General features: G+C 34.3%; 203 protein-coding genes, 1 rRNA gene and 2 riboswitches (1 of these 206 cut by a window edge). Of the genes, 107 read left to right on the forward strand and 97 right to left on the reverse strand.

Annotated elements, in window-relative coordinates; genetic code table 11:
- Positions 1–73, forward strand: a 5S ribosomal RNA gene (gene rrf, locus LV842_RS16145); the annotation flags it as partial.
- Positions 74–524: 451 nt separating this feature from the next.
- Here rrf and LV842_RS08750 read toward each other — a convergent pair.
- The 11 genes from LV842_RS08750 to LV842_RS08800 form a co-directional block, all read right to left on the reverse strand.
- Positions 525–2,870: a phosphocholine-specific phospholipase C gene (locus tag LV842_RS08750; protein WP_233111066.1), complete on the reverse strand. Its 2,346-nt coding sequence runs from the start codon at positions 2,868–2,870 to the stop codon at positions 525–527.
- Positions 2,871–2,939: 69 nt separating this feature from the next.
- Positions 2,940–4,415 carry a SusD/RagB family nutrient-binding outer membrane lipoprotein gene (locus tag LV842_RS08755; RefSeq protein ID WP_233111067.1) on the reverse strand — a complete coding sequence of 492 codons (1,476 nt, stop codon included), beginning with the start codon at positions 4,413–4,415 and terminating at the stop codon, positions 2,940–2,942.
- Positions 4,416–4,435: 20 nt separating this feature from the next.
- Positions 4,436–7,576 (reverse strand): SusC/RagA family TonB-linked outer membrane protein, encoded by a 3,141-nt coding sequence (locus tag LV842_RS08760; protein WP_233111068.1) that lies wholly within the window; start codon positions 7,574–7,576, stop codon positions 4,436–4,438.
- Positions 7,577–7,900: 324 nt separating this feature from the next.
- Positions 7,901–10,189 carry a cation:proton antiporter gene (locus LV842_RS08765; protein WP_233111069.1) on the reverse strand — a complete coding sequence of 763 codons (2,289 nt, stop codon included), beginning with the start codon at positions 10,187–10,189 and terminating at the stop codon, positions 7,901–7,903.
- A gap of 102 nt (positions 10,190–10,291) precedes the next feature.
- Complete coding sequence (locus LV842_RS08770) at positions 10,292–10,681, reverse strand: hypothetical protein (protein ID WP_233111070.1); 390 nt, start codon at positions 10,679–10,681, stop codon at positions 10,292–10,294.
- A gap of 106 nt (positions 10,682–10,787) precedes the next feature.
- Positions 10,788–11,498: a LytR/AlgR family response regulator transcription factor gene (locus LV842_RS08775; RefSeq protein WP_233111071.1), complete on the reverse strand. Its 711-nt coding sequence runs from the start codon at positions 11,496–11,498 to the stop codon at positions 10,788–10,790.
- Entirely contained in the window at positions 11,476–12,246 is a 771-nt protein-coding gene (locus LV842_RS08780; protein ID WP_233111072.1) for a sensor histidine kinase, read from the reverse strand. Before LV842_RS08780 ends, LV842_RS08775 begins: the two co-directional genes overlap by 23 nt.
- A 48-nt stretch (positions 12,247–12,294) precedes the next feature.
- On the reverse strand, positions 12,295–12,666 hold the full coding sequence (locus LV842_RS08785; protein ID WP_233111073.1) for a hypothetical protein: 372 nt from the start codon (positions 12,664–12,666) through the stop codon (positions 12,295–12,297).
- A 76-nt stretch (positions 12,667–12,742) separates the two neighbouring features.
- On the reverse strand, positions 12,743–13,936 hold the full coding sequence (locus LV842_RS08790; RefSeq protein WP_233111074.1) for an alanine dehydrogenase: 1,194 nt from the start codon (positions 13,934–13,936) through the stop codon (positions 12,743–12,745).
- 64 nt (positions 13,937–14,000) lie between these two features.
- Positions 14,001–14,408, reverse strand: coding sequence for a tRNA (adenosine(37)-N6)-threonylcarbamoyltransferase complex ATPase subunit type 1 TsaE (gene tsaE / locus LV842_RS08795; RefSeq protein ID WP_233111075.1), 408 nt, complete (start codon positions 14,406–14,408; stop codon positions 14,001–14,003).
- Positions 14,408–15,013, reverse strand: coding sequence for a transglycosylase domain-containing protein (locus LV842_RS08800; protein WP_233111076.1), 606 nt, complete (start codon positions 15,011–15,013; stop codon positions 14,408–14,410). The genes tsaE and LV842_RS08800 overlap by 1 nt, the downstream gene beginning before the upstream one ends.
- Before the next feature lie 132 nt (positions 15,014–15,145).
- Here LV842_RS08800 and dnaG point away from each other — a divergent pair, with 132 nt between their 5' ends.
- Together dnaG and clpP are read left to right on the forward strand one after the other, a co-directional pair.
- Complete coding sequence (dnaG, locus tag LV842_RS08805) at positions 15,146–17,131, forward strand: DNA primase (RefSeq protein WP_233111077.1); 1,986 nt, start codon at positions 15,146–15,148, stop codon at positions 17,129–17,131.
- Positions 17,132–17,248: 117 nt separating this feature from the next.
- Positions 17,249–17,935, forward strand: a complete 687-nt coding sequence (gene clpP, locus LV842_RS08810; RefSeq protein WP_233111078.1) for an ATP-dependent Clp endopeptidase proteolytic subunit ClpP — start codon at positions 17,249–17,251, stop codon at positions 17,933–17,935.
- 78 nt (positions 17,936–18,013) lie between these two features.
- Here clpP and LV842_RS08815 read toward each other — a convergent pair whose 3' ends face one another.
- The 8 genes from LV842_RS08815 to LV842_RS08850 form a co-directional block, all read right to left on the reverse strand.
- On the reverse strand, positions 18,014–19,126 hold the full coding sequence (locus LV842_RS08815) for a T9SS type A sorting domain-containing protein (RefSeq protein ID WP_233111079.1): 1,113 nt from the start codon (positions 19,124–19,126) through the stop codon (positions 18,014–18,016).
- A gap of 6 nt (positions 19,127–19,132) precedes the next feature.
- Complete coding sequence (locus tag LV842_RS08820) at positions 19,133–20,407, reverse strand: YncE family protein (RefSeq protein WP_233111080.1); 1,275 nt, start codon at positions 20,405–20,407, stop codon at positions 19,133–19,135.
- A gap of 103 nt (positions 20,408–20,510) precedes the next feature.
- A riboswitch (cobalamin riboswitch) is annotated at positions 20,511–20,698 on the reverse strand.
- Positions 20,699–21,014: 316 nt separating this feature from the next.
- Entirely contained in the window at positions 21,015–21,776 is a 762-nt protein-coding gene (tpiA, locus tag LV842_RS08825; RefSeq protein WP_233111081.1) for a triose-phosphate isomerase, read from the reverse strand.
- 95 nt (positions 21,777–21,871) lie between these two features.
- On the reverse strand, positions 21,872–22,222 hold the full coding sequence (locus LV842_RS08830; RefSeq protein WP_233111082.1) for a tellurite resistance TerB family protein: 351 nt from the start codon (positions 22,220–22,222) through the stop codon (positions 21,872–21,874).
- Positions 22,223–22,265: 43 nt separating this feature from the next.
- The gene (locus tag LV842_RS08835; RefSeq protein WP_233111427.1) at positions 22,266–23,378 is read right to left on the reverse strand and encodes a BT_3928 family protein; all 1,113 of its coding nucleotides are present in this window, start codon (positions 23,376–23,378) and stop codon (positions 22,266–22,268) included.
- Positions 23,372–24,031 carry a hypothetical protein gene (locus tag LV842_RS08840; RefSeq protein ID WP_233111083.1) on the reverse strand — a complete coding sequence of 220 codons (660 nt, stop codon included), beginning with the start codon at positions 24,029–24,031 and terminating at the stop codon, positions 23,372–23,374. Before LV842_RS08840 ends, LV842_RS08835 begins: the two co-directional genes overlap by 7 nt.
- A complete protein-coding gene (locus LV842_RS08845; protein WP_233111084.1) occupies positions 24,032–25,273 on the reverse strand; it encodes an AAA family ATPase in 1,242 nt (413 codons plus the stop codon). It lies immediately after the preceding gene.
- Between the two features lie 2 nt (positions 25,274–25,275).
- On the reverse strand, positions 25,276–25,842 hold the full coding sequence (locus tag LV842_RS08850; protein ID WP_233111085.1) for a DUF1599 domain-containing protein: 567 nt from the start codon (positions 25,840–25,842) through the stop codon (positions 25,276–25,278).
- Positions 25,843–25,954: 112 nt separating this feature from the next.
- Between LV842_RS08850 and folP the strand changes: the two genes are divergently transcribed.
- Positions 25,955–26,800, forward strand: coding sequence for a dihydropteroate synthase (gene folP, locus LV842_RS08855; RefSeq protein ID WP_233111086.1), 846 nt, complete (start codon positions 25,955–25,957; stop codon positions 26,798–26,800).
- A gap of 111 nt (positions 26,801–26,911) precedes the next feature.
- Here the strand turns inward: folP and LV842_RS08860 are convergent, their stop codons facing one another.
- The 5 genes from LV842_RS08860 to alaS form a co-directional block, all read right to left on the reverse strand.
- Positions 26,912–27,148, reverse strand: a complete 237-nt coding sequence (locus LV842_RS08860) for a hypothetical protein (RefSeq protein WP_233111087.1) — start codon at positions 27,146–27,148, stop codon at positions 26,912–26,914.
- Positions 27,149–27,157: 9 nt separating this feature from the next.
- Positions 27,158–29,347: a DUF5686 family protein gene (locus LV842_RS08865; protein ID WP_233111088.1), complete on the reverse strand. Its 2,190-nt coding sequence runs from the start codon at positions 29,345–29,347 to the stop codon at positions 27,158–27,160.
- A gap of 335 nt (positions 29,348–29,682) precedes the next feature.
- Positions 29,683–32,136 (reverse strand): DUF5686 family protein, encoded by a 2,454-nt coding sequence (locus LV842_RS08870; RefSeq protein WP_233111089.1) that lies wholly within the window; start codon positions 32,134–32,136, stop codon positions 29,683–29,685.
- A gap of 306 nt (positions 32,137–32,442) precedes the next feature.
- Positions 32,443–34,911 carry an HD domain-containing protein gene (locus LV842_RS08875; RefSeq protein ID WP_233111090.1) on the reverse strand — a complete coding sequence of 823 codons (2,469 nt, stop codon included), beginning with the start codon at positions 34,909–34,911 and terminating at the stop codon, positions 32,443–32,445.
- A gap of 276 nt (positions 34,912–35,187) precedes the next feature.
- Positions 35,188–37,791, reverse strand: a complete 2,604-nt coding sequence (gene alaS / locus LV842_RS08880; protein WP_233111091.1) for an alanine--tRNA ligase — start codon at positions 37,789–37,791, stop codon at positions 35,188–35,190.
- A gap of 344 nt (positions 37,792–38,135) precedes the next feature.
- On the opposite strand from alaS, the gene LV842_RS08885 reads away from it, so the two are divergent.
- The 4 genes from LV842_RS08885 to msrB all read left to right on the forward strand — a co-directional run bounded on the left by LV842_RS08885 (position 38,136) and on the right by msrB (position 40,633).
- On the forward strand, positions 38,136–38,690 hold the full coding sequence (locus LV842_RS08885; protein WP_233111092.1) for a sigma-70 family RNA polymerase sigma factor: 555 nt from the start codon (positions 38,136–38,138) through the stop codon (positions 38,688–38,690).
- A 12-nt stretch (positions 38,691–38,702) separates the two neighbouring features.
- Positions 38,703–38,975, forward strand: coding sequence for a hypothetical protein (locus tag LV842_RS08890; protein WP_233111093.1), 273 nt, complete (start codon positions 38,703–38,705; stop codon positions 38,973–38,975).
- Positions 38,976–39,054: 79 nt separating this feature from the next.
- Positions 39,055–39,513 carry a DUF417 family protein gene (locus LV842_RS08895; protein ID WP_233111094.1) on the forward strand — a complete coding sequence of 153 codons (459 nt, stop codon included), beginning with the start codon at positions 39,055–39,057 and terminating at the stop codon, positions 39,511–39,513.
- Between the two features lie 10 nt (positions 39,514–39,523).
- Entirely contained in the window at positions 39,524–40,633 is a 1,110-nt protein-coding gene (gene msrB / locus LV842_RS08900) for a peptide-methionine (R)-S-oxide reductase MsrB (protein ID WP_394801208.1), read from the forward strand.
- 50 nt (positions 40,634–40,683) lie between these two features.
- Here msrB and LV842_RS08905 read toward each other — a convergent pair whose 3' ends face one another.
- The 3 genes from LV842_RS08905 to LV842_RS08915 all read right to left on the reverse strand — a co-directional run bounded on the left by LV842_RS08905 (position 40,684) and on the right by LV842_RS08915 (position 43,189).
- Positions 40,684–41,346: a murein L,D-transpeptidase catalytic domain-containing protein gene (locus LV842_RS08905; protein WP_233111095.1), complete on the reverse strand. Its 663-nt coding sequence runs from the start codon at positions 41,344–41,346 to the stop codon at positions 40,684–40,686.
- A gap of 92 nt (positions 41,347–41,438) precedes the next feature.
- Positions 41,439–42,284, reverse strand: coding sequence for an ABC transporter permease (locus LV842_RS08910; protein WP_233111096.1), 846 nt, complete (start codon positions 42,282–42,284; stop codon positions 41,439–41,441).
- 2 nt (positions 42,285–42,286) lie between these two features.
- On the reverse strand, positions 42,287–43,189 hold the full coding sequence (locus LV842_RS08915) for an ABC transporter ATP-binding protein (RefSeq protein WP_233111097.1): 903 nt from the start codon (positions 43,187–43,189) through the stop codon (positions 42,287–42,289).
- 115 nt (positions 43,190–43,304) lie between these two features.
- On the opposite strand from LV842_RS08915, the gene LV842_RS08920 reads away from it, so the two are divergent.
- The 5 genes from LV842_RS08920 to LV842_RS08940 all read left to right on the forward strand — a co-directional run bounded on the left by LV842_RS08920 (position 43,305) and on the right by LV842_RS08940 (position 48,442).
- Positions 43,305–44,666, forward strand: a complete 1,362-nt coding sequence (locus LV842_RS08920) for an AAA family ATPase (RefSeq protein ID WP_233111098.1) — start codon at positions 43,305–43,307, stop codon at positions 44,664–44,666.
- 144 nt (positions 44,667–44,810) lie between these two features.
- Positions 44,811–45,920 (forward strand): NAD(P)/FAD-dependent oxidoreductase, encoded by a 1,110-nt coding sequence (locus tag LV842_RS08925; protein ID WP_233111099.1) that lies wholly within the window; start codon positions 44,811–44,813, stop codon positions 45,918–45,920.
- A 14-nt stretch (positions 45,921–45,934) separates the two neighbouring features.
- Positions 45,935–46,423, forward strand: coding sequence for a hypothetical protein (locus LV842_RS08930; protein WP_233111100.1), 489 nt, complete (start codon positions 45,935–45,937; stop codon positions 46,421–46,423).
- Between the two features lie 112 nt (positions 46,424–46,535).
- Positions 46,536–47,648: a peptide chain release factor 2 gene (prfB, locus tag LV842_RS08935; protein ID WP_233111101.1), complete on the forward strand. Its 1,113-nt coding sequence runs from the start codon at positions 46,536–46,538 to the stop codon at positions 47,646–47,648.
- Positions 47,649–47,734: 86 nt separating this feature from the next.
- On the forward strand, positions 47,735–48,442 hold the full coding sequence (locus LV842_RS08940; protein WP_233111102.1) for a DedA family protein: 708 nt from the start codon (positions 47,735–47,737) through the stop codon (positions 48,440–48,442).
- A 408-nt stretch (positions 48,443–48,850) separates the two neighbouring features.
- On the opposite strand, the gene LV842_RS08945 is transcribed toward LV842_RS08940, so the two are convergent.
- Entirely contained in the window at positions 48,851–49,561 is a 711-nt protein-coding gene (locus LV842_RS08945) for an alpha/beta hydrolase (RefSeq protein ID WP_233111103.1), read from the reverse strand.
- Between the two features lie 295 nt (positions 49,562–49,856).
- Between LV842_RS08945 and LV842_RS08950 the strand changes: the two genes are divergently transcribed.
- Positions 49,857–50,756 (forward strand): DUF808 domain-containing protein, encoded by a 900-nt coding sequence (locus LV842_RS08950; RefSeq protein ID WP_233111104.1) that lies wholly within the window; start codon positions 49,857–49,859, stop codon positions 50,754–50,756.
- Positions 50,757–50,971: 215 nt separating this feature from the next.
- Here LV842_RS08950 and dnaJ read toward each other — a convergent pair whose 3' ends face one another.
- The 5 genes from dnaJ to proS all read right to left on the reverse strand — a co-directional run bounded on the left by dnaJ (position 50,972) and on the right by proS (position 57,200).
- A complete protein-coding gene (gene dnaJ, locus LV842_RS08955; protein ID WP_233111105.1) occupies positions 50,972–52,087 on the reverse strand; it encodes a molecular chaperone DnaJ in 1,116 nt (371 codons plus the stop codon).
- A 75-nt stretch (positions 52,088–52,162) separates the two neighbouring features.
- Positions 52,163–52,699 carry a nucleotide exchange factor GrpE gene (locus tag LV842_RS08960; RefSeq protein ID WP_233111106.1) on the reverse strand — a complete coding sequence of 179 codons (537 nt, stop codon included), beginning with the start codon at positions 52,697–52,699 and terminating at the stop codon, positions 52,163–52,165.
- A 151-nt stretch (positions 52,700–52,850) separates the two neighbouring features.
- On the reverse strand, positions 52,851–54,185 hold the full coding sequence (locus tag LV842_RS08965; protein ID WP_233111107.1) for an Nramp family divalent metal transporter: 1,335 nt from the start codon (positions 54,183–54,185) through the stop codon (positions 52,851–52,853).
- A gap of 114 nt (positions 54,186–54,299) precedes the next feature.
- Positions 54,300–55,598, reverse strand: coding sequence for an OmpA family protein (locus LV842_RS08970; protein ID WP_233111108.1), 1,299 nt, complete (start codon positions 55,596–55,598; stop codon positions 54,300–54,302).
- Between the two features lie 126 nt (positions 55,599–55,724).
- Positions 55,725–57,200, reverse strand: a complete 1,476-nt coding sequence (proS, locus tag LV842_RS08975; RefSeq protein ID WP_233111109.1) for a proline--tRNA ligase — start codon at positions 57,198–57,200, stop codon at positions 55,725–55,727.
- A 177-nt stretch (positions 57,201–57,377) separates the two neighbouring features.
- On the opposite strand from proS, the gene LV842_RS08980 reads away from it, so the two are divergent.
- On the forward strand, positions 57,378–58,403 hold the full coding sequence (locus LV842_RS08980; RefSeq protein ID WP_233111110.1) for a prolyl-tRNA synthetase: 1,026 nt from the start codon (positions 57,378–57,380) through the stop codon (positions 58,401–58,403).
- Between the two features lie 27 nt (positions 58,404–58,430).
- Complete coding sequence (locus LV842_RS08985; protein ID WP_233111111.1) at positions 58,431–59,873, forward strand: OmpP1/FadL family transporter; 1,443 nt, start codon at positions 58,431–58,433, stop codon at positions 59,871–59,873.
- Between the two features lie 151 nt (positions 59,874–60,024).
- On the opposite strand, the gene LV842_RS08990 is transcribed toward LV842_RS08985, so the two are convergent.
- Together LV842_RS08990 and LV842_RS08995 are read right to left on the reverse strand one after the other, a co-directional pair.
- Positions 60,025–60,756: a ZIP family metal transporter gene (locus LV842_RS08990; RefSeq protein WP_233111429.1), complete on the reverse strand. Its 732-nt coding sequence runs from the start codon at positions 60,754–60,756 to the stop codon at positions 60,025–60,027.
- 2 nt (positions 60,757–60,758) lie between these two features.
- Entirely contained in the window at positions 60,759–61,484 is a 726-nt protein-coding gene (locus tag LV842_RS08995) for a class I SAM-dependent DNA methyltransferase (protein ID WP_233111112.1), read from the reverse strand.
- Positions 61,485–61,619: 135 nt separating this feature from the next.
- Between LV842_RS08995 and LV842_RS09000 the strand changes: the two genes are divergently transcribed.
- The gene (locus tag LV842_RS09000; RefSeq protein ID WP_233111113.1) at positions 61,620–62,786 is read left to right on the forward strand and encodes a THUMP domain-containing class I SAM-dependent RNA methyltransferase; all 1,167 of its coding nucleotides are present in this window, start codon (positions 61,620–61,622) and stop codon (positions 62,784–62,786) included.
- 414 nt (positions 62,787–63,200) lie between these two features.
- Complete coding sequence (locus tag LV842_RS09005; protein WP_233111114.1) at positions 63,201–64,205, forward strand: glycosyltransferase family 2 protein; 1,005 nt, start codon at positions 63,201–63,203, stop codon at positions 64,203–64,205.
- A 234-nt stretch (positions 64,206–64,439) separates the two neighbouring features.
- Here the strand turns inward: LV842_RS09005 and LV842_RS09010 are convergent, their stop codons facing one another.
- Positions 64,440–65,666, reverse strand: a complete 1,227-nt coding sequence (locus LV842_RS09010) for an aminotransferase class I/II-fold pyridoxal phosphate-dependent enzyme (protein ID WP_233111115.1) — start codon at positions 65,664–65,666, stop codon at positions 64,440–64,442.
- Positions 65,667–65,823: 157 nt separating this feature from the next.
- Here LV842_RS09010 and LV842_RS09015 point away from each other — a divergent pair, with 157 nt between their 5' ends.
- Positions 65,824–66,282, forward strand: coding sequence for an Lrp/AsnC family transcriptional regulator (locus LV842_RS09015; RefSeq protein WP_233111116.1), 459 nt, complete (start codon positions 65,824–65,826; stop codon positions 66,280–66,282).
- A 17-nt stretch (positions 66,283–66,299) separates the two neighbouring features.
- On the opposite strand, the gene LV842_RS09020 is transcribed toward LV842_RS09015, so the two are convergent.
- Together LV842_RS09020 and LV842_RS09025 are read right to left on the reverse strand one after the other, a co-directional pair.
- Positions 66,300–67,331: a bestrophin family protein gene (locus tag LV842_RS09020; protein WP_233111117.1), complete on the reverse strand. Its 1,032-nt coding sequence runs from the start codon at positions 67,329–67,331 to the stop codon at positions 66,300–66,302.
- Between the two features lie 100 nt (positions 67,332–67,431).
- The gene (locus LV842_RS09025; protein ID WP_233111118.1) at positions 67,432–69,504 is read right to left on the reverse strand and encodes an alpha-ketoacid dehydrogenase subunit alpha/beta; all 2,073 of its coding nucleotides are present in this window, start codon (positions 69,502–69,504) and stop codon (positions 67,432–67,434) included.
- 228 nt (positions 69,505–69,732) lie between these two features.
- Between LV842_RS09025 and dnaE the strand changes: the two genes are divergently transcribed.
- The gene (dnaE, locus tag LV842_RS09030) at positions 69,733–74,412 is read left to right on the forward strand and encodes a DNA polymerase III subunit alpha (RefSeq protein ID WP_233111119.1); all 4,680 of its coding nucleotides are present in this window, start codon (positions 69,733–69,735) and stop codon (positions 74,410–74,412) included.
- A 297-nt stretch (positions 74,413–74,709) separates the two neighbouring features.
- A complete protein-coding gene (locus LV842_RS09035; protein WP_233111120.1) occupies positions 74,710–77,658 on the forward strand; it encodes a fibronectin type III domain-containing protein in 2,949 nt (982 codons plus the stop codon).
- A gap of 116 nt (positions 77,659–77,774) precedes the next feature.
- Here LV842_RS09035 and LV842_RS09040 read toward each other — a convergent pair whose 3' ends face one another.
- Both LV842_RS09040 and LV842_RS09045 read right to left on the reverse strand, forming a co-directional pair.
- On the reverse strand, positions 77,775–77,933 hold the full coding sequence (locus LV842_RS09040; protein ID WP_233111121.1) for a hypothetical protein: 159 nt from the start codon (positions 77,931–77,933) through the stop codon (positions 77,775–77,777).
- A gap of 42 nt (positions 77,934–77,975) precedes the next feature.
- Positions 77,976–78,803 carry an ion transporter gene (locus LV842_RS09045; RefSeq protein ID WP_233111122.1) on the reverse strand — a complete coding sequence of 276 codons (828 nt, stop codon included), beginning with the start codon at positions 78,801–78,803 and terminating at the stop codon, positions 77,976–77,978.
- A gap of 246 nt (positions 78,804–79,049) precedes the next feature.
- Here LV842_RS09045 and LV842_RS09050 point away from each other — a divergent pair, with 246 nt between their 5' ends.
- From LV842_RS09050 to LV842_RS09060, 3 genes are all read left to right on the forward strand, one after another.
- Entirely contained in the window at positions 79,050–79,898 is an 849-nt protein-coding gene (locus tag LV842_RS09050; RefSeq protein ID WP_233111123.1) for a hypothetical protein, read from the forward strand.
- A gap of 193 nt (positions 79,899–80,091) precedes the next feature.
- Positions 80,092–81,189 (forward strand): Nif3-like dinuclear metal center hexameric protein, encoded by a 1,098-nt coding sequence (locus tag LV842_RS09055; protein WP_233111124.1) that lies wholly within the window; start codon positions 80,092–80,094, stop codon positions 81,187–81,189.
- A 3-nt stretch (positions 81,190–81,192) separates the two neighbouring features.
- Positions 81,193–81,969, forward strand: coding sequence for a zinc ribbon domain-containing protein (locus LV842_RS09060; RefSeq protein WP_233111125.1), 777 nt, complete (start codon positions 81,193–81,195; stop codon positions 81,967–81,969).
- Positions 81,970–82,240: 271 nt separating this feature from the next.
- On the opposite strand, the gene LV842_RS09065 is transcribed toward LV842_RS09060, so the two are convergent.
- Positions 82,241–84,019: an AMP-dependent synthetase/ligase gene (locus tag LV842_RS09065; protein WP_233111126.1), complete on the reverse strand. Its 1,779-nt coding sequence runs from the start codon at positions 84,017–84,019 to the stop codon at positions 82,241–82,243.
- 243 nt (positions 84,020–84,262) lie between these two features.
- Here LV842_RS09065 and LV842_RS09070 point away from each other — a divergent pair, with 243 nt between their 5' ends.
- A complete protein-coding gene (locus LV842_RS09070) occupies positions 84,263–85,402 on the forward strand; it encodes an acyl-CoA dehydrogenase (RefSeq protein WP_233111127.1) in 1,140 nt (379 codons plus the stop codon).
- A 214-nt stretch (positions 85,403–85,616) separates the two neighbouring features.
- Here LV842_RS09070 and LV842_RS09075 read toward each other — a convergent pair whose 3' ends face one another.
- The 3 genes from LV842_RS09075 to LV842_RS09085 form a co-directional block, all read right to left on the reverse strand.
- Positions 85,617–86,549, reverse strand: a complete 933-nt coding sequence (locus tag LV842_RS09075; protein ID WP_233111128.1) for a DUF4349 domain-containing protein — start codon at positions 86,547–86,549, stop codon at positions 85,617–85,619.
- 227 nt (positions 86,550–86,776) lie between these two features.
- The gene (locus LV842_RS09080; protein ID WP_233111129.1) at positions 86,777–88,372 is read right to left on the reverse strand and encodes a peptide chain release factor 3; all 1,596 of its coding nucleotides are present in this window, start codon (positions 88,370–88,372) and stop codon (positions 86,777–86,779) included.
- A gap of 145 nt (positions 88,373–88,517) precedes the next feature.
- On the reverse strand, positions 88,518–89,309 hold the full coding sequence (locus tag LV842_RS09085) for a hypothetical protein (RefSeq protein ID WP_233111130.1): 792 nt from the start codon (positions 89,307–89,309) through the stop codon (positions 88,518–88,520).
- Between the two features lie 147 nt (positions 89,310–89,456).
- On the opposite strand from LV842_RS09085, the gene LV842_RS09090 reads away from it, so the two are divergent.
- The 9 genes from LV842_RS09090 (at position 89,457) to LV842_RS09130 (ending at position 102,638) form a co-directional block, all read left to right on the forward strand.
- Positions 89,457–90,287, forward strand: a complete 831-nt coding sequence (locus LV842_RS09090; protein ID WP_233111131.1) for a CPBP family intramembrane glutamic endopeptidase — start codon at positions 89,457–89,459, stop codon at positions 90,285–90,287.
- 133 nt (positions 90,288–90,420) lie between these two features.
- On the forward strand, positions 90,421–90,798 hold the full coding sequence (locus tag LV842_RS09095; protein WP_233111132.1) for a hypothetical protein: 378 nt from the start codon (positions 90,421–90,423) through the stop codon (positions 90,796–90,798).
- A 3-nt stretch (positions 90,799–90,801) separates the two neighbouring features.
- Positions 90,802–91,377 (forward strand): RdgB/HAM1 family non-canonical purine NTP pyrophosphatase, encoded by a 576-nt coding sequence (gene rdgB, locus LV842_RS09100; protein ID WP_233111133.1) that lies wholly within the window; start codon positions 90,802–90,804, stop codon positions 91,375–91,377.
- A 183-nt stretch (positions 91,378–91,560) separates the two neighbouring features.
- Complete coding sequence (locus tag LV842_RS09105; protein ID WP_233111134.1) at positions 91,561–92,475, forward strand: ribonuclease Z; 915 nt, start codon at positions 91,561–91,563, stop codon at positions 92,473–92,475.
- Between the two features lie 4 nt (positions 92,476–92,479).
- Positions 92,480–93,253 carry a TIGR02757 family protein gene (locus tag LV842_RS09110; protein WP_233111135.1) on the forward strand — a complete coding sequence of 258 codons (774 nt, stop codon included), beginning with the start codon at positions 92,480–92,482 and terminating at the stop codon, positions 93,251–93,253.
- Positions 93,254–93,265: 12 nt separating this feature from the next.
- Entirely contained in the window at positions 93,266–93,796 is a 531-nt protein-coding gene (locus LV842_RS09115) for a DUF1003 domain-containing protein (protein ID WP_233111136.1), read from the forward strand.
- A 199-nt stretch (positions 93,797–93,995) separates the two neighbouring features.
- Positions 93,996–96,374, forward strand: a complete 2,379-nt coding sequence (locus tag LV842_RS09120; protein WP_233111137.1) for a choice-of-anchor L domain-containing protein — start codon at positions 93,996–93,998, stop codon at positions 96,372–96,374.
- Positions 96,375–96,601: 227 nt separating this feature from the next.
- On the forward strand, positions 96,602–100,147 hold the full coding sequence (locus tag LV842_RS09125; RefSeq protein WP_233111138.1) for a choice-of-anchor L domain-containing protein: 3,546 nt from the start codon (positions 96,602–96,604) through the stop codon (positions 100,145–100,147).
- Positions 100,148–100,259: 112 nt separating this feature from the next.
- Positions 100,260–102,638 carry a choice-of-anchor L domain-containing protein gene (locus tag LV842_RS09130; RefSeq protein ID WP_233111139.1) on the forward strand — a complete coding sequence of 793 codons (2,379 nt, stop codon included), beginning with the start codon at positions 100,260–100,262 and terminating at the stop codon, positions 102,636–102,638.
- A 69-nt stretch (positions 102,639–102,707) separates the two neighbouring features.
- Here the strand turns inward: LV842_RS09130 and rsmA are convergent, their stop codons facing one another.
- Positions 102,708–103,478 carry a 16S rRNA (adenine(1518)-N(6)/adenine(1519)-N(6))-dimethyltransferase RsmA gene (gene rsmA / locus LV842_RS09135; RefSeq protein WP_233111140.1) on the reverse strand — a complete coding sequence of 257 codons (771 nt, stop codon included), beginning with the start codon at positions 103,476–103,478 and terminating at the stop codon, positions 102,708–102,710.
- A 92-nt stretch (positions 103,479–103,570) separates the two neighbouring features.
- Between rsmA and LV842_RS09140 the strand changes: the two genes are divergently transcribed.
- The 7 genes from LV842_RS09140 to rluF all read left to right on the forward strand — a co-directional run bounded on the left by LV842_RS09140 (position 103,571) and on the right by rluF (position 108,096).
- Positions 103,571–104,470, forward strand: a complete 900-nt coding sequence (locus tag LV842_RS09140; RefSeq protein WP_233111141.1) for a cell division protein FtsX — start codon at positions 103,571–103,573, stop codon at positions 104,468–104,470.
- A 2-nt stretch (positions 104,471–104,472) separates the two neighbouring features.
- Positions 104,473–104,769, forward strand: coding sequence for a DUF3098 domain-containing protein (locus LV842_RS09145; protein WP_233111142.1), 297 nt, complete (start codon positions 104,473–104,475; stop codon positions 104,767–104,769).
- Positions 104,770–104,866: 97 nt separating this feature from the next.
- Entirely contained in the window at positions 104,867–105,688 is an 822-nt protein-coding gene (locus LV842_RS09150) for an undecaprenyl-diphosphate phosphatase (RefSeq protein ID WP_233111143.1), read from the forward strand.
- A gap of 2 nt (positions 105,689–105,690) precedes the next feature.
- Positions 105,691–106,101, forward strand: a complete 411-nt coding sequence (locus LV842_RS09155; RefSeq protein ID WP_233111144.1) for a hypothetical protein — start codon at positions 105,691–105,693, stop codon at positions 106,099–106,101.
- Positions 106,098–106,796 (forward strand): tRNA pseudouridine(55) synthase TruB, encoded by a 699-nt coding sequence (gene truB / locus LV842_RS09160; protein ID WP_233111145.1) that lies wholly within the window; start codon positions 106,098–106,100, stop codon positions 106,794–106,796. Before LV842_RS09155 ends, truB begins: the two co-directional genes overlap by 4 nt.
- Before the next feature lie 80 nt (positions 106,797–106,876).
- A complete protein-coding gene (locus LV842_RS09165) occupies positions 106,877–107,374 on the forward strand; it encodes a hypothetical protein (protein WP_233111146.1) in 498 nt (165 codons plus the stop codon).
- Positions 107,374–108,096, forward strand: a complete 723-nt coding sequence (gene rluF, locus LV842_RS09170) for a 23S rRNA pseudouridine(2604) synthase RluF (RefSeq protein WP_233111147.1) — start codon at positions 107,374–107,376, stop codon at positions 108,094–108,096. The genes LV842_RS09165 and rluF overlap by 1 nt, the downstream gene beginning before the upstream one ends.
- Before the next feature lie 3 nt (positions 108,097–108,099).
- Here rluF and LV842_RS09175 read toward each other — a convergent pair whose 3' ends face one another.
- Complete coding sequence (locus LV842_RS09175) at positions 108,100–109,380, reverse strand: helix-hairpin-helix domain-containing protein (RefSeq protein ID WP_233111148.1); 1,281 nt, start codon at positions 109,378–109,380, stop codon at positions 108,100–108,102.
- Between the two features lie 89 nt (positions 109,381–109,469).
- Positions 109,470–109,820, reverse strand: a complete 351-nt coding sequence (locus LV842_RS09180) for a MerR family transcriptional regulator (RefSeq protein WP_233111149.1) — start codon at positions 109,818–109,820, stop codon at positions 109,470–109,472.
- Between the two features lie 60 nt (positions 109,821–109,880).
- On the opposite strand from LV842_RS09180, the gene LV842_RS09185 reads away from it, so the two are divergent.
- On the forward strand, positions 109,881–110,861 hold the full coding sequence (locus tag LV842_RS09185) for an AraC family transcriptional regulator (RefSeq protein WP_233111150.1): 981 nt from the start codon (positions 109,881–109,883) through the stop codon (positions 110,859–110,861).
- Between the two features lie 3 nt (positions 110,862–110,864).
- On the opposite strand, the gene ccoG is transcribed toward LV842_RS09185, so the two are convergent.
- Positions 110,865–112,307 (reverse strand): cytochrome c oxidase accessory protein CcoG, encoded by a 1,443-nt coding sequence (gene ccoG / locus LV842_RS09190; RefSeq protein WP_233111151.1) that lies wholly within the window; start codon positions 112,305–112,307, stop codon positions 110,865–110,867.
- A 262-nt stretch (positions 112,308–112,569) separates the two neighbouring features.
- On the opposite strand from ccoG, the gene LV842_RS09195 reads away from it, so the two are divergent.
- Complete coding sequence (locus LV842_RS09195; RefSeq protein ID WP_233111152.1) at positions 112,570–113,463, forward strand: SMP-30/gluconolactonase/LRE family protein; 894 nt, start codon at positions 112,570–112,572, stop codon at positions 113,461–113,463.
- A gap of 71 nt (positions 113,464–113,534) precedes the next feature.
- On the opposite strand, the gene LV842_RS09200 is transcribed toward LV842_RS09195, so the two are convergent.
- On the reverse strand, positions 113,535–114,842 hold the full coding sequence (locus LV842_RS09200; RefSeq protein WP_233111153.1) for a DEAD/DEAH box helicase: 1,308 nt from the start codon (positions 114,840–114,842) through the stop codon (positions 113,535–113,537).
- A 333-nt stretch (positions 114,843–115,175) separates the two neighbouring features.
- On the opposite strand from LV842_RS09200, the gene rpsA reads away from it, so the two are divergent.
- From rpsA to LV842_RS09225, 5 genes are all read left to right on the forward strand, one after another.
- On the forward strand, positions 115,176–116,966 hold the full coding sequence (rpsA, locus tag LV842_RS09205) for a 30S ribosomal protein S1 (RefSeq protein ID WP_233111154.1): 1,791 nt from the start codon (positions 115,176–115,178) through the stop codon (positions 116,964–116,966).
- 223 nt (positions 116,967–117,189) lie between these two features.
- Positions 117,190–119,787 carry a T9SS-dependent M36 family metallopeptidase gene (locus LV842_RS09210; RefSeq protein WP_233111155.1) on the forward strand — a complete coding sequence of 866 codons (2,598 nt, stop codon included), beginning with the start codon at positions 117,190–117,192 and terminating at the stop codon, positions 119,785–119,787.
- A 118-nt stretch (positions 119,788–119,905) separates the two neighbouring features.
- Complete coding sequence (locus LV842_RS09215) at positions 119,906–122,518, forward strand: T9SS-dependent M36 family metallopeptidase (protein ID WP_233111156.1); 2,613 nt, start codon at positions 119,906–119,908, stop codon at positions 122,516–122,518.
- Between the two features lie 137 nt (positions 122,519–122,655).
- Complete coding sequence (locus tag LV842_RS09220) at positions 122,656–123,636, forward strand: EamA family transporter (protein ID WP_233111157.1); 981 nt, start codon at positions 122,656–122,658, stop codon at positions 123,634–123,636.
- A 75-nt stretch (positions 123,637–123,711) separates the two neighbouring features.
- A complete protein-coding gene (locus tag LV842_RS09225) occupies positions 123,712–124,707 on the forward strand; it encodes an alpha/beta fold hydrolase (RefSeq protein ID WP_233111158.1) in 996 nt (331 codons plus the stop codon).
- Between the two features lie 71 nt (positions 124,708–124,778).
- On the opposite strand, the gene rplS is transcribed toward LV842_RS09225, so the two are convergent.
- Positions 124,779–125,135: a 50S ribosomal protein L19 gene (rplS, locus tag LV842_RS09230; protein ID WP_089029603.1), complete on the reverse strand. Its 357-nt coding sequence runs from the start codon at positions 125,133–125,135 to the stop codon at positions 124,779–124,781.
- A 243-nt stretch (positions 125,136–125,378) separates the two neighbouring features.
- Here rplS and LV842_RS09235 point away from each other — a divergent pair, with 243 nt between their 5' ends.
- Positions 125,379–126,080, forward strand: coding sequence for a CoA transferase subunit A (locus LV842_RS09235; RefSeq protein WP_233111159.1), 702 nt, complete (start codon positions 125,379–125,381; stop codon positions 126,078–126,080).
- A 161-nt stretch (positions 126,081–126,241) separates the two neighbouring features.
- Here the strand turns inward: LV842_RS09235 and LV842_RS09240 are convergent, their stop codons facing one another.
- Positions 126,242–126,922, reverse strand: coding sequence for a DUF3575 domain-containing protein (locus tag LV842_RS09240; RefSeq protein WP_233111160.1), 681 nt, complete (start codon positions 126,920–126,922; stop codon positions 126,242–126,244).
- A gap of 15 nt (positions 126,923–126,937) precedes the next feature.
- A complete protein-coding gene (locus tag LV842_RS09245; RefSeq protein ID WP_233111161.1) occupies positions 126,938–128,740 on the reverse strand; it encodes an ABC transporter ATP-binding protein in 1,803 nt (600 codons plus the stop codon).
- A gap of 123 nt (positions 128,741–128,863) precedes the next feature.
- Here LV842_RS09245 and LV842_RS09250 point away from each other — a divergent pair, with 123 nt between their 5' ends.
- On the forward strand, positions 128,864–129,517 hold the full coding sequence (locus LV842_RS09250; protein ID WP_233111162.1) for a CoA transferase subunit B: 654 nt from the start codon (positions 128,864–128,866) through the stop codon (positions 129,515–129,517).
- A 184-nt stretch (positions 129,518–129,701) separates the two neighbouring features.
- On the opposite strand, the gene LV842_RS09255 is transcribed toward LV842_RS09250, so the two are convergent.
- Complete coding sequence (locus LV842_RS09255; RefSeq protein ID WP_233111163.1) at positions 129,702–130,508, reverse strand: DUF4197 domain-containing protein; 807 nt, start codon at positions 130,506–130,508, stop codon at positions 129,702–129,704.
- Positions 130,509–130,614: 106 nt separating this feature from the next.
- Here LV842_RS09255 and LV842_RS09260 point away from each other — a divergent pair, with 106 nt between their 5' ends.
- The 11 genes from LV842_RS09260 (at position 130,615) to LV842_RS09310 (ending at position 142,855) form a co-directional block, all read left to right on the forward strand.
- The gene (locus LV842_RS09260; RefSeq protein WP_233111164.1) at positions 130,615–132,882 is read left to right on the forward strand and encodes a glycoside hydrolase family 20 protein; all 2,268 of its coding nucleotides are present in this window, start codon (positions 130,615–130,617) and stop codon (positions 132,880–132,882) included.
- A 19-nt stretch (positions 132,883–132,901) separates the two neighbouring features.
- Positions 132,902–133,528, forward strand: coding sequence for a Crp/Fnr family transcriptional regulator (locus LV842_RS09265; RefSeq protein ID WP_233111165.1), 627 nt, complete (start codon positions 132,902–132,904; stop codon positions 133,526–133,528).
- Between the two features lie 72 nt (positions 133,529–133,600).
- On the forward strand, positions 133,601–134,392 hold the full coding sequence (locus LV842_RS09270; RefSeq protein ID WP_233111166.1) for a sulfite exporter TauE/SafE family protein: 792 nt from the start codon (positions 133,601–133,603) through the stop codon (positions 134,390–134,392).
- 72 nt (positions 134,393–134,464) lie between these two features.
- On the forward strand, positions 134,465–135,880 hold the full coding sequence (locus LV842_RS09275) for an MBL fold metallo-hydrolase (RefSeq protein ID WP_233111167.1): 1,416 nt from the start codon (positions 134,465–134,467) through the stop codon (positions 135,878–135,880).
- Positions 135,881–135,883: 3 nt separating this feature from the next.
- Positions 135,884–136,447 (forward strand): YeeE/YedE family protein, encoded by a 564-nt coding sequence (locus LV842_RS09280; RefSeq protein WP_233111168.1) that lies wholly within the window; start codon positions 135,884–135,886, stop codon positions 136,445–136,447.
- Between the two features lie 10 nt (positions 136,448–136,457).
- A complete protein-coding gene (locus LV842_RS09285) occupies positions 136,458–136,922 on the forward strand; it encodes a DUF6691 family protein (protein WP_233111169.1) in 465 nt (154 codons plus the stop codon).
- Positions 136,923–137,026: 104 nt separating this feature from the next.
- Positions 137,027–138,019 (forward strand): isoaspartyl peptidase/L-asparaginase family protein, encoded by a 993-nt coding sequence (locus tag LV842_RS09290; RefSeq protein ID WP_233111170.1) that lies wholly within the window; start codon positions 137,027–137,029, stop codon positions 138,017–138,019.
- A gap of 23 nt (positions 138,020–138,042) precedes the next feature.
- Complete coding sequence (locus tag LV842_RS09295) at positions 138,043–138,705, forward strand: copper homeostasis protein CutC (RefSeq protein WP_233111171.1); 663 nt, start codon at positions 138,043–138,045, stop codon at positions 138,703–138,705.
- Between the two features lie 200 nt (positions 138,706–138,905).
- A complete protein-coding gene (locus LV842_RS09300; protein WP_233111172.1) occupies positions 138,906–139,283 on the forward strand; it encodes a GxxExxY protein in 378 nt (125 codons plus the stop codon).
- A complete protein-coding gene (locus LV842_RS09305) occupies positions 139,283–141,769 on the forward strand; it encodes a beta-mannosidase (RefSeq protein ID WP_233111173.1) in 2,487 nt (828 codons plus the stop codon). Before LV842_RS09300 ends, LV842_RS09305 begins: the two co-directional genes overlap by 1 nt.
- A 177-nt stretch (positions 141,770–141,946) precedes the next feature.
- Entirely contained in the window at positions 141,947–142,855 is a 909-nt protein-coding gene (locus LV842_RS09310) for an AEC family transporter (protein WP_233111174.1), read from the forward strand.
- On the opposite strand, the gene LV842_RS09315 is transcribed toward LV842_RS09310, so the two are convergent.
- Positions 142,852–143,322, reverse strand: a complete 471-nt coding sequence (locus LV842_RS09315) for a hypothetical protein (RefSeq protein WP_233111175.1) — start codon at positions 143,320–143,322, stop codon at positions 142,852–142,854. The genes LV842_RS09310 and LV842_RS09315 overlap by 4 nt on opposite strands.
- Before the next feature lie 93 nt (positions 143,323–143,415).
- Here LV842_RS09315 and priA point away from each other — a divergent pair, with 93 nt between their 5' ends.
- The 8 genes from priA (at position 143,416) to gldG (ending at position 154,503) form a co-directional block, all read left to right on the forward strand.
- Positions 143,416–145,863: a replication restart helicase PriA gene (gene priA, locus LV842_RS09320; RefSeq protein WP_233111176.1), complete on the forward strand. Its 2,448-nt coding sequence runs from the start codon at positions 143,416–143,418 to the stop codon at positions 145,861–145,863.
- 159 nt (positions 145,864–146,022) lie between these two features.
- Positions 146,023–147,489, forward strand: a complete 1,467-nt coding sequence (gene dacB / locus LV842_RS09325; protein WP_233111177.1) for a D-alanyl-D-alanine carboxypeptidase/D-alanyl-D-alanine endopeptidase — start codon at positions 146,023–146,025, stop codon at positions 147,487–147,489.
- 82 nt (positions 147,490–147,571) lie between these two features.
- Positions 147,572–149,494: a M1 family metallopeptidase gene (locus tag LV842_RS09330; protein ID WP_233111178.1), complete on the forward strand. Its 1,923-nt coding sequence runs from the start codon at positions 147,572–147,574 to the stop codon at positions 149,492–149,494.
- Between the two features lie 148 nt (positions 149,495–149,642).
- Positions 149,643–150,839 carry a glycine C-acetyltransferase gene (gene kbl, locus LV842_RS09335; RefSeq protein ID WP_039366098.1) on the forward strand — a complete coding sequence of 399 codons (1,197 nt, stop codon included), beginning with the start codon at positions 149,643–149,645 and terminating at the stop codon, positions 150,837–150,839.
- Positions 150,840–150,912: 73 nt separating this feature from the next.
- Positions 150,913–151,356, forward strand: a complete 444-nt coding sequence (locus tag LV842_RS09340; RefSeq protein ID WP_233111179.1) for a toxin-antitoxin system YwqK family antitoxin — start codon at positions 150,913–150,915, stop codon at positions 151,354–151,356.
- Between the two features lie 99 nt (positions 151,357–151,455).
- Positions 151,456–152,001: a CopD family protein gene (locus tag LV842_RS09345; RefSeq protein ID WP_233111180.1), complete on the forward strand. Its 546-nt coding sequence runs from the start codon at positions 151,456–151,458 to the stop codon at positions 151,999–152,001.
- A 98-nt stretch (positions 152,002–152,099) separates the two neighbouring features.
- On the forward strand, positions 152,100–152,828 hold the full coding sequence (locus tag LV842_RS09350) for an ABC transporter permease subunit (RefSeq protein WP_233111181.1): 729 nt from the start codon (positions 152,100–152,102) through the stop codon (positions 152,826–152,828).
- Positions 152,829–152,832: 4 nt separating this feature from the next.
- A complete protein-coding gene (gldG, locus tag LV842_RS09355) occupies positions 152,833–154,503 on the forward strand; it encodes a gliding motility-associated ABC transporter substrate-binding protein GldG (protein ID WP_233111182.1) in 1,671 nt (556 codons plus the stop codon).
- Between the two features lie 40 nt (positions 154,504–154,543).
- Here the strand turns inward: gldG and LV842_RS09360 are convergent, their stop codons facing one another.
- Entirely contained in the window at positions 154,544–155,530 is a 987-nt protein-coding gene (locus tag LV842_RS09360) for a GTP pyrophosphokinase (RefSeq protein WP_233111183.1), read from the reverse strand.
- Positions 155,531–155,748: 218 nt separating this feature from the next.
- Positions 155,749–156,177 (reverse strand): DUF4268 domain-containing protein, encoded by a 429-nt coding sequence (locus tag LV842_RS09365; protein ID WP_233111184.1) that lies wholly within the window; start codon positions 156,175–156,177, stop codon positions 155,749–155,751.
- A 238-nt stretch (positions 156,178–156,415) separates the two neighbouring features.
- Here LV842_RS09365 and LV842_RS09370 point away from each other — a divergent pair, with 238 nt between their 5' ends.
- The 4 genes from LV842_RS09370 to LV842_RS09385 all read left to right on the forward strand — a co-directional run bounded on the left by LV842_RS09370 (position 156,416) and on the right by LV842_RS09385 (position 158,339).
- On the forward strand, positions 156,416–156,823 hold the full coding sequence (locus tag LV842_RS09370) for an RrF2 family transcriptional regulator (protein WP_233111185.1): 408 nt from the start codon (positions 156,416–156,418) through the stop codon (positions 156,821–156,823).
- Between the two features lie 89 nt (positions 156,824–156,912).
- Positions 156,913–157,071: a hypothetical protein gene (locus LV842_RS09375; RefSeq protein ID WP_233111186.1), complete on the forward strand. Its 159-nt coding sequence runs from the start codon at positions 156,913–156,915 to the stop codon at positions 157,069–157,071.
- A gap of 1 nt (position 157,072) precedes the next feature.
- Positions 157,073–157,957: a sulfite exporter TauE/SafE family protein gene (locus LV842_RS09380; RefSeq protein ID WP_233111187.1), complete on the forward strand. Its 885-nt coding sequence runs from the start codon at positions 157,073–157,075 to the stop codon at positions 157,955–157,957.
- A gap of 91 nt (positions 157,958–158,048) precedes the next feature.
- Positions 158,049–158,339 (forward strand): putative quinol monooxygenase, encoded by a 291-nt coding sequence (locus tag LV842_RS09385; RefSeq protein ID WP_233111188.1) that lies wholly within the window; start codon positions 158,049–158,051, stop codon positions 158,337–158,339.
- 90 nt (positions 158,340–158,429) lie between these two features.
- On the opposite strand, the gene LV842_RS09390 is transcribed toward LV842_RS09385, so the two are convergent.
- On the reverse strand, positions 158,430–159,224 hold the full coding sequence (locus LV842_RS09390) for a T9SS-dependent choice-of-anchor J family protein (protein ID WP_233111189.1): 795 nt from the start codon (positions 159,222–159,224) through the stop codon (positions 158,430–158,432).
- A 96-nt stretch (positions 159,225–159,320) separates the two neighbouring features.
- On the opposite strand from LV842_RS09390, the gene LV842_RS09395 reads away from it, so the two are divergent.
- The 9 genes from LV842_RS09395 to def all read left to right on the forward strand — a co-directional run bounded on the left by LV842_RS09395 (position 159,321) and on the right by def (position 168,838).
- Positions 159,321–161,459 (forward strand): TonB-dependent receptor plug domain-containing protein, encoded by a 2,139-nt coding sequence (locus LV842_RS09395; protein ID WP_233111190.1) that lies wholly within the window; start codon positions 159,321–159,323, stop codon positions 161,457–161,459.
- 10 nt (positions 161,460–161,469) lie between these two features.
- Complete coding sequence (locus LV842_RS09400) at positions 161,470–162,570, forward strand: HmuY family protein (protein WP_233111191.1); 1,101 nt, start codon at positions 161,470–161,472, stop codon at positions 162,568–162,570.
- A gap of 19 nt (positions 162,571–162,589) precedes the next feature.
- Positions 162,590–163,456: a heme/hemin ABC transporter substrate-binding protein gene (locus LV842_RS09405; RefSeq protein WP_233111192.1), complete on the forward strand. Its 867-nt coding sequence runs from the start codon at positions 162,590–162,592 to the stop codon at positions 163,454–163,456.
- Positions 163,440–164,480, forward strand: coding sequence for a FecCD family ABC transporter permease (locus LV842_RS09410; protein WP_233111193.1), 1,041 nt, complete (start codon positions 163,440–163,442; stop codon positions 164,478–164,480). Before LV842_RS09405 ends, LV842_RS09410 begins: the two co-directional genes overlap by 17 nt.
- Entirely contained in the window at positions 164,480–165,250 is a 771-nt protein-coding gene (locus LV842_RS09415; protein ID WP_233111194.1) for a heme ABC transporter ATP-binding protein, read from the forward strand. The genes LV842_RS09410 and LV842_RS09415 overlap by 1 nt, the downstream gene beginning before the upstream one ends.
- 1 nt (position 165,251) lies before the next feature.
- Positions 165,252–165,902 carry a class I SAM-dependent methyltransferase gene (locus tag LV842_RS09420; RefSeq protein WP_233111195.1) on the forward strand — a complete coding sequence of 217 codons (651 nt, stop codon included), beginning with the start codon at positions 165,252–165,254 and terminating at the stop codon, positions 165,900–165,902.
- Positions 165,903–165,906: 4 nt separating this feature from the next.
- Positions 165,907–166,935, forward strand: coding sequence for a hemin-degrading factor (locus LV842_RS09425; protein ID WP_233111196.1), 1,029 nt, complete (start codon positions 165,907–165,909; stop codon positions 166,933–166,935).
- A 254-nt stretch (positions 166,936–167,189) separates the two neighbouring features.
- Positions 167,190–168,062: a ChaN family lipoprotein gene (locus tag LV842_RS09430; RefSeq protein ID WP_233111197.1), complete on the forward strand. Its 873-nt coding sequence runs from the start codon at positions 167,190–167,192 to the stop codon at positions 168,060–168,062.
- Positions 168,063–168,208: 146 nt separating this feature from the next.
- Positions 168,209–168,838 carry a peptide deformylase gene (def, locus tag LV842_RS09435; RefSeq protein WP_233111198.1) on the forward strand — a complete coding sequence of 210 codons (630 nt, stop codon included), beginning with the start codon at positions 168,209–168,211 and terminating at the stop codon, positions 168,836–168,838.
- Positions 168,839–168,857: 19 nt separating this feature from the next.
- Here def and LV842_RS09440 read toward each other — a convergent pair whose 3' ends face one another.
- The 8 genes from LV842_RS09440 to LV842_RS09475 all read right to left on the reverse strand — a co-directional run bounded on the left by LV842_RS09440 (position 168,858) and on the right by LV842_RS09475 (position 174,244).
- Entirely contained in the window at positions 168,858–169,172 is a 315-nt protein-coding gene (locus LV842_RS09440) for a peptidyl-tRNA hydrolase (protein ID WP_233111199.1), read from the reverse strand.
- Between the two features lie 81 nt (positions 169,173–169,253).
- Positions 169,254–170,375, reverse strand: coding sequence for a lactonase family protein (locus tag LV842_RS09445; protein WP_262909406.1), 1,122 nt, complete (start codon positions 170,373–170,375; stop codon positions 169,254–169,256).
- A 58-nt stretch (positions 170,376–170,433) separates the two neighbouring features.
- Positions 170,434–170,682 (reverse strand): hypothetical protein, encoded by a 249-nt coding sequence (locus LV842_RS09450; RefSeq protein WP_233111200.1) that lies wholly within the window; start codon positions 170,680–170,682, stop codon positions 170,434–170,436.
- A 43-nt stretch (positions 170,683–170,725) separates the two neighbouring features.
- On the reverse strand, positions 170,726–171,319 hold the full coding sequence (locus LV842_RS09455) for a hypothetical protein (protein WP_233111201.1): 594 nt from the start codon (positions 171,317–171,319) through the stop codon (positions 170,726–170,728).
- Positions 171,320–171,497: 178 nt separating this feature from the next.
- Complete coding sequence (locus LV842_RS09460) at positions 171,498–171,920, reverse strand: organic hydroperoxide resistance protein (protein ID WP_233111202.1); 423 nt, start codon at positions 171,918–171,920, stop codon at positions 171,498–171,500.
- On the reverse strand, positions 171,921–172,355 hold the full coding sequence (locus LV842_RS09465) for a MarR family winged helix-turn-helix transcriptional regulator (RefSeq protein ID WP_233111203.1): 435 nt from the start codon (positions 172,353–172,355) through the stop codon (positions 171,921–171,923).
- Positions 172,356–172,383: 28 nt separating this feature from the next.
- Positions 172,384–173,016, reverse strand: coding sequence for an NAD(P)H-dependent oxidoreductase (locus tag LV842_RS09470; protein WP_233111204.1), 633 nt, complete (start codon positions 173,014–173,016; stop codon positions 172,384–172,386).
- Between the two features lie 196 nt (positions 173,017–173,212).
- On the reverse strand, positions 173,213–174,244 hold the full coding sequence (locus LV842_RS09475; RefSeq protein WP_233111205.1) for a serine hydrolase domain-containing protein: 1,032 nt from the start codon (positions 174,242–174,244) through the stop codon (positions 173,213–173,215).
- Between the two features lie 242 nt (positions 174,245–174,486).
- Between LV842_RS09475 and LV842_RS09480 the strand changes: the two genes are divergently transcribed.
- Positions 174,487–175,239, forward strand: coding sequence for an SDR family oxidoreductase (locus LV842_RS09480; protein ID WP_233111206.1), 753 nt, complete (start codon positions 174,487–174,489; stop codon positions 175,237–175,239).
- A 69-nt stretch (positions 175,240–175,308) separates the two neighbouring features.
- Here the strand turns inward: LV842_RS09480 and LV842_RS09485 are convergent, their stop codons facing one another.
- From LV842_RS09485 to LV842_RS09530, 10 genes are all read right to left on the reverse strand, one after another.
- A complete protein-coding gene (locus tag LV842_RS09485) occupies positions 175,309–175,668 on the reverse strand; it encodes a hypothetical protein (protein ID WP_233111207.1) in 360 nt (119 codons plus the stop codon).
- 11 nt (positions 175,669–175,679) lie between these two features.
- The gene (lipB, locus tag LV842_RS09490) at positions 175,680–176,408 is read right to left on the reverse strand and encodes a lipoyl(octanoyl) transferase LipB (protein WP_233111208.1); all 729 of its coding nucleotides are present in this window, start codon (positions 176,406–176,408) and stop codon (positions 175,680–175,682) included.
- Positions 176,409–176,440: 32 nt separating this feature from the next.
- Positions 176,441–177,217: a tryptophan synthase subunit alpha gene (trpA, locus tag LV842_RS09495; protein WP_233111209.1), complete on the reverse strand. Its 777-nt coding sequence runs from the start codon at positions 177,215–177,217 to the stop codon at positions 176,441–176,443.
- Between the two features lie 48 nt (positions 177,218–177,265).
- Positions 177,266–178,453, reverse strand: coding sequence for a tryptophan synthase subunit beta (gene trpB, locus LV842_RS09500; protein ID WP_233111210.1), 1,188 nt, complete (start codon positions 178,451–178,453; stop codon positions 177,266–177,268).
- A complete protein-coding gene (locus LV842_RS09505; RefSeq protein WP_233111211.1) occupies positions 178,440–179,081 on the reverse strand; it encodes a phosphoribosylanthranilate isomerase in 642 nt (213 codons plus the stop codon). Before LV842_RS09505 ends, trpB begins: the two co-directional genes overlap by 14 nt.
- Before the next feature lie 2 nt (positions 179,082–179,083).
- Entirely contained in the window at positions 179,084–179,863 is a 780-nt protein-coding gene (gene trpC, locus LV842_RS09510; protein ID WP_233111212.1) for an indole-3-glycerol phosphate synthase TrpC, read from the reverse strand.
- 6 nt (positions 179,864–179,869) lie between these two features.
- Entirely contained in the window at positions 179,870–180,856 is a 987-nt protein-coding gene (trpD, locus tag LV842_RS09515) for an anthranilate phosphoribosyltransferase (RefSeq protein ID WP_233111213.1), read from the reverse strand.
- A gap of 4 nt (positions 180,857–180,860) precedes the next feature.
- On the reverse strand, positions 180,861–181,430 hold the full coding sequence (locus LV842_RS09520) for an anthranilate synthase component II (RefSeq protein ID WP_233111214.1): 570 nt from the start codon (positions 181,428–181,430) through the stop codon (positions 180,861–180,863).
- 36 nt (positions 181,431–181,466) lie between these two features.
- Positions 181,467–182,882 carry an anthranilate synthase component I family protein gene (locus LV842_RS09525; RefSeq protein WP_233111215.1) on the reverse strand — a complete coding sequence of 472 codons (1,416 nt, stop codon included), beginning with the start codon at positions 182,880–182,882 and terminating at the stop codon, positions 181,467–181,469.
- Positions 182,883–183,101: 219 nt separating this feature from the next.
- Positions 183,102–183,746: a hypothetical protein gene (locus tag LV842_RS09530; RefSeq protein ID WP_233111216.1), complete on the reverse strand. Its 645-nt coding sequence runs from the start codon at positions 183,744–183,746 to the stop codon at positions 183,102–183,104.
- 113 nt (positions 183,747–183,859) lie between these two features.
- On the opposite strand from LV842_RS09530, the gene LV842_RS09535 reads away from it, so the two are divergent.
- The 5 genes from LV842_RS09535 (at position 183,860) to LV842_RS09555 (ending at position 188,126) form a co-directional block, all read left to right on the forward strand.
- Entirely contained in the window at positions 183,860–184,072 is a 213-nt protein-coding gene (locus LV842_RS09535; RefSeq protein WP_233111217.1) for a hypothetical protein, read from the forward strand.
- Positions 184,072–184,446, forward strand: coding sequence for a c-type cytochrome (locus LV842_RS09540; protein WP_233111218.1), 375 nt, complete (start codon positions 184,072–184,074; stop codon positions 184,444–184,446). Before LV842_RS09535 ends, LV842_RS09540 begins: the two co-directional genes overlap by 1 nt.
- 3 nt (positions 184,447–184,449) lie before the next feature.
- Positions 184,450–185,373, forward strand: a complete 924-nt coding sequence (gene rlmF / locus LV842_RS09545) for a 23S rRNA (adenine(1618)-N(6))-methyltransferase RlmF (RefSeq protein ID WP_233111219.1) — start codon at positions 184,450–184,452, stop codon at positions 185,371–185,373.
- Between the two features lie 116 nt (positions 185,374–185,489).
- Positions 185,490–187,187 (forward strand): lysine--tRNA ligase, encoded by a 1,698-nt coding sequence (lysS, locus tag LV842_RS09550; protein ID WP_233111220.1) that lies wholly within the window; start codon positions 185,490–185,492, stop codon positions 187,185–187,187.
- A 120-nt stretch (positions 187,188–187,307) separates the two neighbouring features.
- On the forward strand, positions 187,308–188,126 hold the full coding sequence (locus LV842_RS09555) for an OmpA family protein (RefSeq protein WP_233111221.1): 819 nt from the start codon (positions 187,308–187,310) through the stop codon (positions 188,124–188,126).
- 56 nt (positions 188,127–188,182) lie between these two features.
- Here the strand turns inward: LV842_RS09555 and LV842_RS09560 are convergent, their stop codons facing one another.
- Positions 188,183–189,187, reverse strand: a complete 1,005-nt coding sequence (locus tag LV842_RS09560) for a cytochrome d ubiquinol oxidase subunit II (protein WP_233111222.1) — start codon at positions 189,185–189,187, stop codon at positions 188,183–188,185.
- Positions 189,184–190,527, reverse strand: coding sequence for a cytochrome ubiquinol oxidase subunit I (locus LV842_RS09565; protein WP_233111223.1), 1,344 nt, complete (start codon positions 190,525–190,527; stop codon positions 189,184–189,186). The genes LV842_RS09560 and LV842_RS09565 overlap by 4 nt, the downstream gene beginning before the upstream one ends.
- Before the next feature lie 230 nt (positions 190,528–190,757).
- On the opposite strand from LV842_RS09565, the gene gyrB reads away from it, so the two are divergent.
- The 5 genes from gyrB (at position 190,758) to LV842_RS09590 (ending at position 198,454) form a co-directional block, all read left to right on the forward strand.
- Positions 190,758–192,692 (forward strand): DNA topoisomerase (ATP-hydrolyzing) subunit B, encoded by a 1,935-nt coding sequence (gene gyrB, locus LV842_RS09570; RefSeq protein WP_233111224.1) that lies wholly within the window; start codon positions 190,758–190,760, stop codon positions 192,690–192,692.
- Positions 192,693–192,816: 124 nt separating this feature from the next.
- Positions 192,817–194,712 carry a DUF3857 domain-containing protein gene (locus LV842_RS09575; protein WP_233111225.1) on the forward strand — a complete coding sequence of 632 codons (1,896 nt, stop codon included), beginning with the start codon at positions 192,817–192,819 and terminating at the stop codon, positions 194,710–194,712.
- A 10-nt stretch (positions 194,713–194,722) separates the two neighbouring features.
- Positions 194,723–196,648, forward strand: a complete 1,926-nt coding sequence (locus tag LV842_RS09580) for a DUF3857 domain-containing protein (protein WP_233111226.1) — start codon at positions 194,723–194,725, stop codon at positions 196,646–196,648.
- Between the two features lie 82 nt (positions 196,649–196,730).
- Positions 196,731–197,555 (forward strand): RsiV family protein, encoded by an 825-nt coding sequence (locus LV842_RS09585; protein ID WP_233111227.1) that lies wholly within the window; start codon positions 196,731–196,733, stop codon positions 197,553–197,555.
- A 47-nt stretch (positions 197,556–197,602) separates the two neighbouring features.
- Entirely contained in the window at positions 197,603–198,454 is an 852-nt protein-coding gene (locus LV842_RS09590; RefSeq protein WP_233111228.1) for a diacylglycerol/lipid kinase family protein, read from the forward strand.
- Between the two features lie 103 nt (positions 198,455–198,557).
- Here the strand turns inward: LV842_RS09590 and LV842_RS09595 are convergent, their stop codons facing one another.
- From LV842_RS09595 to ggt, 7 genes are all read right to left on the reverse strand, one after another.
- Complete coding sequence (locus LV842_RS09595) at positions 198,558–199,769, reverse strand: NHL repeat-containing protein (protein ID WP_233111229.1); 1,212 nt, start codon at positions 199,767–199,769, stop codon at positions 198,558–198,560.
- A gap of 425 nt (positions 199,770–200,194) precedes the next feature.
- The gene (locus tag LV842_RS09600; RefSeq protein WP_233111230.1) at positions 200,195–201,475 is read right to left on the reverse strand and encodes a dicarboxylate/amino acid:cation symporter; all 1,281 of its coding nucleotides are present in this window, start codon (positions 201,473–201,475) and stop codon (positions 200,195–200,197) included.
- A 161-nt stretch (positions 201,476–201,636) separates the two neighbouring features.
- Positions 201,637–202,674, reverse strand: coding sequence for a sulfite exporter TauE/SafE family protein (locus LV842_RS09605; RefSeq protein WP_233111231.1), 1,038 nt, complete (start codon positions 202,672–202,674; stop codon positions 201,637–201,639).
- Between the two features lie 10 nt (positions 202,675–202,684).
- Positions 202,685–203,467 (reverse strand): phosphatase PAP2 family protein, encoded by a 783-nt coding sequence (locus LV842_RS09610; protein ID WP_233111232.1) that lies wholly within the window; start codon positions 203,465–203,467, stop codon positions 202,685–202,687.
- Positions 203,468–203,537: 70 nt separating this feature from the next.
- A complete protein-coding gene (locus LV842_RS09615) occupies positions 203,538–204,824 on the reverse strand; it encodes a sensor histidine kinase (protein WP_233111233.1) in 1,287 nt (428 codons plus the stop codon).
- Positions 204,825–204,859: 35 nt separating this feature from the next.
- A complete protein-coding gene (locus LV842_RS09620; RefSeq protein WP_233111234.1) occupies positions 204,860–205,534 on the reverse strand; it encodes a response regulator transcription factor in 675 nt (224 codons plus the stop codon).
- Between the two features lie 53 nt (positions 205,535–205,587).
- A complete protein-coding gene (ggt, locus tag LV842_RS09625) occupies positions 205,588–207,273 on the reverse strand; it encodes a gamma-glutamyltransferase (RefSeq protein WP_233111235.1) in 1,686 nt (561 codons plus the stop codon).
- A 90-nt stretch (positions 207,274–207,363) separates the two neighbouring features.
- On the opposite strand from ggt, the gene LV842_RS09630 reads away from it, so the two are divergent.
- Both LV842_RS09630 and LV842_RS09635 read left to right on the forward strand, forming a co-directional pair.
- Complete coding sequence (locus tag LV842_RS09630; protein WP_233111236.1) at positions 207,364–208,329, forward strand: NAD-dependent epimerase/dehydratase family protein; 966 nt, start codon at positions 207,364–207,366, stop codon at positions 208,327–208,329.
- 114 nt (positions 208,330–208,443) lie between these two features.
- Positions 208,444–209,166, forward strand: coding sequence for a polysaccharide deacetylase family protein (locus LV842_RS09635; RefSeq protein ID WP_233111237.1), 723 nt, complete (start codon positions 208,444–208,446; stop codon positions 209,164–209,166).
- 70 nt (positions 209,167–209,236) lie between these two features.
- On the opposite strand, the gene LV842_RS09640 is transcribed toward LV842_RS09635, so the two are convergent.
- Positions 209,237–210,442 (reverse strand): metallophosphoesterase, encoded by a 1,206-nt coding sequence (locus tag LV842_RS09640; protein WP_233111238.1) that lies wholly within the window; start codon positions 210,440–210,442, stop codon positions 209,237–209,239.
- A 69-nt stretch (positions 210,443–210,511) separates the two neighbouring features.
- Positions 210,512–211,579, reverse strand: coding sequence for a 3-oxoacyl-ACP synthase III family protein (locus tag LV842_RS09645; RefSeq protein ID WP_233111239.1), 1,068 nt, complete (start codon positions 211,577–211,579; stop codon positions 210,512–210,514).
- A gap of 102 nt (positions 211,580–211,681) precedes the next feature.
- Between LV842_RS09645 and LV842_RS09650 the strand changes: the two genes are divergently transcribed.
- The 8 genes from LV842_RS09650 (at position 211,682) to LV842_RS09685 (ending at position 217,981) form a co-directional block, all read left to right on the forward strand.
- Positions 211,682–212,251: a hypothetical protein gene (locus LV842_RS09650; RefSeq protein ID WP_233111240.1), complete on the forward strand. Its 570-nt coding sequence runs from the start codon at positions 211,682–211,684 to the stop codon at positions 212,249–212,251.
- Between the two features lie 3 nt (positions 212,252–212,254).
- Entirely contained in the window at positions 212,255–212,986 is a 732-nt protein-coding gene (gene ubiE, locus LV842_RS09655; protein WP_039365958.1) for a bifunctional demethylmenaquinone methyltransferase/2-methoxy-6-polyprenyl-1,4-benzoquinol methylase UbiE, read from the forward strand.
- Positions 212,987–212,989: 3 nt separating this feature from the next.
- Positions 212,990–213,772: a type IX secretion/gliding motility protein PorT/SprT gene (porT, locus tag LV842_RS09660; protein WP_233111241.1), complete on the forward strand. Its 783-nt coding sequence runs from the start codon at positions 212,990–212,992 to the stop codon at positions 213,770–213,772.
- Positions 213,773–213,912: 140 nt separating this feature from the next.
- Entirely contained in the window at positions 213,913–214,215 is a 303-nt protein-coding gene (locus LV842_RS09665) for a V-type ATPase subunit a family protein (RefSeq protein WP_233111242.1), read from the forward strand.
- Positions 214,215–214,502: a cell division protein ZapA gene (locus tag LV842_RS09670; protein WP_233111243.1), complete on the forward strand. Its 288-nt coding sequence runs from the start codon at positions 214,215–214,217 to the stop codon at positions 214,500–214,502. Before LV842_RS09665 ends, LV842_RS09670 begins: the two co-directional genes overlap by 1 nt.
- 219 nt (positions 214,503–214,721) lie before the next feature.
- Positions 214,722–216,293 (forward strand): ribonuclease Y, encoded by a 1,572-nt coding sequence (gene rny / locus LV842_RS09675; RefSeq protein ID WP_262909407.1) that lies wholly within the window; start codon positions 214,722–214,724, stop codon positions 216,291–216,293.
- Between the two features lie 80 nt (positions 216,294–216,373).
- The gene (locus tag LV842_RS09680) at positions 216,374–217,615 is read left to right on the forward strand and encodes an MFS transporter (RefSeq protein WP_233111244.1); all 1,242 of its coding nucleotides are present in this window, start codon (positions 216,374–216,376) and stop codon (positions 217,613–217,615) included.
- A gap of 174 nt (positions 217,616–217,789) precedes the next feature.
- On the forward strand, positions 217,790–217,981 hold the full coding sequence (locus tag LV842_RS09685; protein ID WP_233111245.1) for a hypothetical protein: 192 nt from the start codon (positions 217,790–217,792) through the stop codon (positions 217,979–217,981).
- Positions 217,982–218,156: 175 nt separating this feature from the next.
- On the opposite strand, the gene LV842_RS09690 is transcribed toward LV842_RS09685, so the two are convergent.
- The 5 genes from LV842_RS09690 to LV842_RS09710 all read right to left on the reverse strand — a co-directional run bounded on the left by LV842_RS09690 (position 218,157) and on the right by LV842_RS09710 (position 222,983).
- The gene (locus LV842_RS09690; RefSeq protein WP_233111246.1) at positions 218,157–219,098 is read right to left on the reverse strand and encodes a YeiH family protein; all 942 of its coding nucleotides are present in this window, start codon (positions 219,096–219,098) and stop codon (positions 218,157–218,159) included.
- Positions 219,099–219,292: 194 nt separating this feature from the next.
- Positions 219,293–220,174: a LysR family transcriptional regulator gene (locus tag LV842_RS09695; protein WP_233111247.1), complete on the reverse strand. Its 882-nt coding sequence runs from the start codon at positions 220,172–220,174 to the stop codon at positions 219,293–219,295.
- Between the two features lie 50 nt (positions 220,175–220,224).
- Positions 220,225–221,529 (reverse strand): voltage-gated chloride channel family protein, encoded by a 1,305-nt coding sequence (locus LV842_RS09700; protein ID WP_233111248.1) that lies wholly within the window; start codon positions 221,527–221,529, stop codon positions 220,225–220,227.
- A 31-nt stretch (positions 221,530–221,560) separates the two neighbouring features.
- Positions 221,561–221,628: riboswitch (Fluoride riboswitch) on the reverse strand.
- A gap of 13 nt (positions 221,629–221,641) precedes the next feature.
- Positions 221,642–222,514 carry a sugar phosphate isomerase/epimerase family protein gene (locus LV842_RS09705; RefSeq protein WP_233111249.1) on the reverse strand — a complete coding sequence of 291 codons (873 nt, stop codon included), beginning with the start codon at positions 222,512–222,514 and terminating at the stop codon, positions 221,642–221,644.
- Between the two features lies 1 nt (position 222,515).
- Positions 222,516–222,983 (reverse strand): acyl-CoA thioesterase, encoded by a 468-nt coding sequence (locus LV842_RS09710; protein ID WP_233111250.1) that lies wholly within the window; start codon positions 222,981–222,983, stop codon positions 222,516–222,518.
- A gap of 125 nt (positions 222,984–223,108) precedes the next feature.
- Here LV842_RS09710 and LV842_RS09715 point away from each other — a divergent pair, with 125 nt between their 5' ends.
- Positions 223,109–223,462, forward strand: coding sequence for an arsenate reductase family protein (locus LV842_RS09715; RefSeq protein WP_233111251.1), 354 nt, complete (start codon positions 223,109–223,111; stop codon positions 223,460–223,462).
- Between the two features lie 401 nt (positions 223,463–223,863).
- Here LV842_RS09715 and gcvT read toward each other — a convergent pair whose 3' ends face one another.
- The 4 genes from gcvT to LV842_RS09735 all read right to left on the reverse strand — a co-directional run bounded on the left by gcvT (position 223,864) and on the right by LV842_RS09735 (position 226,638).
- Positions 223,864–224,937, reverse strand: a complete 1,074-nt coding sequence (gcvT, locus tag LV842_RS09720; protein ID WP_233111252.1) for a glycine cleavage system aminomethyltransferase GcvT — start codon at positions 224,935–224,937, stop codon at positions 223,864–223,866.
- A 9-nt stretch (positions 224,938–224,946) separates the two neighbouring features.
- Complete coding sequence (locus LV842_RS09725) at positions 224,947–225,420, reverse strand: hypothetical protein (RefSeq protein ID WP_233111253.1); 474 nt, start codon at positions 225,418–225,420, stop codon at positions 224,947–224,949.
- Position 225,421: 1 nt separating this feature from the next.
- Entirely contained in the window at positions 225,422–225,931 is a 510-nt protein-coding gene (gene idi / locus LV842_RS09730) for an isopentenyl-diphosphate Delta-isomerase (RefSeq protein ID WP_233111254.1), read from the reverse strand.
- A gap of 104 nt (positions 225,932–226,035) precedes the next feature.
- Entirely contained in the window at positions 226,036–226,638 is a 603-nt protein-coding gene (locus tag LV842_RS09735) for a Pr6Pr family membrane protein (RefSeq protein WP_233111255.1), read from the reverse strand.
- 202 nt (positions 226,639–226,840) lie between these two features.
- On the opposite strand from LV842_RS09735, the gene LV842_RS09740 reads away from it, so the two are divergent.
- Positions 226,841–227,245, forward strand: a complete 405-nt coding sequence (locus LV842_RS09740; protein ID WP_233111433.1) for an LNS2 domain-containing protein — start codon at positions 226,841–226,843, stop codon at positions 227,243–227,245.
- 94 nt (positions 227,246–227,339) lie between these two features.
- Positions 227,340–228,299, forward strand: coding sequence for a D-2-hydroxyacid dehydrogenase (locus tag LV842_RS09745; protein ID WP_233111256.1), 960 nt, complete (start codon positions 227,340–227,342; stop codon positions 228,297–228,299).
- Between the two features lie 44 nt (positions 228,300–228,343).
- Here the strand turns inward: LV842_RS09745 and mscL are convergent, their stop codons facing one another.
- Positions 228,344–228,730, reverse strand: coding sequence for a large-conductance mechanosensitive channel protein MscL (gene mscL, locus LV842_RS09750; RefSeq protein WP_233111257.1), 387 nt, complete (start codon positions 228,728–228,730; stop codon positions 228,344–228,346).
- A gap of 74 nt (positions 228,731–228,804) precedes the next feature.
- On the opposite strand from mscL, the gene LV842_RS09755 reads away from it, so the two are divergent.
- Positions 228,805–230,322 (forward strand): NAD(P)H-hydrate dehydratase, encoded by a 1,518-nt coding sequence (locus LV842_RS09755; protein ID WP_233111258.1) that lies wholly within the window; start codon positions 228,805–228,807, stop codon positions 230,320–230,322.
- 28 nt (positions 230,323–230,350) lie between these two features.
- Here the strand turns inward: LV842_RS09755 and lgt are convergent, their stop codons facing one another.
- Positions 230,351–230,686 carry the 3' end of a prolipoprotein diacylglyceryl transferase gene (lgt, locus tag LV842_RS09760; RefSeq protein ID WP_233111434.1) on the reverse strand. It continues 513 nt past the right edge of the window, so only the last 336 of its 849 coding nucleotides appear in the window; its start codon lies off the right edge, out of view — the gene reads right to left on this strand; the stop codon is at positions 230,351–230,353.

Raw genomic sequence — 230,686 nt, forward strand, 5'->3', positions numbered from 1 at the left:
ATTCCGAACACAGAAGTTAAGCCCACCAGCGCCGATGGTACTGCGAAAGCGGGAGAGTAGGTCGCCGCCAGTTTTTATTTAAAGTCTCATAGAGTATTCTATGAGACTTTTTTTGTTTTATACTTTTTTACGTGTTGCTAAAAATCTTTGCTAGGAGATGGTTGTTGTCATTGCGACGAGCGAAGTGAGGAAGCAATCTCTTTTATCTCTAACAATAGCTGCAAAGCTTATTATCCTGCAAGGATCTAAGAAAAGTATTCGAAAATAGAAGTAGTGGTAAGCTGGAAATTGCTATGAAAATAGCCAAGTAATCCAATCTCCAAGAAAAGTTCTCTTGACTAATACTTTAATTAAGTATAGGTTTCTAGCCCCGATTGAACGGTATGTTTGAGCTCTTTTTACTGGGAGAGGGAAAAGAAGTTGACAGGCGTAAAAAAGCGAGTAGGATTAGAATGAAAATTTTATAAAAAAACCTTACACAACTAAGTATAAGGCTTAAATATATTCAAAAAAGTATTTAAAAACTAGCTCCAATGTGGATCAGAAACAGAGGTTTTTCCTGTTTCAATTCTACCCGAAAATTGCCAATTTTGATTTTTTGCATCTATTTTGAGATCATACCAACCTTTCATTTTACTATGGTCAATAATGATTTTCTCTTCGGGATGCTTTAAATCAATCTGCTTTTTAGTTCTTTCATAGAGATTCTCTACTATTATTGAAATGTTTTCTTTTTTCTTCTTTTTAATCACTAATTCTACTTCATTTTTAGAAGGATTATGATTAAGGAGAATTTCTATTTCAGGATTATTTTCTCCTGTAAAATATCTGTAAAAACCATTGGGACCAAAAACCTCATAATCATAGTTTTCATGCTGGACAGAATGTGATAACTCTTGTTTTGAGTACAATGCATAAGAAAAATGGAAATCTTTATTTTGAAACTGATTTCTGTCGTAAATGATTAAAGGAACTCCTTTGTCATTTAGATTTGTCATTTTGATTTTCCCGTCCTGAAAGTTAACAAGATAATTGTAGGGAAGTGCATTGGATGGTTTTAATCCTCTTTCCTGAATATCGAGCAAACTATTATTTAATTCATTTTCAGAATACCATTTTAAATTGGGAACAGGCTTATTTTTAGCAGAATTAATGGTTTTAGCATAATCCTTTTGATCCAGGTAATCCATTTTTGGAATTTTTGCATTGGCTGTGTTGAATGCCGATGTTAAATCTCCACAAATTGCTCTTCTCCAGTCACTAATATTTTCTACGGTAACATTTTTATTGAATTTTTTATGGATAAATGTTTCCAGAAATTGTAAAACAGAAGTATGATCTGAAACTTCAGAATTTACATAACCACCTTTGGTCCAAGGAGAAGCGATAATCATCGGAACTCTGTATCCCAAACCAACTGTACCTTCTACTTTTTCATAATCTTTCAGTTTTTGAGAGGTCATATATTCCTGATTTTTATTTACATATTCAACGCCTTCTTTCCCGTTCATATCAATGGGTTGACTGGGATTCATCGGAGGAGAGAAAGGTAAAACATGATCGAAATATCCGTCATTTTCGTCATAATTAATGATGAAAATTGTTTTTTTCCAGGTTTCAGGATCTTGAGTTAAAATATTTAATACTTCTGAAATATACCATGCTCCGTACCAAGGTGAACCAGGATGATCGGAAAAATGTTCGGGAGCAACCAGCCAGGATACTAACGGTAATTTTTTTTCTTCAACATCTTTTCTGAATTGGTATAAAACATCACCTTTTGGAATAACCAACCTCTCCCCATTTTCATCTTGTCCGATTTCTAAATTCCAGTAATCAGGATCGTTGGAATTGGTAGCAAATGCTTTTTCATGAAGATTTTTTTCGGTTTGGGAAAGTTTAGCAAAATTTTCAGGTTTAAATTCTTCCAAATCATTTTGAAGCTCTGCAATGATTTGTTCCAGTCTTTCTTTCTGTTTCGGATTTTTTTCAATTTCTTTTTTTAAGGAAGAGATGATATTCGGAATATTTTGATGATAACGATCTGAGAATTTTACATTAAATTTCGTAAACCATTCAATCGGATTATCAGTGAAATTGCTCAGCCAAGCCTCCTGTTCACCAGACATTCCTTTGGGCAGACTGATTTCATTTTGATATATTTTCCATGAAATATCCTGTTCTTCCAGAATTTCAGGGAAGCTTTTCCATTTTGCCTGTTTTGATTTAGGATAGTCTATATTTTCGTTGTAAACATTCGCTTTTACCTTACCATTTTGCTGCTCACGAAGTGTTCCTGACCAATGGAAAAGTCGGTTGGGTGTTGTTCCTGTTAATGATGAACAAAAATATTGGTCAAAAATTGTGAATGCATCTGCCAATTGATAATAAAACGGTAGATCTTCACGATTGTAATACCCTAATGTAAGTGGGATTTCTTTGTAATCTTTATTTCCTGAAGCTTTTGCCTGCAGCCATTGATCGTATTTTCCACTGTTTAAAGCTTTTTGCTGATTGTCCCAGGAATGTGGAAGAGAGCTCATCCATGTAGATTTTGTATTTCTTAAATCCAAACGGGCAGGAGCAGCATATTTTCCATCATTATTTTTTTGAAAAAAAACGGAATGACCGTCAGGTTTTCTGAAAGCTCTTTGATCTAAAAATCCTCTTACTCCTTTCATGGTCCCGAAAGCATGATCGAATGAGCGGTTTTCCTGCATCAGAATGACGATATGCTCTGCATCATAAAAGGTAGACAGAGCGTCTGGTTCTATGGTTAAAGCTTTTAAAATAGAAGGATGCAAAACAGTGGTTGTTCCTAATCCTGCTAAAAGTAAACTAGATTTTTCTAAAAATGTTCTTCTGTTCATATTCCAATCATTAAATAAAGAAACCGCAAGAAATTAAATTTTCCTGCGATTCTTAAAATTAATAAGTTTTTACTGTAACCACCAAGGTTTAGAGTTGATATTATCATTTCCTCCATATTGGGATGCCAATGCAGCTTTAAGGTTGGCACTGTTGTAATTGTATTCTGTCTGTGGATACCTGAATCTGTAAGGTGCTGTAACACCTGTTTGCAAAGGATAAGCAGGATAGCCGGTTCTCAGATAATCATAATAAGAAGTCCATTGTGACTGGTGAAACATTGTCATGTACTTTTGAGTCATGATTTTTTCCAGTTGAGTCGGCAACGTTGCGGAATTATCATAAATAACCAAAGGTGTTGCTAAATACTGATTCACATCAAATCCTGCAAAATACTGATTCGGATTTTTAACATAAGTCTGGTAAAATGTAAAGTTGGCCTTAATGGCGTTATCATAATGAGTTTTCGCTGAGCCTGAAATCCATCCTCTTGCTGTAGCTTCTGCTAAAATGAATTCTAATTCGGAATAACTTAAAACGTTGGAAGGCTCATTCGTAGCATCTTTATAGAAACGGTCGTTTACTTTAGAGATATTTTTTGCAGTAATGAGAGCGGCATTGTCAGAATAGGGTGAAGTCGGGTTTCCTCCGTTGTAACCTGTGAAGTCTGTAAGTGGCTTTCCTGCTTCTTTTGCTCCTGTTGTTTGTGCTGCAAAAGTAAATAAACGTGGGTCTTGTCTGTCTTTAAACAAATTGATAAAATAATTGGCCATATATAAACTTGAACCATATCCACTGTTATTGAACATCGTATATCTGCTGTCTGCAGCGTCTGCAAATTTCAGTTCTCCATTGTCTGCAATAGAAGTCATTAACGGTTGACTTCCTGCTACGGAAGCAAATTCTGTTGCGATATTGTAGCTTCCAACGGTAGGTTTTTTAGAAAGTGTAATTAAAATTTTCAGACGGAAAGAGTTGATCAGTTTTTTCCATTTTGAAGCGTCACCTTTGTAGATAATGTCGCCTTCAATTTTATCATTCGTATTGATCAAATCATTCGCTTCTTTCAATTCGGATAAAATTCCTGTCATTACCGTTTCCTGGCTGTCATATTTAGGTTGTGTAATCCCTGATTCACCTTTTACAGCTTCTGAATACGGAATACTTCCGAATTTTAAACTTAAATTGAAAAAATAATAGGCTCTGTAAAATTTACCGACCGCCTGATAATTTTTATTGTTGATCTTTTCAGCTTCCTGCATCATTTTCCCTGTATTCAAAAGCCCTTTTGTATATACATCGAAAGAAGCATCTCCCCATTTCATATATTGATACACATTTTCTCCGTCTGTTCCGATCATCATTCTGGAAGCATACATATTGTCGCCATTTACCTGAAAAGCATTTTGAGAAACATAAGTTAAAAGAAACTTGGGATCTATACTTGCCTTATCGTTCGGATTTTCATTGATCGTATCAAGATTTGTCTCACAGGATGCCAAAGCCAATAATCCTGCAACACTTACTAATTTTATAATATTTTTCATTTTGATTGAATGTTTTTTAATTAAAATTTAAGGTTAAAACCAATTCCGAACCATCTGCTTGAAGGATCTTGAATGTCATTTCCTGTCTTGATTTTGTAATCAGGATCTGAATACAGATTTTTAGATTTTTTCCACATCGCAAGATTGTATCCTGAAATATTAGCAGTAAACCCTTTTATCATCCCCTTCGGGTTTAATAAAGATGAAAAATCATATTCAAGGATAACCGATCTCAATTTCACGAAAGTTCTGTCGAATACGTTCGCAAATAGTTCGCTTTCGTCCTCAGTAACTCTTGCCTGATAAGGATAATTCTGTGCCCAATCCTGAAAACTGATTGCTTTTGTATGTGGCGTATACGTTCCGGTAGCAGGATTATAATTTACTCCATCCGGTACAAAATAATAGGTTCCCGGGTTTGCATATTCCAAGTCTCTGTACATCGTAGAGTTTGGATGTTTTCCTCCCCACCACATTTTTTCTACGACCTGAGACCTCATGACACCACCAATGCTGCCGTCGATACCAATATTTAAGCTTAGCTTTTTATATTTAAAGGTATTGTTGAAGCCAAATGTCCAATCCGGATTAAAATGTCCCAGGTTGGTAGGAGTTGTTGCTCTTGTCGGCATACCTGTATTGGCATTAAGGATCACTTTTCCGTCCGGAGATTTCTGCCATGTAAGATCATAATAACTATCCATTCTTTCACCTAATTTGATGTTATTATAATTCGGCATATCTCCGTAGATGGCAGTTAGTTTTTGTTCGTAAGTACTCCAGTTGATCAAAGATTTCCAAGTGAAATTATTGGTTTTAACAGGAACAATACCTAATGAAATTTCAACCCCTTTTGTCGTATACTCATTACCGTTTACATATTGAGAAGTAAATCCTGAAGACGGTGAGCTTGGAAACTGAAGAATATTATTATAATCCAGCGTTCTGAAATAAGTGGCATCTAAGGTAATTCTGTTATTTAAAAATCCTGCGCTTAATCCAAGTTCATAAGATTTTGTCTGCTCCGGTTTTAATGAATTTTCATAGTTCAGTACCGTAGGATAATAATAGGTAGGATTTCCGTTGAAGGTAATTCCGCTGTTATTCAAATAATAATTCCTGATAGAATAAGGTTGGAAATCATAAGCAACTTTTGCCCATGAAGCCGATAATTTTAACAAGTTGACCGCTTTAGGCATGTTCACCAGGTTTGAAATTACAGCACTCAGTGAAGCAGAAGGGTAGAAGTAGGATCTGTTGGCTTTTGGTAATGTTGAAGACCAGTCGTTACGTCCTGAAACGTTGATAAAGAAAGCATTGTACAATCCAACGTCTATGGTTGAATAGACACTGTAGATCAGTTTTTCTTTCAGGTAATCATAATATTTTACAGCTCCGGTTGAATTGTCTAGTGAATATATTTCCGGAATTTTTAAACCATCTGTGGAAGCATTGTCGATATCATTTTTGTAGTAAAATGTAGATCCTCCCGCATTGATGGTGAAATCAAAATTATCGGAAATTTTCTTTTTATAAGTTGCTAAAATATCTGAGTTAAAATTCCATGTTTTGGTATCGTTCAAAATATAACCGCCACTTCTCGGAGCGCTGTAATTGAAATACGAATAAGGGCTCTGAATTTCCTGCTTGTTATGATTTTCAACCATTGAGATCTTACCTTTTACCGAAAAATCCTGAGTGACTTTATATTCTAAACCTGTCTGTGCATTGATAATGTCGGTTCTGTTTTTATTTTTATAATATTCAGCACCGAACCATGGGTTGTTGTACCAAGCGTAATTCCAGTTGGCTTGTGTTTTCCCTTGTTGCCCAGGAACCCATAGATGATTTTTTAAATCTCTTCCGTCTACATCACCTCCCATCCAGATTAAAATGGTGTACATGTGACCACTCGGATTGTAATCATAGTTAGGAATATTGGGTGTGAAAGTTTGATTAAAATTAAACTTAGAATCGAAAGTCAACTTGTCGCTGATATGGTTTTCTGATGAAAAATTGACACCGTAACGTTGAAGATACGATCCCGGAATACGGTCGTTATAATTCATGAAATTTCCTGAAAAGCGATAGATATCTTTATTGTTTTTATAGCTGATCGAAAAGTTATTATTATTAATTACAGCCGGTTTCATGAATGTTTTTAAATTATCATGATATTCCCAGTCGATAGGAACTCTTTCGTACCTCGATTTGTCGTTATACTGACTTCCTGCAACAGTTCCGTACCAAGGAATAATTTCTCCGGTTTGTTTATCTCTGATCGGGCTGTTCCATTGTGCAATCTTGGTTCCGGGAACAAATTTTGGTCCCCAAATCATATCACCGTCGTTTACCCCACCGTCGGCTCCGTCCCAGAATTCATATTTTCCGTGCGAACCGTTTCCGTATTCCGTTTGTGTTTTCGGAAGGTTGGTAAATCCCGCGGTAATCATTGTGTTTTGGGAAAACTCTACAGTAAAACCTTTCTTTTTGGCACTTTTTGTAGTGATTAAAAGCGCACCGTATCTCCCTCTGGAACCATAAAGAGCAGAAGCGGTTGCTCCTTTCAGAACGTTGATATTATCAATGTTATTCGGATCTAAATTTTGAAAAACTTCCTTCTCAACAATTACTCCGTCAATAACAAAAACCAGATTTGAATTTCCTCTTAAGGTAAATTCAGGAGCCTGTTGCATTCCTGTAGGGTTAGAAACGTTTAATCCGGCAACCTGTCCGGAAAATAAGTTCCCGATACTTGGTGTGGTAACGGTCTCAAACTGTTTGGTTCCCACTTCCTGAGTAGAATATCCTATTTTTTCTTTCTTTTTGGCAATCCCTAAAGCGGTGATCACAACCCCTTCAATTTGTTTTTCGGATACTTTTTTTAAAACAACCGAATAGTTTTTTCTGTTGGAAACTTCAACTGTATATATTGAAAAATCGGGAGCATAAAATTCTAAAATATCTTTTGGATTTGCTGAAATGGTAAAGTTCCCGTTTGCATCAGTGATGGCTGTTTTCCCTGTGTTTTTATCGGTGATGCTCACACCTGAAACACTAGAGCCGTTTTCGGATTTTACATTTCCGGAAATGTTAACTTCTTGGGCGGTAAGATAGAGAGGGAGTAAAAAAATAGCGAAAGTAGCTAATGTTTTTTTCATTTTTTTTTTGATGGCAAATTTAGCGGAGCATTGTTACAGCGGTTTTAAGGCTGTATTAAAAGAAAAATATGATTTCAGCCTTGATCAGAAGAAAAATTAATAGAATTATAAAGCAAGAAGTACTGCTTGTTTTATAAAATTTTACTTTTTTATATTATTATAAGGAAGGCTTTACAACAGGCAATCGCGAGTGATTTAAAGAAATTTTTTAATGAGATTTATCTAATCAGTTTTTAGATGGATTACCAAAAACTGTTGTGAACGGCTTAAAAATAAAAAGACCGCCTAAAAAAGCAGTCTTTATCGTTTGTTAAATAATGTGTATTACGGATTAGAAATAATCAGCGTAGATGGTATGTCTGATAGCCACAAACTTTTGGTATCGATCATATTTTTCCAGCTTTTGCTGCTGATAAGCATTAAGTCCTGGGAATTTAAAAACTCACTTTCAATTTTCTTTTCGTTATATAGGGTGATGTGATTGGGTGCTACCTGCTCTATACTTCTGATTAATTCCTTTACCTCAATATTATTACGGATTTGTCCTGCAACATCAAGAATAATAATCTGAGAATTGTTGTTATTAATCAATCTTTTAGCATATTCTAATAAATAAAAATCGCTTAAATTGAAAATAGGAACAAAGACTTTGTCTGCAGACTTGAACTCTTTTTCAACCAAAACACCCACCGGAATATGAGCTTTATCCAGAATTTGCAAGGTAAGATCATCAAAAGGAGAATTGTTGAAAATATTGCTTTTACCTTTTACCGTATTCAGAAGCTTTTCAGGATTGATAATCTTAGTGGTAAAACCTAATAATCTGCCTAATAAACTCCCTTCGTACATGGATTTTCCAAGCATGATAAGAAGAAGGTCGTAATTTCCTTTATTTGTAATATTTGTCAGATCACTCTCCACATCTGTAGAGGCCTTGAAAAGCGTAGTCACTTCAAGCTGAAGATCATGAGAGGTTTCAATAATATTTTTGAATTGCTCTTTTTCATAATTCTCAATATCAAAGGCATGAAGTTCATCAATAGGAGCAATATTCATTGCGGTCACACTTTTGTTTCCATTCATCTTGCGGGTAAAATTATCTGCAAGTTTCAGTAACTTACTTCCGGATTTTGCCGTTTCAAAAGATAAAAGAACCCTGTATTTTGAATCATTTTCTTCATTGCTTTCATCTTCTATCATAGATTTTTTTCCTTTGAAAAGATAGTTAATGAGATCAAGACACGGTCCTGTCATAAAAGTGGTAAATAGCGCCATGATCACCAACAGTGTAAACAACTCAGGTCCTAAAACTCCTAAATCATATCCGATATTCAATACAATAAGTTCCGTAAGACCTCTAGTATTCATTAAAGCACCAATTGTAAGACTGTCTTTCCAGCTTATATTCAGGAATCTTGCTGTGAGTGCACTTCCCACAAATTTTCCGGTAACTGCAGTCAGAATGATAAACCCTCCGACTTTCCAAAGATGAGGATCATTCAATAGCCCGATTTGCGTTCTTAGCCCGGTAAATACGAAGAAAAGAGGAAGTAGTAATACCAATGCCACATCTTCTACTTTTTCGATGAAAAGGCTTCTGAATTTTACATTTTCCGGCATAATCGCTCCTGCCATAAATGCTCCGAAGAGGGCATGAATTCCTATAACTTCTGTTGCGTATGATGAAATAATCAGGATTAAGAAAAATACAGCCACCAATGCTTTGCTTATAAATCCTTTTCCTTTTTGTGCTTCAGCAATTCTGGTCAAGAATGGTCTTACTGCTTTAATCATGATAAAGACATACAGAATGGCCATTAAAATAACGAATACTGATCCTGAGAAAGATCCCGCTTTTACAATAGCAATAACGGCTGCCAAAATACACCAAGCTGTAATGTCATCGGCTGCAGCACAGGTAATGACTACGGTTCCTATTTTGGTTTTATGTAAATTTCTTTCCTGAACAATTCTTGCCAAAACCGGAAATGCTGTGATACTCATTGCAATGGCTATGAATAGGGCAAAGGAACTAAACTGAATGCCGTCAGGAGCAAATTCTTTATAAATGAAGTAAGAGAGTCCAACTCCCAATGCAAAAGGAATAATAATACTTGCGTGACTGATGACTACTGCATCGTGCGCTTTTTTTCTTAAAACGCTTAAATCCAGTTCCATCCCAACGATATACATGAATAGAATAAGACCGATCTGACTTAAAAACTGTAAGTTTGGTAGAGATTCTTTCGGGAAAATAAATGCTGAGAGCTCAGGAAAATAAAGCCCGAAAAGTGAGGGCCCCAAAACAATACCGGCAATCATTTCACCGATTACGGAAGGTTGTTTTAATTTAACACAAATCCATCCGAAAAGTTTGGCTACCATAATGATGGTTACGATCTGAGCTAAAAGAAGCGCCAAAGGATGATGAAGATTTGTCATGAATGAATCAGCGAAATTTCCCCACATGGTTTGCCCTGTCGCTTTGCTTGGAGCAATATTTTCTCCGATTTCCAATGTTCTTCCCTCCACAAAAAACCAATACATCAAACATGAAAAAAATGCGATGGTACTGATGTAGAAAATAATATTTTTATATTTTCCCAAATTCATAACTCAGTTTATTTTTAAAGTGTAAATTTCTTAAGAATATATGGATGACACGAATTAAATTTTTTAAAATGTAATCAATGTCATGAATAATGTAATGAAAGTCTATTTGAAAGAATACCCCAAACCGACTCCCATTTTCCAAGTTCCGTTCTGCGTTGAAGTTTTAGCATTGTAATACACCGGAATCTGTAGAGCAATCTTTTTGTAAACGACCGTTAAACCGGCTCCAAGAGTTGGCATAATCGGGCTGTTTTTTGTTCCTTCAGATGGGTCTTCTTTGATTCTTAAGGAGGGAAGCATTCCCAATAGTAATTTTACATTTTTGTTTTTAAAACTGACATTCGGTCCCGTAAAATTGATGAACGCTCCATGATCTGCATATCCTGCCGCCACAGTTCCGTCGAAAAATGAGGCTTTGATTTTAGCATCAGTTTCCTGGGAAAAACAAAAACATGATATGAGAATTCCACCAGCATAAAGAAGTTTTTTCATTAGAAATTATTTAATCGGTGCAAAAATACATCGACGAAATATCCTAATGGAGGGCATGTAATAAAAGGGCTTAATTCTGTGGTGAAACCTGAAATGTTTGAAAAAACTACTTTCCGAACATTTCCATTAATGCGTTTTTATAAGTTTCTCCGATCTGGAGTTTCAGGAAATGTTCTCCTTCAGCAGAAATCGTTGTAATAATTTCGTTGGTCGAGAAAACTTTGATCGATGACAAAGCGATGATTTCTTTTTTATTAACCTGAGCAAAATCTTTTGAAGGCAGCATTTCCAAAAGGTTTTTAAAGCTGAGATTTTTTAAAACAATGGTTGTTCCGTCGTTGAGAATGATGTCTTTGTCTCGGCTGTCGATTTCAGAAGTCTTGATATAAGCGATCTGTTCTGTAAAAATAACGGTTTTACCAATATTGGTATTCCATTCAATAAGATTTTTCTTGTGGGAGTTTTGAAGCAGTTCCGTAGCTTTTTCAAAAGCCTGTATCAGTCGTTCTTTTTTGATAGGCTTTCTTACGTAGTCGACCACATTCAGATCAAATGCTTCGGCGGCATATTCTTTATAAGCAGTGGTAAAAATAATTTTTTTTGAACCTGAAATCAATTCTGCAACCTGTAAACCATTCATTCCGGGCATTTCTATATCTAAAATGCAAACATTGCAATCAAGACTGTCGATTTCGTTTAAGAAAACTCTGGGATCGTTAAATGCTTTTACGACTTCAACGTTTTCAATTTGTTCGCATAGAAGTTTTAAATAGCTGATTGCCAGTAATTCATCATCAAGAATAACGCATTTTATCATAGAATTCTCCCAGATTAATTTTTAATTCTGCTGTGAATATACCGTTTTTTGAGCTTTTCTGAAGTGAATAATGATTGTTATAAATCATTTTTAATCGCTGATCCAGAGACTGGCTTCCGAAACCGCTTTTCTCCTTCTCCAATACATTTTTCAAAGACGCTTTATTGCTGACTTTCATCGTGAAAATACCTCCCTCAAGTTCCAGCTGAATCGAAATAAATGAATCCTGAGCAAGGAAATCTGTATGTTTAAAAGCATTTTCGATCAAGTCTACCGAAATAAACGGAGCAAAAACTTTCTCTTCGTAAATTTCGTCAGATTTATTAATTTTTGACTTGATCCTGAAATCAAAAAGAGGATTTACCTTTATTTTATTGATCTCAATTAAGCTTAAAGCGAAATTCAGTTCTTCTTTGGGACTTACAAATTTATTGTTGCTTTCATATAAAATATAATCCAGGACATTCGCGAGTTTATCCAGTGACATATACGTTTGATAAGCGTGTGACTGAACCGAATTCAGTATATTTTTAAACAAATGAGGATTCAGTTTGGTGCCGATATGTTCGAGCTGAACTTCGTTTAATCTTTGCTGGATTATTCTATTCGCCTCAGAAAGTTTAGCATTTTTTATCTTAAATTTTTGATTTTGACTGAATAAATAAATGCTTACCGTTGCAAAAAAGAAAATAGCAAATACTCCTATGAATATCAGATAATCATGAATCATGTAGTAATTGCCGTCCATTTATTTAAAACTTTAATATTGGTGAAATGTTATGCTTACAAAACATCTTTATTTCAACTTCTTCAAAGAATTCAAAGTTACCGTTTCCTCACATTTTTCGTAGGTGATTTCGTAAACAGGACTTTTTTCAGGATAGGTCAAAAGATAATCAGGACACGGCTTTTTTTGAGCGTGGCTTCTGTCAAAATCTACTTTTCCTTTAGTAATGATACTGTCTTTTAAGAACTTTTCATCGATTTTCAAGGTATTCATTTCAGCTTTAAAAGTTTCGGAATATTTGAAATCTTTAGATAAAGTCTCCGCAATTACACGGCTGTTGGGAAGATATCCGCTGCAACTCGCTCCTTTTTTATTTAAGACAAAAAATACAATAGCTAGTCCCGGAATGAGACCTATTAAGTAGAATTTAAGTTTTTTCATGCGTAGATGTTACGATTTTAAAGGTTATATGGAACCAATCTGTTGAGATTTATGTTTCCTAACCTTGGCAATTTCATTAGAAAATTAAAAGATTGATATCATGATAAGTAAGTCCGAAACGATCGCAAATGATTTTTTTAGTATGTCTTCCTTTGTACATATAAAGACTTTGCTTCATTTCATTTTTGCGAACCAGCATATTTTCGAAACCGCCTTCCTCATCGTAATTTAAAATATAGGAAAGGAAGAAATTGGAGATGGCTTTTGTAGTCGTTCTCGGCATTCTTGAAGTAAGATTCGGAAGTCCACAATGGATGACACCATGTTTGATAACGTAAGGATCTTCCATAGTGGTCAGTTCAGAAGTCTCAATCACTTTTCCGTTGTCAATTGTAATATCAATGATCACACTTCCTTTTTTCATTTTCATCACCATGTCTTCTGTGACGATCGGAGTCATATTTAACCTTGGAAGGGCACCAATAACTACATCTGCACGTCTTAATGCTTTACGAAGTTCTTTAGGATCTATGATGGAAGTAGGGACTCTGCTGTCTACCAACGTATGAAGTCTTCTTAATTTAGAAAGTGAATTGTCGAAAACTCTTACACTTGCTCCTAAACCTATGGCTGCTTTTGTTGCAAATTCTCCTACAATTCCGGCTCCTAAAATAACTACTTCAGCCGGTCTTACTCCTGTAATTCCTCCTAACATCAAACCGTTTGACAACGCTAATAGTTCGGAAGCGTAAAGAATAGAAACCGTTCCAGCAATTTCTCCTACCAATCGTACCAGAGAGAGTTGTTTATATTCATCAACAATGAATTCAAAAGCAATGGCATTTACTTTTTTTTCTGCCAGTTTCAGGAAATATTCTTTATCTCTTAAGTTAATCTGAAGTGCAGAAACCAAATAGGTATTTGGTCTCATGAATTCGATCTCGTCCTCTGTAGGCGGATTAATTTTTAAAATTAAATCTTGTCCGAATGCTTCTTTAGGATCGTTTGTTATTCGGGCACCCGATTCAGAATATTGTAAATCTGTAAAAAACGAGCCTTCTCCTGCTCCGGCTTCTATAATAATTTCATGACCATGTTCTACCAAAACCTGTACAGCGTCTGGTGTAATACAGGTTCTCCTTTCATTAAGGCAAGTTTCTTTTGGAATTCCTATGCTGAATTGTTTTCCTTTTTTAATCACCTCAAGCTTTTCTGCCTTCGGGATAAGTTCCTCTTCAGTAAAAGGAGTGAAAATATTTGTAGTACTCATTTTAAATTATATCTTACAGATAATTATTTTATAATTGAATTCAGTAAGCAAAGATACATAATATTTACTCGAATGAAACCTCTCTGTTTTCACCTGTATTGATGATGCTCATTTCGTGGTATTCAAGCCCGTAAAGCTCGTCTTCATACACTTCCGGCCATTCGATGATGCAAAGAAAAGCGTTGTCTAAATATTCTTCAATACCAATATCGTAAACTTCTTCTATGTTTTTCAAACGATACAAATCGAAATGATAGATTTTTCCTTTAGGAGTATTGTATTCGTTCACAATAGAATAAGTGGGAGAGTTGACTTCGTCATGACTTCCTAAACTCTTAAGTAAAAACTGCGTGAAAGTAGTTTTTCCCGCTCCTAAGTTCCCTTTTAATAAGAGAATATTATGTTGTAGTTTAGGAATAATAGTGTCAACTATTTCTTGCCAGTCTTCGATTGTATGTATCGTATAATTCATTACTTATTTACATTTTTCTCGTACAAATTTAAGAAATGTCCGGCTCTTGCTTTTGCTTTTTTAGGATTTCTATGTCGGTTATTTCGATGAGGAGCTTCATAGAGTGCCAAAATTTCTGCCATTTCTATTGGTGTTAAATCTTTCGTTTCTTTATTAAACAGTGATTTTGAAACTTTCTGTAAGCCTTTTCTATTTTCTAAAAAATCAAAATGACTGAAATTGAATTCTAAACAATCTTGTTGGCTGTAATGATGTTCTATATATCTTGCCAGTAAGAATTGATCTGTCAGTTGCTCGTTTTTAATTTCTAAAGCTGGAAATATTCTGTAAGCCATCTGATTACAAGGACACTCTTTTCTTTGTGAATCGGAATTCATCAAAGCAGTAAGAATGAAATTCCAAGAGTTTCCTGATAAAGAGTTGGGATAAACGGTATTATAAAAATTTGAAAAATTAGCAGGAATTTTTTCACTGCTTCTTATTTCATACGTGATCAATCGTTTGTCAGTATCATTGATTATAAACCTTCCTCCAAATTCGAGATATAAGAGGAAAAATACTATTGAAGAAATTATGATTAATAAAAATCTTTTTAAATATTTCATGCTTAAGGATTCAAAGTTTTTCAAAAATAATTAAAAATAGAAGCAGTTAAAAATCAAAAAATTATTGAAATTCAGAGATTGAGTTGTCTATACATGTGGCAAATTAAATAGAAATTTGTATATTTTTGTATCATGATTTCCAAACAGACCATAGATAAGATATTCTCAACAATCCGTGTAGAAGAGATTGTTGGTGAATATGTGCAGTTGAAAAGGGCAGGGTCTAATTATAAAGGACTCAGTCCGTTCCATGATGAAAAATCTCCGAGTTTCGTAGTTTCACCAAGTAAACAGATCTGGAAAGACTTCTCGACAGGAAAAGGAGGAACTGCGATTTCTTTTTTAATGGAAATTGAGAATTTCACTTATCCTGAAGCACTTCGTCACGCTGCAAAAAAATACGGAATTGAGATCGAGGAAGATCAGAAAGATTTTTCCGAAGAAGCCAAAAATGCACAGTCGGAAAGAGATTTACTCTATAAAATCCATGAAGTTGCGAATGATTATTTCCAAAATTTCCTTTGGGAAGTTGAAGAAGGAAAAGCCATCGGATTGTCTTATTTCAAAGAGCGTGAACTTCGTGATGATATCATTAAGAAATTTCAGCTCGGATATTCTCCTGAAAAGAAAAATGCTTTTACAGCATTTGCATTAGAGAAAGGATATTCAAAAGAAATTTTAGAGAAATCCGGACTTTCTATTTTCCCTGAAAATACACCGGCAGGAGTTGACCGTTTTCGCGAAAGAGTAATTTTCCCGATTCACAGTTTTTCGGGAAGAGTGTTGGGTTTTGGAGCCAGAATCCTTAAAAATAACGTCAAGACTGCAAAATATCTCAATTCTCCGGAGACCGAAATTTATCATAAATCCAATGTTCTTTACGGGTTAAACCAAAGTAAACAGGCAATTTCGAAAAAGAATATCTGTCTTTTGGTAGAAGGATATATGGATGTGATTTCCCTTCATATGTCGGGAATTGAAAATGTGGTGGCAAGCTCAGGAACTTCTTTAACGACAGAGCAAATTAAGCTGATCAAAAGGTTAACGGAAAATGTTACGATTCTTTTTGATGGGGATAATGCGGGAATTAAAGCCAGTTTCAGAAGTATCGATATGCTTTTGACGGAAGGGATGAACATTCGTGTGCTGCTTTTCCCGGATGGTGATGATCCCGATTCTTTTGCACGAAAACACCCTCAGGAATATGTAGAAAAATTCATCGAAAATGAAGCGCTGGATTTTATTGATTTTAAAGCGGAAATTCTTTTAAGAGAAGTCGGAAATGATCCGATTAAAAAGGCAGAAGCGATTAGAGATATTGTAAAATCGGTTGGTTTTGTTCAAAATGCTTTAAAAAGAGAGGTTTACTTAAAAGAAGTTTCGAATAAATTCGGACTTTCTGAGCAGAGTTTGTTTAATGAACTGGATGTTCAGAGACAGGTAACCCAAAATCAGAATCAGCACGTTCAGCAGCAAAAGGAAAATGCAGCTCCGGTAAAAATGGAGGTTGTTCCTTTGGATGAAGGAAAAGAGGATCCGTTTTTGTTTGAAGTTTTATTCATGGAAAATAAATTGGTGGATCATATGCTGATGTTCGGAGACATTATTTTGAAAAGAAAGGATGATCACGACGAAGAGTATCAGATTACCGTGATCGAAGAAATTCTACAGCATTTCGATGAAGAACACTATGAGTTTTTGGTAAAAGGAAATGAAATCATCATTAATCAGGTAAAAGAAGGGATTCGAAATGATGAGCTGAGAAGCGGAAACTTTTTTGTATCTTTTATGGACGAAGAGATTACTTCAAAAGTGGTTGATGCGCTCCTTCCTTTGGATGATCTTGAAAACTGGGCGTCCAGAAATATTTATCCGCCCAATTACGGGGATAAGATTGCAGAGCAGGTAAAAGGTGATGTTTTGCTTCATAAATACAGATATATAGATTATTTGATAAAACAAACAGCCAGTGAACTTGATGTACACAGCGATTCTGACCTGGTAAAATATTATGAGCTGATTCAAAAAATAACATTGTTGAAGCAAGCCTCAATTCGCCTGAATGATATTATTGAATATTCTCCGATCAAAGGGATTTACGGAGACAGGAAAAGATAATTTCAGACAAACTGGTTACTAATCATTAGTCTTCTGTGACAAAAAGTCTGATATAATTTTAGGAATAAAAGTTGTAATTTAAACTTTAGAAAAATTTAAAATAATACCAATAGAAATATGGACATTAAAAAAGAATTCAGAGACTTCTCTGTAAAGCATTTAGGAAACAACGGTTTGGTAACCGATCAGTATATGGGAATGTTTGGTCCAACAAATCTTACTCCATATATTATGGAAGAAAGAAGATTAAACGTAGCTCAGATGGACGTTTTCTCTCGTTTGATGATGGATAGAATCATCTTCTTAGGAACAGGAATCGATGATCAGGTTGCTAATATTGTAACGGCTCAGCTTCTGTTCTTAGAAAGTGCAGATCCTTCAAAAGATATTCAGATTTATATCAATTCTCCTGGTGGAAGTGTGTATGCAGGGTTAGGAATTTATGATACCATGCAAATCATTAAGCCGGATGTAGCAACAATCTGTACAGGAATTGCGGCTTCAATGGGTGCTGTATTATTGGTTGCTGGTGAAAACGGAAAGCGTTCTGCGCTTAAACATTCAAGAGTAATGATTCACCAACCTTCCGGAGGTGCTCAAGGAGTGGCTTCTGATATGGAGATTAACTTAAGAGAGATGTTGAAGCTGAAAAAAGAATTGTATGACATCATCGCTGAGCATTCAGGACAAACCTATGATTGGGTAGAAAAAGCGTCTGACAGAGATTACTGGATGACTTCTGAAGAAGCAAAAGGCTACGGAATGGTAGACGAAGTATTACAGAGATCTAAAGAGAAAAAGTAATTTCTTTTGAGTTTGAAAGATAAAAGACTCGGCGCGCCCAAAGGGCGCGCCGAGTCTTTTATCATATTTTCGATTCGATTATTTTTTAATAATCTTATGCGTTGTAACGGATTGTCCGGTCTTAATTTCAACCAAATAAACTCCCGGCTGTAGGTTTTGAATGTTAATTTTATGATTTTGGGTGTTCAACACTTTTTGTCCGGAAATAGAGTAGATGTTCACCTCTTTTATATTCTCCTTAGCGTCGATACTGATAAAATCACTTGCCGGATTCGGATAAATTGCAAATTTCTCTTTTACAGCATTTGAAACACTTAAAGTAGCATTAGCTTCTGTAGGCGTAAAAGGTCTTCTTGTTCCGAAGCTTAATCCGAACCAATCATTGTTGCTTAAAGTAACAGATGAAAGATCAGGATTGGTTTTCCAGTTGGATAAATTGGTTCCTTTGTAAAGCTTCCAGGTGTTACTTCCGCCTGTATTTCCTGACAATGAATTGAAAGAAAGAGACGAAACTTGATTAGAAGCCGAGGTAAAGTTGAATGTGCTTAAATTGTTATCAATTAATTGTAAAGCTTGTTCTGCTGTAATTGTTCCGTTGTACTGGATTCCAAACACAAAAGAATTGGCACTTCCGGTAGCGTTATCGGTTCCAAAATCTACAACGACCAAACTCTTATTGGTTCCGGTACCGATCCAGTTGGTAATTTGAGAGGCGTTGTACCATAACGAACTGTAAGCCGGAATAGGTGTTGCAGGAGCCTGCATCGATGGATTTGAAAATCCGTAAGAGAAACCGTACCATTTACCATCTTGTACACTTCCTCCGATTCCTCCGTTTCCTGAAAATGTTGCAGCCGAACTTCCTGACCATGTGCTCCACCAATCAGATCCTGAAGTTTGATAGTGCGTATTGAAACCAATAGTATTTAAAAAACCTCCGCCCTGCTGATAGGTAAATTGAGGTTCTGCAGTTTGAATTTTCTGTAATAAAGTGTTAATCGAAAGAGATTCTCCCGCATTGAATCTTACTCCCCAAGCGTAGGATCTGTCATCGGTTCCATCTTTAAAATCAACAACAACATAGGCAGTTTGAGTTCCACTTCCTATGAAAAATTTAACATCGTTTGCCGTAAATTGTGCCCAATACAGAGCAACGATAAAGATAAATGTAAAACTTAATATTTTTTTCATGTCAGATTATTTGATGATCAGTTTTTCAGTGAAGGTGTTGTTCTTATCAGTGATTTTTACCACATAAATTCCTTTAGATAGATTATTTACATCAACTCCGCTCTGTGTATAATCTGTAGTCATCATAAGTCTTCCGCTAAGGTCATAAATTTGAACCTTACCTGATTTTAAGCCTTGTACAAAGAATTTGTCGCTTGCAGGATTCGGATATAATGATAATTTAGACGGTTTTGTGTTTTCGGAAGTTGATAAAGAAGAAGTATTGTAAGCGATAACTTGATTAGGCAACATACTTACCGTAAAAGTATTCTGTAAAGTTCCCTGTAAATTGAAAGCATAAATTTTCCCCGGAGCAATATATCCTTGAGGATCGGCTACGTAAATTTTATCATTAACGACATTAAAGCCATAAGCGGTTCCGTAGCTTGTAACAGTAATCGGAGTGGTTGCAATCGGAGTTGTAGAAAAAGAAGGTGCAGCAATAGAAGTTTTGTAAATCGAGGCATCCTTTATATAGTAAATATTGGTTCCGTCCGTATCCATATAAGCAGGTTTGGTTCCCGCAGGAAATGGAGTACTGGAAACAACACTTTGTGTGATCGTATTATAAACCGTAAACGTTCCAAAAGATGTTGCAGTGTATGGATTTCCTGAACTCATGATGTAAAGAAGATGGTCTTTTTCAAAAATACTGTGAGGAAAATCTCCCACATTAATCTGAGATTCTACCGTGTTGTTAGATGGATTGATGATATCCATGAACTGATTGATTCCGAATCCTCCTTTCAGAAGCACATACAGTTTGTTGTTTTTGCTGTAGATTTTTTCAGGGCCGCTTCCTACCTGAATATTGGCTTCGTGAGCATACGTATTAAGATTATAAACGGAAACATAATTGGTTGAAGAGCCTGAACCTCCCCAATTGGTTACATAAAATTTGTTTCCGCTGACAGCGATGTATCTCGGATTGTCAAGATTGGAAGTAATGGTCGTAATCAGGGAGAAGTCAGATTTATTAATCACCTTGATTTGGTTCGAAATATTTAAAACCACAAAAATTTTATCACCAAAAATTTTAATGTCTTGAGCTGTATCACCCAATGCAGCATTGCCGTTATTGGTTTTAAAATAATTGTTGGTGACAATCGATTGATTGTTGATGAGTGATATTTCAGCATTGTTGCTTCCTGCACCACCTTCATTGAGTACCAAGACTCCATCGATTTGAGCATTTGCAAAAAAGACGACAAATGCCAGAATAAGAAAATAGATTTTCTTCATGATAATATATAATTAAAGTTTTGTTCCCGAAACTTCACCTCAGGGCAAAACAGTCATGAAAAAAATCCTATAGATTTTTACTTCATAAACTTTTATTCCCGAAAGTTGAAATTAATCTAAGGCAGGTCTCCTGGCTTGCATCTTATGATCACCTTCCCAAACGTGAAGTTCAGTGGTATTATCGATCACAAGTTGAATAGCTTACAGTTGCGGGTACAGCTCAAGAATTATTTCTTCACTTGATTCCCTATTAATGAGCGCAATGGCTCAACCTTAAACTTTTGCAAATATATTATTAAAATATAGAGTCGTTTTTTTATAATAATGTAGTTTGATTGTAAGTATGGGTGTGTTTTAACTTATAAAAGCTTTTAATTATTAAGAAATTAATAAAGGAAGTCAGTAGAGTAATGTATTTTCGATGATTTTCTTTCTGAAAAATAATGATGAACAAGAAGTGTTCGGAGAAGATTTTCAGATACAATTAAAACCGACAGATAAGTAGAGGAAAGGTGTATAAAAGGAATTATACAAAATAAATTACATCAAATAAATAACCCTCCAATAGAGTAAGAGAAGCTATCTATTTGATGTAATATAAAGTTTTTTATGAATTAAAACCTTCAATAATCTTAGAGAAATCTTCCAGTTTCAAAGCAGCTCCACCAATAAGACCACCGTCGATATCAGGCTGAGAGAAAATTTCTTTTGCGTTATCAGGTTTTACAGAACCTCCGTAAAGGATAGATACTTCGTCAGCAACTTCCTGTCCGTATTTTGCAGCAATAATTCCTCTGATGTGCGCATGAATTTCCTGTGCCTGTTCTGGGGTCGCTGTTTCTCCGGTTCCGATTGCCCAAACTGGTTCGTAAGCAATTACTACTTTTTTAATTTCTTCTGCAGAAAGGGTGAAAAGAGCAACTTCTGTCTGGTTTTTTACCACTTCAAAATGTTGTCCTGCTTTTCTTTGCTCCAAAGTTTCACCATTACAGTAAACAGGAATTAAACCTTTGTCCAAAGCTAATTTCACTTTTCTGTTGCAGTGAGAATCTGTTTCACCGTGGTATTGTCTTCTTTCAGAATGTCCGATTAAAGAACCTGTTGCATCGATAGATTCAAGCATATCTGCAGCGATTTCTCCGGTGTAAGCTCCGCTTTCGTGCTCACTCATATCCTGAGAAAATACTCCGATTTCATCCTTTTCGAAGATATCTTTTGCCATCATTAAATATAATGCAGGAGGAGCGATCCAAACTTCGCAGTTGGTCGTATTATTGTTCTTATATTCCAGTAATTGAGTCATTAATTGTTGAGCATCAATTACATTTTTGTTCATTTTCCAGTTCCCTGCAACTATTTTTCTTCTCATAGTTTTTTTATTTTAGATAGTAGATTGTTAGAGGTTAGAAGCTATAAGTCATTGTTTTTTAACTAATTTCTATCTTGTAATCTCTAATTTCTCAATTAATTAATATTCCACAAATTTTTTAAAAGCTTATAGTACGTATGTTCTGCGTCAGTTACCACATGATCTGCTTTGATCAAAGATTTTGCAAATTGTACAAATTTTTCACGCTCATCTTGTGTTGAATCATCATGAAAACAACGTGCGTGAAACTCGAAATGATCTTTCCATTCTTCCGGCTGTAAAAGAGCTAATGTTTCCAGCTCGTTGTCAAGATTCATTCTGAAAGGAAATTCATCCGCCAAATACTGCTGAATAAGCATTCCTTCTTCAGGAGCAAATTCTCCGTCTACAGAGGAAAGTATCATTAGCAGATGGTATCCTGCGATAGGTTTATTTGATTTTTGCATTCTTATAATTAAGTTTTAGTGTTTATGTTTTGCCTTGAACAGATTACTTTACATAATCTTTTGCAGGCTGTTTGTCTATAATTTTTCCGTTTTGAAGAATCAATACAAAAGGATTGCTTCTTGCAATGGTTTTAATGGCAGTTCCGTCCATCATAGCATTGGGAATGGTTTTGAAGGTCGTAGCAATCGTAGAAACTCCGTATACCACCTTGGCTCCCTGTGTTTTCACTTTTGCCTCTACCTGCTTTAATAATTCAGGTGAAATCTCTTTAGGAGCATATGAAAATACCAAAACAGCTTTTGGAGCATTGATTACTTCCTCAGTAAGCTCAAGACCGGTAGGATCTTCAATTTTAAACTTTACGATTTCAGATTTATACCCTTCTTTGATTAAGACCGATTCGTTTTTGCCTTCTTCAATTTTCCATGGTGAACCTTCTGCCCAATATTTTGTTTCTTTAATATAATCGTCCTGATTTACCTTTAAAACTTCTCCCGTTTTTTGGTTTTTAAGCGTGTAAAAAGTCTTGTATTCCGACGGATTTTTGTTGATTTTTTGCTTTTCAGCTTTGATATCGGTTCCTATTTTGTAATCACGGAAATCAATAAGAGGTTCGTGAACAATTCCATGAGCACCCACAAGAATCATTGCAATAGAAAATACTCCCAAAAGAATATATTTAAATTTATTGGAAGGCGCTTTTTCAGAATTGAAGCTGTATGCGTCTTTCTTCTTAAATTCTTTTCTGTATAAGATGAATACGAGAATTAAACCGACTAACAGTACAATATCTTTAATGAAGCTTTGCCAAGGAGTGAATTTAATGGCATCTCCAAAACATCCGCAATCGGTTACTACATTGAAGTACGCGGAATAAAAAGTAAGAAATCCAAAGAAAATACAAAGGGCAATTAATGCTGAAAGTGTAAATTTTAGTTTTAATTTAAGCAAAAGCATAAAACCTAATAAAAGCTCTAGAACTACCACTATAACAGAGAAAAGCAATGCAAATTTTTCAAAAAATGGCATATTGAAAACAGAAGGGGAGAAGTATTCTTCCATTTTGAAAGAAAAGCCCACTAAATCAACAGCTTTTACAAAGCCGGAAAGGATGAAAATAATTGCGATAATAAAACGTAACATTGTTTTCATAATTCTAAATTATTTCTTTTTAATATTAATCTAAACATAAGTGAAAAAGGAGCATCAGGTTGCATAAAGACTTTAAGCGAGCTCTTGTCCAATTCAGACATTTCATTTTTGTGCGGATTCGATTGAATTGAAGATAATATCGCTTCCAAAACTTTTCGGTACTCATTTAATTTTGATGACCTTAAAGTATTAAAGATAGCTTTGTCAAGATTATACTTTTTTATGGTTTTGTCCCCTTTTTCGGTTAAAAATCTTATATGTTCATCTTCAAAGAAAAGATTTTTTTCTATTTCCTCATCAGAATCATGAAAAGGGTTTAATGTTTCCGAATTTGGAATTACGCTATTAGGTTTTTTCCCTTGATTAGAATCTTTATGTGAAAGAAATAAATTATTCCATTCAAATGTCTTAGTTTTATCTTCAGTTACTTCTATATAATGATCTACTTGTGCTTCTGATAAGTTAGAAAATTTTACTTCACTGTAAAAACATTTTTGATAACTAATAGTTGAAAGTGCTTGCTTTACTTCACTATGTCCATAAGTACTACTGCTATTAGTAGGTCTATCTTTTCCTGAATTAATGAATTTTTCTGTCCAAATAACCTCTTTTTCTTCTAATATATGAGGCTTATTTAATCTTGTTAAATGCCTCATTTACTGATTCTGTATTTTTTTTATTATTTCATCAATTTTAAAGTACGAAAAATATTGAGGATTTAATTTTAATAATTGTTCTTCAATTTCATTTTCCAATTCTTTATTTCCATTCTCAATAGCATATGTTCTCTTTTCAATCAAATCAGAAATTTCTTTTGATGCAAAAGGTTGAGTTTCTGCAAATGCTTCTGAAATTAAAATTTCATTAATAGGTTTATTTGAATAAAGATTGGTTTCATCTTCAATTGCTGAATATGTTTCTTTTGATTTACATACATATACTTTTGCTCCATCAACAGATCCAACAATAAAAGGTGAGTGAGTTGTTGCAATAATCTGAAGATTTGGGAAAATTTCTAAAATAGAATTTAAAAATGTTTTTTGCCATTTTGGATGTAAATGATTTTCTGCTTCATCAATTAATAAAACACCTGGAGTTTTAAGCATGTCTTCTAATACCAAATTGTTTAGTTTGTATACAGAATACATTTGAGATAACAAGCCAAGCATTCTTTGTATCAAATAAAGATTTCCACTGCTCAATTTTTCTAAAGAAATTTTATTTTTATTAATCTCAATAACAGGTAATAGTGAGGCTCTGTCAACATATTTTAATTCTCCCTCATTTAAACTTGTTTTAAAAATTCGTTTGATAGTATCATATATGAACTTACCTTCTTTTTGTTGATCCGGTTGGTCTGATGATTTATAATAGTCAAAAAATGTTATAATTTTTGTTGTTTCTGCATTTTTTTGAATTCCATCTAAAGCATTCAATAGATACTCTTCTGGCTTAACAAAATCTAAGTTCTGAATATTGAAAGAGCTATTATCATTTTGAGAAGTCCAATAATTAGCAATCCAAATATTTCCTTTAGCATGGGATTCACTAAAAAAAGCAAGATTTAAATTTAAATCATTATTAGATATTTGCGAATTAAAACTAAAAGGGTAAAAATCATTATAGTTTTGTGCACTAATAGTAAGTTTTTTATTGGAAATAGAGATATCTAATTCCGACAAAAAACCTGAATTTGGAGCAATTTTTCTCTTAATTGATTTACGATTAAGTTCGCCTAAAAGCAAACCTCTTATTACATCTAAAATAATAGTTTTTCCAGTGCCATTCTCACCTGTTAAAATAGTAACTTGTTTTTTAGAATTTTCAAAAGTTGCAAATTCTATTGTATCATCAAGAAATGGACCTATATTTTTTAAATGTAAATCGAGTAATTTCATTTTTAAATAATTTTTGGTTTGGTTGTTTCTTCTTTTTCAGAGAATTTGATCAGACAGAAGACAGCGTAGTTCAGCATATCAAAATAATTAGCATCTAAGCCTTCGGAAACAATCGTTTTTCCCTGATTGTCTTCAATCTGTTTTGTTCTTAGCACTTTTTGATAAATCAGATCTGTGATGGAAGAAATTCTCATATCTCTCCAAGCTTCACCATAATCATGGTTTTTTCTTTCCATTAAAGCTTTAGCTTCGTTAGAATACTTATCATAAAGTCCTAAAATTTCGTCCTTATTTTCGCTAAAATCATTGGCAAGACCTTTTTCAAGCTGAATAAGCCCGATAATAGAGTAGTTGACAATCGCAATAAATTCGTCTTCTTCACTTTCATCCACCATTTTCTTATCGGTCATCTGTAAAGTACGGATTCTGTTGACTTTAATGTAAATCTGGTCCGTAATGGAGCTGGGTCTTAGTACTCTCCAAGCTGCACCGTAATCCTGTAGTTTTTTACCAAACAAATCACGACACTGACTGATAATTTTTTCGAATTGTATTGAAGTCTTTAGCATAAATTCTCTTAATCTTTCAAAGATACAAAATAGGTTTTAGGTAGCAGGAATCACGACTTAGTTTTTTGGCTGGAAAATGGAGACGAGAAGCCAGAAGTTAGTATTTTTGCATATGCAAAATAATTCATCACCTATCCTTTGTCATTCATTGAACTGTAATGGAAGATTAATAGATTTATCCTCTCCAAAAATCATGGGAATTCTGAATCTTACTCCTGATTCTTTTTCGGATGGCGGAAGATTTAATAATGAAAAAACCGCATTACAGCATGCTGAACAATTGTTGAAAGAAGGAGGTGAAATAATCGATATCGGTCCACAGTCAACACGTCCGAATGCGGAATTTCTAAGCAGTAAAGAAGAAATTGAAAGAATTGGAAATGTAATCTCTTTGCTGAAGAAAGAATTTCCTGAAGCCCTGATTTCTTTAGATACTTTTTATGCTGAAACCGTGAAATTTGGTTATAATGAAGGGATTGATATGATTAATGATATTTCCGGAGGACAATTTGATGAAAAAATGTTTCAAACAGCTGCCGAAACTAAACTTCCATATATTTTAATGCATGTGAATCCTTCATATGAAACCATGCATGAGAAAATACATTTTCAGGATATTACGGTATCTGTTAATCAATATTTTTCTAAAAAAACAAAGGAATTATTAGAAAAGGGAGTTCATGATATTATATTGGATCCCGGTTTTGGATTTGGAAAAACAGTAGAAGATCAGATGAAAATGATTGATGAGGTACAATATCTTGGATTTGATAAATTTCCTTTGCTTATTGGGATCTCCAGAAAATCATTTATTTATAAACCGTTGGGAAAATCTCCTTTAGATATCAATGAAGAAACCCAGAAACTTCATATGAAAGTGCTGAAACAGGGAGCCAAAATTCTTCGTGTACATGATGTAGCAGAAGCTAAAAAAACGGTTGAAGAATTTTTGAGATAAAGGTGGAGTAATGTACGGAATGTCATTCTGATGTAGGAAGAATCTTTCGAATATCATAGATTCTTCACTTCACTTCGTTTCATTCAGAATGACAGTCCGTGGAGTTTTATTTTAATTCAAATTTGCCAATTTATCAGCGAACTGTTTTGAGAATTCTGTTCTGTCTTCTTCCATTTTTTCTTTTGTTGAAGGAAGGATATAGTTGAAAAGGATTTTATCTTCATGATCCAGGAAAATAATTTCTTTTTCGTTACCATCGATCATTTGGGCGAAAATTTCCCACATGGAAGTGTCTTTTAATTTTAATAATTCAAAAAACTGATCTGCTTTTATTTCTATTTTCTGCATAGGCTGATTTTAAAATTCTAATAGTTTGAGTTTAAATTGTATCGCAAAATTTTGCTTAAAATTTGATGTCGTATAATACCCGACTCTGTAAAATAATCCTAAATTAAAATAACTGGAAAGAAAATTACTCCATTCCAAGCCCACTTCCTGATATAATCTGTTCAGGGTTTTATATCTGAAGTCATGATATTCAGGATGTGCCATATCGCCAATCGTTCCACGTAATACAAGGTCGAAGCTGGAAATATTCTGTCCAAAGCTTTTAAAATACCAGGGAAGTTTGTGGGTGAGGTAATAGGCAACAAATTTATCATTATAATATTTTCCGCCCTCCAATGTTGCAAAACCAAGGTAGGAAGTAAGGTTAAAGTTGAAATCGTTTCTCGGTGAAGCCAATCCGTTCATCGTAAAGTTTTTCCAGATCGGAGCGCCTCCGAACACCATTCCTCCATACAATCTGAGACCTGTTGTTCCCAACATGGTCTTCAAGTTATAGAGAAAAAGTAAATCGAAACGGGAATAATTAAGATCTCCTCCAAATGCTTTGTAGCTTTGTTCGTAATTCAGATAGAACTCAGGAAACTTCTGATCCAGCAACGATTTTCCTTGTGGAGTCATAATATTGGTAGAGTTCGGAGAATATTTCAGGGTAACCAGCGTATTGAAATTTTCAAAAGCAGCTCCTTTATCTTTGAAATCATAATCAAACATGGCTTCTTCAGAATTTCTTCTTACTGTTGAAACCAAAGTCAATGCATTGGTCAGGTCATTCGTATAAGAAACGGAGACTCCCTTAAACTGAAAATATCTGCTGTTATTAAGATTATTTCCATAGTTTGAGGTTCTCATCTTAAAGCTCCAAAGTTTTCGGTAGAATTCTCCGGAAGCTGTTACATCATCATAATGTTCAATGCGGAAAAACGAATTTTTTTCCAAAGAAGTCTTAATGTCTAATCCAATTCCATATTTCCAGTGATCATCTTTAAAACCATAAGCAAAATAGTAGTCGGGAGAAAAATAAGGATTGAAGTTTTCATTAAGTTTTGCCTTTAATCCCACCCTGAATCCTTCATAGGCGTTGTAGTTTACAATTTCATCCAAAGCAAAATCAAAACTTCCAACCCGTATCTGACCGTTTAATAATCCGGATAAAATCTGGGCTTTATTGTCAATATTGTAGATTTTTCCAAGACTGTCTATGGTGGCATACGTATTCTTTTCTCTTTCAGTTAAAGGATCCATACGATATTGATTCAATGTTTTTCCTTCAACATTTTTTACCGTAAAAGTATATCCTTTGAAATCGCTTCTGTTTTGCTCAACAGGCGACTGGAAATCGAAATATCTTGAAGTCAGAAACGCATACGTTCCGAAACTCTTTTTATTCTTTTTTTCGTGTTTTTCTCTGTTCTCCTCTTCCAGAACCATATTGCTCATTTTCAGTTTCACGGTTTCCTGAGCTAGAAACCATTTGTTGTTGTAGAAAAACCATGTACTGGTAATGATTCCGTCGTTTTTATTTTTACTGAAATTTTCGATTTTTTTAATACCGTAGGTTTCGGTGTCGATATATATGGCACCGTTATATTTTCTTTTTTTGTCGTTTTTCTTGTAATTCACTTCTCTGAAACGGATGACAAAGTTTTTCCTTCCGTCCATTTCAATCGTATCGGTAAGAAAAAAACGATAAAGCCTTCTGTTTTCATGTTTTACCTGGTCCGGAACGACATCCCTGTTGCTTTGTTGAAGCGCAAGCATTTCATAAATAGGCTGTTTCAGACCGGAAATTCTGTTATCCAGAATATTGATCTTCTCACCGTATTTTTTGGAGTATAAAAATTCCTGGGCTCTTTCCCAGAGAAAAAGCTTGCTTTTTGAAAATATTTGCTTGGCTGTAATATTGTTAAGAGAGTCTTTTGCTCTTTTCTTTTTAAAAAGAGTATTGTCGAAAAGTTTTTTAAACTGCGAAATACTGTCTTCGTCTATATCTAAAGAAACTTTTTCGTAAGATTTATAAGAATAGGAATCGAGTGTTTTTGGAGAGTTTTCTTTAAAAAGTTCGTTGACTTTTTTTAAAATTTCCAGGGCTCTCGGATCACTTTTGTCTTCAATGATTACGGTTTCAATGGATGTAACTTTTGATTGTGAAAAACCAAAAATATACATGAAAAACCATAGAAACAATAAAAACCTTTTCATAAAAAACTTTTCAAAATTAATAATATTTATTGTTCTGGAAAAGTTTTGTTAATTGATATTAATACCATAAAATGAGTTAAATTTTCTATAATAACCCTCTCATTTTCTACGAACTGTAATAATGAAATATGCTAAATATTTAACCATTAAGGTTCCATTAAGGTGTTAAGATTATTAAGTTTGTCTTTACTGGATTGTAATGCGTTAAAAATCAGAAAGATTTTCTTAATTACCTTAATTTTTTCGACATATCTTAATGGTTCAAAATAATTTCGAAATTTTAATTCTTTTAAAAAATAAAAAACTCCCGAAGCTATCGAGAGTTTAAGATATGATTAAAGTACACTTAATCTGATTTTGATTCCGAAGTTATCTTTAAATTGGGACGTTTGATAATATCCTAATCTATAAGAGAAGCCAACTCCGAAACTTCTGCCTAAAAATCGGTTCCACATTACACCAACTTCCTGGTAATAATGATCCAAAACCTGGAATTGGAACTGGTGATCTCCTCTGTTTTTCAGATTTCCGATAGCAGCCTGATATTCAAGATCTATGCTGGAATATCTTGCCCCAAAAGTTTTGAATCTGAACGGAAGCGACTGAGAAACCTTAAATGCTGCAAATTTATCGGCAAAGAAAGTTCCTGAAGGCATGGTTGTAAATCCTAAGTTGGATGGGGTACTGATGTTTGAATACCAGTTGTCTACATTAGCATCATTTTGTCCTGCAATTTCAAAGTTTTTCCAGATCGGAGCATTTCCTGAAGAAATTCCTCCGAAGAGTTTAATGTTGGTATACCCCAATTTAGATCTGAACTGATGAATGATTAAAGCATCCAATCTGTGATAATCCAAATCTCCTCCAAAAGCTTCAAATCCTTTCTCGTAATTCATGAAAATCTGAGGATAGCTTTTTTCGTAGGTATATTTTCCGCTTGGTGTCATGATGTTTTTATCATTCGGAGCAAATTTTAAAGATAATGTTGCACTTGTGTTGTCGAAACTGTTTCCTAAATTTTTATATTGATAATCGAAAAGAGCTTTCTGTTTTTCTTTATTCACAGTTACTTTCATGCTTAATGAATTGGAAACATCATACAGGAACGAAGCGCCCCATTTTTGATTTTTATAAAAAGTTCCATTATGAAGATCAAGATTCATATCCGAAACTTTCATCATCATATCCCACATCATATTATTGAACCTTCCTGCTGCAAAAACATCGTCTACATAATCAATTCTGAACACTGAAGTTCTCTTGTCAGACAGTTTTACATCCAAGCCTAAACCGTATTTCCAGGTGTGATCTTTGAATCCGTACCCGAAATAGCCGTCAGGAGAAAAGGTTTTGTTGAATTTTTCGTTGAGTTTTACTCCGGCTCCCAAACGAACTCCTTGATAGTTATCGTAACTGAAAAGTTTTGTAATATCAAAATCAATCATTTTATAGCGAATGTTTCCTCGCATTAATTGAGTTAAAGTATTTAATTTTTTCTCAAAATCATTCTTCTGAACAAAGCTGTCAATTTTTGTATAGGTCGCACTTTCTCTGGCTGTAAGGCTGTCTGTTCTGTATTTTTCAAGAAGACTTCCGTCAGAGTTTTTCATTTCGAGAGAATATCCTTTAAAATCTGATGCTTTTTGCTCCTCATTAAGGTTGAAATCAAAGAAACGGTTTTTAACATACAGGTAATTTCCGAATTTCTTTTTATTGTATTTTACTTTCTCTCCCGGTTTTAAGCTGTCTTTTTTTGAAGTATCAAAACTTTGATCTCCCATTTTTAATTTGATATCTTCATAATCCAAAAACCATTTTCCGTTAATAGGTTTCCAGACAGAAACAATATCGCCTTCATTTTGTTTTTTATTAACGCTTTCAAACTTTTTAAGAGCATAAGTTTCTGAATCCACATATATTTTTCCGTTGAATTTTCTCGGGTTCTGCTTCTTTTTATCTGTGATTTCTTTGAATTTAATCACGTAAGTTTTTCTTCCGTCAAGCTGTAAGGTGTCAGAAAGATAGAAATTGAACAGTTTTCTGTTTTCAGGTCTTAATTGTCTTGGTGTTCTGTCCAGGTTCGAAATATTGATGGCCAAAGCCTCATAAATCGGGTTTTTAAAACCGGACATTCTGTTGTCGATGATATTTGTTTTTTCACCAAAACTCTTCGAATACCTATATTCACTCGCTTTTTCCCAAAGAAACATCTGGCTTTCTTCAGTTGCACTGATGAAATCTTCGGCAGTCAGAGAATCTTTTTTATCCTTTTCCTTCTGTTTAAAATCTTTCTTATCCACTTTTGAAAGCGAATCTTTTCTTACCGCGAGGAAGTTTTTATAAGTATCGATTGAATCTTTATCTACATCGATTGAAAATTTAGAATACGATTTGAAATGGTATGAATTCAACGATTTCGGAGAATTGTCCTTAGCTTTTTTGTTGACCTCATCCAAAATTCTCAGCGCTCTGGGATCACTTTTATCACTGATGATGACTTTGTCGATATTATCCATTTTTTCTGACAAAGGCTGCATTGAGATTTCCATCGATTTTTTAACGTCAGCAGAAACATCACCAAAATTGCTGGCCAGAATTTCAACTTTTTTACATTTTGTTTTGAATGATAAATTGCCGTTGAAATCTGTTTTTCCCAACAGTTCGTCATCGCAATATACAGCCGCGTTGTGAATGGGTTGCTTATTAGATTTGTTGATGACTTTAAGCTGAACCTGCCCGAAAAATAATACTGCGGAGAATAAAAATAGAGTAGATAAGAGTTTTGACATTAGTTTTTTTATAAGTATGACAAAACTATTGATAAGAAGGTTACAAAAGGATACTAAAAAATATAATCTTTTGTTAAAAATAAAAACCGCTGTATTTCATAGAGATACAGCGGTTTTGTATGTTATTCAATTCCCAACCTGATGAAAAATGAATTTTTATTTAAGATTTTTTAAGTTTTCTAAAATTTATTTACTCTTTTCATTCAATAGGTTTGAATAAAATTATTTGAAAATTGATCCTTTTCTTTCAAATTTCAATTCAATTGTTTTGTTTAATGATAGTTGTTTTTTAATCAAATATAAGATTTATGAAAATTTACGATTATAGGTTTTTAATTCCATATAAGGGATATCTCTAAAATTATTTGTTAGTGCAAACTCTTCAAGGCCAGATTTTTTTGAAGTTGTAAATCCACTCCATACTTGAAGAATTAAATCTTCCACAAATTTTTCTGAGGTATTAATTTTATTATTATCTGCGGATTTTAACAAATCACCAAAGCTAAGAGGTCTCACAAGAAATATAAATCCATCATAATTATAACCATTTCCTATACCTTGCATAAGTGTGTAAATCTTAATTTCATTAATATTTTTAATATAGTTTTTAAATTGCTCAACTGTAAAACCATAAACATTTTTATTATTTAATATTAAACCAAAAATTTGCTGATCTTCATCAATAATACCTAATGTAAATTTTAAGCCGTCAATTTTATTTGTAAAATCATATAAATCTTTATGTGAATTTATATATTCTAATATCCTTACACCCCATTCATAAAATGATGTAAATGGAATGTTAGATTTGAATTTTGTTCTATTTAAATTACTAATTTCATCAACCTTAACATAGCCTATTAAATCATTTGAAAAAGTACTTACCCGCACACCATTTGAAATCACAACTCCCGTTTCATGTGGAGAAATCTGAGAAATATTGGGTAAAACGCCCAATTGTCCTATAATAATTCCATCTACTTTGATCGGTAGTAAATATAAAGGTAAACTTTTTATTACCGAAATTATTTTTTGAGTTTCATTATTCTTTTCTACGCTTAATTCTGAAATAATTTCTCCGTAAGAATAGTTTCTAGAATCATCAATATAGTTTTTATAAACTACAAGATTATTATATTCATTTATTTTAATATCAAAATCTACAGAAGGAATTAAAAATTTAATGAAATCTAACAGATTATTATTTTTCAAATTTAATGTCCCAATAAAGCCTTCTTTGCTATAGGGATTATCTTTCAATTTTATTTTTATAATGGTTCCATAATCATTCTTGACATCATTAATATCATATTCACTAAGGATTGGATTGTCATATAATCCATTTTCAAATGTAAGCTTATGTCTTTTTGTTAATACTTCTCCGTATTTTACAGAATCTACCTCTATAAAATCACCGAGCATAAAAACTGAAAAAAAACCAATACCAAATTTACCAATAGATTTAAATTTTAATCTAGCAACTCCAACATATTCATCGTAAAAATCATAAGAATTCCAATAAGAATTCCCAAAATCAAGGAGTTGGTTAACCATTATATTTCTCGACATTCCTATGCCATTGTCTTTAATAATTAGAAAATGGTCATTATCATTTTGTTCAAGAGAAACCTCTACTAAGCCATGAAAATTTTCATCTTTCAATTTTCTAATATTAATAGCATCAATGGAATTTTGGAGAATTTCTCGAAATGCAAAATGAATTGATCCATATAAATTTTTACCTCCAACATTTGCAGCTAATAGTTTAGGATTAGTAACTTTAACTTTTGAATCAAGAGATTTCCAACCAGAGGTTCTAATATTACTTTCTCCTAATCTGAGAGTGTTTTCAATGTTTTTTACTCCTTTAACTAAAAATCCATTCTTATTAGATTCTGTAAAAAAGGTATCCGCTTTTCTCAATTCGGAATCAAGTACTTTCAGAGCTTCATAACACAGCCACCAAGCTTTTTTTTCATTAATTTCAAATTTTGAATTTGAATTATAAATTAAAAAACCATTTTCAACAGTAGGAAATCCAATTTTTTTTTGAAATGTCCAATGTTCTTTTGATATACCTTTGATATCTTCTTGAATTTGTTTTTTTGTTAGAGGAGTTCTTAAATTATCTATATGTGCAGCATCACTAACTCTTAAGATAAACGCTAGTTTTTTACAATCAACTTTTAAATCAACAAATCTGGGGTTGACATATGTATTTAACTCATTTTCTATATATGAAATATCACAGCTATGGCTTTTAGAGATTTTGCCGATAATTTCTGAAAATTCATCTCTAAGTTCTTCGTCTTCAATAACCATTTTACCAGAACTAAGTAGTGTTTGCGGAATCTTTAAAGCAAATTCTCCATGCAATTTTCTAACACAATAAAATAAGGCTTCAAATTCTAAATCTTCAAGATCTGGATTTAGAGCAATAAAATCTTTAAATATTTCAGTTTCAATAATTTCATTTTTATTATTTAATATAGAAAAACACATACCTGCATCATGTATTAAAAAGCATATATGTAATACATAGGCTTCCAGTGGATTTAGATAATTGTCATTGCCAATAATTATTTGTGCATAATTCCATAATGCTATTGAATGAGCTAATGAATGATCTGTTAAATTTGGAAAATCTTCTCGTATTTTTTCTAGATTATCGCAAAGATTAAGTTCTGACTTCTTAATTTCTAAAAGAAGCTTATCGATTAATTCTGGATAATTGTAAACTGAGCTATCAAAGGATTTTGCTAAAAGTTGATTCATTTAGAATTATTTATATGACAAATATAAAAATATAAAAAGTTCTCCACTACTGCATAACTAGATCATTTGTTTCTCAATATAACAAAACTTACCCTCTTGAGGTCTTCCCAATAAAAAATTAAGATCTCAATTCTTTAGCTTTTAATATTCACTTTGTGGCTCGTCAAATAAATTGCAGGAAATTTATCAGCTAGCTTTCAATATAAAATACAAAAATCCCTTTCAGTTCTGAAAGAGATTTTTGTATTTTGGATGAAAATCCTTTGTAAGAATTAATTAAATATTCAAAGCTTTCAGATAAGCATTTTCCAGCCCATCAAGATTTTTTCCTCCTGCAGTTGCGAAACCTGGGTTTCCGCCGCCGCCGCCTTGGATTTCTTTAGCTAAATCTTTTACAATTGCTCCAGCCTGGTAGTTTGCAGCCAGATCATCAGAAACTCCAACAGTAATCATTGGTTTTCCGTCTGCATCGGAAAGGATAATGGTTACAGAAGTATGAATTTCTTTCTTCAGCTGGAATACGATGTCTTTCACAGAACCAGCATCAAGAGAGGTTTTCTTTACTAAAAGCTGTTTGTCGCCTTTTTGTTCGTAAGCATTTTTCCAGTCTCCGATTTCTCCTTTAGCTTTTTCTTTTTTCAGCGCATCAACCTCAGATTTCAATGAAGCATTTTCTTCGATTAATTTTTCGATAGAACGTACAACATCTTTAGATTTTAATAGCTGAGAAAGTTCAGTAATCTGTTTTTCTAAACCTTTGAAGTATTCCTCAGATTTATCTCCGGAAATTGCCTCAATTCTTCTGATTCCTGCCGCAGCAGAACTTTCGGAATTGATTTTAAAGTGACCGATCTCGGTCGTATTTTTCACGTGAGTTCCACCACAAAGTTCTTTTGAGCTTCCGAATTGGATCATTCTCACATTGTCTCCATATTTTTCACCGAACAAAGCCATTGCTCCTCTGTCCAAAGCTTCTTTAATCGGAATATTTCTGAATTCCTGTAAAGCAATACTTTCTCTGATTTTTGCATTTATTTTTTCTTCAACCAAAGCCAGTTCCTCTTCCGTCATCTTGTTGAAATGAGAGAAGTCGAAACGAAGATAATCAGGACCAACGTAAGAACCTTTTTGTTCAACGTGAGTTCCTAAAACATCTCTTAAAGCTTCGTGTAAAAGGTGAGTCACAGAGTGGTTGGCCTGAGAGTTTTTTCTGTCACTGGCATTTACTTTAGCATAGAAAAGGGCACCTGCATCTTTCGGAAGTCCGTTGATTAATGAAATAATCAATCCATTTTCCTTTTTAGTTTCCAATACTTCAAAACTTTCAGCAGCATTTTCAAGAACACCTTTATCACCAACCTGTCCACCTCCTTCTGGATAGAAAGGAGTGTTGCTTAACACAACCTGATAAAATTCTCCGTCTTTATTTTCTACTTTTCTGTATTTGGTAATGTAAGTTTCAGCTTCTATCTGATCGTAACCCACAAAATTTACGTCTTTATCTTCTAAAACTACCCAGTCATAGACTTTTTGAGCAGAATCAGCTTTTGAACGCTGTTTTTGTTCATTTAACGCAACTTCAAATCCTTTTTCATCGATCGTTAATCCTTTTTCCTCTGCAATAATTCTTGTTAAATCATCAGGGAAACCGTAAGTATCGTATAATTCAAATACTTCTTCCGTTGGCAACACTTTTTTACCTTCAGAAATAGTCTGCTGAATTAATTTATCAACTCGGATTAATCCTGTTTCAATTGTTCTTAAGAAAGATTCTTCTTCGCTTTTGATTACTTCTGTTACTAAAACGCCTTGTTTTTCTAATTCAGGGAAGAATGCTCCCATTTGCTCCTGTAAAACAGCAACCAATTTGTAAAGGAAAGGCTCTTTTCTGTCTAAGAATCTGTAAGAATAAGAAATTCCTCTTCTTAAAATTCTTCTGATCACATATCCTGCTCCTCCGTTTGAAGGCAATTGTCCGTCTGCAATCGCAAAAGAAACCGCTCTGATGTGATCTACCACAACACGGATCGCAATATCTTTTTCGTCTTCTAAAACTCCGGTGTATTTTTTACCTGAAAGTTCTTCAACTTTAGCAATCAAGGGTGTGAAAACATCGGTGTCGTAGTTTGAAGATTTTCCCTGAAGCGCCATACAAAGACGTTCGAATCCCATCCCGGTATCAATATGTTTTGCAGGAAGATTTTCTAAGCTTCCGTCTGCTTTACGGTTGTACTGCATGAAAACCAAGTTCCAGATTTCCACAACTTGAGGATGATCGTTATTCACCAATTCAAGTCCTGAAACTTTTGCTTTTTCTTCTTCAGTTCTTAAATCAACATGGATTTCAGAACAAGGTCCACAAGGTCCGCTTGCTCCCATTTCCCAGAAGTTATCTTTTTTATTTCCGTTGATAATTCTGTCTTCGGAAATTACGGCTTTCCAATAGTCGTATGCATCCTGATCTCTTTCCAAGTTTTCAGAAGCGTCTCCTTCGAAAATCGTTACATACAGGTTTTCTTTCGGAATTCCGTAAACTTCAGTCAATAATTCCCAGGCAAAAGCAATAGCATCTTTTTTAAAATAATCACCAAAAGACCAGTTCCCCAACATCTCAAACATGGTGTGGTGATAGGTATCTCTACCTACATCATCCAAGTCGTTATGTTTTCCGGAAACTCTCAGACATTTTTGTGTATCGGCAATTCTAGAGGCTTTAGGTTCTTTGTATCCTAAAAAATAATCTTTGAACTGCGTCATTCCTGAGTTGGAAAACATAAGAGTAGGGTCGTCTTTCAGCACGATAGGAGCAGAAGGAACGATAAGGTGACCTTTACTTTGAAAATAATCTAAAAATTTTTGACGAATCTCTTGTGATGTCATAATGATATATTGCTTTGCTTTTTACAAATTTTTGATAAGATGCAAATTTACTATTTTTAGCTGATTTTGTGGCAAATATTTGATATTTGAAAGTAGGATATGAAATTTGATATGTTTTTTAGGGATTAGAAAATTGCCATTGTTGATAACCACCCCGTCAAAAATTCTTTCGAATTTTCGCCACCCCTCCGGAGGAAGGGAATTTTCGGATTGTAGATTTTTTTGCAGTTTAGCATTTAACTTTTTATATTCGTTTTAATATTAAATAAAAAACTCAAGGATTTTTTAACATAATCATCTGTGGAAAACCAAGAAATCTGCGGGTAAATAAAATAATATTTAATATGACAAAAAACGAAACCATCAAAAACTGGATAGAACAATATTCCGAACCGTTGTTGAGAAGGGCAGTGCATCTGCTTTCGGATAAAGTTGAGGCAGAAGATGTTGTTCAGGAAGTATTTATTTCGGCTTTTTCGTCGTATGATTCTTTTGAAGGGAAAAGTCAACCGTTGACTTGGCTGATGACAATTTTGAATAGAAAAGTTGCTGATTTTTATCGCAAAAAATATAAATCGGAACCATATATAAAACTAGACCATTTTTTTGATGAAACCGGTTCGTGGAAAAATGATGATGTCCTTCATGATTGGAATGTTTCCAACAAAGAAACCGAGCTTCTCGACGATAAAGATTTTAATAAAACATTGGAAGATTGTCTTGAAGATTTACCCTCCAGATGGAAGATTCCGATGAAAATGTATTATCTTGAAGAAAAAAAAGCACCTGAAGTGAGTCAGGAATTGGATATTTCTACGACTAATCTTTGGAAGATTTTACAGCGAAGCCGAATGCAGTTGCGAGAGTGTCTGGAATTTAACTGGTTTGCAAAATCATAAGAGATTGAAAAAATGTTTAAAAAACTAATACATATGATCTTTTTACCATGCAGTGAAGTTACTTTACTCATGGAAAAGCGCAATGCTGAAAACATTTCTCCAGCAGAGAACTGGAAACTCAACCTGCATCTGAAAATCTGTAAATGGTGCAGAGCCTACAAACAAAAACTGGAAATTTTAGATGATATTTTAAAAAGGAAACTTTCTCAGGAGAGAAAGAATGAAATTAATAATTCTGAAATTCAGGACTTTAAAGAAAAAGTATTCAAAAATTTAGATATTTAATAAAAATGGTGTCAGGATTTTGAATTTGTTCCGACTATACTTTTGAAAATAACAAAGTATTAATTTCAAAATCATCAAAATGAACGGAACTTTATTAGAAATCAACAAAGAAAACCGAACGGGCAGGATCGGATATTATATCTCGCTTTTCGGCTCTGCATTAACCTTGCTTTGGATCGGAATTTTCAAATTCACCCCCACAGAAGCAAGCGGAATAAAAAATCTGGTAGAAAACCATTTTCTCACTTTTTTCGTATATGATATCGTAAGTGTGCAAACAGTGTCAAATGCTATCGGTACGATAGAAATTATCATTGCTTTACTATTAATATTTAGTGTGAAATTTGCATCACTCAGGAAGTATGCTGCTATCGGAATGATGGTAACTTTTCTTACAACATTGAGTTACTTATTTACCACTCCGGGAATGTGGAAAATCGTAGACGGAGTTCCGGTTACGGATTTCTTTATCTTAAAAGATCTGATGCTTTTGGGGTTTGGTTTAATGATTTTAAATGGAAAAAATGATTACAAATAATAAGATAAAAATGAAAAACATATTAATACTGCTTGGAGTAATTCTGGGGATAGCGGTTTTTGCTACAAGTTGTGGAGATGCCAAGCCAACATCCACAGAAATTAAAAAAGAAAATGAGACCAATATGGACAATAGAAATGTAAAAGAAGTTTATTTTGCAGGAGGGTGTTTTTGGGGAACAGAACACTTTTTTCAACAAATTCGCGGAGTGGTAGGAACAGAAGTTGGATATGCCAATGGAAACAAAGTCAATCCAACGTATGAAGAAGTGGTAAGCCATACAACGGGGTTTGCAGAAACGGTAAAAGTAAAATATGATCCTGAACAGGTAGATTTAAAATTATTAATTGATCTGTATTTTAAAACAATTGATCCTACGAGTATTGACAAACAAGGAAATGACAGAGGAGATCAGTACAGAACGGGAATTTATTCAACTGATAAAGAAACAGAAGCGATTGTAAAAGCTGAGGTTGAGAAATTAGCCAAAAATTACAGCAAACCGGTTGTGGTAGAAACGATTCCTTTGAAAAATTTCTATAAAGCGGAAGATTATCATCAGGATTATTTAGATAAAAATCCGGGAGGGTATTGTCACATCGAGCCGGGACTTTTTGAAATGGCAAGAAATGCAAATCCGCTTCCCAAAAAGCAAACAAAAGAAATGAAATATCAAAAACAAGATAAAGCTGTCTTAAAAAAAGAATTAACAGCTGAACAATATAATGTAACACAGGAAAACGGTACGGAAAGAGCTTTTCAAAATGAATATTGGGACGAAACACGCGAAGGAATTTATGTGGATATTACAACAGGAGAGCCTTTATTTATTTCAACGGATAAGTTTGAATCGGGTTGTGGATGGCCAAGTTTTTCGAAACCGATTACTAAAAAATTAATTGACGAAAAATTAGACCGTTCTCACGGAATGACAAGAGTAGAGGTGAGAAGTAAAACAGGAGATGCGCATTTGGGACACGTTTTCAATGATGGACCTGAAGACAAAGGCGGACTTCGTTACTGTATCAATTCTGCTTCTTTGAAGTTTATCCCGAAAGCGGAAATGAAAGAGAAAGGGTATGAAGAGTATATTTCTTTACTTGAAAAAGATAAGAAGTAAATATATAATTAAGTGAGGTGTTTTTTAAGACTGTCGAAAGGCAGTCTTTTTTAATTGTAAATCCACATCAGAACCGGTTTGGATGTTTCTTGTAAGATAGGATCGATTTCTCTTAATGCATTGTTTGAAACGGTGGGGCAACCCCAACCTTCGGGTGAACCTTGAGGATAGATCTCATTATCTTCCATTTTTTCCCAGGAGTGAAAAACGATGGCTCTTTTCAGTGCATTGTTATTGGTTTCTTCTAAGCCATGCATTAAATATTTTACTTTGATTCCCCATTCACTTACGCCTCTTTCTCCGATTTTATATTTTCCAAGGGAAGAAAGATGGCTTCCGTCTTCATTGCTAAAACCCGGACTGTCTTTTGATTGTGCCCAGCTCCAGATATAGTTTCCGCAACCATGACCTACAAGATATTTTTTTGTGATTTTCTTTTCATTAAAATCATAAATGAAAAAACGGTTTACGCCTGAATGTAAACTCATATCGATCAAAATACAAAAATCGGTATTGAACTTTTTCTGTTTACAAAATGATAAGGCTTCTTCAGCTTTTTTGTTGGTTTTCTGAATGTTTAAAGAAGGTTTTTCCTCATTTGAAGATGTGAAAAATTTAAAAGTATTTTTCTTTTGATCAGAACAGGATAAGCACAGAAAAGCTAATGTTAAAAAACAGACTTTTATAATTTTGGAAGCAGAAAGCTGAATCATTTGTTTTTCTTAATTGTAAGTTTAAATATAAAATAAAAAGTGGCTCAAAAATAGAACCACTTTTAAATATTTTAAAGTATTGATTTGGAGAATTACCAATCTCTCTTTTTCAAAATCCAGTAAGATCCGAAAATGAAAATCGAACACCAAACCAGACAGGCAATTAAGCTTTCTGTTGGGTAATGGAATTCATATTTTATGCCCATCATTTTGGCCATATTTAATCTTGCCATTGGATTGGGAATAAGATTCGACATGCTCTCCAAAGGCAATAGGTGGGATATAAAAAAGTCATTTTGTAAAACTTCGTTTCTTTGAGCGCCCTGTAATCCTCTTATTTTTGTGAAAACTTCAATACCGGATAAGATGCTTTCTCCGATCCAGAAAACAAAAAATGCAAGAAATACAAAAATTGATTTTCTCAGTAAAATAGAAAGAAACATCAGGAAACAGAAGAATGTGAACAGTTTTAAAAAGTAATTTCCGACAAAGAAAATTTCTTCAAAAACTTTTGCAGACTCTGTTGTGTTGGAGTATCGATATCCTAAAAACATTGTGATTGCAAATACGACTACCGTTGAAACTATGGTAAAAATGCTGATCGTCAGTAATTTTGAACCAATAAATTCTTTTCTGCTTAATCCGTCAATCGTATTTTGTTTGAACATTCGGTCACTGAATTCCTGACAGATGGAGAAAACAATAATCAATCCTAAGAAAATTTTCAATAAAGCGACAATCCAAGTCGTGAAATTCCAGATTTCCGGAAAATTATAAATTCCTTGTTCTTTCAAATTAACGGGCTCTCCAAAAAGATCAAAATCAATTAATCCAATGAAAAGGAATACGATAAGAATGGCGAAATATAAGATCGTAAAAACCTTGAATGGTCTGTAATTCAGGTTTTTGTAATATTCTAGTTTTAATAGTTTTGTCATGATTAATTTGTGTTTTTTACAAGTTCAAGGAATTGAGATTCTAACGATAGTTTTTTCTTAACTAAATGGGATAAGAAAATACCTTTTTCAGCCAGTTTTTGGTTGAGTGTAGAAGCTGAAACGGAAGCATCTTCACGAATGTGAGCTTTTATGGTATCGCCCTCACTGTCGATAGAGCTAAACCAATGGATCTCTTCCAGTGTTTGAATAAGTGCTGTTTTGTTATCGGCTTTCAGCTCAAAATATCCATGGCTGTTCGTCATTTCGTCTACTCTTCCACAGTAGATAGAATTTCCTTCTTTTAAAACGATCACATGGCTGCATATTTTTTCAATTTCATCTAAAAGGTGACTGGCAATAATAATGGTAATGCCTTGTTTTGCAATATTGTTGATGATTTCTCTGATTTGGATAATTCCTTCAGGATCCAGCCCGTTAGTAGGTTCATCCAAAATTAAAACTTCAGGATTATTAAGCATTGCCGAAGCAATTGCTAAACGTTGTTTCATTCCCAGAGAAAAAGTTTTAAAAGTGTCTTTTTTTCTTTCTAGAAGACCAACTATACTCAATACTTCATCAATTCTCTGAAACGGAGTTCCTTTAATTTCTGCAACGATTTTCAGGTTGACTTCTGCACTTAAATAAGGATAGAAATTGGGTTGTTCGATAATCGCTCCGATTTTTTTTAATGTTTCGGAATCTGTTCCTTTTTTACCAAACCAGTACCAATCTCCGCTTGTAGGGTTTATGGTTGAAAGCAGCATCCCGAAAGTGGTGGATTTTCCGCTTCCGTTAGGTCCCAGAAGTCCATAAACATTGCCTTTTTCTACATCGAAGGAGATATTGTTTACAACGATTCTTTTGAATTTTTTAGTTAAATTCTTTACTGACAAAATTTTTTCCATGTAATTTGTTTTACATAGTAGTAGTGTATGTTTTTTACAAAATGTTACAGAATTATCATAAATCAATTTACATTTATCCTAAATACCCTAAATTTGATAGAATTAATCAGTCACTATGAAGTTAATTGAATTAGCAAAAGAATTGAAAGTTTCGGCGGAAGCGATAAAACAGTTTATTCAGGATTTTGATCTTGAATTAGGGGTTTGTATCAGCACCAATTTTGAAGTGAAAGAAGACTTTGAAAAATTTGCCAGAGAAAATATTGAGTTTTTAAAGATTTATGAAAAAGATTTAGATAAAAATAAAACACTAGAGCAAATTGCCGAAACCATCAAGCAGCCGAAGGATAAAGTAGAAAAGGCAATCAAGGAAAGCAACCCGAATATTTTTGATAACGGACTTTTTAAATCTTCCATTTCAAGCTACGGAATTGATAATAAATTAGGCGGAAATTATGAGTTTGTCTACAACTATTTCGGACATAAAGTAAGTCTTAAACAGAGGGATTTTATCGGTTACAGAGATTTGTTTTTCCATATATCAGGTGTTTTAGAACCTTTTTTAAATCCTCAACAAATTAAAGATTGGGGCATTAATAAACCAGCTGGAATTATTTTGTACGGTCCTCCTGGAAGTGGAAAAATTTTTTGGGCCAATAAAATAGCGGAAATTATAGGCTATCAGTTCAAAGAGGTGAAAAAACATTATCTGGGAACTTCGTTTGTAGATGGCAACAAAACCAACTTTAACGATTTTCTTTTAACAATGATGAAAGAAGATAAAGTGTTACTTTTCTTGGATGATTTTGATGAAATTATGCTGGAAAGAACCCCTGAAACTAATGTTGCTTCATGTAACCTGGAAACACAGGAAATTATTCTTCATTATATCAGCAAATTTGAACAGGAAGATCTATTGATGGTAGGTTCTGCAAATTCTGTATCTGAAATTGATGAGGAAATTTTAGCTCCCGGAAGATTCGATGTGATGATTCCCGTATTTCCACCCAATGCAGCTGAGCGCTCTGAAATTATTCTGTTTGCAATGACAAGAGGATTGGAAGGTGATTCTTTGCTGTACCAGATTCTTAAAAATAATAAAGCAGATAAAGTTCCTTTTTGGCATGAAGTTGCCTCTCAGATGAAAGCTTTTAGCAATACAATGCTGATTGATTTTACCCAGAGTCTGAAAAAGAGAATAAAAAATCTATATCAAAGAACCAAGAACGAGAATCTAAAAATCGATAGAAACCTTTTGAATGGAGCTCTAAGAGATGCTGCAGGAAAACTGACTGAAGAATATCTGGATCAGGTAGCCAGATTTTTGAGCGATGTGATCATTAATAATTTTGATCAGTTTCAGTATCGAGTTCAAAGTTTAAAAACTGAATTAGATGCATACAAAGTAGTGGAAGAACCTAGAAGAGCAATCGGTTTTCATCATAACGGAGACGAAGAAGAGAAGAGCCAAGGATAATTTATATGAATTCGCTTCGCTTGTGAATTTTGCTTTGCAAGTCAATTGTCAATTTTATAATTTAATCGATCAGAATTAAAAATTCACAAGCAAAGCAGATTGTCCATTCACAAAATAGTACTCATTACCAATTACTCATTACTCATGATCAGCGTTTGGGAGCTCGAAACATTTTACAGAAAGCGCGATATCGTTGTTATCGGAGCTGGTTTTACAGGATTATGGACTGCGATTTCGATCAAAGAAAAATATCCTGAAAAATCAGTTTTGATTATCGAACGAAATTCAGTTCCGTTGGGTGCTTCGACGAGAAATGCTGGTTTTGCCTGTTTTGGGAGTTTAACGGAAGTGATTGCTGATGCCGAGAAAATGGGTTGGGAAAAAACACTGAACCTTGTAAAGATGAGGTTTGAGGGTTTGCAGAAAATTCAGACCTATTTTGAAAATACTGATATTGATTTTGAATTAAGTGGTGGTTTTGAAATTTTGAATACTAATGAACCCTTACTAAGAATTGATGAGGTTAACGAAAAGCTTAAATCCATTACAGGAATAGAAAAAACATACTTTCTGAATCAAAATAAAATTAAAGAATTTGGACTCGGTAAATCTGAATATTTAGTTGAAAATCCGTGTGAAGGAAGTCTGCATTCCGGAAAGCTGTTGCAGAAATTGGTGGAAAAATGTCATGAGCTTAAAGTTGAGTTTCTTTTTGGAACTGAAGTTGAGGATATTGTTGAAGATGTAAATGAAATTGAAGTCAAGCTTTCTAAGAATTTTTCAATTAAATCGGATCAATTGATCCATTGTACCAATGCTTTTGCTTCCCGGTTTTTAAAAAAAGAAGAAATTATTCCAGCCCGTGGACAGATTATTCTAACTGAACCTATTGAAAATTTAAAACTAAAAGGAACTTTCCATTATGATGAAGGGTTTTATTATTTCAGAAACCTCGGAGATCGTATTTTATTAGGTGGTGGAAGAAATCAAGATTTTACAACAGAGGAAACAACTGCTTTTGAAACTACAGAATTTTTGCAAAATCATTTAGAGAACTTTTTAAAAGAAGTAATTGTACCCAATCAAAACGACGTTGAAATTGCTATGCGATGGTCGGGAATTATGGCGATGGGTTCAGAAAAAACACCTGTTGTAAAACAAATTTCTGAAAAACAGTTTTGCGCGGTACGACTTTCCGGAATGGGAGTGGCTTTGGCTCCGAAAATTGGAGAAATTGTTGCTGAAATGATTTAAATAAAATTGGATAAATGAGATATTTACCTTTTGAGCATTTGATTTATAAGACAAATTTATCAGAACAAGACGTCATTAGAATACTTTCTGATAATGTGGGAGCTAAAAGAAAACTCCTTCAATTTAATAATACATCGACAAAAGAATACGAAGGGTACATTAATGAAAATAGTTTTGAAATTAATAGAATTATAAAAAACAGAAATTCTTTTCTTCCCCAAATAACCGGTATTATTCAAAAGAGTAGCAATGAAACCCTGGTTGAGGTTAAAATGAAGTTACATTGGGGAGTATTTGTTTTCTTAATATTTTGGTGTTCTTTCGTTATTTTTTTCCTCATGATCACATTAATAGAAGCTAAAAGAATATCTGTTGACGTTTTTTTTCCTCTATCCATGCTGTTATTTGTCTATCTCTTAACAATGCTTGGTTTTAAAATTGAAAGTAAGAAATCGAAAAAAGATCTGGAGAAAATGTTTGAAGCTAAAACCATTAAGGAGTAGTTTTTATTTATTACAGTTTTAATAAAGTAAGTATACCTGAAAAATATTACTCATTGCAACACTATTCATTACTCGTAATTTTATCCGTATTTTTGCCAAAAATAAAAAAATCGTGATCAACAACGACCAGATAAAAGAAATTCAATCAAGAATAGAGGACTTACATAAATACCTTCAAATTGATAAAAAGAAGATAGAAATTGCGAATGATGATGAGAAAACTGCCGCTCCTGAGTTCTGGGATAATCCGAAAACGGCTGAAGCATTTTTAAAACAACTTCGTTCCAAGAAAAAATGGGTCGAAGCGTATGATGAGATCAATACCCAGTTTGAAGATATACAGGTGTTAATGGACTTTGCTAAAGAAGATCCGGATTCTGAAAAAGAACTGGATGAAGCTTTTCCGTTATTGGTTGAAAAAATTGAAGATCTTGAGTTTAAAAATATGCTTTCCAATGAAGGAGATGAACTTTCTGCAGTACTGCAAATTACAGCAGGAGCAGGTGGGACGGAAAGTTGTGACTGGGCTTCTATGCTGATGAGAATGTATACGATGTGGGCTGAAAAGCAAGGCTATAAAATCCGTGAACTGAATTTTCAGGAAGGAGATGTTGCCGGAGTAAAAACCGTGACGTTGGAAATCGAAGGAGAATTTGCTTTCGGTTACCTTAGAGGAGAAAACGGAGTTCACAGATTGGTAAGGATTTCACCTTTCGATTCTAATGCAAAACGTCATACCAGTTTCGTTTCCGTATATGTTTATCCTTTGGTAGATGATACTATAGAAATTAATATCAATCCTGCTGATATTTCATTTGAAACGATGAGGTCTTCCGGAGCAGGAGGTCAGAACGTAAACAAGGTAGAAACAGCGGTTCGTCTTCGTCACGCTCCTACAGGAATTATTATTGAAAACTCAGAATCCCGTTCGCAGCTTCAGAATAAAGAAAAAGCAATGCAGTTGCTTCGTTCAAGACTATATGAAATGGAATTGGAAGAGCGTATGAAAGCCCGTAACGAAATTGAAGCCAATAAAATGAAGATCGAATGGGGAAGTCAGATCAGAAACTACGTGATGCACCCATATAAATTGGTAAAAGATGTACGTTCCGGATATGAAACTTCGGATGTAGATTCTGTAATGAACGGAAATCTTACTCCATTCCTGAAAGCGTTTCTGATGGCTGATGGAACTGCGGTTTCTGATGATGATCTGGACTTATAAAAATCATATCTGAATTTTCGTTAAAATATGCTAATATATTTCCTTTTGAATTTTATTAAGCTTATTTTTGTTTCACATCAATAGTTATGGAAGATTTCAATAGTTGGAAGGATTTATTAAACCCGGAGTTTTATATAAATAATGGGGGATTTTGGCTTATTTTATTTATTATTTTTGCGGAAACGGGATTATTTATAGGTTTTTTCCTTCCCGGAGATTCTCTTCTTTTTGTATCGGGAATTTATGCAGTGAAAATTATTTCGGAAACCTTTGGTTCTACAGGAAGTGATTTCTTAGATACAACTATTTTAGCTTCGGCAGTTGCGATTGCAGCCATTATTGGAAACGAAATAGGATATTATTTCGGACGTAAAACAGGTCCTGCTTTATATAAGAAGCAAGATACGATGCTTTTCAAGAAAAAACATTTATATCAGGCTCATGAGTTTTTCGAAAAAAACGGAGCTTTAGCAATCATTATGGCTAGATTTTTACCTGTAGTACGAACTTTTACACCCATTATTGCAGGAATTGTGAAAATGGATAAAAAAGATTTCCTAAGAGACAACATAATTGGAGCTGTTTTATGGTCTTTCCTGTTAATTTTTGCAGGACATTACCTGGATAAATTATTCATGGATCAGTTTGGAATTGATCTTAAAAAGAAACTGGAACTTATCATTATTGTTATTGTTTTAGTAACAACAGTACCGGTGATTGTTAAGTTTTTATTCGGAAAGAAAGAAGATTTTTCGAAATATGAAAATCATGATTTTGACGAAGACATTAAATAGAATTTAATTTTAAAATATATGATAACCTGCTTTTTTGAAGCGGGTTATTTTTTTGACAGATCTTCTAATCGATCATTCTAATCGGGAATACTGTCATTCTGAAAGTAGTGAAACGAATTGAAGAATCTGTAATTAATAATACCTGGGTTAAAGATTATGAACCGTAAAATTTGAATAATTATAAGTCTTTTTAAATTTTTATTAAACCGTTAAGCTTTATTAAGTTGTTAAGTTTAATTAAGAACAAAATCAAAGATTTTTATAAATGAAATATCCTTAAAGTGAAAACCTAGCTTAATATTCTAAAAATCTTAAGGTATCTTAATGGTAAAATTCATTCGCAATAAAAAATAAAATTCTTAAATTTTAAATAGGCTCCAACCTCGTCAGGATGATAGATACAAAAAACTACTTTCTAATCCATTCCAAAATATTAGGGTAAATAATACTGTCTCTTTTCTTTTTACTGAAAAATCTTGGCGCATGACCTGTATTCTTCATAAAAACCAATTTATGGGGAATATCTTTGGCTGTAAGAACAGAATCTAATGTTAAACCCTGTTGTTGATTCACTAAAAAATCATGATTTCCCTGAAATAATAAAGTCGGAACATTAGAAGTATTGGCAATCGGGCTCGCTTTTTCAAAATCTTCAGATAAATTTTTGCGGTTGAATTTTGTGCCTACTACTTTTTGTATAGTATTGGAAGTGTATTTTGAATAAAAAGATTGTAAATAGTCAGAAGAATAAAAATCTGTGGGACCGCTCAAAGAAATGATTTTTTTGATCTTATCAGGATTTTGATACCCGTAAAGTAAAGCCAAATGTCCGCCTGCACTTTCCCCTAAAAGAATGTAATTATTAGGTTTTAAATCTGCTTTATGAGCTAAGGAATTGAATTTTTCTATAGCATCACTTATATCTTCCAGCTGATCTTTGTAGGTGATTTTTTTTGAAACCAAGCGATAATTCATGTTGATGCTCGGAATATTATTCTTAAAAAGCATTTTCTGAATCTGGATCATGTGTTCTTTTCTTCCGTATTTCCAGGCGCCTCCATGTACGATTAAGACAATTGGGCTGTCTTCAGAATAATTTTCGGGCAAAAAAACATCCATTTTTTGCCTTTTATCTTCGCCGTATTTTAAGTTGTAAACTTTCTGGCTGTTGCTGCCCACCCAAACCCTAAATTTGGTATTACATGAATTTAAAACAAACGTAATGCATCCTAATACAAAAAAATGGTACCTGAGAATGAGCTTTTTCATACAATAAATGTACAGAAAATCAATAGGACAAGCAATATGATTTTTTATCAGAAATAATTAGTTTTTTTAGTTTTCATCCTCCTAAAAACCAAATTAAATAATTATTTTTGCTCTTTAACAATTATTAAAAAAATATTAAAATTTTATGGCATCTGGTTTTTTTGCAATCTTGGATGATATCGCAGCTTTGATGGATGATGTGGCGGTTACAAGTAAGATAGCAACTCAAAAAACAGCGGGAATCTTAGGAGATGACTTAGCTGTAAATGCTGAAAAAGCTACGGGTTTCCTGTCTTCAAGAGAATTACCCGTGTTGTGGGCGATCACCAAAGGTTCATTCATCAACAAATTGATCATTCTGCCTGTTGTATTTTTTCTTAACTGGTTGTATGCTCCGGCAATTAATTATGTATTGATTTTAGGAGGATTATATCTGGCTTTTGAAGGAGTTGAAAAAATTATAGAATTTCTTTTTCACAGAGAGAAAGAAGGCCATGAAGTTGTTGAAGAAATTATAGAAGACGAAAAAAGTGACGAAGAATTAGAAAAGTCAAAGGTGAAATCTGCAATTACTACAGATTTTATTTTATCGATTGAAATTGTCATCATTGCTTTAGGAACGGTTTTAGAAGAAAATCACCCTTTCATTACACAGATTTTGGTGACGAGTTTGGTGGCATTCATTGCGACGGTTGGAGTATACGGAATTGTTGCTTTAATTGTAAGAATGGATGATGCCGGATTTAAATTAATTAAAAAAAGTAATGACAAAGGTTTTTTCGGAACATTGGGACATTTACTGGTAAAAGCTTTACCTATTGTTATTAAAGCTTTAGGAGTGATTGGTACGATTGCTTTGATCATGGTTGCAGGAGGTATTTTTGCTCACAGAGTGGAATTTCTTCACCATTTCCTAGAGTCTTGGTCTTCCAATGGAGTTCTTACTGTTTTAAAAGAAGTTATTTTGGGACTTGCTGGAGGATTGATTGGCGTTGCAATTTTCACAATGGGAAAAGGTGCTGTTTCCTTAGTTAAAAGAAAATAGAAATTTGATAAATAATAAACCAAAGCGCGGCTTCAAATTTTTGAAGCCGCGCTTTGGTTTTAAGTTGAATACAAGATATAGAGAGTTCTTTGAACTTAGTGAAGTGAACCTTATCAAGCCATTCTGTTAATATGTTCTACGATTATAGAAAAGAAGATGGGATGAAGCTATAATAATAAAAAAGAGACTTAAAAATTAAGCCTCTTCTAATATGATTAGTTGAATAAATCTTTCACTTTATCAAAGAAAGTTTTTTCCTTTCCGGATGGTTCTGCAACCATTTCTCCGCTGTTCATTTGATTCTCGAAAAACTCCTTTTGTTCTTTCGTTAGTTTTTGCGGAGTCCAGACATTGATGTGGATAAACATATCACCTTTGCCATAGCTGTCAATACTTGGAAGCCCTTTTCCTGCTAATCTTAAGATTTTTCCGGATTGAGTTCCTGCATCTACGGTGATTTTTACTTTTCCACCAACGATTGGAACCTCTTTTTTAGTTCCTAAAGCTGCTTCAGCAAAAGAAACATATAATTCCTGATGAAGATTATCGCCCTCTCTTTTGATTACTTTATCTACTTCTTCCTCAACAATCACTAATAGATCTCCAGGAATACCACCAAAAGGAGCATCGTTACCTTTACCTCTTACATTAAGCTGGATGCCGTCTCTTGCTCCTGCAGGAATGTTGATTGTGATTTCTTCTTCGTCTTTGATTAGTCCTTGTGCATTGGCTCCTGCCGGAATTTTATCGGCAACTTTTCCGATTCCCTGACAATTTCCACAAGTGGTTTGAGTCTGCATTTGGCCGAACATGGTGTTCATTACTTTCATCTGAACTCCGGAACCACCACAAGTAGGACATGTTTTTGAAGTAGCACCTTCTGCCATCTTCATTTTTTTAACTTTAATGGTTTTCTGCGTTCCGTTGACCATTTCTTCAAGGTTTAGCTTGATTCTGATTCTTAAATTAGAACCCTTCACTTGCTGACGACCGCCGCCGCCACCAAAACCACCGAATCCACCACCGAAAATATCTCCAAACTGGCTGAAAATATCTTCCATGTTCATTCCGCCGCCGAAACCGCCACCGCCAAAGCCGCCGTTTCCACCCATTCCTGCGTGTCCGAACTGATCGTATCTTGCACGTTTTTGTTCGTCGCTCAGAACTTCGTAAGCTTCTGCAGCTTCTTTAAACTTTTCTTCAGCTTCCTTATCACCCGGATTTTTATCTGGGTGAAACTTGATAGCCATTTTACGGTATGCTTTCTTTATCTCGTCGGCTGATGCAGATTTGCTGATCTCAAGAACCTCGTAATAATCTCTTTTTGACATCTTTATATGAGTAATTAGTAATGAGAAATGGGTAATATTCAAATTGCTTATTACCCATTACTTATTGCTTATGTTTTAATTTCCTGTTACTACTTTTGCAAAACGAATCACTTTATCACCTAAAGTATATCCGGTTTCGATTACGTCTACGATTTTCCCTTTCAAATCTTCTGAAGGAGCAGGGATCTGAGTAATGGCTTCATGGAAGTCTACGTTAAAACTGTCTCCAGCTCTTACTTCCATTGCTTTTAACCCTTTTTCAGTTAGTTTATTTTTGAATTTGTTATAAATCAATTCAACACCTTGTAGGTCGGCAGGATTTCCGTTTTTGGCAATTTCTTTAATTGCTCTTTCGAAATCATCCAAAACACCAAGCATAGAAACCATCATGTCCTGATTTGCATATTGGAAGAATTCCATCTTCTCTTTGCTGGTTCTTTTTTTATAATTTTCAAATTCAGCGTATAATCTGATGTAACGGTCTTTTTCTTCTGCCAAAAGTTCCTCTGCAGTAGGTTGAACTGTCACATTGTCTTCAGATGCTGTTTCGTTCTGAATCTTCGTATCTTCTTGGTTATTGATGCTTTCTTCGTTAATATCCTGATTTTCCATAATTCAATCTTTATTTTCCTTTTTATTCGCAAAGATTCTGCCAAAGGAAAAAGCGTGACATTTAGGCATAAAATAGATTGTGAATTTTGTCAATAGTGAATTGCTAATTGTCAATTTTCAAAGCAAAATAAATTCACTATTTAGCCCAAACTTATTCTCCAAAAAATGTTTGATACAGAAGATAAAGATTTAGGATGATAATAACGAATGAAATAATCCAAACACAGGTTTTCAAAAAGGGTTTGTTGACAAATTCTCCCATTTTGGCTTTATCACTGGTGAACATGACCAACGGAACAACGGCAAAACTTAGCTGCATAGACAAAATAACCTGACTTAAAACCAATAATTCTGTAGTTCCTTTTTCACCATATAGTATGGTTACAATTAAAGCTGGGATTACTGCAATTAATCTGGTAATTAAACGTCTTAACCATGGTTTTAGTCTGATGTTTAAAAAACCTTCCATTACGATTTGTCCGGCAAGAGTTCCTGTCAAGGTAGAATTTTGTCCGGAAGCCAGCAATGCGATTGCAAAAGCAATACTTGCCATAGAAGCCCCCAAGATCGGGGTCAACATTTTATAAGCATCGTGAATATCTGCTACATGCTTGTTTCCCGTAATATGAAATGTTGCCGCAGCTAAAATAAGAATGGCAGCATTAATGAAAAAAGCGAGCATCAAAGAAACGGTGCTGTCTAAAGTCGCGAATTTTATAGCTTCTTTTTTACCTTCTCGAGTACGTTCATAATCTCTCGTCTGAACAATGCTGCTGTGTAAGTATAAATTGTGAGGCATTACTGTTGCTCCTAAAATTCCGATGGCGATATATAACATTGCCGGATTTTGAATAATTTCTGCTTTAGGAACCAATCCTCCTAAGATTTCATTGATTGCAGGCTGGGAAATCACCAATTCATAGACAAAACAAGCCAGGATAATGAAAATTAATCCACCTACAATACTTTCGATCCATCGGAACCCTTTTGATTGGAGCAGAAGGATAAGAAGAACATCAATGGTGGTAATTACAATTCCCCAGGTTAAAGGAATACCAAACAATAAGTTTAAAGCAATTGCGGAGCCTATCACTTCAGCAAGATCACAGGCAGCAATAGCTATTTCACAAAAAATCCAAAGAATAAAATTGGTGGTCGGGCTGAAATGATCACGGCAAGCCTGAGCTAAATCTCTTTCTGCCACTACGCCTAGTTTTACAGATAAATGTTGTAAAACCATTGCGAAAATATTAGAAATCAGAATAACTGAAAGTAGGGTATATCCAAATTGTGCTCCTCCTGCAATGTCTGTTGCCCAGTTTCCCGGATCCATATAACCAACGGCAACCATTAGACCGGGACCCGCGAAGGCAAGGTATTTTCTCCAAAAGCTGGCATTTTTTGGGACTTTTACAGAAGCATAAACTTCGGATAAAGAATGTGAGGTTTTATCTTTTCGCCAAGCGCTTTTTAAATTAAGGTTCATAAATGTTAGAAATGACTAACAAATTTAATTAAATATATCAAAACGACAAATTAAGACACGAAAAAATCCCAAAAATAAGTTTTTGGGATTTTATTTTTATGGGGTATAAAGATTTTATTTCGCGAATCTTACCGCCATTTTTCTGTCTACAGCTCTGGCTTCATTAGAAGCGCTTGCGTCTACTGTAGCAAATTTACTTCCATAGCCATCAGCTTCCAAAACCTGACCACCAACTCCTTGTTTTGCCAACCAATCTTTGATGAATATGGCTCTGTCTTTAGAAAGTTTCAAGTTTTTAGCTTCGTCACCAGTCTTATCAGTATATCCTCCGATTTTGATTTTAGCATCCGGATAGGCTTTTAGAATAGCCACTAAATTTTGAAGCTGCCCTTCAGAATTAGCTTCTAATTGGTTTGAACTTCCGATTTTAAAGTTTACATGGTCAAAATCATACCATTTGGTTTTTAATGCATCATCGTTAGCTGCATTTTTATAACCGTCGGTTTTCAGGAAAGTAATCATTTGATCTTCCATTCCGCCTTTGTAGCCTTTTAACGATGTTCCGTTCAGGTCAATGTTTTCATCCACCTTTGTAGCAGTCATTGCTCCTGTAGTATCTGAAGGAGTAATAGTAGCCATGCTGTCATTAGGTACGGATGTAGAATCTGTTCCGGATAGTGTTGTCGTTGTTTTTTTCTTCTCACATTGTTTCCAGATGAAATATCCTGCAGCAATTAATAAGAGCAGAGGAAGAAGCCATTTCCAGATTGAGCCTCCACCGCCATTGTTATTATCTTCTGAAGAATAAGATGATACTGAATCTGTAACTTTAGAGGTAACATCAGATACGGTTTCTGTCACTTTAGAAGTTGCAGCAGAAACACTTTCTGAAGCTCCGCCGAAAATATTCCCTAGCCCTAAAGATCCAAGGGAAAGACCTGCCGGCAATAAATTAGAAACAATTCCTTTCTGATCGTTTAGCAGACTTGAAATTCCTGATTGTCCTAAATTATTATCGGCTGCATATTTTCCGATAGAACCTGCAGTAGCCCCAGTTACTAAATTTAATAGTGAGCTTGAAGAGTTATTGCTGATTCCTGCGAAAGTAGCTATTGTATTTACTAATCCACTCAATTTGTCACCAAAAATGGAGGACAATAATGTGGTAACGATGGAGTTGTTAGAAGATTCTCCCAATAAATTACCTAAAATTCCACTCGAAGAGGCACTTGTAATAGCATTCAAAACTCCCGGATTATCCGAGTTGTTTGCCAATCCTCCTACAACAGCAGGCAATAAGCCTCCAATTGCTTTTGAAATACCTGATTCACTTTCCCCAAACTGCGCGGCAGCCTGAGATACTAGAGCAGGACCTAATTGTCCTTTAATTAAATCGATGACATTTAAAGACATAATAAATTATTTTGAGATTAATGTGTTATAAATTTATAAAAAAATATCTTTAAATAGTGAAATCAAAAAAAAATCTTTAAAAATCACGTAGATTTTTAAAGATTTGTTAAATTTATTAAGAAATTTTTAATATGCTTTAGCAAATAAAACTCGTCTCTTAGATGGTTTACCTGATATTAAAGAAATACCTTCTTCAATATCATCATCCAAAGGAATACATCTGATGGTTGCTTTTGTTTCATCCTTAATCTGCTCTTCTTCTTCAGCAGTTCCATCCCAATGTGCATAGATGAAACCTCCTTTTTCTTCAAGAACCTTTTTGAATTCTTCGTAAGTATCCACTTTAGTGATATTATTTTTTCTGAATTCAAAAGCTTTATTGTAAATGTCCTGTTGAATTGTTTTCAATAATTCTTCGATGTAAGAATCTAGACCGTCGATAGAACGAACTTCTTTTGTTAAGTTGTCTCTTCTAGCAATTTCCACAGATTTGTTTTCCAAATCTCTTGGTCCCATTGCAATTCTTACCGGAACACCTTTTAATTCATATTCTGCAAATTTCCATCCCGGTTTATTTTGAGTATCATTATCAAATTTAACCGAAATTCCTTTTGCTCTTAATTTAGCCTGGATATCTAAAGCCACTTCACTGATTTGCTCTAATTGTTCTTCTCCTTTAAAGATAGGAACAATCACCACCTGAATAGGAGCCAAAGTTGGAGGCAATACCAATCCGAAATCATCAGAATGCGTCATGATTAAAGCTCCCATTAAACGGGTTGATGTTCCCCAAGAGGTAGCCCAAGCGTGTTCTATTTTACCTTCTTTGTTGGTGAATTTTACATCAAATGCTTTTGCGAAATTCTGACCTAAAAAGTGAGAAGTTCCTGCTTGTAAAGCTTTTCCGTCTTGCATTAATGCTTCAATACAATAAGTTTCATCAGCACCCGCAAATCTTTCAGAAGGTGTTTTTAATCCCTGAATGACAGGAATTGACATAAAGTTTTCTGCAAAATCTGCGTACACTTTATTCATTTTTTCTGCTTCTTCGATCGCCTCATCTTTTGTAGCGTGAGCAGTGTGCCCTTCCTGCCATAAGAACTCTGCAGTTCTTAAGAACAGACGTGTTCTCATTTCCCAACGTACAACATTTGCCCATTGGTTAATTAATATAGGTAAGTCTCTGTAAGACTGAATCCAGTTTTTGTAGGTATTCCAGATAATTGCTTCTGAAGTTGGACGAACGATCAATTCTTCTTCCAATTTTGCGTCCGGATCTACAATTAGTTTTGATGGGTTATCCGGATCTGTTTTTAATCTGTAGTGAGTAACCACTGCACATTCTTTGGCAAAACCTTCAGCATTTTTTTCTTCAGCTTCAAATAAGCTCTTGGGCACAAAAAGCGGAAAATAAGCATTCACGTGACCTGTCTCTTTGAATTTCTTATCCATTTCATCACGCATTTTTTCCCAGATTGCATAGCCATATGGTTTTATTACCATGCAACCTCTTACTCCTGAGTTTTCAGCTAAGTCGGCTTTTACCACCAACTCATTATACCATTTGCTGTAATCTTCGCTTCTTGAGGTTAATTTTGCCATTATTTTTTTTGATTTTTTTAACTTTTCCTTATTATTGTTATCTAAAAATAAAAATCTATTTTTGATAGATATTTGTACATGAGTTTTGGTACATTTTTAGTACAGATTGCAAATATAATTTAAATTAAAAATTTTTACGTTATCATGAAAAGAAATATACATAAAAATTTGCTTGGTATGTTAAAATCAAAAGGGATTTTGGCAATATCAGGTGGATTATTACTCGTGTCTTGTGGCGCTCAAATGGGTGGTTACAGTGAGACAGACGGGGTTTACTATGATCCCAATAAAGATACGCTACCAGAAGGGGTAATTATTAATGATGATGGTGGTAACAGAGTAGGAGAATACTACGACTACAATCAAGAATCTAGTACAATCCAAAATGCAGAAACTAATTCTAAGGAAGGGAGATATGATTCTTGGAATGATTATAACTGGAATACCAACAATGCCACAGATTCTGACTGGGGAGCTTTTGCAGGTTCTCAAACTAACTACTACGACAATTCATGGGGATGGGGTTCTCCGTGGGGCTGGGGTGGTTGGTACAGCCCATATTGGGGTATGAATAGCGGATGGGGCTGGAATTTTGGTTTTTCATATGGCTGGGGAAGTTCATGGGGCTGGAATGGCTGGAACTCTTGGGGATATTCTCCGTACTGGGGAGGTTACTATAATCCATATTGGGGAGGTTATTACGGAAGTCCATATTGGGGCTGGAATGGTGGATACTGGGGAAATAACTATTATGCAGTACCATACAAAAGAAGAGGAGCAGACGGAAGATTATATAACAGCTATAATGGAGGATTCGGTAATAAAAATGGTATGAATTCCGGAGGTTTCAGAAATAATACCAATACTAATTCTGGAGGTTTCAGAAACAATACCAACAACGGAGGTTTCAGAGGGTCTAATGGTAACAACGGAGGTTTTAGAAATAATACCAATACCAATAATGGAGGCTTCAGAAACGGAAATACAGGAGGTTTCAGAAATCAAAATTCACAACCACGACCAAATTATAATAACTATCCACAACAATCTCAACCACGAAATGACGGCGGTTTTAGAAATAACAGCGGCGGTTTCAACAACTCTAATAGTGGAGGTGGTTTCAGATCCGGTGGGTCGTCAGGCAGTAGCGGCGGCGGATTTAGATCCGGCGGTGGAGGCGGTGGCTTCAGAGGTGGTAGATAATACAAATTAATAACTATTCAAAAAATAATGTTAAAAAAATCTTTAATAGTAATGAGTATTTCTGCTGCATTTTTTGCGCAGGCTCAGGATATTTCGATCTTAAGGAACTCCATTGATGTGTATTCGAATACTCCGATGAATGGTTCTTCAAAGTTTAACGCAATGGCTGGTTCCAATGGAGCTTTAGGTGGAGATGCGAGTTCTTTGCTGACCAACCCTGCAGGTCTGGGAGTTGCCATTTCGGGAGATGTTTCCGCAACGCTTTCTATTACCAATAATAAGAACAGAAGCACATTGGCCGGTTCTTCTATAGATTATAATATTAATAAAGTAGATATCGGAAATGTAGGAGGTATAGCAGCATTTCAGCTGATGACAGAAAGTGGCTGGAAGTTTCTAAATGTAGGGGTGAACTTCTCCAATCAATCTATTGAAAACTATATTGAAAGCCCAGGGAATTCAAAGATTGTTATTCAGAAAGATCTTATGGATACCAATAATAATCCTGTGGTAGGAAACCTGACTTATTTGGGACATGCCTATAACAGATACGGAACAAAATCTAAAATGAATATCGGATTAGGTGCCAATTACGAAAACTATTTATATTTCGGAGCTGGTCTTAATTTCCACTATGCTGATGTTGAACAATGGGATACTGCAGCATTTGGTTTAGATTTAGACAAAACATCGGCATCTTATGATAAACAATATACTCCATATACTGAAAAATCGAATGGTTTTTCTGCATCATTCGGGGTAATTGGCAAAGTAAGTAAAGAATTAAGATTAGGAGCAACCATTGAAACTCCAACATGGTGGAGAATGGATAGAGTCTACACAGAATATGGTTTGGATAATCAGGGATATATGGGATCTTCGGCATTCAGCGAAACGATGAACTTTAGAAGTCCTATGAAAGCTACAGTGAGTGGTGCTTATGTTCCTAATAAAAACCTTTCTTTCAACGTAGATTATACATTAGGAATTACAAAACCTAAATTCAAAGAAGCAGTTGACGCAGACAAAGAGATGAATAACTTCTTTACAGATAATTACAAAAACCTTTCTGAAGTAAGAGTAGGAGCAGAATACAGAATTAAAGCTTTTAGATTAAGAGGTGGTTATTCTTATGCTTCAAGTCCGTTCGATTCAGGTATGGTGAGTGCTTATTCTAATGCAGGAGTTGCTGGAAACACAAGTTATAATAACTGGACGTTAGGAGAAAGAAATACTTTCGGATTAGGTTTAGGATATGACTTCGGACGTTTTTATATTGATGCTTCTTATCAAAACATAAGCTCAACATATAATAATCCGTTCTTATATGGTAAGGTGATTTCAGATACTCCTTATTATTCTACAGGATATAGTTCTACAGATTTTGATGTGGCTAATGAAAGCTATGCAGTATCTGAAGTAAAAAATACTTTTAACAACTTCTTTATTACATTCGGATGGAAATTCTAATTTCCAGATGTGTAATGAGTGATTAAATTGAGGCTCCGGATTTATCCGGAGCTTTTTTATTGATGAAATTTAAAATTAATAAAGTATACACAAAAAAAAAGAAGAGACTTTATTGAAAGCCTCTCCGTATATTTTAAAATAGATCATTTCTTTAATGATGATGACCAACCTGAGAATGATCATGGAAAAGATGCATGACCAAAGCCAACGAAACTCCCAGAATCACCAAGCCGATTTTTACCCAGTCAATATTATGGTTTTTATTGCTTTCAAAGATGATTACAGAAGAAATATGTAAGAAAATTCCTCCTACAATGGCTAAGAAATAAGGCTGTAAATCAGGATTAAAATAATTACCCAACAACATTCCCATAGGTGAAGCCAATGCAAATAAAGCAACAATTAAAATGGACGGATAAGAAGTCGTTTTGCTCTCTTTACCCTCTTTCCTGTTGAATAAGAATGCTCCCAGAATAAATGAGATCGGAAGATTGTGAAAAACAATTCCTAAAAGATAAGGAGACAATTCGTGTTCTTCATTGGCCAAAGGAATTCCTTCTATAAATGCATGGACAAACAGTCCTACCATTAAAGCAACGGGAAGAATATTATGATCGTTATGATGATGAAAATGTCCGTGTTCAAAACCTTTGGTCAAAGCTTCCAGAATCATCTGCAGCAAAACACCGGCAATTACAAAAATTCCCAAGCTGCTTCCTGCTTCAGCAGTGTAAACCTGTGGGAAAACTTCATTTAAGCAGATTGTAATCAAAAAACCAGCACTTAAAATCAATAAATTTTTGGCTAGCTTTTCTTTTTTACCGAAATGTTTTCCTAAAAATACTCCGGTAACGACGCTTAAAATCAGTAAAAGTACTGTAATCATTATTTTTTCTTAAATAAATTGATGCAACGTGGCGATTTTTCAGCGTTAAAGTCTGATAGCTGATAATCTCCCCATATTTTTACCCTTTCAAAACCACATTCTGTGGCGTAGGAATTGATGGTTTCTAAGGTGTGTAGTTTTACTTTTTCAAAAAAGTGATACGACTTACCTTCTGCTTCAAAACGAATGTCTTTAATGACGTGTCTGTTTTCAATTTTCTTCGTAATCTTAAAATCGATTCCCTCTCTGTGTACAATCATTTCAGGAACTAAAGTTTCTCTTACAAACTCTTCACTCAAATAATCCAATACAAAAAAACCTCCCGGTTTTAAAGAATTATATACTGATTGAAAGACACTTTTATCATCTTTTTCATTGTCAAAATATCCAAAACTGGTAAATAAATTGAAGACAGCATCTACAGGCTCAGAATCAATAGCATCTCTCATGTCATGAACTTTAAAATGCAACGTTTCATTTTCAAACTGCTTATTATGCTCTATACTTTGCTTAGAAAGATCCAAACCAAGCACTTCATAACCTAATTTATTAAGGAAAACCGAGTGTCTTCCTTTTCCGCAAGCAAGATCAATAATGGTACTCGATGTCGGGAGCTGAAGCTCTTTTGTAAGTTTTGTGATAAAATTTTCTGCTTCAGTATAATCTCTGTTACTATAAAGCAAATGATAATAAGGGGTATCAAACCAAGATTCAAACCATTCCATAATACAAAAATAACTAAATTTGTGCGGTAAAAGGAAAAGTATTTTAACATTGAAAGATTGAAAGGTTCAATTGATTGAAAAAATGAATACCTAATCTTTTAATTTTTAATTCTTTAACACTTTTAATAATTACTTATGGATATAGACAATATACAAATACAGATAAAAACATTTTTTGGTCTTGAACAAATTTTAGCAGAAGAGATCAAAAAACTGGGCGGAAGAAAGGTAGAAGTTAAAAACAGAGCCGTAAACTGTGAAGGAGATTTAGGTTTTTTATATAAAATCAATTATTCTGCAAGAACAGCGCTAAAGATTTTGGTGCCGATTCATGAATTTAAAGCGTTCAACCAGCATCAGTTTTATGACAGACTTTTCAAATTTAATTGGGAAGACTTTATGGATGTGGATCAGTCTTTTGCCATTGATGCAACGGTAAATTCTGAAACATTTAAACATTCTCAGTTTGTAACACTGAAAATGAAAGACGCTATTGTTGATTATTTTCAGGAAAAATTCAAAAAACGTCCGAATGTAGAAACCAGAACTCCTGATATCAAATTCCACTTGCATATTGACAGAGAATTAATTACTATTTCTTTGGATTCTTCGGGTGATGCTTTGTTTAAAAGAGGATACAGGAGAGAGCAGGGTGAAGCTCCTATTAATGAGGTGTTAGCAAGCGGAATGCTGCAACTGGCAGGTTGGGACGGAAAAGGGAATTTCCTTGATCCGATGTGTGGTTCCGGAACTTTATTGATCGAAGCGGCGATGATCGCGTTGGATCTTCCGGCACAGATTTTCAGAAAAAGATTTGCTTTCCAAAACTGGCAAAATTATGATGCTGATCTGTTTACGAAAATTAAAGAATTCAGAATCAACAGAGTTAAAGAATTCACAGGAAAGATTGTTGGTTACGACATCGACGCCAGAATGCTGAATGCGGCCAGAATGAATATTGAAGCTGCTGAAATGGAAGATGTGATTGAAGTAAGAAAACAAAATTTCTTTGATTCTAAAAAAGATCTTTTCCCATTGTTGATGGTCTTTAATCCGCCTTATGACGAGAGAATTTCGATTAATGATGATGATTTTTATAAGAAAATAGGAGATACGTTCAAAACACATTATCCGAATACATTGGCCTGGTTGATTTCTTCAGATTTAGAGGCGGTAAAGAAAATCGGTCTTCGTCCGTCAAGAAAAATTAAACTTTTCAACGGAAAACTGGAAACAAGATTTTTACAGTATGAAATGTATGAAGGAACGAAGAAGGTGCATAAATTAGAAAACGATAAATAAAAAGATACCTTTTGATTTTTTTGATGGTTTGGGGGCAGTTTTAGATGTATTAAGTTTAGATCTAGGATCTTCTTCAAAATTTCCTTCAGATGAGAAGAGAAAAAATAAAAAATCAAAATATAGAGGAGAAATTTGGAGTACAGCTTTTTTAGTTGTTGCTTCTTTCCTTTTGTATATAATTTTTAAAGATCCTTTGCCGGAGAAGAATTTAACTCAATCTATTATTGTATGTTCATTAATAGGTTTGGTTATATCTTTTATTATGTTTTTTTCGTTATATCATTTGGGGCTTTATTATTTCAAAAGCATTTTTAAATTTTTGTTCTTTAGTTGTTCATTAGTTTTGCTAATGGTTGCAATTGTTTTGAGTGTGTATTTTAAGTCAAATTTGTTTAGTCTTTAAATTTTAAAAAATTGAATCCTACTATTTCCATAGTCGTCGCTATATTTAACCGAAAAGATGAACTTTTCGAACTTCTCAATTCACTGACTTTTCAAACCGATAAAGTTTTTGAAGTCATTATTGTGGATGATGGATCACTCATTGATCTGAAACCTACCATCGAAAATTTTAATGGAATTTTAGATATTAAATATTTCAGAAAAGACAATTCTGGACCTGGTTTGACCAGGAATTACGGAGCTAGAAGAGCGGCAAATGACTGGTTGGTTTTTGTAGACAGCGATGTGATTGTAGAGAAAGACTATATCGAAAACATCAAAAAGGATATCATTGAAATTCCTTGTGATGCTTTTGGTGGAGCGGATAAGGCGCATAAAGGCTTTAACCTGATGCAAAAAGCAATCTCTTATTCCATGACTTCGGTTTTTACAACCGGGGGAATTAGAGGGAATAAAAAGGCGGTTTCTAAGTTTCAGCCCCGAAGTTTTAATATGGGAGTGAAAAAAGAAGTTTTTGAAAAAGTAGGCGGTTTCTCTGAGATGAGAATCGGTGAAGATCCGGATCTTTCTATGACGCTTTGGGAAAACGGTTTTACAACTGCATTTTTTGATGATATTGCAGTATATCATAAACGTCGTGTGGATTTTGGTAAATTTTCCAAGCAGGTTTATCAGTTTGGCTGTGCAAGACCTATTTTGAATCAGAGACATCCTAATTATGTAAAGATTTCATTTGCATTTCCTACTTTATTTCTATTAGGATATTTATTGGGATTTGTAGAGTATTTTGCCTTAGGAAAAGGTTTTATACTTTCTTTGTTTGGTCTGTATACTTTTATGGTACTGATCCATGCGCTTATCGTGACTAAAAATATTGCGATTGCGGCAATGGCGGTAGTATCTACCTATATTCAAATGTTTTCGTACGGTTACGGATTTTTGAAATCGTGGATTTTACTGAATGTTTTAAGGATGAAACCTGAAGAAGCTTTCCCGAAACATTTTCATAAAATTTAATTTAGCTGTAAGTTTTTTTGAAGCAAAGATTTTTTTAATCGTTGATTTTAGAAGGCAAAAGCAAATAAATTTGCTGCGCGAAGCATGAACGATAGCTTAATGTGATTCATCTTTGCTTGCTTAAATAGAAATAGTATTTACATTAAACTTTGTGTTTGAGAAATCTAAGGTTCAGTGTTAAAATCAAAAAATAACATAAAAGCTGTTGAATATTCAACAGCTTTTATAAAATAATTAGGATATGGAAATAGTTTCATGGTTAAGAACACCTGTTTTAATCATGCATTCTTTCATTTTTGTATAAGTTCTTTCAATATCATGATCTAACCCGATTGAGAATCTGATCAAACCGTCTGAAATTCCCATTTCGGCACGTTCTTCTTCCGGGATTTCTGATGAGGTAGAGCTTCCTGAACATGAGAATAATGTTTTATAGAATCCTAAACTCACTGCTAAATAGCCTAAGTTCTCTTGTTGCATCATCTCCATAAGATCATTTGCTTTTTCAGTAGTTCCTGCGTCTAAAGTCAATAAGCCACCGAATCCGTACTCTTCATGCATCATGCTTTTCATAAGCTCATGATTTCTGTGAGATTTTAATCCGGGATATACCACTCTTAATCCGTCGTTTTCAAATCTTTCAGCTAGATACATTGCATTGTGGCTGTGCTGCTTCATTCTGATATGAAGAGTTCTTAAGTTCTTTAAGATGCTTGCTGAACGGAAACTGTCCATTGTAGGTCCTAACAACATACAAGCTCCTGTATTTACATTCTTCGTATCATTAATGAATTCCTGGCTTCCACAGTAAACACCGCCTACAGTATCACTGCTTCCGTTAATAAATTTCGTTAAAGAATGAATTACGATATCTGCTCCTAATGAAGTAGGAGAAATCGATAGAGGTGAAAAAGTATTATCAACAATCAGTTTTAGATTGTGTTTTTTACAGATTTCAGAAAGTTTTCTAAGATCTGCTACTTCCAATAACGGGTTGCTTACGCTTTCACAATAAATCATTTTTGTATTCGGCGTAATAGCACTTTCTATCGATTCAAAATTGTTGATGTCTACGAAAGTCGTATTGATATTATAAGGAGGAAGGAAGTTCTTTAAAAAAGCATAGGTTCCTCCGTAGATTGTTCTGCTTGAAATAATATGATCTCCGCTTTTACAGATTTGCATTAAAACGGAAGTGATCGCTCCCATTCCAGATGCAGTTACATTAGCTGTTTCTGTATTTTCCATCTTGGCAAGTGCTTGTGAAAGATACAGATTCATAGGTGAGGAATGTCTTGAATATAAATAGCAACCGTCTGCATTTCCTTCAAAAGTGTCGAACATGGTTTTCGCAGAAAGGAAAGTGTATGTTGAACTGTCTGAAATAGAAGGGTTTACTCCTCCGAATTCTCCAAAATATTGTAAGTCCTGGATTTCATTAGCCGCATTAAAATGCTCCATAATTATGATTGTTTTTATTATGGATAAAAATGTAAATAACTGATGTTTTTTACAATAATGTTTTACTTTTTTAGAATATAAAACTGTATAATTGAAAAAATATAGTAATATTGTTTAAATTATGTATTGAATATGAATTTTAACCAAAAATATAACTATGGATTTTGATGATTTAGACAAAAAATTGCTGGTATATCTGCAGGAAGATGCCAAACAAACCACCAAAGAATTGTCTTACAAGTTGGGGTTATCTGTAACGGCAGTATACGAACGCATAAAAAAACTTGAAAAAAACGGAGTCATCTCAAAATATGTTGCATTGCTGAATAAAGATAAAATTAATAAAAATTTCATTGTCTTATGCCATGTAAAACTGATTCAGCATAAAAAAGAATATGTGATCGATTTTGAAAAAGAAGTGGTTAACCTACCGGAAATAACTGAGTGCTTTCATGTGAGTGGGGACTATGATTATATTTTAAAAATTAATGTAAAAGATATGCAGGATTACAGAAGCTTTATGCTGACAAAATTAACGACCATTAAGCATATTGCAAGCACTCATAGTTCATTCATGATCTCTGAGGTGAAAAATACAACGGCAATTGTTTTGTAGTTATATCAATGGCGGTTTTACACCAGAACACCATTTTTAGAGGAAATAGGGTCAGGAAGTTCAGTTTCTCCGGTCATTTGCAGCAAATCGATTTCAATGGTTCTGCAGATGGAAAGCATAGGAACGTCAAACATTAATCCGGCAAAAGGATTTTCTGAATAATCTCCAACCAATTCCATAATAATATAAATCCAGCCGATAATAATGCAGAACGGAATAGAAGTCCAGATTCCCCAATCGCCTAATTTTGCAAATTCATTGACTAAACCTAAAGGAAGTAACATGATAAAAAGTACATTGAAAACAAAAGCTGTACTCGCAAACTGCCTTGGAGACGGGAATTTTTTAATTCTTTCTGCCTGTCCCTGGAAATTGTAAAATTCATTCAGGGAAGCCTGTAATTGGGTTTGATTGAAGTCAGAAATTGCCTGAATGTTTTTTAAATTATTGATATCTTTTGCCTGTTGAGAAACCAAATACGTTGCGAAATTCTTATAATGAGACTGAAGCTCGGCTTCTTCTTCCGAAAGATATTTGTTAAGGAAAATCGGCGTTCTCCCATAATCCGGAAACCCGGCTTTAATTAATCTGTTACGTCGATGATTAATATGATGGGAATGTTCTTTTTCAGCTTTAATATGTTCCCATTCCGTTGGAACTAATAATTGTTCCCGGAATGCATATAACCAAGCAATATGGCGATAAACGATTTTTTTTCTTCGGTCTTCTAGATCAAAAAGACCTACTTCTTCATTGTCCGTATTAAATGCATAGACCATAGATGCGAAAGAACGGCTGGAATTTACAATTCCGCCCCATATTTTTCGGGCTTCCCAAAGTCTGTCGTAGGCCTGATTATTTTTAAAACCCACCAAAAATGCTTCTGCGGTACCAATCAGTGCAACCGGAACCCAAGGAATAATCATCCATTCCCAATGGAAAAAATGAAATAAAACGGCAATTAATGTGCACCAAACCGAAATCCAGATAAGATGAACTCCCGACAAATCGAGAACTTGTCTGTAGTTAACATATTTTGTGGTAATCATAAGTGTTCTACATTTTAATACAAACTTGATTAAAAGTAGTAAAAAAAATGCACAAAAAAACCTCTAAAATTATTTAGAGGTTTTATATTTTCTAGTTGAATTAGTATTTCAACATCTCTTCAATTTTTGCGCTTAGTTTTTCCGCATTTGGAAGCATTTCTCTTTCCAAGACCAAATTAATAGGAACAGCAGGTGTATCTAAAGACCCCATTGTTTCTACAGGTGCATCAAGATATTTGAAGCAGTTCTTAGAAATTCTGTGTGCGAAGGCTTCGGCAAACGAATTGTTAAGCTGTTCTTCTGTAAGAACAATACATTTTCCGTGAGCTTTTACTCTTTCGAAAACAAGTTCTTCATCCAAAGGAATTAAAGTTCTCAGATCGATCACCTCAACTCTTCCGTTAAAGTTTTTCGAAGCTTCTTTAGCCCAGTAAACTCCCATTCCGTAAGTTACGACTAATAAAGTTCTGCCTTTTTCAGTTTCGTTTTTATCAGCTTCAATGATTACTCTACCTTTTCCGAAAGGTAAGATATAGTCTTCTGCAGGTTCAATCGTTTTTGCATCTTCAGTTCCCGGAACTTTGCTCCAGTACAATCCTTTATGCTCCAACATCACTACCGGATTCGGATCGTAATAAGCTGCTTTTAGTAATCCTTTAAAATCTGCTGCATTACTTGGATAAGCGATTTTAATCCCTTTAATATTGGCTAAAATACTTTCAACACTTCCACTGTGGTAAGGACCACCACCTCCGTATGCTCCAATCGGAACACGGATGATATTGCTTACAGGGAATTTACCCTGACTTAAATAACTTGATTTTGAAATTTCAGTAATCAATTGGTTGATTCCCGGATAGATATAATCTGCAAATTGTACTTCAACAATCGGTTTTAATCCTACAGCACTCATTCCCGTTGTAGAACCAATGATATAGGCTTCCTGAATAGCGGTATTGAAAACTCTTTTGCTTCCGAATTTCTTTCCTAAAGTTACCGTTTCACGGAAAACTCCACCAATTCTTTCTCCAACATCCTGTCCGTAAAGAAGAGCTTCTGGGTGTTTCCACATCAATTCCTGAATAGCATGAATCGCAGCATCTACCATTACGATTTTTTCTCCACCTTCAGGTTCGCGAGTTCCCACTTCTTCCGTAATCGGAGTAGGAGCGAAAATGTGTTGCATTACCGTTTCAGGCTTTGGATCTTCTGCTTTCTGAGCTCTTTCGAATGCTTCTTCAGCTTCCAAACGAGCTTTTTTAGTGATTTGTTTTAATAATTCTTCGTCAACACCAGCATCGATCAAATGATTTCTAAGAATTTCTCCCGGATCTTTTGCTCTGTGCTTCGTTAAATCTTCTTCATCTCTGTAGAATTCTCTTCTCACTCCTGAAGTGTGGTGACCGATTAAAACTGTTTTAGCACAAACAACCAAAGGTTTTCTTTCAGTTCGTACAAAATCAACAGCTTTTTTCATGGCTTCATAGCTTTCTACGAAATCTGTTCCGTCAACTCTCATTCTGCTTAAACCGGTAAATCCAGCTACAAAATCATATGCGTCACAAGTTCTAGCTTCATCTTTTGTAACAGAAATTCCCCATTCGTTATCCTGAACCAGAAAAATGATAGGAAGTTGATGTAATGCTGAAAACTGAAGCGCTTCACTCACTTCACCTTCCGTTACAGAATTGTCTCCAAGGCTGCAAACCACAACCGGATTGTTTTCAAATTGCTGTAAATTAAAATCCTGAATATATTTTATCCCTTGTGCAACTCCCGCAGTAGGAATCGTTTGCATTCCTGTTGCTGAACTTTGATGAATGATTTTTGGTTTGTCTTCATCTCTGCTCGAAGGGTGAGAATAATAAGATCTTCCTCCTGAAAAAGGATCATCTGCTTTTGCCAATAACTGCAACATCAATTGGTAAGGTTCGAAACCGATTCCCAAAAGGATACTTTCGTCTCTGTAGTAAGGAGAAACCCAGTCTTCTTTTTTTAGCTGATAAGCGGTTGCCAATTGAATAGCTTCATGACCTCTTGATGTGCTATGAACATATTTAGTAACATTTCTGTTTTCTTCATAGATATCTGCCATTGCTTTAGCAAGCATCATATGGTTGTATGCTTTAAGCAAAATATCTTGAGAAACTTTTTCGTGAAGTGTATTTTCCATAGGTAGCAAATATACATAAAAAAACAAAATACTAACAAGTGTTAGTGTTTTTAGGTAATCTATTGAGTGCTATTTGGTTTTATTTAAAAACTTAGGAATAAGTCTGATATATGATTGCTAAAAATATACATTGTGATTCAGAGAGATTTATAAAAACTAATTTCAAAAGATAAAAAATTGAAGTAACTTTACATTCTCTTTTATAATTAAAAGCTAGAAAAAAGTTACATGTATTTAGTTTTTGACACAGAAACCACGGGTTTACCAAAGAATTTCAACGCTCCGCTTTCAGACTCTGATAACTGGCCAAGAATGGTTCAGATTGCGTGGCAGTTGCATGATGATGACGGAACTTTAATTGAAAACCAGGATTATATTATAAAACCTGAAGGGTATGATATTCCCTTTAATGCGGCTAGAATTCACGGAATCACTACAAAAATTGCGAATGAAGAAGGTCGTGATCTTGAAGAAATTTTAAATGAATTTGCCAAAGTTTTAGAAAAAGTAAGAGTTGTTTCCGGACATAATGTTGAGTTTGATTACAACATCGTCGGAGCCGAATTCTACAGAAAAAATATACAAGATAATCTTCAGGAGAAACCAAGAGCCGATACCATGATTTTAGGTACGGATTTTTGTCAGCTTGGAGGTGGTCGTGGAGGAAGGTTCAAACCTCCGAAATTGGAGGAATTGTACGAAAAATTATACGGTCATAAGTTTGATGAAGCTCATAATGCTGCAGCCGACGTAAATGCAACGGCTCAGGTTTTCTTCGAAATGATGAGAATCGGGGTGATTCCGGCTGAGGTTTTGAAAACTTCGGAAGATCAGTTAGCTTACTTTAAAACACTTTACCCGGATCCAATAAAACCCTTCAATATTGTTATCAGAAGGCAGGTTGCGGATTTTAATAATAAGAAAAAGCAGCAGGATTTTGGTAGTATTGATGAGATTGATTTAGGTAAATATTTCAATTTCAACAGTCATAGTGTTTTCTCAACATTAATGGCGACTTCCAGCATTAATGATTTGATTAAAAAAGCTTCGGATGATAATTTCCCTGCCGTAGGAATGGTGGATTTGGGAAATATGATGGGGGCTTTCAAATTTGTTTCTGCAGTAGAAGGAGCAAATGGTGACCGTGCAAAAAAACATAAAGAGTATTTAGCCAAAAAACAGGAAGCAGAAGAAAAAGGAGAGGAGTTTAAGGAAGAAGAACCAGTTTCTGAGCCGTTAATTCCTGTTGTGGGCTGCGAATTTTATATATCAGACCGTTATGAACAGAAACAGTTTACGAAAGATGATCCGGATAGAAGAACCCAGGTTGTTTTGTTGGCGAAAGATTTTAACGGGTATAAAAATTTAGCGAAACTTTCAAGTATCGGGTTTCTTAAAGGATTCTATTTCGGAGTTCCAAGGATCAGTCGTGAATTGATTGCAGAATATAAAGAAGGGATCATTGCTTTAACTTCCGGAATTAATGGAGACATTCCTGATGCCATCTTAAATACCGGTGAACAAAAAGGGGAGGAGCTTTTCAAATGGTGGAAAGATACTTTTGAGGATGACTTTTATGTTCAGATTCAAAATCATAAATTACCAGAAGAAGAGCATTTAAATGATGTTTTATTACATTTTGCAGATAAATATAATGTTAAAATCTTAGCACAGAACGAAACTTTTTATTCCAATAAAGACGATTCCAATATTCAGGATATTGTAAGCTGTATCAAGGACGGTGAAAAACTGACTACACCTGTAGGAAAAGGTTTTGGAAAGAGAAGAGGTTTGGCAACAGGAGAATATTATATTAAAAATTCAGAGGAAATTAAGGAAGCGTTTTTAACATATCCTGATGCTTTTGAAGCGTACGAAGAATTTACAGCAAAATTTAAACCATACACTTTAAAAAGAGACGTTCTCCTTCCAAAATTCGATATTCCGGAACAATTTATTCATGCAGAAGATGATATTGACGGAGGAAAACGAGGGGAGATGGCTTATCTGACGTATTTAACTTATGAAGGTGCGAAAAAAAGATATGAAGCAACCGGAATTACTCCCGAAATTAAAGAACGTCTTGATTTTGAGCTAGAAGTAGTTGCTAATACAGGTTACCCAGGTTACTTCTTGATCGTTCAGGATTTCTGTAACGAGGCCCGAAAAATGGGTGTTTGGGTTGGTCCTGGTCGTGGTTCGGCGGCAGGTTCAGCAGTAGCATACTGTATTGGAATTACCAATGTTGACCCAATTAAATATGATCTCCTTTTTGAGAGATTCCTGAATCCTGAAAGGGTTTCGATGCCCGATATCGATATCGACTTTGATGATGAAGGTCGAGATAAAATCATCAAATGGGTAGTTGAAAAATATGGTAAAACTCAGGTGGCTCAGATTATTACCTACTCGGTTTTAGGGGGGAAATCTGCGATCAAAGATGCAGGAAGAGTATTGGATGTTCCCATTCCTGATACCAATAATATAGCAAAACTAATTCCTCCGAGTCCGGGGATGAACATTGCAAAAGCTTTATCTAAATATGATAAGCTAAAACCTGAAGAACAAATGCTTGTCGATGAGATGAAGTATGTTCTTAATACACCGGATGATGCACGTCACGGAGTTTTGTCAAGTGCTAAAAAGATGGAAGGCTGTATTCGAAATACAGGAATTCATGCCTGCGGTGTCATTATTACGCCGGAAGATGTGAGTAATCTGGTTCCGGTAACGATTGCAGCAAAAGATGCCGATATTTTGGTGTCTCAGTTTGATAACTCGGTGGCAGAAAGTGCGGGTCTTTTGAAGATGGACTTCCTGGGTCTTAGAACTTTGACAATTATTAAAGATGCTTTAAAACTAGTTAAAGCAAGATATGGTTTAGACATTGATCCGGATTTAATTCCGCTTGATGATGCGAAGACTTATCAATTATTTAAAGAAGGAAGAACGGTTGGGATTTTCCAATATGAAAGTCCGGGAATGCAAAAGTATATGAGGGAGCTTAAGCCGACGGTTTTTGCCGATCTTATTGCGATGAACGCCCTTTATCGACCGGGACCAATTAAATATATTCCAAACTTTATCAACAGAAAACACGGAATCGAGGAAATTGTTTACGATTTACCGGAAACTGAGGAATATTTAAAGGAAACTTACGGAATTACCGTTTATCAGGAGCAGGTAATGTTGCTGTCTCAGAAATTAGCCAACTTTACAAAAGGTGAAGCCGATACGTTGAGAAAAGCGATGGGTAAGAAGCAAATCGACGTTCTGAATAAAATGTATCCGAAGTTCATTGAAGGTGGAAGAAAAAATAATCTTGATGAAGAACGATTAGAAAAAATCTGGAACGACTGGAAAGCCTTTGCAGAATATGCCTTCAACAAATCTCACTCCACTTGTTATGCATTTATTGCTTATCAGACGGCGTTTTTGAAAGCTAATTATCCGGCAGAATATATGGCGAGTGTGATGAGTAATAACATTAACAATACGGATTCAATTACCATGTTCATGGAGGATTGTAAAAGTATCGGAGTTGATGTTTTAGGTCCGGATGTAAACGAATCTCAATATAAATTCTCGGTAAACGAAAAAGGTCAGATCCGTTTTGGTTTGGGAGCGATTAAGGGAATTGGTGAAGGTCCGAGTGAGGCGATCACAAGAGAAAGAGAAAACGGAAGGTTTAAAAATATTTATGATTTCTTTGAAAGGATTTTACCTTCTCAGATGAATAAAAGAGTTGCGGAAAGTTTGGTGTTGGCAGGAGCTTTCGACGAATTGGATGCTTTCCACCGAGGTCAGTATTTTGATATTGATATGGCAGGGAGAACCAATCTGGAACGATTGATCAGATACGGACAAAGTTTTCAGGAAAGTAAAAACGAGATGGAAAATTCTCTTTTTGCAGATTTTGCCGAGGAAGTTCAGATCGAGCAGCCGAAATTGGCTCCTTGTCCGGAATGGCCAAACATGCATAAATTAAATAAGGAAAAGGAAATCATTGGTTTCTATCTTTCTGCGCATCCACTGGATGAATTTAAATATCAGTTTCAGTTTATTCAAGGAAGTCTTTCTAAGAAAAATGTTTTGGAAAAAGATGAGGAAGCAAAGGTTGTAGTAGATGAAGCTCCGGTGTTGGAACAGGATTCTGTGGATGAAACGGCAGATTTAATAGAAATTGTTTCTGATGATATTGTGGCAGGTGAAGAAGAGGAAATGATTGAAGAAGTAACAAAAAAAGCAGAACCAAAAGGTGTTTTCCATTTCTTAAATCTCGATGAGGTAGATGCTTATAAAGAACAGGCATTTGCCAATAAGCAGGAAGAATTGTTTGAAGAAAAGAAAAAAGACTGGAAAACCCTCCAAAAAGAAAGAGAAAACGGTGGTGGCGGAAAAGAGTATACTGTTGCCGGTTTAATCACTGAATATGTGGTGAAAGATGGTTTCAGGAGTGGTGAAAAGGTTGCATTTGTTACGTTGGAAGATTATTCGGGATCCTATTCTTTCAGACTGGGAGATCGTGATTATATGAAATTGAAAGAAAAGCTTGAGGTACAGCGATTTGTTATTTTAAAAATAAAATTTGCCCAGGTAAAAGACGGTAGGGTTTTCGTGAATGTAAATGATGTCATCGAGCTTCAGGAAGCTTTTGAAAGATTTGCTAAAAGTATTTCTTTGGTGATGGATGTGATGGATTTCCGACCGGAAGATCTTAGTTTCTTCAGGACAGTTCTCGAACGAAATCAAGGGAATCAGAAACTGAAATTTTATATTAAGAATATTGATGATGATTTGAATACAGAACATCTTGAGGTGCAGTCGATGAAGCATTCGGTCAACCTTAATGGTGATCTGATTAAAGAAATTCAGCTTCTTAATAAATATGAGTTTTATTTGAATTAAGAAATTGTAATATAGAAATTAAAGAGTGGCTTTTTAAGTCACTCTTTAATTTTTTATTTGTAAAAAAAGTTTTTAAAATATTCCTTTTTGTTGGAATTATTGTATATGTGTAATTATCTGAAAATTAATGTTTTAAAAATAAGTCTCTGAATTATGATATTTTATTTAAAATTGAAAAATTGTAATTTTATTTTCAATAAAATTATTTATTTGTTAAAAAATATTCAATAAAATGTTAATTTTAAGTAAAATTATATTGATTGTTTCGTATTTTTACTGCAATAATATTTAATAAGCATGAAAAAACTTTTACTCATGTGTATGTTGATCTTAGGAATAGGAGTAACTGCACAAATTGATGTTGCCAATTACGCTTTTTCTAAAAGCACAGGCAATACCTATACGCCAATTACTGGAGGAACAAAATTATTCCCAACAGGAACGAACACTACATATGATAATGAAATTTCGGCAGCAATTACTTTGTCCTCTCCTTTTACTTTTGGTGGTGTTGCTATGACAACATGCTATGTGAGTGCAAATGGTTATATAGCTTTTGGTGCTGCACCTACGGGTACGAACTATACACCTTTATCAACTTTGGGTTCAACAACCGGAGCGATTGCTGCTTTTGCTCAGGATGGAGGTTTTTCATCTTCGGATGCTACGCAGCCTCCAGGAAATCATGAAGTTAGATATGAGGATTTAGGAACTGAATTTGTTGTTCAATGGCAGGATCATGCAAACTATTTTAATAGATCTACAGAAAAATTGAATTTTCAAATCCGATTGGTCTATGCAACGGGACAGATAAATATAATATATGGAACCTGTACAGATCCGGGAACGGTAAGCACATCAGGAACAGCTCCTCAAGTGGGGATAAGAGGAAATAGCACAACCTATGCAACCAATGTAAATTCACTTATGAATGGTAATATACCGGCAGGAACAACTTGTGATTGGTCTAAAGTGGTTACTGGAAGTGCAAATAATAGCAGTTTATTATTTTCTGGAACAACCAATGTGAATGTTAAAATACCTGCGGGATTGAAGTATTCCTGGACTCCGGGGACTCAATTACCGGTAAGAACTTTTGCTGCGACAACTGCGGTTACTAATAATGGTGCAACTTTAAGCTGGACAGCTCCTACTGGTGCAACAACTTACAATGTTCAGTATAGAATTATTGGAAACTGTGATTGGACTAATTTTAGTGGAAATCCTGTTGCTGCTGCTACTGCTTCATTGACAGGTTTGGATCAAAACACTACTTATCAGGTTCAGGTTCAGGCTTTGAATGGAACTGCGCAATCTATATACTCTCATATACCAAATTTAGCGGGAACAGGTAGTGGATATGTAGCTGCAGGAAGTTTTACAACGGTAGCAAATTGTGCGAGTACGGTTACAGGACTTGCTTCTTCTGCAATAACTCCGAATACAGCAACAATTAGTTGGACGGCATCCACAGCGCCTCCTGCAAATGGATATGAGTATTATTACAATACATCATCTACTACTCCAGCAAATAATGTAACACCATCAGGGTCAACTGCAGCTGGTGTAATTACAGCAAACTTATCAGGATTAGCTCCTTCGACACAATATTATTATTGGGTGAGAGCAAATTGTAATGGAACAGATAAGGGAGCTTGGTCTAGTTCTGCAAACTTTACTACGCTTGGTCTTTGTCCTACAGTTACTGCTCCTGCAGCAAGTGCAACAGGTCAAAGTGTAACGCCTACCATTACTTGGACAGCAATAACTGGTGTAACAGGATATAAACTAAGAGTCGGAACTACTTCTGGAGGAACAGATATTTTAAATGATATTGATTTAGGAAACGTAACAACTTATACTTTTCCAGCTGCTTTAAATTATTTTACGACCTATTATTATTCTGTAACGGGTTATACGGCTACAACAGCGGCTCCGGCTACACCTTGTACAATAAGAAGTTTTACAACAATAGCTAGTTGTATAGAGCCTACTGCATTAACAGTTACGAGTGCAGCAATAACATCATCAGGAGGTGGCGTGTCTTGGACAGCTCCTTCAACAGCTCCGGCTACTGGATATGAGGTGTATTATAGTACATCAAGTACGGCTCCTACTTCAAGTACAGTTTTAAATTCAACAAACTCAACTACGTCTACAACAACAACTGCTACAATAGGTGGATTGTTACCTTCTACTGTCTATTATGTTTGGGTGAGATCTGCATGTATAGGTACGGATAGAAGTGTTTGGACAGGGCCTGCATTATTTGTAACCTTATGTCAGCCACCGGTTGTGTTGTCTGCTACAGGGGCAACAGTTTGTCCGGGAGCAACGGCAACGCTGTCTGCAACTACGGATGCAGGGGCGACAATTAATTGGTATAACGCCTCAACAGGAGGTGCTGTCTTGGCAACAGGCAATTCATATACGACACCAGCTTTAGCAGCTACGACTAATTATTGGGTATCGGCTGCAACTGGAACAAATGGATCTGTTGGCTTTGCAAATGCAGTGTCTACCTCTAATTATACATTAGAAGCAGGGTTGTTCTTTAATGCTATAGCTGGTTTCACGCTGGAAGGTGTATATGTTTATCCTACAGGAACAGGTGCAGGTACAGTAACTATTGCATTACAGGATGGAAGTGTTTCTCCTGCAACAACGCTTCAATCTATTACTGTAAACTTAACAGGTAGTGCAACACCTGTGAAAACATTTGTCCCTTTGAACTTTATAGTTGCTCCAGGAAGTAACTACAAGTTGATGATGATGACAAAAACGGGTAGTGTAACCGGGCTTATCAGAGAATCGGGTAGTAGTTGGGGAACTTATCCTTTAACATTGCCGGGAATTGTCTCTATTACTAATGGAAATTGTTGTTCAGCTAATGCTACTTCAACAAGTTATTATTATTTTTACGATTGGAAGATACGTACAGGATGTGAGTCTGCTAGACAAATGGTTACAGCGACTGTAAGCTCTGCTGGTTGTCTAGGTACTTCTGAAACTTCTGGTAAAGAAGAAGTAAAAGTTTCTCCAAACCCATTTGCCGACATATTGAATATTTCAGATGTCAATAATGTAAAATCTATCTCTATAATGGATATTTCAGGTAGATTGGTGAAAACATTTGATAAGCCAGATTCAACACTTCATTTAGGAGATCTGAATTCAGGAATGTATTTAGTGGTTCTGAATATGAAAGATGGATCTAAACAAACAATTAAAGCAATAAAAAGATAAAATTTATGTTTAACAGGAATTGAGTAATCAGTTCCTGTTTTTTTTATAGTATTAAATGCATTGAAAAAAAAGAAGCTTTCCATTTTGGAAAGCTTCTTTTTTATTTTAATAGAATGTTATTTATTAGGCACAGGCTGAATTTTCCCGGTGTTCATAAGGTCAAAAACAGTGGGGAAAAACATCACGAGAATGAAATAGATGATAATCATTAATACAATCAATGCAAAAAGAATAATGACTAAACTGTTGGGTTTATTTTTCTTTTTTGGTTCCATGACTTTGTGGTATTTGGTTAATAGATTGAATGATATAGTAACCTAAGCTAATTTCTTGCCACACTGTTTACAGTATCTGGCATCATCATCAATATCATCATTTCCGCATTGCTCACAGATCTTTTCCAGATTTTGTCTTTTATTACGCATTTCGGCGGTTACAATCCCTGTAGGAACAGCGATAATGGAATAACCGGCCAGCATTAAAATTACAGCAAAGAATTTTCCCATAGGCGTAATAGGAGAGACGTCTCCGTATCCGACGGTAGTTACCGTTACCACTGCCCAGTAAATAGATTGTGGAATGGTTTCAAAACCCGGTCTTCCACCTTCCACCATAAACATTAAGGAACCGACAATTACTGAAAAAATGATCAGGAATAAAAGGAAAATATAGATCTTCCGGGAACTGTTTTTTAAAGCTTTTACAATAAGATAACCATCGTTCATGAAATCCAGAAGATTAAAAATTCTAAAAATTCTTAACATTCTCAGCATTCTGAATATGAGGAAATACTTGGTTATGGGAAAGAAAAAGCTTAGATAAAACGGAACAAGCGCCAAAAAATCAATAATTCCGAAGAAACTAAAAACATATTGCTTTTTATTTTTTATTACTGCAATTCTGGACCAGTATTCAGCGGTAAAAAGCAATGAAATAATCCATTCAAAGACGAGAAAGGTATAGTGGAATTTTTTATCCAGTTGAGGTACACTTTCCATCATGATGATGGCAGTACTTATTAAAATTAATGATAATAATATGATATCGAACAGTTTTCCGAGCTTGGTATCGGCACGATAAATTATTCGATAAAGGAATCTTTTCCAAAGAATGTCTTCGGGAATAAGATTGTGTTCTCTTTCCATTTAGGCTGTTATTTCACAAGAAAGTTAATAATTTCTATCAAATATAAAGCAAAGATTCGACTGTTAAAAGATTTTTTAAAATGTTAAAATTTTTTTAATCGAAAATAGGTGAGTTATTTGTTGTAATTATATGATTTTCAAATCGTTATATTAGGTAAAATACGAATAAAATACTTAAAATAAAAATTTATTTTTTAATATATTTTAGGGTATAGTTTGTACTTTTATTCAACAAAACCTAATATCATGAGAAAATTATTAACTTCTTTTATTCCAATATTCATATGTAGTATTATATATGCTCAGGTTGGGATTAATACTACGTCTCCCAACGGAGCGACAGTGTTGGATATTACTTCTAATCAGAAGGGGATTCTTATACCTCGTCTTTCAGACACAGAAAGAAATGCGAATCTTGCAGATAATGATCCTTTAACAATACCGCCTACTGGTGTTGTCAATGCAAATCTTACCGTAGGAACCTTGATTTTTAACACCACAGCGATGGGGTTTCAATTCTGGGACGGTACGCTTTGGAAACAGCTATTTGTTCCCACAAATTCTCAGGCTGGTAACGACGGTGTCGTTAAGATCAATTCTGGAAACGCAAATGTAAAACCCTCTCTTAGTTTAAATCCCTCAGGTAATACTTACGGTGCAGCAGTTACCGTAACCTATGCAACACCATTGGTGTTTGCTCCAAGTCCAACCACAAGCTGGCCGGAAACGACAGTTCCGTTCCCTGGTGTAACAGCCAATATTTATACGGCCGCAACAAATAAGTGGCGTGAAAATGAAATTTATGGGCAGGTTCATGTATGGAGATTGATTGCTACGGTAACTCCGGGGTCCAATTCTTCAGGATCTGTAAAAGCGACTTTTAGAAATCCTGATTCAGGGTTTGAAATTACTTCAATCCAACTGCTTCCAGCGGGTTCCAGTGGAACAGGGAATGTTCTTACATTCTATTTCTATACCATTGCAGATGCAGATAGTTTGAACCCTGGAAGAGGATATCTGATGTCTATGCAATCAGATACAACCTGTACGGCAGTTGTAGAATCTTTTACCAGAGTATCCTTATTTAAAGATTAGTTTCAAATATATTTTAAGTGTTTGTATTGAGCCGGTTTTCGAAAGAAAACCGGCTTTTTGTAGGAAAGTATTGACGCTGTAGTAATTTTTATAAAATTCATTTTTATCAGGAATGTAAATTTGTATTTATAAGCTACAACTTCATTTTAGTCTATTAAAATTAATATCTTCGTTGAACAACAAAATTTACTTAATGAAGCTAAGAACTGTAATTTCAAAAATTGAAGAAAGAATACAAATCAATCAGGCAGAAGATTTTGATAATGTGGGATTGTTATGCGGTGTTCCGGATCGTGAGGTTTCCGGGATTCTGGTTTGTCATGATGCGCTGGAGAATGTAGTGGAAGAAGCGATAGATAAAAACTGCAATTTAATTGTATGTTTTCATCCCATTATTTTTTCAGGATTGAAATCATTAACGGGCAAAAACTATGTAGAAAGAGCTGTTTTAAAAGCTATTGAAAATAAAATTGCCATTTATGCCATTCATACAGCTTGGGATAATGATTTCCTTGGAGTAAATGCAGGAATTTGCAATCAATTAGGATTAAAAGACTTGAAAATTCTTCAGCCTAAAAAAAATAACTTAAAACAATTAACGGTTTTTGTTCCGACAGACTATTCTGAAAAAGTAAAAGAAGCCCTTTTTTCAGCCGGAGCAGGAAATATAGGGTTTTATGATGAGTGCAGCTTTTCAATCAACGGAAACGGTACCTTTAGGCCTGTAGAAGGTTCAAACCCGTTTTCAGGGCAGCAAAATATCAGAGAAAATGCTGATGAGGATATGATTTCTGTCATTTTTGAAGACTATAAACAAGGTCAGATTGTAGCAGCAATGAAAACTGCTCATCCTTATGAAGAAGTGGCGTATCAAATCTATACTTTGGATAATGAGAATCATCATTCAGGATTGGGAATGTATGGAGATTTTGAAGAGCCAATGGATGAAAAGGATTTCTTGCAATTTGTGAAAGAAAAATTTAATCTGGAAATGATCCGTCATTCAGATTTCAATAATAAAAAAATTAAAAGAGTAGGGGTCTTGGGAGGTTCCGGAGCAAGTGGAATACGATCGGCAATATCCAAAAAATGTGATGCTTATTTAACAGGAGACGTAAAATATCACGATTTTTTCCTGGCAGAATCAAAAATGCTGATTTGTGATATAGGACATTTTGAATCAGAACAATTTGTGACTCAACAATTATTTGAAATTTTTTCACAAAAATTTAGTACATTTGCAATCTTAAAATCTATTGAGAAAACAAACCCGGTAAATTATTTCATTTAAGATATGGCAAAAACCAACGATATTCCAGTTGAAGAGAAGTTAAGAGCTTTATACGATTTGCAGATCATTGATTCTAGATTGGACGAGATCCGAAATACAAGAGGAGAATTGCCAATCGAAGTAGAGGATCTTGAGATTGAGATCGAAGGTCTTGAAAAAAGAGCAGATAAATTTCATGCAGACATTAAAGATCAGGATGATCAGATTAAAACAAAGCATGAGGTAATCAACCATGCAAAAACTTTAATTGAAAAATACAAGTCTCAGCAAGATAATGTAAGAAACAATAAAGAGTTTGAAGCATTAGGAAAAGAGATTGAATATCAGGATCTTGAAATTCAGCTTTCTGAAAAAAGAATCAAAGAATTCGGAGTTAAGATTGCTCATAAAAATGAAACATTAAGTGAATTAAACGCGAAAATCAACGATTTAAAAAATCACTTAAAATTCAAGAAAGAAGAGCTAGAAGGTCTTATCTCTGAAACTCAGAAAGAAGAAGAATATCTATTAGAGCAGTCTAAAGATTATGCAGCAAAAATCGATGACAGATTATTGGCTTCTTACAACAGAATCAGAACAAACTCTATCAACGGTCTTGCAGTAGTAGGTCTTGAAAGAGGAGCTCCAAAAGGATCATTCTTTACGATTCCACCTCAAAAGCAGATGGAAATCGCTCAGAGAAAGAAAATCATTATTGATGAGCATTCAGGAAAAATTCTTGTAGATGACGAATTGGTAATGGAAGAAAACGAAAGAATGAAATCTGTAATTAAATTCTAATTTTAATTACGATTTAAAATATAAAAGCTGTTTCAATTTTGAAGCAGCTTTTTTGTTTTGATTTTGCTGATGTCATTGCGAGGAGCGAAGTGACGAAGCAATCTTTAATTAAAAAATAATCGAAAAGTTTGTCATTCCGTAAGAATCTAGCCCATGAATGAATTTAATAATAAAAATATTAGATTCCACGCTTCGCTCTGAATGACAAATAAGAGGTAAGATCGGATCTCTTACAATAAAAAACCGCCTCAATTGAGGCGGTTTTTTATTGTTATTCATGATGCTCATACATCTTATTGTAAAGATCAATAAACTTCTCTTTAATAGCTTTTCTTTTTAATTTCAAGGTTGGCGTTAAAAGTCCTGCATCGATGCTCCAGATTTCAGGAGTTAATTCGATTTTCTTGATTTTTTCCCAATTTCCAAGATGTTCGTTGATGCCGTCAATTTCTTTTTCAATTCTTTCCTTTAACTCTGGGCTTTTAGCAATTTCCTGAGGAGTAGAACCTAAATTTAGATTATTTCTCATTGCCCAGCTTTTGGCAAATTCAAAATCAGGTTGTATTAAAGCACAAGGCATTTTTTCGCCGTCACCTACTACCATGATCTGTTCAATGAATTTTGAAGCTTTTGCTAAGTTTTCAATCGTTTGAGGAGCAATATATTTACCTCCGGAAGTTTTGAACATTTCCTTTTTACGGTCAGTGATCTGTAAGAAGCCATCGCTATCGATATGTCCTATATCTCCTGTTTTGAAATATCCGTCACTTGTAAAGGATTCTTTGGTCATTTCTTCGTTTTTGAAATAGCCTTTAAATACAGAAGGTCCTTTCACGGTAATTTCTCCATCTTCCTGAATTTTCACACTTAAATTATCCAAAGGATGTCCTACAGTACCGATTCTCATTTTATCAAAACTGTTTACAGAAATTACAGGTGATGTTTCCGTAAGTCCATAACCTTCCAAAATAGGAATTCCTGCATTCTGAAACATTAAATTTAATCTTGTAGATAAAGCAGCAGAACCGGAAACCAAAGTAATGATTTCACCACCTAAGCCTTCTCTCCATTTTTTGAAAACAAGTTTGTCAGCAATGATTTGTTGTAAACCTGAAGGTTTTGAAACGGTTTTCTTTTTAGTGATAAGATTAAGAGCCCAAAAGAAGATTTTTGATTTTAACCCTCCTGCAGAAGATCCTGTATTGTAAATTTTATCATATACTTTTTCTACCAATCTCGGTACTACGCTCATGTAGTGAGGTTTCACTTCTTTTACGTTTTCACCCATTTTATCAATACTTTCGGCAAAATAAATGGAGAAACCATTATATTGGAAAAGGTAAAAAAGCATTCTTTCAAAAATATGGCAGATCGGCAAAAAGCTTAATACTCTTGTATCTTTGTAATCCAAGCTTCTTTTTCTAGGAATTCTTGGAATAGAACCTAAAACGTTGGAGACGATATTTTCGTGGGTCAACATTACTCCTTTTGGTTTTCCTGTTGTTCCTGAGGTGTAGATTATCGTTGCTAAATCATCCGTATTAATGGCTTTGGAAAGATCCTCCACTTCAATCTGGGTAGAATCGTCTTCACCCAGGTCTAATATTTCTTTCCAGTTGGCGGCACCGCTTACGTTCTCGAAAGTGAAAATGCCTTGCAGAGAAGGGATGTTGTGCTTCACCTTCATGACCTTGTTCAGAAGATCCTTATCAGAGACAAAACAGTACTGTATTTCCGCATTATTGAAAATAAATTCATAATCTTCCGGTGAAATACTGGGATAAACAGGTACGGAAACAACGCCTATCTGAGAAAGCCCTAAATCCATTATTGCCCATTCTGTGCGGGAATTGGTAGTGATTAAAGCAATTTTATCTCCCGGTTTTATTCCAAGTTTTAAAAGCCCGCGTGAAATCTTATTTCCTTCATTGATAAACTCTTGTGTGGATGTTTTTTTCCATTCACCATGATATTTAGTCACGAACATATCAGACTTTGGAAACTTTTCTAAAGCGTGATATGGTATGTCAAATAATCTCTTGATCGTCATGATTCTTTAAGTGTAATTTTAATAAACTTAAATATAAGCATTTTTTTTAATTAGGGAAATCGGAAGTGATTAATTAGAAATTAATAAAATGTATGCCATAATACATTTAATAATTCAAACTTAATTTATATATGATGAATATTTAAGAATTAAGCATATTCCTTGATTTACTCTAATTTGTGATTCTATTTTCAGATTTGTTCAAAAAGTGTAAATTAGCGACCATCTAATTATTCAATTTTTATGGACTTTAATTTATCAGAAGAACAGCTGATGATTCAGCAGGCAGCAAGAGATTTTGCTCAAAACGAACTATTACCGGGAGTAATCGAAAGAGACCGCGATCAGAAGTTTCCTGCAGAACAGGTAAAGAAAATGGGAGAAATGGGGCTTTTGGGTATGATGGTAGATCCTAAATACGGAGGTGCAGGAATGGACAGCGTTTCTTACGTTTTGGCAATGGAGGAGATCGCGAAAATTGATGCTTCTGCAGCTGTTGTAATGTCTGTAAATAACTCATTGGTTTGTGCAGGACTTGAAAAATTCGCTTCTGAAGAGCAAAAAGTGAAATACCTTACTCCTCTTGCAAGCGGACAGGTAATCGGAGCTTTTGCTTTGTCTGAGCCTGAAGCTGGTTCTGATGCTACTTCTCAGAAAACAACTGCAGAAGATAAAGGAGATTATTATTTATTAAACGGGATCAAAAACTGGATCACCAACGGAGGTACTGCTTCTTACTATATCGTAATCGCACAAACTGATCCAGAGAAAAAACATAAAGGAATCAATGCTTTCATCGTTGAAAAAGGATGGGAAGGTTTCGAAATCGGAACGAAAGAAGATAAATTGGGAATCAGAGGAAGTGATACGCATTCTTTGATCTTCAACAACGTAAAAGTACCGAAAGAAAACAGAATTGGTGAAGACGGTTTCGGATTCAATTTTGCAATGGCTGTTTTGAACGGAGGAAGAATCGGTATTGCTTCTCAGGCTTTAGGTATCGCTTCAGGAGCTTACGAATTGGCGTTGAAATATGCTAAGACAAGAAAAGCTTTCAAAACTGAAATTATCAACCACCAGGCAATTGCCTTTAAATTGGCAGATATGGCAACTCAGATCACGGCGGCAAGAATGCTTTGCTTCAAGGCTGCTTGTGAGAAAGATGCTGGTAAAGATATTTCTGAAAGTGGAGCAATGGCAAAACTATATGCTTCTCAGGTAGCAATGGATACAACTATTGAAGCTGTACAAATTCATGGTGGATATGGATATGTGAAAGAATATCACGTAGAAAGATTAATGAGAGATGCAAAAATCACTCAGATCTATGAAGGAACTTCTGAAATCCAGAAGATCGTTATTTCAAGAAGCATTGCAAAGTAATTGCTTAATTATATATTGAAATAGTAAAAGGCTCTCAATTTGAGAGCCTTTTTACGTACACACGAACCACAATATTAATTATATATTATTTTACTTTTCCGGAATGAATCATCAGCTAAATGATATATAAATTTAAGAAGAACTTATTATTTAGAGCTAGAAACAGGATTAAAATAAAATTAAAAAAATCCATCATGAAAGATGGATTTACAATTTAGTTAGAATCGTTATTTGGAGTGTTTTTGTTTCTCTTTTTGTAAAAATAATATCCAATACCCATAATTAAAAATAGAGGCCACAACGGAAGGATAAATAAGAAAATAGACATGATCACATCCCAACCGGAAGAAATTGCGGCAAAAGTTTTTCCTCCGAATGTTTCTGGTTCTTTGTTTTCAGTATAGCTGCCTTCTTTTCCGTACAGGGTAATATCAACTTCACACATGGTATTCTGAACAAAATCCTGTCCTGAAACTTCAATGCCCTTGTTTTCAACCGTACCAATATTATAACTGAGATCCTCTATCAGATATTCAAATTTTTGAATGGGAACTTTCACCTTTAAATAAGCAATTTTCTTTTCGTTGTTGTTTAATGAAGTGTTTTCACTTTTTATAAAACCATCATATTTTTTCACTTCTTCCTTTACGATTTCCCTGGCAACTTCAGCATCATTTACAGTAAGTTCCAATACTCCAGTTTTTACCATTTTATTTTTCGGAACATTCAATTCGTAGTTTTCCGTTTTAGGTTTGTCTTTATAAATGATTTTGGTTTCTTTAATGACTTTAGGAGCAGGAACATTCACTACAATTTTCTCCTCTTTTTTTACAGAATCTTTTTTCCCTTTTTTTGATTCTAACTTTGCTGATGAAATTTTATCAGAAAGAGAATCTACCAATTTTGAAGTATTTTCAAACTGATCTTTTACCTTTTCTTTCGCATTTTCAAAATCTTTGATCTTAATATCAGCAGAGTCCAGTGCTGCATTGGCCGTAGTATTAATTTCATTAATTTTTTCAGAAGCTGCAGAAATTGTGCTGTCCGCAGAGTTAGCTGCATTTTCCAGTTTTGATACTGTAGATTCTCCTTTTTTACACATGATAAACGTGCTTGATACAGCAACCAGTAAGATGAATTTTTTCATAATATTAATTTTTTCGATGAGGTAAAATTAGGAGGGCAGCTCTTGTAAAGATTGTAAATGAAATGTATTCATGTGGTAAATTTGTATCTGTTTTATATTCAGTGTTTTGTATTTGTTTTACAAAGCGTTTTACAAAGTTTTTTCTGAATAGAATATTTGTTTTTCAGAATGAAATAAAAAAATCCGTGAAAAACTTCACGGATTTGATATCTAGATTTTACTATGGATTAGCTATTCTGAAATTCACTAATAAAATGCAGCTTCACATTCGGGAATTTCTCCTGGGTCATGTGAATCGTGAAAGAAGAATCGGCAAGGAAAACCAATTGGTTGTATTTATCTCTTGCTAAGAATCTCTGTTTCAATCTTGCAAACTCCTTGAACTCGTCTGATTTTTCATCAGCTTCTACCCAACAAGCTTTGTGCATGGAAAGAGGTTCATAGGTACATTTCGCACCGTATTCATGCTCCAAACGGTACTGAATAACCTCATACTGAAGTGCACCAACTGTTCCGATGATCTTTCTGTTGTTCATTTCAAGCGTAAATAACTGTGCAACACCCTCATCCATCAACTGATCGATACCTTTTGCCAATTGCTTAGCTTTTAACGGATCGTTATTATTAATATATCTGAAATGTTCCGGAGAGAAGCTTGGAATTCCTTTGAAACTCAATTTTTCACCACCTGTCAATGTATCACCAATTCTGAAACTTCCCGTATCGTGAAGTCCGACGATATCTCCAGGGAAACTTTCGTCCACCACTTCTTTTTTATCGGCGAAGAATGCGTTGGGTGAAGAGAATTTCATTTTCTTACCTTCTCTTACCAATAAGTAATTTTCATTTCTTTTGAATGTTCCCGAAACAATTTTAACGAAAGCCAATCTGTCTCTGTGCTTCGGATCCATATTCGCATGGATTTTGAAAACAAATCCTGTGAAAGTACTTTCTTCAGGCTTTACCAGACGAGTATCACTTTCTTTCGGTTGTGGCATCGGTGCAATATCGATGAAAGCATCCAACAATTCACGAACCCCAAAATTATTCAAAGCAGAACCAAAGAAAACAGGTTGAAGATCTCCTTTCATATAATCTTCACGATTAAATTCTGGGTAAACAGACTGAATTAAATCCAGCTCTTCTCTTAATGTTGCTGCAGCTTTTTCACCGATTACTTCATCAATTGACGTGTCATTAATATCATTAAACTTAATAGAATCACCAACTTTCTGTTTTTTCTCTTCCAGGAATAACTGAATATTGTTTTCCCAAATATTATAAATTCCCTGGAAATCACTTCCCATACCAATTGGTAAAGAAAGTGGACATACAGTTAATCCTAATTTCTGCTCAACTTCATCCAGCAAATCAAAAGCATCTTTACCTTCACGGTCAAGCTTATTAATGAAAACCAACATTGGGATATTTCTCATTCTACAAACCTTAACCAATTTTTCGGTCTGTTCCTCAACCCCTTTTGCAACGTCGATGACAACGATTACGGAATCTACGGCAGTTAAAGTTCTGTACGTATCTTCTGCGAAATCCTTGTGACCCGGAGTATCCAAAATGTTGATTTTGTGATCTCTGTATTCAAAAGCCAACACGGAAGTTGCTACGGAGATTCCTCTCTGTCTTTCAATTTCCATGAAATCGGAGGTGGCTCCTTTTTTTATTTTATTGGATTTCACCGCACCCGCTTCCTGAATCGCACCTCCGAAAAGTAGTAACTTTTCCGTAAGGGTGGTTTTTCCGGCATCGGGGTGAGAGATAATCCCGAAGGTTTTTCTTTTTTCTATTTCTTTGATTAAGTCTGACATATCGTATTTTGAAGTTGCAAAAATCGTGAATTTTGTCGAATTCTGAAAATTGAATTTATGGTAACCACAAAAGTCACAAAAGTTATGCAGCAAAACTTAAACTTAATTCAGCTACAGTGTTACAATCTTTTAATTTAAGGATAAGCTAAAATTCTAAAGGGGCCAAATCATCAAAATATAATAAGAGCAAACTTTTATTGGATTTGTTATTACGTTTTCCATATTTATAAAGTTGTAAATTTTTGAGGATTAAATTTTCAATTTCTATATCTTTTTCACCGACTTGTTTAATGGGAATTATTTTTTTTATTTTCAAATCTTTATTAGTGAGCACTTTATATATACCAATTCTATCATAGGGATTAGAAATATTTAATTTTATAAAATCTGTATGTGGTGTATAAGGGTACGTCATGCGTGTTTCTGAAGAATCATAAAAATCTTCGAATTTCAAATTTGAAAATTGATTTTTATATTTTTCTATGTTTTCAAAAAGTTTGGTATAACTATTTATTAGTCTATTTTCTTCATTAATTAAATTATGATAACTTAAGCGAATGATTCTACTGCATGAGCTTATCCAATATTCATTATTTTGATTTTTTTTAAGAATCACAAAATATTTTTCTCCGGGTTTGAGATATAATGAACAGCCTTGATAGAAATCTTTCTTGTCACTTATTATTCCAAATACATTTAAGAAATTTAGTTTTTTGCCTTTTATTATTTTATCAAAGTTCATTTCAGCTTTATAAAAATAATTTTCACTTCCTGATTTGTATTTTAAAATGTTTTCATCAAAAGTTTTTGTTATAGTTATAACTCCTACAAAGTCAGCGTCAAGATATTCTTGAACAATATTTTCTGAGCTACATCTACAAGCGAATATTTTTAAAGTGAAGAATAAAAAGAAAATTAGAAGTAAGTTTTTTTTCATCGTATTAATTTTGTTGAATAACGTTTTAGGGGGAGGTTTAGTTTATAAGGCGTAAATTTTTCCCGAAGTCTACTGAATTTTTTATGTATTAAGATTGTTTAGTAGAAAATCAATTATCTTTGTTTTTCAATTAGTAAGAGTAAAATAATGGAAGTTAGCAAATATCCGAAATATACATTCACATGGTTGGGTGGGCTTGTTTTGTTGGGAGGTTATATTTTTGGAAGCATTATCGTTGGGTTCGCAAGTGTGCTTTGGACTGTTATATATGGAGGAAGTATTCAGAATGAAGGTTGGTTTATGATGATAGGCAATGCGGTGGTTTTTGTTCCGATCATTGCAGCTTTTGATTTTTTTATTGTAAGACCTACAACTCAGAAAAAGCTGAGTTTTAATTTTTCGCCCACTAATTTTTATACTTATCTTCTGATTTTTCCTATGATGATCGGGATGATGTTTATAGGAGAATTTATCACGGCACAGATTCCGACGACAGGACCGTTTTTTGGAGAATATTATAAATTTTTTGAACGATTAATGGGGCAACTTACTGATGACCCTGTTATTATGTTGATTACTGCGGTTGTGATGGCGCCTATTTTTGAAGAGATTATTTTCAGAGGAATTATTCAGAAAGGCTTAATTAATAAAGGTGTTGAACCGTGGAAAGCCATTCTTTTTGCGTCTATAGTTTTTGGGCTGGTTCACGCCAATCCGTGGCAGTTTGTAGGAGCGGTTTTATTGGGTTGTGTGTTGGGTTTGGTGTATTATAAGACAAAATCATTACTGCTTCCCATGCTTTTACACGCTTTTAATAATTTATGCTCTTCAATTTTAATATTTTATACCAAAAGTGAAAGTTTTGCGGATGCTTTTAAAGTTTCCGAATGGGTGATACTCGTCATTGGAATGATCCTTTTCTCACTCTTTTATTACCTTTTTACGAACAAAAATAAGGTGCATTATTCGGAAATGTAAGCTTATGAGAAAAAGGTTTAGAATTCTTTCTGGAGTACTTTTGTTGTGTTCTTTGCTATTATTTTTGTTAACGTTCACGTCTTTTAAATTTGATTTTAAAGAAATAAAAATTCCGGGAAAGTCTGAATTAACTTTGACTAAAGGATCTTATACTGTTTATTTTATTAATGATGAAAATGAATCAAAGCACAGGAATTATTATTTTGAATTGAAAAATTCACAAAATAAAATAATCAGAAAATTTCCTGATACCATAAAAACAGATTTGATATTTACAACAAGTAGTTTCGAATTAGGAAATAAGAAATATAATTCATATTCTGAATTTAATCTCGATAAGGATGATGACTATACCTTAATATCTTATTCAAAAAATAATAATATAAAAGAAATTGCAATAGGAAAAGATGAACATGTAAATCCAAGAGTTATTTTATTATACTTAATAGCATTAATTTTTGTTTTCTGTTCGGTTATTTCTTTAATTGTAAGTTTCTTTGTAAAAAAATAAAAAATGGAATTATTAGTAGCAACACACAACATACATAAAAAAGAAGAAATTCAGCAGATTTTAGGAAGTGAATTTGCCGTAAAAAGTCTTACAGATTATGATATTCACGACGAAATTATTGAAGATGGAGACTCTTTCAATGCGAATGCTTTGATTAAAGCTAAATACTGTTTTGAAAAAACCGGAATTCCGAGTCTGGGTGACGACAGTGGTTTGGTGGTTGAATCTTTAAACGGAAGACCAGGGATTTTTTCTGCGCGTTATGCTGGAGATCATGATTTCGCTAAAAATATTGAAAAAGTATTGAGTGAAATGGAAGGTGTTGAGAATAGAAAAGCTTATTTCATCACAGTTTTATGTTATTATGATGAAAACGGAGCTCAGTATTTTGATGGAAGAGTACATGGAAACCTCCTGAAAGAAAATAAAGGTTTTAAAGGGTTTGGATATGATCCTATTTTTGTGCCTGAAGGATATGAGATGACCTTTGCAGAAATGGAGCCTGAAGCAAAAAATAAAATCAGTCATAGAAAACAAGCGCTTGATTTGTTTCTGGATTTCTTGAAAGTGAAAGAATAAAATTGAGGTTGAAGTTAAGATTAAGGAATGTGCTTAAAGTTTACATTAACAAGGTTTTAAGATCTATTTGAATGAATGTTGAATTCTAGTTTTTGTATTCATTTTTGAAATTCATTTTAATTGTATTCTAAACCTTAATCTTAACCTAAATCCGTACATTTGTCGCTATAATACACTATTAAATTGAGTACTTATTTAACGATATTAGGTTTTAATTCAGCGATACCTACAGTGAATACTTCGCCGACTGCCCAGTTGTTGGAAATGGAGGAAAGAAATTTCCTGATCGATTGTGGTGAAGGAACACAGGTTCAGCTGAGAAAGGCTAAAGCAAGGTTTTCGAAGATCAATCATATATTCATTTCCCATCTTCATGGTGATCATTGTTTCGGTTTGCCCGGACTTATTGCGTCATTCCGTTTGTTGGGAAGAGAAGTTCCCTTACATGTTTATGGTCCCAAAGGAATCAAAAATATGCTGGAAACTATTTTTTCCATTACAGAAACGCATAGAGGATTTGAAGTGGTGTATCATGAGCTGGATAAGGATATTTCTGAGAAAATTTATGAAGATAATAGAGTAGAAGTCTATACTATTCCGTTGGATCACAGGATTTATTGCAATGGCTATCTTTTTAAGGAAAAACCAAAAGACAGACATCTCAACATGAAGGAGATTGCAAAATACAGTGAGATTGAAACCTGTGATTATCATAATTTAAAAGCAGGAAAAGACTTTGTATTGAGTGATGGATATGTGCTAAAAAATGAAGTCTTAACGATTGCTCCGGCTCCATCTGTTTCTTATGCTTTTTGTAGTGATACGAGATATTTGGAGAGTGTGATTCCGATCATTAAAAATGTAACGGTTTTATATCATGAATCTACATTTTTGCATGATTTGAAAGAAATGGCAGATTATACAGGGCATTCAACTGCTTTGGAAGCGGCAATCATTGCTCAGAAAGCAGATGTTGGAAAATTGATTTTGGGGCATTTTTCTAATCGATATGGAGATTTGACGGTGTTTACAGACGAAGCAAGAACTGTTTTTGCCAATTCGTTTTTACCAAAGGCTTTGGAAGCTGTGAAAATTTAAGAGGATGACATTAGGTTTTGAAGAATTGAAAATTTTTCTTGATGAAAAAGCGGATCAGTATAATCAGGTTGATTTTATTGAAAATGATCCCATTCAGATTCCGCACCGTTTTTCTTTGCAACAGGATATTGAGATTGCCGGGTTTTTGGCAGCTACGATTTCTTGGGGAAACAGAAAAGCGATCATCAAATCGGCTGAAAAAATGCTGGATATTATGGGGAATTCGCCCTATGATTTTGTAATGAATCATTCTGAAGAAGAACTGAAAGCTCTTCAGGATAAAAGTATTCACCGTACCTTTAATGGAGAAGATTTTGGATATTTTATCAGGCAATTCCAGAGAATTTACAGAGAAAACGAAAGTCTGGAAAATTTATTTATAACAAAGGATTCAGAAATTAATTTTCAGCATGCTATTGAAAGATTCAGAAGTCAATTTTTAGGAACGGAAAAACACAGGAGTCACAAACACGTAAGCTCACCTTACAAGAATTCTTCCACGAAAAGAATCATCATGTTTCTTCGATGGATGGTTCGTAAAGATAAACGTGGAGTCGATTTCGGAATCTGGGAAAATGTAGATCAAAGATTCTTATCAATTCCTTTGGATGTACATACCGGAAATATATCCAGAAAATTAGGTTTGGTGGTAAGAACGCAGGACGATTGGAAGACCGTTGAAGAACTGGATGTTGCCATCCGTAAGTTTGATGATAAAGATCCTGCAAAATATGATTTTGCACTTTTCGGATTAGGAGTTACAAAAGAACTTATATAAAAATAAAAGAGGATGAAAAAATATAATGAAAGAGCCGAGTTTTTAGAGAAAATTGCCAACGGAATTACCTGGTGGATTGGTTCTATTCCGTCCCTCATTGTACATACCTTGTTTTTTATTATTTCCTTTCTTCTTCCCATATTGCATATTGTAGAATTTGATAAAATGCTTCTTATTCTTACTACAGTAGTTTCTTTAGAAGCTATTTACCTTGCGATTTTCATCCAGATGTCCGTTAATAAAAGTCACGAAAAAATTGAAGATATTCAGGAAGATATTGAAGATATCCAGGAAGACATTGAAGAAATCAGTGAAGATATTGAAGAGATCAGCGAGGATATAGAGGAGATTAATGAAGATATTGAAGATATTCAGGAAGATATTGAAGAAATTAACGAGGAGGAAGATGAGGAAGATCACAGTGAAAGAGCCAAAGCGGTGATGTTGAAAAGTAATGTTAACTCAAATAAAAATCAAATCAAATCTTTAAAAGATAAAATACAAGAACTTCAGGATATGATTGATGAACTTAAAAAAGATTAATTTTATACTAATCTGTTATAACTGTAAATAATATATTTGTTAAAAAGGCTAATTGTAGATTAGTCTTTTTTGTTTTAAAATTAAAGCAAAATTGGAGAGGAGTTATAATTGAAATAAAATGAGATATTGTTGTTAATTATCTAGATTAAAGTGGTTTTTTAATTGTAAAAAGTAGTATTTTTGAACAAACAATTATAAAATGTTAAAATATAGATTAAAACATTACTTCTTCTTTTTAGTATTGCTTTTGGTTTCCGGATCAATATTTGGACAAAATAAAAGTGTTAGCCGAGTTACTACAGAAAAGGCAGCTCCAAAAGGAACAGCTAAGGCAGGAACATTTATTGATGTAAATGTTGCTCCTTACCCAGCTTCTAACTATACTATTGAACAACTTGTAAAAAATGTTCTGATTGCCGGAACTTCAAGTTGCAGCAGTGGTGCAAATGTTTCGAATGTGACGGTTACTCCAAACCATCTTGTTACAAATACAGATAGAGCTTGGGGATATTTTAATAAAGGGACTACTAATTTCCCTTTTAAGGACGGTATCGTTTTAGTGACCGGTAAAGCCAGAAGAGCAGGGAATGTAAGTGAAGGTGGATTAAGTGATCCTGTATCAGGAACTACTGAGACCGATGCTGATCTAGTAGCTGCTATTTCACCTTTAGCAGCTCTTAGGGATGCTGTTTTTATTGAGTTCGATTTCGTTCCTACAAGTACGCAAATAAAATTTAATTATCTTTTTGCATCTGAAGAATACACATCAAGTTTTCCATGCGGAGTATTTTCAGATGGTTTTGCTTTATTGCTAAAACCTAATACACCGGGATCTACCTATACAAATATGGCTGTTCTTCCTGGAGGAGCAGGACCTGTAAGTGTTACTAATATTGTACCTTCAAGTTTTTCTTGTGGTCCTATTAACGAGATGTATTTTGGAGGACTAAATCCTACTCCAAATATTGAAACCAACTTTAATGGAAGAACAATTCCTTTAACGGCTACAGCAACTGTAATTCCGGGGCAATCTTATCATTTTAAAATGGTTTTGGCAGATGCTTCTGATCCTTCATTTGATTCTGCGGTATTTCTTGAAGGGGGATCTTTTGATATAGGAATTAAACTTGTTGATAGTAATGGGGTTGCATTACCAGCAACGATGAATGTATGTGATAATGCTCCTCAGACTTTAGTGGCTCAGGTTTCTGGTATTACAGGTGCTACCTATCAATGGTATAAGGACGGAGTATTGATACCAGGTGCAACAAGCCCAACGTATATTGCGACATCACCAGGTGTTTATACCGTTAAAGTTACGATCCCTGGGAATACTTGCCCGGTTGAAGCAAAAGTGACGATCGTAGGAGGAACAACTCCGACAGCACAAAATGCAACGTTGAAACTTTGTACTACACCAACAGTAAGTACTTTTAATTTAAATGATGCTAAACCTCAGATAAGTACAACAACAGGAGCTGTTTTCCGTTTTTATGTAAATCAGGCGGATGCAGTAGCGCAAAATGCTAATTATATTCCTGATGCCAATTTGCCAAGTTACAACGGTACAGATGGACAAGTCTTATATGTTGTAGTGTCAAACGGAGCTTTCTGTAGTAAAATGGTTACTTTAACCTTGAGAAAAGAAGCGACTCCTGTTGCTCAGTTAGTTGCTTCAGATACAAAAATATGTGTAGGAGAAACAGTTATGTTGACAGCTTCTAACGGAGTTACTTATCAATGGGTAAGCGGTTTAACCGGAACAGCACCGGTGCAATTGGTTTCTCCAAAACAAACTACAACCTATTCTGTATATGCAATCGGAGCACAGGGCTGTAAGTCTTTACAACCGGCTACTGTTACGGTAGAAGTCGTTCCGGCTATTGTTTCAAATTTATCTGGAGGTATGATTTGTACAGGTGATCAGATTACCTTAGATGCTGGTGCAGGTCCTAATTATACTTACCTTTGGAATACGGGTGCTACAACACAAACTCTCTCCGTAGCTACGCCGGGAACGTACTCGGTAATCATAGATAATGGTGTTTGTACAAGCGTATACAAGACAGAAGTTATCAAAGCAATCATTCCTGAAATTATCAAAGTAGATTATAATGAAAGTGGTGTATTAGTTGTTACAGCAAGTAATCCAAGTAACGGACCATTAGAATATTCTGCAGATAACGGAGTGACTTGGCAAAACTCTAATGTATTTACAAATATTCCTAAAAATATAGTTGTTTCTATCAGAGTAAGAGTTAAAAAAACAAGCTGTGTTGGAGTGTTAGAATATTTTACATTCATCATGAAGAATGTAATTACTCCAAATGGGGATAATGTGAATGATATGATTGACTTTAGAGGGGTTAGTAAATATAATAGCTTTAAAGCAGTAATTTCAGATAGATACGGAAGAGAAGTTTACAAAGCTGAAAAAGTACGTCCGTATTGGGATGGCTTATTCCAAGGTAAAAAACTTCCTACAGCTTCTTATTGGTATCAGGTAACTTTCGAAGATCCTGCAACCAAACAGATCGTTGTAAAAACAGGTTGGATTCTATTGAAAAATATTGAATAATTATAAAATACATAGGTAAAAAACAAACAAGGCTGAAAAAATCAGCCTTGTTTGTTTTTTAATAATAAATAATGATGTCAAATTAAATATCTTGTATTATAAGTAAACCAAATTTAAATTTTAACCAAAAAAAGTGTTATTTTTGTTTAAAAGATTGTAAAATGTTAAATACGAGGACAAGAAGTCTATTTTTTGCTTTGTTTTTAGTGCTTATAAGTAATAATTTTATGTTTTCTCAAAAAAAAGGGAGAACAGGAATTACTGCTATGCCTACTTCCCAAAGTATGAAAACAGGGGCTTTTATTGATGTAAATACAAGCGCTTACCCTGAATCAAACTATGATATTGCCCAATTAATTAAAGATGTACTTATAAAAGGGGGAACATCATGTACTTCTGCCAATATAACAAACGTTACCGTTACTCCGAATTTATCTGTTTCTAACCAAAACAGAACATGGGGCTTTTTCAATAAAGGAACAACGGCTTTCCCTTTTACGAAAGGAATTGTATTGTCTACAGGATATGCAAGAAACGCAGGGAATTCTTTTATTCCGGGTACCTTAAGTAATACGTATTCTACAACGGGAGATACAGACTTGTCTACAGCTTTAGGGGTTGTTAATAACTATTATGATGCAACGTATATAGAATTTGATTTTGTACCCACTTCTAATGAAGTTACCTTTAGATATATTTTTGCTTCTGAAGAATATTCAGATGATTACCCATGTTCATTTACAGATGGTTTTGCCTTATTGTTGAAACCAAATACACCAGGTTCTACTTACACCAATATGGCTATTTTGCCAGGAACGGCAGGTCCTGTAAGTGTTAAAAATATTCGTCCTGCTAATCAATTCAGTGGTGCTCCTCTTAGCTGTGGACCATTAAATGCTGCTTATTTTGCAGGATATAATACTGCCGGAATAGAAACCAACTTTAACGGAAGAACAATTCCTTTAACAGCAAAAGCAACTGTTGTTCCCGGACAATCCTATCATTTTAAAATGGTGTTGGCAGATTGGGATGATGGTTCGTATGATTCATCTGTATATTTGGAAGCTGGATCATTTGATATAGGAGTGCAAATTTTAGATCCTGCAGGTGTTCAATTGCCGGCTTCAATTAATGTATGTGATAATCAACCACAAGTATTCAATGCTTCTGTTCAGAATCCGAATGCAACTTACCAATGGTATTTAAATAATAATATTATTCCTGGAGCAACTTCAAGCTCCTATACGGCAACACAACCCGGAATATACAAAGTAGAAGTACTGGTTCCTGGAAATACGTGTCCCGGAACTGCAACTGTAACAATTGTCGGTGGAACTTCACCTACCGTTCAGAATGCTACTTTAACGGCTTGTTATGCAGCAGGAAATATCAATTACGACTTAACTTCTGCCCAACCTTCTATAAGTACAACGGCCGGAGCTACTTTTTCATATTATTTAAACCTTGCCGATGCTAATGCAGGAAACGGAAATACAATACCTACTCCTACCTCATTTTCCAGTGCAGGAGGACAAACAATTTATGTATTGGTTAAAAACGGTTTCTGTTCAAAAGTGGCTCAGTTGCAATTGGTAAAAGCGGCACAGATCGTTGCTACGATTGCCCCACCTGCAGCATTAACTTGCGCGACACCTCAGATTACGTTGAACGGATCAGCCTCTACTTATCCAACAGGATCAACATTTAGCTGGACGACTACAGGAGGAACAATCGTTTCAGGAGGTAATACGCTATCTCCGGTTGTAAGTGCAGCTGGAGTGTATACATTGACTATTTCTAATATATTTGCTCCGGATAATGTGACATGTACCTCTGTAGCTAATGTAACGGTAACTGGGAATAGTGCGCCACCTACAACAACTTTAACCGCTTCAAAAGTATTAATATGTGCTGGTGAAAGTGTGACCTTAACAGCCGGAGGAGGAGCTACTTATACATGGACTGGTTTGCCTGGAACAGGAAATACCCAAATTGTAGCACCAACAACAACAACGACTTATACGGTAAATGCAATTGGTGCAAATGGATGTGCTTCACAAACTCCTGCGACGATCACCATTGAAGTTTCCCAGCCTATAACAGTGCAAAATGCAACATTAATTAAATGCTATCAACCGGGAAATATTACTTATGACTTAACTTCAGCACAAACTCAGATAACATCTACGGTAACTGGTGTTACTTTTGCCTATTATATAAATCAGGCTGATGCCATTGCCGGGAATGCTAATACCATTGTTACTCCTACGGCTTTTCCAAGTGCAGGAAACCAAACAATCTATGTGTTGGTTAAAAATGGAGGATGTAGCTATGTGGTTAATTTATTATTATTAAAAAGCCAGGTAACCACTTTAACGATTGCAGCACCTCAGAATATTACTTGTACAGTAGCGCAGATTACTTTGAATGCTTCATCTTCGGTGATTCCGACAGGATCTACTATTGCATGGACGACTACAGGTGGAAATATCGTTTCAGGGGCAAATACGTTAACTCCGGTTGTAAATGCTGGAGGAGTATATACATTAACGGTTTCAAATACTTCACAACCTGGCAATTTAAATTGTACTTATACCGCCAATGTTACGGTAACAGAAGATAAAGTTGCGCCGGTTGCGAATGTGACATCATCTGTGGCTCAGATATGTCCGGGAGAATCGGTAACACTTACTGCAACGGGCGGTGCTACCTATAATTGGGGAAATGGTTTGACAGGGAACGGAAGTACTCAAACTGTTTCGCCGGCAACAACAACGACTTATACTGTATTTGCAGTAGGAGCAAATGGTTGTATTTCTCAGAACCAGGCATCTGTTACGGTGGTTGTAGGGCCTCCTACGGCAGGAATATCAGCCTCAAAATCAAAAATATGTGCAGGAGAGCCTGTGACTTTATTGGCAACTGGTGGAGTGACTTATAACTGGATAGGTTTACCAGGAACTGGAAATACTCAAGTTGTTACACCACAAACTACAACAACTTATACAGTATATGCTTTAGGAGGAAACGGATGTTCATCTGTAAATCCTGCGACGATCACAATAGAGGTTGTTCCGGCAATTGTTTCTACTTTAGAAGATGTATACGCTTGTGCAGGAGATTCCGGCATTTTTGATGCAGGATCTGGTCCAAATTATACTTATTTATGGAGTACAGGTGTGACTACTCAAACGATGACAACGAATATACCGGGTACTTATACTGTTGAAATCAGTAATGGAACTTGTTCAAAAATCTTTACTGCTCATTTGTATAATCCGGATCTGCCGCAATTTACTAATGTTGTCTATAATAATGGAACTCTTACGATATCAGCAACCAATCCTACGGGTGGAGCATTAGAATATTCTATCGATGGAGGAGTAACTTGGCAGACTTCCAATATATTTATCAATGTTTTAAAAAACACGAACTATAATTTAAGAGTAAGAATAAAAGATGCAAAATGTAACACGCCTTTAGAGTTCTTTACATTTGTTGTTAATAATGCTATTACTCCGAATCAGGACGGTATAAATGATGGAATAGATTTCTCTGGAATAAGTGGTTATAATAATTTTGCAGCCTCTATATTTGATAGATATGGTGCACAAGTATTTAAAGCAGATAAGTCCAACACAATTTGGAATGGAAATATCAAAAATATGAACGTTCCTACTGGTACTTATTGGTATAGAGTGCAATGGGAAAATCCGGCAAGCAAAAAGCTAGAACAGCGAAGTGGCTGGATTTTACTTAAAAATAGAAATTAAAATTATCGAAAATAGTCTTCATATTAATGGAGGCTATTTTTTTTATATAAAAATGGATAAATGTGTGTCATATATTTAAAAATAAATTAAATTTGTTTAAACAAATAATATTATGAAGAGATATCTATTAGCTTTATCTTTTATTTTATCAACAAATCTTGTGTTTTCACAAACTGACCAGACACGAAAGGTTCCGAAACCTAATACTAGCTTGGCCAAAAAGCAAGGGGCATTTATTGATGTTAATACACCAACGTATACTGAGTCTAGTTTTAATATTACTCAATTGGTTAAGGATGTATTGATATCTTCCGGAACGAACTCTTGTGTTACCCCTCAAGTTTCAAATGTGCAGGTAAGCCCTAATTTGCCTGCAACTAACGATGACAGAGCGTGGGGATACTTTAATAGAGGAACGACCAGCTTTCCTTTTAAAGACGGGATTGTATTGGTAACTGGCAAGGCAAAGCGTACAGGAAATGATTATGTTGATGTAAACAGTGCCTTAAGTGATATCGTAGGGACAAATAGTGATCCTGATCTAGTAGCAGCCACAAACCCGACTAAACCATTGAAGGATGCTGTAATTTTGGAATTTGATTTTGTTCCGACTTCTTCACAGGTAAAATTTAATTATCTTTTTGCTTCTGAAGAATATACAGGTACTTACCCTTGTAGTTTCTCAGATGCGTTTGCATTACTACTTAAACCTATTGCAGGAGGACCATATCAAAACATGGCGGTTCTTCCGGGGAGTGCGGGTCCGGTAAGTGTTACTAATATTCGTCCGGCAACAACATTTGCTGGTGGACCATTAGGTTGTGCTGCTATGAACGCTGCATTTTTTGGAGGCTATAATACCACTAATATCGAAACCAACTTTAACGGAAGAACAGTTCCTTTAACGGCAACTGCAACAGTAGTAGCAGGGCAGGCTTATCACTTTAAAATGGTAATTGCTGATGCAGGTGATACCGCATTTGACTCTGCTGTTTTCTTGGAAGGAGGATCATTTAATATTGGGGTAGAATTGTTAGATCCAAGTGGAGCTACATTACCTGAAGAAATTAATGTTTGTGATAATGAACCTCAGGTGATTACTGCTTCTGTAAGTGATCCTAATGTCAACTATAAATGGTATTATAATAATGGTACCACTACGACTGTAATACCTGGAGCTACTACAAACTCTATTACAGCAATTCTACCGGGAACATATACTGTTGAAGTATCTTATCCGGGAAGTCCTTGTCCGGGAACAGCTTCTATTGTTATTAATGGAGGAACAACACCTTCTGCTCAGGATGCTACTTTACTTCATTGTGCAACTCCTGATGTTCCTGATTTTGATTTAAATTTCTCAAAACCATTGATTAGCAATACACCGGGAGCGGTATTCCGTTTTTATGTAAATCAAACGGATGCTGTCGCTCAAAATAATAACTATATTCAGGATCCTTATCATTTTAATGGTACTGATGGACAAATTCTGTATGTTGTAGTTTCAAATGGAGGCTTCTGTAGTAAAATGGTGAAGTTGACACTTGCCAAAGAAACAACACCTACGGTGACTTTAATGTCTACAAAATTGAAAATTTGCCCTGGAGATTCAGTAGATTTAACAGCAACAGGAGGAACTACTTATCAATGGAGTAATTTTTCAGGTACAGGAGGTACTCAGACTGTGACATTAGATCATACAACTACATTTCAAGTATATGCAGTAGGTGTTAAAGGTTGCGTTTCTGTAAAACCGGCAACAGTTACTGTAGAAGTGGTTCCTGCTATTGTTACAGCTTTAAAAGATGTTGAAACTTGTATCGGAGATAGAGTTACTTTAGATGCTGGAACAGGTCCGAATTATAAGTATCTGTGGAGTACAGGTGAATCTACACAAACCATAAGTGTTGATAAATTAGGAATTTATTCGGTTACTATTGATAACGGATATTGTAAGAGAAAATTTAGTGCAAAAGTATTGGCAGCAGCCTCTCCTTTCATTACAGCTCTGAACTATGATAACAATAATACGCTGACCGTAACTGCAAATAATCCTCCGATTAATAATATTCCTACAGTATTAGAATATTCTATTGACGGAATTAACTGGCAGACTTCAAATGTATTCAGTGGATTAACTGATAATACAAACTATACGGTTCAGGTAAGAACGCAGGGAAAAAGCTGTCAAAACGCGGTAGACTTCTTTACATTACATATTAATAATATCATTACTCCGAACCAGGATGGTGTGAATGATGTTCTAGATCTTAAAGCTTTAGGAGATTTCGATAACTTTACAGGTTCTGTGTATGACAGATATGGTGTTGAAATCTTTAGATTTACAAAACAAAACCCAGTTTGGAATGGTACTGTAGGAGGAAAAAGATTACCAACTTCAACGTATTGGTATAAATTTAACTTCCAGTATCCAAAATCAAAAGTACAGATGAACAGCTCTGGATGGATTATGTTGAAAAACAGGGAATAACAATATTTAAAATAATTAAAAAGCCTTTCAAATTTTTGAAAGGCTTTTATTTTTTTAGTGTGATGAAAGTTATTGGTTTTCTTTCCAAAGTTGAGTGAAGGCAATAAAGTCTGAAACACTCAGTTCTTCCGCTCTTTTATCTAAAAATTCGTGCGTTTTTAAAGCTTCCGGAATATTGAGAACTTTCAAAGCATTGGATAGCTTTTTTCTTCTTTGATTGAATCCTGCTTTTACAATTTGCTTAAATAAAACCTCATTTCCGGTCAAGCCTTCTTTTGGGTTTCTTGTAATTCTGATCACCCCGGATTTTACTTTTGGCGGTGGATTGAATACATTCTCATGAACAGTAAACAAATAGGTGGTATCATAATAAGCCTGAATTAAAACAGACAATATTCCGTAATCTTTCGTTCTCGGAACAGCGGCTGTTCTTTCAGCAACTTCCTTTTGAAACATTCCCACCATTTCAGGAATCAGTTCGTAATGATCGATGATCTGAAATAAAATTTGCGAAGAAATATTATAAGGGAAATTTCCGATAATGGCAATCTGCTCACCGTTGGTAAACTGAAAATCCTGTTTCAGGAAATCTCCGACAAAAGTTTCTTCAGTTATTTTAGAATAGTTGTTTTTTAAGTATTCTATAGATTCCTTATCAATTTCAGCAAGATAAATGTTTTGATCTTTTTCCAAAAGGTATTTGGTAAGAACTCCCATTCCGGGACCTACTTCCATTACATTATTATAGCTCTCAAAACTAAGACCTTCTACTATTTTTCTTGCGATGTTTTCATCCGTCAAAAAGTGTTGACCAAGATGCTTTTTTGCTTTTACACTCAATGTTTTTTATGATTTTATTAACAGTGATTTTCTCTTTTTCGTTCCCAAATTTCGGAAGTTTTTTTCTATTTTAGCCAAAAATTTTAATATTAATGGCTAAATCTGTAGATGAGTTTAATAAGAAAAGGCTTAGGTCTAGCAATATTACAGTAGTAATAAGTATTGCCTTAGTGTTATTTTTGTTAGGATTAATGGGGCTTATTTTAATTAATGCTCAAAAATATTCTGACTATATCAAAGAACAGCTTGTAGTGAATGCTTACTTTGATGAAAATTATGATGCTAAAGACTCTGTAAAAATTGCAAAACTGGAAGAAGAAACCTTTAAAAAAGTACAGACTTTAGCTCCGGTGAAGAGAGCAACCTATATCTCGAGAGAAAAAGCGGCTCAGGAAGCCAAAAAAAGTATGGGAATCGACAGTGATGCCCTGTTTGAAGAAAATATTTTTCCGTCATCTATAGAAGTTGCCTTAAAACCTGAATATGTAGATCCTGCAAAAATAGATGAAGCGATTAAAATTATAAGCTCAGTTCCGGGCGTTGTAGACGTGAAGAACGATAGCAGTCTTATGGTAGATGTATACAACAACCTAAATAGAATTTTGAAGTGGATTTTAGGATTCTCTCTTTTATTCCTGGTATTGGCTGTCGTATTGATTAACAACTCGATTCGTCTGAAGATCTTCTCCAAAAGATTTATCATTAAAACCATGCAGTTGGTAGGGGCAAAAAGAAGGTTTATTTTGAAGCCATTCATCATAGAAGCGGTTATTTTAGGGGCTATTGGTTCAGTAATAGGTCTTTTAGCATTATTTGGAGTTTGGTATTACTTCACAAGTCAAATTGGTTCTGCATTCGTACAAGATAATCAACAATATTTCTGGTTGGTGTTACTAGTGTTGGGAGTAGGTATTTTTATTACAGTATTGAGTACCGTAATTGCAACCTGGAGATTCCTGAAAACGAATGTTGATGATTTATATTATTCATAAAAATGAGCAATAAAACAAATAAATTTTCCGCAGCGGATTACGGAAAAGAAACAGAAGCTTCCGAAGAAAAAACTTTTTACTTTGGAAAAGAAAACTTTAAATGGATGTTAATAGGATTAGCATTTATTCTTGTTGGCTTTCTTTTGATGATGGGTCCGGATGCAAATACAGTAGATGGAAAATTTGATCCGAATTCTTGGAATGACGATATCTTTTCTATCCGTAGAATCAGAATTGCACCACTATTTGTAGTCATTGGTTTTGCTATTGAAGTGTACGCGATTTTGAAAAAAAAATAAGAAAATAAATTTTTATTTAGAGATTAAGAAATTCAGAGATTTAAACAATATGTTCTAAATTTCTGAATTTCTTAATCTTTTAATTTTAACATAAATTATGGATTTAATCAAAGCGATTATTATTGCGATCATAGAAGGATTAACAGAATATCTTCCTATTTCTTCAACGGCTCATATGGGGTTTACCGCAAACTTAATGGGACTGCCTGAAGATGAGTTTTTAAAAATGTTTCAGGTATCTATTCAGTTTGGAGCGATTTTGTCAGTAGTGGTTGCTTATTGGAAAAAATTCTTTGATTTAAACAATCTAAAGTTTTATTATAAATTGGCTTTTGCAGTAGTTCCTGCTTTAGTTTTAGGATATTTATTCGATGATAAAATTGAAGCGGTTTTAGGAAATCAAATTGCGATTTCATCAGTTTTAGTATTGGGTGGAGTAGTATTATTGTTTGCTGATCAATGGTTCAAAAACCCTAAAATTGACGATGAAAAAGGAATTACGGTAAAAAAAGCAATTACCATAGGTTTCTGGCAGTGTTTAGCCATGATGCCGGGAACGAGTAGAAGTGCGGCTTCCATTATTGGTGGTATGACGCAAGGATTAACAAGAAAAGCTGCTGCTGAATTTTCATTCTTTTTAGCAGTTCCTACCATGTTGGCAGTAACGGTATATTCGGTTTTTGTAAAAACTTGGGGGAAAGAAACGGCAACTCCACAAAAAGGATATGAAATGATTATGGCTTCACAAGATCACATCACTATTTTTATCGTAGGAAATGTGGTGGCATTTATCGTAGCTTTAATTGCGATAAAAGCATTTATCGGAGTTTTAAATAAATACGGGTTCAAACCTTGGGGTTGGTATCGTATTTTCGTTGGTGTAGCTTTGTTGATTTATTTTTACTTTTTTAAAGTTTAACAGTGAAAAAAATAATTTTCAAGAGTAGAATTGTCTATTGGCTTTCGGTTGTTTTTTTTAGTCTTTCCAGTTTAGTCTTAATAACAAAATTAGCGATTCAAATAGGTGAAAATTTCAATGTATTTAGTTTTTTATACTTATCAATTTTAGCTGTTTTGTCAATAATTGTATGTGTCAAATTATTTGAAAAGGAAAAGAATGCAGTTGCTTATATAAATGTCTTGCAGCCTTTATTAATTATTTCAGTATTATTTAATTCATTTAAAATTTATTCCACTCATTATATTTATGAACCTGAAGATATAATATTTGGTATTTTAATGATTATTTTTCTGGTTATAATTAATAAGAATAGGCTAGTATCAAGGGAAATCGCTAAAGAAGAGGAAATTGAAGAAATAGGAAAATCATGACATCAGAACAATTACAATCCGGACACATATTTTTATTGGACAAACCTTTGGATTGGACCTCTTTTCAGGCAGTCAATAAAATGAAATACAAACTCAAAAGAGAGTTTAATCTTCCCAAAAAATTCAAGATTGGCCACGCCGGAACTTTAGATCCGAGAGCAACCGGTCTTTTAATCGTTTGTTGTGGGAAGTTCACGAAAAAAATTCCTGAAATACAGGATGCACCGAAAGAATATTGGACGGAGATAAAAATCGGAGTACAAACGGAATCTTATGATACCGAAAAACCTGAAATTCTTCATCAGGACTTTTCACATATTACGGAGGAGCAGATTAATATTGCTTTAGAAAAATTTGTTGGAGAAATTGATCAGAAACCGCCAGTGTTTTCAGCGATAAAAATTGACGGACAAAGAGCCTACAATTTAGCAAGAGCAGGAGAGGAGGTTGAAATGAAATCTAGAAAAACCACGATCTTTTATATTCAGGATATTAAAATTGATCTTCCTTTGGTAAGCTTTACCGTAGGCTGTTCAAAAGGAACGTATATTAGAAGTCTGGCTCACGATATTGGCCAGGAATTGGGAGTGGGAGCTTATTTAACACAATTGAGAAGAACAAAAATCGGAGACTATACCATTGAAGATGCTACTTCAGACTTTTTAGAGAATGATTTTAGATTTGAGAATTCATGATGAAAAAATTATTTTTATTAATCACTTTATGTGGTTCTTTACTATCCTTTTCACAAAATACAGAGACTAAAAAACAGAAAATGGATTTTTATTTTAATCCTTCTCTGAATATAGGGTACAATCTGTTTAAAGAAAAAGAAGTTCCTAATAATACGCAGTATATTCAGCCAAAAGCACCCAATAAAATCACCTACGGAATTACAGCAATCGGAGGTTATAATTTTCTTCCTAACTTTGCATTGGGAACAGGCTTTAAATATAGTTTTATAGAAGATAATTATCATTTGGTGTATGTGATGATTCAACCGAAGTTCATCTTTGCACCGGGAGATCGCCCATTTTATATAGATCTTAATTACGGAAAGCAGATCAATAATGCAGTAGTTTCAGATTCTGAATTTTGGGGCGCACGATTGGGAATGCAGGTTTCTTATTCAAAGAGATTGAGTCAGGAAGGAGGAATTATTTTTGAAGGGTATAAATTAGGTAACGCTAATAAAAATCCATTTTTTATTGGGTTGAGTTACGGAATTACGATTTTCAGCAATAAAAATTATACAGGTTACGGAGAAGATTAATGGAAAAAACGCGTATCAATAAATATTTATCAGAAGTTGGATACTGCTCCAGAAGAGCGGCAGATAAACTTTTGGAAGAAGGAAGAATAACGATCAACGGAAAAATTCCGGAAATGGGAACCAAAGTTTCCGATGAAGATCTTGTAGAGGTTGATGGAAAACCTATCCGTGAACCGCAGGATAAACCTATTTATATCGCTTTTAATAAGCCTGTCGGAATTGTCTGCACTACAGATACAAAACGCGAAAAAAACAATATTGTTGATTATATCAATCACCCAAAAAGGATTTTCCCTATTGGAAGGTTGGATAAACCAAGTGAAGGTCTTATTCTGCTGACGAGCGACGGTGATATCGTGAATAAAATCCTTAGAGCAAGAAACAATCACGAAAAAGAATATCTGGTACGAGTAGACAAGCCGATCACGCCGAGATTCCTGGAGAAAATGCGAAATGGAGTTCCTATTTTAGATACCGTAACCAAAAAATGTGAGGTTGAAAAAATAGACGATATGAACTTCAGGATTGTTCTTACACAAGGTCTGAACCGACAAATCCGTAGAATGTGCGAATTTTTGGGTTATGAAGTGAAAAAACTTAAAAGAATCCGTATCATGAACATCAAATTAGATCTCCCGATTGGTAAATGGAGAGATCTGACGGATGAAGAATTTTCAGCACTCAATATGCTTTTAGAGGACTCGAGTAAAACGGCTGAATAAATTTTATTTAGTATATAATCTCATTCTTTTTTCATATTCAGGTTTTAGCTTCAAATATTTCCAGATTTTTTTGTCATCAGGATTGCTGACTCTGTAGTATAAAATTTTATCTGCAGAATATTTAAAATAAGGATGGTTTTTCAGCCATTCTTCCGGAGCTTCAGTCAACGTATATTTCTGAATACTTGAAGTATTTAATTGAGCGATGGAAAGTAATTTTTGTGTTAACTCTGCATCAATATTATACGTGGTCAGGATTTGCTCTTTATTGACAAATCCGCCCAGTTTTTTTCTGAAACCGATCATAGAACCGGCTGCTTTTTCATCAAAACCAAACTCAATAAGTTGTTTAAAAGTAACAGCATTGAGATCTACTTTCGAAAAATCTGTTTTTTCCTGTTGCCTTATCTCCGTTTTTAGAATGGTTGCTGAATTTAATTTGATAAAAGGTTTCATCTCCTCAAACTTCTCGGCGGAAACCACAAAACATTTTTGAATATCTTCCAGACTTTTGAAACTTCCTTGTAGATTCCGGTCCCTGTAATTAATGATGGTTTGCGCCTGTTTATCAGAAAAGCCAAAAGATTTCCAACCTTCAAGATCTAATGTATTCGGATCAAAAGAATAATAACGATTTTTTTCTGACTTAAAGCTTTTAGCAGCATTATTAAAATTTGAATGTGTTTTTTCCGGCAGAATCAAATAAGGACTGATCTTTTGGAAATTTTCTTCACTAATAATAAAACATTCTTTTAGCTTTTCTTTGCTTACAAAACTGCCTCCTAAATATGTTTTATATTTCAAGATAGCTTCGGATTGTTTTTTGCTAAACCCAATTTTAATCCAATCGTTGAGAGTATAATGATCTGGGTTGAATTTTTGGGAAATTGTGAGGGTTCTTTTTTCAAAACCTTTGAAATTACCGGATTTTGCATCGTTGTTACTTTCCGGCAATAAGATGTAAGGTTCCAGTACTGCAAATTTTTCAGAGGAAACTGCAAAACATTTCTTGAATTGTTCTTTCGAGGTAAATCTTCCGCCGACAATCTTTTTATAATTCAGAATCGTGGCAATCTGTTGCGATGAAAATCCTAAGTGCTGCCATTGCTTTTCGTCCAAATCATTGGGATCAAAATCCGTTAATTCCAACATGGAATTGTTTTCAGAAATGAATTTAACCTCCGGAAAGTTCTCGTTTTTTGCTTTAGAATAATTCTGAAACGCAATGAGAAAGAGCAGGAAAATACCTAATCCTGCAATTTTTGTGTAATAATTTCTGTTCATCATAAAAAATTTAATAATAAATTATATTAAATCAGATACGATGCGAAATGAATTTAGTTTAAAATTCTAGTTATGAGTGTTTGCGTAAATTAAAGGCTTTCTGTATCTCTTTCTGCCAAAGAATCTTTTAATTTCAAAAGTTCTGCCTTTACGAATTCCAAACGATCAATTAAAGTAACGGTTTCAGAGATTTTGCTGTTGGTCGTCAGTGCAACACGGGCTCCGTCCAACGTATAGCCTTTTTCCTTTACCAAATGATAAATCATCTGAAGGTTACTGATATCTTCCGGAGTGAAATATCGGTTCCCTTTTTTGTTTTTTTTAGGTTTTATAATGGGGAATTCCTGTTCCCAATAACGTATTAATGAAGTGTTTACATCAAATGCTTTTGCAACTTCTCCTATTGAATAATACAGCTTATCGGGTAAATTTATCTTCATTTTTAGAATCCTAATCTTCAAAGATAAAAATTTTTAAAAAACGTAACAAATATATAATGTATGTTTATGTTTTCTGTGTTTAATAAAACTAAAAGTAGTGATGAATTTCTATGGAAAATACCTTTGTTTTCATTAATTTTGGTTAAAATAAAAATTACATTGGATTCTATTTCTGTGCTTCATATCGATCTGTTTCAGTCGGGGAGAAGAACCTCTGATTTTTATTTCAGTACTCTGCAAAATCATTTAATTGTAGGTCATCGTCATCTTGAAAAAGCCCATCGCCACGATTTTTATGCTACCATTTTATTTACGAAAGGAACAGGAGTTCACGAGATTGATTTTCAAAAGTATGAGGTGTCTGCAGGAAGCCTGTTTTTTATGTCTCCCGGACAAATCCACAGTTGGGAGCTGTCGGATGATATTGAAGGCTACCTGTTCTTCTGTTTGCAGGATTTTTATGAGATGCATTATGTGAATCAAAAACTGAGAAGCTTTTCATTCTTTGGATCGGTCAATTTTCCTCGAAAATTACAACTTAATGAAACGGAATTACATGAAAATCTCAGTCTATTTCTTGAATTGGAAAAAGAATATCATCAGCAAGACGTGTTGAAAAACGGATATATGCTGTCACTAATGTCACAGATCTTTATAAAATCAACAAGACAGTTTTCCAGAGACTTTGATCATCTGGCTTCTTCTGCAAGTCTTTCGTATTTTAAGCATTATCAGGATTTTGAAACGTTGGTAGAGCAGTATTTCAGTGAAGAAAAATCAATTGCTTTTTATGCTTCGTTAATGGATATTTCTCCAAAACATTTAAACCGTATAACTCAGACGGTAGTACAAAAAACGGCAACGGATGTCATTACTGAAAGAACGATTCTGGAAGCGAAAAGAATGCTGATGTATCTGGATGAAAGCCTTGTAGAGATTGCTTTCCGATTAGGTTATGAAGAATATTCTTATTTTGTGAGAGTATTCCGAAAAACTTCTGGAATGACTCCCACTCAATTTATTAAAAAATACAAGGTTTAATAACTATAATAAAAGTTTGAAAGGTCCTTCAAATGTAGTATCAAAAGAATCTACCATTTCTCCCTTTTCATCAAAAACTCCAATGGTCATATCTTGTTTTGAAAACTTAATGTCTTTCTCAGGAAACGTAATATTGATATTACCCTTTAAAATTTCATCTCCTTTTAAAACAATTCTACTGGTGCCAAAGAAATCAATTTCTCCGTTTTCTGGAGTAACAACTTTAATCGTTAATATCTTTTTTTCATTGGTCTTATTTAGGAGCGTATAAATAAAAGTATTGGTGATTTTTCCGTTTTTTACGAAGAATGTAGATCCTGCAGGTTTGATGAATTTAGCTTCCATCGTACCTCGGTCGTACATCAGAAAACCCAAAAATCCGATTAATAAACATAGAAATACTGCCGTCGCTTTCATTCTTGAGGTGAATTTGAATTCCTCCTGATTTTCAATTTCTGCCTCTGTAGCATAACGAATCAGTCCTTTTGGAAGACCTACTTTCTCCATAACTTCATCACATGCGTCAATACAGGCAGTACAGTTCACGCACTCCAGTTGTTGTCCGTTTCTGATATCAATTCCTGTAGGACAAACAACAACGCATTGATGACAATCTATACAATCTCCTTTCCCGACAGCTTTTCGATCCTCATTGTTTCTCCATTTTGAACGGTTTTCACCTCTTTTAAAATCATAATAAACATTAATTGTCTGCTTGTCAATTAAAACACCCTGAAGTCTTCCGTACGGACAAACAAGTGTACAAACCTGTTCCCGAAGCCATGCAAATGTAAAATAGAAAGTGATAGCAAAACCGATCATTCCTAAAAACTTTAAAGAATGATCTGCAGGTCCTTCAGTTATTATTTTAAAAACTTCTTCATAACCAACGATGTACATGAACATGAAATTGGTAATTAGTACTGATGTTAAAGCAAAAACAGACCATTTTATGACTCTTTTTCTGATTTTCTCAGCATCCCATTCCTGTCTGTCAAGTTTCATCTGTTTGTTTCGATCACCTTCAATCCAGTATTCGATTTTTCTGAAAACACTTTCCATGAAAATGGTTTGAGGACACAGCCACCCACAAAAAATTCTTCCGAAAACCACTGTGAAAAGCATCACAAAGATTACAGAAGTCACGGCTCCTAAAGCGAGAATGAAGAAATCCTGGAGATAAAACGGCTGACCAAAAATGAAAAACCTTCTGTCTATTACATTGAATAAAAAAACGGGATTATTGTTGATCTTGATAAAAGGCAATCCGAAAAACAGAGCTAATAAGAAATAACTTACGTAGTTTCTGTAGTTGGTGTATTTCCCTTTTGGCTTTCGTGGAAATACCCATTTTCTTTTTCCGGTCTGATCCATGGTTCCCACCGAATTTCTAAAATCTTCATAATCTATTTCTGAGGGTTGGAGGTTGTCGGATGGTATATTCATTGTTTTGAAAGTTGTATAATATGGTTTGCAGAATGTTTTTTTGTTTTAGTAAATGCTCATTTTGCAAATTTGATGATTGAAGCTTTTTGCTATTTTAGCTCTTGCAAATCTCTTAATTAAATAACTTCACTACTAATATTATCTACTTCTTAAATAGGATTATTCGGACATTTTTAAATATTGTTTTAATGTATCAGAATGAGAAAATAATTTTGAATCTGATTGTACATGTTGTAAATTGTGCTTCTTAAAATTGAGAGGCATGAAAAAAATATTGAAAATCGGCTGGGTTGGTTTGGTTTTAGCAGTAGTTAGCTGTAAATCAGTAAATACTAATAAAATGTTTTATGGTGGTGTAAAGCCCGAAAAAATTTCTGATCAGTTTAGTTTTACAGAAGGTCCTTCTTCGGATAAAGAAGGTAATGTTTACTTTACGGATCAGCCTAATGATAAAATTTACTTTTGGGATTGGAAAACGAATACAATTGCTGAGTTTTTAGATAAAACGGGAAGAGCGAACGGAACTTATTTTGATAAAGAAGATCATTTAATTACCTGTTCGGATGATCAGGGAGAAATCTGGAAAATTTCAAAAAATAAAAAGATAGAAGTTTTATCAAGAGGTTTTGAAGGAAAAAGGCTCAATGGACCTAATGATTTGTGGATAGATGCTTTTGGAGGAATCTATTTTACAGATCCACTGTATGAAAGGGAGTATTGGAAAAATTTTAAACAGGAAATTCCACAGAAAAATCTGTACTATAGAAATAAAGAGGGTATAATTTCAAAATTGGAAACCTTTATTCAGCCTAATGGAATTGTAGGAAGTGAAAAACTGAAAAAACTATATGTTTCAGATATTGATGCGGGGAAAACCTATGTGTACGATCTACTTGGTGAAGGAAAGCTTTCGGAAAAGAAACTTTTTTGCGAAATGGGTTCAGACGGAATGACGTTAGATAAGCATGGTAATCTTTATTTAACCGGAAATGGTGTTTCTGTTTTTAACAGAGAAGGAAAGAAAATATACCAGATTCCGATTCCTGAAAAGTGGACTTCGAATGTAACTTTCGGTGGAGAAAATAATGATATTCTGTTTATTACAGCTTCCGAATCGGTTTATGTTTTACCAACAAGAGTGACAGGAGTGAGATGATAGTTTTGGGTTGAGATTAAGGTTAATAAAACACGATGTTTATAATCTTAGTCTTAATCTCAACCTCAATCTTAATAGGCTACTTCCATTTTTACCTTTTTCCCCTTCAGCTTTTCAGTGCTTAGCTTTTTCAAAACAGCATTCACTTTATTTCTTGAAACGGCAACATAAGAAGTAATATCTTTAACCTCGATCAAACCAATGTCTTCTTTTTGAAGCTCACCTTTCTTGATCAGGTATCCAACAATATCCACTTTATTCACTTTATCTTTTTTTCCGGCACTGATGTAAATCGTCTGGAAAGGTGTTTTTTCAGGAACTTTATTAAATCCTGCAACACTTTCTTCCGGAGTATTATTTTTAATGAAAGGAAAATTTTCTTCCGCTGTCATAATTAAATAAGCAAAACCTTTTGCATTCATTCTTGCGGTACGACCGTTTCTGTGAATGAAAGCATCTTCTTTCGGAGGTAACTGATAATGCACAATAGATTCTACTTCAGGTACGTCCAAACCTCTTGCTGCCAAATCTGTCGTAATTAAAATTCTCGCAGAATCATTTCTAAATTTTAATAAAGCGCGTTCTCTTTCGTCCTGTTCCATTCCGCCGTGGAAGGTTTCTCTATCAATTCCTTTTTGATGAAGAAGTTCGGAAATTCGGTCAACCGCTTCTCTGTGATTACAGAAAATCAAGGTTCTTTTATTCCCGATTTTACAGATTAGGTTAAATAAAGTATCCAGTTTTTCCTCGGAAATGGTCATTACTTTTTTTAACTGAATATCTGGTTTTGCTTCACTTAATTTTAAGAAGTTGATGATTTTTTCATTTTTTAATCCTGTAAAAGCCGGAATTTCATCCATTGCAGTTGCAGATGTCAAAATTCTTTGTGAAAGACCTTTTAAAGAATTGGAAATAAATTCCATATCATCGTGGAAACCTAATTCTAATGCTTTGTCAAATTCATCCAAAACTAAGGTCTGAATCGTTTTCGGATCAAAATTATTATTTCTTAAATGATAAACCACTCTTCCCGGAGTTCCGATTAAAACAGCAGGAGCTTCAATTAAATTATTGACTTCAATCTTTTTATCATGACCGCCATAGCAGACAGAAACTTTAAAATCTGTTCCCATCGATTTGAAAACCTGTTCAATCTGTAATGCCAATTCTCTGGCAGGAACTAAAATCAACGTCTGAATTCCGGAAACATTTTTTTTCAGATTTCGAAGAACCGGAAACAAAAAAGCCAGCGTTTTCCCTGAACCGGTGGGAGAGAGCAGAACAACGTCCTGTTGGTTTTCAGTCGCTTTGTAGGCAGATTGCTGCATCTGATTCATTTCCTGAATCTGTAGTTTTTGATAGATGGATTGTAGTTGCATTTTGCAAAGATAATGAATTAGTTGATGGTTGTAAATGAATGCTGGCCGGTTTAAATGAGCTTATTAATCTCCGATTTAAGGCCGCTTTTAAGAAATTTAGAAAGATTCGGGAATGTTATTTGGGTTTTTTAGTGGTTGATTTTCATTGTTTTATGTAGTTTTTGAGGATAATAAAAATTATTGTTTATCTTAAATAAAATTAGTATCTTTGCACCCACTTTTGTGGCGAACAGGTTTGAAGAGTAAATTATTATAAATTAATTACTTCCGTATTTTTTAAATCCACATTTATTCAAACCATTAAAAAAGAAGGAATACAAATTTTATTAGAAAATGTCAAAAGAGACAAATTCAGCAGAGGTTATTTTAAACCAAAACGTAGCACCAGAACAATTTGATTGGGATTCTTTCGAATCAGGTCTTGATGCAGATGCGAGAAAAGAAAAAAGCGACTTAGAAGAAATCTATAACGGATCTCTTAGCAGCTTAAACGACAACGACGTTATCGTAGGTAAAGTTGTAAGATTAACTGACAAAGAAGCTATCGTAGACATCGACTTCAAATCAGAAGGTGTTATTTCTCTTAACGAATTCCGTTACAACCCAGGCCTAAAAGTAGGTGATGATGTTGAAGTAATGGTTGACAGAAGAGAAGACAAAACAGGACAGTTACAATTATCTCACAGAAAAGCTAGAACGCTTAAAGCTTGGGATAGAGTAAACGAACTTCACGAAACTGGAGAAATCGTAAACGGTTTTGTTAAGTCTAGAACTAAAGGAGGTATGATCGTTGACGTACACGGAATCGAAGCATTCTTACCAGGTTCTCAAATTGATGTTAAGCCAATTAAAGATTACGATCAGTTCGTAGGTAAAACTATGGAGTTCAAAGTTGTGAAAATCAACCCTGAGTTCAAAAACGTAGTAGTATCTCACAAAGCATTGATCGAAGCAGATATCGAAGGTCAGAAAAAAGAAATCATCGCTCAGTTAGAGAAAGGACAAGTTCTTGAAGGTACTGTTAAGAATATTACTTCTTACGGTGTGTTCATCGACTTAGGAGGTGTTGATGGATTGATCCACATTACAGACCTTTCTTGGTCTAGAGTGAACCACCCATCTGAAATCCTTGAGGACGGACAAACTGTAAAAGTTGTTATCCTTGACTTTGATGATGAGAAAACAAGAATCCAATTAGGTATGAAGCAATTAGAAGCTCATCCTTGGGATGCTCTTTCTGCTGATATGAAAGTTGGTGACAGAGTAAAAGGAAAAGTAGTAGTTCTTGCTGACTATGGTGCATTTGTAGAAATCGCTCCAGGTGTAGAAGGATTAATCCACGTTTCTGAAATGTCTTGGTCTACTCACTTGAGATCTGCTGGTGACTTCGTGAAAGTAGGTGATGAAGTAGAAGCTGAAGTATTAACTTTAGATAGAGAAGAAAGAAAAATTTCTCTTGGTATCAAGCAATTGTCTAAAGATCCATGGGAAAATATCGAAGCTAAGTATCCAGTAGGATCTAAGCATGTAGGAACTGTAAGAAACTTCACTAACTTTGGTGTATTCGTAGAATTAGAAGAAGGTATCGACGGGTTAATCTACATCTCTGATCTTTCTTGGACTAAGAAAATCAAGCACCCATCTGAGTTCTGTGCAGTAGGTGATAAATTAGATGTTGTAGTTCTTGAATTAGATATCCAAGCTAGAAGATTATCTCTAGGTCACAAGCAATTGACTGACAACCCATGGGATGCTTTCGAAACTAAATATGCTGAAGGAACTATCCACGCTGGTAAAGCTGTAGAAGTTCACGATAAAGGAGCTTCTGTACAATTCGAAGATGCTGAGGTTGAAGCTTTCTGCCCATCAAGATTATTAGAGAAAGAAGATGGATCTAAAATCAAGAAAGGTGAAGATGCTCAATTCAAAGTAATCGAATTCAACAAAGAATTCAAGAGAGTAGTAGTTTCTCACACAGGTATCTTCAGAGATGAAGAGAAGAAAAATGTGAAAGAATCTACTTCTAGAAATGTATCTTCTTCTTCAAACAATGAAGAAAGATCAACTCTTGGAGATATCGATGCTTTAGCAGAATTGAAAAGAAAAATGGAAGAAGGTAAATAATCTTCACTTCATTTAAAATATTTAAGCCACTCTTTGAGTGGCTTTTTTATGTTCTTAAGTTGTATAAAATAGGGAGTTTTAGAGAGATTGTAAGGTGTTGATAAATTCACTTTTTAGAGAAGATTGATAAAATAGAAAAAATAATCACATTATTTTATAAAAATTTCAAATAATATGCGATTGAAATATGAATTATTTGTAAATTAGCGCCTTATTAGTTGAAATGAAAAAAATAATTCTACCTGTGTTAATTGCTGTATTATCAGTAATGCCTTCCACTTTGTTTTCGCAAGATAACGAAAAACTTATTAAAGACTATATTTCTCAAAATAAACTAAGAGAATATAAAAAGTCTGATCTTACAAACTTTATCGTTGATAATGTAGATGTTTCAAAATCATTAAATGGAAGTATTGTAAAGTTTCAACAGACTTATAATGGTCTTCCTGTGTATAATGCCGAAGGGACAGCTCTTGTAAGGGATAACAAAATTATTTATTACACCGATACTTTTTTGAAAGATTATAGTTCTGCGGTTATGAATAGTGCAAGTGTAAGTAAAACAGCGGCACTTCAGAAAATTTCAGAAAATATTCAAAATCCAAAAGTTGCTTCTTATCCTATTTTAGGATTTTCTGAAGCTGAACCGGATAATGTAAAAACAGCAAAACAAAGATTAGTATATGTAGAAGATGCGGGAGTACTGAAATTGGCTTATCAATTTTCAGTTCCTGAACCAGATGCTCCCAATTATTGGGATGTTCTTGTAGATGCTACGAATGGGAATATTATTAATAAGCTTGATTTAAACTTGTCCTGTAATTTCCACAAAGATGCATTTTCACATGATTATGCTCATTCTCAACATGATTTCATTGGACCTTTAAATGGAACTCAACAAAATTTTTCATTTTTAGTACCTGATAACGCATCATATAATGTTTTTCCTCTACCATTAGAAGCTCCTACATTCGGATCTAGAGCTATTGTTAGTAACCCTTGGAATCTGGCTGCTTCTCCTGAAGGATGGCATTACGATGGTACGACACATTATACAATTACAAGAGGTAATAATGCTTTTGCTTACGAAGATACTGCCGCCTTTAATGCTCCAGGAATTTCACCTGATGGGGGAGCTTCTCGAAATTTTGATTATTCTTTTAGTATTAATGGAGATCCCTCTATCAATCAAAATGCAGCGATTACTAATTTATTTTATATGAATAATAAAATGCATGATATTTTTTATGCATTTGGTTTTACACCAGCAGCTAGGAATTTCCAAAATACAAACTTTGGTCTTGGTGGTGTAGGGAATGATTATGTAAATGCTGAGGCACAAGATGGAGGAGGAACTAATAATGCAAATTTTGCTTCTCCTGCAGATGGAAGCAAACCAAGAATGCAGATGTACCTTTGGTCACCTACAACTCCAAGAATATTTTTTTATAATGCACCCTCTGTTGCTGTTCCGAGACAGCCAGGTGCTGGAACGGCGCAATTTGGCCCTGTTTTAGACGCTACAGGAGTTACGGGTAATGTTAAATTGGCCTCAATCATAGATGGGTGTACAGCGTTACCTGCAGGTTCGCTTACTGGAAAGATTGGTTTGATGGAAAGAGGGACTTGTTCTTTTACTGTGAAGGTTAAAAATGCGCAAGATGCAGGTGCTGCTGCTGCTATTATATATAATGATGCTATAAATGGAGATACTCTTTTAAATATGGCAGGAACGGATGCAACCGTTACCATTCCTTCTGTTTTTATCGGTAATACTGAAGGTGAATATATAAAAACACACCTTGCAGCTAATACAACAGTAAATGTTACTCTAAAAAATGATCCGTCTACAGTGATTACTCCAGATGGAGATTTTGATAATGGAATTATTGCTCATGAATATGGACATGGAATTTCGAACAGATTAACAGGGACAGGATCAGGATGTCTAAGTTCATCTGCAGATAAAGAGCAAATGGGAGAAGGATGGTCTGACTTTTTTGCTTTAATGCTTACAAATAAAGCTGGTGATAACGCTTCAGTTCCAAGGGGAACAGGAACATATGCAATTGGACAATCAATAACTGGAAGTGGAATTAGACCTGCAAAATATTCTCCTGATTTTACGATCAATGACTATGTTTATGCAGATACAAACGGAATGGAATATACATCAAATGGCGTTCTGGTTCCGGATGTACACTCTATTGGTTTTGTATGGGCGACCATGTTATGGGATCTTCATTGGCAATATGTTGCTAAATATGGATATGCTTCAGATGTGATGTCAAATACAACTAATGGTAGCTCTAGAGTTTTACAACTTGTTACGGATGCATTAAAACTTCAGGTTTGTAACCCTACATTTATTGATGGTAGAAATGCTATTTTACAAGCAGAATTGGCTACAACAGGAGGAGCTGATAAATGTATGATTTGGAGAACTTTTGCAAAGAGAGGTTTAGGTGTAGCTGCATCTGCAGGGTCTAAGACTAATATTAATGATCAGGTACAAGATTTCACAGTGCCTGCAGAATGTGTATTGGCAACTGATGAAGTTAAATCTGTTAAATCAAATACAATTTCAATTTATCCAAACCCGGCTAAGAATGAATTCTTTATCAATTTCCCAAGCAATACGTTAGGAAAAGTAAGTGTAGAAATTTATGATATGTCTGGTAAATTAATTTCAACAGAAGATAAAATTTCACCGGAAGCTAAGAAATCCATTTCAACAGATAAGTTGATCAACGGAACTTATATGGTAAAAGTAAAAGGTATTGGTATTGATGCAGCTTCGAAAGTCATCATTAAAAAATAATAAATAATTGACTTGAAATATTATAATAATGGCTATTCTTTTGAGAGAATAGTCATTATTGTTTTAAAAAACGTTTTTATCGAAGATTATTTGTAAATTAGCACCTTTATTAATCAATATGAAAAAGAGAACTCTACCCCTTATGTTTGCTGCTTTAGCAGTTTTCTCATCTTCAAGTTTATTTTCTCAAGATAATGAGAAATTAATTAAAGATTATATATCTCAAAATAAAATTAGAGAATATAAGAAATCAGATCTTACTAATTTTAGTATTGATGTAAATGACTATTCAGAAAGTATGAATGCTGGAGTTGTAAAAATACAACAAATGTATAGAGGTATTCCTGTTTATAGATCATTAGGCTCTGTGTTAATAAAAAATAATCAGGTTGTGTATTATAATGATTCTTTTGAAAAAGATTATTCTAATGCAGACTCGAATACTCCTTCAATTACGAAGGAAGCAGCTTTTGGATTTGCTTCTCAAGGCACTAACATAGAAGATCCAAGTAAAGTACAAATACTGAATTTTCATGATGCAGATATAAAAAATGCATTTGCAAAACACCAATTAGTATATGTAAAGAAAGATCAACAATTGGTTCTATGCTATGAATTTACTTTTCCTGAAAGAAAAACATCAAATTATTGGGATGTTTTAGTAAATGCAAATACTGGAGAAATTGTAGAAAAAAATAATTTAAATCTTAGTTGCAACTTTACTGATCATCCATTTGCTCATTCTCATGAAAATCAATTAGCAGTATTTCCATTAGGTAAAGACCATTATCAACAAAAAAATCCAAATTCAAGCTTATTATTAGCTCCGGATAATGCATCATATAATGTATTTCCTTTCCCTATTGAAGCTCCTACTTTTGGTTCAAGGTCTGTAGTTACAAATCCTTGGAATCTTACAGCTTCACCAGAAGGATGGCACTCTGACGGAACCACTCACTATACGAATGCTCAAGGGAATAATGTTTTTGCATATCAAGATTTAGATGATTTTGACTTTTTTTCTGGGGTGACTGTAGACGGTGGGGCTTCAAGAAATTTTAATTTCCCTTATACGGCTGGAGCACTTGCTTTAACAAACCAAGATGCATCAATTACGAATTTATTTTATGCCAATAATATGGTACATGATATTTTCTATAAGTTTGGTTTTACTCCAGCAGCAAGAAATTTCCAAAAAAATAATTTCAATTTAGGAGGTGCCGGAAATGATTTTGTAAATGCAGAAGCTCAAGATGGTGCTGCAACTCCTGTTACTTCAACTGTTCAAAATTATAATAACGCAAATTTTGCTACACCTCAAGATGGAGGAAGTGGTAGAATGCAGATGTATGTATGGGTTAATGATGCTCAAAAATTATTTTATAATGCACCAGCATCAGCAACAACAAGAACTCCCGTAGCTTATACAGCTCAGTTTGGTCAGCAAATTACAGGCGTTCCGGTAACTGGAAATGTAAAATTGTCACCAGTTTTAGATGCGTGTACAGCGTTGCCTGCAGGTTCATTAACTGGTTTTATTGGATTGGCAGAGAGAGGAACTTGTGATTTTAACGTAAAAGTTCAAAATATGCAGGATGCCGGAGCAACTGGGGCTATTATTTATAATGCCGCTACTTCAGCAGCACCTGGTAATATGGGAGGAACCAATCCTAGTGTTTTTATTATGTCAGAACTTATTGATAATGTAGAAGGAGAATATATTAAAACACAATTGGCAAATAATATTCCTGTAAATGTATCAATGAGCTATAGCACAAAACAAGATGGTAGCTTTGATAATGGAGTTATGATTCATGAATACGGTCATGGTATTTCAACTCGTTTAACAGGAAACGGTTATAGCTGTTTATCTACTAATGGCTCATATGAGCAAATGGGAGAAGGCTGGTCTGACTTCTTTGCTTTAATGCTTACTAATAAACCTGGTGATAATGCTTCTGTTGCTAGAGGTATGGGTACATACGCATCTGGTGAGGGAATTACTGGAGCAGGGATTAGACCTGCTAAATATTCACCGGATTTTGCAATTAATGATTACACTTATACTGATACCAATGGTTTAGCATTTTCTAATGGAGCACCAGATGTGCATTCAATTGGATTTATTTGGGCAACAATGTTATGGGATCTTCATTGGCAGTATGTTGCTAAATATGGATATGCTTCAGATGTAACTTCAAATACAACAAATGGTAGCTCTAGAGTTTTACAACTTGTTACGGATGCATTAAAACTTCAGGCTTGTAGTCCTACTTTTGTTGATGGTAGAAATGCTATTTTACAAGCAGAATTGGCTACAACAGGAGGAGCTGATAAATGTATGATCTGGAGAACTTTTGCAAAGAGAGGTTTAGGTGTAGCTGCATCTGCAGGGTCTAAAACTAATATTAATGATCAGGTACAAGATTTTACAGTGCCTGCAGAATGTGTATTGGCAACTGATGAAGTTAAATCTGTTAAATCAAATACAATTTCAATTTATCCAAACCCGGCTAAGAATGAATTCTTTATCAATTTCCCAAGCAATACGTTAGGAAAAGTAAGTGTAGAAATTTATGATATGTCTGGTAAATTAGTTTCTACAGAAGATAAAATTTCACCGGAAGCTAAGAAATCCATTTCAACAGATAAGTTGATCAACGGAACTTATATGGTAAAAGTAAAAGGTATTGGTATTGACGCAGCTTCAAAAGTTATCGTTAAAAAATAATCAATTCTTTAACCCGATATAATGAATCACCGCAAGCTTGCTTGCGGTGATTTTATTTATCTATTATAATATTAAATTCCATCTTCATGATTTTAAATTATTATATCATACCTTTGCAGGCTGTTCAAAAATGAATTATGAAGAAGAAAAATATTTTTAAAGGAGTTTTATTTGTAGGAATTGGTGCCAGTATATATGGGATGTTAGCGACTTTTGTTAAACTGGCCTATCAGGATGGATATACTACATCAGAAGTGACAACATCTCAGTTTGTATTAGGATTATTTGGACTTTTAATTTTAAATTTTATTCAGACTGTAACTTCTAAGAAAATATTACCATCACCAAATTCAAAAGAGATCAGAGATTTAATGCTGGCGGGAACTTCACTGGGATGTACAAGTTTATTTTATTACATAGCAGTTCAGTATATTAATGTTTCGGTTGCTATTGTTTTATTAATGCAGTCGGTTTGGTTTAGCGTAGTAGTTGAAAGTTTTATGACAAAGAAATTACCAAAGACCAAAAAAGTAGTATCGGTAATTATTGTCTTATTAGGAACTGTTTTAGCAACAAATTTAATTAATTCAAAAATAGATCTCGATTGGAAAGGTGTTTTCTGGGGAGTAATGGCGGCAGCTTCTTATACCTTGACTATGTTTACCTCAAATACATTGGCAACATATCTTCCTGTGTTCAGAAAAAGTTTTGTTATGCTTTGTGGAGGGTCTATAGTGATTTTCGCGTTTTTATTTTTTGCGCAAATCGGACCGCTATACTTTGATGGCTTGAAATCAGTGTATCTTAACTTTACAGAAAATACGGAACATATTCGTGCTTTCGACTATTCCATTCTTTGGAAATATGGGTTGATATTATCTTTATTTGGAACCATAATTCCTCCTGTTTTATTTAATGTAGGCTTTCCGAATGCAGGTTTGGGATTGGGAAGTATTGTTTCATCATTAGAACTTCCTGTTTCCGTTACAATGGCTTTTGTTTTGTTGGGAGAAGAAGTGGTTTTCATTCAATGGATTGGGATTGCTTTAATTCTTTTCGCGATTATTTTAATGAATTTGCCAGCACAAAAAGAGTATAAAATTGCGGAATTATCTTAAAGAAATAATAATTAATACATGATAAACCGTTTCTTTGAGAACGGTTTTTTATTTTTAATACTTAAATAAAATTTCATGAAAAATTTAAAAAATATTGCTGCTGTTTTAATGATATCGATGGTATCAAATTTTTCCTTTTCTCAAGTAAAACCTTTGGATGCAGAACTCACAAATTATCAATATCCTTACGAAGTCTATTTTTACAATTTTAAATCTCAGAAGAACGATTTGAAAATGGCTTATATGGATGTAAAGCCAAAAGCCGCAAATGGAAAAACAATACTGCTTCTTCATGGAAAAAATTTTAACGGAGCATATTGGGGGAGAACAGCAAAAGACCTTTCAGATAAAGGCTTTAGAGTGATTATTCCGGATCAGATAGGATTTGGAAAATCTTCAAAACCTCAAAATTATCAGTTTTCATTTTCTCAGTTGGCAGATAATACAAAAGCTATTTTAGATGAGTTGAAAATTGATAAAGCCATTGTTTTAGGACATTCGATGGGAGGGATGGTCGCTACTAGATTTACTTTGTTGTATCCGGAAAAAGTTCAGAAACTCATTCTCGAAAACCCGATCGGATTAGAAGATTATAAAACTTTTGCAGCGTATCAGACGATCGATCAGGCGTATCAATCAGAATTAAAAAATACAGCTGAGACTTATAAAAATTATCAGTTAAAATTTTATTACGATAATAAATGGAAAGAGGAATATCAGTCTTGGCTGAATTTAATTGCCGGTTGGACTTTGCATCCGGATTATCCGAAAGTAGCTTGGGATGCGGCTTTAACTTCGGACATGATCTACAATCAACCGGTTTGTTATGAATTTAAAAATATTAAAACTCCGACCTTGTTAATCATTGGAACAAGAGACAGAACGGCGATAGGAAAAGACAGGACTCCAAAAGAACTTCAGCCGAAAATGGGGCAGTATCAGGAACTGGGAAAGAAAACACAACAACAAATCGAAGGTTCAAAATTGGTTGAAATTGAAAATGTAGGACATCTTCCGCATATTGAAGTCTATAATCAATTCTGGGCTGCGTTGTATGATTTTATTAAATAAAGAAAAGCCGTAAAAATAAAAAGAGACTCCTAAAAATTAGCAGTCTCTTTTTGTATGTATTGTTGTCTGAATTATTTCTTCTTGTAAGCAGCGTCTTTAATTCTAGCTTTCTTACCTCTAAGATCTCTGAAGTAATAGATTCTAGATCTTCTAACTCTACCTCTTCTATCAACTTCAATTTTTTGTAAAGCTGGCATGTTGATTGGGAATACTCTCTCAACACCTACATCTCCACTCATTTTTCTGATAGTGAAAGTTTTTGTAGAACCAGTACCTCTTAATTGGATAACTGTTCCTTTGAAGAACTGAGTTCTAGTCTTTTGTCCTTCTTTAATTTCGTAATACACAGTAATTGTATCACCTGCTTTGAATTCAGGGAATTCTTTTTTCGCAATGTACTTGTCTTGTACGTACTTTAATAAATCCATTATTAATAAATAAAATGTTAAAGCTAAGCAACTTACACGCTTATCGTCAGAGGTTGAATAACAGGATGCAAAAATATAACTTTTTTATATAAAAACCAATACTTTACATAATATTTTTGAATAAAATTTAGGCAGAAAAAATAAAAAGCTTTTCTATTTTTCAAAATAATGCATTGGAAGAAGTCGTTTTCGCAGTTTCATAAAAATGTTTAAATTTAGAACTCAAAATTTAATAGCAAAATAATGATAGATAAAAGAGTAAAAAATGCAAAGGAAGCCATCGAAGGAATTCAGGATGGAATGACCTTGATGTTGGGTGGATTTGGTCTTTGCGGCATTCCTGAAAACTCAATTAATGCTTTGGTAGAGAGTGATGTAAAAGATCTTACATGTATTTCAAATAATGCGGGTGTTGATGATTTCGGATTAGGATTGTTGCTTCATAAAAGACAAATAAAGAAGATGATTTCTTCTTACGTAGGGGAAAATGCAGAATTTGAAAGACAAATGCTTTCCGGAGAATTAGACGTAGAATTGACTCCTCAAGGGACTTTGGCGGAAAAATGCAGAGCTGCTCAGGCAGGAATTCCTGCTTTTTACACACCAGCAGGTTTCGGAACTGAAGTGGCAGAAGGAAAAGAAGTGAAAAATTTCAAAGGTAAACCTCATATTCTTGAACATGCTTATGAAGCAGATTATTCAATCGTAAAAGCTTGGAAAGGGGATCATGCAGGAAATCTGATTTTTAAAGGTTCGGCGAGAAATTTCAATCATCCGATGGCCGGAGCAGGAAAAATCACCATTGCAGAAGTAGAAGAACTGGTAGAACCGGGAGAATTAGACCCGAATGAGATTCATATTCCGGGAATTATGATCCAAAGAATTTTCCAGGGAGAAAAATTTGAAAAAAGAATCGAACAGAGAACTGTAAGAAAAAAAGATTAACATTTTTGATTGACAGTGATTCAAAAAATAAAAAAATTACCCCGAGAACTATTTTCGGGGTAATTTTTTATCAGTTAGTTCTTATTCGGAATGAAGCAAACGTGTAATGGAGAATCTTTATCCACAATCATTTAAACCTCCAGCATCCATCAACTAACTTCCTACAATCTATACCCAATCCTCAATCCAACACAAAAATTAAATACATTTCCGGAACTTTCTTCTAAATCTAATCGTTTAAAAAGTGGAACTGTATCACTTCCAATGATTTGATCTTTCGTTTTATCATATTCAATATCAACATTATTTATTTTTCGTTCCATCATTCCCAATCCTATATAAGGTTCCAAAATGATTTTCTTTGATACTGAAATTTGGTTTCCGAACATGATATTAAAACCTTTTGCTGTTCTTTTCGTTCCAAAATAATCTGTATATTGCTTTGAATCATCATCTTTCGGCGAATACTCTAAAGAATTGGAACTCTCGTTTTCACGATAAAAAAGCTGCAATCCGACATAGAATTCATTTCTTTTAGATTCAGTTCTTGAATTGATGAATTTGAATACATAAACCCTTCCTTCAAGATTTGTTTTAAAACCTTTTGATTTCAATATGATTTTATCCGGTTGATTAAAATCATACAATTGATATCCAAATTCAGCATTTACGCTGAAATAGGGACTTATTTTTCTTTCAGCAGAAATTTGTAACGTCGGATAAGACACAACATCCACCAGCTGCGTCGCATTCAATTTTAAAATCCAATTGCTCTCTTTCGATTCTTGTGCAAAAATTAAAGTTGAAAATGGTAAAATAAGAAGGGTTAAAAGTTTTTTCATTGAAATTAGTTTATGTTAAGCCTGTGTTTCCGCAGTTTTCCTTTCCCCGATCTGCTGTCTCCACATGGCGTAATATAAGCCTTTTTCTTCAATTAACTGTAAATGAGAACCCGTTTCTATCACTTGCCCGCGTTCCAGAACATAAATTCTGTCTGCATGCATAATCGTGCTTAATCTGTGCGCAATAAGAACCGTAATTTGTTCTTTTTCCTTTGAAATTTCTTTAATAGTTGTTGTAATCTCTTCTTCTGTGATGCTGTCTAATGCAGAAGTCGCCTCATCAAAAATAAGTAAATGCGGCTTTCTCAATAAAGCTCTTGCAATGGCAATTCTCTGCTTTTCACCCCCGCTTAATTTTAATCCGCCTTCACCGATTACCGTTTCTATCCCGTTTTCTGCACGTTCTAAAAGCGCTGTACAGCTGGATTTTTTTAATGCTAATTGTAAATCCTCATCAGTTGCAGCAGGATTTACGAACAAAAGATTCTCTTTGATGGTTCCGGCAAAAAGCTGGGTATCCTGTGTTACAAAACCAATTTGATTTCTTAGTTCATCGAAATCAAATTCTTTCCCGTTAATATGATTATAAAAAATAGAACCTTCCTGAGGTCTGTACAAACCAACCAGTAATTTAACCAATGTACTTTTTCCTGAACCACTTGGTCCGACAAAAGCAATGGTTTCCCCATTTTTTACAGCAAAGGAAATAGAATTCAACGCTTTATAATGAGCAGTCTGATGCTGAAAAGAAACTTTTTGGAATTCCAGTTCTTCGATAGCTCCGATTTTCTTTGGTTTCAACGGTTTCGGTTCAACCTCTTTTTTCATTACTTTGTCGAAATTATTCAAAGAAGCCTGAGCTTCACGGTAAGAGATAATAATATTCCCGATTTCCTGCATCGGTCCGAAAATAAAGAATCCGTAGAACATCAATGATAAATACTGTCCTGGAGTTACAATATTTTTAAAAATCAACAATAATAAAGTGAACGTAATGGTTTGCTGTAAAAAGTTAACCAATGTTCCCTGCACAAAACTTAAAGAACGGATGCTTTTTACTTTTCTTAATTCCAAATTCAGGATTTTGTACGTATTGTTGTTCAGACGTTCCACTTCTTGATTGGTCAATCCTAAACTTTTTACAATTTCGATATTTCTAAGACTTTCAGTCGTACTTCCGGCTAAATTGGTGGTTTCCTTTACAATATTTTTCTGAATGGTTTTAATTCTCTTACTTAATAGATTAGTAACCACAGCAATAAGAACAATTCCCACCACATAAACAGGCATGATCGTCCAATGCAGGCGAATTGCATACACTGAAACGAAGATGATGCTTACCAAAATCCCGAAAAATACATTAATGAAATTATTGATAAACTTTACTGAATCCTCACGAACTTTAGTTAAAATAGAAAGTGTTTCACCACTTCTCTGGTCTTCAAATTCCTGGAAAGGCAGTCTCATAGAATGCTTTAAACCATCAGTGAAAATCTGAGCTCCAAACTTTTGAATAATTACATTCACTACATAATCCTGAAATGCTTTTGCAATTCGGCTTACCATTGCTGTTCCGACAAGCAATCCTAGAAAATAGAATACCCCATGATAGATATCGGTTCCGTAAAGGTATTCATTCAGATTTCTGGGAAGTAACTCTCCCTTATCAAAATAGTTAGGATGGTTAACCAGCTTGTCTAATATATTTCCGGTAATTGCCGGAGCAAATAATGAAAACACCTGATTGATTGAGGCTAATAAAAGAGATACTAATATCAGCCATTTATATGGTTTTAAATAGTTTAATAAAATTTTCATTCGTAAAATTAAAAGTTCACAAATTTACAACAAATTGAAAAGCAAAAATTATCATAGGATAAGAAAAGAAACTATTTCATAATTCTGAAAAAATGGCTAATTTGGCGGGATTAAGATTATGCTATGCTAACTAAAGAACAAATTGCACAAAGAATTTCCAGAGAAGTAAAAGATGGGTATTATGTAAACTTAGGAATTGGAATTCCAACATTGGTCGCAAACTACGTTCCGGACAATCTTTCCGTCGAATTTCAGAGTGAAAACGGAGTTTTGGGAATGGGGCCGTTTCCTTTTGAAGGAGAAGAAGATGCAGATATCATCAATGCCGGAAAACAGACGATAACGATTCTGGATGGAGGTTCATTCTTCGACTCAGCTTTCAGTTTCGGGATGATCCGTGCTCAAAAAGTGGATTTGACTATTCTTGGAGCTATGGAAGTTTCTGAAAATGGAGATATTGCCAACTGGAAAATTCCTGGAAAAATGGTAAAAGGAATGGGAGGTGCAATGGATTTGGTGGCTTCGGCAGAAAATATTATTGTTGCGATGATGCACGTTAATAAGGCTGGAGAAAGTAAAATTCTTAAAAAATGTTCACTTCCTTTAACGGGGGTAAATTGTGTGAAAAGAGTCGTTACAGAATTAGCGGTTTTAGATGTAACTCCGGCTGGTTTCAAGCTTGTTGAAAGAGCTCCGGGAGTTTCAGTAGAACACATTATTCAATCTACAGAAGCTGATTTGATTATTGAAGGCGAAATTCCTGAAATGCAATTCTAAAATATAAAAGAAAGCCTTGTCGATGTGACAAGGCTTTTTTATTGAGAATATTTCAGATAAAAATAGATGCTTCGACTTCGCTCAGCATGACACCGCTAAAAAATAACCGTTTAAATATTGCGGATAGTATTAGAAATATCATGCCGAGCGAAGTCGAAGCATTTTCATTTTCAAAGTAAAAACATTACTTTCCATCCTGTGCTCCAAAAACCTTCTGCAAAATACTGGTAGTTCTCATTGCTGGCGTATTTCTGATTCCGCCCTCTTTTTCAGCAACCATTTTGAAAACTCCATTGATGGTTTCTGTGGTTACATATTCGTTAAGATCAGTGGTTACAGCTTGTCCTGTCAAAGTATTATATTTTGAAATAATATTTTTCCACAAAGTATCTGCACCTACTTTTCCTAGAGAAGCTTTTACTTTCGGCTGAAAAGCTGTAAATAACTGAGTCTGGGTCTTGGTTTGTAGATAATTCGTTGCCGCATTATCATTTCCGAGTAAAATATTTTTAGCATCTGTGATGGTCATGGAAGTGATGGCTTTAGTAAAAATAGGCGCAGCTTCCGTTACGGCATCTTCCGCAGCTCTGTTTAATAGTTTTACTCCTTGATCAGCCAGGCTGCCCAAACCAACAGAACGCAATGTCGTATCAATAGTTCGCAATTTTTCCGGCATTAAGATTTTTACAGCTTCATTTTTCAGGAAACCATCAGTTACACTTAGTTTTTTTACTCCTTCATTCACGCCAAGGCTTAGCGCTTCCTTTAGTCCTGATGAAATCTGTGTGGAAGTAAGACTTCCTAGATTAATCGGTGATGTTGTAGTGGTGGTTTTGGGAGTTGTTGTAGAAGATGTTGATCCGGTTGTTTTAGGATTATTCAGGTCAATGCCTGTTTTATCTTTTACGGTAGATTTTATTACATCTAAAATTTGCGCTTGTGTCGAAACTGAAAATAATAACATTCCAACCAGTACAATTGTTTTTTTCATTGCCTATTTTATACAAAATTAGATATTTTCGGTTTTAATAAGTTAAATCAGCCCCTGAAATTTCAAAAAATAAGTATATTCGCTAAAATCATCTTAATAGAATAAAATGTTGCGTTTTTTACTGGTATTTACTGTATTTATTTCAAATCTTATTTTCTCCCAAACGAAACTGAATTTAATTCCTTATCCTCAAAAAGTAGAATTTTCGGAAGGAGATTTTGTGATTCCTGAAACCTTTATCCTAGACGGATATTTACCTAAAAAGGAAACTGAATATTTCAAAAAACGTATTGGAAGTGCAATGAAATTTGGTTCAGGCATAAAAGATGATAAGATGCACCTGACAGGCGCGCTGTACTTGCCATCATCAACACCTTTGAATGAACAACAAAATAAAGAAAAATATACAATTGATATCTCTCCTGAACGTATTACAATCAATTATTATACAGAACAAGGATATTTTTTGGCTCTTCAGACATTAATTCAATTGTTTGAACAATATAAAGATTCAGGAAAGATTCCTGCCATGACAATCGAAGACGAGCCAAAATTCGCTTGGAGAGGAATGCATTTGGATGTTTGCCGTCATTTCTTCACCGTTGCAGAAATAAAGCAGTATATCGATTATCTGGCCATGTATAAGCTGAATACTTTTCATTGGCATTTAACAGACGATCAGGGTTGGAGAATTGAAATAAAAAAATATCCGAAGCTGACGCAAGTGGGTTCAAAACGAAAAGAATCGATGATCGGAGCTTACGTGGATAATACATTCGATGGAAAACCTTACGGACCTTATTTTTATACGCAGGATCAAATTAAAGACGTTGTGAAATATGCTCAGGAAAGGCATATCACAGTGGTTCCGGAAATTGAAATGCCGGGTCATGCGCTAGCTGCCCTGACTGCTTATCCGGAGCTGGCTTGTACAAAAGGTCCTTTTGAGCCGGCAACAAAATGGGGCGTTTTTGATGATGTTTTTTGTCCGAAAGATGAAACTTTTAAATTTTTAGAGAATGTTTTAAACGAGGTGATGGCACTTTTTCCTTCGGAATACATTCATATCGGAGGCGACGAATGTCCTAAAACAAGATGGAAAGAATGTGCTCATTGTCAGGAACTGATTAAGAAAAATAATTTGAAGGATGAACATGGTTTGCAAAGCTATTTCATCCAGAGAATTGAAAAATATGTTAATTCCAAAGGTCGAAAAATTATAGGATGGGATGAAATTTTGGAAGGTGGATTAGCACCCAATGCAGCTGTAATGAGTTGGACTGGGGTAAATGGCGGAATTGAAGCTGCAAAATCAGGACATTTTGCTGTAATGACACCGGGGTCTTATTGTTATTTCGATCATTATCAGGGAGATCCTGCTACAGAACCGAATGCTTTTGGAGGATTTACACCACTGGATAAAGTGTATTCTTACAATCCGATTCCTGCTGAATTGAATGCAGATCAGGCAAAATTTATAAAAGGAGTTCAGGCGAACTTATGGACGGAATATATTTTAGATTTTAAACAGGTTCAGTATATGATTTTCCCGAGATTGTTTGCGCTTTCGGAAGTGGGTTGGGGAACATCAGACCCTAAAAACTATAAAGAATTTGAAGGAAGAGTGATCAATCAGTTCAAAGTCTTGGATAAAATGGGGGTGAATTACGCTAAAAGCATTTATAATATTTCTGGAAAAGTGACAGCAGCAACTGATGGTGTTTCTTATGAACTTTCAACATCGCAAAATCCGAACGGAATCCGATATACATTGGATGGAACAGAACCAACAACGAATTCTCAAACGTATAAAAATGCAATTCCGGTTTCGAAATCATTAACGATTAAATCAGCGTATTTTGAAAATGGACAATTAAAAAGTGCGGTTTCTTCACAGACTTTTACTGTTTCAAAAACAACAGGTAAAAAAATCACGCTGGAGCAGCAGCCAAACGAGAATTATTCTTTTGGAGGAGCTTTTACTTTGGTTGACGGAATTATCGGAAATCAAAGACAGTTGGGAAAAACATGGTTAGGATTCCAGGGAAAAGATGTGGTGGCAACTATTGATTTTGGACAAAAAACTCAGTTCTCAGAAGTGTATTTTAACACGTTAGATAATAAAGGAAGCTGGATTCATTTTGCAAAATCTGCCCAGATTTTTATTTCTGACGATGGAACGAACTTTAAAATGATTAAAGAAGTAGGAAAAGATGAAATTCTGAATGCAAAAGGGAAAATTAAACTGAATCTTGGAAATCAAAGCTCAAAATACATTAAAGTTAAAATCGAAAATGCGGGTATTATTCCTGCAGGAAATCCGGGTGCCGATTCAAAAGCTTGGCTTTTTGTAGATGAAATTGGTGTAAATTAGTCTGGAATTTAATAGAATTATGGAAAACACGGTTTTATCTTCAGAATTTAATTCATCTCCCGAACTGGTTGAAAAACTCTATCAATACGGAATTACCAAAACGTACGAGGAAGGAGATATTATTTTAGATGAAAACTCCTCCATCCGTTCCATTCCTATTGTGATGAAAGGAATGATGAAGGTCATTCGTGCCGAAGAAGACGGTCGTGAAATTCTGTTGTACTATATCAAAGCCGGAGAAAGCTGTATTATGTCTTTTCTCGGAGGAATGCACAATGAGAAAAGTATTGTAAAGGCAGAAGTGGAAGAAGAAACGGAAATTCTGTTTTTACCGGTAGATAAAGTTTCGCTTTTTATCAAAGAATATCCGGAATGGCTGGATTATATTTTCCGTCTTTATCATAAACGCTTTGAAGAATTATTGGATATTATTAATGCCATTGCATTTAAAAAAGTGGACGAAAGGCTGCTCAACTTACTTCAAAAAAAATCAGAATTGTCAAATGCTGATACCATCATTATTACACATGAACAGTTGGCGAATGAACTGGGAACAGCGAGAGTTGTTGTTTCAAGATTGTTGAAACAACTGGAAGAAGATGGGAAATTGAAACTTGGCAGAAATAAAATTCAGCTTTTATTATAAGTTATGTAACAAAAGTAGCTGTACATCTATATCAGAATTTCCATTTTTGCTTTCAAATTGAAGGAAGTAAAAATGGAAATTTTTGGTTATATCGCAGCTGTTTTGATTGGTGTTTCTTTAGGATTGATCGGAGGAGGAGGAAGTATTCTTACCGTTCCTGTTCTGGTGTATCTTTTTAGAATCAATGCATCAGTGGCTACTGAATATTCGCTTTTTATTGTAGGAATAAGCAGTGTTGCAGGCTCCTTGTCTTATGTTAAAAAAAAATTGGTGAATTTTAAAATCGCCGTTATTTTTGGAATTCCGTCTGTGGTTTCCATTTTTCTTACGAGAAACTATCTTTTGCCGTTAATTCCTGAAGAGATTTTTCGGATTAATCATTTTGTTCTTACTAAAGATATTTTCCTGCTATTGGTTTTTGCCGGTTTAATGATTTTGGCTTCCTATAAAATGATCCGGAAAGATGTGGAATCATCAACGGAAAATCAATCGTATAAAAATCATACGCTTTTGGCTGCAGGAGAAGGTTCTGTTGTCGGAATGCTTACCGGATTAGTAGGTGCAGGTGGTGGATTTATGATTATTCCGGCTTTGGTCAGCCTTCTGAAAACACCGATGAAAGTAGCGATAGGAACCTCTCTTGTGGTTATTTCTTTAAATTCTCTGATCGGTTTTTTTTCATCGATGAACCCTGCCGATATTGATTGGAGTTTATTGTCTTCTATATCAATCATTGCCGTTCTTGGAATTATAATAGGCTCACATTTATCAAAAAAAATCGATGGTAAAAAGCTAAAACCGGCGTTCGGATGGTTTATCCTGATCATGGGAATTTATATCATCATCAAAGAAATTTTTATATAAAACGCTTATGTAACAAAAGTAGCTGTAGGAGAAATACTAAAAAAAGAAATTTGTACCATAAAATTTATTAATATGAAAATAGAACAGATTTATACAGGATGTTTAGCTCAGGGAGCATATTATATTATTTCTGAAGATGAAGCAGTGATTATTGATCCTTTAAGAGAAGTACAGCCTTATCTTGATCGGTTGAAAAAAGATCAGGTTACCCTTAAATACATTTTTGAAACTCATTTTCATGCTGATTTTGTAAGTGGTCATGTCGACTTAAGTCAAAAAACAGGTGCGCCAATTGTATATGGATCTACCGCTGCTCCGGAATTTGAAGCAATCATAGCAGAAGATAACCAGATTTTTGAAATCGGAAAAATTAAAATAAAAGTACTTCATACACCAGGACATACGCTTGAGAGCTCTTCCTTTTTATTAATTGATGAAAACGGTAAAGAGAAAGCATTATTCAGTGGTGATACTTTATTTTTAGGAGATGTAGGACGTCCTGATTTAGCTCAGAAAGCAGTACATATGACTCAGGAAGAATTGGCAGGACTTCTTTATGAAAGTTTATATCAAAAAATTATGCCTTTGAACGATGATATCGTTGTATATCCGGCTCACGGTGCAGGTTCAGCTTGTGGTAAAAATATGCAGAAAGAGACGGTAGACTCATTGGGGAATCAAAAGAAGACGAATTATGCATTAAATCAGGAAAATAAAGAGAGTTTTATCAAAGCGGTAACAGACGGACTTCTTCCTCCTCCTGCCTATTTTGGAATGAATGTAGCGATGAATAAAAAAGGATATGAGAGTTTTGATGAAGTACTGTCAAAAAGTTTACAGGCTTTATCTCCTGAAGAATTTGAAAAAAATGCAGAGCTTTCAGGAGCTTTGATTCTTGATGTAAGAAGCAATAATGAATTTGTAAAAGGATTTGTTCCGCAATCCGTAAACATAGGACTGGACGGAGATTTTGCACCTTGGGTGGGAGCTTTGATTACCGATGTGAAGCAGCCGCTTCTATTAGTAACTCATGAAAATGAAGAGAAAGAAGCAATTACCAGACTCAGCAGAGTAGGCTTTGATAACGTTTTAGGCTTTTTAAAAGGAGGTTTTGAAGCTTGGAAAACCGGCGGAAAAGAAATAGATACAGTTCATCGTATTTCGGCAAAACAGTTTGAAGATCAATATCATAATGAAACGATAAAAATTATAGATGTAAGAAAAGAAAGTGAATACAATGCAGAACATGTAGATGAAGCCTATAATAAACCTTTGGGTTATATCAATCAATGGATTGCTCAGATTGATCCGAAAGAGCATTTCTACCTTCATTGTGCAGGTGGCTACAGAAGTATGATGGCAGCAAGTATTCTTCAGGCAAGAGGATACAGAAACTTTACTGAAATTGAAGGAGGATTCAATGCTATTGCAAAGACAGGTGTGTCTAAAAGTAATTTTGTCTGCCAAAGTAAAATTTTAAATAAATAAATAATGTTAGAAATTATAAAAGAACCATGGCCTTGGTATGTTGCAGGTCCGTTAATTGGTCTTACTGTTCCTGTTTTACTGATTTTAGGGAATAAAACTTTCGGAATCAGTTCATCATTACGACATATTTGTGCAGCTTGTATCCCTGCCAATGTTAATTTTTTTAAATACGACTGGAAAAAAGAAATCTGGAATCTGTTTTTTGTCTTGGGAATTTTCTTTGGTGGACTGATTGCCGCTCAATTTTTGATAAATCCAGGAGAAATTATAGTCAATCCCAAACTTAAAGCGGAATTGGTAACCTATGGAATAACAGATTATAGCAATCTCGTGCCTGTTCAATTAATAAATTTTGAAAGCTTATTAACATTAAAAGGTTTTACAACCATGATTATAGGTGGTTTCTTGGTAGGCTTTGGAACCCGTTATGCAGGTGGCTGTACTAGCGGACATGCGATTATGGGACTTTCCAATCTGCAATGGCCCTCTTTAGTGGCAACGATTTGTTTTATGATCGGCGGTTTTTTGATGGCGAATGTCATTTTGCCGATAATTCTTTCACTTTAAAAAATAAACAATGAAAAATAACAATATAGTTTGTGACAACGCAAGTTCTTTTCAACGAAGTTGGTACTATAATCTAAGATATCTTTTAGTAGGTGTTTTATTCGGAATTGTTTTCGTAAAAGCTGAAATTATCAGTTGGTTCAGAATTCAGGAAATGTTTCGTTTACAGTCATTTCATATGTATGGAGTGATAGGAACAGCGGTACTCACAGGAATGATTTCCGTCTGGCTGATTAAGAAGTTTAAAATAAAAACACTTGACGGAGAGCCCATTACAATAGCACCAAAGAAGTTCAATAAAGGACAAATTTATGGTGGGTTGATCTTCGGATTTGGCTGGGCAATTACAGGAGCTTGTCCTGGTCCTCTCTTCGCTCAGATAGGAACAGGAGCTTTGGCAGTAATCGTAACTTTACTGAGTGCCATACTCGGAACATGGGTTTATGGGTATTTCAGAGATAAACTTCCTCATTAATATGCTAAATAAAATGACAAAAGAGGCTGTAGAAAACAATCTGCTGCCTTTTTTGCTTTTATGCTAACGCGAAAATCGCTAATTTGGAAGCCAAATAATTCAATATGCAAAGTAGAAGAAAGTTTATAAAAAAATCAGCAGTGGCTTCTTTGGCCTTTGCAATGAATCCGATGGATCTGATTGCCAAAGAAATTCCTGAAAATAATAAAACAATAAACAAACCCATCGTCCTTTCCACCTGGAATTTCGGATTAAAAGCGAATGAAGAAGCCTGGACGATTTTAGGAAAAGGAGGTCGTGCTTTAGATGCTGTTGAAAAAGGAGTTCGTTTGGTTGAAAATGATCCGACGGAAAGAAGCGTTGGTTATGGAGGACGTCCCGACCGAGACGGAAGAGTGACTTTGGATGCTTGTATCATGGATGAAAACTATAATATTGGTTCAGTTGCTTGTTTAGAAAATATTAAAAATCCGATTTCGGTGGCAAGAGCGGTCATGGAAAAAACACCACACGTAATGTTGGTCGGAGATGGTGCTTTGCAGTTTGCAGTTTCTCAGGGATTTAAAAAAGAAAATATTCTCACTGTCGAATCCGAAAAAGAATGGAAAGAATGGCTGAAAGACAGCAAATATCAGCCTATTGTAAATATTGAAAACCACGACACCATCGGAATGATTGCGTTGGATGCCAACGGAAACCTTTCAGGAGCTTGTACAACCAGTGGAATGGCGTTCAAAATGCATGGAAGAGTAGGAGATTCACCAATTATCGGAGCCGGATTGTTTGTTGATAACGAAGTGGGTGCTGCAACGGCAACAGGTCATGGTGAAGAGGTGATCAGAACGGTTGGAACACATTTGGTGGTTGAGCTGATGAGACAAGGCAGAAATCCGCAGCAGGCTTGTAAAGAAGCCGTTGAAAGAATTGTAAAAATTACGAAGAGAAGAAATAAAAATCTAAAAGATATACAGGTTGGTTTTATTGCCATTAATAAAAAAGGGGAATATGGTTCGTACTGTATTCAGGACGGGTTTAATTTTGCGGTGTATGACCAAAAAGGAAACCGCTTGGAAAAACCTGAATTTGCATTAAAATAAATTTTGAACCTGAAACTAATAAAATGTCAAAAATAGAAATAGCATGTTTCAATCCCGAATCGGCAATCATTGCTTTTGAAAACGGAGCAGACAGGATAGAATTATGTGACGGATTAAGTGAAGGAGGAACGACTCCCAACTTTGAAACAGCCAAACAACTAAGAGAAAAAATCAATATTCCGATTTTTGTAATGATTCGTCCTCGTGGCGGAGATTTTACCTATTCTGATGAAGAATTTAAACAAATGAAATCTGAATTGCTTCAACTGAAAACGTTACATGTTGATGGTTTCGTTTTCGGAATTTTAGATGAAAATGATGAGGTGAATGTGGAGCAAAATAAAGAATTGGTTGAACTGGCAAAACCCTATCAATGTACATTTCATAGAGCTTTTGACAGAGCAAAAGACTTAGAAAATTCTTTGGAAAAAGTAATAGATTGTGGCTTTAAAACTATTCTTACTTCAGGCCAGAAACCCAATGTGTCGGAAGGAAAAGAAAATCTCAAAAAGCTGGTTGAATTATCTGATGGAAGAATCGAAATTCTTTTAGGGGGCGGACTTCGCTCTACCAATATTGAAGAACTTAGAGCATTTACGAAAGCTGGATATTTTCATTCTTCTGCAATTACGGATGGTGGTGCTTTTGCCAATGCGGATGAGGTGAATGCTTTAAAAAGTAAATAATAATTGAAGTTTTTAACGCAAAGATTTTTTATTATTTGAACTGTATATTTAAGTAGTAAAGAATTGCGACAAAGTCGCTGATGAAGCTGTATGGTTAAAACTTAAGCTTATTAAAATCAATGTATTGATTCATCTTTGCTCCTTAAATAAAATGTAAAGAAATATAAATCTTTGCGTTAAAAAAATAAAAACAAACACAAATGACAGAAAATGAATTATCCTATAAAATTATAGGAGCAGCTTTAGAAGTACACCGAAATTTAGGAGCTGGTCTGTTAGAAAATGCTTATGAAATAGCTTTAGTGTATGAGTTAAAAGAATTGGGATTAAAAGTTAATCAACAGGTTTCATTACCCCTTAAATATAAAGATGAGATCATTGAAAAGGCATATAAACTTGATTTAATTGTAGAAGATAAAATAATTGTTGAAATCAAATCTGTAGTAGAGATTCACCCAATCTTCCATTCTCAACTATTAACATATCTAAAGTTGACCAACCTGAAATTAGGACTTCTTATTAATTTTAATACCCCACTTATTAAAGACGGAATTCATCGAATTGTAAATAAATTATAATGAACAAAACCCTACTTTTTTCCTTTCTTTTCATTCAAAACATAATATTCGCTCAATTTTCCGAACGAAGTTTATCCTCAGAAAAATGGCAGTTCAAAAACGCTAAAGAAAATAAATGGCTCACGGCCACTGTGCCGGGAACGGTTCATTTAGATCTGATGAATAACAAAATTATTCCGGATCCTTATAAAGATGAAAACGAGAAAAAAGTTCAATGGGTGGAGAACGAAGATTGGGATTATCAGACTTCATTTAGTATTTCCTCGAAAGAATTGGCCAATCAAAATATTGAACTGGTCTTTAATGGACTGGATACGTTTTCAGAGATTTATTTAAATGGAAAACTATTGCTTTCAACAGATAATATGTTCAGGAAATGGACGATTCCAGTGAAGCAAAACTTAAAAATCGGGGGGAATATTTTACAGGTTAAATTCAAATCTGCAGTACATGTTGGAAAAGAATTGGCGAAAAAAGTCCCTTTCACTACACCGGAATCTCCAAGAAGTTATGTAAGAAAAGCACAATATCAGTTCGGCTGGGATTGGGGACCAAGATTAGTTACTGCTGGAATCTGGAAAGAAGTGAAATTACATTTCTGGAATCAGGCAAAACTTGAAAATGTAAAAATCGAACAGAAAAAAATATCAAAAGAAGTAGCGAATTTGGTTTTCCATACTGAAGTTTTTGTTGATAAAGAAGGAAAATACAATGTAAGTGTTAACAATTCTTTCAAAGATTTCAACTTGAAAAAAGGGAAAAATTTAATAGAAATTCCATTAGATATTAAATATCCGAAATTATGGCAACCGAATGGATTTGGAACGGCAAATTCTTATCAATTTGCAGTCTCTATTTTTAACGGTAAAACTATTCTTGATCAAAAGCTTGTTGAAACAGGAATTAGAACCGTAGAATTAATTCAGGAAAAAGACGAAAAAGGAAAATCATTTTATTTTAAAGTTAACGGAAATCCGATCTATGTAAAAGGAACCAATTGGATTCCCGGTGACAGTTTTTCGCCAAGAATGACCAAAGAGAAATATCATCAGCTGATTAAAGCCTGTAAAGATGCCAACATGAATATGATTAGAATCTGGGGTGGCGGAATTTACGAAGATGACGAATTTTACAAGGCTTGCGATGAAAACGGAATTTTGGTATGGCAGGATTTTATGTTTGCAGGAAGTTTTTATCCCGCTGACGAAAATTTCCAGAAAAATGTAGAGATGGAAGTCAAAGATCAAATCGACAGGCTTCAAAATCATGCTTCATTAGCATTGTGGTGCGGAAATAATGAAGTGGATGAAGCGATTGTCAACTGGGGCTACCAAAAGCAATTTAAATACTCAAAGGAAGATTCTATGCAGGTCTGGAAAGATTATAAGAAAATTTTTCATGAAGTCATTCCCAATGCAATACAAAAATATGCAACCCGTGATAAATCGATTTACTGGCCAAGTTCACCCTCAATTGGTTGGGGACATAAAGAAAGCCTGACAGAAGGAGATTCTCATTACTGGGGAGTTTGGTGGGGAGAACAACCATTTGAAATTTACAACGAGAAAGTTCCGAGATTTTCCTCAGAATACGGCTTTCAGGGAATGCCGACGTTGGAAACTACAAAATCTATGTTTTCCGGAACTCCGGATTTAAGTTTGCAAAATGGCACCATCAAAGCACACGAAAAACATTCCAGAGGTTGGGAAATCATCGATAATTATATGAAACGGGATTACAATATTCCGACTGATTTCGTAAAATACAATTATGTTTCTCAACTGCTTCAGGCTCGAGGAATGCAGATTGCGATTGAAGTACATCGCCGTGCAAAGCCTTACAATATGGGGACTTTGTACTGGCAATTGAACGATTGCTGGCCGGTAGTTTCCTGGTCTTCCATTGATTATTTAGGAAATTGGAAAGCGTTGCATTATCAGATTAAAAGAAGTTTTGAAAATCAGGTAATTTTGACTGAAGAAAAAGACGGAGTTTTAAATTTTTATGCGGTAAATGATGAACCGAGAAAATTTGAAGATTTTATGATAACATACGAGGTCTATAAGTTTGATGGGAGTGGTTTAGCGGCAGCAGTGGATAGGTCTGAGAGAAAAATTTTAAATAACAGTATTTTGAAATTTAATTCTTTAGAAATAAAAAAATTAATTGAAGATGTTAATAAAAACGAAGTTTATCTGAATGTTGTAATTAGAGATAAAGATGATGATATTATTGCCAAAACTACCCATTTCTTTGCAAAACCAAAAGATTTAAAGCTTACAAAACCCAATATTCAAATCAAGAAAATCTCTCCAACAGAAATTGAAGTTTCTACAGATGTTCTGGCGAAAGATGTTTATTTATTGGGAGATACTCATTTCAGTGATAATTTCTTTGACTTGCTTCCCGGAACTTCAAAAAGAATCAAGCTTTCAAAACCTTTGGAAAAAGTTGGGGTGATGAGCCTGTTTGATACAATGAATTAATTTTTAAAATAAATATACTTCGGATCCGCTCAGTATGACTTTACGAATAAACATTAGAAAAATAGTAGCTGTCAGCCTGAGCGGAGTCGAAGTTTTGTTGAAGAATATTTCAAAAAACAAACCTTTTTAGTATTCAAACTAAAAATTCAGCCGTAAATTTGCCCATATTTTTAGATTATGGTAAATTTTGTTCTCATTGCAGTGTGTATTATTGCAGGAATGGTTTTTAAAGCCACAAAATCTATCCATCCCGATGCTCACAAAGGTATTAATACCTGGATTCTTTATTTAGCGCTTCCAGCGGTTTCTTTTAAATACCTGCCGAAAGTACAATGGACGACAGAAATGTTTTTTCCGATTTTGGCGACATTCTTGATTGCCGTTTTCTGCTTCTTTTTTATGATGTTTTACAGCAAAAGCAAAGGGTATTCAAGACGGTCGAGAAGTACACTGGAATTAGCCAGCGGATACAGCAATACCTCATTCATTGGTTTCCCTTTAATTTCTGCCTTTTATGGAGAAAGCTTGTTAAGTATTGCCATCATTTGCGATCAGACCATGTTTTTTGCGCTGTCAACGCTAGGAATTATTGCAGCAGTAAAAGGCGGCAGTAAATCCGGAAAAGTGAGTGCAAAATTTATACTCAAAAGATTAATTACTTTTCCTCCTTTGGTAGGATGTATTTCTGCACTCGTCTTATCTCAGTTTATAGATTTTAGTTTTGCGGAGCCTTTTTTTGATAAACTGGCGGCAACGGTAAGTCCATTGGCGTTATTTTCCGTGGGGCTACAATTGAAATTCAACGGCTGGAAAAAACTAGTTCCTCAAATGTCTGCTTCTATGCTGTATAAATTGATCTTAGCTCCGGCCATCGTCTTAGGATTGGCTTTATTATTGGGAGTTAAAGGAAATACGGCAAAGATCACAATTTTCGAAGCGGCAATGCCAACGTTAGTCACTTCGAGTATTATTGCAGAACAATTCCGGCTCAATACCAAACTCACCAATTTAATTATCGGATTCAGTATTATCGTAGGATTCTTTACTACCGCAATTTGGTATCAAATTATTGATTTATTCTTTTAATTCACTGTAAAATCATACAAAATAATAGAGTCTATACGATCTTTCCATTGCTCCATATGCGCTGCATTGCTTACAGAAGGTGTAATTGAAGTAGGTTGGTATGAAGAATTTCCTTTTAACCTTATTTTAGCTTTAAAAACCATTTTTTTTCCGGTTTTCTGAATTGTATTTAAAACAAAAATGGGGGCTCCCATAAGTTGACCTTCACTGAATAAAAGTTCAATGCTGTTATCTTTTACATTATCCTTTTTAAAGTGGTGTAACATATCAAAAAAATCAACTTTTTCATTAATGTTTTCTTCTTTTACGATTTCGAAACTGATGATTTTATTTTTTTTTATTTCAGGCTTAAGTAGAATTTTTTTACCAATGGGGATGGTAATTTCTCCTTTATTTATAGTGATTTTTTCCTGTGCCTGAATGATCAATATTAAAAATAGGAAAACAATGGAGAGAAATTTTTTCATAGTTAGTTATTTGAATTGTTATTAGAACGATAAAAATAGAAATTATTGCGGTTCACAAAAGAAAAAATTAATTTTACACTTTAAATATTTCTCTTGAACTACGCTCAAATCGTTTTACCGTTAAATTTAAAAGGCTCTTTTACCTATAAAGTTCCTGAAGAATTGCAATCTGAAATTCAGGCAGGAATGCGTGTTTTGGTTCCTTTTGGGGGTAAAAAGATTTATACGGGGATTGTTTTTGAGCTTCATGGCAATGCTCCGGAAAACTTTGTGGTGAAAGAAGTCATCAGTATTCTGGATGATAAACCGATCGTTCCTGCAGAGCAGATTAAATTTTGGAACTGGCTTTCAGAATATTATTTATCCGGTTTAGGAGAGATTTACCGTTTTGCATTTCCGTCTTCCTTGAAATTAGAAAGTGAAACGTATTTAAAATTAAAACCCAATATAACGGTTGATTTTGAAAACCTGGATGTCAATGAAATGTATCTCATTCAGGCGTTGGAAGTTCGTCAGTTGATTAATTTGACTGACATTGAAGCTTTCATTCCCAAAAAGGATATTATTAAAACCATTAATTCTTTAATTGATCTGCAATACATCGAAATTGATGAAAAAATTGCGGAAAAATATAAAGCAAAGGAAGTTGCGTATGTGAAAATTAAGGATGAGGTTTTAAAAAATCAGAACCTTACTGAGATTCTTTTAACGTTAAAAAGAGCACAGAAACAAAAAGATCTTTTTCTGCATATTTTAGAAAAACAGACAGAGAATCCTGATTTGCATATAAAAAAGGCAGATTTGTTTGAAGACGGTTATTTCGGAAGTTCCCATTTCAAATCTTTGGCAGATAAAAATCTGGTTGAAGAATATTATATGCAAAAGGATAGGATTGAAAGCTATGAAGGAGAGATTGAAGAAATCGAAGAGCTTTCTGAATCTCAAAAAACTGCAAAAACTGAGATTGACGAAGCTTTTGAAGAAGGAAAGAATGTTCTGCTTCATGGGGTGACTTCATCAGGAAAAACCCATATTTATTTAGAAAAAATTGAAGAATGCCTCAATGAGGGAAAAAATGTTTTGTTTTTACTTCCTGAAATTTCTTTAACGAAACAAATTACGCAAAGATTAGAAAAAAAATACGGCAGACAACTTGGTTTTTACCATCAGAAGCTTACAGATTTTGAGCGCGTAGAAGTTTGGAGAAGAATTCGGCAAAATGATATAAAAATCCTTATCGGAACACGAAATGCTTTGTTTTTGCCTTTCCAAAACTTAGGATTAATTGTGGTGGATGAAGAACACGATTCGGCTTATAAACCACGGGAAGTTTCGCCTTATTTTAATGCAAAAGATGCTGCGTTGGTTTTGGGGAGTTTTTACGATGCCAAAGTAATTTTGGGATCAGCCACACCTTCAGTTGAAAGTTATTACAATGCTAGAAAAGACAGAATAAAATATGTTTTTCTGGAAGAGCGTTTTGGAAATGTAAATCTTCCTGAATACGAATTGATTAATTTTAAAGAAGCTCAGGATTCCAAAAAGGTTTCCGGAAATTTTTCATTACAATTAATTGATGAGTTAAAAAGAGCGTTGGATGAAAAAAATCAGGCGATCGTGCTTCATAACCGTCGTGGTTATGCCAATGTAATAGAATGTGAGACTTGCGGTTATGTGAATTATTGCTCGAATTGTGATGTCGTGATGACCTATCATAAGGCTGAAAATGAAATGAAATGCCATTACTGCGGACAAAGAGCTTCAAAACCGAAAACCTGCCCGAAATGTCATTCTGAAAACCTGAATGAAAGAGGAGTAGGAGTTGAGCAGATTCATGAAGAAGTTTCAAAACTATTTCCTGAAAATGAAGTCGATAGAATGGATGTGGATTCTATGAGGAAAAAATTTGCCTACGAAAAACTATACGAAAAGATTGAAGACGGAGAAACTGATATTGTTGTCGGAACTCAAATGATTTCCAAAGGGCTGGATTTTGATCATATCGAATTGGTAGCCATTCCCAAGGCAGATTCTTTGTTGTATGTTCAGGATTTCAGAGCAGAAGAAAGAGCGTATCAGCTTATCACACAGGTTTCCGGCAGAGCGGGAAGAGTTTCCGGGAAAGGTAAAATTCTAATCCAGACTTATAATCCTGATCATTCTGTTTTTCAGTTGATTAAAATGAATAATCCGGCTAAGGTTTATAAATATATTTTAACGGAGCGTCAAAAATTTCATTATCCTCCTTTTACAAAACTCATCATGATCGAGCTTAAACACAGAAAGGAAGATAAGGTGAATCGCGCTTCTCAGTTTTTAGGTTCGGTTTTAAGAAAATATCTCCCTGAAGATTGTGTATTGGGACCGGAAAAATCCCAGATCGCGAGACTTAATAATTTATATCAGTTTCAAATTTTACTTAAGCTTCCAAGAGGAAAAAACTACGAAAAATTCAAAAAGATGGTTTTATTAAGTTTGAAAGAATTTGACGAAATTACTGCTTACCAAAGCATCAAAAAAGACGTTTTTGTAGATTTTTAACAATTTTTAACAAAATTTATAAGGTTTTATTATACCTTAAATAGCTGATTAATAGCAATAATTTCTACTTTTGATCGTTGCTTATATGTTTGGCTCTACATTTGATTTAACTATAAATCATCAGTGGCATCCAAATTGAGTAATAAAAAGAAAAATTAGATGGTAAAATTCAGAAAATATATTTCAGGTATTACGGTATTAGCTTCTGGTTTATTCCTCGCTCAGTCTACCGTTTCCACGGTTCTTTTTTCTCCCACATATGATAGTCAGAAATCCATTGCGAATCTGCCTTCTCCTGTGGCTGCGGTTGAAAAAACAATTCTATCGCCGAAAGAACTTATAGATGTTAATCTAAATACAATGGTAACGGATCCTGTGCTGAAGAATGCCAATTGGGGCTTCGTAGTATATGATCCTAAAACCAAAAAGATTATTTCTTCGTACAACGAGAATACACCTTTGGTTCCTGCTTCCACTACAAAACTGCTTACTACAGAGACTGCTTTGAATCTGTTGGGTGAGAATTATCGTTGGATGACGCAACTTGAATATTCAGGGCAGGTTGATGAAAACGGTGTTTTGAATGGCAATTTGTATATCGTAGGAAGCGGAGATCCTTCTTTAGGAACCAATAAAGCAGGAGCATTATCTTACAGAGAAATCATTGCGGATTTTGTGAGTGGACTTTCACGTGAAGGTATTAAAAAAGTAAATGGTGATATTATTATTCAGACAGCGCTTTTCAAAGGTAATATTTCAAGACTTCCGGAAAATGTTGTGTGGCTAGAAAACAATAATTACTATTTACCGGTAGGTACAACCCGTGAGATTAGCCCGGCAAATGAGAAATTAATCGTTAAAAAAAGTAATTTCTCAACTGATAAAAAATTCTTCTATGTTTCTCCTTATGCCAATCAAATGGTGTATGCCGAAAAATATGAAGGAGATGGGATTTTAACTACAAAATTACCGGATGCACCGGCTTATCTTGCCAATACATTCAGAACGACGCTGGTAAAAAGCGGAATTGCAGTTACCGGAAAAGTAACACCAAAAATGACTGATGCGGCACCGGAAAGCAGAAAACTGGTTTCAGCTTATAAGTCTCCTACATTGACGGATATTGTATACTACACCAATCAACATAGTGATAATTCTCTTGCAGAGGCGTTGTTGAGAACAGTAGGCTTTTTCAGAAAAGGAGATCAGACGAGCGAGAGTGGAAGAATCGTGGTGAAAGACCACCTTAAAGACATTGCTTTTGATGCTGAAGGTTTGAATTATATGGATGGAAGCGGATTATCAAGAAGTAATACAGTGACACCAATTGCCCAGGTGAAATATCTTACGTCTTTAATGAACCAAAAATATTATCAAACGTATTTGACTTCATTACCGATTGGTGGACAATCCGGAACATTGAAAAGAATGTTCAGTATCACCGGAAACGGACAGATTTTTGCAAAAACCGGAACTTTGAATAAAGTAAAAACATTGGCTGGATATATAAAGACCAATTCGGGAAAAACGTTGGTTTTCTCTCTTTTGGTAAACAACTATGCAGGTTCTGTGGATATGGTGAAAAAAAGAATGGAAAAAATTCTTGAACCTACTTTAGAGCTTTAATACATATAAAATAATAAATAAAAGAAGCCTTTTAATCCTGATTAGAAGGTTTTTTTTATCTTTGATTGATAATAATTTATAAATGAAACACTTCTATCTTCTGATATTGAGTATTCTTACTTTTCAACAGATTTCGGCACAGCACGAAAATATTGAAATGAAATCATTCAGAGCAAAGGAAATGAAATCTTTGGCTAATAAAATGACTGCGTACAATACGAATCCTAACACCCTGAACTATGATCTTCAGTATCAAAGGATGGATATTAGTTTAAATCCTTCCGTATATCAGATTGCAGGATCTGTAACTTCACATTTTAAACCGAATCAGAGTATGAGCAATATCTACTTTGATCTTTCTAATACGTTGACGGTTTCTCAGGTAAAATACCATGGTCAGAATCTTACTTTTCAGCAATTGGCGACAAAGGAGATTAAAATCGATTTTCCGGTGGCGCTTTCGGCAAATGTATTGGATTCATTAACGATTCATTATTCAGGAACCCCGCCGACAGCAAATAATTCTTTTTCAACAGGATCGCAGGGTGGATCACCGATTCTTTCTACTTTAAGCGAGCCTTATGGCGCACAAGACTGGTTTCCGACCAAGCAAAGTATGAATGACAAAATTGAGCAATTTGATTTTAAAATAACAACCCCTTCCCAGTATAATGTTGCTGCCAACGGAACATTTATGTCGGAAACGGTACTGCCACCTGGACAAAAACTTACATTCTGGAGAACAATGTATCCTACAGCGGCTTATCTTATTGCGCTTTCGATTACGAATTATGTAAAACTTACCGATACGATAGGAAATCCACCGTTTCCATTTATTAATTATATATACCCTTCTACAGCAAGTAATTCAGCAAGTATGGCAAATATAAACTGGACAAAGCAGATCATGAATACTTTTGAAACCTATTTAGGACCATATCCTTTCAGAAATGAAAAATACGGACATATGGAATTTGAATATGGAGGTGGAATGGAACATCAGACCATGTCATCTATGGGAGATTGGGGAAAAGGACTTATTGCTCATGAACTGGCTCATCAATGGTTTGGGGATAAGGTTACTTGCGGAGCTTGGAATGATATATGGCTGAATGAAGGTTTTGCTACTTTTGGAGCACATTTGGCCAATGAAAAATTACTGATGACCAATACGGAATTTATGAATTTTTTATCATCGGAAAAAGATTTTATTACGAGCGCTCCTGGTGGAAGTGTATATGTTGCAGATGCTAATTTGAATAATATCGGTGCTATTTTTAGCGGAAGATTGTCTTATTCAAAAGGAGGATTTGTGGTGAGAATGATAAAATGGATTTTAGGTGAAACCGTTTTTTATCAGGCGATAAAAGATTATCATGCAAGACCGGCTTTGGCGTATAATTATGTAAGAACTGCTGATCTCAAAAATTCTATTCAGCAATCTACAGGAAAAGATCTTACCGAATTCTTTAACGATTGGATTTACGGACAAGGGTATCCAACCTACGATATCCGATGGAAACAAACCGGAAATCAAGTTACTTTTAAAGCTTCACAAACGCAGAGTCATGCATCCGTAAGTTTTTATGAAATGCCTTTGCCTATTAAAGTAACGGGAACAGGGGGACAAGTTGCTTATTTTGCTCTTGATAACACAGTAAACAACCAATATTTTACAGAATCTGTAACATTTCCTGTAGCGAGTGTTGAGTTTAATTACGAATATCAGATCATCGAAAAAAATTCAACGGTGACTCAGGATAATACATTGAGTACCTCGGATATTAACAAAGATGAATTTGCTTTATATCCAAATCCGGCAAAAAATGAATTGTTTTTGAAGGGTGTCAAAAAATCCACTGAATATTCAATTTATTTTGTTGATGGAAAACTGGTTGAGAAAGGAATGTATCATCCGAACCAATCTGTAAATATTCAAAAATTAATTCCTGGAACTTATATTTTCAGAATAGATGAAAAGAATATAAAATTTTTAAAGAAATAGGAAGTACGCATAATAAAAGTATCTGCTTATAGGGCTGATTTTGAAATGTAAACCACCTATTCTTTAGACTTCAATAAATAATAAAGCCAGTTCGATCCTACGAAATGGCTTTTTTTATTAAATTAGCACATCTTAAAAATTATTAGAAATGATCTCTAAAAAGTATCTTGAAAATTTACAGAACGAACTACAAAATATTGACAACGACGGGCTTTACAAAAGAGAAAGAATTATTACTTCTCAGCAAAGTGCGGAAATAGAAGCGAACGGAAAAAAGCTGTTGAACTTCTGTGCCAACAATTATTTGGGATTATCCAACAATCCGGAAGTGATGAAAGCTTCTCAGGATATGATCGAATCTCATGGTTATGGGATGTCTTCAGTACGTTTTATCTGCGGAACTCAGGATATTCACAAGCAATTGGAACAAAAAATTGCTGACTTTTTAGGATTGGAAGATACTATTCTTTATGCAGCTTGTTTTGATGCAAACGGAGGAGTTTTCGAACCGTTATTTACAGAAGAAGATGCGATTATTTCAGATGAATTAAACCATGCTTCAATCATTGATGGTGTTCGCCTGTGTAAAGCAGCAAGATACCGTTACAAAAACAATAATATGGAGGATCTGGAAGCTCAGTTGATTGCTGCTTCTGAAAAAAATCACCGTTTCAAAATTATTGTAACAGACGGAGTATTTTCAATGGACGGAATTGTTGCAGACTTAAAAGGAGTTTGTGATTTAGCGGATAAATATGATGCATTGGTAATGGTTGACGATTCTCACGCAACCGGTTTCATCGGGAAAACGGGTCGTGGAACTCACGAAGCTAATGAAGTGATGGGTAGAGTAGATATCATTACTTCTACATTAGGAAAAGCTTTAGGTGGTGCTTTAGGAGGATTTACTTCCGGTAAAAAAGAGATCATCGATATGTTGAGACAGCGTTCAAGACCTTATTTATTTTCAAACTCATTGGCTCCGGGAATCGTGGGTGCGGCTTTGAAAGTATTGGATATGATTTCTGAAGATACGTCTCTTCGTGATCAGGTAATGGAAAACGCAGAATATTTCAGAGCTGAAATGAAGTCTAAAGGGTTTGATATTCCGGATGGTGATGCTGCAATCGTTCCGGTAATGCTTTACGATGCACCTTTAGCTCAAAAAATGGCTGAAAAATTGATGGATGAAGGAATTTACGTAATCGGATTCTTCTATCCTGTGGTACCGAAAGGAAAAGCGAGAATCAGAGTTCAGCTTTCTGCAGCGCATACAAGAGCGCATTTGGACAAAGCAATTGCTGCTTTTGAGAAAGTAGGGAAAGAATTAGGAGTGATTTCTTAAGATAAAATAAAGTTGTTCTACAATTGTAGAATTAAAACAGGATTTCTTATATTTACAGAAATCCTGTTTTTTTATGAAAAAAATATTTATTGTTTTAGTAGCCTCATTATTTATATTTTCCTGCCGGACGAAAATGAACCAATATGTGAAAGTGAGTGAAAAGTCTCAGAAAAGACATGGGAAATGGAAAGAAGAATATCCAACGAATGAAGGAACGCTTACAGCTATCGGAAAGTACAAGAAAGGAGAAAAAGTAGGAGTTTGGAAAACCTATTTTGATAATAAACTTTACCAGAAAGAAAGCATTCGAAAAGATATTACAAAAATCAAAAGATATTTTCCAACCGGAACCATCATGGAAAAAGGGCAGACTAAGCTCGAAATTTCCCAAAATCTACGCCATTGGTTCTATTTTGGAGAATGGAAATATTATGATGATAAAAATAATCTCCTGTATACAAAGAAATACTATAAAGAAAGCAAAGCGGACAGTATTCCTGCAAGAAAAAAACTGTAAATACTGATAAAGATAATTTTCCTCAATATTAATTTGAATTTTTTAGATTAAATTCTATTTTTTTGTGAAATAGACTATCTTTGCAAACAAATTTTTAGGATGCTGTATACCATCATAAAAGCACTTCACATTATCTTCATGGTAAGCTATTTTGCGGGAATTTTTTATCTCGTGAGAATTTTTGTTTACTATAAAGATACCGATGAGTTTGCTGAAGATAAAAAGAAGATTTTAAGAGAACAATATACCTTCATGGCACGCAGACTCTGGAATATTATTACCGTTCCGGCTGGAGTCATTATGGCAGTTTGCGGATTGGTTATGATTTTCTTAAATCCGGGATTAATGAAAATGCCCTGGTTTCATTTAAAACTGACTTTCCTGATCGGATTGGCAATTTACCACTATTGGTGCTGGAAAAAAGTCTTGAAACTCAGAGAACTTAACGGAAATACCTTAGAAACAGCGAACATTAAATTAAGACAAGCCAACGAAATTGCAACCTTTATTTTATTTCTGGTTGTTTTCACTGTGATACTAAAATCAATGGTCATTGAATATTGGTGGCAATTAATTACAGGATTTTTCGTTTTGGTATTTTTAATCATGATGACCGTTAAGCTGGTTAATAAAAGTAAAAAATAAAAAGATACAAGTAAAAAGCAGAGCGAAGTCGTGTATTCTTATTTAAATAATTAGTTTAAAATACATTTGACTTTTAACTTAAAACTTCTAACTACTATATGATTGCAATTTTTAAAAAAGAACTTTGGAGTTACTTTGGTAACTGGAGCGCATGGGTAATCATTGCCGCTTTCAGTTTGGTAACAACATTGTTTCTGTTTTTTTTCGAAAATGATTCTAACATTTTTGATATCGGACTGGCTTCCTTACAAAGTTATTTTGTCTTGGTTCCTTGGTTATTAATGTTTATTGTTCCAGCACTTTCTATGAAAACATTTGCAGAAGAGCAGCAAACGGGAACATTAAACTGGCTGTTTTCTCAACCTTTGAAAACTTCAGATTTGGTTTTAGGTAAGTTTTTATCAGTTTGGGTCGTTGGGATTTTATGCCTGATTCCTTCACTGATTTATCTTTATACTGTCTATGTTTTAGGGGTTCCGGAAGGAAATATTGATCTGGGAATGACATTTGGAAGTTATTTGGGGATGATCATTTTAATTGCTTCTTTTTCAGGAGTGGGAATTTTGGCTTCTTCACTTTCTCAAAACCAGATTATGGCTTATTTGTTAGGGGTCTTCATGTGCTTTATCATGTATTTCGGGATCGAACAATTAGCAAGTTATAAATTACTGGGAGGAGCAGATTTTATTTTACAGAATATCGGTTTTTATCAGCATTTCTTAGGCTTTACGAGAGGTCTTATCGATTTTAAAGATGTAGCTTATTTTGTTTTAATCATTGGTGTTACGTTAGCTTTGTCCAACCATTTTATCAATAAAAAGAAGTAGAATTATGAAGAAGATACAATTCAAATCACCATTCGGAATTTTACTGTTTGTTATTTTGCCGTTGGCTGTTATTCTTGCTATTTCAGGAATCAGATTAGATTTAACAAAAGAGAAAAGATATACACTTTCCGATAACACCATTAAGGTATTGGAATCGATCAACAAACCTATTAAAGTTGATGTTTATCTGGAAGGAGATTTCCCGGCAAGCTTTAAACAGTTGCAGAGCGAAACAAAATTCATGCTGGAAGAATTTAGAAAAATTAATCCAAAAATTGATTTTAAATTCATTGATCCAATCAAAAGTAAAATTCCTCAGGATACTTTGATGGCAATGGGAATGCAGCCTTCTGTACTTCCTGATGTGAAAGATGGAAAAGTTTCTCAGATTTATTTATTTCCTTATGCCGTTGTAAAATACCGTGACAGAGGGATTTCTATTCCTTTGGTGGTTCAACAGACAGGACTTGATGCAGATCAGCAACTAACAAAATCGATTGAGAATTTAGAATATAACCTGGTTTCAAACATCAAAAATATTGCGGTTGACAAGAGAAAGAAAATTGGAGTTTTAGTGAATCAGGATGAGTTGAGTCCTGAAGAATTCCAGGGATTCATGCATTTGGCAACAGAAAACTATGATGCAGGTCCGATTATTCCTAAAAACCAGACTGAGCTGACTTTAGCGGATATTCCGATTTTAAAGCAAATGAATGCTTTAGTGATTGCAAAACCTAGAAAAGCCTTTACAGATGGTGAAAAAGTAATCCTTGATCAGTACATCATGAACGGTGGAAAAACTCTTTGGATGATTGATGCTGTAAATGCTGAAATGGATACTTTGACAAGATCTAAAAAAGTAATGCCTTTCCCGGTAGACATTAATATGACTGATTTTTTCTTTAATTACGGGATCAGAATCAATCCGGCGTTGGTGAAAGATGTAAAGAAATTTGCCTTATTGAGATTGGTAACGGGAGAAGTAGGAGGAAATCCCCAGTACACAAGCCTTCCGTGGCCATATTTTCCATTGGGAATTGCTGAAAAAAATGATCCGATCACCAAAAATATCAATCCTGTAAAATTTGAATTTCCTACAGCGATCGATACTTTGGGTGGAAGAAAAAATATCAAAACAAAAGTTCTTTTCGAATCGAGTGAAAGAACATTGTTGAAACAGGTTCCGAATTATGTTGACCTGAAAGAAATTGCAAGTGTTGACAGTCTTGGACAAATGGAAAAACCAAGTACTCCGAAAATCTATGCAGTCGCTTTAGAAGGGAAATTTAATTCTGCCTATGCATCAAGAATTGAAAGAAAATCTTACCCTGGCTTTAAAGGTGCAAGTCCGGAAAATAAAATGATCGTGATTGCAGACGGAGATGTAGGAAGAAATAAGGTGATCAAAGGGCAACCTCTACCTTTAGGAGTGGATATGTTGACCAACGAACAATTCGGAAATGAGCAGTTTTTAATAAACGCTCTTGACTATCTTTTGGATGATAGTAATCTGATGGAACTAAGAAACAGAAACATCGAAGAACGTCTTCTGGACCGACAAAGAATTACAGAAGAGAAAAACAACTGGCAATGGTTTAATTTGCTGCTTCCTTTAGTGATTATCGGTATTTTGGGAGGGTTGTTCTTCTGGTTGAGAAAGAAGAAGTTTGGATAAGATATAGAAAAAGAGAAGCGTAGGCTTCTCTTTTTTTATATCAATTTATTTTTCTCTTCCACTTGTTAACAGTATTTTTCCATGAAGGTATTGTTGTGTCATAATTCTCTTTTCCTAAAAGGTGCTCTCCGAACCCTATAATTTCTGTTGGATTATGATAAATATCATTTATATAACCTGCATCTCTCAAATCTTTAGCAATTTCTTTTATATGAGGCTTTAACTTTAATATTATTTCTTCTAATTCTGCAAAATTAGCATTCTTTTTTGCTAATCTATCAAAAGTACTATTTAAAAAATGATCAAAAATAATTTCTGATTTCGGAAAGTGAAATTTCAAAAAGGCTTGAAAACTGTCAATATTAAATTCTTGATCTATTTTAAACTTATTATCTTCTTTTGCTTTTCTAACTATATTATTTCTATATTGAGTTATTCCATCTCTTAATTCTTCAAATTGTTCATCTGCTTCTTCAAATTTAGCACTTAATCGAAATAATTTTCTTTGAAAATGTGATGGAACTTCAGCATCACTTTTATAATTTAATTTATGTTCGATTTCAGCCCATGCATGCATTAATACTGTTCTAATTTGAATTTCTGCTTTTAAATTTTGTAAGCCTCTATAATTAGGAGTTGACAACCAGTCATCTTTTATATTAATAATATTGTGAACTGAGCGATAAGCAAATTCTTTTAAACCTAAATTTTCAGATTTATTTTCAGATTCTAATACTGTTAATTCTCTTCTTATTATATTCTGAATCTTAGAAATATCAGATGCATAATAGCAAATAATTCTTATTCCACATATATCTTCAATTTCTTCAAAAGGGTTACTATAATTTTTTCGAAATATTTTTTCATAAAAGGAATCAAACTTTTTTACTCTATGATATATATTCAAATAAACAATTTTTTCTTCATCTAAAAAGGATTTTAATGCTTCTTCAATATTCTTACCCAATCTTAAATAATTTTTCTTTTTTTCGTTAAATTTTAACTTAATTTCGTTCTTATCTTCCATAATTAAAGTTTTTTTTAATATAAGGTAATTCGTAATAAGCAAAAAATGGGAAACCGTAAAGTCTCCCATATTCTCAAAAAAAATCTCCTAAATTGCGGAGATTCGCCTGTTGTTTAAATCATTTACTAAAAAATACAGATGCTTAAAATTTGAATTATAAGAATGATTATGTTAAATTAGATTAAAACAAAAAAGAAGCTTAAAAACTTCTTTTTTGTCTAAATATCTTTTATAAAATCCTCATACTCATAATAAAACCGTTCAAATCCATCCATTTTATCTACAAAAAACTCAAAAGTTTCTTGCCATGTGTTTTTATTGAAAATAGAAACATTGTGTTTTTCAATCCAGATTTTACTGATTACTTTTCCGCTTTCGAGAGTATAAAATTCTTCCTTATTAAAGTCTCCTATAAAATCTTTCAGAATATCTTCAAGCGACCATATTTTATTGTAATAAGCATCTCTGAAAATTTCGTCTTTCATTTCGATATCCAAAGAAACTTCCGCTTTTTTATTGTCTGCATAAAATTTGAATGACATATCCTTGATTTTGGTATCATACAAAATCCATTTTCTGGGGAATGACTTTCCAAAAGCCGTCCAAAACTCTTTTTTTAATTGCTGTGCTTCTTGTTTACTGAACATAAAGCAAACTTAATGATTAATAGATGAAATTGCAAAATTGGAGAAGGGGAAAGAGGTGAAGTTGAGTTGTTAAATCGTTAAGTTGTTGAGAGGTGAAGACGTTGAGTCGCTGAATTACAATGTTGTAAAACAAGAACTATTCATTTTAATAATACATTATCCTTCAACTTAACAACTTAACATCTCAACAACTTAACGATTTAACAATTCTTCCAACTTTTTTCTTATTTTTGCTATAATGTTGTCAAAAAAATCCCAATATGCTTTTAAGGCGCTTTCATACCTTGTAGAGAGAAGGAATGATGGTCCTGTACTTATTTCTGAAATTGCAGAACGTAAGAAGATTCCGCTGAAGTTTTTAGAAAATATTTTGCTGGAATTGAAAAAAGCAGATATCCTTGACAGTAAAAAAGGAAAAGGTGGTGGTTATTTTTTTAAAGAAAACCCTGAAAACGTAACATTGGCAAAAATTATTCGCTTGGTCAACGGACCCATTGCCATGCTGCCTTGTGTAAGTCTGAATTTTTATGAAAAATGTGAAGACTGTAATGAAGATCACTGCGGTCTGCACGATGTTTTGATAGAAGTTCGGGATGCTTCCTTGAATATTTTAGAAAGTAAAACGCTAATGGATTTGATCGACTGATCTAAATCCTTTTTTTTGAATAATTAGTCTACTTATTTTGTAGGATAATTATTTTATCTGATATTTGCATCACTTCAAATCCACAAACTATGATTTCAAAAGAAGATGCAAGTATGCTAGAACTATTTTCAGCGGAAATATGTGATTCTATCATTTTCAACAATTTTATAGATAGTGATGCCATAAGAAAGACTGCTTTTATGAATAAAGCTGATCGTTCAATAATTGAAACAACAATTGTTTTTTAAGATGGTGATCTCAAGAAAAGTTCAGCTCAGGCTCAATGTATTTTTTGTAACGGTTGCAATATTGTTTATCCTGATTTTTTCTATGTACGAATTGGGATATTTGGATGAGCTTTTCACAGTGTTGGCAAAAGATAATTACATTTTTTACTGGATGATGCTTGTTGGGGTTTTTGCTGAAATTGTAGCCGGTTCCATGGGAATGGGATATGGTGTGATTTGTACAACAACATTACTGTTTCTGAATATTCCGCCCCATATTGTGAGTGCAAGTATTCATTCAGCAGAAAGTTTTACAACAGCTGCAGGAAGTGTTAGCCATATTAGATTAAAAAATGTCAGTCAGAGTCTGGTTAAAAAATTAGCCATTCCTGCCGTTCTAGGAGCTGTTATAGGAGCACTTTGCCTGACTTATCTCGGAGAATATTACGCTAAAATTACCAAAACGATTATTGCTTTTTATACCTTATACCTTGGATTTCAGATTTTATCTAATGCTTTTAAGAAAAAACAAAGCAAATCTCTGAAAAGAAAAACCAATCTTACCCGACTTGGAGTGATTGGCGGCTTCATTGATTCTTTTGCCGGAGGAGGATGGGGACCATTAGTGACCGGAACTTTAATTAAAAATTCTTTTACACCCAGATTCGCAGTAGGAAGTTCTACAGTGGCTAAATTTATTTTAACATTAACGGCTGCTGTTACCTTCTTTTTTACGTTGGGAATACAACACTGGAATATTATCTTAGGACTTTTACTGGGTGGAATTGTAACCGCACCGTTTTCTGCTATGCTCACAGCGAAGCTTCCTGTAAAAGGTATGTTTATCGTAATTGGGTTGCTGGTGATTATCATGAGTTCAATAACGATCTATAAATCTGTTTTTTAAATGAAATTCGCTGCATTGTGGAAAAATAAACGGATCGAAAATGGAGATGGCTTTGAAAATATTCTACATTTACAGGAATAAATAACAAAGCATGAATTTACATATCGTTGCGCTTTTCAAGTTTAATGAAAACTATCTGATGGAAGCGGTGGAATTGTTTCAGACCTTAGTGAGAGAAACGAGAAAAGAAGAAGGATGTCTGCAATATGACCTGATTGAAGATAAAGACAATAAAGGAACTTTCTTTCTGATTGAATTATGGGAAAGTGTAGAACATCATAACCGCCACAGCGGACAGGATCACTTATTGAATTTCCGTACAGATGCTTCAAAAATGCTGGAAAGCTCGACTTTAGTTTATAAAGGATTTAAGATTTTGTAAGCCGGAACTAAGAAATTCTATCTTATTGCAAAAAATTTAAAAGGCTGTTCACCGGAGTGAGCAGCCTTTTATTAGAAAAAATAGAAAGTATTATTTTTTAATGAATTTGGATTTGGTGATCTTTCCTCCATTTTCTTCGATGATGATAAAATAAACTCCTGTTTGAAGAGTTTGCACATCGAATTGTTGATTTTTTAGTTTTCCTTCAGCTACTTTCGTTCCTGTAGCAGAATAAATTTGGATATTTCTAGGTTCAGCCTTTGAGACAAATTGAAGAGCGGTATGGTCTGCTGTTAAGGCAAACTTAATCTGATCTTCAGATTTTTTAGTATCAGATACCGCTAAGCTTGAAGAGGCATTATAAATAACATCATCTACATATAATGCGGTATGCTGGGCAGCCCCAATAAATTTAAACGCAATATATTGATTGGCAGATGCCGGTACAGTGATAGTTACAGTTTGCTCAGTAGTTGAATTCAGTTCATATACCGGGCTGATCGAAGTAAAAGCCGCTGTACCTGCAGTATTGGCTGTTGAAACCATACCTACTTGCAATGTTCCTGTTCCTCCCGATCCTGCTGACATGGCATAAGTGAATGTTAAAGATTTTGTACCGTCCGGAGCAACAATCTGAGGCGTGATAAGATAAGCGGCAGTATTTGGTGCCATAAGTGAATAAAACTGTATTACTTTATCTGTAGTTCCTTCTGCATATATAAAAGGTCCTGCTCCCGGAGGAGCTACTTTCGACCATCCATTCTGTGGCCAGGCTGCACTTGTAGTGGTTGCAAACGATTCAAAATTTTCATTAATTGTTGCTACTTGCGCACGAGCTGTGAAAGCGGTAAACATCAAAGTTCCTAAAAGTAGTGATAATTTCATGAGTTTATTTTTATTTAGAATTATTCCACAAAAGTATATAATTATTTTTAATTGTTCTAAATAAAATATTATATTTGTCAAAAATTTTTTGCTTTCATGAAGAAGAAAATGCTTTCAATAGTATCGTTATCCGCTTTGGTATGGGTAAATGCACAAGAAAAAGATTCTTTAAATCAGAAAAAAATAGAAGAAGTTGTCGTTACCGGACAATATACTCAGCAGTCTATTAATAAATCAATTTATAAAGTTGAGGTTATTAATGCAGAGCAGATTAAAAATATGGCGGTGACAAATGCTGCGGAAGTTTTGAATCAGAATTTAAATATTTTGATAGAACCTAATTCCGGAAGTGGAGATTCCAATGCCAGTATTTTGGGGTTAAGTGGAGAATATACAAAGATTCTGATTGATAATATTCCGGTGGTAAGCGATAAAGGAATGGGAAATCTGGTTGATCTTACCAAAATTAACGTTAACAATATTGAAAGAATTGAAGTTGTAAAAGGCTCAATGGGAGTAGAATATGGTAATAATGCTGTGGCGGGTGTTATTAATATCATTACCAAGAAGAACTATTCTAAAAAATTCAACGCACAGGTTAGCCTTCAGGAAGAAACCGTGAACAAAGATTATAACTGGTTTAAAAAAGGAGAAGGAAGGCATGTACAGTCACTCAACCTTGGATATAGAATTTCAGATTACTGGACAGTAACCGCAGATATCAATCATAATGATTTTCAGGGCTATAAAGGTAAATACAACGGATATAAATATTTAAATAAAGGAGATGAAAAACTGAGAGGAAACGAATGGCTTCCTAAAGATCAGTTAATTACCAATGCTGCTATACGATATGCGAAAGGAAATACTTCTTTATTCTATAAAATTAATTTTTTAACAGAAACGATTAATTTTTATAACAATACCCTGAAAGACCTTCCCTTAGGTGACGGAAACAGAACGTATACCGCCAATGATAAAGATTATTTTACCCAAAGATGGCTGCATCAGTTCAATATTCAGACAAAAATAGGTTCCAGAATTAATTATAACGGAGATTTTTCTTATCAGACTCAGGAAAGGAAATCTCAGGATTATATTTATGATGTTCCCAATAGACAAGAGCTTTCAAGAGCTTCGAAAAACACATTTTACGATTCAAAAGTATTGTACTCACGAGGAATGTTCAGTAATTTTTTGAACAGTGAAAAAATCAATTTCCAGTTGGGATATGAATTGGATCATACGAAAGGTTTTGCAGACGCATCGACTTTTGAATCCAATAACAATGGCAAAAATATAGAACGTACCATTTTCAACTATGCTAATTTTTTATCCGCAGAATGGAAGATAGACGAAAAATTTTCTTTGCGTCCCGGAATAAGATTAGCCGTAAGCGATAAATTTGATTCTCAATACAATTACTCAGTTACAGCCAAATACAACACTTCTGAGAAATCAGATCTTCGTATGGTGTTCGGATCTGCGAATCGTTTTCCTGTGTACGAGGAACTTTACACGTTTGTGGTAGATAATAATCATGACATTAGAGGAAACGAAAATCTTAAACCGGAAACGGGGTATTCAGCAGGGTTGTTCTGGGATTATAATACCATTTCCTCAGGAGCGTGGAAGTTTAATCTAAGCTTTTCAGGAATGTATCTTGATGTTAAAGACAGAATTGAGAGTGTGATTGTTCAGAATCAGCCTTTAAAAATGTCTTATTTAAATATTGACAACTACAAATCTATCCTGTTTGGTAGTGGTTTCAATATTAGAAAAGGTAATTTCTCTTTAAATACAGGTGTTTCTGTAATGGGGATTTCTCAAAGTTTGAACACCGGGAACTTAACTTCTTCTGATGATTACAATTACTATGCAGAAGCCAATTTAGGAGCCAATTATACACTCGATAAAACGAAAACACTTTTCGCGCTTTACTATAAATATACAGGGAAAAGAAAGCAATATACTCATCAAGGTTCTATCAATCCTGGAGTTGATCCGGGCGAATATGTATTAGGGGAAATTGAAGGATTCAATATGATGAACTTTACTGTGAGCCAGCCGTTTTTTAATAATCATTTTGAGATAGCAGCCGGAGTGAAAAACCTATTTGATGTTTCTACCATCAGAAATACTGTTATTTCCGGAGATGTACATACTGCGGCTACCAATAACCAAAATCTTTTTTACGGCAGAAGCTATTTCGTAAGATTAAACTACAATTTTTAAATAAACTGAAATGAAAAAAATACTACTAGGACTTTTAGTAAGCGTATCTGTAATTTCACAATCTTGTCTTAATGACAATGAAGATATTATTGCAGTTCCAAAAATTGAAGGAACAACTTTTGAGCCTGCAGTAGGCGGAGGAGCAGAACCCAACCAGGTTTGGATTGATCTGAGCGAAGTTGATGCCAACGGAAAACCGATACAAACATTGAATAAAAGAACAGATTGGGATCTGGCTTTTTATTCAGGAACCGAATTTAGAGTAGCATTGAATTCTTCTATTGCTATGGGGGCAGGAAAAGTACAGAATGCAACCAATCTAAGCCAGGTGAACGAAACCAATATTGGAGATTTAATGACAAAAATACAGGTTTCAAATTATGATGCGGCGAATGTAATCTATGTAGATGATGTGAAAGGAAATCTGCCGACAGCAGCCACGGCTATCGAAGAAATCAAAGCAACAGAATCTGAAAATGCCATCTATTTAGTGAATATGGGGAAAGACCTTTACAACGGAGCAGTTCCTACAGGTTCGGCACTTACAGGAGGAGATGCTCGCGGATGGATGAAAATTCAAATTGTACGATACGGAGAAGGATATAAAATTAAATATGCCGAATTGAATTCTACCGTTATAAAAGAAGCGATTATCACTAAAAATAACGCTTTTAACTTTACTTTTTTCAGTTTAAAATCAGATAAAGTAGTTAATATTCAGCCGGAAAAACAAAAATGGGATATCTGTTTCACGGTATTCACAAATATTATTCAGGGAGCGGGAAGTTATGTATATGCTGATTTTGTAACAAGTAATGTGTTGGGTGGAGTAGGTGTTTACGAAGTGAAAGCCAACGCTCCTCTTACAGGAACTGAAGCCTATAACAATTTTAAAACTTCAGACATCGATCAGTCGAAATTTGTATACAATGATCAGAGAACAATCGGTTCAAACTGGAGAACGGCAGGACCGGGAGGATCCTATATCAATAACAGCGTTTTTTACATCATTAAAGATCCAAATGGTCATTATTTCAAATTGAAATTTATGGCTCTCACAGATACTAACGGTAATCGCGGATTTCCTCAATTCGAATACAAACCTTTATAAAATCAAATAATAGTAGATCATGAAAAAATTCATTCTAGCGGCTTCTGTATTGGTAGCAGTATACTCTTGCAAAAAAGAAGCAGGAAAACCAACAGAAAATACAACTGAAGCTCCAAAATCAACCTATAAAATCGTTACTCTTAATGGTGGAATTACAGAAATTGTAAGCGCTTTAGGCCACGAAAAAGAAATCGTAGGAACAGACGTTACAAGTACTTATCCGGAATCTTTAAAAGCTACGGCTAAAGATTTGGGTCACGTAAGATCAATGACAATCGAGCCGATCATGGCAGTTTCTCCAACATTGATTTTAGCATCTGAAAAAGATATCAATCCTGAATTGATGGGAAAAATCAAGTCTTCTGGGATCAAATCAGAGATTTTCAAGCAGGAATTTACAGTTGACGGAACTAAAAAATTAATTGCAGACGTAGCAAAAGCAATCGGAAATACAGATTATCAAAAACTGAATGATAAAATCGATGCTGATTTAAAGCAAATTCAGCCAATTGCTAAAAAACCGAAAGTACTGTTCATCTACGCAAGAGGAAATATGTTGATGGTTTCAGGTAAAAATACACCAATGGCTTCATTGATTGGTCTTGCAGGTGGAGAAAATGCAGTGAATGACTTTGAAGATTTTAAACCATTAACTCCGGAAGCGGTTGTAAAAGCAAATCCTGATGTATTATTCTTTTTCACAAGCGGATTACAGGGAGCCGGAGGAAACGAAGGTGCTCTGAAAATGCCGGGTGTTTCTCAGACAAATGCCGGGAAGAATAAGAAGATTATTACAATGGACGGAGGTTTGGTTTCAAGTTTCGGGCCAAGATTAGGAGAAGCTGCAGTAGGATTAAACAAACTTTTAATTGAAAACACAAAGTAAACTATACTTTTACCTTACAATAAGTACCATACTGCTTGTTATCATAGCAGTATGGTCACTTAATACAGGGGTTTACGACTTTGGGGGTAAATCTGCGTTTGAAGTGTTGGGAAAAGTAATTAAAGGAGATCAGGACTTGCCACTGAGTGATCAATATGTAGTTTGGGACGTAAGAGCAGCCAGAATTATCATGGCGATTCTTATCGGAAGTATGCTTGCCGTTTCGGGAACTGGATTGCAGGGATTATTTAAAAATCCTTTGGCAACAGGAGATTTAATAGGATTGACATCAGGAGCCACATTACTTGCCGCCATTGCCATTGTTTTAGGAGGACATTTCAAACAGTATCTTCCTGAAGCCGTACAATTTTCATTGGTAGGGATTGCGGCTTTCATCGGTTCTTTTTTATCAATGTTGCTGGTGTACAGAATTTCTACGAGCGGAGGAAAAACAAATGTGGTTATGATGCTGTTGACCGGAGTGGCCATTACAGCAATCGGTTTCTCTATCACAGGTTTTTTGATTTATATTTCAAAAGATGACCAATTGAGAGATTTAACTTTTTGGAATTTAGGAAGCTTAGCTGCTGCCACCTGGACGAAGAATAGTATTCTGATAGTAGTTTTAATCATTTCCTATATCATTTTATTGCCAAAAGGAAAAGCTTTAAATGCGATGATGTTAGGCGAAAAAGATGCACAGCATTTAGGAATTAATGTTGAACGGTTAAAAAAACAAATTATCCTTATCACGGCATTAATGGTGGGAAGTAGTGTTGCATTTTCAGGAACGATTGGTTTTGTAGGGCTTATTGTACCCTATATTTTAAGACTTTTATTCAAATCCAATTATGCTTTCATTTTACCATTATCAGCAGTTTGCGGAAGTATTTTGTTGTTGACGGCAGACACTTTCAGCAGAAGTATTGTTGAACCTTCAGAATTGCCGATCGGAATTTTAACCGCATTAATGGGAGGTCCTATTTTTATTGCTATTCTAATCAAATTCAAAAAATCATTGTAATGATAAAGGCACATCAGATTAGTTACAAACATAAAGAATTCCATATTCTGGATTCTGTTGATGTTCATTTGGAATACGGTGAATTTTTAGCAATCGTTGGTCCGAACGGAGCCGGAAAATCAAGCCTTTTGAGTGTATTGGCTAATGAAGTGAAATCCAGACATGACATTCTCTTTAAAGATAAAAACATAAGAGATTGGGAAATAAGAGACTTATCAAAACATAAATCCAAATTTTCTCAACACAATAGCAATGATATTCCGCTTGAAGTGAAAGATGTTGTAATGATGGGACGATATCCGTATTTCGATGCTCAGCCGAGACAGGAAGATCATGAAGCTATGAACAATATGATGTACGAAACGGATGTGTATCACTTAAAAGACAGAGAATACAATACCTTGTCGGGTGGTGAAAAGCAGCGAGTGCATCTTTCAAGAATAATGGCGCAATTACAAAATGATATTGCCCATAAGCTCATGTTTCTTGATGAGCCTTTAAACAATTTGGATATAAAGCATCAATATAAAGCATTGGAAATCATTAAAAACTTTACAAAGAAAGCAAACTCTGCCATTGTCGTTCTTCATGATCTGAATTTAGCCGCACAGTTTGCTGATAAAATTTTATTGATGAAATCAGGAAAAGTTTCTGCTTACGGAACGCCAGCAGAAGTTTTTACCGCAGAGAATATCAGTGAAGCGTATAACTTTCCCTGCACCATTTGCGATCATCCGATGACGAACAACCCAATGATTATTTTTGGATAATATGGAAAAAGAAGACTTAAAAATATTAGCTCAGAATCTTGCCAATCCTCAGGGAGAAAAAGGAATTGAAATCGGTGAGATGATGCATGCTACCAACATAGGAATGACCCTGGAAAGTATTAAGACTCTTTTAATAGAAGACGATGAAACCATACTTGAAATCGGTCACGGAAACGCAGCCCATGTTAAAAGTATTTTAAATAAAGCTCAAAATGTAAAATATACAGGAATTGATATTTCTGAAACCATGAATCATGAAGCCAAAAGACTGAATGAAGAATGGAAAAATCAGGTTGAATTTGTTCTGTATGAAGGGGATAAATTGCCTTTTGAAGACGGAACTTTTGATAAAATATTTACAGTAAACACAGTGTATTTCTGGAAGCAACCGATTGAATATTTAAATGAGATCTACAGAGTTTTGAAAGACAACGGAACCTTTGTTTTGACTTTCGGACAAAGAGACTTCATGGAGAAACTACCCTTTACTCAATTCGATTTTACATTATATAATACGGATGAAATGGAGGAAACAATTTCTAAAAGCCATTTCAAAAGAATGAAAATTTCAGAAAAGGAGGAAGAGGTAAAAAGTAAGACAGGAAACGAAACAATAACAAGAAATTATACAGTTTTAACCATAAAAAAATAAAATAATGAGCACATTAGTAAACGATCTTAAGGAAAAATGGGAGGCATTAAAAGCTGAAAATCCACATTTAAGAATCAGAAATGCAGCTACAGAACTTGGAGTAAGCGAAGCTGAACTATTAGCAACCAATGTAGGAGAAGGAGTAACGGTTTTGAAGCCGGAATTTAAAGAAATTCTTACTGAGACTGAGCAACTGGGAAAAGTAATGGCTCTTACCCGTAATGATGAGTGCGTACACGAAAGAAAGGGAACTTATTTAAATGGAGATTTCAGCAGTCCTCACGCACAACTTTTCGTGGGTGAAGATATTGATTTAAGAATCTTCCAAAACCACTGGAAATTTGCTTTCGGAGTGGTGGAAGGAGATAGAAAAAGCTTACAGTTCTTTGGAAAAGACGGATTGGCTCTACATAAGATTTATTTGACCAAAGACAGCAACGAAGCTGCTTTCGATACCATTGTTGAGAAATTTAAAGCGGAAGACCAAAATCAGACATTTGAATTTGAAGCTGTAGCTCCAAAAGCTCCTGAAAAAGCTGATACAGAAATTGATGTAGAAGGTTTCCAAAAAGCGTGGACTGAATTGAAAGATACCCACGATTTCTTCATGATGACAAGAAAATTCGGAGTAAGCAGAACACAGGCATTAAGATTGGCTCCGGAAGGATTCACTCAAAAAATCGACAATGCAAAAGTGGTCAATGTACTTGAAGATGCTGCTGAAAAACAATTACCAATCATGGTATTTGTTGGAAACAGAGGAATTATCCAGATTCATACAGGAATTGTGAAAAAAACACTTTGGCACCAACAGTGGTTTAATGTAATGGATCCTGATTTCAATTTACATCTTGATGTTACGAAAATCGCTGAAGCCTGGATCGTAAAGAAACCAACGGAAGACGGTGAAGTGACGGCTATTGAAGTATTTAACAAAGAAGGTGACTTTATTGTTCAGTTCTTTGGAAAAAGAAAACCGGGAATCCCTGAATTACAAGAGTGGAAAGACCTTGTAGCAAACCTGGAAAAATAAATAATTAGATATTTTTTATAAAGCCGTTTTGTTTTTTTTGCAAGGCGGCTTTTTCTTAGGTGAAAAGGTTAAATTGCAGAATTGTAAATTTGTTTAATCGTAAAAATTGACTTTGTACATAATTTGTCATTCCGTAGGAATCTAAACAAAATTATTAGAGAATAAACTGGAAATTTTGAAGCCTGGATTTCTATGGAATGACAAAAATTCTGGTTATTTAAAATTTGCGTTAAATTAAAACTATAAAAAATAAAATGAAAAATATTTTCATCACGATATTGCTTATTGCTTTTGGTTCTTTAAGTGCCCAAAACTTCAAAGCCTATCAGTTTTATGATAAAAAAGGAAAAGAAATCAAGACTGAAAAATTAGTGAAAGAATTAGCTGATTACGATGTGGTTTTCTTTGGTGAAAATCATAACAGTTCGATCAATCACTGGCTTCAGTTGAAGATTACGGAGGCTTTATATACTCAGAAAAAAGGACAGCTTATTTTAGGAGCAGAAATGTTTGAAAGAGACAATCAGTCTCAGTTAAACCAATATTTAAGCGGGAAATTTGATGCTAAAACTTTAAAAGATTCGGCTCGTTTGTGGAATAATTTTACAACAGATTATAAGCCTTTGGTAGATTTTGCCAAAACAAAAAAACTGAATTTTATTGCAACCAATATTCCAAGAAAATATGCTTCGCAAACGGCAAAGGAAGGCTTAGAATCTTTGAATAACTTAACTGAAAAAGAGAAAGCATATATTGCTCAATTACCAATCAAAGTGACTTTAGATACACCCGGTTATCCTGAAATGAAAACCATGATGGGAGATCATGCAGACGGAACAAAAGTGATGAACTTTATTTCAGCTCAGGCTACAAAAGATGCGACAATGGCGGAGTCTATTTTGAAAAATATTCAGGAAGGAAAGACTTTTATTCATTACAACGGAAATTATCACAGTAAAGAGTTCGGTGGAATTTATTGGTACATCAAACAGAAAAATCCGAACCTGAAAATGGCCGTGATTTCTGTTTTTGAATCCGAAAACCCTGAATTAAAAGTTCCTGAAAAAGATTACGTTCCAACGGATTTCAACCTGATAATCCCGAGTGATATGACGAAAACGTATTAATCTTTTATAAATGAATAAAACTTCGACTCCGCTCAGTGTGACATTGAAAAATAATATGAATAGTATTAGCATTGTCAGGCTGAGCAGAGTCGAAGCCTTTTTATGTAAAGTACATTAATTACCTTTGTACAACATCTTTTCAAAAAATGAAAAAACTCCCTTTTCTATTACTACTTTTCATAGGTTTAATCCATGCTCAACAACTGACTTCGAGCGAGATTTCAATCATTAACCAGGGTGATATCAATTCAGCATTACCGATTTATCAGACGACAGATGACCATCAGCATAAAATTTTATTAAGCCTTTCCACAGAAGTCGATCCGCTTGATAAAAACACGGCGACTTTAGTCAAAAGAATGAAAGAATCTTTGCTGTCAACCGATGGTGGAGTAGGCATTGCGGCACCACAAGTGGGTATTAACAGAAAGATCATCTGGGTTCAGCGTTTCGATAAGCAGGGCGAACCTTTGGAATATTTTATTAATCCTGTAATTGTCTGGAGATCGGAATTGCAAAACCTTGGTCCGGAAGGAGATTTGTCGATTCCGGATTTCAGAGACCAGTTTTACAGAAGCAAAGTTATTCAGCTGGAATATGTTGATTTAAAAGGTCAAAAATATTCAGAAATTGTGGAAGGTTTCACTGCCGTCATTTTCCAGCACGAAATCGATCACCTCTTCGGAATTTTAATTTCCGATAAAAAAGAAAAAGAGAAAAATAATTCTTATCAACAAGTAGATGCTTTTAAGAAAAGTAGTTCTGTGACGAGGTAATTGTAAACGAAACTTTCATTTATATATTTTGCGGGGTCCACATTGGAAGAAATTTAAATTTTTTAGGATATTCTTCTCGTGGACAAAACGCTAAAACAACTTCCTGATGATCAAGTGAAGACTCAGTCAGTAAAATATAATCAGCTTCATTTTTAAGATGATTGAATTCAGTTTCGTTAGCTTTACAAACCACCTTTTTAAAAATTCCATTGATCCATTGTCTCATATTCTCATTGCTTTCATATTTTTTGTAGCAAGCCAAAGAAGCGTGGGCAGCAATTACCGGAACTAATTTATCCGGAATATTGTCTCTTACAATAATATACATTTTCATGCAGAATATTTTTTAATACTATTGAAATTAATTTAGAAGGAGTCCTGTTATCTTATTCAAATATAGACAAATCCTTAGAAATCAATATTTCCTGATCTGTACGCAGGAAACACTTTTAATTTTAACCTTCTTCCCGACTTTTTTCAGTAATCCTGTTTCAGGATTTCTCCTGAATACAACAACAGTTCCGCTTTGTGCATTGGTTGCAATAAGAAACTTTCCACTGGGATCAAGCCCAAAAACTCTCGGGTGTTTCCCTTTTATAGATTGATAACCGATTGTTTTTAAAGTTCCATTATCTTGAATCGAAAATATGGCAATATTGTTTTCTACGCCTCGATTGGATGCATATAAAAATTTTCCGTCAGGTGAAATATGAACATCAGAACTTTCAAAATCTTCCTTATATTTTTCGGAATGGGTGTTAATTCTTTGAATAGCATTTAATTTTCCGTTTTCGTAGGAATAAGCACTTACTGCTCCGCCTATTTCTTCAATACAATAGGCAAATTTTCCGTTTGGGTGAAAAGTAAAATGTCTCGGTCCGCTTCCTAAAGTTGTCTTTGTAAAAGGAACTTCAGCGGTTTTGAGAGGTTCATTGCTATCACTATTAAATTCATATGCCCTGATTTTATCAGCTCCCAAATCAGGAAGAAACAGGTAGTCAAAATCAGGAGAAAAAACTGTGGAATGAATGTGTGAACGTTCTTGTCGACCGGAATCTATACTTCCTTCCGAAAATTGAAAATTCTGGACATAAGGTTCTATCTTTCCGTTTTCTGAAATCGGATACACAGAAATGCTGCCTTCCGTATAATTTCCATTAACGAGCCACTTTCCATTTTTATGAGTGGTGAGATACACCGGATTTTCACCACCACTTTTTTGTTTGTTGATGAAAGTCAATGTTTTATTTTCTGGGTCAAATTCAAAACTACTTACACTTCCGCCATTTTTAGTTTTGCTTTCTGTGCAGGCAAAAACGTACTTTCCATCCGGAGATAACGTAAGGAATGAAGGATTTAAAATCCCGGTATATGAAGTGATTTTTGATAACTTTCCTTTGATGGTATCCAGTTCATATACATAGAGTCCTTCTGTATCTTTATCCCGATTGAACGAACCGAAGAATGCGTAAGTATTTTGAGAATAGAAATGTAGCCAGCTACAAATTGTAATGGATAAGGCAAGAAGCTTTTTCAAAATATTCGAAGAAGTAGTTGTTAAAATTAAAGATAGATAAGGATTGGTTTTCCAGTAATTATTCTAAATTTCTGGATTTAATTTCGTTTTCAAGTTCTTTACTGTCGGTCTTATTTTTTAATACGAAAAACACAAAGATTAATGGGAAAAGCGTAAAAAAGGTAAAGCCGTTTTTTACAGCACCATATACGGAAATTCCTATTAAAACACCGATAAGTACGGCATTGATAATAAGCTGTGTTTTTAAGTTTTTTCTTTTGTCTAATAATTCCTGATCGCTGAATTTTGCGAATTTTTCTTCTTTCATTTTCTTTATTTTGATTATTATGTTTTATTTCGTGAATTAATTCTTATTTATTGAGATATAACTCAATGTATTTTTTACGTTCTTCTTTCCAATTTTCTTCCAAATCCGGCTTTTCATTTTCAATTGTTTTTATCAATTCATCAACATTTTTTATTTGTACATCATATTTCTCTTCCTCTTTCTTTTTTGGATAGAATTTATAATCTTTATTTTTATAATACATCTTGGTTAAAGCTAAAATATTAATAAAGTTATCTGCATTGATTCTGGCATATAAATTTATAGGCTCTCCTAAAACCATTTTTAATGAAGCTAATAAAGCTCCATCATTTCCCGGCTGATATTTAGGATTTGCTGAATTATAATATTTGTAACGCATTTGTCCGAGATAAAATAAGAAAGCTGCTTCGTTATATTTTTCTATGCTTAAATAATTTGCCATTTCCTCAAAATATTGAGAAGGATGTTTTTTATCAAGATTATTTGCAATCTTAAAAATTTGAATTGTATCAATTTTTGTTTTACTAATTGAATCTCCTTTTTTCAAGATATTCTTAAATAAATTTATTTCTTCATTTTGAGCATTAATTATGTTGGAAAAAGCAAAAAATAATAAGAGAATTAAATTTTTTTTCATTTGTTAAACCTTTGTTTTAAAACTGGATACAATATTCATAGCAGTATATTGTATCAATTCAAACTATATTTCATAAAAATAACAAATTTCCCTATAAAAGCAAGGTTATTTTAGTCTTCAAAAACAAAAAATCTGCCTCAAAAGAAACAGATTTTAAATATAATTAAAGAAATTGACCTTAATTGTTTGTTACCGACAATTTTACTTCAATATTATTTCTTGTTGCATTAGAATAAGGGCAGATTTCGTGAGCTTTTTCCGTTAAAGATTGTGCTTCTTCAATCGAAACACCGGGAATATTCACATCCAGCTCAGTTGCTAATCCGAATCCTCCGTTTTCTAATTGACCAATGCTTACCAATGCGGTAACAGTTGTTTCTCCGGTTTTTGTTTTTGATAAGCTGATCACTCGATTCAAAGCACTGTCAAAACATGCTGAATATCCTGCTGCGAAAAGCATTTCCGGGTTTGTAAAATCATCATTGCTACCGCCTAAAGCTTTCGGCATTCTTACTTCCAGATCGAGAACTCCGTTTTCGCTTTTTACCTGACCGTTTCTGCCTCCTTTTGCCGTTACTTTTGTTGTATATAAAGTTTTCATTTATTTTTCTATTTTGCTTAAAATTTTTTGTACACTTTCTTTCAGCGCTATCCAGTCTTCTTTCGTGACATCTATTTTGTTGTAAATTTTCTCAGGAATCTCACAAGCTCTTTGTTGCAGAGCTTTTCCTGCATTTGTGATGAAGACTTCAACCACCCTTTCATCTTCTTTTTTTCTTTTTCGTAAGATAAATCCTTTGGCTTCCAGTCTTTTCAAAAGAGGAGTAAGGGTGCCGCTGTCGAGGTAAAGTTTTTCCCCGATACTGCTCACGGCAAGACCATCATTTTCCCATAAGATCATCATCACCAGATATTGAGGATAAGTAATGTCGAGCTCATCAAGAAACGGACGGTAAAGCCCCGTAATCTCCTTTGCAATCACATACAGAGGAAAGCAAATTTGATTTTTTAATTGTAAAGATTCTGAATTTTCCATAAGATTGAAAAATGAAAGTGAGTGTTTTTTATTTTTTAATGATGAATTCCTCCATCGGAATTCTTACCTTTTTCATATGAGAAAGCCAGTCGTTTGCTTCGTCTCTATATCCAAGGTACAGCAAACTTACACTTTTTAACCCTAATTCTTTTAACCCCAGAATTTCATCCACTACTGCATTGCTGAAGCCTTCTGCAGGAGTACTGTCGATTTTCAATTCTGCAGCCTGAGCCAAAGCAAATCCTAATGCAATATAAGTCTGTCTTGCAGTGTGTGCAAAATGTTCTTCAGCGGTTTGTGCGCCGTACATTTCTTTAATTTTATCAGTATAGCTTCCGAAACGCCCTCTTGGCAAATCTCTTACATCGGTATGGTAGTCATAAACTTTGTCGATTTTTTCGTTAGAATAGCTGTCCCAAGCTGCAAAAACCAATACGTGAGAAGAATCTCTCATCACTTCAGGATTCAAAGCACCTTGAACCATTTTTTCTTTTAATTCCTGGTTTTCGACTACGATAACACGGAAAGGTTGTAAGCCTGATGAAGTAGGAGCTAATCTTGTCGCTTCTAAAATGGTATTTAAATCTTTCTCTGAAACTTTTTTTGTCGGATCATACGCTTTTACAGCATGTCTCCATTCTAAATCTTGTATTAATGACATTTTGTTTATTTTAAAATTAAATTGCTTTTCTTTTTTAACACTACAAATTTATAGACAATTAAATTGTGTACAATATAATTTAGTAAAATTTAACATTTGAAAAAATCTATAATAGATATTAATGAAATTTTAAATTGCTGATTTTTAGTTTGATAATAAAAAAAAACTGTACCAATAATGATACAGTTTCTATTTTCTATTTTTTGATCAAATTACTATTCAGGATGATTTTTTTAATTTCAGTTTCAAAATAATAATACAAATCACCGTTTTCATTCATCTGATTTTCCAGAACAATAATGCTGACATCACTGCTGGGAACATAAATATTGAGGGAAGCAAAACCATCTCCCAATCCTGTATGTCCGAAATATTGAATGTCATGGTCTTTTATAATTCTGATGTTGTAACCATACCCCATTTTATCTTTGCTGAAAACATCATGTTGAGAGAGTGTGGATGGAGTGGTCATCAACTGATACATTTTAGAGCTTAAAATTTTCCCTTTATGAAGCTGATTATTCCATATTGATAAATCTTTTGCAGTTGTAATCACTCCGTCAGCAGGCAAGTTTTCATCATTGATAAAAGATTCCTGAACTGCAGTAAAAGTATTATCCTTACTCATGTGTCCCGAAACAAGATTTCTGCGATTTTCCTTTGAATAGCAGAACGTTTCTTTCATTCCTAGTTGTTGAAACAGTTTATTAGCTAATTTAGAATACGCCTCATGAGAAACAGTTTCGATGATCTTTCCTAAAAGAATATTAGATAGGTTTCCGTATTTGAAATCTGATCCCGGTTTGAATAATAAAGGTTTTTCAAGATCTGCAATTCCGTGGGTATGATTTAGTAATTGATGAACCGTCACAGAATCAGCCCAGGTTTGCGTAAGGTTGGGTAAATATTTTTTTATGGGAGACTGTAAATTAACTTTTCCTTTTTCAACTTCCTTCAATAATAAAACCGAAGTGATTTGCTTGGTATTCGACATGATTTCAAACTGATCATTGAGCTTCAAAGGAGTTTTGGTATTTACATTTTGAAAACCATAGGCTTTTGAATATTGTGTTTTTCCGTTTTTAGTGATCAGAATAACGCCATTAAATGTTCTTGGAACTTTGGAGGTTATTAAACTGTCAATTTTCTGAGCAAACTTCGTCTGAGCAGAAAAATTTGAAAATAAAATGATGAAAAAGAAAGAAAATAATTTGAATTTTTGTGACATAGGGAGATTGTTTTGTTTTGAAAAGCTCAAAAATAAATTTAAAAATCAGAATATACTAGTACAACAATAAAAACCACTATAATTTCATAATTTAATAATGTGGATCTTATTGTTGGGAACATACATATTGAGGGAAGTAAAATCATCTTCGAATCCTATTTTTATCTAAAATTCCACAAGAATCGGATTTTTTAAGAACTCTTGTTTTTGAAACTTTGCAATACTATTTTAAACTAAAAACAATGCAAAGATTTACAAACAAAGTAGCCTTAATTACAGGTGGAACAAACGGGATGGGATTCGCAACAGCTCAACAATTTATTAATGAAGGAGGAATGGCAATTATTACAGGAAGAAGTAAAGAAACCGTTAACAAAGCATTAGAGAAATTAGGAAAAAATGCTTTTGGAATTGTTTCTAACGCTGGAAATATGAACGACTTAATGAATCTCCGAAATGAAGTCAGAAAATACACAGAGAATATTGATTTAGTATTTGCTAATGCGGGTTACGGAAGATTTTTTTCGATTGAAAATGTAGACGAAAATCATTTTGACGAATTGTTTGATATGCTGGTGAAAGGTTCTTTTTTTACAGTTCAGCAGATGTTACCGTTGATGAAAAAGGGAAGTGTTGTCATTTTCAATACCTCTGTTGCTACTGAAATTGCGATGCCCAATTTTTCAATTTATTCTGCAGCAAAATCAGCGGTACAGTCTTTTATTAAAACATTTGCAACGGAATTAACGGAAAAAGGAATCAGGGTAAATGGAGTAAGCGCAGGTCACATCAAAACGAATATTTTTTACAATACCGGTTTAAATTCGGAACAGATTGAAGAAGCGGTTAAAAACATCATTCCTACCATTCCTTTTAAAAGACAGGGCGAGGCAATAGAAATTGCAAATGCTGTCCTTTTCCTGGCTTCGGAAGAGGCTTCTTATATTCATGGTGCGGAATTGAAAGTGGATGCAGGGATTTCTGTGATTAGATAATCTCAGTGAACATTTTTAATGTTTTCCGTACAAAAAATCCATCATAATTTTAATGATGGATTTATATTTTTAATCTTTTGAATAGGTTTGTAACCAATTGTTTTCGATTATTTTATTATTTCGAAAAATGTATTCAATAGAGTCGCCTTTCTTTTTTGAAACTGAATCTCCAATTTGATAGGGAAAATCTAAAACTTCTTTATTTCCATTCGAAAATTTAACAAAAGTAGAACTGTGTTCGTTTCTATCAATATAAATATCGGTAACAGTTGCATTTCGCCTTTCATTTAATAAAATATCCCGTTTGATGTCATCACCATAGATAACTTGACGAAAAATGAGAAATCCAATAAATAGAAGGGCTGAAACTTTTAAATAGTTTCTTGTTTTGCGAGGAATTTCTAAATAATCCCCAAAACTTTCGTGCATTATATAAATAACTATTTAGTCACCAACTCAGCCTCAAAAACATCCACAAAATGCTTTCTGATCTTAGCTTTAATATCTTCCATTTCTTCATGAGTTAAATCTCTTTCAAGTTCTCTTTTTAAAGAAGTAACCTGTTTGTCTTTGATTCCGCAAGGGATGATGTATTCAAAATAACGCATATCCGTATTCACATTCAAAGCAAAACCGTGTAAAGTTACCCAACGTGAAGCTTTTACGCCCATCGCGCAGATTTTTCGAGCATAAGGTTTTCCCACATCCAGCCAAACTCCGGTTTCTCCGGGAGAACGTTCTCCTTTCAGACCATATTCAGCAATCGTTCTGATGATTACTTCTTCAAGGTTACGCATATATTTATGAATATCTGTGAAGAAATTTTCAAGATCGAGAACCGGATACCCCACAATTTGTCCATATCCGTGATACGTGATATCACCACCACGATTTACTTTCACAAAAGTGGCTTCGATTTCCTTTAATTTATCAATTCCGGCCAACATATTTTCTTCATGTCCGCTTTTTCCCAGCGTATAAACGTGAGGATGCTCTACTAAAAGAAAATGATTGGGTGTTGTAATATGCTGTTCGATAGGTAGATCTCGGTTTTTAACTTTAAGATCAATAATATCTTTCATCAGTTTTTCCTGATAATCCCAAGCGGGTTGATATTCTTTTATGCCTAAGTCTTCAAACTCTACTACTTTATTCTGAATTGTGTTCATATCATTTTTTGAATAGACAAATTTAGTGATTTTTACGCTTTTATAGAATGGACAAAATCTATCGCATTTTTCTTCCAATTTCTATTTTGTAACAAAATATTGACGAAGGCAGTTCCTATAATTCCGCCGTCTGCTTTTTCGGTCACATTTTTAAAATCTTCCTTTGATTTAATACCAAAACCGATCATGACAGGGTTTTTCAGTGGGAGAGAGGCTAATCTTGAGAGATAGTCTTCATTTTTCAAAACTGCATTTTTATTTCCTGTTGTAGATGAGGAACTTACAGCATATAAAAATCCTGAACTTAAAGAATCCAGATATAAAATTCTTTCATCTGAAGTTTCCGGAGTCACCAAAAATGTGAAATTTAAATGATACTTTTCCAATATTTTCTGATAATTTTTCTCGAATTCGATAGGTGGTAAATCAGGTAAAATAAGTCCTGAAACTCCACTTTCAGCACATTCATTACAAAACTTTTCAAATCCAAAACTTAGAACAGGGTTGATATATCCCATCAAAATAATCGGGATTTTAATTTCGTTTTTGAGAGATTTTAATTGGGAAAATAATTTCTCGATTGTCATTCCGTTTTTCAACGCCAGTTCATGAGCTTGTTGAATAACAGGGCCGTCTGCAACGGGATCAGAATAAGGCATTCCGATTTCGATCATATCTGCTCCAGAATTCTGAATGATTTTTATAATATCAGCAGTGTCTTCCAATTGTGGAATTCCTGCGGTGAAGTAGATGTTGAGGAGTTTAGGCTGGAAGCTGGAAGCTAGAAGCTGGAGGTTATTTAGATTCATAGGTTTACATTAAATTTAAGTTGACAAATTTTCATTTTAATAACTGAATTAAACTTCCATCCTTTTCAAATACGTTTCCATGTCTTTATCGCCTCGACCGCTCAGACAAATCACAACAATATCATTTTCTTTAAATTGTTTTTTATCTAAAACAGCCAATGCATGAGCGCTTTCCAGTGCCGGAATGATACCTTCCAGTTTTGTCAGTTCAAATGCAGATTGTAAAGCATCATCATCATTAATACTGAAAAATTCTGCACGTTTTTCTTTAAATAAATGCGCATGAAAAGGTCCGATTCCCGGATAATCCAATCCTGCAGAAATTGAATGGGGCTCAATAACCTGTCCGTCTGCTGTTTGCATAACTAGGCTTTTACTTCCATGCAAAACGCCCAAAGTTCCTAAAAATGTTGTCGCTGCAGATTTTCCTGAATCTACACCCAAACCTCCTGCTTCTGCTGCAATGATTTTTACATTTTCTTCCTCTACAAAATGATAAAAAGTTCCTGCTGCATTACTTCCCCCACCAACACAGGCAATTACATAATCAGGATTTTGTCTTCCGGTTTGCTCGGCAAGCTGTTCCTTAATTTCTTTTGAAATAATACTCTGAAATCGAGCCACCAAATCAGGAAATGGATGCGGACCTACGACACTTCCAATCACATAATGTGTGGTTGCAGGATTGTTGATCCAGTCTCTTAACGCTTCATTTACAGCGTCTTTTAATGTTTTTGAACCTGAAGTAGCAGGAATAACTTCTGCTCCCAGCATTTTCATTCTTGCCACATTCGGAGCCTGTCTCTGAATGTCGATTTCTCCCATGTACACAATGCATTCTAACCCTATAAGAGCACACGCTGTAGCAGTAGCAACACCATGTTGTCCGGCTCCGGTTTCTGCAATGATCCTGTTTTTACCAAGACGTTTTGCCAATAGAACCTGTCCCAAAGCATTATTGATTTTGTGGGCACCAGTGTGATTCAGATCTTCTCTTTTTAAATAGATTTGAGTATTATATTTCTGACTTAAATTTTTAGCAAAATATAAAGGAGTAGCACGTCCGACATAGTTTTTTAATAAATCATGATATTCTTTTTGAAAATCTTCTGATTCAATGATTTCAAGATAGTTTTTCTGTAATTCTTCTACATTCGGATACAACATTTCGGGGATAAATGCACCTCCAAATTCTCCATAATATCCGTATTCGTCGGGGTTTTTATAATTTTTCATAAAATTCTCTTATTTTGTGTAGGTCTTTCACTCCTGGTTCCAATTCAAATTTTGAATTAATATCGATGGAGAAAGGTTGTTGACCTAAAATCTTAATGTTATCAATATTCTGTTCTGAAATTCCACCGCTTAAAAAATAGGGAAGTGGTATCTCGATTTTATTTAAAATGTTCCAGTCAAATTGTTTTCCCGTTCCGCCGAATGCTTTTGAATCTGTATCAAACAGAATATAATCAATGGTATTCGGGATGGAATGAAATGACTTGAAAATCTCTTTCGCTGAGATGATGGATTCTGAATTAATTCTTATTGCTTTTATCATTCCAATTTTAGGACTCAGTCTTTGTTTTAAGGCTGAAATGAACATTTCGTTTTCATCGCCGTGAAGCTGTATAAAATTCAGGTTCGCTGTTTCTGTTATTTCAACAATTTTTTCAAGAGTTTCATTCACAAATACTCCAACTTTTCCCTGATGACCAATCTTTGAAATTTCCTCTAAACTCAAATGATTCAGAACGTATCGTGGAGATTTTTCGTAGAAAATAAAGCCCAGAAAGTCTGTATTCAAAGAAATCAATTCCTGAACTTGTTCTAATATTGTTAAGCCGCAGACTTTAATTTTTTTCATGTTTACACTCTTGTATTAGAAATAAATTCTTCAAATGCTTGAGCAGGATCTGTGTTTTTCATAAAATATTCACCCATTAAAAATCCGTCAAATCCTTTTTCTTTTAAATAATGATAATCCTGAATATTGTAAATTCCGCTTTCTGCTACAGATAGGGTGTTTTCTGGAAGCAGATTTTTCAACTGAACAGAATGTTGGAGATCAACGTTGAAATCTTTTAAGTTCCGGTTGTTAATTCCCACCAAATCTATATTAGAGTTGTAATGTTTTAATTCTTCTTCAGTATGGATTTCCAACAAAACTTCTAATCCTAACTCATGAGCCAGCTCGGTGAATTCCAATGTTTGTTGTGGTGAAAGACAGGCTGCAATAAGCAAAACAACATCTGCTCCCTTACTTTTTGCTTCATAAAACTGATATTCATCAATCATAAAATCTTTCCGCAAAATAGGAATGTTGATCTGATCTCTAACGCTCAAAATATCTTCAAAACTTCCCCCGAAAAAATCTTTGTCCGTTAAAATTGAAATTCCGCTTGCTCCGAAATGTTCATAAGCAGAAACGACTTCTAAAGGCAAGATTTTATCATTAATTATTCCTTTGGAGGGAGATTGTCTTTTAAATTCAGCAATAATTCCGCTTTTATTTTGGATGTTTTTCTTTAAGGAGAGATTTTTCCTATTGAAAAACTCAGAATCTTTCAATTCCTGAAGAGAAATCTTGGCTTTTGAAAATGAAATTTCTTCCTTTTTTCGGTCTACAATTTTGTCTAAGATATTCATAATCTCCTATTTTAAAAGTAATTCAAAACTTTTCAGTGCTTTCCCACCCAATAAACTTTCCTGTACCATCAAAAGGCAATCATCATAGGTTCCGAATTTCTGGGTATGATAAAGAGCAACTGCTGCATTGGCTAAAACCACAGAGTTTTGTTGTTCTGTACCTTTTCCGCTTAGGATGTCCATGAAAATTTTGGCTGTTTCTTTTGTGTTGCTACCAGCTTTTATACTTTCAGGATTTAAGGTGGCAAATCCAAGTTCTTCAGGTGAATAGATTTTTTCTCCATTTTTTGTAATGATTTTGCTGTCCTGTGTTAAGCTGATTTCGTCATAACCGTCCATTCCGTGAACCAAAATGAAGTCTTTTTCATCTTTTTGCAGCAAATACTGATATATTCTTGCAATTTCCAGATTGTAGGTTCCAATCATAGAGTATTTGGGTTTTGCAGGGTTTACTAAAGGACCCAGTAAATTGAAAAAAGTTCTCAACCCTAAAGACTTTCGTAAAGTTACTACAGATTGTAATGCAGGATGAAAGTAGGGAGCGTGTAAAAAACAAATATTGGTTTTTTGTAAATCATCATTTAATTCCTCTGAATTGATTTTGAACTGATAGCCCAATTCTTCCAAAAGATTGGAAGCTCCGGTAACCGTAGAAGCTCCATAATTTCCGTGTTTAATTACTTTTTGCCCTGCTCCGGCAATTACAAAGCTTGCCAGAGTAGAAATATTGATCGTATTTTTTCCGTCACCACCGGTTCCTACAATATCAATGGCTTCACTGGCATCCAGATCTACCGGAACCGCCATTTGTAATAATGCTTCCCTGAAACCTTCCAGTTCCAGTAAGGTGATATTCCGCATCAGAAAAATACTTACAAAAGCGGTGACTTCCGTTGCATTAAATTTATTTTGAGCGATCTCAATCATGATTGCCTTTGCCTCAGATTTGGACAAAGTGTGGTGATTGAAAAGATATTGCAGAATTTCTTTCATACTATTAATTCAAAAGAAAGTTTTTGATAATGATTTCTCCATCAGGAGTCAAAATACTTTCGGGGTGAAACTGTACACCGTGTACATCATATTTTTTATGTTGCAGCGCCATGATCATTCCATCCTGATCTACGGCTGTGATTTCTAAATCCTCAGGGAAGTTTTCAGGATCAACAACCCAGCTGTGATATCTTCCGACTTCTAATCCGCTGGATAGATTTTGGAATAATTTAGTGTCGTTTTTCAATAATTCAGCGGAAGTGGCCACTCCATGAAAAATTTCAGAAAGATTGATTAAGCTTCCTCCAAAAGCTTCGGCAATAGCTTGCTGACCAAGGCAAACTCCTAAAATACTTTTAGTTGGAGCATATTTTTTAATAACTTCTAATAAAATTCCGGCTTCTTCAGGAATTCCGGGACCAGGTGAAAGGATGATTTTATCGTATTTTCCAATTTCTTCCAACGTAATTTCATCATTTCTTGCTACGTCTACTTTTATTTTCAAGATCCTTTCGATCATTTGAACCAAATTGTAGGTAAAGCTGTCGTAATTATCGAAGACTAATATTTTCATTGTAAATTATGTGTAGTTTTTTGAACGTTTAGATTATTATATTTTTTCTGCTTTCTCAATGGCTTTTTTTAATGCATTAAGTTTATTGTTTACTTCCTGTAATTCACTTTCCGCATTTGATTTTGCGACTATTCCGGCTCCTGCCTGATAATATAAGGTGTTGTTTTTACTTAAAAAAGTTCGGATCATGATGGCTTGATTACAGCTTCCGTTTAATCCGACCATTCCGATACAGCCTCCATAATAACCACGTGAATCTTTTTCATAAGTATTAATAAGTTGAAGTGCTTTATGTTTTGGCGCTCCACTTAAAGTCCCTTGAGGAAAAGTTGTTGCAACCATTTCATAAGGATTCGTATTTTCGTGCAAATCGGCAGTTACTTCACTTACCATATGAATGACATGAGAAAAAAGCTGTATTTCTTTGAGTTGGGTAACGGTTACATTTTTTCCTAATTTTCCTAAATCATTTCGGGCCAGATCTACAAGCATGGTGTGTTCTGCATTTTCTTTCGGATCATTTTTTAGTGATTCAATAGATTGCAGATCGGTTTCAAAATGTCCGGTTCTTTTGAAAGTTCCCGCAATAGGATGGATGATCGCTTTGTTGTCTTTAATAATGAGCTGACTTTCAGGGCTTGATCCGAAAAGTTTATAATCTCCATAATCAAAAAAGAACAAATAAGGAGAAGGATTGATGTTGCGTAACGCACGATACACATTGAATTCGTCACCTTTGAATTTTTGTTCGAATCTTCTGCTTAACACCAATTGAAAAACATCTCCTCTCATACAATGCTTTTGAGCGGTTTTTACCAGTTCGATATATTCTTCATCGGTACTATTGGAAGTTTCACTCCCAGTTTTTTCAAAAGGATAAATAACAGAATTTTGGTTCTTGATTAAGCTTTCCAATAGATAGGGTTCTGATTTTATGCCTCCAATTTGGTTTTCAATAATGTGCATTTCATCATTGTAATGATTGATTGCGATAACATATTGATAAAGCCTGTAACGTAAAATTGGAATTTCCACTTCTGGACTTTGTGCTTTAAATGTTATATTTTCAAAGAACTGTACTGCTTCAAAACTAGTATATCCGAAAAGGCTTTGTGCAGTTTCTTCTATGGAATCATTAGTCTTATTGCAGATGAAGGTATTTGAAAAGTCACTTAATACTTGAGGAACATTCAAATCTGCCAAATGATGTTTCTCAGGGCTTTTACCAGGAAACTTTATTTCAAATTCATGGAGATTTTTAATTTCTATTCCTGCAATGGCATTAATCGCAATGAACGAAAAATTATGGTCTATATTTTTAGAATCCGAACTTTCCAAAAGAATCGTATCCCGGAATTGATCCCGGATTTTCAAATAGATATTCATGGGAGTTTGGAGATCTCCCAGCATTTTTTTTGAGGTGGTTTTTATGTTGATTTTCTGTGTGAACATTGGTAGAGTTTTAATTTTTAACAATAAAAAAAGACTTTAACGTAATCGTCAAAGTCTCTGTATATTTTTCTATAATATTCTAGTTGCGAATTAACAACAAGAGTATAGCTTCAGACCCGACGAAGAGTTTGAATGCCACCACCAAAATTTGTTGTTTGAAGTAATCATGATGCAAATGTAGATATTTTTTTGAAATGAAAAATAAAAATTGAGAAAATTTTAGGGTAAAGATTTCAGTTCCTTTTTTAATTGTTCTAATTTGTTTTTGTATTCAGGATTATCATAGACTTTTAAATACTCTTCCAAAGCATTAATATATTCCTGTATGAAATCTTTATTGACAGGATCTGCCTCATATTTTATTCGTGCCGTATTGATAGGCCTTATCTTTTCATATTCTTCAAATCGTTTTCCTTCGTCTGACTGCTGATAAAGTATAACGATATTTTTTTCATAACCCGGAATGTATTTTACCGGAAATTGTTGTTCTGTTCTTGGAATTCTTATGGCATTTTCAATAGGGTAAATTGCGGCCGAAGTTGTTGAAAAATAAGTGTCAACATATTTTCCGTCCTGTTTTCTGACAATAGCTTCATAATCATGAATGTACTGATCGTTAAGAGTAGAGTTGGTTTCTACATCGGAAGTAATAATAGCAGTACTTTCGACACCAAATTTATTTAAAAACCAGGCATTGATAAACTGACCACCGATTCCGTTAATAATTGAAAACGGAAGGATTAAAATCAGCCACCAACCTTTTTTTGTTAAAAAAGCAATAATTCCGAAGAACAGAATAAAGATCAGTACAGCATAAAAGCCGTGATGACTTAAGAAAAATAAGATTTTTGAAATGATAATCATAATTTCCATGTTTATGTAAAAATACAATTTCTAAATACAATGATTAAAAAGTATTTTATACGCTGCACAAGCAATATTTTTTATATTTTTGTCTAAATTTTATAGAAAAAATAATGAAAAAAGTATTAGCAATCGCATTTATCGGAAGTTTATTTGTAGTTAACTGTTCAAAAAAGCCTAGTCATGACTTGCAAGATAGCAACACTATGCTTGAAGAGCCGGAAGCAACAACTGTTGTAGACTCTACAGCTAAAAAAGCTGACACACCTGCTGCAACCCCTGCAACTGAAGCTCCAAAAACTGATTCTACGGCGGTAAAAAAATAATGAAAAAACTATTTTTAACGGGATTTCTAGGTTTACTAATAATTTCCTGTTCTAAAAAAGAAAATACACCGGTTGACGCCAATTCTTCTGAAACAACTACAATTTCAGAATCTGCAAAAAGCAATCTTTCGGGAGATCAGATTATTGAAACTCTTGATTGCTCTGGCTGTCACGCGGTAAATGAGAGAATGATAGGACCTTCTTATCAGGAAATCGCAGGTAAATATTCTGATAAGGATGTTGAACTGTTGGCTTCCAAAATTATAGAAGGCGGAAGCGGAGTTTGGGGAAGTGTTCCGATGCAGCCTCATTCTCAGGTATCTAAAGAAGATGCTAAAAAAATGGTCAAATATATTTTGAGTCAGAAAAAATAATTCATGACGGTTCAAAAATCAAATCTGCATCCAAGAAATCTGCATCGAGATCCTTATGATTTTGCACAGCTGATTTCTTGTGTGCCAGAATTGAAACATTATGTCTTTGAAAATTCTTACAAGACCTTAACTATCAATTTCAGTATTCCCAAAGCAGTAAAATTGCTTAATAAAGCTTTGTTAGAGCATTTTTATCAAATTAAAAACTGGGATATTCCTGAAGCAAATCTTTGTCCGCCAATTCCTGGAAGGGCAGATTATGTGCATTATATCGCTGATTTACTGACTGAAGGCCTCAATGAAATTCCAAAAAATATAAAGGGGTTGGATATAGGAACGGGAGCTAATCTTGTATACCCTTTAATTGCCAATACATCTTATGGCTGGAAAATGTTGGGAACAGATATTAATCTGGATTCCCTTGAAAATGCTCAGAAGATTTTAGATCAAAACCCTGATTTAGCATCTGAAATTCAATTAAAACATCAGCCAAACTCTGATTTTATTTTTAAAAATATTATTAGTTCTGAAGATCGTTTTGCATTTTCAATGTGTAATCCTCCGTTTCATGATTCTGAAGAGTCTGCATTGAAAGGAAATCTTCGAAAAACAAAAAATCTTAATAGATCAAAAGTTCAGAAACCGCAACTCAATTTCGGTGGTCAGCAATCTGAATTATGGTGTGAAGGTGGTGAAATAGCTTTTATCTCAAAAATGATTGAGGAAAGTGTTTTATATTCGTCTCAGGTTCTTTGGTTTACCTGCTTGGTTTCAAAAAAAGATAACTTATATAAACTGACTTCACTTTTAAAGAAACTTAAAGCAATAGAATTCAAAACGATTGATATGGCTCAAGGTCAGAAAGTAAGCAGAATATTGGTTTGGACTTTTATTCCCCAAAAAAGTCGTAAAAACTGGTTCGTATAGATTAATACCCAATAATTTGAATTGGATTTTACATGAAATAAATTATATTTCTAAGAAAAGTCATTGACCATCAATTCAAAATTCATTATTTTTGCACGTTATTTTAAATAAATACAATGCAATTATCAGAACAGGAAATCATTAGAAGAGAAAAGCTGAACAAGCTTGTTGAAATGGGAATAAACGCATTCCCGGCGGATGAATATGTAATTACAGATACTACTGAATCTATAAAACAGGATTTTTCTGAAAGTAAACAGGTGAAGATTGCTGGAAGATTGATGTCCAGAAGAATTCAGGGGAAAGCTTCTTTTGCGGAATTGCAGGATTCTACCGGGAGAATTCAAGTGTATTTTAACAGAGATGAGATCTGTACAGGTGAAGACAAAACTTTGTATAACGAAGTGTATAAGCATCTTTTAGATATAGGAGATATTATCGGAGTTGAAGGAGAATTATTCACCACTCAGGTAGGTGAGAAGACGGTTTTAGTGAAAAACTTTACGCTTCTTACCAAGACATTACGTCCGCTTCCTCAGGCAAAAACTGACGAAAACGGAGTCGTGCATGACGGATTCAACGATCCTGAGATGAGATATAGACAGCGTTATGTAGATTTAACGGTGAATCCACACATCAAAGAAGTTTTCGTGAAAAGAACAAAATTGTTCAATGCGATGAGAACGTTCTTCAATGATGCAGGGTATTTCGAGGTTGAAACTCCAGTTTTACAATCGATTCCTGGTGGAGCTGCTGCAAGACCGTTTATCACGCATCACAACGCTTTGGATATTCCATTGTATTTAAGAATTGCAAACGAATTATATCTGAAAAGATTGATCGTTGGTGGATTCGACGGTGTTTATGAGTTCTCTAAAAACTTCAGAAACGAAGGGATGGACAGAACGCACAACCCGGAATTTACAGCAATGGAAATCTATGTTGCGTACAAAGATTACAACTGGATGATGGATTTCACTGAGAAATTGTTGGAATTCTGTGCAATTCAGGTGAACGGTACGACAAAAGCTACTTTTGGTGAGTATGAAGTAGATTTCAAAGCGCCTTATCAAAGACTTTCAATGACAGATGCTATTTTGAAATTCACAGGTTTTGATATTACAGGTAAAACTGAACAGGAATTATTCGATTTTGCAAAATCTATCGGAATCGACGTAAATGAAACGATGGGTAAAGGAAAGTTAATTGATGAGATTTTTGGTGAAAAGTGTGAAGGAAACTTCATTCAGCCGACTTTCATTACCGATTATCCGATCGAAATGTCGCCTTTAACGAAAAAACACAGAAGCAAAGAAGGTCTTACAGAGCGTTTCGAATTAATGGTTTGTGGAAAAGAAATTGCGAACGCCTATTCTGAGTTGAATGACCCAATCGATCAAAGAGAGCGTTTTGAAGAGCAATTAAAGCTTTCTGAAAAAGGAGATGATGAAGCAGGACAATTTATTGATGAAGATTTCTTAAGAGCTTTGGAATATGGTATGCCGCCAACTTCAGGATTAGGAATCGGAATGGACAGATTAATCATGTTCTTAACAAATAATGCATCAATCCAGGAAGTATTGTTCTTCCCTCAGATGAGACCTGAAAAAACAGTTCCTCAAATTGAATTGGGAGAAGATGAAAAAGTGATTTTGGAAATTTTGAAATCCGGAGAACAAATTGCTTTAGCTGAAGTAAAAGAACAATCTAAACTTTCAGGTAAAAAGTGGGATAAAGCTTCCAAAACTTTAACGAAAGCTAATTTGGTGAAAGTAGAAAAAATTGAGGAGAGCCTTTTGATGAAATTGGTTTAAATTAATTTGAAATAAATTTTTAGTTCCGGCGGAAGCGAAGCTTCCGCCGGAACTTTTTTATAAAATACCCAAAACTCAAACTATTTTCAGTTACTTTGCGTTTGTAAGAAAACAATACTGATGAAAGCCTTTCTGTTTATATTCTTCTTTTCTACAGGTTTCTATTCACAGACACTTACTTCTATCTATTTTAAAAATAAAAGTTATGAACTCAGCAATGAATCGAAACGGAAACTAGATAGCTTGGCAAAGCTTGAAGCAAAGCTTACTTTTAGAATTTTTGGGAATGCCAATCCTTTGGGAAATGAAGAACTAAACAAAGCATTATCCGAAAACCGGGCGAGAACAGTAAATAATTATTTAAAAGCTAAAATTGGAAAGAACATTCATCTGGCAAGTTCTGTAGGACTGGGAATTTCTAAGCAAATCAATGATAATAGTTCAGAAAATTTACAGGCAAAAAACCGCCGTGTAGATATTTTTATTGAAAGATTTTTTGAGAAAGGAGAAAAGGTTTCAAGAAAAACGTATCCGAGCTTTTTTGATATGAAGATTGCTTCAATGAAGGTAAAAGATACTTTTTCTTTACCTGATGTCAATTTTATTGGAAATCGTCATGTTTGGCTTCCACAAGGGCAAAAACCACTTGCTCAACTTTACAAAATATTAATAGAAAATCCCACGCTGGAAGTAGAATTGCAAGGACATATTTGTTGTGATTATGATAATTTTGACGGTGAAGATATCGATTTGAAAACTTTTAATCTTTCCTGGACGAGAGCTAATGCAATTAAAGAGTTTTTAGAAAATCAGGGAATAAGTTCTGCGCGAATAAAAGTAAAGGGTCTTGGTCATCTTAATCCGTTGATTTATCCTGAAGTTACGGAAGCTGACCGTGTGAAAAACAGGAGAGTTGAGCTGGTTTTGATTAAAAAATAAATGGTAAGAGTTTCGGGGGTCAGCAAAGCTGACCCCCGAAACTTATTGTAAAATACTTATTTCCTCTGCTTACTAAACGAAGCCATCAAATAAAACAGAAACGGAAGAATAAATAATGAACCCAATATCAGCGCCCAACCTAAAGCGGAAATCGTTTTCGGAGCTGCCACGTGTTCCAATAAAGACAGATGTTGTCCGTTTCCAAAAAGAATAATATTCGGATTATGTTGATAAGTTGCCGCCACCAAAATCATAATCACCTGAAATCCAGCCAAAGCTCTTACAGGAAGCAATTTCTGACGATTCATTGCTCTTAAAATTAAAAATAGACAAATGGTGGCAAAAAACGTTGCCATAATTCCCAAAGGTTTTGAGAAAACCCACATCAGTAAAGGGATATCCGAAAGATAAGCCGTAATGAAAACCAAAAGTCCTGTGATGACTACAAAGATCATGGTCTGTTTGGATTTTTTAATCATTAAACCTAATTCCAGACGGTCGGTTGTTTCTCTTAAAGCAAATACAGAAGCCAGGTAAGCACAGATGGAAATTGTAAATAACCCTACTGCAACGCCAAACCAGTTGAGCCAGCTGAAAATATATAAATTTAAAAAACCGGTTGCATCCGGATTAATAGAATGTGAAACCGTAGCAGCTGCTATTAATCCTAAGAAAAAAGGAGTCAATAAACTTGAAAAATAAAAAATCTGTGTATAAATATTTTGCCAATCATCTTTCACGGCGTCATAATGCCTGAAAGTGAAAGCGGTACCTCTCGCAATAATCCCGACAAGCATTAAAACCAAAGGAATGTGAAGATAGGTAGAGAGGGTAGTGTAGATTTCAGGGAAACCAACGAATAGAATTACAATCGCAATAATTAACCACATATGATTGGCTTCCCAAACCGGTGCAATAGATTCATACATGATTTCTTTTGTTTTATCACGCGCTCTTTTTTTTGTGAAAAGTTCTACGATTCCGGCTCCGAAATCTGCTCCTCCCAAAATCACATAAAGGCAAATCGACAACCAAAGAAAACCTATAACTACGTAAATCATGACTTTGGGTTTTTAAGGTTAAACTGAGCATCTGTAGGATCATATAATCTTGGAACCATCTGTATTTGTCGTTTCAAAAGAAACACAATAATTAATGATAGGGAAACGAAGATTGCTGTAAAAAAGTAGAACGAATACTGAATTCCCGGCATTGGAGTTACTGCATCTGCAGTTCTCATAATTCCGTAAATGATCCACGGTTGTCTTCCGACTTCAGTAACTGTCCAGCCTGCTTCCAAAGCAATATATCCAAAAGGGGTAGCGATTAAAAATGTTTTTAGCAGCCAGTTTTTAGTTAACCATTCTTTTTTGAAAAATACGGCGTATAAATAAACGATTCCAATACTGATCATCACGACTCCAAAGAAAATCATAATCTGAAAAGCGTAATGTACAACTGCAATCGGTGGCCATTCGTCTTTTGGAAAATCTTTCAATCCTTTTACTTCAGCATTAAAATCATTAGCCACTAAAAAGCTCAATACTTTTGGAATTTTTACTGCATATTTTATTTCCTCTTTTTTCTCATCAGGAATTCCGCCAATAACGAAAGATGCTCCTTTTTCAGTTTCAAAATGAGCTTCCATGGCGGCTAATTTTATCGGTTGTCTTTTTGCAACAGATTTTGCGGCAACATCTCCGCTCAAAGGTGCTCCGAATGCTCCAATCAATGCAAATCCGGCTGCAATTCTGAATGCTTTAGTATGAAATTCAACATTCTTTTTTCTCATGATTAAATAGGCATGAACTCCTGCAACTGCAAATCCTGTTGCACAAAATGCTGCAACTGTCATATGTAAAGCCTGAGGAAACCAAGCTTCGTTGAACATGGCTTTAATAGGGTCTATATTTAAATATTGTCCGTTCGCATAATCAAATCCGGTTGGGGAATTCATCCATGCATTAGCGGCGACAACTAAAATTCCTGAAGCTAAACCACTTAAACCGACTAAAAATCCGCAGAACCAGTGAAACCATTTATTAAATCTGTCCCATCCATAAAGGAAAAAACCAATGGCGATAGCTTCAATAAAGAATGCGGTTCCTTCCAAAGAAAAGGGCATCCCAAAAATAGGACCGGCATGTTTCATAAAATTTGGCCATAAAAGTCCGAGTTCGAAAGAAAGCATTGTTCCGGAAACAGCTCCTACAGCAAATAGAATAGCAACTCCTTTGCTCCATGCTTTGGTGAGGCCTTTATAGACTTCGTTTTTTGTTTTTAAATATTTCCAGTGAGCGAAAGCCATCAGAAAAGGCATTACCATACCAACACAAGAGAAAATGATGTGAAAACCGAGTGACATCGCCATTTGTGCACGAGCTGCAAGAAAGTCGTCCATAAATATCAATTTTGAGTAAATAAATGTAAGCATAAATTAGAGATGTTCAGTATGATTTACAACAGTATGGGTTTAAATAATAGGTTTTAACTTTGATATTTTTTGAAATAAAATGTCTATTCTTTTTGTGGAAAAATCCTCTTTTTTTTGACATATTTTAACTTTCGTACCTCGAAAAAAATCACGATATTTGTAAGTCTTTGCATTTGGCAAAGTTTTTAAAATTTGATATGAGTCAGAAACAATATACAGCTAGTAGTATTCAGGCATTGGAAGGAATGGAGCACGTACGTATGCGTCCTTCGATGTACATTGGTGATGTGGGAGTAAGAGGTCTCCATCATTTGGTTTATGAAGTAGTAGATAACTCTATTGACGAAGCGTTGGCAGGATACTGTGATACGATCTTCGTTGCTATTAAAGAAGGAAACGGAATCGAGGTTAGTGATAACGGTAGAGGTATTCCTGTTGACTTCCACGAAAAAGAACAAAAATCTGCTCTTGAGGTTGTAATGACAAAAATCGGAGCGGGAGGTAAGTTTGATAAAGATTCTTATAAGGTTTCTGGTGGTCTTCATGGAGTTGGGGTATCGTGTGTAAATGCACTTTCTAACGAAATGATCACTACAGTTTACAGAGATGGAAATGTTTATCAACAGATATATTCTAAAGGAAAAGCACAAACTGGAGTTGAAGAAATAGGGCATAGCGAAAAAAGAGGAACAAAACAGTTCTTCCAGCCGGATGATACTATTTTTTCAGAATTAGTGTATAATTATGATACATTAGCAAGCCGTTTAAGAGAACTTTCTTACCTTAATAAAGGGATTACCATTACGCTTACTGACGAAAGAGAAACATTGGAAGATGGAACTTTCAAAACAGAAGTTTTCCATTCTGAAGGAGGGTTAAAAGAGTTCGTTGCCTACATCGATGGAAACCGTGAATCGATCATGGAACATGTAATTTTCATGGAAGGTGAAAGAGACGATATTCCGGTTGAGGTAGCGATGCGTTATAATACTTCATTCAACGAAAATCTTCACTCTTACGTTAATAATATCAATACTCACGAAGGAGGTACTCACTTAGCAGGATTTAGACGTGCTTTGACGAGAACTTTGAAGAAATATGCTGATGAATTAGGACTTCCGGCAAAGGAAAAGGTTGAAATTACAGGAGATGACTTCCGTGAAGGTCTTACGGCGGTAGTTTCTGTAAAAGTAATGGAACCTCAGTTTGAAGGACAGACCAAAACTAAATTAGGGAATTCTGAAGTTTCTGGTGCTGTTGATAAAATCGTAGGGGAAATGTTAACGAATTTCTTGGAAGAAAACCCTAACGAAGCGAAAATTATTGTACAGAAAGTTGTTTTGGCTGCAAAAGCAAGACAGGCTGCAAAAAAAGCTCGTGAAATGGTTCAGAGAAAATCTCCAATGGGAGGTTCTGGACTTCCAGGTAAGTTGTCTGACTGTTCATCTAAAAACCCAGAAGAATCAGAAATCTTTTTAGTAGAGGGAGATTCAGCAGGTGGAACGGCAAAACAAGGTCGTGACAGATTTTTTCAGGCAATTCTTCCATTAAGAGGTAAAATTTTGAACGTTGAGAAATCAATGCTTCATAAGGTTTATGATAACGAAGAGATCAAGAATATTTATACAGCCTTAGGAGTTTCAGTAGGAACAGAAGAAGATAGCAAGGCGTTGAATATGACGAAATTAAGATATCACAAGGTTGTTATTATGACCGATGCTGATATTGATGGTTCTCACATTTCTACATTGATTCTTACTTTCTTCTTTAGATATATGAAAGAATTGATTGAGAACGGATATATTTATATTGCTCAACCGCCTTTATATTTATTGAAAAAAGGAAACAAAAAACAGTACGCTTACAACGAAAAAGAGCGTGAGGAATTTACTTTAGAAATGTCTCCGGATGGGAAAGGTGTTGAGGTTCAACGTTACAAAGGTCTTGGAGAGATGAATCCTGAGCAGCTTTGGGAAACAACTCTTAATCCTGAACACAGAATCTTGAAACAAGTAACTATTGATAATGCTGTTGAAGCAGACAGTGTGTTCTCTATGTTAATGGGGGATGAGGTTCCGCCAAGAAGAGAGTTTATTGAAAAGAATGCGAAATATGCTAAAATTGATGCATAATTAAGATTCGTAACAGATAAAATTTAAAGACTTCAGAAATGAAGTCTTTTTTTGTTGTATATATTATTGATTTAATTTTAACATAATTTAAGAATTTATTATTTTTGTGCGATTTTAAATAACAATGATGAAACTAATTTATTTGGGAGTATTTTCTATGGCCTCCTTTTACTATGGACAGAATTACACTATTTCTTCCATTCCTGAAAACCTTAAAAAGAACGCAAGTGTTATTATTCGAAAAGACAATACAGCAGTTGAAATTAATAAGATAGACGATATTGTATATAAAAAAGCATCTGTAGTTACAATCCTTAATAAAGATGGTATTCCTTATTCTTTACCAAGAATTTCTTATGAAAAAGGGGATAACATTTCTAATGTAAAAGTAATTGTTTATGATGAAAAAGGAAATAAGATAAAAAGCTATTCTAAAAGTGATTTCACTGATATCGCAGCAAATCCGCAAGGAACTTTTTATTCGGACAGTAGAATGTTGATTCTTCCATTTGCTTCTTCAAGTTTTCCTTATACGGTAGAATTTAGCTATGAATTAAACGATGAAAATACTGTTTTTATTCCTGATTTTATCCCATTTTATGAATATAATGTTGCTATAGAAGAAAGTAATTATAGTATTACAAATAAATCTGGTATTAATCTTCGTTCAAAGATATATGAATCACCATTTAATTATACTTCAGTTGATATAAAATCAGATGGAGAAAATAAAACGTATTCCTATAAAAATGTACCTGCTATAGATAATGGACAATTGGTTCCAAGCCCACAAAAAGTTCTTCCAAAGGTAAGTTTTTCATTGGATAAATTTAATCTTGAAGGTAAACAGGGAAGTATTGCTTCATGGAAAGAGTTTGGAATGTGGTATTATCAAAACCTACTGACTCCCGTTTCTGTTTCTACACCACAAATTAAGGCTGAAGTGGCGTCTCTAAATCTGACTGGAACGACGGAAGAAAAGGTGAAAAAAATCTATCAATACATGCAGAATAAAACAAGATATATTTTTGTAGCACTTGGTATTGGAGGTTGGCAGCCGATGCTTCCAGATGAGGTTCAGAAAAAAGGATATGGTGATTGTAAAGGGCTTACAAACTACATGAAAACGCTTTTAGATGAAGCTGGGATTAAGTCATACTATTCTATTATTAATTCCAATCCTTCTCCAATTAGTTTTGATAAAGACTTTCCTAAGATGGCTGGAAATCATGTTATTTTAACAGTTCCTACAGATAAAGGAAATATTTGGCTAGAAAATACCTCACAGCAAATGGCTTTTAATCATCTAAGCTATAGTACAACAGATAGAAATGTCCTTACGGTAAAACCAGATGGTATTGATATTATGCAGACTCCTAGTTCTTCGGCAGAAGAGAATAAAGAAAAACAGAAACTGTATCTTCAGTTGAACACTGATAAATCAATTACTGGAAAGGGAAAATTTTCTTATAAAGGAGCTCAATATGATTTTAATTTGATGTACTTGTTATTACCCGAAAAAGATAAAACAGAGGTAATGAAAAAAGCATATTCTACACTGGATTTTGAAAATGTTGAAATGAAAGATTTTAATAATGATAAAAATTTAGCTGTCATTAATTTTGATTTGGATTTTAAAGCATTAAATTATTTAAAACCAGTAGGTAGTAGTTATATTTTTAGAGCTGTTCCAATTTATAAAGAAAGTGCTTATCATGAGGATTCTGCCAGGGAATTACCTTTTGAGAGTAGATTTTCTTATCAAGATGAATCTGAAATTATTTATGAATTACCAGAAAGTTACTTTATAGAAGAATTGCCTCAAAATGGAAATGTTTCTTCTGAATTTGGAACATACAAAGTTTCTTTTGAAAAGCAAGATAATAAGTTGATCGTAAAACGTCAGATAGAAATCAATAAAGGAATTTACCCAAAAGAAAAATACAATGATTATATCAGTTTTAGGAAAAAAATTCTGAATTCAGATAATTCTAAAATTTTGATGTCTAAAAAACCATAAAAACATAATAATGAAAATGATTAAAAAATTAAGTATATTCTCTATTTTTATAACTATTGTTTGCTTTTCTCAAGAACATAAGTTTCTTAACTATCCTAAATTTGATGAAGCAGATTTGAAGAAAACTCAATCTCGCATTGAAAAAAATGCTCCTGCAGAAATTCTATATAATAGTTTAAGTATTGATTTATCTCCTTCAGGTTCACATTTTTATCAAAAGAAATATTTCACTAAAATCAAAATTTATGACAAGAAAAAGGCAGAAGAATGGCTGAATCTTGATATACCAATTTCAGGTGGAGAAAGTCTTGAAGATTTTGAGGTAATTGTTTATAATTATCAGAATGATAAAGTTGAAAAAACAGTAATTAATAAAAAAGATCAGTTAAAAGAAAATTTTGTTAAAGGGCTAAAGTTTTATAAGCTCGCGATTCCAAATATTGTAGATGGATCTGTGATAGAATATCATTACAAAGTTGACACTGGGAATGTTTACAACTTAACATATTATCTTCAATACAATATTCCTGTAGTATATCAGGAATACCTTTTTGAGTATCCTGAAACTTTAACATATACTTTTAATGGTACAGGAAATAATATTGCACCAAAATATAATGTAAGCAATGTACAGGTTCGTTTAGGAATGAGTATGAATGCTTACAAATTCGGTTATGAGAATATTGCTTCAGTACAAAAAGAACAGTATGTAAAAGGTAATGACAGAGATAGAGCTAAAATAAAACCTGAATTAAGAAAATACGCTGCGAGATATTTTACTTTTGAATCTTCTGACAAATGGAGTAAACTGGCAGAAAAACTTAAATATTCAGATAATTTTGGAGGATATTTAAAAAGCAATGTTAAAAATATTCTTTCAAATGATATCAAAAATTATTTTGATCCTTTAGAAAGAGCGAATAAAATATTTGGTTTTGTTAAAAATGATTACAAATGGAATAAAGATTTTGGAATTATTGCAAGCCAGGGAATGAGGCAGTTTACAAAACTAAAATCAGGTAATTCAGCAGATATCAACCTTTTTTTGGTAGCTCTTTTTAAAGATGCTGGACTTGATGCTAATCCTGTTTTGATCTCAACTATTGAAAATGGTGTTTTAAATGTTTTAACACCTAATCTTAATAGTGTCAATATGGTTTTAGCCTCTGTAAAAATTAATGATCAAGTATATCTGTATGATGCTACTTCATTTGGTTCGAAGGTCAATGTATTACCAGAAAGAGACTGGAATGATTTTGGCGTTTTACTAGAAGATGAAAAAGCAACTGATTTTTCGTTTTCGAATACAAATGTTAGCAAGGAGGAGTTGATAATTAAAGCAAATATAGATTTACAAAACTCAGAAGTTAACGGTAGTTTTATCAAAAGAGAAAATGGCTTATTTTCTATAGAAACTTATGATGATTTTGATTCGAATAGAGATAAATATAATCAGTCTTTTAAAACTGATTTTGCAGCCAATATAAAAGACGTTGAATCTAAATTGCTTAATAGCGGAGAATTTGAATCTCAAATGAAATTCTCAAGCAGTAATTTAATGGATGTTGTTGGAAGTAAAATTATCTTAAATCCTTTGTTGTTTTTAAATATAGGAACCGAAAAATTTGATCAAAAAGAGGAACGAAAAAACCAGATAGACTTTATTTCCGCATTTACAAGGGAAAAAAAAGTGGAAATTACAATTCCTGATGGGTATAAAGTCGGGGATCTTCCAAAACCGAAAAAAATTCTTACAGATGATAAAGAGCTTGCCTATACTTATAAGGTAGAATTTGAAAATAATAAACTTTCTGTAATTTCTAAAGTAGAAGTTTTGAGTCAAAATTATCCAAAAGAATATTATTCATTTTTTAAACAAATATGGAAAATTATAAATGAAAGTGAGAATCAGGTAATCAGCTTGATAAAAAAGTAAAAAAGCAATACAATTTCAAAAATATTTTTAAAACCATTCATCTTTTGAATGGTTTTTGCATGTAAAAAAGAAAATCAAAATTATGAAAAACACAATTGCTGTTTTGGTGCTCTCCGCTTTTTTTATTTTTTCTGCATGTAAGAAATCTGAGAAGACAGATATAACAAAAAAATCTGAAATGCTGCAAACTGAAAAATTCATTGTTGATTCAGTTAAAGTGAAGGATTCTATTAAACTTAACGATTCTCTGAAAATAAGATATTATTCTAAAATGTTGGTTTTCCCGACAATAAAGGATAAAAAACTGTTGGACAGTATTTACTTTGGAGAGAAGAAGATTCAGGATTTTTCTAAAAATGGACTTCAGGCTCTGCTTGAAAACAATAAAAATGAATATTTTAATACGACTAAAAAAGATTCAAAAGATTGGATGTCCGATATGAAGTATGCTCAGGAGTGGTATTCGGATTTGGGAATGGATTTGAAATCGAATATCAATGATTATATTCACATAGAATACAGTTGGGGTTCTTATGAAGGTGGTGCACATGATAATTATGGTTTTTCGGAAAGGGTTTTTGATATCAAGAATAACAAAAAAGTAGAGTTGAAAGACATTACTTCAATGCCTAAAGATAAACTGGAGGTTTTGTTGATGAAAAATATTAACAAAATGAATGGTGGAGCTACCGATGAAAATGGAGAAATTAATAATTCTGAAATGCTTTTGGTTGAAAAAATTCCCGTTACAGGAAACTTTTATTTTGATGATAAAAACCTGTATTTCCATTATAGTCCTTATGAAATAACGGCTTTTGCAGCTGGAGATATTACCATTCCTATTTCCTGGCAGGAACTGAATGGAACACTCACTCGACAGTTTAAAGAACGAATGAAAATTAAATAATACTAAAATGCTTCTTTATCAGGAAGCATTTTTTTATTTTTGTTGCAATGGAAAACGTGGCTTTTATTATCAATCCCTTTTCGGCGAAAAAAAACTACCAACCTTTTCTTGATGAATTAAGAAAAAAGGTAATTAATCCTTTATATTATATTTCGGAATCTATCCAGGGAACGGATGATTTTATTCAGGAAAATTTTAACGAAATAGATATTTTTGTGGCAATAGGAGGGGATGGAACAATTTCAACAATTGCCCGTAATCTTATTGGGACATCAAAGATTTTAGCTATTTTTCCGGCAGGATCAGGAAATGGTTTTTCTAATGAAACCAATTTTAAAAAGAATCTGGATGAACTTTTAGAGAAAATTAAAGCTAAAAAATCCAGGAAGATTGATACGTTTACAGTGAATGATAAACTATCAATTAATGTTTCCGGAACCGGTTTTGACGGGAAGGTGGTAAAAGAGTTTGAGAAAACAAGTCGGGGATTTAAAAATTATATCAAAGTTTCTCTTAAAACGTTTTTTAATTATAAACCGATAAAAGTAAAGTTCTTTGACGAACAATATCAGCAGTACAATGGAAAATATCTGATGCTGAATATCGCTAACACAAGACAGTTCGGTAACAACGCTTTTATAGCACCGAAAGCCAGTAAAAGTGATGGTTTGGTTGATATTGTTTTGGTGAAAAAATTTCCTTTAACCTATTCTGCGTTATTTGCCTACAGAATGTTTACCAAGAAACTGAAGGATGATGATTATGTTACTTATCTTCCCGTTTCAGAAATTGAGTTTAAGGTAAATACTAAGAATTGGCATCTGGACGGTGAATTCAATAAAATAAAATCTCCTATTCATATCAAGGTTCAGCCTTCAAGTCTGAATATTTTGGTGTAGATTTTTAGATAGAAAAGATAAGTAATGTTTTAGCTGAGAAAAATAATCTAAATAAAAAGCCACATTAGACAGAAATCTTTTGTGGCTTTTGTTTTAAAATCTATTATTCTTTTATCAACTTTTCTGAATGTTCTTTTCCATTTTTATCTTTACCTATAAGCAAATAATTACCTTTTGGAAGGCTTTCTATAGCAATTTTTCCTGTTTTTTCTCTTCTCTCCAAAACTTTTCTTCCACTTATATCCAAAAGACTAACTTCCGAAAGTTCTTCCGAAAAGTAAAGAATAGATTTTACAGGATTTGGATAGATGGTTATGTTTTTGTTGTTGACAATGGTTTCACTTGTAGCCAATGAAGCTGTGATCTTGCTTATTGTACTCACTCCAAAATTACAGGTATAAACATCTCCTGTCGTTTCATTTTTCACAATACCTTGCGGGTATGTTCCGCCAGTGGCCAAAGTTGCCCAGGCCTGCGTTACAACACCTGTTGGAGATATTTTACTTACTGTACTGTTGTTATTACCTGTATAAAGATTACCTGATGCATCTATACTCAGACAAAGAGGTCCCGGATTATTCGTTAAAGTAGCCCAAGCATGAGTAACATTACCAGTCGGAGTTATTTTGCTAACCGTATTATTTCCTAAGTTGGCTACATAAAGATTACCGGATGTATCCATTACAATGTTTTGTGGATTAGCATTATTTGCTAAAGTAACCCATGCTTTTGTTACTATACCGGATGGTGTTATTTTGCTAACTGTATCATTTTGATTAACAGTATAAACATTCCCAGAATTGTCTACAATAATATCTTTAGGATATGCATCAGTTGCTAAATAGGCCCAATCTTGTGTAATTGCAGAACCATTCGCCAGTATCTTACTGATTGTCTTATTAGTGTTTGCGGTGTAAATATTGTTTGCTGTATCTAAGGCTATTGCATAAGGGGAAGTGCCGTTCGGCAAAGTAGCCCAAGCTTGTGTTAAATTACCTGTTGGAGTTATTTTGCTTACAGTATCATTGCCTGAATTAGTCGTATAAACATTTCCTGATGCATCTATGGCAATATCGCGAGGAATTGCATTATTCCCTAATGTAGCCCAAGACTGCGTTACGGTACCGTTTGGATCTATTTTACTTACGGTAGAGCTGCCATAATTAGCCGTATAAAGGTTACCGGAAGTATCAATAACCATTTCTAGAGGTTTATAGAAATAGGTTAAAACAGCCCAATCATGGATCACTGTTAATTGTGCAAATGCAACCGTTCCAGAGGCTAGTCCTAATAAAAAGGTAAAGATTTTTTTCATGTGGTTATTATATATTTAAAAGTGATGATGTTAGTTTTCTAAGCCTTTCCCATACAACTTCAAAGAGAATTTTTTTCAAACTTATATACAAGAATATTTTCCACAGGTTTTACTGTGGTAATTAAAGTTGAATCGCTAAATCTATAGGGAATTTGCAGCTGCTTTCAATTAATGATGAAGCAACTCGATTCTAATAAGGTCTTCAAGTGTCATCATATGATAATCATGACGAGGTACAAAAGTAAAGTTAATAAACTTTCAGATATAATGTTGAAAAACCTTAAAAAAAATTAATTTAAAAATCATTTAAGATTAAAGAAATGAGGTTTTTTAGGGCGAAAATGATAAAGTCATCTCTATTTGTAAATGAGAAGTTTTTTATGATTGAAAAAGGATACAGTTTATTATTTCTTAAAACTCAAAAATCAAATCTCAAGCTTTTTCTCTATTTCATTCGGGTGATCCAAACAATACTGCAATTGGTTTTTATCCAGTTGTTTTTCCCAGTTGGCAACAACTACGGTTGCTACAGAATTTCCTATAACGTTTGTTAAAGCACGACATTCACTCATAAATTTATCAATCCCCAGAATTAAGGTCATTCCTGCAATCGGAATTTCAGGGACTACAGCTAATGTGGCAGCTAAAGTTACAAAACCCGCTCCTGTTACTCCTGCAGCTCCTTTAGAACTTAACATAGCTACCAAAAGCAACATAATTTGTTTTTCAATCGGAAGATGGATATTTAAAGCCTGGGCAATAAATAAAGAAGCTAAGGTCATATAAATATTAGTTCCGTCGAGATTAAAAGAATATCCGGTAGGAACTACCAATCCTACAATTGCTCTTGAACATCCTGCTTTTTCCAGTTTTTCCATAATTCCCGGAAGTGCAGATTCAGAAGAGCTTGTTCCTAATACCAAAAGAAGTTCTTCTTTTAAATAGTACATCAATTTGAAAATGTTGAAACCATTGTACCAAGCTACTGCTCCTAACACCAATACAACAAAAAGAATGGAGGTGATATAAAATGTACCGACTAAAAATATGAGGTTGAGTACAGAATGAAGTCCGTATTTCCCAATAGTAAAAGCCATTGCTCCAAAAGCTCCGATTGGGGCAAGCTTCATCAACATATGAACAATCTTGAAAATCGGAGTGGAAAGATATTGTAAAAAATCCGTTACTTTCTGGCTTTTTTCTTTTGTCAGAACCAAGGCAACTCCCATTAAAATAGCAACCAGAAGAACCTGTAAAATATTTTCGCCAACCAAAGGACTAAATAATGTTTCAGGAATGATATTCATGATAAAGCCTGTCAATGTAGTTTCATGAGCTTTTTGCTGATATTGTGAAACATCACCTGAAAGAGTAGAAGGGTCAATATTTAAACCATGTCCGGGTTGCAGAATATTTCCTACGATGAGCCCAATAATTAATGCTAAAGTAGAAAATGTAAAAAAATAAATCATTGCTTTTATCGCAATTCTTCCCACTTTCTTAAGATCAGTCATATGAGCAATTCCCAAAGTAAGCGTGATGAAAATTACAGGAGCAATAATCATTTTTACTAATTTGATAAAACCGTCACCGAGTGGTTTCATTTTTTCGCCCAGTTCAGGATAGAATCTTCCCAAAAGCACACCCGCAATAATGGCTATAATAACCTGAAAGTAAAGCTGCTGATAGAATTTTTTGGTTTTCAAGAGTATCGTTTTGAATTTAAGGGAGAAAATTAAGAAAATTTATTTTGAAATGAATAGAAGGGATGAAAAGTTTCGGCGGGGCTTTCAGCCCCGCCGAAAAAAATTATTGATGAAGGTTTATTATATAACAATAGTTGGCTCTAAAATGATTAAACAGATTGTTACATTTCGAATTTTTTGATCACCTGATTATTCTTGTAGCAATAAAATTCGTAAGTAGGTTGTTGCTTAAAAGTAAACACTTTCTCTACATGTATTTTATTATATTGATGTATCAAATCGTTATATTTTTCTTTGAGAAGGTTCGGGAGTTCATCCGGATGTATCGGTCTTTCCACTTCAAAACCATCATTAAAAGCAAATTCTATGATAAAATCTGTATTTCTCCATGAAATTATAGATTCTGTTTCACTGGATTTATGGAGAGTTGATAATGAAATGTTGTCTTGCTGAATAATTTTATCTGAAGTACCTATCAATAAAAGAATTCCGGACAAAACCATTGCTCCGTAACCGATTTTTTTGAATAAAGTTTCACTTAAATAAGGTAAAATATATTTCACGGTATAAGATGAGATAATAGTGGCAATCGCGATAGTTATTCCCAACCATAAAGCAGTTTTAGAATATAAACCCAATGAAATGTAAATAATAAGTTTAATAAGATGTAGAAAAACCTCATTAGCAGCTCTTGTTGCTACAATTTCTTCCTTTTTAAGCCCGAATCTGAGATAAAATCGATTAAATAACAAACCGATTGCTCCTGTAATTCCGGAAATAAATCCGGCAAAAAAACCGATAACCCCCAATAGAAACTTTGAATAAGGTTTCTGATGCTCTTTCTGTAATTTCTTAGTTTTAAATAATTCAGGGAGATTGGCGATAAGGAAAAAAGCAACAATGAATTGAAGGTAATTAGGATTTATATATTTAATAAGATAAGCTCCGAGTAAAACAGCAGGAATTGAAAACGGAACAAACCAAAAGAAGATTTGCCATTTAATATGCTTTTTAAAAGCGGAAATTCTTGATACAGAGCTTGTAAAAGTACCTATCGTTAATGAAAAAGGTACGACTGAGCTTGGTAACAGTAAATTTAAAATAGGAATTAAAATCAGGCTTGCTCCGCCGCCACAGATGGCACTGATCCAAAAAGCGATTATGGTTCCTAAAAACAGAAGTATGATATTGAAAGGCATCTCTAAAAATTTAAAAGTTTTTTACAAATCCAATTCCTGCATTTCCCTTTTGATAATAAGGCATAATCATCGTTTGGCTTTTTTCTTTTTTTCCACCTAAAAGATTATTGATTTTTGGATATAACCAATACGCCAATTCAGTGGATAAAATCCCAAAACCGGCACCTCCCACAACATCTCCAAACCAGTGCTTATTGTTCAACATTCTGTATATTCCGGTGAACACAGCAAGAGAATACCCGGAAATTCCCAGTAAAAAATTAGTGTCTTTATATTCTCTGAACATAAATTGAGCAGAGGCAAAAGACATGGCAGTATGACCTGACGGAAAAGATAAATTGTTGGAAAAATCTGGCCTTTCTTCTTTCACAAGATGTTTAAGAGGAAGAGTGAAGGCAGTGGTAATCATTAATGAGGTTCCGTAAATAATCGTTCTGTCTCTAAAATTGTGTTTTCCTTTTACACCAAAAGCATTTAAACCATACACCAAAACACCAGGAGCATATTGTGTGTAATTATCCAGTCGTATATGATCGGGTTTGTGTTCGCTGATCTCATATTGAGTGGAAAAATTAAGCTGTTTCAGCTGTTTTATACTCAGACTTGCTACTCCATACGTGATTAAAGTTGCCGGTACGATTAATTTTTTATAACTAAACTGATGGGTGTTGTCTTCAAGGTTCAGTTTTGTAATGGCAGTGTCCTGAATACTTTTGATATCTAAACTATCTTGTGCGTAAACTTTCTGAAAGCATACAATAATGATGAGTATGCTTGATAATAAACCTTTCATTGGATATTTTATGTCTTATAGATTAATTATTGACACAAAATTGCAATCCAATTTAGAAGAAACTTTGAATTTAGAAGTGTATGGAGAAAATATGATGATAATTTTCAAATCGATAACTGATTTCCCATTGTTGAAATCTGCAGATTTCACTAATAATGGCTAGTCCTAAACCGCTTCCATTATTGTCAGAAGAAAGTCTGGAAAACCTTTTAAAGAGTAAATCTGCATTCAGTTTTTCCGTTCCAGAATTGGAAACTTCAAAAAAAGATTCAGTTAAAACTACAGAAATTGAACCATCTTGGAGAGTATGTCGGATGACATTAACCAGCAAATTATTAATAAGGATTTCACAGAGTCCGTTATTGCCTAAAACTTCAATTTTAGGATGAATAGATGAATGTACGGAGAGATTTTTTTGATTAAAATGTTCCTCAAACATTTCCAGACTTTGTTTTACCAGAACATCAAATTCAATTTTCTCCGAATTGTCAAACTGATTGTTGCCTATTTTTGCTAACAGGAGCAGGTTTCTGTTAATTCTGGAACTTCGTGTTAAAGCTTTGTTGATGTCTTCTGCAATCAGGTACTGTTCTTCTGTTAAATTTTCATTTTGAAGTAAAATATCTACTTTGTGTTTAATGATCGTTAAAGGAGTTTGCAATTCATGCGAAGCATTTTCGGTGAATTCTTTTTGATTCCGATATACGGAGACGCTATGTTCTATCAGTCTGTTTAATGATTCGTGAAGCTCTTCAAACTCGATGGTGTCTGTTTTTTCAAATTCAATTTGGGTATGCGTATTCAAGTTGAATTTTTTGAGTTTTTCTAAGGTGTTTCTGAAGGGTTTCCAGATACTCGAAGATAATTTTCGATTCAGAAATAACAAACCTGAAGCAATGATGATAAAGAAGAATACGGTTGTTATTGCAATGACGGCAATAGTATCTTGAGATTCCTCAATATTGGTTTGTATCGTAAAAAGAAAGGGTTTGTTGTTAATGTGTACCGTTTTTTTTAAGCATCTGTAGCTTTCTATTTCGTATTTACCACCAAAGTTTTTTTGTTTTTCTATCGTAAAAGCTGAATCTTCATGAGAAGAATCTGCGGCAAGGTGTTCCAAATTCGTTTCAGGTTGAATATGATTCCAAAGCTGTATGCTTTTATACAATTCTTGATCAGAAAGCTTAAGGAGATTAAATTCATAAGCCGTTTTCTCTGCAATAGTCTTATTGTGTTCATCCAGCTCACCCTCCCAAATGCTATTGACAACCCAATAATAGATCGGAATACTTATTGTGAGTATAATAAGTACATAAAGTATAAAAGGCTTTGTCGCTTTGCTTAATAATGGTTTCAAGACGATATAAGTTACAATTAGTTATTAAATAATGATTAGGAAATCCATTTGTAGCCGGTTCCGTAAACTGTTTTCAGGTAATGATTACAACCTGCATCATAAAGCTTTTTCTTTAAATTTTTAATGTGCGCATACACAAAATCATAATTGTCTAGCATATCGGCAAAATCTCCCGATAAATGCTCTGCCAGTGTACTTTTTGAAATCACTTTATTTTTATTTCCGATAAAATAAATAAGCAGATCAAATTCCTTTTTGGTAAGCTCAATATTCTGATTGTTGATAGAGACGGTTTTCGCTAAAAGATCAATTTGTAATTCATTTTGAATAATAATATTAGAATTATTAAACTGTTTTCTGCGGATAATAGAATAGATTCTTGCCATTAATTCAGAAAGATGGAAAGGTTTGGTGAGATAATCATCTGCTCCCATTTGTAATCCTGTTATTTTATCTTCCAATGCATTTTTAGCAGAAACGATAATCACGCCGTCTTGTTTATTTTCTTTTTTTAAAGCTTCCAAAATATTAAGACCGTTTCCATCAGGAAGCATAATATCTAAAATGATACAGGCATAATCAAAAGTCTCTATTTTGTTCATGGCTTCATGAAAAGTAGAGGCAAACTCACACAAATAGCTTTTTTCGGAAAGATATTCAGCAATACTTTTCGATAATTCCGGCTCGTCTTCGATGATTAAAATTTTCATATTGCTAATGTATGATTACAATTTTGAAGAAATTTTGAACGAAATATGGGCAATTATTCTACTGCTACAGAATCATCACCACGGCCGTCTGCAACCGCATGAATATTTCCGTTGTTATCAATCAGAATCATTTCTGTTCTTCCTATAGATCCTCGTTTTTCCGTTTTGTAACCCAGTTTTTCAAGATCTTTAATGGTCGTTTCTGGAAAGTTTTTCTCAAATTCAACCGTTTCAGGAAGCCATTGATGATGGAATTTCGGAGCGTTTACCGAAGTATTGGCATTCAGTTTAAAATCAATAACATTTACGATCGACTGATATACAGAAGTTGGGATAGTGGTTCCTCCTGGAGTTCCGACAATCATATAAGGTTTTTGGTTTTTTAAAACAATCGTTGGAGTCATGGAAGAAAGCATTCTTTTGCTGGGCTGAATAGAATTTGCTTCTCCTCCTACAGCTCCGAACATATTCGGAACACCTGGTTTTACCGAAAAATCATCCATTTCATTATTTAAGAAAAATCCGGCTCCGGAAACAACAACTTTACTTCCGTATAGACCATTCAGAGTGGTTGTAACAGCTGCTGCATTTCCGTCTTTATCAATAACAGAAATATGAGTCGTTTCCGTAGATTCTTTCGGTTGTTGGATGATTTTCCCTACTTCCGAACTGGCTGTTGCTTTTTGAAAGCTGAAATTTTTCCATCTGCTTTTTAAATACTCATCAGAAATCAAATAGGAAGTTTTATCCTGAATAAAGTCCGGATCACCCATATATTCGGCGCGGTCGGCAAAAGCTCTTCTTTCGGCTTCGGTCATGATTTGTACTGCTTGTGTAGAGTTTTGCTGATATTTTTCAAGATTTTCATACCCCGCCATTTTAAGCATTTGAGCCAATAAAACTCCGCCACTTGAAGGTAATGGCATAGAAATAATCGTATTTCCTTTATAATCAAACTCTAAAGCTTTTCTTTCCACAACCTTGTAATTTTTTAAATCTTCCGGTGTAATAATTCCGTTCCCTTTTTTCATTTCAGCAACGAGAAGTTCTGCCGTTTTTCCTTCATAAAACCCTTTTATACCCGATTTTTGAATTAATTTTAAGGTTTCTGCCAATTCCTTTTGCACCAGAATATCTCCTGCTTGCCAGGGAGCGTCTTTCACAAAAACTAGGGCGGATTGATTATGCTTTTGGAAATAAGGCTTATTGGAATTCAGTAAATTGGCTTCCTGCTCTGTGATAGCAAATCCCTTTTCTGCAAGGTCAATAGCCGGCTGAATGATTTTCTCCATAGGAAGATGTCCATATTTTGAAGTTGCAAAAAAACCGGCAACACTTCCCGGAATTCCTACGGCTAATCTTCCGTTTTGTGATAAATCGGTATTGGCTTTCCCCGTTTTATCGAGATACATGTCTCTTGATGCTTTTTTGGGAGCGGTTTCGCGATAATCAATCGTGAATTTTTCACCGGTATTTTTTACTCCGACCAGAAATCCGCCACCACCGATATTTCCAGCTTGAGGATAAACTACCGCTAAAGCATATTGGGTCGCAATAATAGCATCATAAGCATTTCCTCCCATTCTCAGAATTTTTGCTCCGGCTTCACTGGCAAGGGGGTGAGCGGAAACTACCACTCCTTTATTTTTTACTTTTACCTCTTTTATAATCGTAATATCCGTGTATTGTGCTGAAAAAGAGACAGAAAATAGAATAAATGCTATGGCAATTTTTTTCATTTGCAAATTTTATATCCTAATTTACAATTTTGTTTTAAGATAGGGTTTAAAATATTTATTTTTGCTCAAATCAACTAATTATTAAGTAAAATGGAATCCTATACGGAAAGAATACTGATTACAGGTGCTTTGGGACAAATTGGCACCGAACTTACGAACAGACTTGTTGAAATTCACGGAGCGGACAATGTAGTGGCTTCCGGGCTGGACAGATGGCAAAAGGGAATTACTTCTGCGGGTCATTACGAAAGAATGGATGTTACCAATACACAATTGGTAAGACAGATCATCAAAGATTATGAAATTACAACGGTTTATCATTTGGCTTCATTATTATCAGGAACGTCAGAAAAACAGCCGATTTTTGCTTGGAAACTGAATCTTGAGCCTCTTCTTCATTTTTGTGAATTGGCAAAAGAAGGGTTGCTTAAAAAGATTTTCTGGCCAAGTTCTATTGCGGTGTTCGGAAAAGGAATTCCTAAAGAAAATGTAGAGCAGGATGTAGTATTGAACCCGACAACGGTTTACGGAATTTCTAAAATGGCAGGAGAAAAATGGTGCGAATATTATTTCGATAAATATGGAGTAGATGTGAGAAGTATCAGATATCCTGGATTGATTTCATGGAAAACTCCTGCAGGTGGCGGAACTACTGACTACGCTGTTGAAATTTTTTATGAAGCAATTGAAGAAGGAAAATATACAAGTTTCATTTCAGAAAATACAGGAATGCCTATGTTGTATATGGATGATGCAATTAATGCAACGCTGAAATTAATGGAAGCTCCGTCAGAAAATCTTACGGTTCGTTCTTCTTATAATTTGGGTGGAATGTCATTTACTCCGAAAGAATTGGCAGAAGAAATTAAGAAAGAAATTCCAGGTTTCGAGATCGATTATAAACCGGATTTCAGACAGGCGATTGCGGATTCTTGGCCGGCTTCGATTGATGATTCTATTGCGAAAAAAGATTGGGGGCTGACTTATGATTTCGGAATTTCTGAAATGTCAAAAGATATGATTAAGAACCTGAAAGTAAAATTAGGTAAAAATTAATTTACTTAAATTTAACTTTAAATAAATTGTTTTTTAACATCTGATTATTAATTGAATATAAATTTTATATAAACTTTACTTTAAATGATTTTATTAACCTTTAACATCGTGAACATGGAAACTGAATCTAAAAAAAGCATTCGGATTTCTGATGATGAGAGGTTGAAGATCACAGAAGATAATACAAAAGCTGTTCTCAGGATTTTAGATCTTCACGATGTAAAGGCAAGTTTTTTTATTGAAATATCTATTGTTGAAAAACTACAAAATCTACTAAAAGCAATTTCATCCAAAGGGCATGAAATTGCTTTTTATAATCAGAGCTCCAATCTTCATCGTATTGAAGAAACAAAGAAATGGAGTCAGGATTTTTTAGAAAAACAGATTAGAGGAATTCGTCAGAAAGAGGTTAAGCTACCTCAGGAAGATTTGAAAATGTTGGAATTTAATTATGTTTCCAATATTGATCATGCAGATATTCTTTTCCCTTTTAAACGTCTGAAAAGAGATACGGAAATCTCCGAAGAAGATGGATTGAGCATTGTTCCGGAAAGTATTTCTCCTTACAGTCAGTTGCCGTATAATGATTTTGTTTTTCAGATGTTGCCTATGAAGTATTATCAGAATATGGTTTTTGAAACCTTGAAAAATGATGATTTTGTTCTGATCTATCTTAATTCTTGGCAGTTTACAGATTTAAAAAAGTATCAGTTTGATCTTCCTTTTTACAGGAAACTGAATGCGGGAAAAAAAATGGAGGACAAACTAGATGCCCTCCTTACCTGGATCAACGAGAAAGAATTGGCTACTTCTCGCATGAAAGATTATATTTTTTAGAGTTTCGTGGTGGATCCGGATTTATTGGAACCTCAAAATCTCGAATCTGGTATCTCGTAACCCATTATCTCTAACTCAATTCAAAAAGTGTAATTTCCGGAAGAACTCCGACTCTTCCCGGATATCCCAATACTCCAAAACCTCTGTTGACGTACAATAGTTTTCCGGCACTTTCATATAAATCTGCCCATTTTGGGTATTTGTACTGAACTGGAGACCATTTTACATTTTTCAGATCCAAACCAAACTGCATTCCGTGTGTATGACCGGAAAGCGTCAAGTGGATGTTCGAAGGATGTTCTTTTACTACATAATCGAAGTGAGTAGGGTCATGGCTCATTAATATTTTTGTTGCGTCTTTTGGAATGTCTTTTAAAGCGTCATCCAGTCTTCCGAATTGTGGAAAAGGTTTCAATCCCCAGTTTTCAACACCTAGAATGTATAATTTTTCACCGTTTTTATCAATAATTCTGTGCTCGTTTCGAAGCATATCAAAACCGGCTTGCTTTTCATAGTTAATAAGTGTTTCTAGGTTCTGTTTTTTTGCAGCTGCAGATTCCCAGTTTACGTAATCGCCGTAATCGTGGTTTCCCAGCACGGCAAACTTGCCGTCTTTTGCTTTAATTTTAGAAAACAATGGAATAAATGGTTTGAATTCATCCGCAACATTATTTACCATATCTCCCGTGAATAAAACCAAATCAGGGTTTTGTTCATTAATCAGATTGATGGCATGTTCCAATTTGCTGGGATCAGAGAAGCTTCCGCTGTGAACATCTGAAATTTGAATGATTTTATACCCTTTAAAACTTTTAGGAAGGTTGGTGAAATTAATTCGTACTCTTCTTACTTTGTGTCGGTATTTCCCAAATGTAATTCCGTCGATAAATAAGCCGGAAAGCACTCCGCCTAATCCTAATCCTACTAAACTTAAGAATTTCCTTCTTTCAGGAAAAAAGTTTTCAGTAGGTCGTGTTAATCCTATTAAATAACCTCCGGCTCTGAAAATATCATCAATTAATAAAAATAAAACGATGAACACTTTAGGAAGAATAAAAACCAAAAATAGAGAGATCATGATTTGAGCTCTTGCTGTACTTCTGTCAGCTCTGCTGAAATGGGTGACCTCGTAAGCGAAAATACCATAAATGATTAAAGATACTGCCCAATAAGCAGTTCTTATCCAGAAGTTATCTGTCAATGTTTTTATTGCCTGATAAATGTATACTTCTAAAAATAAAAAAATGGCGGCAATAATTAAAAAATTTCTCTGCATAATTAAATGTAAAAAAAGCACAAAGAATAATTTCCCTGTGCTTTTTTATATTTTAAATTAAAAATAATATTAAGGAAATCTATAAACGATAGCATTGATATTCATTCCGGCACCAACCGAAGTCATCACAATGTTACCTTTATCTTTAAACGATTGACCCTCCATTTTTCCTTTAATTATTAAATCATACATGGTAGGAATTGTTGCTACAGAAGAGTTTCCAAGATCTTGGATCGTCATTGGAGAGACGGCATGGTCGTAATCCTTCACGCCGTAAAGTTTGTGTAGTCTTTCGATCATGGCATAATCCATCTTGGCATTTGCCTGGTGGATTAAGATTTTGTTGATATCTTCAATAGACAGACCTGCGTCTTCAATAGTTTCTTTAATAGCTGCAGGAACGTTTTTAAGAGCGTACTCATAAATTTTTCTTCCCTGCATTCTTACAAATAAACGCGTTTGATCAGTGTCTTTATTGATCGAAGGTCCGTTTGCTAAATAATCAAGTTCAATACCATTATCACAAATTGTATTGTGAGCAATGATTCCTACGTTTTCTTCATCAGTAGCTTTTACTACAACTGCTCCGGCTCCGTCTGCAAAGATCATTCTGTTTCTGTCGGATGGATCCGTTACCCTGCTTAATGTTTCTCCTCCGATTACTAGGATGGTTTTTGCTGATCCTGCCTTGATTAAAGTATTAGCCAAAATCATGGCTTCCACCCATCCCGGACATCCGAAAACCATATCATAAGTCACGCATTTTCTGTTTCTAATACCTAACTTGTTTTTTACTCTCGCAGCTATTGTAGGCATAAAATCGGCGTAACCATTCGCTGTGACCTCCCCGAAGTTACTTGCGTAAATAATATAGTCTAGTTCTTCCTGATCTATTTTTGCGTCTGCAATAGCAATTTTTGCAGCTTCATAACCGATTTGTGAATTCGAAAGACCTTCCTCTATAAATCTCCTGTTTTCTATTTCTGTGATTTCTACAAATTTCGCAATAGTTTCCTCAGCAGGCTTGTCAATCTTAACCCCGTCTTCTGAATAAAACTCTGAATCTAGAAAATAATCTCTCCCAATAACCCTTGTAGGAAGGTAAGATCCAGAACCAATAATGATCGTATTCGGCATTCGTTTATATGATTTTTTTTAAAGACGCAAAGTTAATAATTAATATTAATAACGGAGAATTAAAAATATTATTAAATTTGCAAAAATTGTACTTTACAATCTATGAAAAACAATTCGTCCTTAAAAGGCTTACTGATTGCAATTCTGGTGTTTATTATTGCCTTTGGGGTCTACTTCTTTTTTTTAGCAAAGAAGAATTATTTTGTGGTAGATAACCCTACGCCCGATACCTACTATTATAAGATTAATAACGGTTCTGAAGGAATTGTTGCCGGTGGACAGTTTGTACATGTAGATTTAAACCAAGGGAAAAATTCTATTCAAGTTTTCGATAAAAATAAAAAGTTACTTTACGATTCAGCGTTTGAAGTTAATAAGATTCGTGGACTGATTAATATTGCACATCAGGATTATTATGTGAATGATCAATATTATGGATACAATCTTAAAAAAGATTCATTACTTTTGGCTCTTGATAAGACTACAATCGATGGTAAGGCGTATTATGGAGGAGCGAGACGCTTCAATAAACTGTACACCGAAGATTTTTATTATAATGTAGATGAAGATTATGATAAAATTATTAAAAACATTCAAAAGGTAGAATCCAGATCGAAGATTTTCAGAAAACAGGATTACCTTAATTATTATAAAGAATATTACAAGTTTTAAGTTTTGACAAAAGATATCAACCAAGTTACTCCCTACAATTCTGAGGCTACAAAGAAAAGCCAGGTAGAGGATATGTTCGACAATATTGCACCAAAATACGATCTTCTTAATCGTGTTTTATCTCTGAAAATTGATGTTTTGTGGAGAAATACTTTGGTGAAATGGATGAAAAATGACCAACCGCAAGAAGTGCTGGATGTGGCTACAGGAACGGGAGATTTAGCAATTACAATAGAAAAAGGAACAGGTTCTAAAGTAATTGGTTTAGATTTATCGCAACAAATGTTAAATGTTGGCGTTATTAAAATAAAAAAACTTAATTTAGACGGCAAAATTTCCATGCAAAAGGGAGATGCAGAAAATTTACCTTTCGAGGACAATAGATTTGATGCTGTTTCCGTTGCATTTGGAGTAAGGAATTTTGAGAACCTTACCAAAGGGTTAGCAGAATTAAGAAGAGTAGTTAAAGATAACAAGAGTGTTTATATACTGGAGTTTTCAAAGGTTGAGGGGTTCTTAGGGCCATTTTATATGTTTTATTTCAAAAATATATTACCTGCTATAGGCAGACTGGTTTCAAAAGATAATAGGGCATATACATACCTTCCGGATTCTGTAAATGCTTTTCCTTTCGGGGAAAAGATGAGACAAATTCTTTTAGATACAGGATTTAAAAAAGTTGAATATAAAAAACTAAGTTTAGGTATAGCCACAATTTATAAAGCAACAAAGTAACCTATGAATAAATTTTTATTAAGAGCACTGGTTTTAGCGTCAGTAAATATTGCAGTTTTGGCAAATGCACAATTCAGAACCCGAAACAGAATGGATAAGTTGGAAGACTTTGACGAGCAAAAGTTCAGTTGGGGATTTTATTTGAACGGCAATATGCTGGATTACCGTATAGTACTTAATCCAAGATATGGAACCTATGGGAACCAGAATCTTGTTAAATCCAAAGAAAGTACTAGTTTTGGGGCTGGTCTTATCGCAAAATGGAGACTTAATGATTATTTAGACGTAAGAATGGAGCCGGGGTTACAGTTTGCTCAGAGAAAATTAATATTTGATACTGAGTATAATAATCAGTATTCTAATGGAACATTAACTAATGATCCGTTTATTCCTATGTCTCTTTCGGACAAAGATAAAACTAGAGAAGTAAAATCTACTTTGGTTGATATTCCTGTAATGTTGGAACTTCATGGTCAAAGATGGTACAATTCTAGACCGTATGTTGCAGCAGGAGTAAACTATATCGTAAACTTACAATCGAATTCAGACTCTACGGATGATAATATGCAGCAGGTTTTCAGATCTACAACGCATAACTTTGCTTGGTCTGCAGAAATGGGTATTCAATTTTACTTTAATAAATTTAAATTAACACCGGCAATCAGAGGTACTTTCTTTATGAATAATGAGATTGTAGCGGATAACGGTACAACGCCTCCATATTGGGCGGCGGCTATATCAACATTACAGACAAGAGCAATTATGTTTGTATTGAAGTTTGAGTAAAAAATACTTAAGAATAAATACTAAGGAGATACGCTTTGTGTCTCCTTTTTTATTTTAAATTCAAAATATAGAGACTTTTATTTTTGTTAATATTAATATTTTGTTATTTTTGCTAATAGTTAGAATATACAAAACCTGAAATGCTTCAAGAGTTAGAAACCAATTTTTCAGAATTAGAAAAGAAGATTATGAATTTGCAAAAGAATTACAATAATCTTTCTGAAAAATTATCGGAACTAAGCATTGAAAATAAAGAATTGCAGAGGAAGTATGATGAAGAAAGAAAGAGAAATCAGGTATTAGCAGAAGAACAAAAAAATATAAAACTTTATTCAGCAATATCAGGAAACCCTGAACACAATAGATTAATGAAAAACCATATCAATAGATTGGTGAAAGAAATAGATTTCTGTATTGCTCAGCTTCAAAACAGTGGATTATAATGGATGTAAGGAGAATAACCATAAACATTGCAGGAAGAGTATATCCGCTGAATGTACCCGCAGCAGAAGAAGAAACTTTGCGTAAAGTGGGGAAGCAGATAGAGAATATGATTAAAGATTTTGAACAAAACTTCGATGTAAGAGACAAACAAGATGCTTTGGCAATGTGTGCCCTGAAATTAGGAACCAATGCTGAAGTAGTGTCTGCGAACTACGAAAAAAATATAAATTCTACCAATGAAAGATTAAGTAAAATTAATCAATCGCTGAATGAAATTGGAAAATAAATTTTCCACAAGACTGCCTACAATAATTCTAACACATTAAAGGTAAACTCAACGCTAAACAATTACCGAACAAATGTCCATTGAATGGCGAGCCGATTTTTCGGATTACAGACAATGGAAATCAGTTCAAATCGTGTTGATTAGGAGTTTACTCTCAATCTCTGGATTATTGTGGGCTTTTTTTATTTAATAATGTAAGACAATTAAAACTCGATATATATGACAACAACCGCTATTATTATAGGCGTGATTTGCTTAGTAATAGGTGCAGTAATAGGAATGTTTTTTTCCAAAAGCTCATTAAATACTAAAGCAAAATTTATTATAGATGATGCGAAGAAAAATGCAGAAAACCTTGTAGAAAAAGCTAATGTACAAGCTGAATCCATAAAGAAAGAAAAAAATCTTCAGGCTAAAGAAAAATTCTTGGAATTGAAATCTCAGCATGACGCAGATATTCAGTCTCGTGAAAAGAAAATGCAGGAGGTTGAAAAGAGAACTAAAGACAAAGAAAACAAGTTAAATGACGAGCTTAGCAAGACAGGAAAACTTGAAAAAGATTTGGACAGACAAATTGCTGATTATTCTAAGAAAACAGAAATTTTAGAAAGAAAGCAACAGGAATTAGACACAGCAACTGCTAAAAAAGTAGAGATTCTTGAAAAGATCGCAAACTATACAGCAGATGAAGCTAAAGCAGAATTGGTAGAAACCATGAAAGCTGAAGCGAAAACAAGAGCTCAGGCGCATGTTCAGAGCATTATGGAAGAAGCTCAGATGAATGCGAAAAACGAGGCTAGAAAAATCGTTATTCAGACCATTCAGAGAATTGGAACAGAGCAGGCGATCGAAAATTCAGTATCTGTTTTCAACATCGAATCTGATGAAGTAAAAGGTAGAATTATCGGTAGAGAAGGTAGAAATATTCGTGCTTTGGAAGCCGTTACAGGGGTAGAAATTATTGTAGACGATACTCCTGAAGCGATCCTTCTTTCATGTTTCGATCCAGTAAGAAGAGAAATTGCAAGACTATCCCTTCACAGATTGGTTACAGATGGTAGAATTCACCCTGCAAGAATCGAAGAAGTGGTGGAGAAGACCAAAAAACAAATCGAAGAAGAGATTATAGAAGTAGGGAAGAGAACAATCATTGATTTAGGAATTCACGGATTACACCCGGAATTGATTAAAATCGTTGGTAGAATGAAATACCGTTCTTCTTATGGTCAGAACTTATTACAGCACTCAAGAGAAGTAGCGAATATTGCTGCAACGATGGCTGCTGAATTAGGTTTAAATGTGAAATTAGCTAAAAGAGCAGGTTTATTACACGATATCGGTAAAGTTCCAGAACAGGAGTCTGAACTTCCTCACGCTTTATTAGGAATGCAATGGGCAGAAAAATATGGTGAAAATGCAGAAGTTGTAAATGCAATCGGAGCTCACCATGACGAAGTGGAAATGACTTCATTATTATCACCGATTATTCAGGTTGCCGATGCAATTTCCGGAGCAAGACCGGGAGCAAGAAGACAAGTGTTAGAATCTTATATCCAAAGATTAAAAGACCTTGAATCTGCAGCATTAAGTTTTGACGGAGTTTCGTCAGCGTATGCAATTCAGGCAGGTAGAGAGCTGAGAGTAATGGTAGAAAGCGGAAAAGTAAACGATGAAGTAGCTTCTCAATTATCTTACGACATTTCAGAAAAGATCCAGAACGAATTAACTTATCCTGGGCAAGTAAAAGTAACAGTGATCAGAGAGACAAGAGCTGTGAATATTGCGAGATAATAATCGAAAAAAGATATTTTATAAAAACCTTTCAAGAAATTGAAAGGTTTTTTATTTTTAACGAAATTTATAAACTCAATATGCAAGAGCTTTCCTTGTCTTCAAAATTGAAGTACATCTTTTCTATTCCTGTTATTATTGCTGCTTTAGGGTACTTTGTAGATATCTACGACCTGCTTTTATTTGGAATCGTAAGAATTCCCAGTCTGAAAGCTTTAGGGCTGAATCCTGATGTTGACGGTACCTTTATTCTCAATTGTCAAATGACCGGTTTGCTGATCGGGGGTATTTTCTGGGGTATTTTCGGAGATAAAAAAGGAAGATTATCTGTTTTATTCGGATCTATTTTGGTGTATTCTTTAGCCAATATTGCTTGTGGCTTTTTACCTTACTTTCCTAAAGAACATTTAGTCTATCAATATGCCGCTTTAAGGTTTGTTGCAGGAATTGGACTAGCTGGAGAGCTTGGAGCGGGAATTACACTGGTTTCTGAGAGTTTACCAAAGAATTTAAGAGCGATTGGAACTTCTGTGGTGGCAGGTTTTGGATTAATGGGGGCAGTGGTCGCTCAATTAACCGTAGAATTGGCTGGTGGTTGGAATATTTCCTACATTATCGGAGGAATTTTGGGAATTTTACTTTTGTTTTTAAGAATCAGCGTTTCCGAATCTGGAATTTATAAAAACATGGAGCATGGATCCGTTTCCAAGGGAAATTTTCTTTCATTTTTTACGAATAAAGATCGCTTGATACGATATTTGAAATGTATTGCAGTAGGATTGCCAACTTGGTATTGTATTGGGATTCTAGCGGTTTTAGCCAATCAGTTTGCTCCTGAATTAGGAATTAAAGATCTGAACCCCGGAAAAGCAATTATGTGGGCATATGTTGGTATTTCTGTGGGTGATTTGGCGAGTGGTTTCATTTCTCATGCCTTAAAATCCAGGAAAATGGCCATTTTCTATATGCTGGCTTTTACAATTATTGGGGTTGCTGTTATGTTGTTCGGAAATACAAATACAGAAACCAAGTATTATATTTTCTGTGTTTGGCTAGGATTGGGAACAGGATATTGGGCGATGTTTGTAACGTTGGCGGCAGAGCAGTTTGGAACCAATATCAGAAACACGGCAACTACCACAGTTCCGAATATGGTTCGTGGATTGGTTCCTGTAATGATCTTTATTTTTGATTTTTTTAAGAAAGATTTTTCAGTAATTTTAAGTGCTGCTATCGTAGGAATTATTGTATTCGGACTGGCTTTTTATTCTTCATTGACGATTTCAGAAACGCACGGTAAGGATCTGGAATTTACAGAATAATTATAAGTGTTTAAGAAATATTTAAATCATAATCTCCGTTATTATTGTAATAAGATGAACTAAATAAGTAAATTATAAAAATTAATATTAAATTATGCTTCATATAATTAATATTTGTTTAACTTTAAAAAACAATAAAATTTAAAATAGTACAAACCTTAAAACTAAATCACAATGCAAAACAACATGTTAAAAAACGCGAAGAAACTACAAAAACAAGATCTTAAAAACATTATGGGAGGAGTAAGCGGAAATCCGGACTTATCTCTTTGCGGATGCAGCTGTTCAGGATCAGTAACAGGACCATGGTATTGCGTGCAATATATAGCATGCCCACAAGTTTATACTTGCGGATCTGAAATTTAATAAAGAATATTTCATTTAGAAATAAACATTTCCACATTTAATACACAAAGGCCTTTTGAATTTTCAAAGGGCTTTTGTAATATATAGAGTGATCCAAATTATTTAAAGCTTAAAATTCCCCTCCTTTGGAGGGGTGGCGAAAATTCAAAGAATTTTTGACGGGGTGGTTAAAAAATTAATCAAAATTCAAAATAAAAAATAAACTCCCAACACTTATAAAAACCCAAAGAAAAACAGCCAATGCTAAAGGTTTGAAACCAATTGTCTTCAAAGTTTGAATCGATAATGTGGAACCAATAAAAAATAAGGTGAGATTCAAACCTGATTTTGCTGCAACAGTTATTCCTGAACTGAACTGATCAAAAATCGGAAAATAAGTATTCAGCAAAATAGCCAATATAAAATAGCCAATAAACCATGGAATTTTAATTTTTGATTCTTTGCTTTTAAAAATAAACATAGTGATCAAAGAAACAGGAATAATCCATAAAGCTCTCGCTAATTTGACCGTAGTTGCAATTTTTAAAGCTTCATTTCCATATTTACTTGCTGCTCCGACTACCGAACTTGTATCGTGAATTCCAATTGCACACCACAAACCGAATTCTTCCTGTGAAAGATTCAGAAAATGACCAATCATCGGATAAACGAACAATGCGATAGAATTTAAGGTAAAAACAATGGCAAGAGCCAATGAAATTTGCTTTGTATTGGGTTTGATAATCGGGGAAGTCGCTGCAATGGCACTTCCGCCACAAATGGCAGTTCCTACAGAAATCAGGTAAGATAAAGGTCTTTCAAGCTTAAAAAATTTCCCAAGGAAATATCCCAAAATCATAACAGTACAAATGCTGATTATCGTCAATATTAATCCCGATTTTCCGGCTTCTAACGCTTCATCTAATTTTAATTCGAAACCTAATCCAACAATGGAGATCTGCAAAAGCAAGTGGATATATTGATGAAGGTGTTTCTCAAAAGGATTTCCGATAAAAACAACCAATGCAAAACCTGAGGCGAGAGCGATTGGGGAAGATACCAGAGGAGTCAAACATAAAACAGCCAATACTATAAAAACTATTTTTCGGGTTATTTCATTTTGGATGAAATCTTTCATAAGGCAAACTTTTAAAATCTGCATCAAAATTCCGAAATAATAGTATTACGAAGTAAATTGTATTTTGTTATATTGGATAACTTTAAGTTATGAAATGCGTGAGATGTAAAATGTAAAAAGTAAGATGCTTTTTAGTTAAACAACAACTAGGTTGATATAATCTTTAATACATTTTACTTTTTACGTCTAACAAATCACACCGATTTTACAAATTTCAGGAAAAGCTTAATGAGCTCAGATTGTTCACCTTTTGGAAGAATAAAATGGAAATCTCTTTCAATGCTGAAGTTTTTAATATCAATAATGCTGAGCTGGTTGTTTTTTAATTCATTTAATATCGTACTGATGGATAAAAAAGCCATACTTTCAGAATATAAGAGATAGTTTTTGATGCTTTCACTGCTTCCTAATTGCATTACGATATTTAATTGATCAATGAAAATTCCTTTTTCTTTCAGTCGATTTTGAATGAATTCTAGTGAACCAGAACCTTGCTCTCTGAAAACTAATTCTGAATTGTATAAATCTTTAAGATGTAAAGTTTTATTCGCTAAAGGATGATTGGATTCTGCAACCAAGACAATTTCATCGGCTTTAAATTTTTTATATTCAAAATAAGAAGATTGAGATTCCCCTTCGATAATTCCCAGATCAATTTTTCCTTCTTTTAATAGCTCTGAAATGATTTCTGTATTATGTGTAATCAATTCAATTTTAATGTCTTTGTAATATGAATTGAATTTGGCTAAAATTTCAGGTAAAATATACTGTGCAACAGTGGTACTTGCTCCAATAATCAGTTTTCCTTTATGCTGTTGATTAATCTGATTGATTTCAAATTCCAGATCACGGTAAAGATTCCTGATTTTTTCAGCATATTCAAACAAAATTTTTCCGCTTTGCGTCAGCTGAATGGAAGTTCCTTTTCTATCAAATAGTTTTGTATTTAGTTGACTCTCAATTTCTTTAATGTGTTTTGTGACAGCGGGTTGAGAAATATTTAATTCTTCCGAGGCTTTTGTAAAGCCCGATCTGGAAGCTACGGTGTGAAAAACTTTTAATCTGTAATCAAACATATTCTAAAGGTAAGAAATTTTGCTGCTCGTAATATTTAAAACAATAAATGTTATAAATCTGAAAAGCTTTTATCACTTAGATTTTTGAACCTTCTGTTTTTGGCTTCACCAATTTTCTGTTTAGAATAAATACTGTTGTTTCCTGATAGTAAATAAGATGTAACGCAGGCAATCGCGACATAAATTCCGCATTCTGCTCCAAATAATTCAATTCCCATCAATATACAAGCGAGTGGAGTATTAGTGGCTCCTGCGAAAACTGCAACAAATCCCATTCCTGCCAGCAAACCAAACGGAAGTGGAATGAATAAAGATAAAGCACTTCCCAACGTAGCTCCAATAAAGAATAACGGAGTGACTTCTCCTCCTTTGAAACCTGCTGAAAGGGTAATAATGGTAAAAATCATTTTTAGAGCAAAATCATATAAAGGAAGCTGTGTCCCGAAAGATTCAAAAATTGTGGGAATTCCCAAACCGATGTATCTCGTCGTTCCCATCGCAAAAACGGCCACAGCGACAATAATTCCGCCAATAACAGGACGAAATGGGGGATATTTAATGGTAGATTTAAAAACAGAACCTGTCCAATGCATCATTTTACTGAATGTTGCGGCACAAATTCCAAAAGCAATTCCTGCTAGAATACTGTATAAAATAGGAAGAAACTCAAGTTTTGGAACAAAATCGATATGATAATGCGTATGTTTTACATTCCAAAGATTCGTTATCCAATCTGCTAAAATTGCTGATGCAAAAGCCGGGAAAATGGCATTGTAACGGATTCTTCCAATCAAGAAAACTTCAAGTCCGAAAACGGCTCCTGCCAAAGGTGTCCCGAAAACCGATCCAAAGCCTGCTGCAATAGCAGAAATAATTAAAATTTTTCTTTCGTTTTTATCGAGTTTAAATGGTTTTGTCAGCTGATCGGCAATTGCTCCTGCCATTTGTAACGCAGTTCCTTCACGACCTGCAGAACCTCCGAAAAAGTGGGTCACCATTGTTCCGAAATAAACAAAAGGAGCCATTTTAAAAGGAATAATTCCTTTGGGATCGTGAATGTTTTCAAGTAGCAAATTATTACCGACTTCGACATCTTTTCCGAAATAATAATATAAAAGTCCGACCAAAAAACCGGCAACCGGGAGAAATGCAATCAACCAGATATGATTTTCCCTGAAGTTAGTTGCCCATTCTAAGGATTCTAAAAATCCGGCTGAAGCTGTTCCTACCAATGCACCGATGATAAGACTTATGCACAACCATTTAAAAATGTATGGCAAAGCCGGGAATTTTCTAAAGAAAAATCTTGTGTGAAGTTTTGTTGTGTTTCCGAATGTTCGTTGAGATTTAGACATAATTTTCCTGATCCAATTACTGTTAATAATCTTTTAATCAGGCGTCATCAGCTTTTGAAAAGCGGTTGGGTAAGGAAGAACACCATTTCCTTTTATACTGCAAAGATAAAATTTATTTTAAAAAGAAACGATGCTCTGAAATATACTTTTTGCTGATTTTTATACTCTCAAAAATATCTTTGTCGCTGGAATCCTGTTCTATAAACCAATGTTGAAGACCTGCCTGTTCTCCGGCACTAAAAATTCTTTCAAAATCAATCGTTCCGTTTCCTATTTCGGCAAAATCTTTTGTTTCTGCTTTCATATCTTTTACATGCCACAATGGAAACCGTTTCGGATATTTTTCAAAGTAAACTAACGGATCTAAGCCAGCTTTTGAAATCCAATACAGGTCCAGTTCCATTTTAACCAAGTCAGAGGAAGTGTTTTCTAAGATAAAATCATAAATATTTTTTGAATCATCAAATTTTTCAAATTCAAAATCATGGTTATGATAAGCAAACTGAATTTCTGCTTTTTTAGTAATTTCTCCCGATTTTTCAAATAATTCCGGAAGTTTTTTATAATTTTCGATGGTGCGTTCTTCAGGAAAAAGATAGGAACAGACCGTATATTTTGAACCGATGAAATGTAAATCTTCAACCGAATTTTCCCAATTTTTTAACAAAGTTCCGTTATCACTATAAAGAATTCCGGTGGTATGATGTGAGCTGATCACTTTTAAGCCTACATTATTCAGAATAGACTGAAATTCATTTCTAGTTTTTCCAAAGAAAGTACCGTTATAACCATAGATCTCCAATTCTGTAAAACCTAAACTTGCCAATCTTTCCAACGTTTTTTCGAGATCTTTAGAAATAGAATCCCGAACCGTATAGAGTTGAATGGCCAATGTTTTTTTATGGGTTTTAAAATTAGAAATCCCACAAGAATACAAACCTAAAAATCCTAGTGAAGAAAGTTTTATAAAATCTTTTCGCTGCATTTTATAGAAAAGGCTTCATTTCGTCTTCAATCTGTGTTCTCAGTTCCATCAGACGTTTGGCATATTGTTCTTTTTGTTTGTCCTCCTCAGTTTCAGGAATCCATCTTGGAACAGGAAGTTTTTTCCCGTTTTCATCTACGGCCACAAAAACAATGATACAATGTGTTTTTTTATCAAAATTCGGTTGCTTTAAGTTTCTCGAAAAAACATTAATCGAAATGTGCATACTCGAAGAACCTGTGTAAATAACCTGTGCTTCTACTTTTACAATTTCCCCGATTTTGATGGGTTCATAAAAACGTATTCCACCAACATATACGGTTACGGAATAATTTCCACTCCAGGTTGTTGCACAGGCATACCCTGCCTGATCAATCCATTTCATAACACTTCCACCATGTACGTTTCCTCCGTAATTCACATCCGAAGGCTCAGAAATAAACTGAAATGTGATCGGTTTGTTTTCCATTTCCACTAAAATTTTGATTGAATAAAGGTATTTAATAATTTTCAAAATCATAGATTAAATCCTACTTTTGAAGTCGGAAAGTTCAATGAAGACGAATTTTAATTAACAACAGACTTAAAATCATAATGAAAAAAGTATTCTATCTTAATACCTGTGATACCTGCAGAAAAATTTTAGCACAATTCGACCTTACAGACTGGGAACTTCGTGAGATCAAAAAAGAACCGATCACGAAAGAAGAACTGGCGGAAATGCATAAAAAGACAAAGTCTTATGAAGCGTTGTTCAGCAAAAAATCTACTCAGATCAAATTGAGAGGACTGGATGTAAAGTCTTTAACGGAAAAGGACTTTAAAGAATTATTATTGGATCATTATACTTTTTTGAAACGTCCTGTTTTTATCACAGATGACAACATTTTTGTCGGGAATGATAAGAATAATGTGGCGGCTTTGCAGGAATTTTTTGGAGTAAATTAGTCATTGCGAGGAGCGAAGCGACGAAGCAATCTCAAAAATGCGTATGTTATTCAGGAAAGGGAGATAAATTCCTTTAACTATCCAGAAAATATCCTTTTTGAATTGTCATTCCGTAGGAATCTAGGCTCAGTTTGTAATAACAAAATATCATGTAATTGCCTGGATTCCTACGGAATGACAAGCGTTATGAATATTTTTATTAAAAAAAGTTTTGTAGATATGCTCTCTTTTTTAATGAACGACAGAAAAACTAGCCCCGATTGTAGTGACATCCTTTTGTGCAGCAAAGCGGAACAAAAGATATAGCGGAAAGCGGGAATCAGCTTCTAAAAATATTATATTAAAATAAAACCCCATCTTGTAAATTTTACAAGACGGGGTTTCTGTATTATCTTTTCCGATTATACAAAAGGAGCTTTCACCACTTTTGCAGGAATATTTTTGTTTCTTACCTGAATGAAAATTTCAGAACCTAGTTTGAAGTGAGGTTTGTCTACATAAGCAAGACCTAAACCTACTTTTTTCATTGGAGACTGAGTTCCTGAAGTTACTTTACCGATTACGTTTCCTTCTGCGTCTACAACAGGGTAGTCGTGTCTTGGAACTCCTTTGTCAGTTAATTCAAAACCAACCAATTTTCTTGTAACTCCTTCTTCTTTTTGTTTTGCGAAAGTATCTTTAGACACGAAGTCTTTATCGAATTTAGTGATCCATCCTAAACCAGCTTCGATTGGAGAAGTAGTATCGTCGATATCGTTTCCATAAAGACAGAATCCTTTTTCAAGTCTCAAGGTATCTCTTGCAGCCAATCCGCAAGGAATAATGTCTTCAGCTCCAGCTTCGATGATCGCATCCCAAAGTTTTACAGCCGCTTCGTTGTTGAAGTAAATTTCAAAACCACCGCTTCCTGTATAACCTGTGTTTGAGATAATGATATTGTCTACTCCTGCTACAGAACCTACTGTAAAGTTATAGTAAGGAATTTCAGAAAGGTTAGTTTCTGTCAGTTTCTGAAGAATTTCAGTAGCTTTCGGACCTTGAACAGCTAGTAAAGACATATCGTCTGAAGCGTTAGTCATTTTTGCTCCGAAAGTATTGTATTTTGAAATGTGATTCCAGTCTTTATCAATATTTGAAGCATTTACAACCACGAAATATTTATCATCTTCCATTTTGTAAACGATAAGGTCATCTACGATTCCTCCGTTTTCGTTGGGAAGGCAAGAATATTGAGCTTTTCCGTTTTCAAGAGCGTCTACATTGTTTGTTGTTACAAATTGTAAAAGATCTTTTGAACCAGGACCTTCGATGAAAAATTGTCCCATGTGAGAAACATCAAACAATCCTGCTTTTTCTCTTACTGCAAAATGCTCTTCCGTTACTCCGGAATATTGTACAGGCATTTCAAAACCTGCAAAAGGTACGATTTTAGCTCCCAAAGAAACATGTTTGTCGTACAATGCTGTTTTCTTCATATTTAATTTCTATTTCTTTATTTTAAAACTATTAAAGGTCTCGTTAAAAAGATTCATATAATTTCCGTTCCAGTATTTTTCACCGCAATTGATGGAAATAAGATACATTTCTTTGTCTTTTTGAAAAACTTTGGTGATCCAGAAAAGTTTTTCTTTCTCATCGAAGTATTCGTAAAAATATTCGGTATATCCTTTTTTGCTCTTGGCACTTTTTACCTTATTTTCTTCATCAGGAGATTGATAAAGAGCCAGGATAAATTTTTTGATTTCGGTAGAGGGTAAATTTAAGTCATGGTATTCAGAAATGGTAACTGCACCGATCTGACTTGTCGGGAAAATATTAACAATATCGGTCTCATTCATTGCCATCCATCCTTCAGGAAAACTGATGGAATAGTTTGTATTTTCATACGTTTGTTTCTTCTGAGCCGATACAAAGTACCCTAAGAAAAGCAATATAATGAATAATGAATGTTTGATCATCTTAAAAATGATGTTTGTATTCTTCTAAAATAATTTTGAACCATTCTGTAAAAGCTCCCGGATTTTCTGCTATTTCTTTATCCAGATCCTCCATGGAAATATATCTTACTTCTTCCACTTCTTCTGTGTTAAGGGCAAAATCCGCATTATAAAATCCGGTAAATACATGGTCTAACTCATGTTCCCAAAGATTTCCTCCTACATCTGCTTTATAGATAAAATGGAATTTTTCTGAAAGATCCACTTCTATTCCCAGTTCTTCTTTTACTCTTCTTTTAGCTCCTTCAAGGTAAGTTTCTCCGTTTCTTGGGTGCGAACATACTGCATTCGTCCATTGATTGGGAGAATGATATTTTTCCGATGCTCTTTTTTGCAAAAGCATTTCACCTTTATCATTGAATAAAAATACAGAGAAAGCACGATGTAAAAGGCCATTAATATGGGCCTGCTGTTTTTCCATCAATCCTAAAACTTGGTCATAAGGATTTACTAAAACTACAAATTCTTCCATTTCTACAAATGTAAGTGTAATAAATGTATTTTGGAAATTTTTGGGAAAACATCATGGATTTTTGAAAGATAAAGAGATAAGAATAAGAAAATAATCTTTAATAATTATTTACTCATGGCTTTTCCAATGCGAACGAAAAGCATAGATATTCCTATAAAGAGAACCAGAATCCAGAAAGAATTGATTAATACCTGAGTATAACCAAGATCAAGCACATTCACAAACGGATAAGGATAAAATTCTGAGAAATGTCCTCTTATTAAAATATAAAAAAGATACAGTAAAGGATAAACTGCCCATTGAGGAATTTGTTGGTAGCTTAAATCCCTTTTGTTTTCATACATATACCAATACATAAGTACAAGAACAGGAATGATCGTATGCAAGAGTTCATCAACAATTCTTTGTAAACCTGTAGGGTTCCATGTTGAACGAAGAATAATCTGATAAATTGATCCTACGATTAAAATATAAATAGTAATGGCAGTTAATATTCCGGGTTTTTTAATTTTTGAGGGATAATTTACAGTCTGAAATGTAAAATATACAGCAACAAGTATATTAGTTAGGATTGTAAAAAAACTGAAAAATCTGATGGTTGTTTCTCCAAAAGAAATTTGAGTGTTTTTCACCATCAAATAGTATTGGGTAATCACTGAAAACCAACCGATTAAGGCAAATAGTAAAGATAAAATTCTTTGGGTCATCAGGAAGAGTTTATCTATGAAATATTAAAGATAGTTTTATTTTTTGGGTAATAGAAAAATATTAACCTATAATAATATAATGGATAAAAATTTATTAATTTATTCTATGAATAAGGTTTTGTGTAGTAAAAAATTAATGTAAATAAACTTTAATAAAGTGTTTTGTTTTAAAATTTATAAATTTGTAATACAAAATTTCATGATGGAGTTAGAATACATAGATCACATGAGTCCGATTCTAAAGGACGGAGTAAAAAATTACCTAATTGATATAGACGGAACAATTACAGAAGATGTTCCCAACGAAGAGCCGGAAAGAATGGTTACCTGTGAGCCTTTTCCCGATGCTTTGGAAACAATCAACAGATGGTATGAGGAAGGGCATCAGATTTGTTTTTTCACTTCAAGAACCGAAAACTTAAAACAAATTACCATTGACTGGCTGGATAAACACGGTTTTAAATATCACAGTGTATTGTGTGGTAAACCTAGAGGAGGGAATTATCATTGGATAGATAATCATTTGGTGAGAGCTACAAGATACAAAGGTAAATTTACAGATCTTGTAGAAAAACAAGTTACCATTGAAGTTTTTAAAGAAGATTAAAATATAATTAAAGATTTAAAAATTAAACGATTAAAGTGAATGCTTTTTCTTTTGATTTTTAAATCTTTTAATTTTTAAATAATTATAAGTATTTATGAAAGTTTTAGCAAACGATGGCTTAGATCAATCTGGAATTGATGCATTAACGGAGAAGGGGTTTGAAGTGATTACTACAAAAGTTCCACAAGAACAATTAGTAGATTACATTAATGAGCACAATGTTAGTACGCTTTTGGTACGTAGTGCGACACAGGTAAGAAAAGATATTATTGATCATTGCCCGTCTATCGAGATTATTGGAAGAGGAGGAGTAGGAATGGATAATATTGATGTAGCTTATGCCAGAGAAAAGGGAATTCATGTTATCAATACACCTTCAGCTTCATCGGAATCGGTAGCAGAATTGGTTTTTGCACACCTGTTTTCGGGAGCAAGATTTTTGCAGGATTCCAACAGAAAAATGCCTTTAGTGGGAGATACTGAGTTTGCCGGTTTGAAAAAAGCGTATGCTGCAGGGATCGAATTGAAAGGAAAGACAATCGGTATTGTCGGAATGGGAAGAATCGGTCAGGAAGTTGCAAAAATTGCTTTAGGCCTTGGTATGAGAGTAATCGCGGCTGATAATAATATTGGAAAGGCAAGTATTAAAGTGAAATTCTATAATAACCAGTTTATCAATGTTGATATTGAAACTGAGCCTTTGCAGGATGTATTAAAACATTCCGATTTTATCACTCTCCATGTTCCTGCTCAAAAAGAAGGCTACATGATCGGTAAAAATGAATTTGAAATGATGAAAGATGGAGTTGCCGTTGTAAACTGCTCAAGAGGAGGAGTAGTTGATGAAGAAGCTTTAATTGAAGCTTTAGATTCAGGAAAAGTGAGGTTTGCAGGGTTGGATGTTTTCATTAATGAACCGACTCCTTCAAAAAAAGTATTAAATCATTCAAAAATTTCTTTAACACCGCATACTGGCGCTTCTACTTTGGAAGCACAGGATAGAATAGGGTTGTCTTTGGCAGATCAGATTTCCAGTATTCTGCAGATTAATTAAGAATGTGAAAAAAGAAAAACGCCGCAAATTTTGCGGCGTTTTTTTTATGAGTTTTTAGCTTTTAGTAAATCTCTGATTTCCATTAATAATTTTTGATCTTCCGTAGGTCCTGCAGGTGCTTCAGCCGGAGCCTCTTTTTTCAGTTTGTTGATTCCTTTAATCATTACAAATAAAGCGAAAGCGACTACAATAAACGAAATCGCAGCAGAAATAAACATTCCGTATTTGATAGCTGTACCGGGAATGACCAATTCAGCTAGGTTGTTTAACTGTAGTTTTTCCAATGTAGGTGTTAAAATAGCAGGGGTAATAATGTCCTCAACCAAAGAAGTGACAATTTTACCAAAAGCCCCACCAATCACTACACCGACAGCTAAATCTACCACGTTCCCTTTAACGGCAAACTCTTTAAATTCTTTTAAAAATCCCATATTTATATTTTTTTAATCGTTTCGAAAATTGACTTGAATGAATAATAATCACTAAATTTAAGAAAAACATTTTAATGAAAATTTTTACGGCAGAAAAAATTCGAAAATGTGATGAATTTACGATTGCTAATGAGCCCGTATCATCCATACAATTGATGGAGCGTGCAGCGCAGTCTTGTGCTCATTGGATTTCTGAGAATTGTAAAGTTCATAAAAATTTTACAATTTTTTGCGGTAACGGTAATAATGGAGGAGATGGGTTTGCTATTGCCCGATTGCTTTATTTAAAAGGTTTTGATGTTGATGTTTTTGTAAAAGACTTGAAAGGGAATTTTTCTCAGGATGCAGCCGTTAATTATAAAAAGCTAAAAGACTTTTCCGGAATTTCCATCAAAGAATTCAAAGACTTTCAAAAAGAAAAGCTGAGTGAACAAACCGTTTGTATTGATGCAATTTTTGGGACAGGTTTTTCCAGGAAGATTGAAGGAGAAGAGTTGAAAATTATAAATGAACTGAATTCTCTAAATAATATAAAAATTTCGATAGATATTCCTTCAGGATTGTCTGCTGATCAAAATATAGAGGAGGGTTCAATGGTTTTTCAGGCTGATTATACGTTGAGTTTTCAGTTTTGGAAAAAAAGCTTCCTCTATTCAGAAACCGGAAAATATACCGGTAAAATTGTGATTTTGAATATTGGACTGCATTCTCAATATATCGAAGAAACTACCACCAACAATTTTATTATTGATGAAGGTCTGATCGAAAAAATATTTAAACCAAGAAACGAATATTCTCACAAAGGAACTTTTGGGAAAGTTGTTATCATTGGTGGAAGTTACGGTAGAATGGGAGCAGCCGTTTTGTCTGTAAAAGCAGCTTTGAAAAGTGGAGCAGGACTCGTTTTTGCGCTTAGCCCTAAGTGTGGATATGACATTCTCCAGATTTCCTGTCCTGAAGCCATGTTTTTGGAGGGAGGAGAAACCGAGATTGAAAATATCCATGTTGATGAAAATATAACATTGGGAGTGGGACCGGGGCTAGGAACTCATGAAAAAACAGAAAATAGTTTTTTAAATTTCCTTAAAAATTATAGTGATCCGTTGGTCTTGGATGCGGATGCTCTTAATATTATTTCAAAAAATCCATCTCATTTACATTTGATTCCCAAAAATTCAATTATTACGCCCCATCCCAAAGAATTTGAAAGACTTTTCGGGAAAACAAAAGATTCTTTTGAAAGAACTGATCTTGCAGTGCAAAAGGCTTCAGAACTTAGCGTATATATTGCGCTAAAAGACCATCATACGCAGGTAGTATGTCCGAATGGGAAAGTATTTTATAATATTATAGGAAATTCAGGATTGGCAAAAGGAGGAAGTGGAGATATTTTAACGGGTATTTTAACATCGTTATTGGCTCAAGGATATTCTGCTGAAAATGCCGCTGTTTTGGGTGTTTGGCTCCATGGTAAATCGGCAGACTTTGCGGCTGAAAAATATTCCAAAGAATCTATGCAGCCTACAGATGTCGTCAAAGAGCTGGAAAGTACCTTTTTATATATCAACAAAAAAGTCACAAAAAAATTGTGACTTTTTAAAAATGTATATTGAATAGAAATTATTCAGGTTTTGCATTTTCTGCTTCTGTTATTTTGAACTTTTTGGAATAAATCATAATGATTACACCTGCTATCATAAACGGAAGGGATAGAACTTGCCCAGTGTTTAAGCTTCCTAAAGTAACATATTCGTCGCCTTGAGGTTCTTTTAAAAATTCTACAAAGAATCTTATAGCCCAAAGAATAATGAAGAATAAACCAAATAACCAGCCTTGCTGATATTTTTTGTCCGTTTTTCTATATAAAACCCATAAAAGTATAAATAGAAGAACATAGCCTACTGCTTCAAACAACTGAGTAGGGTAGCGAGGTACAGTAACTCCGTATTCATCGCT

The organism is Chryseobacterium gwangjuense, assembly GCF_021311115.1.
GTDB classification, from domain to species: domain Bacteria; phylum Bacteroidota; class Bacteroidia; order Flavobacteriales; family Weeksellaceae; genus Chryseobacterium; species Chryseobacterium gwangjuense.

Excerpts from the sequence above, each read along its gene's own strand:
- dnaG (WP_233111077.1), top strand. The coding sequence starts at position 15,146 with ATGATTTCCAAACAGACCATAGATAAGATATTCTCAACAATCCGTGTA.
- LV842_RS09290 (WP_233111170.1), top strand. The coding sequence starts at position 137,027 with ATGCAAAGTAGAAGAAAGTTTATAAAAAAATCAGCAGTGGCTTCTTTG.
- LV842_RS09075 (WP_233111128.1), bottom strand. The coding sequence starts at position 86,549 with ATGAAAAAATTCATCTTACTGGTTGCTGTATCAAGCACGTTTATCATG.
- LV842_RS09185 (WP_233111150.1), top strand. The coding sequence starts at position 109,881 with ATGTTTATGTTTTCTGTGTTTAATAAAACTAAAAGTAGTGATGAATTT.
- LV842_RS08950 (WP_233111104.1), top strand. The coding sequence starts at position 49,857 with ATGGCATCTGGTTTTTTTGCAATCTTGGATGATATCGCAGCTTTGATG.
- LV842_RS09280 (WP_233111168.1), top strand. The coding sequence starts at position 135,884 with ATGTTAGAAATTATAAAAGAACCATGGCCTTGGTATGTTGCAGGTCCG.
- rplS (WP_089029603.1), bottom strand. The coding sequence starts at position 125,135 with ATGGATTTATTAAAGTACGTACAAGACAAGTACATTGCGAAAAAAGAA.
- LV842_RS09015 (WP_233111116.1), top strand. The coding sequence starts at position 65,824 with ATGGATTTTGATGATTTAGACAAAAAATTGCTGGTATATCTGCAGGAA.
- LV842_RS09630 (WP_233111236.1), top strand. The coding sequence starts at position 207,364 with ATGGAATCCTATACGGAAAGAATACTGATTACAGGTGCTTTGGGACAA.
- LV842_RS09240 (WP_233111160.1), bottom strand. The coding sequence starts at position 126,922 with ATGAAAAAACTTTTAACCCTTCTTATTTTACCATTTTCAACTTTAATT.
- lipB (WP_233111208.1), bottom strand. The coding sequence starts at position 176,408 with ATGAACACAATTCAGAATAAAGTAGTAGAGTTTGAAGACTTAGGCATA.
- rluF (WP_233111147.1), top strand. The coding sequence starts at position 107,374 with ATGGAAAAAACGCGTATCAATAAATATTTATCAGAAGTTGGATACTGC.
- LV842_RS09485 (WP_233111207.1), bottom strand. The coding sequence starts at position 175,668 with ATGCACGAAAGTTTTGGGGATTATTTAGAAATTCCTCGCAAAACAAGA.
- LV842_RS08790 (WP_233111074.1), bottom strand. The coding sequence starts at position 13,936 with ATGAGTACTACAAATATTTTCACTCCTTTTACTGAAGAGGAACTTATC.
- LV842_RS09245 (WP_233111161.1), bottom strand. The coding sequence starts at position 128,740 with ATGAAAATTTTATTAAACTATTTAAAACCATATAAATGGCTGATATTA.
- LV842_RS09585 (WP_233111227.1), top strand. The coding sequence starts at position 196,731 with ATGAAAAACACAATTGCTGTTTTGGTGCTCTCCGCTTTTTTTATTTTT.
- LV842_RS09475 (WP_233111205.1), bottom strand. The coding sequence starts at position 174,244 with ATGTCACAAAAATTCAAATTATTTTCTTTCTTTTTCATCATTTTATTT.
- LV842_RS09180 (WP_233111149.1), bottom strand. The coding sequence starts at position 109,820 with ATGAAGATAAATTTACCCGATAAGCTGTATTATTCAATAGGAGAAGTT.
- kbl (WP_039366098.1), top strand. The coding sequence starts at position 149,643 with ATGATCTCTAAAAAGTATCTTGAAAATTTACAGAACGAACTACAAAAT.
- LV842_RS08770 (WP_233111070.1), bottom strand. The coding sequence starts at position 10,681 with ATGAAAAAACTTCTTTATGCTGGTGGAATTCTCATATCATGTTTTTGT.
- LV842_RS08980 (WP_233111110.1), top strand. The coding sequence starts at position 57,378 with ATGTTAAAATCAAAAGGGATTTTGGCAATATCAGGTGGATTATTACTC.
- LV842_RS09115 (WP_233111136.1), top strand. The coding sequence starts at position 93,266 with ATGAAAAAATATAATGAAAGAGCCGAGTTTTTAGAGAAAATTGCCAAC.
- LV842_RS09690 (WP_233111246.1), bottom strand. The coding sequence starts at position 219,098 with ATGAAAGATTTCATCCAAAATGAAATAACCCGAAAAATAGTTTTTATA.
- LV842_RS09125 (WP_233111138.1), top strand. The coding sequence starts at position 96,602 with ATGTTTTCTCAAAAAAAAGGGAGAACAGGAATTACTGCTATGCCTACT.
- trpC (WP_233111212.1), bottom strand. The coding sequence starts at position 179,863 with ATGAATATCTTAGACAAAATTGTAGACCGAAAAAAGGAAGAAATTTCA.
- LV842_RS08925 (WP_233111099.1), top strand. The coding sequence starts at position 44,811 with ATGATCAGCGTTTGGGAGCTCGAAACATTTTACAGAAAGCGCGATATC.
- LV842_RS09025 (WP_233111118.1), bottom strand. The coding sequence starts at position 69,504 with ATGGAAAATACACTTCACGAAAAAGTTTCTCAAGATATTTTGCTTAAA.
- LV842_RS09215 (WP_233111156.1), top strand. The coding sequence starts at position 119,906 with ATGAAAAAGAGAACTCTACCCCTTATGTTTGCTGCTTTAGCAGTTTTC.
- LV842_RS09530 (WP_233111216.1), bottom strand. The coding sequence starts at position 183,746 with ATGATTATCATTTCAAAAATCTTATTTTTCTTAAGTCATCACGGCTTT.
- LV842_RS09385 (WP_233111188.1), top strand. The coding sequence starts at position 158,049 with ATGAATTTACATATCGTTGCGCTTTTCAAGTTTAATGAAAACTATCTG.
- LV842_RS08960 (WP_233111106.1), bottom strand. The coding sequence starts at position 52,699 with ATGGAAAATCAGGATATTAACGAAGAAAGCATCAATAACCAAGAAGAT.
- LV842_RS09330 (WP_233111178.1), top strand. The coding sequence starts at position 147,572 with ATGAAACACTTCTATCTTCTGATATTGAGTATTCTTACTTTTCAACAG.
- LV842_RS08765 (WP_233111069.1), bottom strand. The coding sequence starts at position 10,189 with ATGAATTTGGGAAAATATAAAAATATTATTTTCTACATCAGTACCATC.
- LV842_RS09035 (WP_233111120.1), top strand. The coding sequence starts at position 74,710 with ATGAAAAAACTTTTACTCATGTGTATGTTGATCTTAGGAATAGGAGTA.
- LV842_RS09455 (WP_233111201.1), bottom strand. The coding sequence starts at position 171,319 with ATGAAAAAAAATTTAATTCTCTTATTATTTTTTGCTTTTTCCAACATA.
- LV842_RS08940 (WP_233111102.1), top strand. The coding sequence starts at position 47,735 with ATGGAAGATTTCAATAGTTGGAAGGATTTATTAAACCCGGAGTTTTAT.
- LV842_RS09685 (WP_233111245.1), top strand. The coding sequence starts at position 217,790 with ATGCAAAACAACATGTTAAAAAACGCGAAGAAACTACAAAAACAAGAT.
- LV842_RS09250 (WP_233111162.1), top strand. The coding sequence starts at position 128,864 with ATGCTAACTAAAGAACAAATTGCACAAAGAATTTCCAGAGAAGTAAAA.
- LV842_RS08965 (WP_233111107.1), bottom strand. The coding sequence starts at position 54,185 with ATGAACCTTAATTTAAAAAGCGCTTGGCGAAAAGATAAAACCTCACAT.
- LV842_RS09715 (WP_233111251.1), top strand. The coding sequence starts at position 223,109 with ATGAAAAAAGTATTCTATCTTAATACCTGTGATACCTGCAGAAAAATT.
- ccoG (WP_233111151.1), bottom strand. The coding sequence starts at position 112,307 with ATGAATATACCATCCGACAACCTCCAACCCTCAGAAATAGATTATGAA.
- trpB (WP_233111210.1), bottom strand. The coding sequence starts at position 178,453 with ATGAAAAATTATAAAAACCCCGACGAATACGGATATTATGGAGAATTT.
- LV842_RS08895 (WP_233111094.1), top strand. The coding sequence starts at position 39,055 with ATGAACGGAACTTTATTAGAAATCAACAAAGAAAACCGAACGGGCAGG.
- LV842_RS09575 (WP_233111225.1), top strand. The coding sequence starts at position 192,817 with ATGATGAAACTAATTTATTTGGGAGTATTTTCTATGGCCTCCTTTTAC.
- gyrB (WP_233111224.1), top strand. The coding sequence starts at position 190,758 with ATGAGTCAGAAACAATATACAGCTAGTAGTATTCAGGCATTGGAAGGA.
- LV842_RS09390 (WP_233111189.1), bottom strand. The coding sequence starts at position 159,224 with ATGAAATTATCACTACTTTTAGGAACTTTGATGTTTACCGCTTTCACA.
- LV842_RS08830 (WP_233111082.1), bottom strand. The coding sequence starts at position 22,222 with ATGCAAAAATCAAATAAACCTATCGCAGGATACCATCTGCTAATGATA.
- truB (WP_233111145.1), top strand. The coding sequence starts at position 106,098 with ATGACATCAGAACAATTACAATCCGGACACATATTTTTATTGGACAAA.
- LV842_RS08970 (WP_233111108.1), bottom strand. The coding sequence starts at position 55,598 with ATGTCTTTAAATGTCATCGATTTAATTAAAGGACAATTAGGTCCTGCT.
- trpA (WP_233111209.1), bottom strand. The coding sequence starts at position 177,217 with ATGAATCTAAATAACCTCCAGCTTCTAGCTTCCAGCTTCCAGCCTAAA.
- LV842_RS09065 (WP_233111126.1), bottom strand. The coding sequence starts at position 84,019 with ATGACGATCAAGAGATTATTTGACATACCATATCACGCTTTAGAAAAG.
- LV842_RS09610 (WP_233111232.1), bottom strand. The coding sequence starts at position 203,467 with ATGAAAGGTTTATTATCAAGCATACTCATCATTATTGTATGCTTTCAG.
- LV842_RS09700 (WP_233111248.1), bottom strand. The coding sequence starts at position 221,529 with ATGTCTAAATCTCAACGAACATTCGGAAACACAACAAAACTTCACACA.
- LV842_RS08840 (WP_233111083.1), bottom strand. The coding sequence starts at position 24,031 with ATGAGGCATTTAACAAGATTAAATAAGCCTCATATATTAGAAGAAAAA.
- alaS (WP_233111091.1), bottom strand. The coding sequence starts at position 37,791 with ATGACATCACAAGAGATTCGTCAAAAATTTTTAGATTATTTTCAAAGT.
- LV842_RS09650 (WP_233111240.1), top strand. The coding sequence starts at position 211,682 with ATGAAAAACAATTCGTCCTTAAAAGGCTTACTGATTGCAATTCTGGTG.
- LV842_RS09040 (WP_233111121.1), bottom strand. The coding sequence starts at position 77,933 with ATGGAACCAAAAAAGAAAAATAAACCCAACAGTTTAGTCATTATTCTT.
- LV842_RS09430 (WP_233111197.1), top strand. The coding sequence starts at position 167,190 with ATGAAAAATATTTTCATCACGATATTGCTTATTGCTTTTGGTTCTTTA.
- LV842_RS09565 (WP_233111223.1), bottom strand. The coding sequence starts at position 190,527 with ATGGACGACTTTCTTGCAGCTCGTGCACAAATGGCGATGTCACTCGGT.
- LV842_RS08885 (WP_233111092.1), top strand. The coding sequence starts at position 38,136 with ATGACAAAAAACGAAACCATCAAAAACTGGATAGAACAATATTCCGAA.
- LV842_RS09195 (WP_233111152.1), top strand. The coding sequence starts at position 112,570 with ATGAAAAAAATATTGAAAATCGGCTGGGTTGGTTTGGTTTTAGCAGTA.
- rpsA (WP_233111154.1), top strand. The coding sequence starts at position 115,176 with ATGTCAAAAGAGACAAATTCAGCAGAGGTTATTTTAAACCAAAACGTA.
- LV842_RS09165 (WP_233111146.1), top strand. The coding sequence starts at position 106,877 with ATGGATTTTTATTTTAATCCTTCTCTGAATATAGGGTACAATCTGTTT.
- LV842_RS09340 (WP_233111179.1), top strand. The coding sequence starts at position 150,913 with ATGAAAAAAATATTTATTGTTTTAGTAGCCTCATTATTTATATTTTCC.
- LV842_RS08750 (WP_233111066.1), bottom strand. The coding sequence starts at position 2,870 with ATGAACAGAAGAACATTTTTAGAAAAATCTAGTTTACTTTTAGCAGGA.
- LV842_RS09140 (WP_233111141.1), top strand. The coding sequence starts at position 103,571 with ATGGCTAAATCTGTAGATGAGTTTAATAAGAAAAGGCTTAGGTCTAGC.
- LV842_RS09120 (WP_233111137.1), top strand. The coding sequence starts at position 93,996 with ATGTTAAAATATAGATTAAAACATTACTTCTTCTTTTTAGTATTGCTT.
- LV842_RS09725 (WP_233111253.1), bottom strand. The coding sequence starts at position 225,420 with ATGATCAAACATTCATTATTCATTATATTGCTTTTCTTAGGGTACTTT.
- LV842_RS09300 (WP_233111172.1), top strand. The coding sequence starts at position 138,906 with ATGACAGAAAATGAATTATCCTATAAAATTATAGGAGCAGCTTTAGAA.
- LV842_RS08760 (WP_233111068.1), bottom strand. The coding sequence starts at position 7,576 with ATGAAAAAAACATTAGCTACTTTCGCTATTTTTTTACTCCCTCTCTAT.
- rlmF (WP_233111219.1), top strand. The coding sequence starts at position 184,450 with ATGACGGTTCAAAAATCAAATCTGCATCCAAGAAATCTGCATCGAGAT.
- LV842_RS09400 (WP_233111191.1), top strand. The coding sequence starts at position 161,470 with ATGAAAAAAATACTACTAGGACTTTTAGTAAGCGTATCTGTAATTTCA.
- LV842_RS09695 (WP_233111247.1), bottom strand. The coding sequence starts at position 220,174 with ATGTTTGATTACAGATTAAAAGTTTTTCACACCGTAGCTTCCAGATCG.
- LV842_RS09605 (WP_233111231.1), bottom strand. The coding sequence starts at position 202,674 with ATGCCTTTCAATATCATACTTCTGTTTTTAGGAACCATAATCGCTTTT.
- LV842_RS09420 (WP_233111195.1), top strand. The coding sequence starts at position 165,252 with ATGGAAAAAGAAGACTTAAAAATATTAGCTCAGAATCTTGCCAATCCT.
- LV842_RS09270 (WP_233111166.1), top strand. The coding sequence starts at position 133,601 with ATGGAAATTTTTGGTTATATCGCAGCTGTTTTGATTGGTGTTTCTTTA.
- LV842_RS09360 (WP_233111183.1), bottom strand. The coding sequence starts at position 155,530 with ATGGAAGATAAGAACGAAATTAAGTTAAAATTTAACGAAAAAAAGAAA.
- LV842_RS08995 (WP_233111112.1), bottom strand. The coding sequence starts at position 61,484 with ATGGAATGGTTTGAATCTTGGTTTGATACCCCTTATTATCATTTGCTT.
- LV842_RS08910 (WP_233111096.1), bottom strand. The coding sequence starts at position 42,284 with ATGACAAAACTATTAAAACTAGAATATTACAAAAACCTGAATTACAGA.
- LV842_RS09020 (WP_233111117.1), bottom strand. The coding sequence starts at position 67,331 with ATGATTACCACAAAATATGTTAACTACAGACAAGTTCTCGATTTGTCG.
- LV842_RS09535 (WP_233111217.1), top strand. The coding sequence starts at position 183,860 with ATGAAAAAAGTATTAGCAATCGCATTTATCGGAAGTTTATTTGTAGTT.
- LV842_RS09175 (WP_233111148.1), bottom strand. The coding sequence starts at position 109,380 with ATGAACAGAAATTATTACACAAAAATTGCAGGATTAGGTATTTTCCTG.
- LV842_RS09000 (WP_233111113.1), top strand. The coding sequence starts at position 61,620 with ATGGATATAGACAATATACAAATACAGATAAAAACATTTTTTGGTCTT.
- LV842_RS09130 (WP_233111139.1), top strand. The coding sequence starts at position 100,260 with ATGAAGAGATATCTATTAGCTTTATCTTTTATTTTATCAACAAATCTT.
- LV842_RS09665 (WP_233111242.1), top strand. The coding sequence starts at position 213,913 with ATGCTTCAAGAGTTAGAAACCAATTTTTCAGAATTAGAAAAGAAGATT.
- mscL (WP_233111257.1), bottom strand. The coding sequence starts at position 228,730 with ATGGGATTTTTAAAAGAATTTAAAGAGTTTGCCGTTAAAGGGAACGTG.
- LV842_RS09425 (WP_233111196.1), top strand. The coding sequence starts at position 165,907 with ATGAGCACATTAGTAAACGATCTTAAGGAAAAATGGGAGGCATTAAAA.
- LV842_RS09295 (WP_233111171.1), top strand. The coding sequence starts at position 138,043 with ATGTCAAAAATAGAAATAGCATGTTTCAATCCCGAATCGGCAATCATT.
- LV842_RS08920 (WP_233111098.1), top strand. The coding sequence starts at position 43,305 with ATGAAGTTAATTGAATTAGCAAAAGAATTGAAAGTTTCGGCGGAAGCG.
- dacB (WP_233111177.1), top strand. The coding sequence starts at position 146,023 with ATGGTAAAATTCAGAAAATATATTTCAGGTATTACGGTATTAGCTTCT.
- rdgB (WP_233111133.1), top strand. The coding sequence starts at position 90,802 with ATGGAATTATTAGTAGCAACACACAACATACATAAAAAAGAAGAAATT.
- LV842_RS09680 (WP_233111244.1), top strand. The coding sequence starts at position 216,374 with ATGCAAGAGCTTTCCTTGTCTTCAAAATTGAAGTACATCTTTTCTATT.
- LV842_RS09275 (WP_233111167.1), top strand. The coding sequence starts at position 134,465 with ATGAAAATAGAACAGATTTATACAGGATGTTTAGCTCAGGGAGCATAT.
- LV842_RS08930 (WP_233111100.1), top strand. The coding sequence starts at position 45,935 with ATGAGATATTTACCTTTTGAGCATTTGATTTATAAGACAAATTTATCA.
- idi (WP_233111254.1), bottom strand. The coding sequence starts at position 225,931 with ATGGAAGAATTTGTAGTTTTAGTAAATCCTTATGACCAAGTTTTAGGA.
- LV842_RS09305 (WP_233111173.1), top strand. The coding sequence starts at position 139,283 with ATGAACAAAACCCTACTTTTTTCCTTTCTTTTCATTCAAAACATAATA.
- LV842_RS08785 (WP_233111073.1), bottom strand. The coding sequence starts at position 12,666 with ATGAAAAAACTTAAATTCTACTTAATAGGTCTCATTCCGGGACTAGCT.
- LV842_RS08945 (WP_233111103.1), bottom strand. The coding sequence starts at position 49,561 with ATGGATGTTTTTTTGCCCGAAAATTATTCTGAAGACAGCCCAATTGTC.
- LV842_RS09505 (WP_233111211.1), bottom strand. The coding sequence starts at position 179,081 with ATGAAAAAAATTAAAGTCTGCGGCTTAACAATATTAGAACAAGTTCAG.
- LV842_RS09110 (WP_233111135.1), top strand. The coding sequence starts at position 92,480 with ATGACATTAGGTTTTGAAGAATTGAAAATTTTTCTTGATGAAAAAGCG.
- LV842_RS08870 (WP_233111089.1), bottom strand. The coding sequence starts at position 32,136 with ATGTCAAAACTCTTATCTACTCTATTTTTATTCTCCGCAGTATTATTT.
- LV842_RS09265 (WP_233111165.1), top strand. The coding sequence starts at position 132,902 with ATGGAAAACACGGTTTTATCTTCAGAATTTAATTCATCTCCCGAACTG.
- LV842_RS08815 (WP_233111079.1), bottom strand. The coding sequence starts at position 19,126 with ATGAAAAAAATATTAAGTTTTACATTTATCTTTATCGTTGCTCTGTAT.
- LV842_RS09085 (WP_233111130.1), bottom strand. The coding sequence starts at position 89,309 with ATGAAAAAAAACTTACTTCTAATTTTCTTTTTATTCTTCACTTTAAAA.
- LV842_RS08860 (WP_233111087.1), bottom strand. The coding sequence starts at position 27,148 with ATGCAGAAAATAGAAATAAAAGCAGATCAGTTTTTTGAATTATTAAAA.
- LV842_RS09450 (WP_233111200.1), bottom strand. The coding sequence starts at position 170,682 with ATGAAAGAAGAAAAATTCGCAAAATTCAGCGATCAGGAATTATTAGAC.
- LV842_RS09315 (WP_233111175.1), bottom strand. The coding sequence starts at position 143,322 with ATGAAAAAATTTCTCTCCATTGTTTTCCTATTTTTAATATTGATCATT.
- LV842_RS08820 (WP_233111080.1), bottom strand. The coding sequence starts at position 20,407 with ATGAAGAAAATCTATTTTCTTATTCTGGCATTTGTCGTCTTTTTTGCA.
- LV842_RS09705 (WP_233111249.1), bottom strand. The coding sequence starts at position 222,514 with ATGCAGCGAAAAGATTTTATAAAACTTTCTTCACTAGGATTTTTAGGT.
- LV842_RS09670 (WP_233111243.1), top strand. The coding sequence starts at position 214,215 with ATGGATGTAAGGAGAATAACCATAAACATTGCAGGAAGAGTATATCCG.
- LV842_RS09200 (WP_233111153.1), bottom strand. The coding sequence starts at position 114,842 with ATGCAACTACAATCCATCTATCAAAAACTACAGATTCAGGAAATGAAT.
- LV842_RS09560 (WP_233111222.1), bottom strand. The coding sequence starts at position 189,187 with ATGATTTACGTAGTTATAGGTTTTCTTTGGTTGTCGATTTGCCTTTAT.
- lysS (WP_233111220.1), top strand. The coding sequence starts at position 185,490 with ATGCAATTATCAGAACAGGAAATCATTAGAAGAGAAAAGCTGAACAAG.
- LV842_RS09465 (WP_233111203.1), bottom strand. The coding sequence starts at position 172,355 with ATGGAAAATTCAGAATCTTTACAATTAAAAAATCAAATTTGCTTTCCT.
- LV842_RS09735 (WP_233111255.1), bottom strand. The coding sequence starts at position 226,638 with ATGACCCAAAGAATTTTATCTTTACTATTTGCCTTAATCGGTTGGTTT.
- LV842_RS09470 (WP_233111204.1), bottom strand. The coding sequence starts at position 173,016 with ATGTCATTAATACAAGATTTAGAATGGAGACATGCTGTAAAAGCGTAT.
- LV842_RS08865 (WP_233111088.1), bottom strand. The coding sequence starts at position 29,347 with ATGAAAAGGTTTTTATTGTTTCTATGGTTTTTCATGTATATTTTTGGT.
- LV842_RS09540 (WP_233111218.1), top strand. The coding sequence starts at position 184,072 with ATGAAAAAACTATTTTTAACGGGATTTCTAGGTTTACTAATAATTTCC.
- rny (WP_262909407.1), top strand. The coding sequence starts at position 214,722 with ATGACAACAACCGCTATTATTATAGGCGTGATTTGCTTAGTAATAGGT.
- LV842_RS08905 (WP_233111095.1), bottom strand. The coding sequence starts at position 41,346 with ATGATTCAGCTTTCTGCTTCCAAAATTATAAAAGTCTGTTTTTTAACA.
- LV842_RS09375 (WP_233111186.1), top strand. The coding sequence starts at position 156,913 with ATGATTTCAAAAGAAGATGCAAGTATGCTAGAACTATTTTCAGCGGAA.
- LV842_RS09255 (WP_233111163.1), bottom strand. The coding sequence starts at position 130,508 with ATGAAAAAAACAATTGTACTGGTTGGAATGTTATTATTTTCAGTTTCG.
- LV842_RS09010 (WP_233111115.1), bottom strand. The coding sequence starts at position 65,666 with ATGGAGCATTTTAATGCGGCTAATGAAATCCAGGACTTACAATATTTT.
- LV842_RS08755 (WP_233111067.1), bottom strand. The coding sequence starts at position 4,415 with ATGAAAAATATTATAAAATTAGTAAGTGTTGCAGGATTATTGGCTTTG.
- proS (WP_233111109.1), bottom strand. The coding sequence starts at position 57,200 with ATGGCAAAATTAACCTCAAGAAGCGAAGATTACAGCAAATGGTATAAT.
- LV842_RS09480 (WP_233111206.1), top strand. The coding sequence starts at position 174,487 with ATGCAAAGATTTACAAACAAAGTAGCCTTAATTACAGGTGGAACAAAC.
- LV842_RS09405 (WP_233111192.1), top strand. The coding sequence starts at position 162,590 with ATGAAAAAATTCATTCTAGCGGCTTCTGTATTGGTAGCAGTATACTCT.
- LV842_RS09260 (WP_233111164.1), top strand. The coding sequence starts at position 130,615 with ATGTTGCGTTTTTTACTGGTATTTACTGTATTTATTTCAAATCTTATT.
- LV842_RS08890 (WP_233111093.1), top strand. The coding sequence starts at position 38,703 with ATGTTTAAAAAACTAATACATATGATCTTTTTACCATGCAGTGAAGTT.
- def (WP_233111198.1), top strand. The coding sequence starts at position 168,209 with ATGAAAAAACTCCCTTTTCTATTACTACTTTTCATAGGTTTAATCCAT.
- porT (WP_233111241.1), top strand. The coding sequence starts at position 212,990 with ATGAATAAATTTTTATTAAGAGCACTGGTTTTAGCGTCAGTAAATATT.
- LV842_RS09080 (WP_233111129.1), bottom strand. The coding sequence starts at position 88,372 with ATGTCAGACTTAATCAAAGAAATAGAAAAAAGAAAAACCTTCGGGATT.
- LV842_RS09745 (WP_233111256.1), top strand. The coding sequence starts at position 227,340 with ATGAAAGTTTTAGCAAACGATGGCTTAGATCAATCTGGAATTGATGCA.
- LV842_RS09380 (WP_233111187.1), top strand. The coding sequence starts at position 157,073 with ATGGTGATCTCAAGAAAAGTTCAGCTCAGGCTCAATGTATTTTTTGTA.
- LV842_RS09640 (WP_233111238.1), bottom strand. The coding sequence starts at position 210,442 with ATGCAGAGAAATTTTTTAATTATTGCCGCCATTTTTTTATTTTTAGAA.
- gcvT (WP_233111252.1), bottom strand. The coding sequence starts at position 224,937 with ATGAAGAAAACAGCATTGTACGACAAACATGTTTCTTTGGGAGCTAAA.
- LV842_RS09090 (WP_233111131.1), top strand. The coding sequence starts at position 89,457 with ATGGAAGTTAGCAAATATCCGAAATATACATTCACATGGTTGGGTGGG.
- LV842_RS09755 (WP_233111258.1), top strand. The coding sequence starts at position 228,805 with ATGAAAATTTTTACGGCAGAAAAAATTCGAAAATGTGATGAATTTACG.
- LV842_RS09460 (WP_233111202.1), bottom strand. The coding sequence starts at position 171,920 with ATGAAAACTTTATATACAACAAAAGTAACGGCAAAAGGAGGCAGAAAC.
- LV842_RS09525 (WP_233111215.1), bottom strand. The coding sequence starts at position 182,882 with ATGTTCACACAGAAAATCAACATAAAAACCACCTCAAAAAAAATGCTG.
- LV842_RS09590 (WP_233111228.1), top strand. The coding sequence starts at position 197,603 with ATGGAAAACGTGGCTTTTATTATCAATCCCTTTTCGGCGAAAAAAAAC.
- dnaE (WP_233111119.1), top strand. The coding sequence starts at position 69,733 with ATGTATTTAGTTTTTGACACAGAAACCACGGGTTTACCAAAGAATTTC.
- LV842_RS09395 (WP_233111190.1), top strand. The coding sequence starts at position 159,321 with ATGAAGAAGAAAATGCTTTCAATAGTATCGTTATCCGCTTTGGTATGG.
- LV842_RS09635 (WP_233111237.1), top strand. The coding sequence starts at position 208,444 with ATGGAAACTGAATCTAAAAAAAGCATTCGGATTTCTGATGATGAGAGG.
- LV842_RS08875 (WP_233111090.1), bottom strand. The coding sequence starts at position 34,911 with ATGAATCAACTTTTAGCAAAATCCTTTGATAGCTCAGTTTACAATTAT.
- LV842_RS09350 (WP_233111181.1), top strand. The coding sequence starts at position 152,100 with ATGATTGCAATTTTTAAAAAAGAACTTTGGAGTTACTTTGGTAACTGG.
- LV842_RS09555 (WP_233111221.1), top strand. The coding sequence starts at position 187,308 with ATGAAAGCCTTTCTGTTTATATTCTTCTTTTCTACAGGTTTCTATTCA.
- LV842_RS09595 (WP_233111229.1), bottom strand. The coding sequence starts at position 199,769 with ATGAAAAAAATCTTTACCTTTTTATTAGGACTAGCCTCTGGAACGGTT.
- LV842_RS09710 (WP_233111250.1), bottom strand. The coding sequence starts at position 222,983 with ATGGAAAACAAACCGATCACATTTCAGTTTATTTCTGAGCCTTCGGAT.
- LV842_RS09220 (WP_233111157.1), top strand. The coding sequence starts at position 122,656 with ATGAAGAAGAAAAATATTTTTAAAGGAGTTTTATTTGTAGGAATTGGT.
- folP (WP_233111086.1), top strand. The coding sequence starts at position 25,955 with ATGCAAAATAATTCATCACCTATCCTTTGTCATTCATTGAACTGTAAT.
- LV842_RS09060 (WP_233111125.1), top strand. The coding sequence starts at position 81,193 with ATGGCAAAAACCAACGATATTCCAGTTGAAGAGAAGTTAAGAGCTTTA.
- LV842_RS09645 (WP_233111239.1), bottom strand. The coding sequence starts at position 211,579 with ATGCCGAATACGATCATTATTGGTTCTGGATCTTACCTTCCTACAAGG.
- LV842_RS08800 (WP_233111076.1), bottom strand. The coding sequence starts at position 15,013 with ATGAAATATTTAAAAAGATTTTTATTAATCATAATTTCTTCAATAGTA.
- LV842_RS09520 (WP_233111214.1), bottom strand. The coding sequence starts at position 181,430 with ATGAAAATATTAGTCTTCGATAATTACGACAGCTTTACCTACAATTTG.
- LV842_RS09145 (WP_233111142.1), top strand. The coding sequence starts at position 104,473 with ATGAGCAATAAAACAAATAAATTTTCCGCAGCGGATTACGGAAAAGAA.
- LV842_RS08850 (WP_233111085.1), bottom strand. The coding sequence starts at position 25,842 with ATGCTAAAGACTTCAATACAATTCGAAAAAATTATCAGTCAGTGTCGT.
- LV842_RS09310 (WP_233111174.1), top strand. The coding sequence starts at position 141,947 with ATGGTAAATTTTGTTCTCATTGCAGTGTGTATTATTGCAGGAATGGTT.
- tsaE (WP_233111075.1), bottom strand. The coding sequence starts at position 14,408 with ATGAATTATACGATACATACAATCGAAGACTGGCAAGAAATAGTTGAC.
- ggt (WP_233111235.1), bottom strand. The coding sequence starts at position 207,273 with ATGAAAAAAATTGCCATAGCATTTATTCTATTTTCTGTCTCTTTTTCA.
- LV842_RS09235 (WP_233111159.1), top strand. The coding sequence starts at position 125,379 with ATGATAGATAAAAGAGTAAAAAATGCAAAGGAAGCCATCGAAGGAATT.
- clpP (WP_233111078.1), top strand. The coding sequence starts at position 17,249 with ATGGACATTAAAAAAGAATTCAGAGACTTCTCTGTAAAGCATTTAGGA.
- LV842_RS09440 (WP_233111199.1), bottom strand. The coding sequence starts at position 169,172 with ATGAAAATGTATATTATTGTAAGAGACAATATTCCGGATAAATTAGTT.
- dnaJ (WP_233111105.1), bottom strand. The coding sequence starts at position 52,087 with ATGTCAAAAAGAGATTATTACGAGGTTCTTGAGATCAGCAAATCTGCA.
- trpD (WP_233111213.1), bottom strand. The coding sequence starts at position 180,856 with ATGAAAGAAATTCTGCAATATCTTTTCAATCACCACACTTTGTCCAAA.
- LV842_RS09580 (WP_233111226.1), top strand. The coding sequence starts at position 194,723 with ATGAAAATGATTAAAAAATTAAGTATATTCTCTATTTTTATAACTATT.
- LV842_RS09415 (WP_233111194.1), top strand. The coding sequence starts at position 164,480 with ATGATAAAGGCACATCAGATTAGTTACAAACATAAAGAATTCCATATT.
- LV842_RS09285 (WP_233111169.1), top strand. The coding sequence starts at position 136,458 with ATGAAAAATAACAATATAGTTTGTGACAACGCAAGTTCTTTTCAACGA.
- LV842_RS09210 (WP_233111155.1), top strand. The coding sequence starts at position 117,190 with ATGAAAAAAATAATTCTACCTGTGTTAATTGCTGTATTATCAGTAATG.
- LV842_RS08985 (WP_233111111.1), top strand. The coding sequence starts at position 58,431 with ATGTTAAAAAAATCTTTAATAGTAATGAGTATTTCTGCTGCATTTTTT.
- msrB (WP_394801208.1), top strand. The coding sequence starts at position 39,524 with ATGAAAAACATATTAATACTGCTTGGAGTAATTCTGGGGATAGCGGTT.
- LV842_RS09620 (WP_233111234.1), bottom strand. The coding sequence starts at position 205,534 with ATGAAAATTTTAATCATCGAAGACGAGCCGGAATTATCGAAAAGTATT.
- LV842_RS09055 (WP_233111124.1), top strand. The coding sequence starts at position 80,092 with ATGAAGCTAAGAACTGTAATTTCAAAAATTGAAGAAAGAATACAAATC.
- LV842_RS09045 (WP_233111122.1), bottom strand. The coding sequence starts at position 78,803 with ATGGAAAGAGAACACAATCTTATTCCCGAAGACATTCTTTGGAAAAGA.
- LV842_RS09370 (WP_233111185.1), top strand. The coding sequence starts at position 156,416 with ATGTTGTCAAAAAAATCCCAATATGCTTTTAAGGCGCTTTCATACCTT.
- LV842_RS09225 (WP_233111158.1), top strand. The coding sequence starts at position 123,712 with ATGAAAAATTTAAAAAATATTGCTGCTGTTTTAATGATATCGATGGTA.
- LV842_RS09070 (WP_233111127.1), top strand. The coding sequence starts at position 84,263 with ATGGACTTTAATTTATCAGAAGAACAGCTGATGATTCAGCAGGCAGCA.
- LV842_RS08775 (WP_233111071.1), bottom strand. The coding sequence starts at position 11,498 with ATGATAAAATGCGTTATTCTTGATGATGAATTACTGGCAATCAGCTAT.
- tpiA (WP_233111081.1), bottom strand. The coding sequence starts at position 21,776 with ATGAGAAGAAAAATAGTTGCAGGGAACTGGAAAATGAACAAAAATGTA.
- LV842_RS09150 (WP_233111143.1), top strand. The coding sequence starts at position 104,867 with ATGGATTTAATCAAAGCGATTATTATTGCGATCATAGAAGGATTAACA.
- LV842_RS08780 (WP_233111072.1), bottom strand. The coding sequence starts at position 12,246 with ATGGACGGCAATTACTACATGATTCATGATTATCTGATATTCATAGGA.
- LV842_RS09365 (WP_233111184.1), bottom strand. The coding sequence starts at position 156,177 with ATGTTCAGTAAACAAGAAGCACAGCAATTAAAAAAAGAGTTTTGGACG.
- gldG (WP_233111182.1), top strand. The coding sequence starts at position 152,833 with ATGAAGAAGATACAATTCAAATCACCATTCGGAATTTTACTGTTTGTT.
- LV842_RS09345 (WP_233111180.1), top strand. The coding sequence starts at position 151,456 with ATGCTGTATACCATCATAAAAGCACTTCACATTATCTTCATGGTAAGC.
- LV842_RS09740 (WP_233111433.1), top strand. The coding sequence starts at position 226,841 with ATGGAGTTAGAATACATAGATCACATGAGTCCGATTCTAAAGGACGGA.
- LV842_RS09050 (WP_233111123.1), top strand. The coding sequence starts at position 79,050 with ATGAGAAAATTATTAACTTCTTTTATTCCAATATTCATATGTAGTATT.
- LV842_RS08915 (WP_233111097.1), bottom strand. The coding sequence starts at position 43,189 with ATGGAAAAAATTTTGTCAGTAAAGAATTTAACTAAAAAATTCAAAAGA.
- LV842_RS08845 (WP_233111084.1), bottom strand. The coding sequence starts at position 25,273 with ATGAAATTACTCGATTTACATTTAAAAAATATAGGTCCATTTCTTGAT.